This window comes from Cellulomonas hominis (assembly GCF_014201095.1).
Classification (GTDB): Bacteria; Actinomycetota; Actinomycetes; order Actinomycetales; family Cellulomonadaceae; genus Cellulomonas; species Cellulomonas hominis.
This window is the reverse complement of the sequence record NZ_JACHDN010000001.1, coordinates 1,929,270-2,159,955: the sequence shown is the minus strand read 5'-3', so window position 1 is coordinate 2,159,955 and position 230,686 is coordinate 1,929,270. Positions and strand designations below refer to the sequence as shown.

199 protein-coding genes, 4 tRNA genes, 3 pseudogenes and 2 riboswitches (2 of these 208 only partly in view) are annotated in these 230,686 nt (G+C 74.5%); of the genes and pseudogenes, 84 read left to right on the top strand and 122 right to left on the bottom strand.

Going from position 1 to position 230,686, the window contains the following annotated elements:
- The gene (locus tag HNR08_RS10110; RefSeq protein ID WP_183834765.1) for an IS3 family transposase occupies positions 1-169 on the top strand (it extends 1,093 nt beyond the left edge of the window). Within the gene, positions 1-169 belong to an annotated coding region that runs on past the window's edge; the region does not span the whole gene.
- A 144-nt stretch (positions 170-313) separates the two neighbouring features.
- Here the strand turns inward: HNR08_RS10110 and HNR08_RS10105 are convergent.
- Positions 314-688, bottom strand: a complete 375-nt coding sequence (locus HNR08_RS10105) for a flagellar basal body-associated FliL family protein (protein ID WP_168432306.1) — start codon at positions 686-688, stop codon at positions 314-316.
- Positions 689-979: 291 nt separating this feature from the next.
- Positions 980-3,127 (bottom strand): heavy metal translocating P-type ATPase, encoded by a 2,148-nt coding sequence (locus tag HNR08_RS10100; protein ID WP_146840669.1) that lies wholly within the window; start codon positions 3,125-3,127, stop codon positions 980-982.
- A gap of 550 nt (positions 3,128-3,677) precedes the next feature.
- Between HNR08_RS10100 and HNR08_RS10095 the strand changes: the two genes are divergently transcribed.
- Both HNR08_RS10095 and HNR08_RS10090 read left to right on the top strand, forming a co-directional pair.
- On the top strand, positions 3,678-4,052 hold the full coding sequence (locus HNR08_RS10095) for an ArsR/SmtB family transcription factor (protein WP_146840670.1): 375 nt from the start codon (positions 3,678-3,680) through the stop codon (positions 4,050-4,052).
- A complete protein-coding gene (locus HNR08_RS10090) occupies positions 4,049-5,992 on the top strand; it encodes a heavy metal translocating P-type ATPase (protein ID WP_146840671.1) in 1,944 nt (647 codons plus the stop codon). Before HNR08_RS10095 ends, HNR08_RS10090 begins: the two co-directional genes overlap by 4 nt.
- A 294-nt stretch (positions 5,993-6,286) precedes the next feature.
- Here the strand turns inward: HNR08_RS10090 and HNR08_RS10085 are convergent.
- A pseudogene (locus HNR08_RS10085) lies at positions 6,287-6,832 on the bottom strand (ATP-binding protein); the annotation flags it as partial.
- Positions 6,829-7,851 (bottom strand): Mu transposase domain-containing protein, encoded by a 1,023-nt coding sequence (locus HNR08_RS10080; RefSeq protein ID WP_221286341.1) that lies wholly within the window; start codon positions 7,849-7,851, stop codon positions 6,829-6,831. The pseudogene HNR08_RS10085 and the gene HNR08_RS10080, both read right to left, overlap by 4 nt.
- A gap of 76 nt (positions 7,852-7,927) precedes the next feature.
- On the opposite strand from HNR08_RS10080, the gene HNR08_RS21285 reads away from it, so the two are divergent.
- Complete coding sequence (locus HNR08_RS21285) at positions 7,928-8,182, top strand: hypothetical protein (protein ID WP_221286340.1); 255 nt, start codon at positions 7,928-7,930, stop codon at positions 8,180-8,182.
- 197 nt (positions 8,183-8,379) lie between these two features.
- On the opposite strand, the gene HNR08_RS22680 is transcribed toward HNR08_RS21285, so the two are convergent.
- Positions 8,380-8,862 (bottom strand): DUF2752 domain-containing protein, encoded by a 483-nt coding sequence (locus HNR08_RS22680; protein WP_146840673.1) that lies wholly within the window; start codon positions 8,860-8,862, stop codon positions 8,380-8,382.
- Positions 8,859-10,202 (bottom strand): multicopper oxidase family protein, encoded by a 1,344-nt coding sequence (locus HNR08_RS10070; RefSeq protein ID WP_168431990.1) that lies wholly within the window; start codon positions 10,200-10,202, stop codon positions 8,859-8,861. The genes HNR08_RS22680 and HNR08_RS10070 overlap by 4 nt, the downstream gene beginning before the upstream one ends.
- 369 nt (positions 10,203-10,571) lie before the next feature.
- A riboswitch (cyclic di-AMP (ydaO/yuaA leader) is annotated at positions 10,572-10,751 on the top strand.
- On the opposite strand from HNR08_RS10070, the gene HNR08_RS10065 reads away from it, so the two are divergent.
- The gene (locus HNR08_RS10065; protein WP_146840675.1) at positions 10,750-11,535 is read left to right on the top strand and encodes a C40 family peptidase; all 786 of its coding nucleotides are present in this window, start codon (positions 10,750-10,752) and stop codon (positions 11,533-11,535) included. It overlaps the preceding riboswitch by 2 nt.
- A gap of 487 nt (positions 11,536-12,022) precedes the next feature.
- On the opposite strand, the gene HNR08_RS10060 is transcribed toward HNR08_RS10065, so the two are convergent.
- Positions 12,023-15,028 carry a Na+/H+ antiporter subunit A gene (locus tag HNR08_RS10060; RefSeq protein ID WP_183834986.1) on the bottom strand — a complete coding sequence of 1,002 codons (3,006 nt, stop codon included), beginning with the start codon at positions 15,026-15,028 and terminating at the stop codon, positions 12,023-12,025.
- A 639-nt stretch (positions 15,029-15,667) separates the two neighbouring features.
- Between HNR08_RS10060 and HNR08_RS10055 the strand changes: the two genes are divergently transcribed.
- From HNR08_RS10055 to HNR08_RS10030, 6 genes are all read left to right on the top strand, one after another.
- The gene (locus HNR08_RS10055) at positions 15,668-18,460 is read left to right on the top strand and encodes a heavy metal translocating P-type ATPase (protein ID WP_146840533.1); all 2,793 of its coding nucleotides are present in this window, start codon (positions 15,668-15,670) and stop codon (positions 18,458-18,460) included.
- 43 nt (positions 18,461-18,503) lie between these two features.
- Complete coding sequence (locus HNR08_RS10050; protein ID WP_246803191.1) at positions 18,504-18,785, top strand: metal-sensitive transcriptional regulator; 282 nt, start codon at positions 18,504-18,506, stop codon at positions 18,783-18,785.
- A gap of 297 nt (positions 18,786-19,082) precedes the next feature.
- Entirely contained in the window at positions 19,083-20,210 is a 1,128-nt protein-coding gene (locus HNR08_RS10045; RefSeq protein WP_168431284.1) for a prolipoprotein diacylglyceryl transferase family protein, read from the top strand.
- A gap of 437 nt (positions 20,211-20,647) precedes the next feature.
- Positions 20,648-22,363, top strand: a complete 1,716-nt coding sequence (gene lnt / locus HNR08_RS10040; RefSeq protein WP_246803190.1) for an apolipoprotein N-acyltransferase — start codon at positions 20,648-20,650, stop codon at positions 22,361-22,363.
- 614 nt (positions 22,364-22,977) lie between these two features.
- On the top strand, positions 22,978-23,391 hold the full coding sequence (locus HNR08_RS10035; protein ID WP_146840530.1) for a hypothetical protein: 414 nt from the start codon (positions 22,978-22,980) through the stop codon (positions 23,389-23,391).
- Between the two features lie 889 nt (positions 23,392-24,280).
- Positions 24,281-24,943: a M15 family metallopeptidase gene (locus tag HNR08_RS10030; RefSeq protein WP_168431286.1), complete on the top strand. Its 663-nt coding sequence runs from the start codon at positions 24,281-24,283 to the stop codon at positions 24,941-24,943.
- A 109-nt stretch (positions 24,944-25,052) separates the two neighbouring features.
- On the opposite strand, the gene HNR08_RS10025 is transcribed toward HNR08_RS10030, so the two are convergent.
- The 7 genes from HNR08_RS10025 to HNR08_RS09995 all read right to left on the bottom strand — a co-directional run bounded on the left by HNR08_RS10025 (position 25,053) and on the right by HNR08_RS09995 (position 30,195).
- Positions 25,053-25,349 carry a DUF2933 domain-containing protein gene (locus tag HNR08_RS10025; RefSeq protein ID WP_183834984.1) on the bottom strand — a complete coding sequence of 99 codons (297 nt, stop codon included), beginning with the start codon at positions 25,347-25,349 and terminating at the stop codon, positions 25,053-25,055.
- Positions 25,350-25,523: 174 nt separating this feature from the next.
- Positions 25,524-26,141, bottom strand: a complete 618-nt coding sequence (locus HNR08_RS10020) for a DUF305 domain-containing protein (RefSeq protein ID WP_146840528.1) — start codon at positions 26,139-26,141, stop codon at positions 25,524-25,526.
- Between the two features lie 208 nt (positions 26,142-26,349).
- Positions 26,350-26,976, bottom strand: coding sequence for a peroxiredoxin family protein (locus HNR08_RS10015; protein WP_146840527.1), 627 nt, complete (start codon positions 26,974-26,976; stop codon positions 26,350-26,352).
- A complete protein-coding gene (locus HNR08_RS10010) occupies positions 26,973-27,932 on the bottom strand; it encodes a cytochrome c biogenesis CcdA family protein (protein ID WP_246803302.1) in 960 nt (319 codons plus the stop codon). The genes HNR08_RS10015 and HNR08_RS10010 overlap by 4 nt, the downstream gene beginning before the upstream one ends.
- An 11-nt stretch (positions 27,933-27,943) precedes the next feature.
- On the bottom strand, positions 27,944-28,258 hold the full coding sequence (locus HNR08_RS10005; RefSeq protein ID WP_183834982.1) for a glutaredoxin: 315 nt from the start codon (positions 28,256-28,258) through the stop codon (positions 27,944-27,946).
- Positions 28,259-28,333: 75 nt separating this feature from the next.
- The gene (locus HNR08_RS10000) at positions 28,334-29,467 is read right to left on the bottom strand and encodes a sensor histidine kinase (RefSeq protein ID WP_146840525.1); all 1,134 of its coding nucleotides are present in this window, start codon (positions 29,465-29,467) and stop codon (positions 28,334-28,336) included.
- Positions 29,464-30,195, bottom strand: coding sequence for a response regulator transcription factor (locus HNR08_RS09995; RefSeq protein WP_146840534.1), 732 nt, complete (start codon positions 30,193-30,195; stop codon positions 29,464-29,466). Before HNR08_RS09995 ends, HNR08_RS10000 begins: the two co-directional genes overlap by 4 nt.
- A gap of 191 nt (positions 30,196-30,386) precedes the next feature.
- On the opposite strand from HNR08_RS09995, the gene HNR08_RS09990 reads away from it, so the two are divergent.
- Positions 30,387-31,175 carry a prolipoprotein diacylglyceryl transferase gene (locus HNR08_RS09990; RefSeq protein WP_146840524.1) on the top strand — a complete coding sequence of 263 codons (789 nt, stop codon included), beginning with the start codon at positions 30,387-30,389 and terminating at the stop codon, positions 31,173-31,175.
- A 93-nt stretch (positions 31,176-31,268) separates the two neighbouring features.
- Positions 31,269-32,240 carry an IS481 family transposase gene (locus tag HNR08_RS09985; RefSeq protein WP_183834707.1) on the top strand — a complete coding sequence of 324 codons (972 nt, stop codon included), beginning with the start codon at positions 31,269-31,271 and terminating at the stop codon, positions 32,238-32,240.
- 45 nt (positions 32,241-32,285) lie between these two features.
- Here HNR08_RS09985 and HNR08_RS09980 read toward each other — a convergent pair whose 3' ends face one another.
- Positions 32,286-33,515: a YibE/F family protein gene (locus HNR08_RS09980; protein ID WP_246803229.1), complete on the bottom strand. Its 1,230-nt coding sequence runs from the start codon at positions 33,513-33,515 to the stop codon at positions 32,286-32,288.
- Between the two features lie 249 nt (positions 33,516-33,764).
- On the opposite strand from HNR08_RS09980, the gene HNR08_RS09975 reads away from it, so the two are divergent.
- From HNR08_RS09975 to HNR08_RS09960, 4 genes are all read left to right on the top strand, one after another.
- The gene (locus tag HNR08_RS09975; RefSeq protein WP_371862421.1) at positions 33,765-33,953 is read left to right on the top strand and encodes a hypothetical protein; all 189 of its coding nucleotides are present in this window, start codon (positions 33,765-33,767) and stop codon (positions 33,951-33,953) included.
- An 89-nt stretch (positions 33,954-34,042) separates the two neighbouring features.
- The gene (locus HNR08_RS22675) at positions 34,043-35,356 is read left to right on the top strand and encodes a M23 family metallopeptidase (protein WP_146840866.1); all 1,314 of its coding nucleotides are present in this window, start codon (positions 34,043-34,045) and stop codon (positions 35,354-35,356) included.
- A gap of 43 nt (positions 35,357-35,399) precedes the next feature.
- The gene (locus HNR08_RS09965) at positions 35,400-35,687 is read left to right on the top strand and encodes a glutaredoxin family protein (RefSeq protein ID WP_146840865.1); all 288 of its coding nucleotides are present in this window, start codon (positions 35,400-35,402) and stop codon (positions 35,685-35,687) included.
- A gap of 326 nt (positions 35,688-36,013) precedes the next feature.
- Complete coding sequence (locus tag HNR08_RS09960; protein WP_221286339.1) at positions 36,014-36,211, top strand: hypothetical protein; 198 nt, start codon at positions 36,014-36,016, stop codon at positions 36,209-36,211.
- A gap of 31 nt (positions 36,212-36,242) precedes the next feature.
- Here the strand turns inward: HNR08_RS09960 and HNR08_RS09955 are convergent, their stop codons facing one another.
- Positions 36,243-37,118: an IS3 family transposase gene (locus HNR08_RS09955; protein WP_146840864.1), complete on the bottom strand. Its 876-nt coding sequence runs from the start codon at positions 37,116-37,118 to the stop codon at positions 36,243-36,245.
- Positions 37,115-37,402, bottom strand: coding sequence for an IS3 family transposase (locus HNR08_RS09950; RefSeq protein WP_013884905.1), 288 nt, complete (start codon positions 37,400-37,402; stop codon positions 37,115-37,117). The genes HNR08_RS09955 and HNR08_RS09950 overlap by 4 nt, the downstream gene beginning before the upstream one ends.
- A gap of 170 nt (positions 37,403-37,572) precedes the next feature.
- Between HNR08_RS09950 and HNR08_RS09945 the strand changes: the two genes are divergently transcribed.
- From HNR08_RS09945 to HNR08_RS09935, 3 genes are read left to right on the top strand one after another with little or no spacing between them, the layout of a single operon-like run.
- The gene (locus HNR08_RS09945) at positions 37,573-38,556 is read left to right on the top strand and encodes an IS481 family transposase (RefSeq protein ID WP_183834980.1); all 984 of its coding nucleotides are present in this window, start codon (positions 37,573-37,575) and stop codon (positions 38,554-38,556) included.
- Positions 38,557-38,585: 29 nt separating this feature from the next.
- On the top strand, positions 38,586-39,329 hold the full coding sequence (locus tag HNR08_RS09940; RefSeq protein WP_338075798.1) for an AAA family ATPase: 744 nt from the start codon (positions 38,586-38,588) through the stop codon (positions 39,327-39,329).
- Positions 39,322-40,770, top strand: coding sequence for a S8 family serine peptidase (locus HNR08_RS09935; RefSeq protein ID WP_246803168.1), 1,449 nt, complete (start codon positions 39,322-39,324; stop codon positions 40,768-40,770). Before HNR08_RS09940 ends, HNR08_RS09935 begins: the two co-directional genes overlap by 8 nt.
- Here the strand turns inward: HNR08_RS09935 and HNR08_RS22895 are convergent.
- Entirely contained in the window at positions 40,663-40,977 is a 315-nt protein-coding gene (locus HNR08_RS22895) for a helix-turn-helix domain-containing protein (protein WP_371862404.1), read from the bottom strand. The two genes, HNR08_RS09935 and HNR08_RS22895, sit on opposite strands and share 108 nt — an antisense overlap.
- 448 nt (positions 40,978-41,425) lie before the next feature.
- Positions 41,426-41,498 (bottom strand) — tRNA-Arg (locus HNR08_RS09930).
- A 268-nt stretch (positions 41,499-41,766) separates the two neighbouring features.
- Here HNR08_RS09930 and HNR08_RS09925 point away from each other — a divergent pair.
- From HNR08_RS09925 to HNR08_RS09910, 4 genes are read left to right on the top strand one after another with little or no spacing between them, the layout of a single operon-like run.
- Positions 41,767-42,840, top strand: coding sequence for a hypothetical protein (locus tag HNR08_RS09925; RefSeq protein WP_146840203.1), 1,074 nt, complete (start codon positions 41,767-41,769; stop codon positions 42,838-42,840).
- A complete protein-coding gene (locus HNR08_RS09920; protein ID WP_246803167.1) occupies positions 42,833-44,536 on the top strand; it encodes a hypothetical protein in 1,704 nt (567 codons plus the stop codon). Before HNR08_RS09925 ends, HNR08_RS09920 begins: the two co-directional genes overlap by 8 nt.
- A complete protein-coding gene (locus tag HNR08_RS09915; RefSeq protein ID WP_371862403.1) occupies positions 44,533-45,270 on the top strand; it encodes an ABC transporter ATP-binding protein in 738 nt (245 codons plus the stop codon). Before HNR08_RS09920 ends, HNR08_RS09915 begins: the two co-directional genes overlap by 4 nt.
- On the top strand, positions 45,270-46,580 hold the full coding sequence (locus tag HNR08_RS09910; RefSeq protein ID WP_146840201.1) for an ABC transporter permease: 1,311 nt from the start codon (positions 45,270-45,272) through the stop codon (positions 46,578-46,580). Before HNR08_RS09915 ends, HNR08_RS09910 begins: the two co-directional genes overlap by 1 nt.
- A 127-nt stretch (positions 46,581-46,707) precedes the next feature.
- Here the strand turns inward: HNR08_RS09910 and HNR08_RS09905 are convergent, their stop codons facing one another.
- The 5 genes from HNR08_RS09905 to HNR08_RS09885 form a co-directional block, all read right to left on the bottom strand.
- The gene (locus tag HNR08_RS09905; protein WP_146840199.1) at positions 46,708-47,514 is read right to left on the bottom strand and encodes an anti-sigma factor; all 807 of its coding nucleotides are present in this window, start codon (positions 47,512-47,514) and stop codon (positions 46,708-46,710) included.
- On the bottom strand, positions 47,501-48,145 hold the full coding sequence (locus HNR08_RS09900; RefSeq protein WP_246581614.1) for an RNA polymerase sigma factor: 645 nt from the start codon (positions 48,143-48,145) through the stop codon (positions 47,501-47,503). The genes HNR08_RS09905 and HNR08_RS09900 overlap by 14 nt, the downstream gene beginning before the upstream one ends.
- Positions 48,142-48,864: a class F sortase gene (locus HNR08_RS22670; protein WP_146840197.1), complete on the bottom strand. Its 723-nt coding sequence runs from the start codon at positions 48,862-48,864 to the stop codon at positions 48,142-48,144. Before HNR08_RS22670 ends, HNR08_RS09900 begins: the two co-directional genes overlap by 4 nt.
- Positions 48,865-48,921: 57 nt before the next feature.
- Complete coding sequence (locus HNR08_RS09890) at positions 48,922-49,755, bottom strand: DUF4397 domain-containing protein (RefSeq protein ID WP_146840195.1); 834 nt, start codon at positions 49,753-49,755, stop codon at positions 48,922-48,924.
- 100 nt (positions 49,756-49,855) lie between these two features.
- The gene (locus HNR08_RS09885) at positions 49,856-51,535 is read right to left on the bottom strand and encodes an FAD-binding dehydrogenase (RefSeq protein WP_146840193.1); all 1,680 of its coding nucleotides are present in this window, start codon (positions 51,533-51,535) and stop codon (positions 49,856-49,858) included.
- A gap of 165 nt (positions 51,536-51,700) precedes the next feature.
- On the opposite strand from HNR08_RS09885, the gene HNR08_RS09880 reads away from it, so the two are divergent.
- From HNR08_RS09880 to HNR08_RS09860, 5 genes are all read left to right on the top strand, one after another.
- A complete protein-coding gene (locus HNR08_RS09880) occupies positions 51,701-52,876 on the top strand; it encodes an ROK family transcriptional regulator (protein WP_146840191.1) in 1,176 nt (391 codons plus the stop codon).
- A gap of 27 nt (positions 52,877-52,903) precedes the next feature.
- A complete protein-coding gene (locus HNR08_RS09875) occupies positions 52,904-53,695 on the top strand; it encodes an ATP-binding cassette domain-containing protein (protein WP_146840207.1) in 792 nt (263 codons plus the stop codon).
- Positions 53,696-53,946: 251 nt separating this feature from the next.
- On the top strand, positions 53,947-55,497 hold the full coding sequence (gene mmsA, locus HNR08_RS09870; RefSeq protein ID WP_146840189.1) for a multiple monosaccharide ABC transporter ATP-binding protein: 1,551 nt from the start codon (positions 53,947-53,949) through the stop codon (positions 55,495-55,497).
- Positions 55,498-55,521: 24 nt separating this feature from the next.
- Positions 55,522-56,808, top strand: coding sequence for a multiple monosaccharide ABC transporter permease (gene mmsB, locus HNR08_RS09865; protein ID WP_146840187.1), 1,287 nt, complete (start codon positions 55,522-55,524; stop codon positions 56,806-56,808).
- Between the two features lie 97 nt (positions 56,809-56,905).
- Positions 56,906-58,018: a substrate-binding domain-containing protein gene (locus HNR08_RS09860; RefSeq protein ID WP_146840185.1), complete on the top strand. Its 1,113-nt coding sequence runs from the start codon at positions 56,906-56,908 to the stop codon at positions 58,016-58,018.
- 66 nt (positions 58,019-58,084) lie between these two features.
- Here the strand turns inward: HNR08_RS09860 and kdpC are convergent, their stop codons facing one another.
- The 5 genes from kdpC to HNR08_RS09835 are packed head-to-tail and all read right to left on the bottom strand — an operon-like array spanning position 58,085 to position 62,819.
- The gene (gene kdpC / locus HNR08_RS09855) at positions 58,085-58,690 is read right to left on the bottom strand and encodes a K(+)-transporting ATPase subunit C (RefSeq protein WP_146840183.1); all 606 of its coding nucleotides are present in this window, start codon (positions 58,688-58,690) and stop codon (positions 58,085-58,087) included.
- Between the two features lie 28 nt (positions 58,691-58,718).
- Entirely contained in the window at positions 58,719-60,869 is a 2,151-nt protein-coding gene (gene kdpB, locus HNR08_RS09850; RefSeq protein ID WP_168430340.1) for a potassium-transporting ATPase subunit KdpB, read from the bottom strand.
- Positions 60,870-60,874: 5 nt separating this feature from the next.
- Positions 60,875-62,548, bottom strand: a complete 1,674-nt coding sequence (gene kdpA / locus HNR08_RS09845) for a potassium-transporting ATPase subunit KdpA (protein WP_146840666.1) — start codon at positions 62,546-62,548, stop codon at positions 60,875-60,877.
- The gene (locus HNR08_RS09840; protein ID WP_146840665.1) at positions 62,548-62,637 is read right to left on the bottom strand and encodes a potassium-transporting ATPase subunit F; all 90 of its coding nucleotides are present in this window, start codon (positions 62,635-62,637) and stop codon (positions 62,548-62,550) included. The genes kdpA and HNR08_RS09840 overlap by 1 nt, the downstream gene beginning before the upstream one ends.
- Positions 62,634-62,819 carry a hypothetical protein gene (locus HNR08_RS09835; RefSeq protein WP_146840664.1) on the bottom strand — a complete coding sequence of 62 codons (186 nt, stop codon included), beginning with the start codon at positions 62,817-62,819 and terminating at the stop codon, positions 62,634-62,636. Before HNR08_RS09835 ends, HNR08_RS09840 begins: the two co-directional genes overlap by 4 nt.
- Positions 62,820-62,925: 106 nt before the next feature.
- On the opposite strand from HNR08_RS09835, the gene HNR08_RS09830 reads away from it, so the two are divergent.
- From HNR08_RS09830 to HNR08_RS09820, 3 genes are read left to right on the top strand one after another with little or no spacing between them, the layout of a single operon-like run.
- Complete coding sequence (locus HNR08_RS09830) at positions 62,926-63,588, top strand: TetR/AcrR family transcriptional regulator (RefSeq protein WP_146840663.1); 663 nt, start codon at positions 62,926-62,928, stop codon at positions 63,586-63,588.
- A 45-nt stretch (positions 63,589-63,633) separates the two neighbouring features.
- Positions 63,634-64,590 (top strand): ABC transporter ATP-binding protein, encoded by a 957-nt coding sequence (locus HNR08_RS09825; protein ID WP_146840662.1) that lies wholly within the window; start codon positions 63,634-63,636, stop codon positions 64,588-64,590.
- Complete coding sequence (locus HNR08_RS09820; protein ID WP_146840661.1) at positions 64,587-66,251, top strand: ABC transporter permease; 1,665 nt, start codon at positions 64,587-64,589, stop codon at positions 66,249-66,251. The genes HNR08_RS09825 and HNR08_RS09820 overlap by 4 nt, the downstream gene beginning before the upstream one ends.
- A gap of 1 nt (position 66,252) precedes the next feature.
- On the opposite strand, the gene HNR08_RS09815 is transcribed toward HNR08_RS09820, so the two are convergent.
- From HNR08_RS09815 to HNR08_RS09755, 12 genes and pseudogenes are all read right to left on the bottom strand, one after another.
- Positions 66,253-67,908, bottom strand: a complete 1,656-nt coding sequence (locus HNR08_RS09815; protein WP_146840660.1) for a SulP family inorganic anion transporter — start codon at positions 67,906-67,908, stop codon at positions 66,253-66,255.
- Positions 67,905-68,261, bottom strand: a complete 357-nt coding sequence (locus tag HNR08_RS09810; protein ID WP_146840659.1) for an ArsR/SmtB family transcription factor — start codon at positions 68,259-68,261, stop codon at positions 67,905-67,907. Before HNR08_RS09810 ends, HNR08_RS09815 begins: the two co-directional genes overlap by 4 nt.
- Before the next feature lie 57 nt (positions 68,262-68,318).
- On the bottom strand, positions 68,319-70,349 hold the full coding sequence (locus tag HNR08_RS09805; RefSeq protein ID WP_146840658.1) for a peptidase M16 family protein: 2,031 nt from the start codon (positions 70,347-70,349) through the stop codon (positions 68,319-68,321).
- The gene (locus tag HNR08_RS09800; protein WP_146840657.1) at positions 70,346-70,729 is read right to left on the bottom strand and encodes a hypothetical protein; all 384 of its coding nucleotides are present in this window, start codon (positions 70,727-70,729) and stop codon (positions 70,346-70,348) included. The genes HNR08_RS09805 and HNR08_RS09800 overlap by 4 nt, the downstream gene beginning before the upstream one ends.
- Positions 70,730-70,808: 79 nt before the next feature.
- Positions 70,809-71,968: pseudogene (locus HNR08_RS09795) on the bottom strand (IS3 family transposase).
- 491 nt (positions 71,969-72,459) lie between these two features.
- Complete coding sequence (locus HNR08_RS09785; RefSeq protein WP_146840913.1) at positions 72,460-72,891, bottom strand: hypothetical protein; 432 nt, start codon at positions 72,889-72,891, stop codon at positions 72,460-72,462.
- Entirely contained in the window at positions 72,888-74,105 is a 1,218-nt protein-coding gene (locus HNR08_RS09780; protein WP_183834978.1) for an RHS repeat-associated core domain-containing protein, read from the bottom strand. The genes HNR08_RS09785 and HNR08_RS09780 overlap by 4 nt, the downstream gene beginning before the upstream one ends.
- Positions 74,106-74,227: 122 nt before the next feature.
- A protein-coding gene (locus HNR08_RS09775) for an IS3 family transposase (protein ID WP_183834765.1) occupies positions 74,228-75,489 on the bottom strand; the annotation gives its coding sequence in 2 pieces (ribosomal slippage) (positions 74,228-75,141 and positions 75,141-75,489; 1,263 coding nt in all).
- A 60-nt stretch (positions 75,490-75,549) separates the two neighbouring features.
- The gene (locus tag HNR08_RS09770) at positions 75,550-81,024 is read right to left on the bottom strand and encodes a DUF6531 domain-containing protein (protein ID WP_183834976.1); all 5,475 of its coding nucleotides are present in this window, start codon (positions 81,022-81,024) and stop codon (positions 75,550-75,552) included.
- Positions 81,021-81,734, bottom strand: coding sequence for a hypothetical protein (locus tag HNR08_RS09765; RefSeq protein ID WP_146833030.1), 714 nt, complete (start codon positions 81,732-81,734; stop codon positions 81,021-81,023). The genes HNR08_RS09770 and HNR08_RS09765 overlap by 4 nt, the downstream gene beginning before the upstream one ends.
- A 357-nt stretch (positions 81,735-82,091) precedes the next feature.
- Positions 82,092-82,180, bottom strand: a tRNA-Ser gene (locus HNR08_RS09760).
- A 50-nt stretch (positions 82,181-82,230) separates the two neighbouring features.
- The gene (locus HNR08_RS09755) at positions 82,231-83,499 is read right to left on the bottom strand and encodes a threonine/serine exporter family protein (RefSeq protein WP_146833033.1); all 1,269 of its coding nucleotides are present in this window, start codon (positions 83,497-83,499) and stop codon (positions 82,231-82,233) included.
- 92 nt (positions 83,500-83,591) lie between these two features.
- Here HNR08_RS09755 and HNR08_RS21715 point away from each other — a divergent pair, with 92 nt between their 5' ends.
- Entirely contained in the window at positions 83,592-86,276 is a 2,685-nt protein-coding gene (locus HNR08_RS21715; RefSeq protein WP_146833036.1) for an Ig-like domain-containing protein, read from the top strand.
- 23 nt (positions 86,277-86,299) lie between these two features.
- The gene (locus HNR08_RS09745) at positions 86,300-86,683 is read left to right on the top strand and encodes a YchJ family protein (RefSeq protein WP_146833039.1); all 384 of its coding nucleotides are present in this window, start codon (positions 86,300-86,302) and stop codon (positions 86,681-86,683) included.
- A gap of 13 nt (positions 86,684-86,696) precedes the next feature.
- Here HNR08_RS09745 and HNR08_RS09740 read toward each other — a convergent pair whose 3' ends face one another.
- From HNR08_RS09740 to HNR08_RS09690, 11 genes are all read right to left on the bottom strand, one after another.
- Complete coding sequence (locus tag HNR08_RS09740) at positions 86,697-87,656, bottom strand: hypothetical protein (protein ID WP_146833042.1); 960 nt, start codon at positions 87,654-87,656, stop codon at positions 86,697-86,699.
- Complete coding sequence (locus tag HNR08_RS09735; RefSeq protein WP_146833343.1) at positions 87,653-88,279, bottom strand: RNA polymerase sigma factor; 627 nt, start codon at positions 88,277-88,279, stop codon at positions 87,653-87,655. Before HNR08_RS09735 ends, HNR08_RS09740 begins: the two co-directional genes overlap by 4 nt.
- A 90-nt stretch (positions 88,280-88,369) precedes the next feature.
- Complete coding sequence (locus tag HNR08_RS09730) at positions 88,370-89,107, bottom strand: HAAS signaling domain-containing protein (RefSeq protein ID WP_146833045.1); 738 nt, start codon at positions 89,105-89,107, stop codon at positions 88,370-88,372.
- A complete protein-coding gene (locus tag HNR08_RS09725) occupies positions 89,104-89,445 on the bottom strand; it encodes a PadR family transcriptional regulator (RefSeq protein WP_146833048.1) in 342 nt (113 codons plus the stop codon). The genes HNR08_RS09730 and HNR08_RS09725 overlap by 4 nt, the downstream gene beginning before the upstream one ends.
- 112 nt (positions 89,446-89,557) lie before the next feature.
- A tRNA-Ser gene (locus HNR08_RS09720) sits at positions 89,558-89,648 on the bottom strand.
- A 40-nt stretch (positions 89,649-89,688) separates the two neighbouring features.
- Positions 89,689-90,483 (bottom strand): SDR family NAD(P)-dependent oxidoreductase, encoded by a 795-nt coding sequence (locus tag HNR08_RS09715; RefSeq protein ID WP_146833051.1) that lies wholly within the window; start codon positions 90,481-90,483, stop codon positions 89,689-89,691.
- A gap of 20 nt (positions 90,484-90,503) precedes the next feature.
- Positions 90,504-90,920 carry a type II toxin-antitoxin system VapC family toxin gene (locus HNR08_RS09710; protein WP_246802900.1) on the bottom strand — a complete coding sequence of 139 codons (417 nt, stop codon included), beginning with the start codon at positions 90,918-90,920 and terminating at the stop codon, positions 90,504-90,506.
- Between the two features lie 45 nt (positions 90,921-90,965).
- On the bottom strand, positions 90,966-91,616 hold the full coding sequence (locus HNR08_RS09705) for a GTP-binding protein (protein ID WP_371862353.1): 651 nt from the start codon (positions 91,614-91,616) through the stop codon (positions 90,966-90,968).
- Positions 91,597-91,971, bottom strand: a complete 375-nt coding sequence (locus tag HNR08_RS09700; RefSeq protein WP_146833056.1) for a DUF742 domain-containing protein — start codon at positions 91,969-91,971, stop codon at positions 91,597-91,599. Before HNR08_RS09700 ends, HNR08_RS09705 begins: the two co-directional genes overlap by 20 nt.
- Positions 91,972-91,978: 7 nt before the next feature.
- A complete protein-coding gene (locus HNR08_RS09695; protein WP_146833059.1) occupies positions 91,979-92,428 on the bottom strand; it encodes a roadblock/LC7 domain-containing protein in 450 nt (149 codons plus the stop codon).
- Between the two features lie 49 nt (positions 92,429-92,477).
- Positions 92,478-96,644 carry a sensor histidine kinase gene (locus HNR08_RS09690; RefSeq protein ID WP_146833062.1) on the bottom strand — a complete coding sequence of 1,389 codons (4,167 nt, stop codon included), beginning with the start codon at positions 96,642-96,644 and terminating at the stop codon, positions 92,478-92,480.
- A 149-nt stretch (positions 96,645-96,793) separates the two neighbouring features.
- On the opposite strand from HNR08_RS09690, the gene HNR08_RS09685 reads away from it, so the two are divergent.
- Positions 96,794-97,777, top strand: coding sequence for an NAD(P)H-quinone oxidoreductase (locus HNR08_RS09685; RefSeq protein ID WP_146833065.1), 984 nt, complete (start codon positions 96,794-96,796; stop codon positions 97,775-97,777).
- A gap of 18 nt (positions 97,778-97,795) precedes the next feature.
- A complete protein-coding gene (locus HNR08_RS09680) occupies positions 97,796-98,347 on the top strand; it encodes a bacterial proteasome activator family protein (RefSeq protein WP_371862354.1) in 552 nt (183 codons plus the stop codon).
- Between the two features lie 18 nt (positions 98,348-98,365).
- On the opposite strand, the gene HNR08_RS09675 is transcribed toward HNR08_RS09680, so the two are convergent.
- From HNR08_RS09675 to HNR08_RS09665, 3 genes are all read right to left on the bottom strand, one after another.
- Positions 98,366-99,577 (bottom strand): Fic family protein, encoded by a 1,212-nt coding sequence (locus HNR08_RS09675; protein WP_146833068.1) that lies wholly within the window; start codon positions 99,575-99,577, stop codon positions 98,366-98,368.
- 110 nt (positions 99,578-99,687) lie between these two features.
- On the bottom strand, positions 99,688-100,572 hold the full coding sequence (locus HNR08_RS09670) for an EamA family transporter (protein ID WP_146833348.1): 885 nt from the start codon (positions 100,570-100,572) through the stop codon (positions 99,688-99,690).
- 95 nt (positions 100,573-100,667) lie between these two features.
- Positions 100,668-101,168: a MerR family transcriptional regulator gene (locus HNR08_RS09665; RefSeq protein ID WP_146833071.1), complete on the bottom strand. Its 501-nt coding sequence runs from the start codon at positions 101,166-101,168 to the stop codon at positions 100,668-100,670.
- Positions 101,169-101,222: 54 nt separating this feature from the next.
- On the opposite strand from HNR08_RS09665, the gene HNR08_RS09660 reads away from it, so the two are divergent.
- Complete coding sequence (locus HNR08_RS09660) at positions 101,223-102,509, top strand: MFS transporter (RefSeq protein WP_246802902.1); 1,287 nt, start codon at positions 101,223-101,225, stop codon at positions 102,507-102,509.
- Here the strand turns inward: HNR08_RS09660 and HNR08_RS09655 are convergent.
- From HNR08_RS09655 to serS, 6 genes are all read right to left on the bottom strand, one after another.
- The gene (locus HNR08_RS09655; protein WP_146833077.1) at positions 102,451-103,428 is read right to left on the bottom strand and encodes a carbohydrate ABC transporter permease; all 978 of its coding nucleotides are present in this window, start codon (positions 103,426-103,428) and stop codon (positions 102,451-102,453) included. The two genes, HNR08_RS09660 and HNR08_RS09655, sit on opposite strands and share 59 nt — an antisense overlap.
- Positions 103,425-104,414: a carbohydrate ABC transporter permease gene (locus HNR08_RS09650; RefSeq protein ID WP_146833080.1), complete on the bottom strand. Its 990-nt coding sequence runs from the start codon at positions 104,412-104,414 to the stop codon at positions 103,425-103,427. The genes HNR08_RS09655 and HNR08_RS09650 overlap by 4 nt, the downstream gene beginning before the upstream one ends.
- A gap of 87 nt (positions 104,415-104,501) precedes the next feature.
- Positions 104,502-105,890, bottom strand: a complete 1,389-nt coding sequence (locus tag HNR08_RS09645) for an ABC transporter substrate-binding protein (protein ID WP_146833083.1) — start codon at positions 105,888-105,890, stop codon at positions 104,502-104,504.
- Between the two features lie 112 nt (positions 105,891-106,002).
- Complete coding sequence (locus HNR08_RS09640) at positions 106,003-107,016, bottom strand: LacI family DNA-binding transcriptional regulator (protein ID WP_146833086.1); 1,014 nt, start codon at positions 107,014-107,016, stop codon at positions 106,003-106,005.
- A 114-nt stretch (positions 107,017-107,130) separates the two neighbouring features.
- The gene (locus HNR08_RS09635) at positions 107,131-107,958 is read right to left on the bottom strand and encodes an HAD family hydrolase (RefSeq protein WP_146833088.1); all 828 of its coding nucleotides are present in this window, start codon (positions 107,956-107,958) and stop codon (positions 107,131-107,133) included.
- The gene (gene serS, locus HNR08_RS09630) at positions 107,955-109,259 is read right to left on the bottom strand and encodes a serine--tRNA ligase (protein WP_146833091.1); all 1,305 of its coding nucleotides are present in this window, start codon (positions 109,257-109,259) and stop codon (positions 107,955-107,957) included. The genes HNR08_RS09635 and serS overlap by 4 nt, the downstream gene beginning before the upstream one ends.
- 123 nt (positions 109,260-109,382) lie before the next feature.
- Between serS and HNR08_RS09625 the strand changes: the two genes are divergently transcribed.
- A complete protein-coding gene (locus HNR08_RS09625) occupies positions 109,383-110,561 on the top strand; it encodes a diacylglycerol/lipid kinase family protein (RefSeq protein WP_146833094.1) in 1,179 nt (392 codons plus the stop codon).
- A gap of 14 nt (positions 110,562-110,575) precedes the next feature.
- On the opposite strand, the gene pheA is transcribed toward HNR08_RS09625, so the two are convergent.
- Positions 110,576-111,523, bottom strand: a complete 948-nt coding sequence (gene pheA / locus HNR08_RS09620; protein WP_146833097.1) for a prephenate dehydratase — start codon at positions 111,521-111,523, stop codon at positions 110,576-110,578.
- Between the two features lie 132 nt (positions 111,524-111,655).
- Here pheA and HNR08_RS09615 point away from each other — a divergent pair, with 132 nt between their 5' ends.
- Positions 111,656-114,130, top strand: coding sequence for an alkaline phosphatase family protein (locus HNR08_RS09615; RefSeq protein ID WP_183834974.1), 2,475 nt, complete (start codon positions 111,656-111,658; stop codon positions 114,128-114,130).
- Here HNR08_RS09615 and HNR08_RS09610 read toward each other — a convergent pair.
- A complete protein-coding gene (locus HNR08_RS09610; protein ID WP_146833100.1) occupies positions 114,022-116,847 on the bottom strand; it encodes a bifunctional diguanylate cyclase/phosphodiesterase in 2,826 nt (941 codons plus the stop codon). The two genes, HNR08_RS09615 and HNR08_RS09610, sit on opposite strands and share 109 nt — an antisense overlap.
- Positions 116,848-117,037: 190 nt before the next feature.
- On the opposite strand from HNR08_RS09610, the gene HNR08_RS09605 reads away from it, so the two are divergent.
- Positions 117,038-117,343: a type II toxin-antitoxin system VapB family antitoxin gene (locus HNR08_RS09605; protein WP_146833103.1), complete on the top strand. Its 306-nt coding sequence runs from the start codon at positions 117,038-117,040 to the stop codon at positions 117,341-117,343.
- Entirely contained in the window at positions 117,336-118,013 is a 678-nt protein-coding gene (locus HNR08_RS09600; RefSeq protein WP_146833106.1) for a LytR C-terminal domain-containing protein, read from the top strand. The genes HNR08_RS09605 and HNR08_RS09600 overlap by 8 nt, the downstream gene beginning before the upstream one ends.
- Positions 118,014-118,100: 87 nt before the next feature.
- On the opposite strand, the gene HNR08_RS09595 is transcribed toward HNR08_RS09600, so the two are convergent.
- Positions 118,101-119,438 carry a uracil-xanthine permease family protein gene (locus HNR08_RS09595; RefSeq protein ID WP_146833109.1) on the bottom strand — a complete coding sequence of 446 codons (1,338 nt, stop codon included), beginning with the start codon at positions 119,436-119,438 and terminating at the stop codon, positions 118,101-118,103.
- Positions 119,439-119,543: 105 nt separating this feature from the next.
- Between HNR08_RS09595 and HNR08_RS09590 the strand changes: the two genes are divergently transcribed.
- Entirely contained in the window at positions 119,544-120,884 is a 1,341-nt protein-coding gene (locus HNR08_RS09590) for a glycosyltransferase 87 family protein (protein WP_246802903.1), read from the top strand.
- Here the strand turns inward: HNR08_RS09590 and HNR08_RS09585 are convergent.
- On the bottom strand, positions 120,865-121,809 hold the full coding sequence (locus HNR08_RS09585) for an LLM class F420-dependent oxidoreductase (protein ID WP_146833112.1): 945 nt from the start codon (positions 121,807-121,809) through the stop codon (positions 120,865-120,867). The two genes, HNR08_RS09590 and HNR08_RS09585, sit on opposite strands and share 20 nt — an antisense overlap.
- Before the next feature lie 60 nt (positions 121,810-121,869).
- Between HNR08_RS09585 and HNR08_RS09580 the strand changes: the two genes are divergently transcribed.
- The 4 genes from HNR08_RS09580 (at position 121,870) to HNR08_RS09565 (ending at position 125,675) form a co-directional block, all read left to right on the top strand.
- On the top strand, positions 121,870-122,139 hold the full coding sequence (locus HNR08_RS09580; RefSeq protein WP_146833114.1) for a hypothetical protein: 270 nt from the start codon (positions 121,870-121,872) through the stop codon (positions 122,137-122,139).
- Positions 122,140-122,143: 4 nt separating this feature from the next.
- Entirely contained in the window at positions 122,144-122,827 is a 684-nt protein-coding gene (locus HNR08_RS09575) for a DUF1684 domain-containing protein (protein WP_146833117.1), read from the top strand.
- 93 nt (positions 122,828-122,920) lie between these two features.
- The gene (locus HNR08_RS09570; RefSeq protein ID WP_146833120.1) at positions 122,921-124,747 is read left to right on the top strand and encodes an HNH endonuclease signature motif containing protein; all 1,827 of its coding nucleotides are present in this window, start codon (positions 122,921-122,923) and stop codon (positions 124,745-124,747) included.
- 472 nt (positions 124,748-125,219) lie between these two features.
- Positions 125,220-125,675: a GNAT family N-acetyltransferase gene (locus tag HNR08_RS09565; RefSeq protein WP_146833127.1), complete on the top strand. Its 456-nt coding sequence runs from the start codon at positions 125,220-125,222 to the stop codon at positions 125,673-125,675.
- Between the two features lie 7 nt (positions 125,676-125,682).
- Here the strand turns inward: HNR08_RS09565 and HNR08_RS09560 are convergent, their stop codons facing one another.
- Positions 125,683-126,780, bottom strand: a complete 1,098-nt coding sequence (locus tag HNR08_RS09560) for an Fpg/Nei family DNA glycosylase (protein WP_146833129.1) — start codon at positions 126,778-126,780, stop codon at positions 125,683-125,685.
- A 65-nt stretch (positions 126,781-126,845) separates the two neighbouring features.
- Positions 126,846-127,043 (bottom strand): hypothetical protein, encoded by a 198-nt coding sequence (locus HNR08_RS09555; protein ID WP_146833132.1) that lies wholly within the window; start codon positions 127,041-127,043, stop codon positions 126,846-126,848.
- Between the two features lie 180 nt (positions 127,044-127,223).
- Here HNR08_RS09555 and HNR08_RS09550 point away from each other — a divergent pair, with 180 nt between their 5' ends.
- Positions 127,224-127,940 (top strand): hypothetical protein, encoded by a 717-nt coding sequence (locus tag HNR08_RS09550; protein WP_146833135.1) that lies wholly within the window; start codon positions 127,224-127,226, stop codon positions 127,938-127,940.
- Positions 127,941-127,944: 4 nt separating this feature from the next.
- On the opposite strand, the gene HNR08_RS09545 is transcribed toward HNR08_RS09550, so the two are convergent.
- Complete coding sequence (locus HNR08_RS09545) at positions 127,945-128,565, bottom strand: dihydrofolate reductase family protein (RefSeq protein ID WP_146833138.1); 621 nt, start codon at positions 128,563-128,565, stop codon at positions 127,945-127,947.
- Positions 128,566-128,702: 137 nt separating this feature from the next.
- Between HNR08_RS09545 and HNR08_RS22665 the strand changes: the two genes are divergently transcribed.
- Complete coding sequence (locus HNR08_RS22665; RefSeq protein ID WP_146833141.1) at positions 128,703-131,807, top strand: DEAD/DEAH box helicase; 3,105 nt, start codon at positions 128,703-128,705, stop codon at positions 131,805-131,807.
- 11 nt (positions 131,808-131,818) lie between these two features.
- Here the strand turns inward: HNR08_RS22665 and HNR08_RS09535 are convergent, their stop codons facing one another.
- From HNR08_RS09535 to HNR08_RS09525, 3 genes are all read right to left on the bottom strand, one after another.
- The gene (locus HNR08_RS09535; protein ID WP_146833144.1) at positions 131,819-132,307 is read right to left on the bottom strand and encodes a DUF1097 domain-containing protein; all 489 of its coding nucleotides are present in this window, start codon (positions 132,305-132,307) and stop codon (positions 131,819-131,821) included.
- A gap of 122 nt (positions 132,308-132,429) precedes the next feature.
- Positions 132,430-133,251, bottom strand: coding sequence for a phosphoenolpyruvate hydrolase family protein (locus HNR08_RS09530; protein WP_146833147.1), 822 nt, complete (start codon positions 133,249-133,251; stop codon positions 132,430-132,432).
- Entirely contained in the window at positions 133,251-134,510 is a 1,260-nt protein-coding gene (locus HNR08_RS09525) for a Tm-1-like ATP-binding domain-containing protein (RefSeq protein ID WP_146833149.1), read from the bottom strand. Before HNR08_RS09525 ends, HNR08_RS09530 begins: the two co-directional genes overlap by 1 nt.
- Before the next feature lie 182 nt (positions 134,511-134,692).
- On the opposite strand from HNR08_RS09525, the gene HNR08_RS09520 reads away from it, so the two are divergent.
- Both HNR08_RS09520 and HNR08_RS09515 read left to right on the top strand, forming a co-directional pair.
- Positions 134,693-136,099 (top strand): aminotransferase-like domain-containing protein, encoded by a 1,407-nt coding sequence (locus tag HNR08_RS09520; protein WP_216446585.1) that lies wholly within the window; start codon positions 134,693-134,695, stop codon positions 136,097-136,099.
- 57 nt (positions 136,100-136,156) lie between these two features.
- Positions 136,157-136,669, top strand: a complete 513-nt coding sequence (locus HNR08_RS09515; RefSeq protein WP_146833156.1) for a septum formation family protein — start codon at positions 136,157-136,159, stop codon at positions 136,667-136,669.
- Here HNR08_RS09515 and HNR08_RS09510 read toward each other — a convergent pair.
- Positions 136,638-137,495 (bottom strand): MBL fold metallo-hydrolase, encoded by an 858-nt coding sequence (locus HNR08_RS09510; RefSeq protein ID WP_146833159.1) that lies wholly within the window; start codon positions 137,493-137,495, stop codon positions 136,638-136,640. The two genes, HNR08_RS09515 and HNR08_RS09510, sit on opposite strands and share 32 nt — an antisense overlap.
- Positions 137,496-137,637: 142 nt before the next feature.
- On the opposite strand from HNR08_RS09510, the gene HNR08_RS09505 reads away from it, so the two are divergent.
- Positions 137,638-138,435 carry a DedA family protein gene (locus HNR08_RS09505; RefSeq protein WP_246802904.1) on the top strand — a complete coding sequence of 266 codons (798 nt, stop codon included), beginning with the start codon at positions 137,638-137,640 and terminating at the stop codon, positions 138,433-138,435.
- On the opposite strand, the gene HNR08_RS09500 is transcribed toward HNR08_RS09505, so the two are convergent.
- Positions 138,414-138,503 (bottom strand) — tRNA-Ser (locus HNR08_RS09500). The genes HNR08_RS09505 and HNR08_RS09500 overlap by 22 nt on opposite strands.
- Before the next feature lie 93 nt (positions 138,504-138,596).
- Here HNR08_RS09500 and HNR08_RS09495 point away from each other — a divergent pair.
- Positions 138,597-139,472 (top strand): Sir2 family NAD-dependent protein deacetylase, encoded by an 876-nt coding sequence (locus HNR08_RS09495; RefSeq protein WP_146833357.1) that lies wholly within the window; start codon positions 138,597-138,599, stop codon positions 139,470-139,472.
- Between the two features lie 6 nt (positions 139,473-139,478).
- On the opposite strand, the gene HNR08_RS09490 is transcribed toward HNR08_RS09495, so the two are convergent.
- Entirely contained in the window at positions 139,479-140,972 is a 1,494-nt protein-coding gene (locus tag HNR08_RS09490; protein ID WP_146833162.1) for an FGGY-family carbohydrate kinase, read from the bottom strand.
- 132 nt (positions 140,973-141,104) lie between these two features.
- Between HNR08_RS09490 and HNR08_RS09485 the strand changes: the two genes are divergently transcribed.
- From HNR08_RS09485 to HNR08_RS09475, 3 genes are read left to right on the top strand one after another with little or no spacing between them, the layout of a single operon-like run.
- The gene (locus tag HNR08_RS09485) at positions 141,105-142,055 is read left to right on the top strand and encodes a carbohydrate ABC transporter permease (RefSeq protein WP_146833165.1); all 951 of its coding nucleotides are present in this window, start codon (positions 141,105-141,107) and stop codon (positions 142,053-142,055) included.
- The gene (locus HNR08_RS09480; RefSeq protein ID WP_146833168.1) at positions 142,055-143,032 is read left to right on the top strand and encodes a carbohydrate ABC transporter permease; all 978 of its coding nucleotides are present in this window, start codon (positions 142,055-142,057) and stop codon (positions 143,030-143,032) included. The genes HNR08_RS09485 and HNR08_RS09480 overlap by 1 nt, the downstream gene beginning before the upstream one ends.
- Positions 143,033-143,058: 26 nt before the next feature.
- Positions 143,059-144,426, top strand: a complete 1,368-nt coding sequence (locus HNR08_RS09475; RefSeq protein WP_146833172.1) for an ABC transporter substrate-binding protein — start codon at positions 143,059-143,061, stop codon at positions 144,424-144,426.
- A gap of 19 nt (positions 144,427-144,445) precedes the next feature.
- Here the strand turns inward: HNR08_RS09475 and HNR08_RS09470 are convergent, their stop codons facing one another.
- Positions 144,446-144,913 carry a nucleoside deaminase gene (locus tag HNR08_RS09470; protein ID WP_246802905.1) on the bottom strand — a complete coding sequence of 156 codons (468 nt, stop codon included), beginning with the start codon at positions 144,911-144,913 and terminating at the stop codon, positions 144,446-144,448.
- A gap of 17 nt (positions 144,914-144,930) precedes the next feature.
- Positions 144,931-146,511 (bottom strand): methyl-accepting chemotaxis protein, encoded by a 1,581-nt coding sequence (locus tag HNR08_RS09465; RefSeq protein ID WP_146833175.1) that lies wholly within the window; start codon positions 146,509-146,511, stop codon positions 144,931-144,933.
- 322 nt (positions 146,512-146,833) lie between these two features.
- On the opposite strand from HNR08_RS09465, the gene upp reads away from it, so the two are divergent.
- The 3 genes from upp (at position 146,834) to HNR08_RS09450 (ending at position 149,150) form a co-directional block, all read left to right on the top strand.
- Complete coding sequence (gene upp, locus HNR08_RS09460; RefSeq protein ID WP_146833178.1) at positions 146,834-147,469, top strand: uracil phosphoribosyltransferase; 636 nt, start codon at positions 146,834-146,836, stop codon at positions 147,467-147,469.
- A 258-nt stretch (positions 147,470-147,727) separates the two neighbouring features.
- The gene (locus HNR08_RS09455) at positions 147,728-148,171 is read left to right on the top strand and encodes a hypothetical protein (protein ID WP_146833181.1); all 444 of its coding nucleotides are present in this window, start codon (positions 147,728-147,730) and stop codon (positions 148,169-148,171) included.
- Positions 148,172-148,484: 313 nt separating this feature from the next.
- Positions 148,485-149,150, top strand: a complete 666-nt coding sequence (locus HNR08_RS09450; RefSeq protein WP_146833184.1) for an SDR family oxidoreductase — start codon at positions 148,485-148,487, stop codon at positions 149,148-149,150.
- Between the two features lie 59 nt (positions 149,151-149,209).
- Here HNR08_RS09450 and HNR08_RS09445 read toward each other — a convergent pair whose 3' ends face one another.
- The 5 genes from HNR08_RS09445 to HNR08_RS09425 all read right to left on the bottom strand — a co-directional run bounded on the left by HNR08_RS09445 (position 149,210) and on the right by HNR08_RS09425 (position 153,451).
- Complete coding sequence (locus HNR08_RS09445) at positions 149,210-149,512, bottom strand: DUF1540 domain-containing protein (RefSeq protein WP_146833187.1); 303 nt, start codon at positions 149,510-149,512, stop codon at positions 149,210-149,212.
- An 86-nt stretch (positions 149,513-149,598) separates the two neighbouring features.
- Positions 149,599-149,952, bottom strand: coding sequence for an L-rhamnose mutarotase (locus tag HNR08_RS09440; RefSeq protein WP_146833363.1), 354 nt, complete (start codon positions 149,950-149,952; stop codon positions 149,599-149,601).
- A 107-nt stretch (positions 149,953-150,059) separates the two neighbouring features.
- Positions 150,060-152,141 (bottom strand): gluzincin family metallopeptidase, encoded by a 2,082-nt coding sequence (locus HNR08_RS09435; protein ID WP_146833190.1) that lies wholly within the window; start codon positions 152,139-152,141, stop codon positions 150,060-150,062.
- An 88-nt stretch (positions 152,142-152,229) separates the two neighbouring features.
- The gene (locus HNR08_RS09430; RefSeq protein WP_146833193.1) at positions 152,230-152,748 is read right to left on the bottom strand and encodes an NINE protein; all 519 of its coding nucleotides are present in this window, start codon (positions 152,746-152,748) and stop codon (positions 152,230-152,232) included.
- A gap of 73 nt (positions 152,749-152,821) precedes the next feature.
- Entirely contained in the window at positions 152,822-153,451 is a 630-nt protein-coding gene (locus tag HNR08_RS09425) for a Type 1 glutamine amidotransferase-like domain-containing protein (protein WP_183834972.1), read from the bottom strand.
- 214 nt (positions 153,452-153,665) lie between these two features.
- On the opposite strand from HNR08_RS09425, the gene HNR08_RS22335 reads away from it, so the two are divergent.
- Positions 153,666-153,800 carry a hypothetical protein gene (locus HNR08_RS22335; protein WP_276509337.1) on the top strand — a complete coding sequence of 45 codons (135 nt, stop codon included), beginning with the start codon at positions 153,666-153,668 and terminating at the stop codon, positions 153,798-153,800.
- 80 nt (positions 153,801-153,880) lie between these two features.
- On the opposite strand, the gene HNR08_RS09420 is transcribed toward HNR08_RS22335, so the two are convergent.
- From HNR08_RS09420 to HNR08_RS09395, 6 genes are all read right to left on the bottom strand, one after another.
- On the bottom strand, positions 153,881-155,311 hold the full coding sequence (locus tag HNR08_RS09420) for an MFS transporter (RefSeq protein ID WP_146833198.1): 1,431 nt from the start codon (positions 155,309-155,311) through the stop codon (positions 153,881-153,883).
- Between the two features lie 172 nt (positions 155,312-155,483).
- Positions 155,484-156,473: a sugar phosphate isomerase/epimerase family protein gene (locus HNR08_RS09415; RefSeq protein WP_146833201.1), complete on the bottom strand. Its 990-nt coding sequence runs from the start codon at positions 156,471-156,473 to the stop codon at positions 155,484-155,486.
- On the bottom strand, positions 156,470-156,913 hold the full coding sequence (locus tag HNR08_RS09410) for a C-glycoside deglycosidase beta subunit domain-containing protein (RefSeq protein WP_146833204.1): 444 nt from the start codon (positions 156,911-156,913) through the stop codon (positions 156,470-156,472). The genes HNR08_RS09415 and HNR08_RS09410 overlap by 4 nt, the downstream gene beginning before the upstream one ends.
- A gap of 95 nt (positions 156,914-157,008) precedes the next feature.
- Positions 157,009-158,220: an ROK family transcriptional regulator gene (locus HNR08_RS09405; RefSeq protein WP_146833207.1), complete on the bottom strand. Its 1,212-nt coding sequence runs from the start codon at positions 158,218-158,220 to the stop codon at positions 157,009-157,011.
- Between the two features lie 109 nt (positions 158,221-158,329).
- Complete coding sequence (locus HNR08_RS09400) at positions 158,330-159,748, bottom strand: MFS transporter (RefSeq protein ID WP_146833210.1); 1,419 nt, start codon at positions 159,746-159,748, stop codon at positions 158,330-158,332.
- A 184-nt stretch (positions 159,749-159,932) separates the two neighbouring features.
- Positions 159,933-161,048: a Gfo/Idh/MocA family protein gene (locus tag HNR08_RS09395; RefSeq protein WP_221286337.1), complete on the bottom strand. Its 1,116-nt coding sequence runs from the start codon at positions 161,046-161,048 to the stop codon at positions 159,933-159,935.
- Between the two features lie 156 nt (positions 161,049-161,204).
- On the opposite strand from HNR08_RS09395, the gene HNR08_RS09390 reads away from it, so the two are divergent.
- The 6 genes from HNR08_RS09390 (at position 161,205) to HNR08_RS09365 (ending at position 167,765) form a co-directional block, all read left to right on the top strand.
- Positions 161,205-162,482 carry an ROK family protein gene (locus HNR08_RS09390; protein WP_183834970.1) on the top strand — a complete coding sequence of 426 codons (1,278 nt, stop codon included), beginning with the start codon at positions 161,205-161,207 and terminating at the stop codon, positions 162,480-162,482.
- A gap of 127 nt (positions 162,483-162,609) precedes the next feature.
- Positions 162,610-163,611, top strand: a complete 1,002-nt coding sequence (locus HNR08_RS09385) for a sugar phosphate isomerase/epimerase family protein (protein WP_146833216.1) — start codon at positions 162,610-162,612, stop codon at positions 163,609-163,611.
- Positions 163,612-163,621: 10 nt separating this feature from the next.
- On the top strand, positions 163,622-164,608 hold the full coding sequence (locus HNR08_RS09380; RefSeq protein WP_146833219.1) for an ROK family glucokinase: 987 nt from the start codon (positions 163,622-163,624) through the stop codon (positions 164,606-164,608).
- A 10-nt stretch (positions 164,609-164,618) separates the two neighbouring features.
- Complete coding sequence (locus HNR08_RS09375) at positions 164,619-165,644, top strand: sugar phosphate isomerase/epimerase family protein (protein ID WP_146833222.1); 1,026 nt, start codon at positions 164,619-164,621, stop codon at positions 165,642-165,644.
- The gene (locus HNR08_RS09370) at positions 165,641-166,036 is read left to right on the top strand and encodes a C-glycoside deglycosidase beta subunit domain-containing protein (RefSeq protein ID WP_221286336.1); all 396 of its coding nucleotides are present in this window, start codon (positions 165,641-165,643) and stop codon (positions 166,034-166,036) included. The genes HNR08_RS09375 and HNR08_RS09370 overlap by 4 nt, the downstream gene beginning before the upstream one ends.
- A 19-nt stretch (positions 166,037-166,055) precedes the next feature.
- Positions 166,056-167,765, top strand: a complete 1,710-nt coding sequence (locus tag HNR08_RS09365; RefSeq protein ID WP_146833225.1) for a GMC oxidoreductase — start codon at positions 166,056-166,058, stop codon at positions 167,763-167,765.
- A gap of 66 nt (positions 167,766-167,831) precedes the next feature.
- Here HNR08_RS09365 and nrdF read toward each other — a convergent pair whose 3' ends face one another.
- The 4 genes from nrdF to nrdH form a co-directional block, all read right to left on the bottom strand.
- Positions 167,832-168,806 carry a class 1b ribonucleoside-diphosphate reductase subunit beta gene (nrdF, locus tag HNR08_RS09360; protein ID WP_146833227.1) on the bottom strand — a complete coding sequence of 325 codons (975 nt, stop codon included), beginning with the start codon at positions 168,804-168,806 and terminating at the stop codon, positions 167,832-167,834.
- 40 nt (positions 168,807-168,846) lie between these two features.
- The gene (gene nrdE, locus HNR08_RS09355) at positions 168,847-170,952 is read right to left on the bottom strand and encodes a class 1b ribonucleoside-diphosphate reductase subunit alpha (RefSeq protein WP_210737326.1); all 2,106 of its coding nucleotides are present in this window, start codon (positions 170,950-170,952) and stop codon (positions 168,847-168,849) included.
- Between the two features lie 35 nt (positions 170,953-170,987).
- A complete protein-coding gene (nrdI, locus tag HNR08_RS09350) occupies positions 170,988-171,404 on the bottom strand; it encodes a class Ib ribonucleoside-diphosphate reductase assembly flavoprotein NrdI (protein WP_146833233.1) in 417 nt (138 codons plus the stop codon).
- Between the two features lie 81 nt (positions 171,405-171,485).
- The gene (nrdH, locus tag HNR08_RS09345; RefSeq protein ID WP_146833236.1) at positions 171,486-171,731 is read right to left on the bottom strand and encodes a glutaredoxin-like protein NrdH; all 246 of its coding nucleotides are present in this window, start codon (positions 171,729-171,731) and stop codon (positions 171,486-171,488) included.
- A 479-nt stretch (positions 171,732-172,210) separates the two neighbouring features.
- On the opposite strand from nrdH, the gene HNR08_RS09340 reads away from it, so the two are divergent.
- Positions 172,211-173,467, top strand: coding sequence for an MFS transporter (locus HNR08_RS09340; RefSeq protein ID WP_146833238.1), 1,257 nt, complete (start codon positions 172,211-172,213; stop codon positions 173,465-173,467).
- Positions 173,464-173,814 carry an ArsR/SmtB family transcription factor gene (locus HNR08_RS09335; protein ID WP_146833241.1) on the top strand — a complete coding sequence of 117 codons (351 nt, stop codon included), beginning with the start codon at positions 173,464-173,466 and terminating at the stop codon, positions 173,812-173,814. Before HNR08_RS09340 ends, HNR08_RS09335 begins: the two co-directional genes overlap by 4 nt.
- A 43-nt stretch (positions 173,815-173,857) precedes the next feature.
- Here the strand turns inward: HNR08_RS09335 and HNR08_RS09330 are convergent, their stop codons facing one another.
- Positions 173,858-175,750 (bottom strand): threonine/serine exporter family protein, encoded by a 1,893-nt coding sequence (locus HNR08_RS09330; protein WP_146833244.1) that lies wholly within the window; start codon positions 175,748-175,750, stop codon positions 173,858-173,860.
- Positions 175,751-175,960: 210 nt separating this feature from the next.
- On the opposite strand from HNR08_RS09330, the gene HNR08_RS09325 reads away from it, so the two are divergent.
- From HNR08_RS09325 to HNR08_RS09305, 5 genes are read left to right on the top strand one after another with little or no spacing between them, the layout of a single operon-like run.
- The gene (locus tag HNR08_RS09325; RefSeq protein ID WP_146833248.1) at positions 175,961-176,698 is read left to right on the top strand and encodes a GntR family transcriptional regulator; all 738 of its coding nucleotides are present in this window, start codon (positions 175,961-175,963) and stop codon (positions 176,696-176,698) included.
- The gene (gene atzF, locus HNR08_RS09320) at positions 176,695-178,500 is read left to right on the top strand and encodes an allophanate hydrolase (RefSeq protein WP_146833251.1); all 1,806 of its coding nucleotides are present in this window, start codon (positions 176,695-176,697) and stop codon (positions 178,498-178,500) included. The genes HNR08_RS09325 and atzF overlap by 4 nt, the downstream gene beginning before the upstream one ends.
- Positions 178,501-178,550: 50 nt before the next feature.
- On the top strand, positions 178,551-179,522 hold the full coding sequence (locus HNR08_RS09315) for an ABC transporter substrate-binding protein (RefSeq protein ID WP_146833254.1): 972 nt from the start codon (positions 178,551-178,553) through the stop codon (positions 179,520-179,522).
- 23 nt (positions 179,523-179,545) lie between these two features.
- Complete coding sequence (locus tag HNR08_RS09310; protein WP_146833257.1) at positions 179,546-180,433, top strand: ABC transporter permease; 888 nt, start codon at positions 179,546-179,548, stop codon at positions 180,431-180,433.
- 13 nt (positions 180,434-180,446) lie between these two features.
- Complete coding sequence (locus HNR08_RS09305; RefSeq protein WP_146833261.1) at positions 180,447-181,262, top strand: ABC transporter ATP-binding protein; 816 nt, start codon at positions 180,447-180,449, stop codon at positions 181,260-181,262.
- Positions 181,263-181,287: 25 nt separating this feature from the next.
- Here HNR08_RS09305 and HNR08_RS09300 read toward each other — a convergent pair whose 3' ends face one another.
- From HNR08_RS09300 to HNR08_RS22660, 6 genes are all read right to left on the bottom strand, one after another.
- Positions 181,288-181,734 (bottom strand): heat shock protein transcriptional repressor HspR, encoded by a 447-nt coding sequence (locus HNR08_RS09300; protein WP_146833372.1) that lies wholly within the window; start codon positions 181,732-181,734, stop codon positions 181,288-181,290.
- Between the two features lie 23 nt (positions 181,735-181,757).
- Positions 181,758-182,768: a DnaJ C-terminal domain-containing protein gene (locus HNR08_RS22330; protein ID WP_146833264.1), complete on the bottom strand. Its 1,011-nt coding sequence runs from the start codon at positions 182,766-182,768 to the stop codon at positions 181,758-181,760.
- Between the two features lie 79 nt (positions 182,769-182,847).
- Positions 182,848-183,480 (bottom strand): nucleotide exchange factor GrpE, encoded by a 633-nt coding sequence (grpE, locus tag HNR08_RS09290; RefSeq protein WP_146833267.1) that lies wholly within the window; start codon positions 183,478-183,480, stop codon positions 182,848-182,850.
- Positions 183,477-185,336: a molecular chaperone DnaK gene (gene dnaK / locus HNR08_RS09285; protein WP_146833270.1), complete on the bottom strand. Its 1,860-nt coding sequence runs from the start codon at positions 185,334-185,336 to the stop codon at positions 183,477-183,479. Before dnaK ends, grpE begins: the two co-directional genes overlap by 4 nt.
- Before the next feature lie 188 nt (positions 185,337-185,524).
- Positions 185,525-186,139 carry a M15 family metallopeptidase gene (locus tag HNR08_RS09280; RefSeq protein WP_146833273.1) on the bottom strand — a complete coding sequence of 205 codons (615 nt, stop codon included), beginning with the start codon at positions 186,137-186,139 and terminating at the stop codon, positions 185,525-185,527.
- Between the two features lie 137 nt (positions 186,140-186,276).
- Positions 186,277-187,224: a cold-shock protein gene (locus HNR08_RS22660; RefSeq protein WP_146833274.1), complete on the bottom strand. Its 948-nt coding sequence runs from the start codon at positions 187,222-187,224 to the stop codon at positions 186,277-186,279.
- 99 nt (positions 187,225-187,323) lie between these two features.
- On the opposite strand from HNR08_RS22660, the gene HNR08_RS09270 reads away from it, so the two are divergent.
- Entirely contained in the window at positions 187,324-187,713 is a 390-nt protein-coding gene (locus tag HNR08_RS09270; RefSeq protein ID WP_246802906.1) for an HNH endonuclease, read from the top strand.
- 106 nt (positions 187,714-187,819) lie between these two features.
- The gene (locus HNR08_RS09265; RefSeq protein WP_246802907.1) at positions 187,820-189,355 is read left to right on the top strand and encodes an SDR family oxidoreductase; all 1,536 of its coding nucleotides are present in this window, start codon (positions 187,820-187,822) and stop codon (positions 189,353-189,355) included.
- Positions 189,356-189,365: 10 nt separating this feature from the next.
- On the opposite strand, the gene HNR08_RS09260 is transcribed toward HNR08_RS09265, so the two are convergent.
- The 3 genes from HNR08_RS09260 to HNR08_RS09250 form a co-directional block, all read right to left on the bottom strand.
- On the bottom strand, positions 189,366-190,235 hold the full coding sequence (locus HNR08_RS09260) for an AraC family transcriptional regulator (protein WP_146833279.1): 870 nt from the start codon (positions 190,233-190,235) through the stop codon (positions 189,366-189,368).
- An 84-nt stretch (positions 190,236-190,319) separates the two neighbouring features.
- On the bottom strand, positions 190,320-191,033 hold the full coding sequence (locus tag HNR08_RS09255; RefSeq protein ID WP_146833282.1) for an ABC transporter ATP-binding protein: 714 nt from the start codon (positions 191,031-191,033) through the stop codon (positions 190,320-190,322).
- Positions 191,034-191,044: 11 nt separating this feature from the next.
- On the bottom strand, positions 191,045-192,127 hold the full coding sequence (locus tag HNR08_RS09250) for an ABC transporter permease (protein WP_146833285.1): 1,083 nt from the start codon (positions 192,125-192,127) through the stop codon (positions 191,045-191,047).
- Between the two features lie 159 nt (positions 192,128-192,286).
- Here HNR08_RS09250 and HNR08_RS09245 point away from each other — a divergent pair, with 159 nt between their 5' ends.
- Together HNR08_RS09245 and HNR08_RS09240 are read left to right on the top strand one after the other, a co-directional pair.
- The gene (locus tag HNR08_RS09245) at positions 192,287-193,489 is read left to right on the top strand and encodes a sensor histidine kinase (RefSeq protein WP_246802908.1); all 1,203 of its coding nucleotides are present in this window, start codon (positions 192,287-192,289) and stop codon (positions 193,487-193,489) included.
- Positions 193,486-194,109, top strand: a complete 624-nt coding sequence (locus tag HNR08_RS09240) for a response regulator (protein ID WP_146833291.1) — start codon at positions 193,486-193,488, stop codon at positions 194,107-194,109. Before HNR08_RS09245 ends, HNR08_RS09240 begins: the two co-directional genes overlap by 4 nt.
- 6 nt (positions 194,110-194,115) lie before the next feature.
- On the opposite strand, the gene HNR08_RS09235 is transcribed toward HNR08_RS09240, so the two are convergent.
- Together HNR08_RS09235 and HNR08_RS09230 are read right to left on the bottom strand one after the other, a co-directional pair.
- A complete protein-coding gene (locus HNR08_RS09235) occupies positions 194,116-194,853 on the bottom strand; it encodes a DinB family protein (protein ID WP_146833294.1) in 738 nt (245 codons plus the stop codon).
- 43 nt (positions 194,854-194,896) lie between these two features.
- Positions 194,897-195,736, bottom strand: a complete 840-nt coding sequence (locus tag HNR08_RS09230) for a class II glutamine amidotransferase (protein ID WP_146833298.1) — start codon at positions 195,734-195,736, stop codon at positions 194,897-194,899.
- A 268-nt stretch (positions 195,737-196,004) separates the two neighbouring features.
- Between HNR08_RS09230 and HNR08_RS09225 the strand changes: the two genes are divergently transcribed.
- Together HNR08_RS09225 and HNR08_RS09220 are read left to right on the top strand one after the other, a co-directional pair.
- Complete coding sequence (locus HNR08_RS09225; RefSeq protein WP_146833301.1) at positions 196,005-196,502, top strand: DUF2975 domain-containing protein; 498 nt, start codon at positions 196,005-196,007, stop codon at positions 196,500-196,502.
- Positions 196,502-196,759 carry a helix-turn-helix domain-containing protein gene (locus HNR08_RS09220; RefSeq protein WP_146833304.1) on the top strand — a complete coding sequence of 86 codons (258 nt, stop codon included), beginning with the start codon at positions 196,502-196,504 and terminating at the stop codon, positions 196,757-196,759. The genes HNR08_RS09225 and HNR08_RS09220 overlap by 1 nt, the downstream gene beginning before the upstream one ends.
- 12 nt (positions 196,760-196,771) lie before the next feature.
- On the opposite strand, the gene HNR08_RS09215 is transcribed toward HNR08_RS09220, so the two are convergent.
- From HNR08_RS09215 to HNR08_RS09205, 3 genes are all read right to left on the bottom strand, one after another.
- The gene (locus HNR08_RS09215; protein WP_146833307.1) at positions 196,772-197,422 is read right to left on the bottom strand and encodes a TetR/AcrR family transcriptional regulator; all 651 of its coding nucleotides are present in this window, start codon (positions 197,420-197,422) and stop codon (positions 196,772-196,774) included.
- A 181-nt stretch (positions 197,423-197,603) separates the two neighbouring features.
- Complete coding sequence (locus HNR08_RS09210; RefSeq protein ID WP_146833310.1) at positions 197,604-198,842, bottom strand: Nramp family divalent metal transporter; 1,239 nt, start codon at positions 198,840-198,842, stop codon at positions 197,604-197,606.
- 161 nt (positions 198,843-199,003) lie between these two features.
- A complete protein-coding gene (locus HNR08_RS09205; RefSeq protein ID WP_146833314.1) occupies positions 199,004-199,639 on the bottom strand; it encodes a YgjV family protein in 636 nt (211 codons plus the stop codon).
- Between the two features lie 90 nt (positions 199,640-199,729).
- Between HNR08_RS09205 and HNR08_RS09200 the strand changes: the two genes are divergently transcribed.
- Positions 199,730-200,857, top strand: a complete 1,128-nt coding sequence (locus tag HNR08_RS09200; protein WP_146833316.1) for a GNAT family N-acetyltransferase — start codon at positions 199,730-199,732, stop codon at positions 200,855-200,857.
- Here the strand turns inward: HNR08_RS09200 and HNR08_RS09195 are convergent.
- From HNR08_RS09195 to HNR08_RS09185, 3 genes are read right to left on the bottom strand one after another with little or no spacing between them, the layout of a single operon-like run.
- Positions 200,844-201,887, bottom strand: a complete 1,044-nt coding sequence (locus tag HNR08_RS09195) for an ABC transporter ATP-binding protein (protein ID WP_146833319.1) — start codon at positions 201,885-201,887, stop codon at positions 200,844-200,846. The genes HNR08_RS09200 and HNR08_RS09195 overlap by 14 nt on opposite strands.
- The gene (locus HNR08_RS09190; protein ID WP_477099943.1) at positions 201,884-203,635 is read right to left on the bottom strand and encodes an ABC transporter permease; all 1,752 of its coding nucleotides are present in this window, start codon (positions 203,633-203,635) and stop codon (positions 201,884-201,886) included. The genes HNR08_RS09195 and HNR08_RS09190 overlap by 4 nt, the downstream gene beginning before the upstream one ends.
- Before the next feature lie 4 nt (positions 203,636-203,639).
- Complete coding sequence (locus tag HNR08_RS09185) at positions 203,640-204,734, bottom strand: thiamine ABC transporter substrate-binding protein (protein ID WP_146833322.1); 1,095 nt, start codon at positions 204,732-204,734, stop codon at positions 203,640-203,642.
- A 78-nt stretch (positions 204,735-204,812) separates the two neighbouring features.
- A riboswitch (TPP riboswitch) is annotated at positions 204,813-204,945 on the bottom strand.
- A 243-nt stretch (positions 204,946-205,188) separates the two neighbouring features.
- Between HNR08_RS09185 and HNR08_RS09180 the strand changes: the two genes are divergently transcribed.
- Together HNR08_RS09180 and HNR08_RS09175 are read left to right on the top strand one after the other, a co-directional pair.
- The gene (locus HNR08_RS09180; RefSeq protein ID WP_146833325.1) at positions 205,189-205,476 is read left to right on the top strand and encodes a DUF4235 domain-containing protein; all 288 of its coding nucleotides are present in this window, start codon (positions 205,189-205,191) and stop codon (positions 205,474-205,476) included.
- Between the two features lie 106 nt (positions 205,477-205,582).
- The gene (locus tag HNR08_RS09175) at positions 205,583-206,323 is read left to right on the top strand and encodes a class I SAM-dependent methyltransferase (protein ID WP_146833328.1); all 741 of its coding nucleotides are present in this window, start codon (positions 205,583-205,585) and stop codon (positions 206,321-206,323) included.
- Between the two features lie 24 nt (positions 206,324-206,347).
- On the opposite strand, the gene mnhG is transcribed toward HNR08_RS09175, so the two are convergent.
- From mnhG to HNR08_RS09145, 6 genes are read right to left on the bottom strand one after another with little or no spacing between them, the layout of a single operon-like run.
- Complete coding sequence (gene mnhG / locus HNR08_RS09170) at positions 206,348-206,737, bottom strand: monovalent cation/H(+) antiporter subunit G (RefSeq protein ID WP_146833331.1); 390 nt, start codon at positions 206,735-206,737, stop codon at positions 206,348-206,350.
- Positions 206,734-207,303 (bottom strand): MrpF/PhaF family protein, encoded by a 570-nt coding sequence (locus HNR08_RS09165; protein ID WP_168431913.1) that lies wholly within the window; start codon positions 207,301-207,303, stop codon positions 206,734-206,736. Before HNR08_RS09165 ends, mnhG begins: the two co-directional genes overlap by 4 nt.
- Complete coding sequence (locus tag HNR08_RS09160; RefSeq protein WP_146833334.1) at positions 207,300-207,881, bottom strand: Na+/H+ antiporter subunit E; 582 nt, start codon at positions 207,879-207,881, stop codon at positions 207,300-207,302. Before HNR08_RS09160 ends, HNR08_RS09165 begins: the two co-directional genes overlap by 4 nt.
- Positions 207,878-209,428, bottom strand: coding sequence for a Na+/H+ antiporter subunit D (locus tag HNR08_RS09155; protein WP_146833337.1), 1,551 nt, complete (start codon positions 209,426-209,428; stop codon positions 207,878-207,880). The genes HNR08_RS09160 and HNR08_RS09155 overlap by 4 nt, the downstream gene beginning before the upstream one ends.
- The gene (locus HNR08_RS09150) at positions 209,425-209,952 is read right to left on the bottom strand and encodes a Na(+)/H(+) antiporter subunit C (RefSeq protein ID WP_146833340.1); all 528 of its coding nucleotides are present in this window, start codon (positions 209,950-209,952) and stop codon (positions 209,425-209,427) included. Before HNR08_RS09150 ends, HNR08_RS09155 begins: the two co-directional genes overlap by 4 nt.
- Positions 209,949-213,038: a Na+/H+ antiporter subunit A gene (locus tag HNR08_RS09145; RefSeq protein ID WP_183834968.1), complete on the bottom strand. Its 3,090-nt coding sequence runs from the start codon at positions 213,036-213,038 to the stop codon at positions 209,949-209,951. The genes HNR08_RS09150 and HNR08_RS09145 overlap by 4 nt, the downstream gene beginning before the upstream one ends.
- Positions 213,039-213,379: 341 nt before the next feature.
- On the opposite strand from HNR08_RS09145, the gene HNR08_RS09140 reads away from it, so the two are divergent.
- Positions 213,380-215,617 (top strand): (Fe-S)-binding protein, encoded by a 2,238-nt coding sequence (locus HNR08_RS09140; RefSeq protein WP_146840318.1) that lies wholly within the window; start codon positions 213,380-213,382, stop codon positions 215,615-215,617.
- Positions 215,618-215,795: 178 nt separating this feature from the next.
- On the opposite strand, the gene HNR08_RS09135 is transcribed toward HNR08_RS09140, so the two are convergent.
- Complete coding sequence (locus HNR08_RS09135) at positions 215,796-217,346, bottom strand: MFS transporter (protein ID WP_146840320.1); 1,551 nt, start codon at positions 217,344-217,346, stop codon at positions 215,796-215,798.
- Positions 217,347-217,432: 86 nt separating this feature from the next.
- Here HNR08_RS09135 and HNR08_RS22315 point away from each other — a divergent pair, with 86 nt between their 5' ends.
- Complete coding sequence (locus HNR08_RS22315; protein ID WP_276509381.1) at positions 217,433-217,948, top strand: TetR family transcriptional regulator; 516 nt, start codon at positions 217,433-217,435, stop codon at positions 217,946-217,948.
- Positions 217,949-217,965: 17 nt separating this feature from the next.
- Here HNR08_RS22315 and HNR08_RS09125 read toward each other — a convergent pair whose 3' ends face one another.
- Genes HNR08_RS09125 through HNR08_RS09110 form a run of 4 tightly spaced genes read right to left on the bottom strand, consistent with a single transcriptional unit; the run spans position 217,966 to position 225,384 of the window.
- A complete protein-coding gene (locus HNR08_RS09125; RefSeq protein WP_146840322.1) occupies positions 217,966-218,640 on the bottom strand; it encodes an ABC transporter ATP-binding protein in 675 nt (224 codons plus the stop codon).
- Positions 218,637-219,587, bottom strand: a complete 951-nt coding sequence (locus HNR08_RS09120; protein WP_146840324.1) for an ABC transporter ATP-binding protein — start codon at positions 219,585-219,587, stop codon at positions 218,637-218,639. Before HNR08_RS09120 ends, HNR08_RS09125 begins: the two co-directional genes overlap by 4 nt.
- Complete coding sequence (locus HNR08_RS09115) at positions 219,584-222,310, bottom strand: FtsX-like permease family protein (protein WP_146840326.1); 2,727 nt, start codon at positions 222,308-222,310, stop codon at positions 219,584-219,586. Before HNR08_RS09115 ends, HNR08_RS09120 begins: the two co-directional genes overlap by 4 nt.
- Positions 222,307-225,384 (bottom strand): serine/threonine-protein kinase, encoded by a 3,078-nt coding sequence (locus HNR08_RS09110; protein WP_146840328.1) that lies wholly within the window; start codon positions 225,382-225,384, stop codon positions 222,307-222,309. Before HNR08_RS09110 ends, HNR08_RS09115 begins: the two co-directional genes overlap by 4 nt.
- Before the next feature lie 488 nt (positions 225,385-225,872).
- On the opposite strand from HNR08_RS09110, the pseudogene HNR08_RS09105 reads away from it, so the two are divergent.
- Positions 225,873-228,595: pseudogene (locus HNR08_RS09105) on the top strand (cation-translocating P-type ATPase); the annotation flags it as partial.
- Between the two features lie 654 nt (positions 228,596-229,249).
- On the opposite strand, the gene HNR08_RS09100 reads toward HNR08_RS09105, so the two are convergent.
- Both HNR08_RS09100 and dcd read right to left on the bottom strand, forming a co-directional pair.
- Complete coding sequence (locus HNR08_RS09100) at positions 229,250-230,356, bottom strand: hypothetical protein (protein ID WP_246803173.1); 1,107 nt, start codon at positions 230,354-230,356, stop codon at positions 229,250-229,252.
- A 1-nt stretch (position 230,357) separates the two neighbouring features.
- Positions 230,358-230,686 carry the 3' portion of a dCTP deaminase gene (dcd, locus tag HNR08_RS09095; RefSeq protein WP_146840330.1) on the bottom strand. It continues 247 nt past the right edge of the window, so only the last 329 of its 576 coding nucleotides appear in the window; the start codon falls outside the window, past its right edge; its stop codon occupies positions 230,358-230,360.

The window sequence follows — 230,686 nt, the reverse complement described above, 5'->3', positions numbered from 1 at the left end:
CGAGGTCCTGCAAGACGACGCCTGCTGGCCCGACGAGCCAACCTGCCGCCGGCAGGTCTTCCGCTGGCTGACCCGCTACAACACCCGCCGCCGCCACTCCTGGTGCGGCTACCTGTCCCCGACCGCCTACGAGGCCCGCCGGGCCGCTACGCTGCCGATCGCCGCGTAATCACACCCCGTGTCCAAGAACCGGGGGTAGGGCCCCTCTGAGCATGGTGGGCACGCTCCTCAATTGCACCATGGTCACGCGGCCCGGTGGCACCGAGAACGACCAGGAGTCCGCAGTTTCGGTGAGGAGTGCAGGACGGAGACGTCACTGGTAGACGAAGTTGCTGAAGTAGACGTCTACGACCTCTCCGTGGTAGACGTCCGCGAGCTGGGCGGCCAGCTCGTCCTTCAGCGCGTCTCGGCCGTCGCGTGTGGCGATTTCCTCGACGGGTCGTTGCGAGAACAGGGCGATGGCGAGGTCGAGTGCCTTGACGGTGTCCACGTCCTCGGCGACCTCGGCCGTGAGCTGCAGCCCGAGTCCGAGCCTGAGGTACCGGCCGTTCGCGAGGTTGATACTGATCGGCTCGATTGTCTGGACGTCCCCGAGCTTGACCTCGGAAACGTCCGTGGCGGCGCCCGGACTGGGCCGCAGCAGGAACCACGCCGCGCCGGCCCCGACGAGCGCGGCAGAGACAGCCACGAGCCGACGTGTGCGGCGCTTCTTGCGAGGGGTCGCGGGACTGGGCTCGGTGCTTGCCTGCGACGGTGCGCGCTGACCGCTGATCTTGCCGCTCGCCCCGATGATCCGTTGTTCAGGCATTCGTCGCCTCCTCACTGCTGGCACGCGCGCCTTGCCGTGCAGCCACCTGATCGTCCTCGGAGAGGACGCCGGTGAGGAGCCGGCCGATGAAGATCCGGCTAAGCCATTGAGGAGGTACACGGAGGGTGAGTTGCGACTCTCCTGCTCAGCCGTGACAGTGCCGATCCGAGATCACCGTGGCCGCAGATCCAGTCGGCGTAGCAGCTGGGCGTTCAGGGCCACGACGATCGTGGAGACGGACATGAGGATGGCTCCGACGGACATCGGCATGACGAAGCCAATGGGTGCGAGCACGCCTGCGGCGAGTGGCACGGCGATGAGGTTGTACCCGGCGGCCCACCACAGGTTCTGCTTCATCTTGCGATAGCTGGCGGCGGACAGGTCGATGACCGAGACGACCGATCGGGGGTCGTCGCTGGCGAGGATGACGCCGGCGGACGCGATCGCGACGTCCGTGCCGGCGCCGATCGCAATGCCGACGTCGGCCTGTGCGAGGGCGGGGGCGTCGTTGACGCCGTCGCCGACCATCGCCACGGTGCCTCCCTCGCGCTGGAGTTCGGCGACCCTGGCGGACTTGTCCTCGGGCCGGACACCGGCGAAGACCCGGTCGATCCCGATCTCGGCGGCGACGGTGCGGGCGACGGCCTCCGCGTCGCCGGTGATCATCACGACGTCAACACCGCGGTGGCGGAGCTGCCGGATCGCGGCGCGGGACTCCTCGCGGATCTCGTCGGCGAGCTTCAGAGCACCGGCCGGGCGGCCGTCGACGAGCACGTGCAGGATGATCGCCCCCTCGGCGCGCCACTGCTCGACCCCGTCGAGCTCGTCGACATCTCGCTCGCGGAGCAGGTTGGGGCCTCCGACCTCGACGGTCCGGCCGCCGACGCGGGCGCGGACGCCCACCGCTGGGGACGACGTGAAGTCGGCGGCCGCGGGCACGTGCAGGTCGCTCGCTGCCGCGACGATCGCCCGCGCGAGCGGGTGCTCGCTGTCGGCCTCGGCGGCAGCAGCCAGCGCCAGGATCTCGTCCCGGTCGAGACCGGAGGCGGGGCGGACCTCGGTCACCGTCGGCTGGCCCTTCGTCAGCGTGCCGGTCTTGTCGAAGACCACGGTGCTGACCGTGCGCATGCTCTCCAGCGCCAGGCGGTCCTTGACGAGGATGCCGCCGCGGGCGGCCCGCTCGGTGGCGATGGACACGACGAGCGGGATCGCCAGGCCGAGGGCGTGCGGGCAGGCGATCACCAGGACGGTGATCGTGCGGATCACCGCGTCGTCGGGCTGGCCGGCGATCGACCAGACGACGGCGGTGACGGCGGCCGCGCCGAGGGCGAACCAGAACAGCAGCGCGGCTGCCGTGTCCGCTAGGCGCTGGGCGCGCGAGGTGGAGCTCTGGGCCTCGAGCACGAGCCTGCGGATTCCGGCGAGCGCGGTGTCGTCTCCGACAGCGGTCACCCGCAGCCGCAGGGCGGAGTCGGTGGCCACGGTGCCGGCTACGACCCGGTCCCCGGCGGAGCGCCGCACGGTGCGGGACTCACCGGTGACCATCGACTCGTCCATCTCGGCGGCGCCGTCGATGATCGCGCCGTCTGCGGGGACCCGTGCCCCGGGTCGCACCAGCACCACGTCGTCGAGCGTGAGGTCGGACGGGGCGACCCGGACCACCGCGTCGCCCTCGACGCGCTCGGCCTCGTCGGGCAGCAGGGCGGCCAGCGAATCGAGGGCCGAGGACGTCTGCGCCAGCGAGCGCATCTCGATCCAGTGCCCGAGAAGCATGATCACGATGAGCAGCGCGAGCTCCCACCAGAAGTCGAGCCCGTGCGCGACGACACCGAGGGTCGCGAGCCACGACGCGACGAACGCCACGGTGATCGCCAACGCGACGAGCAGCATCATCCCGGGACGCTTGGCGCGCAGCTCCTCGGCGGCGCCCGTCAGGAACGGCGCGCCGCCCCAGATGAACATGACCGTGCCGAGCACCGGCGAGACCCACGTCGACCAGGTCGCGTCGGGGAGCTCGTAGCCCAGGAGCATGGCGAACATGGCGCTGGCGGCGACGACCGGGATCGCGAGGACGAGCATGATCCAGAACAGACGTCGGAACCGTTCGACATGACCGGTGTGACCGCCGTGACCGGAGTGGCCGTCGTGGCCACCGTGCGCGTCCTGGCGGTGCGGTGATCCGGCCTCGGTCACGGTCGCGGAGCCCCGGTGGTGCTCGTGGGCTGCCTGACCCTCGGAGATGTGCGCTCCGTGTGCGTGGTCGTGGCCCGTGCTCGGTGCGCCGACCGGGTGGTGCCCGGTGTGGTCCTCGCGGCTCATCGCGGTGGTCCTCTCTCGTGATCCGACAGCGGCGTGGCGCTTCGCAGACGGAAACCACATACCCCCCGAGGGTATTCCGCGGCACTGGCGCCACGTCGAGTTCCGAGCGCAGCGCACCTCGCCCGCACGATTCGGGGACGGACCTCGCGTGCTCGGACGTACGCGCTGGTCGAGTGATGAACCACTACCCGGTGGCTACGGGGGTGAGTCTCGGCAGCGTCGGGAGCCGAGTTCGAGCAGCGCGCGTGGGTGCGTGCCGCCGTCGATGGAGGCGAGTTCGAGAGCGGTGCACGGGTTGTTTGGACGCCGGCTGAGGCTGACCCCTGTCGGCGTGCCGCTGGACCGTTGGGTCGCGCTGCCGGCCGTCTTGCGCCAAGGCGACGACGAGGCTGCAGCGCACCTGCTCCGGCTCGTCGGCCCGCCACCCAGACCGCGGCATGGCGGCAGGGCTTGGCGGCGACGTGCCAGCAGGGTCCGTCCTCGCTCGCCGATCCGTGCCCTCACCATTGTCGCCGGGCACTGTTCGACCGTCATCGGTTATCATCGACGCATGTCGAACATGGGTGGGGTGGCGTCCGTGGAGGGCGTGGACGCGGGGGTTGCGTTGTTCCGGTCACTGGGCGACCCGGCACGGTTGGCGATCGTGCGCCGGTTGGCCTCAGGTGAGGCGCGGGTCTCCGAGCTCGCCGGAGATTTGGGGTTGGCGCAGTCGACGGTGTCCTCGCACGTGGCGTGCCTGCGCGACTGTGGGCTCGTCGAGGGCCGGATGGAGGGGCGGCGGGTGTACTACGCGCTGGCACGCCCGGAGCTGTTGGAGATGCTCGCGGCGGCCGAGGTGCTGTTGTCCGCGACGGGGAACGCGGTGGAGCTGTGCCCGAATTACGGCACGCACGCCCCGGCGAACGCGGTGGAGGCGGCGCTGTGAACGACGCGTGCGGCTGCTCGGGCGAGGTCGAGGCCAGCGCGGAGGACGAGGCCGTGGCCTGGTGGCGGGTCAGGGAGATCCAGGCCGCCGCCCTGGCCGCGGTGATCTTGGGTGCGGGCTGGTTGGTCTCGCTTACGACCGCACCGCACTGGGTGGGCCTCGTTCTGGAGGCGGGGGCGCTGGTGGTCGCAGCGACTACGTTCGTTCCGGGGACGGTCCGGCGCCTGGCCAGGGGAAAGATTGGTGTCGGGACGCTGATGACGATCGCCGCGGTGGGTGCGGTGATCCTGGGGCAGGTCGAAGAGGCGGCGATGCTCGCGATCCTCTACTCGATCTCCGAAGGGCTCGAGGAGTACTCCCTGGCCCGCACCCGCCGGGGTCTTCGCGCGCTGATGGACCTGGTCCCCACCGAGGCGACCGTGGTGCGCGGCGGCGAGCACGTCGCGCTCGACCCGGCCGACCTGGTGGTCGGTGACGTGCTGCTGGTGCGCCCCGGAGAGCGGGTCGCGACCGACGGGGTGATCCGTACGGGCACGACCGCCCTGGACGTGTCGGCGTTGACGGGCGAGTCTGTCCCGGTCGAGGCCGGCCCCGGCGCGACGGTGCTGGCCGGGTCGATCAACGGCGCCGGCGTCGTCGAGGTAGAGGTCACCACGCGGGCCGAGGACAACTCGTTGGCCCGGATCGTGCACATCGTCGAGGCCGAGCAGGCCCGCAAGGGCCCAGGACAACGCCTCGCCGATGTGATCGCGGCCAAGCTCGTGCCGGGCATCTTGATCGCCGCGACACTCATCGCTGTCATCGGGTCCCTGGCCGGCGACCCGGCGGTGTGGATCCAGCGGGCCCTGGTCGTGCTCGTGGCCGCGTCCCCCTGTGCGCTGGCGATCTCGGTGCCGGTGACCGTGGTCGCCGCGGTCGGTGCGGCATCGAAGAACGGTGTCCTGGTCAAGGGCGGTGCCGCGCTCGAGGGGCTCGGCAAGATCCGGGCTCTCGCGTTGGACAAGACCGGCACCCTGACGGCGAACAACCCGGCCGTCGTCGACGCCGTCGCGGCCCCTGGCCGTTCCCGTGACGAGCTGCTGGCTCTCGCCGCCGGGCTCGAGGCACGCTCGGAGCACCCCCTGGCCCGCGCGATCCTCGCCGCCACGGGGGCCCGTCCCGAGGTCGGCGACGTGGTCGCCCACCCGGGCGCCGGGCTCACCGGCACCCACCGCGGCCGCGAGGTCCGCCTCGGACGCCCGGGATGGATCGACCCCGGCCACATGGTCGGCGAGGTCACCGCGATCCAAGGTCGGGGGGCGACCGCTGTCATGGTGGAGGACGACGGCGCGCTGCTCGGTGTAATCGGGGTCCGTGACGAGCTACGCCCCGAAGCGGGCGCGGTCGTGCACACCCTGACCCGTGCGGGGTACACGGTCGCGATGCTCACCGGCGACAACGAGCGCACCGCCACCGCCCTGGCGGCCGAGGCCGGCATCACCGAGGTGCACGCAGACCTGCGCCCCGAGGACAAGGCGTCGATCGTCCGGCAGATCGCCGAGACCCGCCCTGTCGCGATGGTCGGTGACGGCGTCAACGACGCCCCCGCCCTGGCCACCGCGGACGTCGGGATCGCGATGGGCGCCATGGGCACCGACGTCGCGATCGAGACCGCCGACGTCGCACTCATGGGCAACGACCTGTTCCACCTGCCTCAGGTCCTGGCCCACGCCCGACGCACCCGGACCATCATGTGGCAGAACGTCGCCTTCTCCCTGGCCCTGATCGGTGTGCTGATCCCGCTGGCCCTGTTCGGGGCGCTCGGGCTGGCCGCGGTGGTCCTCGTCCACGAGGTCGCCGAGGTCTTCGTCATCGCCAATGGTGTGCGCGCCGGCCGCTACCAACCGATCTCCGCCCGCGAACACGCGCCGGCTCCGTCCCTCGCGACCGCCGCACCGTGACCGCGACCGGGTAGGTCACGCTCGCCGCCTACATCGCGTGGGCCGGCTGGGTCCTTCGGGGTCCACACGATCCGTCATTACCGTGCCGCCGGCGACCCGGGCATCCGCCGCACCACCAGCACCCTGGTGCGGCGGATCGCCCTACCCTGATGGTCGGCGAGCTCACCGGCGTGGGCGTCGGCGCGCTCCTGGCCGGGGCCGGCGCGTGGACCATCACCGCAACACCAGCAGCGGCGCGGGCCATCGCCGTGACGGTGTTCGCCGCCGCGGCGGCCGGGACCGTGGCCGCCCAGCTCGACCTGGGCCGCTGAAGGTCTTGGTCAGGACCATCTCGTCGGCGGCCTCGGCGAGCGCGTTGGCGAGTTTCGTCGCCAGGGTGTATTTGACCCGGAACCCGGCCATCGCGACCTCGGTGCCGAGCGCGATGAGCAGGTGGGACTTGCCCGTTCCGGAATCGCCGATCAGGCACAGCGGGTGGCCGCGGCGAACCCAGTCGCACTTGGCGAGCGCGTTGCTGGTCCTGGGGTCGACATTCGGGTTCGCGTCGAAGTCGAACTCGCGCAGCGTCTTGATGCGCGGGAACGCGGCGGCCTTGATGCGGCGCTCGGATCGTCGGCGGGCGCGGTCGTCGCACTCCGCCAGGAGGAGTTCGGCGAGGAACCCGCGGTAGGTCATCTGCTCGCGGGCGGCAGCATCCGCGTTCGCCTCGAACACGCCCCGGGTCGTGGGCAGGCGCATCATGCGGCAAGCCTGGTCGATGGCGGCGTCGGTGGCCTCCTCGGTCAAGCCTCGCCGTCGCGGCACCCGGTCACTGCCCGTCGCCGAGGTCTGCGTCGTCATCTCCACCTGAGCCCCTCCGGGATCCGTTCAGCCGCTCGCCGGCCGGGCGTGCCGGCGCCGGCTGGGTAGCAGGTCGTCGTACTCGCTGATGTCTGGCAGCGAGCGCGTGTCGTGGGCAGGCGGGTACGCAGCCGCCGCTCCGTCAGGAAGTGGGCGACCTGCCGGGCCAGCTCCGCCCGGTCCGGCATCGCGCTGGGCGTCGCTGCGCGGCGGCCGTCTTCCGCCTTACGCGCCCCGAGCGCGACCGCGTCCGCGTTGGTCAGCGCACCGACCTCCAGGGCGGCGGCCAGTCCGGCCACGACGTGCTGATGAGCGATGTGCCGGTGCAGGAGCAGGACGTCGATCAGGGCACGGGTGCCGTCGGCGTCTCCGTGAGCCTTGCGGGCGGCGTCCCACGAGGCGTCATGCACGGGTGTGAACCTGCCGCTGGCGCGTGTCCAACGCGGTCGCGCCGGTAGGGCGCCAGGCTTGCGGATCAGCGCTTCAAGGTCGTGGTCCAGGTCGAGTCGGGACTCCAGCTTGTCAGGGAGGCGTTCGTGCCGGGCGATCTGGGTGCGGCCGTCGTAGATCGTCAGGTCCGAGGCGCGCGGCAGGATCGAGATCTTCCGCCCGGCGAACCGCACCGGCCCCGAGTACCGGTTCGTGCGCACGTTGACCTGGGCATGCCGGTCACCGCGCTGGTGAGACCACCGGCCGGTTTCGAACTCCTGGTCCGGCAGCGGTGCCAGAAGCGGGGCCTTGATCGCGAACAGCTCACCGACGCTCCGGGCACGCCCACCGATCCTGCGGGCATCGTCGGACACGTCCCAGGCATCAACCATCGCGTTGGGCTCCGCCAGCGAGGCGACCTTCGGGACGGGGACGAAGTGGTTGCGGCGGTACCAGCCCACCTGCCCCTCGAGCCCGACCTTCTCGTGCGCGCCCTCGATCCCGGGCTGGCAGTAGAACGCGTCCAGACCATAGTGGGAGCGGACCAGCGTCCACCGCTCGGTCCCTGCCCGAACGCGAGCAAAAGCCAAGCACACGCGCGACAGCTGGCTTGAGGTTCTCGTAGCGGATCTTGCCGGTCGGTAGCCCGGCGAGCACGCTGAAGGCATGGACGTGCCCTTCCAGGAACGCCTCCTGGCCGCCGGAGGTGAAGACCTGGTGCACGGCCCTGCCGGAGAAGGACATCCGCAACGAGAACAACGAGCAGACCACCAGCTTGCCGGCCAGCTCGACCGTGACGTCACCGAAGTCGACCTCGGCCTCCGCGCCGGGCACGTGCGTCTGCGGCACCAACACGCGCGACGGACCCAGACCCTCCTCGACCGCGGATCTCCTCACGCCGCGCCGCGACGTACTTCTTGACGATGAAGTACGACACGTCCGCGTGGTGCTCCATGCGCAGCCGGTCGAAGATCCGCTTCGCCGTGTGACGCTGCTTGCGCGGAGCGCGCAGATCTGCATGCAGCCACCCATCGACGAGACTCTTGTACTCGTCCAGCCGAGAACCGCGCGCCGGCAGAGGGCGTCGCGGCTTGGGCCAGGCGGAGTCGGCGCGGAGGCTACCGCAGGAGCTCGACGTTGAGCTGCTGGCGGACCGCGAGCAGAGCGGCCAGCAGTGTCACGAGGAGCCGGGCAGCAACGCGCACGGGTCGGCGGTCGGTGAGGTCGAGCCCGAGCCATCTGCTGGTCGCGCTGCCGGCGCACCACCGCAGCACAACCAGCACAGCTCCGGTCACCAGGATCGGGCCGAGAGGGTTGTATCGCCATGCCTCTGCGAAGTCACCCATCGCGGCGAGCCGCACGGATCGCGTCCCGCCGCACAAGGGATCCATGACCGACCACCAGCGGTGCAACGGCCCGTGCAGGTCGACCGGCGGCAGACCCAGTCGGGCCATCAGTCCTGCGGCCACCAGGCCGAGCGCCGCGACGGGGGCCAGCGCCGGCCACCTGTCTCGCTCGTCGAGGCTGACAGTGATCCACGAGCGCGATGCCGGCGGGGTGTCAACGCGGCGCCACTGCGGCCGCCGGTCACTCTGTCTCACGTCGCCGTGATGCTGGTCATCATCCCGGCGTCCTCGTGATCCAGGATGTGGCAGTGGACCATCCAGGTCCCGGGCTGGTCGAAGGTCACGGCGACGTCCACGTAGCTGTCCGGTGGCACCGTCACGGTGTCCTTCCACACTTCCCGCTCGAGGGGCCGTCCATCGGTGGACAGCACCCGGAAGTGCGCACCGTGCACGTGCATCGGGTGGTCCATCCGGTGCCGCCCGGCGTTGCGGAAGCGGACGACGTAGGTGCGACCGACCTGCACGTCGAACGTCTCGGCATCGGGGAAGACGTCGCCGTTGATGGTCCAGGCCATTCCCATGCCGCCGGACATCGCCATCGCGTCGGCGAGCACCATCTCGATGTCCGGTTCGCGGCTCACCAGGTCGGGGGCGAGGGCGCTGGGTGCGGGAGGGATGAAGGGCGAGACAGCCGCGGGGGCATCCGAGGCGGTGTAGTGGACGGGGATGGTCATTCCGTTGTCGCGCTCGTTGGTGATCGACAAGCCCGAGCTCAGGTCGCCGACCGGGGCGAGCTCGACGTCGTAGCGCTCGCCCGGGGCGATGCTGAGCCGGCGGGTGCTGTAGGGCTCGACGAGGGGTGCGCCGTCGGTGTGGGTGACGCGCACGTCGAGCGGGAACGTCAGGTTCTGGGTCTTGGCGGTCGAGGCGTTCACCAGCCGGAGCTTCGCGATCTGCCCGGCGGTGATGCTGATCGGCTCGATGTCGTCGCCGGTGCGACCATTGACGGTGTCGACGTCGCCGACGACCTCCATGTGACCGGTAGTCCGATCCACGACCCAGTCGTCCAGCACGAGGACCTGGTCGAGGTCGTAGCGCGCGTCCGCGGGTTCGCGGACGATGAACGGTGCATACATGCCGCGATCGACCTGGTCGCGCACGGGGCGTTCGTGCGAGTGGTACCAGTACGTTCCTGCGCGGGCTGCGGTGAACTCGTACCGATGCTCCTGTCCAGGTTCGATGAGGATGCCTGGACCGTCCTGGTCGTTCGGCACGCTCATCCCGTGCCAGTGGATGTTGGTCGCGGTGTCGGTGGAGTTCCTGACGTCGATCTGCAGCCGCTGGCCCACGTCGACGACGATCGGCACGCCAGCGCCGTGCACGTCCTCGCTTGCGGAGTCGGCGTAGAGATACCGCTCGATGGTCCGACCGCCCACCTCCATCTCCGCTGTTGTGATGTCGAGGTCGGCGATCCCCTGCATGGTCGCCTGGGTGATGTCGTACCGGTCCACCTCGGGAAGCGTGATGCTCTTCTGGACCGCGACGTGCGCGGCGGGATCCAGCGCACGCGCGACCGCGAACGCGGCAGCACCCACGGTCAGGACGACGGCGGCCGTTGCGGCGACGGCGACGGGACGGCGGTGGATCATACTCGTGGTGACTCCTCATGCCGTCGACCCCAGGGGCGCCCTGGAACCGTGATCTGCCTCCACGTTCCCCTCGGCGGATCAAGCTGCTGCACTGGCTTCGATGAAGTTTCGCTGAAGATCGTCGCAGGTCGCGGTCGGAGCGCACGGTCGCGCCCGGTCGTCCTGAGCGCCCGTGACCAGTGCGTTTATCGGAGCGACGTGTGCCCGTGCGGGTGTCGCAAAGCGTGCCCCCTGCTTCGGCGCGAGTCGCGCGGGCGGTGACACACCCGCTGCTCGTGCCTAGCATCGTCGCCACCCAGGCGCCGACTGGGTGGGTCGAGCAGAACGCCGAGTCCTGCCGCTGCTCGACGACTCGCAGACCGCACGGGCAGGAGCGGGGGAACCAGGATGGACGGGCACGTCGTGCCCTTGGGGTGAAGCCGGTCCCGACGGACCGGCCGGGCTGCTCCGGCCCGAACCCGACAGCTCACCTCGCAGGCAGCAGGAGTCGTCGATGCCCGCACGCCCCTTCACCCGAGCGCGCCACCGCGCGGTCGGGCGCACCCGAACCCCCTGGACCGACGCACAGGCCGCGGCCGCCTCCGGTCTGTCCTCCGCTGGGCGGCGCACCGGAGTCGCCGTCGCGACGTCAGGCATGGTCGTCTCGCTGGTGGCAACCCCGGCGTCCGCGACGATGCCCTCCCACCACGAGAGCCGGATCGCGCCGCTGGACACTGCACGACTTACGTCGGCGGCCAGAGCGGCGATCGAGTCCACGCCGGTCGTCGCAACGCCGGCCGAGGCCACCTGGACGTTCGACAATCCGGTTGCCACGGCGGTGACGCCACCGCCGACCCCCGAGCCGGAGCCGGAACCTGAGCGAGCCCCGGCTGCGACGCGCAGCACGGCTCGGGACGAGGCGTCTGTCCCATCGCCCCAGATCGGGGCGCCCGCGCCGTCCAGCGCGAATGGCAGCGCGATCGTCGAGGCGGCATCGAGCCTCGTGGGCGTGCCCTACGTGTGGGGCGGAACCACACCGAGCGGCTTCGACTGCTCGGGATTCACGTCCTACGTGTACGCGCAGGTCGGGATGAAGCTGCCGCGCACGTCGGCGGCTCAGCGCTACGCAGGGGTTGAGGTGCCGCGGGACCAGGCCCAGCCAGGGGACCTCATCTGGTCGCCGGGACACATCTCGATCTTCGCCGGGGGCAACCTGCAGGTCGATGCCCCGGTGCCGGGCAAGGCGGTGCAGATCCGGGAGATCTGGCAGTCGTCTCCGGTGTTCATCCGCGTGGGGTAAGTAAGGCCCCCTGTTCGCCGCGGCTGCGGGGGCGTGCCTGATCGCGAGGCGGCGCCTGGCGATCATCACCTCGATCGAACGGAACGTGCCACCACCGCCGGCCTCAGTTCCGCCTCGGACGCCTGACCCCCGAACAAAGCACTGGACGATCATGGCCACTCAGGCGCACTCGCCGCCTGCGAGCCGTTGTCACCTATCCGTGCTGTGCAGCGGGCCCTCGGGCGCGTGTACCGACTGCGAAGGCGGAGGGCACTGCGATCAGGCCGAGCGCCCAGCACGGGAGCCGGCGGACAGCCCAGTGCCCGGAACGGATGGTCCCCCGTCGGTGTCGACGGGTGTCTCGATGCGGTTGCCGCGTACCAGGAGCCGGTGTGAGGCGACCCCGAAAGGGGTGCAGGTGAGTACACGCGCTCCGCTGGCCGCGATTCGACACACTCCTGCGCTGCTCGCGCCACCCTCACGCCGCCGGTGGAGCGGAGGCTCTGCGCTACCCGGTAGGTCCTTCCACGTGATCGCGGATACTGGACCGCTCGGCGCGTTGGTCGATCTCGGCGCCGAGGCTGCGCAGGATGTCGAGCACTAGGCCGACGACCACGAGGTATACGCCGACGTCGAAGAACAACGACGTCACGACCTTCGTCGGGCCAATGAAGGGGATCGCGATGTCGATGATCCAGGACTGCAGCACGGAGCCGCCGAAGATCAGCGCGCCGAGGCCCACGCCCGCCGACAGGAACAGGCCGCTGCCCAGCAGCAGACCGGGCTGCACGGGGGCCGCCTCGCCGAGCTCGTACCGGCCGCCGGCCAGGTACCGCACGATCAGCGCGATGCCGGTGACCAGGCCCGCCGCGAACCCACCGCCGGGGGCGTTGTGCCCGGAGAACAGCAAGAACAGCGAGTACACGATCATCGTGTGGAACAGCAGCCGGACCACGACCTCGAACACCACGGACCGGCGGCGCGGCGCCAGGGTCCGTCCGGCGCGCAGCCACTCGCGGGACCGGTAGGACGGCCGCTCGGCGACCGGCCGGCGCACCGCGGCCATCGGGTCCTCGCCGCCGCCCCACACCTGCCGGGACTCGGGGGCGTCGCCGGCGCGGAAGATCGCCCCGGACCGCCTGCGGAGGAACACGAGCGAGGCGACCCCGGTCGCGGCCACCAGCAGCACGGAGATCTCGCCCATCGTGTCCCAGGCGCGGATGTCCACCAGCGTCACGTTGACGATGTTCTTGCCGCCGCCGTAGGAGTACGCCTCCTCCGCGAAGTCCACGGAGACCGGCGCGTGCACCCGCGCGCCGGGCACCACGAGCGCCAGCCCGCCGACGGTGAGGCCGAACGCCAGGCCGATGCCGAGGCGCACCCACCGGGACCCGACCAGCGGCCGGTCGGAGAAGTACGGGGGCAGGCGCCGCATCACCAGCACGAACACCACGAGGGTGACGGTCTCGACCAGCACCTGCGTCAGCGCGAGGTCCGGGGCGCCGTGCAGCAGGAACAGGGCCGCGACGCCGTAGCCGGAGACGCCGAGCAGGATGACCGCCTTCAGCCGGCGGCGGGCGCGGGCGACCAGGACGGCGGCGACCACGACGAACGCCCCGACCACGGCCTGCGCCGGGCGGTCCCAGACGCGGGTCTCGGCCGGCATCCCGTTCCAGGCGACCAGCGGGACGCCGACGGTGACGACGAACACCACCAGGATCCCGCCGAGGTACACCGGCAGAGATCCGCGCTGGGTGAACGCGGTGACGTCGGCGGCCACGTCGTCGAGCCGGCGCATGAAGCGGCGGTACAGCCGGTCCGCCTCGGGCACGTGCGGCACCGCGGCCTGCGCGAGCTCGACGGGGCCGCGGGCGACGAACAGCAGCACGCCGGTGAGCAGCACGACGGCGGTGATCGCCAGCGTCGGGGTGAAGCCGCCCCAGAGCAGGAGGTGGCCGGGCTCGCCGGCCGGGTACGCGTCAGCCTGCGGGGCGAGCAGCTCCTCGCCGAGACCCGGCAGCAGCGCCACGGCCAGGCCGAGCACGGCGAGCAGCATCGCGGGCCAGACGAGCACGAGCGACGGGCGCCCGACCGGGGCCGGCACGGCGCGCTCGTCGTCGGGGTGCGCGGAGTGGTCGACCGGCTCCTTGACGTCCCGCGACGGGTCCTTGGCGTCGCGGGCGGCAGCGAGGGCGCGCACGGCCGCGGGCGACAGCACCGGCTTGCTGGCGAACGCGCCCCACCACAGCCGCAGGCCGTACGCCACGGTGAGCGCCGAGCCGACCGCGACCGCGACCAGGACGACGACGCCGAGCGGGTCGCCGTCGTGGCCCAGCGCCTCCAGCGCGGCCTCCTTGGCGACGTACCCGGCGAACGGCGGCGCGCCGATCATCGACAGCGTCGCGAGCCCGCCCGCGGCGGCGGTCAGGGGCAGCGCGCGGCCGACGCCGGACAGCCGGCGCAGGTCGCGGGTGCCGGTCGCGGCGTCCACCACGCCGACCACGAGGAACAGGGCGGCCTTGAACATCGCGTGCGCGCCGATCAGCGCGAGGCCCGCGAGCGCGGTCGCCTTCGTGCCGTACCCGACGAGCAGGATGATCAGCCCGAGCTGGCTCACCGTGCCGAACGCGAGGACGAGCTTGAGGTCGTGCTGCCGCAGCGCCCGGTAGCCGCCGAGCAGCAGCGTGCCGCAGCCGAGCACGACGACGATCGTCCGCCAGGCGGGGAGCTCCGAGTACGCCGGGGCGAACCGCGCGACCAGGTAGACGCCGGCCTTCACCATCGCGGCGGCGTGCAGGTACGCGCTGACCGGGGTCGGCGCGGCCATCGCCGCGGGGAGCCAGAAGTGCAGCGGGATCAGCGCGGACTTGGAGGCCGCGCCGACCAGCAGGCAGACCACGGCCGCGGTGACCATGCCGCCGTGCGGCGGGTCCGCGAGCGTCTCCGACAGCCGGTACGTGCCCGCGGCCTCGCCGAGCAGGATCACCCCGACCAGCATCGTCAGGCCGCCGGCCGTCGTGACGACGATCGCCTGCATCGCCGCCCGGCGGCTGGCCTTGCGCTCGTGGTAGTGCCCGATGAGCAGGTAGGAGAAGACCGTGGTCAGCTCCCAGAACACGAACAGCAGCAGGGTGTCGTCGGCGGTGACCAGGCCGAGCATCGCCCCGGCGAACGCGACCAGCACGCCGCTGAACCGGCCGAGCCCGCTCGCGTGCGCCTTGAAGTACGCCGAGCAGTAGACCAGCACGACCGCGCCGACGCCGCCGACGAGCAGGGTCATCAGCCAGGACAGCGTGTCGAGCCGGAAGGAGAGGTCGAGCCCGAGCCCGGGGATCCACTCGACGGTCTGCGTCGGCCCGTCGCCGTCCATCACGCGGCCGGTGAGCGAGAGGGCCCACACCGTCGCGGACGCCGGCGCCAGCGCGAGCACCCAGAACGCCTTCCGGCCGATCCACGCGACGAGCGCAGGCGCGACCAGGGCAGCCAGGAGGTGCACCGCGAGGAGCTGCAGCACGTCCGCTCCGTCCTGTCGTGGGCGGGTGGTCGGTCGGTCGGTGCGCCGGGTCCGGGCCCGCGACCGCTCGAGGCGGGACGGCGGGCGGCGGGCGGCGGTCGGGACACTGGAACAAGCGAGTCGTGGTCCGTGAACACCCGCCGGACGCTGGGCTCGTCTCAACGACTGGCCCCGTCACCGAGCAACCGGCCCGGTCAACGGTCCTGACCGTAAGGTCACCGCATCGAGTCGCTCTTCAGCTCCGATGAAGTCCATGTGAAGAGTCCTCTGGCTCCGTCGCAGGGTGCGCGGCGGCGCCGAGCGAAGCGCCGCCCTTGTAGGAAGCGCCGCCCTTGTAGGCAGTGGTGGGCTCCGAGCAGACACAGACCGATTACGGTGCGCGGCCCGGCGGCGCGGCAGTCGCATCGACCTGCCGGTGTTCCCCCGGCGGACCGTCCCCGAGTCTCATGCACGAGTAGTCGGTACCGCGGATTCATCGAATCTCCATCGCCGCGCAGCAGGACCGCAGCACGCGGCCGCCTATCGTGAAATACCCCCACGGGGTATGGCTCCGGAGGTTGCGCGCCGACGGCACGCCTCGCTCGTGGGGGGCCACTTGCCGCCGGCAGGAGGCGGAGGTCGAGAGGAGGTCGGACGGTCATGGATGTGGTCGTCATCGCGATCGCGGTTGTGCTGACCGGAGTGTTGGGCTGGTACTTCTTCGGTCCACGCTCGTCGAGCCGGGCTGTAGCCGAAGGCGGCGTGCAGGTGCTGACGGTCGCCGTGAAGGGCGGCTACAGCCCCGACGTCATCGAGGTGGAGCAAGGTGTACCCGTGCGTCTGCTGTTCGACCGACAGGAGGCCGGCGACTGCTCCTCACGGGTGGTGTTCCCGGACTTCAAGGTCAACCAGGACCTGCGCGCCTATGCCACCACGGCGGTGGAGTTCACCCCTCTCGAGCTCGGCGAGTACGGGTTTGCGTGCGGGATGAACATGCTTCGCGGCACCGTGAAGGTGGTCGCAGGCTCTCGCGGCGCTTCGCAGACCTCGGGTTCGACGACGGCGACCGCCGTCGTCGAACCCGAGGCGCAGCCGCACCACCCGACCGGAGACGTTCCGGCCGGCGAGACGGGGCCACAGGGGCGGGGCACACCCAGTGTGCCGAGCGAGGGTCAGCCGGAGGACGGCGAGGCGGCTGAGCGCGCCACCGAGATCGCCGATCTGCGACGCCGTGTGCTCTTCGGTGCGGTACTGACCTTCCCCGTTCTGGTCGCGGTCATGGCCCACGAGCTGTTCGGCGCCACGTGGGTGCCCGACCTGCTGATGCGGCCGTGGCTCCAGCTGCTCCTGATCGCCCCGGTCATGGTGTACACGGGATGGCCAATCCACAGAACGGGATGGCTGGCGCTGTCCCATCGGACCGCCGACATGAACTCCCTGATCACCCTGGGCACGATCGCGGCGTTCGGGTTCAGCCTTGTCGTCACGTTCGCCCCGAGTGTGCTGCCCGAGGACTCGCGCGAGGTCTACTACGAGGCCGTCGGCGTCATCCTCACCTTGATCCTGCTCGGCCGACTTCTGGAGACCAAGGCCAAAGCCGGCACGGGCGAGGCGATCCGGGCGCTGATCGGCCTGCAGCCACGCACCGCTCGGGTCGTGCGCGACGGGCGGGAGCTGGAGCTGCCCGTCGAGCAGGTCATGCTCGGCGACACCGTGGCGATCCGCCCCGGTGAGAAGCTGCCGGTCGACGGGGAAGTGGTCTCCGGGCGGTCCGCTGTCGACGAGTCGATGGTCACCGGCGAGCCGATCCCCGTGGTGAAGTCCACCGGTGACCCGGTCATCGGTGCGACGATCAACACCACAGGCTCGTTCCGGTACACGGCCACCAAGGTCGGCGCCGATACGATGCTCGCCCAGATCATCAAGCTCGTCCGCGAGGCGCAGGGCTCCAAGGCGCCCATCCAGCGCCTGGTCGACAAGGTGTCCGGGTATTTCGTGCCTGCGGTCATCGCGATCGCCATCTGGACGTTCGTGGTGTGGTGGCTCGTCGGGCCTGCGCCCTCGGGCGTGTTCGCTCTGGTCGCCGCGGTCGCGGTCCTGATCATCGCCTGCCCGTGCGCGCTCGGCCTCGCCACTCCGCTGTCGATCACCGTCGGCACCGGCAAGGGGGCGACGGCCGGGATCCTGATCCGTTCCGCCGAGGCGCTGGAGACCGCCCACAGGCTCGACACCGTCGTCCTGGACAAGACCGGCACCATCACCCAGGGTGCTCCTGCTCTCACCGACGTGCTACCTGCGGCGGGGTTCGAGAGAAACGCGCTGCTCGCATTGGTTGCCGCCGCCGAGCGCGACTCGGAGCACCCACTGGCCGCCGCGATCGTCGCCGACGCGCGAGACCGCGGACTGGACGTTCCGCTTGCCGCCTCATTCCAGTCGGTGACGGGCCAGGGAGTGCGGGCCCGGATCGGCGGGGTCGAGGTGCTCGTCGGCAACCGGCGGCTCCTGACCGAGGCCGGCGTCGAACCGCAGAGTCTGACTGGTGACCTGGACCGGCTGGCCGGGCAGGGCAAGACGCCGATGCTCGTGGCCGTCGACGCACGCCCCGCCGGGGTCATCGCCGTGGCCGATCCGGTCAAGGAAGGCTCGGCGCGAGCGATCACGGATCTTCGCGCGCGGGGTATCGAGGTCGTGATGATGACCGGCGACAACCGGGCAACCGCCGCGGCAATCGCGCGCGTGGTCGGCATCAGCCGCGTGGTCGCCGAGGTGATGCCCGAGCACAAGGCCCGCGAGGTCAAGCGGCTGCAGGCCGAGGGGCGAGTTGTCGGGATGGTCGGTGACGGCATCAACGACGCACCAGCACTCGCCCAGGCGGACGTCGGCTCGGCGATCGGCACCGGCACCGACGTGGCCATCGAGTCCTCCGACATCACGTTGATCTCAGGAAACCTCGGCGGTCTCGTGACGGCCATCGACCTGTCCCGCGCCACCATGCGCAACATCCGCCAGAACCTCGGCTTCGCCTTCGGGTACAACGCGATCGGCATCCCCGTGGCAGCCGGCGTGCTCTACCCCGCGTTCGGGCTGCTTCTCAGCCCTGTGATCGCCGCCTTGGCGATGGCGTTGTCGTCCCTGTCGGTCGTCACCAACGCCAACCGGCTGCGCCGGTTCACGCCCCGGTCCGTCGCAACGACGGACGACACCATCGTCTCGGCCACCGACCCGGTGGTCGAGATCGGGCGCGACCACGACGAAGAGGAGATCCCCATGGCACACCACCAGCACGACGCTACGGCCGTCGACCCGATCTGCGGCATGACCGTCGACCCGAAGAGCGCCGCCGCCAGCCGAGAGCACGACGGCATGACGTTCTACTTCTGCTCTCCGGGGTGCGCGGCGGCCTTCGATGCGGACCCGCCCCGCTATTCCCACTCGCACGCCGCGTCGCACTGACCACCTCGTCGAGACCGGCAGCTTCGGGCCAGGAGGGATGGAGATGACCGCCACACCGACGGAGCGCGACGCCCTCCTGGCCCGGTTGCGCCGAATCGAGGGACAGGTTCGCGGAGTCGCCCGGATGGTTGACTCCGACGCGTACTGCATCGACATCCTGACCCAGGTGTCCGCCACGACGCGGGCGCTGCAATCGGTAGGTCTGCTGTTGCTCGATGACCACCTGCACCACTGCCTGGCCGAGGCCGCCCAGGTCGGCGGCAACGTCCACGACGACAAGGTGCAGGAAGCTTCAGCCGCCATCGCCCGACTAGTCCGTAGCTGACCGGCCGACCCGTCACGCCACCACGGTGCACGGCGGACGCACGACCCGACCGGCCGAGGCGCGTGCTGCCGGCCCCGCCCTGGCACGGATCAACCCCTGGAGCAGGCCATGCCCAAGAAGAAGCGACCCCGCCCCGTGGCGACGGAACGCCACGCCGCGCGGTCCGCCCCTGCCACATACCCCACCCCGGAGGGACCGAGGCTGGACCTGCGTGGATCTGCGTTCCGCGTCGTCCCGGCGCCGCAGCCTGCACGACAGCGACCGGCGGTGCGTGCACCTGCCCCGACTCCAACGCCGTTGATCGACACTCCGAGGCTCGCGCGGCTGTCCGGGGTCGCGAACCCCGCGACGACGCTGCAGTTCGTCGCTTCGCCGGTCGGGGCCGTCGCGGACGTCGAACCCCAGGCTGTCGGTGTCAGCTACTGGTTCACACCGCCGGCCGGCCCGGAGCCGTACGACGTGGCCATGCGCTTCACGGGCAGCCGACTCGACGTCGTCGGTGACCGCGGCGACGCGGACGACTTCCAGGTCGTGGCGAGGCTTCGCGACATCCGGGCCGAGCACGGACCCGTCGCCGTGACCCAGCGCATATCGGGCAAGGGTGCGGGGCGCTGGAAGGTCAGGGCCGAAGCCGTCGCCGCCCCGCGAGGCGGCGACACCTCCAAGGCGGTGCGGCTCCCGACCGTCGAGAAGGTGGGCCGGTCGGCGTACGCCCCGGCGACACTCGCTCTGGCTCCCGGTGTCGTGCCCGGCTCGTGGCCCGTGATGGTGGGTCTGGGGTTCGTCCTCGGCCTGGCGGTCCTCGGCCTTCTGGCGCCGGTGCACGGGTTGGTCACCGTTCGCGTCCTGCTCCTGGCGCTCGCGGCCGGCGCTCTCGGATTGTTCGGCGCGAAGGTCTACTACGTGCTCACCCACTCCAGGGAGAGCAGGGTCGCCGGATTGACCGGCTTGAGCCTGCAGGGCTTCATCATCACCGCGGTAGCGGTGTTCGTGCTGGGAGGGTGGGCATCGGGCGTGAGTGTGGGGCACCTGCTGGACGCCTCCATCCCCGCTCTACTCCTCGGTCAAGCCGTCGGTCGTCTGGGCTGCTTGTTCGCTGGGTGCTGCGCTGGCGTGCCGACCACGTCGCGCTGGGGCCTGTGGTCCTCGGATCGTCGCATTGGCATGCGACGGGTCCCCGTCCAGCTCCTGGAGTCGTCGAGCGCGGCGCTCCTCGCCCTGGTGACCGGGCTCATCGCCGGCCTGGCCCCGCAAGCGTCGGCGGGCCTCCTGTTCCTCGGGGGTCTCGCTGCGTATGTCCTCGTGCGTCAGATCCTGTTTCCCCTGCGAGGGCTTCGCAGACTCACCAGGTACGGACGAACCGTGATGCTGATCGTCGCTCCCACAGTTCTGATCGTGTCGGCCGCTGTCCTCAGCTTGGCCTAGCCACCGCTCCATCGCAGTTGCACCACCCGCAAGGCCGGGGTCCGCGGTTTCGGCCGGCACCCGTTTCTGGCGGACGGCTCGGGCCGCCCGTGTCGACCACCAGACCTTCCGCTCGGCAGCACCCGACCGCAACGTCTCGAAACCCGCGCGCGTGCGCATCCCCGCCATCGCGTCAATCGGCAATGACCACCGTTCAGGAGGGTTCGGATGTCTCGACAGGCAGTAGCGCTCATTGGTCGCGCTACGACGCAGGGGCCGGAATCGGGGCACACCCGCCGCGAGGCCCTCACGCACGCGACCAGCCGTGCGCGGCATCGGCCATCTCCTGCGCTGCAGCGAGACGGGGTGCTCACCCCTCGGCGTCTGGCGATCAAGCGATGCCTGCGTGCGACTCTCGGTGGCGCCGTCGTCGGTCGTGGTGTCGTCAAGCAGTACTGATGACGCAAAACCTGCTTCCCGGCGAGGTCGGCGGCACTCCCTTGGCCGCCCGCCTCGTCATGGTCACGCCCGCCGACGCAGGGCGCCGGTGGCTCGGGTTGGCCCAAGCCGCAGTCGGCGGCCTGCTCACCGAGGCTGCTTTCCCCGACCGCTCGTGGTGGCCGCTCGCGACTGTCGGAGTCTCGTTGCTGGTCTTGGCACTACGTCGGGGCAGTGCGGGGTGGGCTGCGCTCGTTGGGCTGGTGTGGGGACTTGCCTTCTTCGCGCCGCACCTGTGGTGGGCGCGCACCGCGGCCGGGACCCTCCCCTGGCTGGCGCTCGCCGGGATCCAGTCGGCGATCATCAGTGTGGTGTGCGCAGTGTGGGCCATCACCCGGCGCGCATCGTGGCTGCGACGCACGCCGCCGGCAGCGCTGGCGTTCACCGTCACCTGGGTGGCCGGCGAACAGTTGCGGTCGAGTTGGCCGTTCGGCGGGTTTCCTTGGGGTCGCCTGGCGTTCTCGCAGACCGACGGACCGCTGCTAGGACTGGCGTGGCTGGGCGGGGCGCCGCTGGTGTCGGCTGGGGTCGCGCTCGCGGGCTTCCTCGTCGCAGCCGCCTGGTCGACGCTGCGCCGGGGGAATCGACGACGAGCGGCCGCGACGACGGTGCTCGTGGCTGCGCTGCCCGTGTTGGCCGCAGCTATCCCCTTCTCCACGGCGGCGCAGTCCGGGACCTTGCGCGTGGCTGCCGTTCAAGGCAACGTCCCCGAGGAAGGTGCAGCGCCCACCGATCGGCGCCGCGCGGTTCTTGACAACCATGTCGCCGGTACGGTCGCCCTGCTCGACGACGCAGACCCCGGGGAGTACGACGTCGTCCTATGGCCGGAGAACGCTACGGACATCGATCCGCGGGTAGACCTCGAAGCCTCCGCTGAGGTAGATCGGGTCGCCGCGAGGATCGACGCCCCGATCCTGCTCGGTGCCGACCACCGCCTGCCCGCGGGCCGTCACGTCCAGATGCTGCTGTGGGAACCCCGTCGCGGCCCCGTGTTCGACTACTCCAAGCAGCGCGTCGTGCCGTTCGGCGAGTACATCCCTGTCCGGGGGCTGATCAGGTTGTTCTCCCGTGAGGTCGACCGCGTCCGCACGGACGCCTTGCCGGGCGGGGAGCCGGCGGTCGTGCCGCTCACCGTGCCGCGGCTTGGTCGCACGGTTCAGTTGGCAACCCCGATCTGCTTCGAGGTCGCGTTCGACGACGTCGTTCGCACGGCCGTGCTCGAAGGCGCACAGTTGCTCGTGGTGCCGACGAACAACTCCTCGTTCGGCTGGACTGCCGAGGCCACCCAGCAGCTCGCGATGACCCGGTTGCGCGCGGTCGAGCACGGCAGGGCCGCGGTCCAGGTCTCCACCGTCGGCATCTCGGCGATCGTCGGACCCGACGGCACGGTCCAACAGCGCACGAACCTGTTCACCGGCGATGCACTGACCGCACAGCTGCCGCTACGCACCAGCCTGACACCGGCAGACCGGCTCGGTGACATCCCCGTGACGACCGCGGTCGTCTTGTCGGTCATCGCGTTCGTGGCGGGCGTCGTCGCATCTCGCACGAGCAGGCGTGACTCCTCGAGGAAGAACCGGCGACTCTGGAGACACCGCAGCAGCGCGAGTGACGGCACACCAGTCGATGCTCATGCCGGGGGTCACTCGCGAAGCCACCCGCAAGAGAGCGATTGAGGCGCCGGACCGTCTCGTGCCGGGTCTGACAGAGGCTCTCAATCCTGGGAAGGATGAGGGTCATTGCAGCACGTAGAGCTCGGGTCGCCGAGCAGCTGGGGATCAACCCCGGGACGCTGCGCAACTGGGTCACCTGGGCGAGATCGATGCCGGCGAGCGACCTGGGCCGGGCACAAGCGATGCGCAGCGGACCGCCGAACTCGAGCGGGAGAACCGCGAGCTGCGCACGTCGAACGCGATCCTGCGTAGCGCGTCCTTGGTCGGCTGGACCGGCGACCCATACGACAATGCCCTCGCCGAGGCATTCAACTCGCTGTTCAAGGCCGGCTCGTCCGCAACCGTGGCCCCTGGCGCAGCATCGACGATCTCGAGGTCGCCAACGCCGAGTACACCGACTGGTTCCACCGCCGACGCGTGCACGGCGAGATCGGCCTGGTCCTACCGACCGTGTTCGAGGACAACCACTACCGGCACAACCCGGCCCCGGCTGCCGTCGCGTCAGTTCCCAGCCTCCACTGAACCCGGCACGAGACAGACACCAGTCAACGGATCCTTAGCGGGATCTTCATCGCGGCTCGACCGGACGCCCGGCGAAGCGTACAGACGATGGACGCATGACAGAGCCAGAGCTCGAGCGCAGCGCCATCACGATCGACGAGCGCGCTGAAGCCTCACCCAAGCGTCGTCCGTTGCGCGCGGCTTGGACGGCGGTCACCGGGGTGACGGGTGTCGTCGTCGGCCTGGCTCCTCACGTTCTGCACCACATCGGCCCGCTGGTCGGGACTGCGCTCGTGGCGGGTGCGGGCGGCACCGCACTGTTCGGCGCCCTCGGGCTGATCGCCTCCATTCCCATGCTGATCAGACTTCGTCGTCGCTTCAATTCCTGGTGGGCGCCAGGGGTGGCGTTGTTGGTGTTCGCCGCTGCTTTCGTCGTTTCGACGACCGTGGTCGGGCCTCTGATCAGCGGCGATCCCGTGGAGACCCCCGACTCGCCCGTGACACCTGCCGAGCACGACGCGCATCACTAGCAGACTTCGTCCCGCCGGATCGAGCTGGCGCCCGAGCGCCCTGATCGAACCTTCATCAGGAACCAACAGAGGGTTCCCCGATGCCGTTCAGGCTGTTTCCCGTGCTTGATCTTCGTGACGTAGTCTCCGTGAGGGCCGGGCGGTGACGGGTCGTCGGGCCGCACCGGCTCGTCATCGCTCTGCCGACCCGGTGGACGCCGCGGCCGAGTCCTCCGGGTCGCACCCAAGCGGCAGAAGGGCCCTTCACCGCCAGCCGGGACTGGCCGAGGAGCCGGGTCTCGACACGCCTGACTCTGGGATGCTGTCGGCTCGAGGGCGCCACGCGCGCCTCGAACCGAACGTGCTCGATGAGTTCGCCAGGCCGGCCGGTGCCGCAACGCCACCACAGCCGATCCGACCCACCACACGCTATCTGGCCCAGTCACGCGCGGACCTGCGCAGGCAGTACCGGGCCCGACGCAGACGCGGTGCAGCGAAGGGCGCGCTGGTTGCGGCGGTCGCGTTGGGCGTTGCCGGGTTCGGCTCCGTGTCGCTTCTAGGTTCACAGCAGGGCGTCGCCAGAGACCTTCAGGGCGCGCGGCAGGTATCGCCAGCACCAGGTACCCAGTTTCCCGCCGCGGAGGTAGTCCGGGACCGTCAAGAGGCCGTAGCCACGGCCCGTCAGAGCCTCGAACAGGCCGAAGCGGCGAAGCTCGCCGCTTCCCTTGCGGCAGTTCCGGTCGCTGCGACCCAGGAGCTCGACGCCGCCATCAGTTCCCTGCGGACAGTTGTCGCTGCGACTCAGGCCGCGCAACCGGCCGTTACGTCACTGCAGCCAGCTCAACTGCCCGCCCCCGTACAACCCCTCGCTGCGGTGGTCGCCGCCCAGGGCGGCTTTCCGGAGCCGTCTGTGACCGCGACCGGCACGGCAGTCCCGGGGGTCTCGGCCGCGTCCGCACCGGCGGTGAGCCCGGTGGATCCGGACGCCGAAGAGCGGGTCCCGGCGGATCCGGCCGCCGCGATGGTGCTCACCCAGGCCAGCTTTGTAGCGGCCCTCACCACTGAGTTGCGTGCGCTCACGACCCAGGCTGAGGAGGCGGCCGCTGCAGCGATCGCCGCTCGCGCAGCAGAGGAAGAGGCGGCCGCCCGCAAGCAGGCGCAACGGACATCTCTCGACGAGTATGCGAACGGACGCATCCCGGTAAGCGCCCTGTGCGAGCTGGACTTCGCCCCTGCCCACCGGCAGCGGTGCGACGCTACCGACGCGCTCGAGGAGCTCAACCTCGCGTTCGAGGCCGCGTTCGGCGCCTCCTTGAAGGTGACCGACTCCTACCGCTCGTACGCGGCACAGGTCGCATGCAGAGAGAACAAGGGAAGCCTGTGTGCCACTCCCGGCACGTCGAACCATGGCACGGGGATCGCGGTCGACTTCGGCGGCGGAGCGTCGTCGTTCGGGACTCGCGAGCACGATTGGCTGCTCGATCACGCAGGCGAGTACGGCTGGACGCTTCCGAGCTGGGCGCGCGCCTCGGGCTCGAAGCCGGAGCCATGGCATTGGGAGTACATCGGGTGAGCCGGTTCGGTGACGCCCTCATTGGACGGCTCGCGTCGAAACGCGCAGGGAAGACGGCGTCGCACCGCTAGTGGTGCGACGCCGTCACAGGGGGATGTCTCGGGTGCGCTCAGGGAATGCGCTCGTGGTCCTCACGGGTCAGACCGCCGCCGACGGGGGGTTCCGCGTCCACAGCCCTGTCGTGGCCGTGCCCGTGCGTGTTCGGCCCGTGGTGTCCCTCGTGACCGTGTCCGTTGCCGCGACCCATGAAGAACATCATGCCGATCATTCCCAGCGGGCAGGCGAGCAGCAGCGCGTAGGGCAAAGCCCTGGACAGGTCGACACCGAACGCGAGAAGCAGCGCCAGGACGACCACTGCTCCGATTGCCATGTGCTTGAGGTGATGCCTGATCACGTCGTGCTCCATTCGCTAGTGCCGGATTCGTTGTCTTCATTGTGATCGCCCGGAATGAAGGCTGTCCGTCACTGCGGTCAAGTCTTGATCAAGGGTCCGTGTCTCGAGCGCGCACTCTCGCCGGGTGAAATGCAGCGACGCCACCGGAACGGGGGCGGTCCGGTGGCGTCGCAACTCAGGCGCGGATCACAGTTCGGAGAGCAGGCCCTTCATTTCCGCGATCTCGGTGGTCTGGTCGGCGATGATCTTGTCTGCGAGCTGAAGGGCGTCCTCGTTCTGGCCGCGGTTCCGGTAGTCCTCGGACATGGTGATGGCGCCGGTGTGGTGGTCGACCATCATCTCGAGGAACATGCGGTCGAACTCGGCGCCGGCGTCCTGAAGTTGCTGCATCTGGTCGTCATCGGCCATCCCGGTGCTCTGACCGGAGTGGTCCATGCCGCCCATGGAGTCGTCGGCCTCCGCTGGCTCCTCACCCCACGTCTGCAGCCACGACGTCATGAGATCGATCTCGGGCTGCTGGGCGAACTGGATCCGCGCGGCGAGCTCCTGCACGGGCTCGCTCTGGGCGCGGCCCTCGGCGAGCACGGCCATGTCGAGCGCGCCCTGGTGGTGCAGGATCATCATCTGCGCGAACTCGACGTCGGCGTCGTTGTGCTCGACGGACGTCGCCGCCGCGCTGGACGCTCCTGCGGGGCTCTGCTGGTCGGGCGTGGACGGCTCGCCCGTCGAGCAGGCGCTGAGCAGGACGCCGAGCGTGAGGGTCGCTGCCACGGCGGCGACGGCTCGGGTGTTCTTCGGGGACATGCGGTTGCTCCTCGGTCGGCTGAGGCTCGTCGCGTGCCGGAGGTCAGGCGACGGGCGTGGTGGTGCTGTCGGCCGCGATGTGCTCGTCGGCGGTGGCGCCACCACAGCGAGTCCCACCGCAGCACTCGTGGGTCGGGGTTGTGGTCTCTGTGGTGCTGGACTGGCAGCAGCTGTCGCTCATGGACTCTCCTCTGGTCGGTGGGTGGTGTCAGCCAGGCAGCCGGGCCTGGACTTCCTTGAGCAGGTCCTGCGGCGCGAGCCACATGGACGGGTAGTTGCCGGACCACGCACGCTCGCCGTCGGCGTCGACCAGCACGAAGCTGTGTCCGGGCAGCCCCTCGTGCATGCCGGTACCGAGGGTGCCGTACTCGTCGGAGACGGTCCCGTCGTCGAGCAGGAACGGCGTGGTGACGCCGTAGGTCTTCATGTCGGCACTGATCTGCTCGGCCGTGTTCATCACGATGGGCAGGACGGTGATGCCGGCCTCCGCGAAGGCGGGGTCCTTCTCGATCTCGCCCATCTGCTGCAGGCAGGACCCGCAGCCGGCGCCCTCGTTGAAGTACAGCACGACCGGCGAACCGCGGAAGTCTGAGAGCGTGACGCTCGAGCCGTCGCTTGCCTGCAGCGTGAAGTCCGGTGCGGGCCCGAGGTCGCTGGAGGTGGTCTCGCGTGCGCTGAGCAGGGCTGCGGTCACGACCGCCACGATCAGGCCGACGACCAGCGCCGACGCGCCGGTCATGACCAGCTTGCGGCGCCTGTCGTGCTGGCGCTGCTCCTCGCGGACCTGCGCGAGCGCGACGGCCCGCCGTTCCCGGGCGACCTTGGCGGACGTCATCGTGCGGCTCCTTCGTGGTCGCCGTGGCAGCTGTTCTCCGCCGCGGCGTGCGGGTCATGGGTGTCGTCGAGCGTGGGCCCGGCCGCGGGCGAGCTCGCGGCCCTGGAGCGTCGACGCTCGGACAGGGTGCCCCAGACGAACAATGCGGCCAGCGCCACCAGACCGAGCCCGAGGACCGGCTCGGGGACGGGCGAGCTCCAGTCCTCGAACCTGGAGAACACCGTGGTCAGGCCTCGTCCGATCGCCGCCTGCGCCTCGGTGCCCCGGGTCATGTCGGGGCTGCCGGCGAGCAGGATGACGGCGACTCCCATGACAGTGAATCCGGCTGCGACGGCGATGTTCAGCGAGTTCGTTACCAGGGTCCGTCCGGCCAGACGCACACGCACGAGCTTGGGGCTCATCCACCGCCGGTCACGCAGGCGGGCCTTGTCCCAGATCAGCGCCATGACGAACAGCGGGAACACCATCCCGAACACGTACGCCAGACCCAGGAGCAGCCCGCCGGCCGGCGACCCGGACAGGGCCGACAGCGTCATCACCCCGGCCAGGACGGGTGCGCAGCAGCTGGAGGCAATGCCGGAGAACACCCCGAGCGCGTAGAAGCTGCCGGTGTCGCCGCGGCGCGTGTCCGGGGTACGCAACGCGCTGGGCAGCGACCACATCCGGCCCGACAGGGCCAGGGCCGCCAGTGCCAGCATGAGGACCCCGCCCGCGTAGTACAGGGGTGCGTGGTACTTGGCGATCGCCCCGGCCACCATGCTGACGCCGAGCGTGATGGGTAGCAGCACCGTGGCCAGGCCGGCGGCGAATACGAAGGTCAGGGGCAGCAGACGCCAGCGGCGGTTCTTCACCGCCCCGGCGAGGTAGCTGGGCGCAAGGAAGACGATGCAGCAGGGAGCGAACAGAGCGACGCCCCCGGCGAAGAACGCAGCCAGGACGCTGCCCGTGGTCAGCAACTGGGACCCCATCAGCGCACCGCCGCGAGGTGAACGTCGCTGCCGCGCTCCCGCAGCAGATCGATCAGGTGCCCGACCCGCAATTTGCCCGAACTCACGAACGCGTCGTCGAGAAGGACGAGCGGGCTCATGGGAGGTCGGTGCTCAGCGACGAGCCGCGCGCCCTGCTCGGAGCCAATCTCGAGGACCTCGACGTCCAGAGCGACAACCTCGCGCAGCCGCCCAAGGGTCTGCAACGCGCTGTCGCACAGATGGCAAGCGGGTGAGCGGACCACTGTGACACGCGGGATGGGCGCGCCCGTAGTGGCTCCGGGGATCTCGAGCATGTGTCTACGGTGCCGCAGGCGTCTTGCGCGGCGATCAGAGTCGCATTGAGTTCTGATGAAGGCTGGGGCTGCTGCTCACCTGGGTGCAGTAGCGGGTACGGCGGGAAGCCGAACGGTGAACGTCGATCCGTGACCCGTACCGTCCGAGGCGGCGCGGATCGAACCGTGATGGGCTTTCACGAGCGCGCGGCAGATCGCCAGCCCGACTCCGGAGCCGCCGCGGTCGCGATCGCGCGCGCGGTCGATCCGGTAGAACCGGTCGAAGACGTGCTCCAGGTGCTCGGCGGGTATCCCCTCGCCGGTGTCGGCGACGGTGAACTCGACGGTGTTCGGTGCGCTCTGGGTAGCGCCGAGAGTGACCGTGCCGCCGGCTGGGGTGTGCCTCACGGCGTTGACGACAAGATTGTCGAGAACCTGCGCGAGCCTGATCCGGTCAACGCGGACCGACCCCGCGTCCGGTGCCGCCTGCATCTGCAGGGTGACGCCAGCGGCGTCGGCGCGTTCACGACCGGCCAGCAACGCAGCCTCGATGAGGTCGGCGGCGACAACGTCGGTCAGATTCAGGTCGAGCTCGCCACTTTCGGCACGGGTGACCGCAGCGAGGTCGCGGGCGAGCCGATCCAGCCGCGTCGCCTGGTCGCGCAAGACGGCGGCGGCCTCGGTGTCCAGCACGCGTACGCCGTCCTCGATCGCCTCGATGTACGCCGCGATGGTCGCCGCCGGGGTCCGCAGTTCGTGCGCGACGTCGGCGATCAGCCGCTCCCGGAGTCGGGCGTCGTCCTCCAGATGCGCAGCCATCGTATTGAACGCGCCAGCGAGCCGATCGAACTCGGTGCCGATCCCGGGCAGGGGCACCCGGGCGTCGAACCGGCCGGCACCCACCTGGGCGGCAGCGCGAGACATCTGCGCCACGGAGCTCCCGATGCGGCGGGTGAGCAGCACACTGACCGCCAGTGCGGTCGCGCCCGCGACAACGATCGCGAGAGCGAGGGCAATGGTGCTGGCCGATTGGAACGCCTCTTCGATGTGGAGGTCGGCCAGCTCGTGGTCCTCGATGCCGGCTTGCACTAGGTGTCCATGGAACAGCGCAGGCCCGGCCAGACTCGCCACGACCCAGGCGGTCACTGCGGCGGCCAGCAAGACCAGGATGATCGAGATCAGTAGCCGGCGCCCGAGGGTGCCAGGCCCGATCGTGTCGCGCGTGTTCATCCGGGGCCCATCCGGTAGCCGACACCGCGTACGGTGCGCACGAACCGCTGTTCTTGTGCGGTGTCCCCCAACTTGCGCCGCACGTGCAGGACGTGGACGTCGACCAAGTGCTCGTCCCCGACCCAGCCTTCTCCCCAGACCGCGCGAATGAGAGCGGGTCGCGAGAAGACGATGCCCGGACGGGAGGCGAGGGTGGCGAGCACGTCGAACTCCAGGCGCGTGAGCAGGGCGCGTTCGCCGTCCACGTCGACCTCGCGGGCGTCGAGGTTCAGCCGCAGTCCCCCGATCGAGACGATGCGCTCGTCCGCCTCGGGCACGGCGACCGGTGCGGACGAAGCCGCGCGCCGCGGCCGACGCAGCATCACGCGAATCCGCGCGACGAGTTCGCGCGGGCTGAACGGCTTGCTCATGTAGTCGTCGGCGCCGACCGACAGGCCGATCAGGGTGTCGACCTCGTCGCTGCGCGCGGTCAGCATGACGACGTAGCAGTCGGAGAACGTCCGCAGCTGCCGGCACACCTCGACGCCGTCGAGCCCGGGCAGCCCCAGGTCGAGGACCACCACGTCGGGGTCGACCTCGCGCAGCAGCGCCACGGCCGCGGACCCGTCGTGGCACAGCGTCACCTCGAAGCCCTCGCGCTCGAGGTAGCCGCCGATCACACCGGCAAGCGGCTTCTCGTCGTCAACGACCACGGCGCGCAGGGCGACAGGAGGGTTCATGTAGGCCATTGTGTCCCCGGCATCGAGCGCGAGCGTCGCGCCGGTCGGTGGCTTCATTGAACCTTGATCGGACGTTCGAGCCGGTCACGGCCTGCTTGATCCAACGCCAACCGTTCTCGCGGGGTGATCTCAACCTGCCGGCGAGACCGTGGCCGGGCCGACTCCCCGTGTCGGCGGTCCCGACGACAGGAAGACCCGACGTGCGCCCCGTTCTGTTCAGCATCTTCGGCCTCGACATCCAGACCTACGGGGTGAGTAAGGCCGCGGCCGCGCTAATCGCCGCGCACCTGCTGGGGCGGGAGTTCTCCCGCCTGGGGCTCAAGCGCGAGAGCGCACACTCCCTGGTGTTCTGGGCGACGATCTGGGGTTTCGTGGGCGCGAAGGTCTACTTCCTGCTCGAGAACCTCGACGACCTGAGCTGGCACCATCTCGGCGGAATGGGGTTCACCTGGTACGGGGGGCTCATCGCGGGGGTGGCGTCCGCGCTGGTCGTGATTCGCCGGCATCGCCTGCCACTCGGGAAGGTCGCGGGAGCGGCGGCGATCCCACTCACGGTCGCGTACGGCGTGGGTCGTCTGGGGTGCTTCCTCGCCGGTGACGGGACGTACGGCAGGCCGAGCGACCTGCCCTGGGCGATGGCCTTCCCGCACGGCGCGGTTCCCAGCACCGTGCCCGTCCACCCGACCCCGCTGTACGAGACGGTTGCCGCCTTCGCGATCGCCGGAGTGCTGTGGTGGGCTCGACGGTGGTTCCCCGGGGCCGGGTTGTTCGGTGGATACCTGGTGCTGAGCGGGCTGTCGCGGTTCGCCGTGGAGTACGTGCGGGTCAACACCCCTGTGGTCGCAGGGCTCACGCAGCCGCAGCTGTGGTCGGTGCTCAGCGTGGCAGGGGGTGCCGTGATCGTGCTGCTCTCGCGTCGCTCGAACCCGCAGCGGGCGAGCAAGTCGAGCGACGACAGCGACGACGCGGCGCCTGCCGTCGTGCACTAGTTGTACTGACCAAGACCGTTGTTGACGTGAAGAGAGACCTCCGGGTCGAGTTGGAGCTGTCTAGGAACCGACTCTGACCAACGGAGGTCTCTCATGGCCCACGCTAACGCCCGGCTGACGCCTGCCGGCAGGTTGACCATGGTCCAGCGGATCGGCGCGGGGCGTCCGGTCGCGCACGTCGCTGCGGAGATGGGTGTGTCCAGCACGACCGCGTGGCGGTGGTGGCGCCGGTTCCAGGCCGAGGGGCCCGCCGGGCTCGTTGACCGGTCGAGCGTGGCCCGCAGCCATCCGCGTCGGACCAGCGCCTGCGTCGAGACCCGGGTGCGGATCGCCCGGATGCTGAGCCGTCGCGGGCCGGTCGCGATCGGGCGTCTAGTGGGGTTGCCGGCCTCGACCGTCGGGCGGATCCTGCACCGCCACCGGGTCCCGCGCCTGGCTGACTGCGACCCCGTGACCGGGCAGGTCATCCGGGCGACCCGCCGGTCGGCGAACCGCTACGAGCACCCGCACCCGGGGTCGTTGGTGCACATCGACGTCAAGAAGCTCGGGCGGATCCCCGACGGCGGTGGCTGGCGCGCCCACGGCCGCTCGGAGGAGGTCCGCGGCCGCGGGATCGGCTACGACTACGTCCACACCGCGATCGACGACCACTCCCGCCTGGCCTACGCCGAGATCCACCCCGACGAGAAGGGCGCGACCGCCGCGGGGTTCCTGGCGCGCGCCGCGGGGTTCTACGCAGATCACGGCGTCCGGGTCGAGCGGGTGATCAGCGACAACGCGTTCGCCTACCGCAACTCCCGCGTCTTCCACCAGACCGCGGCCGACCTGGGCATCGTGCAGAAGTTCATCCGCCCGCACTGCCCCTGGACCAACGGCAAGGTCGAGCGGCTGAACCGGACCCTGGCCACTGAGTGGGCCTACTCCCGCATCTGGTCATCCAACGCCGACCGCGCCGCAGCCTTGCCCGCCTGGCTCCAGCACTACAACCTGGAACGACCCCACCTCGGCATCGGCGGACTCACACCCATCGACCGCGTCAACAACGCAACGGGTCAGTACAACTAGTCGCGCAGCGTCGGCCCCGGCGCGCTGAGCCGGGCCCCACCGCTTTCACGTCGCGTGGCTGTGGCCGTGGCTGTGGCTGTGGCTGTGGCGGGGAACGGTTGCGCCGGTCGCGGTCACGACCATGACGGCGATGACGGTCGTGAGTGGGATCGCCAGGACGAGCCCGATGGAGGACACCGCGGTGCGCACGATCTCGGCGGCGAACTGCCCGCTCGTCAGGGTCGAGAGCAGCGGCAGCTGATAGATGAGCAGCAGCAGCAGGACCGGCAGCGAGGCGCCGGTGTACGCGAACGCGATGGTGTAGACCGTGGAGGCGATGTGGTCGCGCCCGATCCGCATCCCGCCTCGGAACAGCTCGAGCCGCGTGGCGTGCGGGGACGCTGCGCGCAGCTCCCAGACCGCCGACGCCTGCGTGATGGTGACGTCGTTGAGCACGCCAAGGCCCGCGAGGACGAGCCCGGCGAGGAACAGGCTCCGCAGCGAGACGGCACCGACATCGCCGAGGAGCTGCGCGAGCCGGTAGTCGTCCTCGCTGGTGACGCCCGACAGATGGGCCCATCGTGCCCCGAAGGCGCCGAGCCCCGTTGTCAGGGCCAAGCCGGCCAGGGTCCCGATCAGCGCGGTGGACGTGCGCAGCGAGAGCCCGTGCGCCAGGTACAGCACGGCGGTCATGATGACGGTCGAGGCCGCCAACGCCACGACGACCGCGTTCTCGCCGGCGAGCAGCGCGGGCAGGACGTAGACGCCGATCACCGCGAACGCAGCGATCAGGCCGAGCAGCGCCCTGGCTCCTCGGTAGCCGGCGACCAGGACGATGGAGATCGCGAAGAGCGCCAGGAGCGCGCCGAGCGGCAGGCTGCGCTGGAAGTCGTGCCACGCCCAGACCTCGTCGTCGGTCTGGGTCGCGGGATACCACTCCACCACGATGCGGGTGCCGGTGCCCACGTCGGCCGGGGTCAGCGTGGCGGTGGCCCAGACCTGGATGCTCCGTCCGGCCTGCGAGCCGCTGGTCACGTCCGCAGTGACGCGCATGCAGGTCACCGTCTCGGGGATGCTGCCGTCGGGTCGCTGGTCCTCGACCGTTCCCTGGCAGCTCTCCTGGGCGGTTCCGGTGACGACGGCCGTGGGGTACTGAACTTCAACGGGCTCGATGACCCGCGCGGTCTCGCGTCGTTCACCGGGCCAGGTCGCGGCCATGGCAGCCACGGCCAGCACCAGCAGCGGGACGAGCACCGCGGTGACGACGACCGTCAGCCGGTTCCGAGGGCGACTCACAACTTGACCCCATCCAGCCCCGAGTCGGGCGCCCGGCGGCGGGGACACGGTAGGGAGTCGTACTGCCCTCCCGGCCGTGCCGTTGGTCCCGGAGCCGGACATCTTGATCAGACCTTCATGTCGCAACCGCGGAGTCTTGACCGCACGCCGAGAGCCTTAGGGCATGCGGAGCAGGCGACGACCGGTGAGGAGCGCGGGGGGATGTGGTGGTGCCAGATGAGTGCCCTCGGATGGGTTGTCATGGGCTGCGTGTGGGTCGCGGTCGTCGCGTTGGCGGTGTGGGCCGTCTCGCGGTTGTTCCCGTCCCGCGCTGCGAGCACGCCGCGTGCCGCGCTCGATGAGTGGCTGGCTTCGGGTGAGATCGACATCGACCTGTACCGGCGCCTGCGGGCGGATCTCGACGCAGCCGCCTCGAATGCCCCGGTGAACCGATGGTGATGGTCGGCCGAGCGATCACGAGGTCAGCATCTGGCGCGCGCCGTACTCGCACGCGCAGGTCCGCGCCCACCGGGTTCGCTGCGGCCGCGGTGCTCACGCTCGTCGCGGCCCTCGCGCCTGTCGGCGGCGCGGCCGCGGACCCTCTCGACGACAAGCAGCGCGCCGCTCAGCAGCGCGCCGACGCCGCGCAGCGGCAGTACGAGCTGCTGCAGGAGTCGGTCGAGGAGCTCTCGGCGGATCTGGCTCAGGCGGTGCTGACGCTCGAGGAGACGAAAGCGCGACTACCCGCCGCGCAGGCGGCACTCGACGCCGCGACCGTCCAGGCCGATGCCGCCCGACGCACCGCCGCTCTCGCCCAGAGCAGACTCGAGGACACCGAGAGCCTGCGCAAGACGCTCCAGGACGAACTGGACACCGACGCCGCGCGCCGCGAGGAGGTCCGCTCGACGATCGCGCAGCTCGCGAGGAGCGCTTACCAGGGCTCCGGATCGACAGCCACGCTCGAGGTCGCCGTCGGCGCGGCGAGCCTGGAGGACTTCGTCGACCGCGCGGAGACGGTCGCGACGGCGCAACGTCTGCAGAGCCGTGCGCTCGAGGAGCTGGTCGCCCTCGAAGCGAACGCCCGCAGTGGTCAGGCGCGGCTCGCTGCCGTCATCACCACCTTGGCCGAGATGGAGGCCGCAGCCGAGGTGGAGGCGGACGCGGCCGAGGCTGCCCGCGCCGAGCAGCAGACCCAGACCGTCGCGCTGCAACAGGCCGTCGCAGACCAGAGCGCCGCAGCGCAACGCATCGAGGGTATGCGGGGCCAGGCGCAGGCGGAGCAGGATGCGGCCGACTCGATCCGCGCGGCCGCCGAGGCAGAGATCGCGCAGATCGCCGCGCAGGAGGAAGCGGCTGCGCGGCAGCAAGCGTCGGCAGACTCCGTGCGCCCCGCTCCGAATTCCGCCCCAGGTCAGGCGGCACCGCCGGCCGCACCACCCGCATCCAGCTCCGTCCTGTTCTCCAACCCGACCTCGATCCAACCCATGTACGTCACGTCGAATTACGGCATGCGCTTGCACCCGATCCTCGGGTACTACCGGCTGCACGCCGGCATCGACCTGCGCACCTACTGCAACACCCCGCTCTACGCCCCACGCGACGGCACGGTCCAGTGGTCGGAATGGCGCAACGGCTTCGGAAACCAGGTCATGCTCAACTACGGCACCGTGAACGGGCAGTCGCTGATGAGCAGCTCGAACCACCTGACCCGATCCGTCGTGTCCTCGGGCCAGCAGGTGAGCCGAGGACAACTCATCGGCTACTCCGGGAACACCGGGCTGTCCGGGGCGTGCCACCTCCACTTCGAGGTGTACGTCGGCGGCAAGACCGTCGACCCCGCCCCGCTGCTGGGCCTGCGGTGACCACATGAACCACCCGTCGATCCGATCCCATCCGAGGAGTCCTGTGTCCACCACGCCGTCTGACCTGCCCGTCATCACCGTCGTGCAGGCCCCCGCGTGCCACTTCTGCGACGACGCGAAGCACGCTCTGGCCGCCATGTCCCAGCAGACCCCGCTCGTGATCCGCGTCGTCGACATCGACAGCGACGAGGGCCGCGCACTGATCGCAGAGCACCGACCGGCTATGAACCCCCTGGTCCTGCTCGACGGGCACTACTTCTCCTCCGGCCGCCTCCCCCGCAAGAAGCTGACGAAGACGCTCCAGGACCGGACGGGGTCACCGACCGCCTGACCTGATGAAGGGCCGCCTGACGGCCGGACCTCCCCATTGGATCAGGCCCTTCTCGGCCGTCCGGCGAGCCCATCTTGGAGCACGAGCGACGGGCAGCCGCCCATCGGTGCCTTCAGGGGCGTGACGACCCGCGTCTTCGTCGACCGACGGGCGCCTGTCTGACCACGGTGGCGCCGACGCACCTGTTTGGCCACGACCCGAGCTCCAGGGAGCGGCGACGCATCCCCGACACTCGCTCCCCCGCGCTCGGGATCACGCACCCTCGGCACGATCGCGCCCTACGATGACCGCGACACCCGTGTACGAACCAGGCAGGAAGCAGGCAGATGGCAGGCCTCGGCGAGCACATCACCGCCATGGTGCGCAGCCACGCCGCGGGCGACGACGCCGCGTTCTACTCGGTCGCTCTACAGGTCGCTGCCCGCGAGGCACGAAGCGGCCACCACGTCCTCGCAGACGACATCCGCAAGACGATCGACGCCTCGCGGAAGTCTCAACCTCGCTTGAACGTCACGGGAGCCTGACCCGGTTTCCCGGACAGTTGCGGTGTGGTGATCATGCCGCCGCGATAGCGGCGGTGTGCAGGTCCTCGAAGTCGTTCGGGGACCGGTAGCCGAGTCCGGAGTGGCGTCGGACGGGGTTGTAGAAGCCCTCGATCCACTCGAAGATCGCCGAGGCGAGCTCCTCGCGGGATGACCAGGTGCGGCGGTCGAGCAGCTCGCGCTGCATGCTCGACCAGAAGCTCTCCATCATGGTGTTGTCCACCGAGGACGCGACCCGGCCCATCGACCCGAGCAGGCCGGCCTCGCGCAGCCGATGCCCGAAGATCCACGACATGTACTGGCTGCCGCGGTCCGCATGCACGATCGCCCCTGGTGCGGGGTGGCGCCGCCAGATCGCCATCTGGAGCGCGTCCACGACCAGCTCGGAACGCATGTGGTCGGCGATCGACCAGCCCACGATCTTGCGGGTGAACACGTCCAGGACCGCAGCGCAGTAGACCTTCCCGGTGCTCGTGGGGTGCTCGGTGATGTCGGTGCACCACAACCGGTCCGGGCTGTCGGCGGTGAACCGCCGCTGGACGAGGTCCTCGTGCGGTGCCGGCAGCGGGCGTTGTCCGCGGCGTTTGCGCCGGTGACAGACTCCGACCAACCCCGCGGCACGCATCAGCCTCGCGACCCGCTTGCGGCCGCAGGCGATCTCGAGCCCGAGGCGCAGCTCGGCATGGACCCTCGGGGCGCCGTAGGTCGCGCGGGAGCCGTGGTCGATCGCCGTGATCGTCGCGGTCAGCGCCTGGTCGGCGACCGCGCGAGCGCTCGGCGGTCGATGCAAGGCGTCGTAGAGCCCGGAGCGTGAGATCCCGAGAACCCGGCAGGTCAGCGCGACGGGCACCCCGTCGGCCGCCAGTTCCTGGACCAGCCGGGCGCTCATTTTGGGAGCACGTTCTCCCGGGCGAAGTAGGCCGAGGCCCGCTTGAGGATCTCGACCTCCATCTCCAGGACTCGGTTGCGGCGCCTCAGTTCGACCAGTTCACGCCGCTCGTCGCTGCTCACGCCCTCACGGCGACCGGCGTCGACGTCGTCCTGGGCCACCCACCGGCGCAGGCACGACTCGCTGATCCCCAGATCGGAGGCGACCTTCGCGACCGACTGCTGACCCGATCGGGCCAGATCCACTGCTCGACGCCGGAACTCAGGCGGCTTGGCTGCAGGCATCCAGGACTCCTCTCCGAGACGATCATCGCCTCAGACCAGGTGTCCGGAGAAGCGGGCCAGGCTCCCACGCGGCTAGATGTACTGACCCGGACCGTTGTTGACGTGAGGAGAGACCTCCGGGTCGAGTGGGAGCTGTCTGACGGCTTCTCTCGAGCACACGGAGGTCTCTCGTGTCCCACGCTAACGCCCGGCTGACTCCTGCCGGCAGGTTGACCATGGTCCAGCGGATCGGTGCGGGTCGTCCGGTCGCGCATGTCGCCGCGGAGATGGGTGTCTCGCGCACCACGGCGTGGCGGTGGTGGCGCCGGTTCCAGGCTGAGGGCCGCGCCGGCCTGATCGACCGCCCGAGCGTGGCCCACACCCACCCGCGCCGTACGAGCCCTTGCGCCGAGACCCGGGTGCGGATCGCGCGGATGCTGACCCGTCGCGGACCTGTGACGATCGGGCGTCTGGTCGGGTTGCCGGCCTCGACCGTCGGGCGGGTCCTGGCCCGGCACCGGGTTCCGCGGCTGGCGGACTGCGACCCGGTCACCGGGCAGGTCATCCGCGCCATGCGCCGCACGGCGGTCCGCTACGAGCACCCGCACCCTGGGTCGCTGGTCCACATCGACGTCAAGAAGCTCGGGCGGATCCCTGACGGCGGCGGTTGGCGAGCACACGGCCGGGCGTCCACGGTCGATCACCGGCACAAGAAGGTCCCGACCGGATACGACTACGTCCACACCGCGATCGACGACCACTCCCGCCTCGCCTACGCCGAGATCCACACCGACGAGAAAGGCGTCACTGCCGCCGGGTTCCTGGCCCGCGCGACGGCGTTCTACGCCGATCACGGCATCCGGGTCGAGCGGGTGATCAGCGACAACGCGTTCGCCTACCGCAGCTCCGCCGTCTTCCGGCAAACCGCGGCCGACCTGGGCATCGTCCAGAAGTTCATCCGACCGCACTGCCCCTGGACCAACGGCAAGGTGGAGAGGCTGAACCGAACTCTGGCCACCGAGTGGGCCTACTCCCGCATCTGGTCATCGAACGCCGACCGCGCGGCGGCCTTGGCCGCCTGGCTCGAGCACTACAACATGGACCGACCCCACCTCGGCATCGGCGGCCTCACACCCATCGACCGCGTCAACAACGCAGCGAGTCAGTACAGCTAGACCAGCCCCGTGGCGACCTCGCCGAGCTCGTGGAAAGCTCCCACCCCGAGGTCGCGCTGCGTGACCTGGTCGCACCCAGCGACCTGACCACTCGCATCAAGCAGGTGATCGCCGAGCAGCGTCAGCGGCACACGCTGCTCGAGCACGGATTCGCGCCCGCTCACCGCCTGCTACTCGAAGGACCCCCAGGAACCGGCAAGACGATGACCGCGTCGGTCCTAGCCAGCGAACTAGGCCTGCCGATGTTCACCATCCGGCTCGACAGCTTGCTCAGCAAGTACATGGGCGAGACCGCCGGAAAACTCCGGCTCGTGTTCGACGCCGTGGCCCAGCGTCGCGGGGTCTACCTGTTCGACGAGTTCGACGCGCTCGGCGCCGACCGATCGGGCAATGACGTCGGCGAGGCCCGCCGCATCCTGAACTCGTTCCTGGTGTTCCTCGAACAGGCAAGCCCCGAATCGATCGTGGTCGCTGCGACCAACCACCGCTCCATCCTGGACCGCGCGCTGTTTCGTCGCTTCGACGCCGTGCTGACCTACGACCTCCCCGACTCCCGCCAGGCGGTCTCGGTGATCCGAGCCCGCCTGGGCTCACTCGCCACAGGCTTGAGCCTGGCAAAGTTGCACGACGTCACCCACGGTCTGAGCCACGCCGACCTAGTCAAAGCCGCCGAGGCGGCGGCCAAGAGCGGGCTCATGCGCGGCGAGTCGGCCGTCACCCGCGACGACCTCATTGACGCCCTGACCGCACGCCGGCAGGCGAGCATTGGGTGAGTCGCTGCGCCACCTCGACCATCTCTACATCGTCGAGCGGGCCGCGAGCGAGGAGTTCACGCGCGGTGGACAGGGCAACGCGAAGATCAGGCCCGTTGAACACCGGGCCCACGCACTCGCCATGCGCGCCCAACTCCACCACGTGCTCTCGGCAAGCGACGCCCAGCGCCGCGAGAACAGCGTCAGCCTCGAAGAGCTCCAAGCTCTGGGCACGATCATCGTCCTGGAGGGCGCCGGCGCCGCCTACCCCCTGAAGGTCGACTCCCTCAACCGGCTCAGCGCCCACCGCACGAGCCCCAAACGGCCCATGTGGCTGTTGCTGTCCGTCCAGCCGGCCACCGACGACGAACCCGAGCGCGCCACCGTCTGGGTCTCCGACGCCTACCGCCAGCGCTTTCTGCAGCTCTTCCAGGACTACCTCGAGCGCCTGAGCACCGCCGGGAACCCGGCCAACTGGACCACCCCCGAGGGCAACCCCGCCAACCAGGCCCTCATCGCGAACATCTCGCGGATCCGCGATGCGGTCTTGGCGGACCTGTGGACCTCCGCAGGTGAGCCTCCCTCGCACGGGATGCACTGGTGGGAGCTGTGGCTCGACACCAGCCAACCCGCGTTGGACGTGTTCGACGCGTTCGTCGCCGCCCAGCAGCTACGCACCGTGCCTAGAGCCGTGTCCTTCCGCGACCGGCACGTGGTCTGGGTCCACGCATCGTGGAGCCAGCTGCAGATCCTGCTGTTCTCCCGAGTGCCGATCGCCGAGATCCGCCGCCCGGAGTTCCTCGACACCGTCGACGACCTTCACCCCCACGAGCAGGACGAATACGTCCAGGACCTCGCCGACCGCGTGCTGGCCGCCGACACCCAGACCTCTCCAGCCGTGTGCCACCTCGACACCGGCGTCTTCCAGGGGCACGCCCTGCTGCGCGGCTCGCTGGACCCCGGTGACGTCCACTCGATCATCGGAACCTCCGGGCACGACGTACACGGCCACGGCACCGCCATGGCCGGCCTCGCCCTACTGGGCGACCTCGACCCGCTGCTGACCGGGACACAGAAGGTGCAGCTCGAGCACCGCCTGGAATCGGTCCGCATGACACCGGCACAGGGCGAAGCGCTCCTGGACCCCATCGACTACGGCACCGCCACCGCCGACGCCGTCGCGCTGCCCGAGATCACCGCAGCCCGCCGGCGCGTGTTCTGCATGCCCCTGAGCGCCAACCCGGACAAGCCCGGAGAACCCACCCTGTGGTCGGCCACCGTCGACGCCTTGGCCACCGGCACCGACATCGTCCGAGACGGCCGCCAGCTGCGCCTGCTGTCCCCGCCCGACCCCTCAGCCGCCCGACTCATCATCATCGCCGCCGGCAACGTCGACAGCTACCAGCTCGACCACCGCGCCGAGTCCGATACCTCCGCGATCCAAGACCCCAGCAACTCGTAGACCCGGTCGCATGAGCCCGTGCTCGAGGAGCAACCGGAGCTTGGTGTGCACGGTGCGGGGTGTGCAGCGCGCGTAGCTGGCGACGGTGGCGACCGAGGGCCAGGCGGCGGTGCCGTCGTCGTTGGCGTGGTCGGCGTAGGCGATGAGCACGAGGTGCGCTACCGGGTCGTTGGCGGGCACGGGTGCCTTCCTCAGCGCCCACACCATCGTGAGGATGGTCATCGCAACCGCCCCAGGGAGCACATCGCCTCGGAGGCAACCTGTGTCATGCACAGAACATTGCCAGAATGGTAGACCTGTGTCAAACACATGTTGACCCGTTGCGCATCGACAGCCCGGTCATGTGCAGTACCATGTGTGCATGACTGTTGAGGCTTCGCTCGGATGGCGACCGGATGATCAGCGTTTCGGTGCCCGCCTGGCGTTGATCCGTCAGTTCATGGGGTGGGGCAACGTGAAGGAGGCGGCACTGGCGTGCCGGCAGCCGGTCGAGTCCTGGCGGACCTGGGAGCGGGACAACGTCCACCCTCGCGACATCGTCCGCATCGCGCGGGAGATCAGCGCGGCGACGGGCTGCGACTACTACTGGCTGCTGGACGGCGCGACCGGCCCCGGAAACGGCGAACGGCACCCCGTAGGGTGCCGTTGCGCTGCGTGCGCCCGGAGGGACTCGAACCCCCAACCTTCTGATCCGTAGTCAGATGCTCTATCCATTGAGCTACGGGCGCGTGGCCCCGTGGAGGGCCGCAGACGAGAATACAGGTCCACCCGCCCGGACCCAAACCGGCCCGGCGTCGCCCGCGTCACAGGGCCGCGCGGCACCCGCCGACCGAGTGGTACTCGCAGTCCTCCGCATCTTCTCCCCAGAACCGCCTGTGCGCATCCCGTGCGTCCCCTAGGGTCGAGGTGCAGGTCGCGCGGACGAGCCCCGGCCAGCAGCACGCGCGACGGGGGCGCCGCGCGGCGCCCCACACGCGAGTCCCTGGAGGGCCACCCATGACCCGACCGACCGCCGCGCGCCTGGCGCTGGCCTCCGTCTCCTGCGTCGCACTGCTGCTCGCCGGCTGCTCCGGCGGCGGCGGCGGCGGGGGCGACGGCGACAAGAAGTCGTCCGCGTTCGAGTGGGAGCCCGGGCCGCTGGACGCGTACCAGGCGCGGATCTACGGCTACTCCCTGGACGCCGAGGAGCAGTCGCAGGAGGAGCTGCAGGCGCAGTCGGACGAGCAGAACCGCCGGGTCGAGGAGCTCGTGGCGGCCTGCATGCAGGAGCAGGGCTTCGACTACATCCCGAACGACCAGAACTCCGGCCAGGTGTTCACGGGCGACGAGCTGGACGTCGACTGGGGCACGGTCGAGTTCGCCGAGAAGTACGGCTACGGCATCAGCACGGACCCGTGGGGCAACGAGGACATCGAGCCGACGGAGTGGGTGGACCCGAACCAGGAGTACGTCGAGTCGATGTCGGAGTCCGAGCAGCTGGCGTACCAGGAGGCACTCTGGGGCCCGACGCAGGAGTACGTCGAGGGCGAGGAGCCGCAGGAGTACGACTGGACCCAGTCCGGCTGCTACGGCGCGGCGCAGCACGAGGTGTACGAGGGCGGGCTCGAGGCGGACGACTTCGGGTCGCTGCAGGACGAGCTGTCGACGTTCTACGAGACGGTGCAGGCCGACCCGCGGATGGCGGAGCTGAACGCGAAGTGGGCGTCGTGCATGGCGGACGCCGGGTTCGACGGGGTGACCGACATGAACGAGTCGACGCAGCCGCTGTACGACGAGTGGAGCGCGATGCAGGGCTGGGAGGACCCGGAGTACCAGGCGCTCATGGAGACCTGGGACTGGGAGGCCGAGCCCGACGGCCCGCCGCAGCCGGAGCCCGACGCCGACGAGCTCGCCGCGTTCACGAAGAAGGAGATCGCGCAGGCCGTCGCCGACTTCGGCTGCCAGGAGAAGGTCGAGTACTCGAAGACGCAGATGGAGATCGACCACGAGCTGCAGCAGGAGTTCGTGGACGCGCACCGTGACGACCTGGAGGCGTGGGCCTCGGCGGCCGAGGCGAAGCGGGATGCCTGAGGCGCCGGTCGCGGAGGACGCCGAGCCGGCGCCCGAGGTCGCGGAGGACGCCGAGGAGCGGCGCGGGTGGTGGCGGTCCGGGAACCGGACCCTGCCGCTGCTCGGCGCGGTCGCGGTCGTCAGCCTCGTGGCGGGGCTGGGGCTCAGCCGGCTGGTCGTGAATCCCGCGGACGCGGCCGCGCGGACGGCCCCGCCCGAGGCCGGGCCGATCACGGTGCCGGTGGAGAGCCGCGAGCTCAGCAACGACGTGACGATCCGCGGCGACGTGGTGTTCGACGACGCCGCCGAGGTGCGCGTCGAGACGGCCGACCTCGGCGAGCGCGCCGTGGTGACCGGGCAGGTGCCGGAGGTCGGCGCGCAGTTCGACGCGGCGTCGGTGGCGCTGGAGATCGCCGGGCGGCCGGTGATCGTGCTGCCCGGCGGGCTGCCGACGTACCGGACGCTGCGGGTCGGCGTCTCCGGGCCCGACGTGGTGCAGCTCAAGCAGGCGCTCGGCGCGCTCGGCATCGCGGCCGGGGACCCGGCGTCGGACGCCTACGACGCGGCGACGGCCGCGGGGGTCGCGGCGCTGTACCAGCGCGTGGGGTACTCGGCGCCGGCGGCGTCCGACGAGGCCGCCGAGACGCTCAAGATGGCCGAGCGGGGCGTCCGGGAGGCGCAGGCCGAGGTGACGCGCAGCCAGGGCGCGCTGAGCTCGAACGCTGGCGCTCCGGGAGCCGGCAGCATCGCGGAGGCGGACGCCACGATCCGCTCCAGGGAGCGGGCGCGGGACGCAGCTGCGCTCGCCGTCGCGCGCCTCGCTGACACCTGCGCCGCGGATCAGAGTGCATCGGAGTGCGTGGCGGCGCGGAACGACCTCGCCGACGCGGAGGACCAGGTCGCAGTCGCCCGCGCCATGCGCGCCGACCTCGACAAGGCACCTGACACGTCCGATGCCCGCGCCGGCGTGACCGCCGCGCAGCAGGCCCTCGCCGACGCGCGGGAGGCCCTGACCCAGGCGCAGCAGGACGTCCTGACGATCCTCCCCGCGAGCGAGGTCGTGTTCCTCGAGACGCTCCCCCGCCGGGTGGACGCCGTCTCGGTGAAGCGCGGCGGCACGGTCGACGGCGCGGTCATGAGCGTCTCCGGCGCGGCCCTCGAGGTCGTGGCGAGCGCGGCCCGCGCGGACGCGGCGCTGCTCGAGGTCGGCGCGACCGGCACGGTGACGGCCGGCGACCTGGAGGTGCCGGTCACCGTCACGGAGATCAAGGCCGCGGACTCCTCCGACGGCGGCTCGGGCGGCGACGGCGGGAGCGGCGGCAACGGCGGCGGCGACGGCGGCACCAGCAGCGGCGCCGGCCGGTCGACCGTCGTGCTCGTCCCGGGCGACCTGACCCCGGAGCAGGTCGCGGCCCTGCAGGGCAGCAATGTCCGGGTGACCATCCCGGTGTCGTCCACGGGCGGCGCGGTGCTCGCGGTGCCGCTGGCGGCGCTGACCGCCGGCCCGGGCGGCGAGTCCCGCCTCGAGGTGGCGGGCGACGACGGCACGACGACGCTGGTCGAGGTCGAGACGGGCCTCGCCGCCGGCGGGTACGTCGAGGTCCGGGGCGTCGACCGGGAGCTCGCGGAGGGCGAGCTGGTGGTCATCGGGAAGTCCGGCGGCACGGCGGCCGGCGACGACGCGACCGCGGAGCCGACCAGCGGGTCGGACGGGTGACGGAGCTCGACGCCCTGCTGTCGGGGCCGGATGCGGCGGACGGGCCGGCGAGCGGCCCCGTCCCGCCCGTCGTCGAGCTGCGGCGGGTCGCCCGGGTGTTCGACGGCGACCCGCCGGTGCACGCCCTGCACCCCAGCGACCTGCGGGTGGACGCCGGCGACTACGTCTCCGTGGTCGGCCCGTCGGGGTCGGGCAAGTCGACGCTGCTGCACCTGCTCGGCCTCCTGGACCGCCCGACGTCGGGCGAGTACCTGCTGGACGGCGTCCCGACGGGCACGGCGTCGGAGGCGCAGCGCTCGGCCCTGCGCGGCGGCCGGATCGGGTTCGTGTTCCAGCAGTTCCACCTGCTGCCGCACCGCACGGTGCTGGACAACGTGCTGCTCGCGACCCTGTACAGCGGGGTGCCGCGGGCGGAGCGCCGCCGGCGCGCGCTGGCGGCGCTGGAGCGGGTGCACCTGAGCCACCGGCTCGGCTTCCGGCCGACGCTGCTGTCCGGCGGCGAGAGGCAGCGGGTCGCGGTCGCGCGGGCCGTCGTCACGTCGCCGCAGGTGCTGCTGGCGGACGAGCCGACCGGCAACCTGGACACGCAGAACTCCGCGGGGGTGCTGGACCTGTTCGACGAGCTGCACGCCGACGGCCTGACGCTCATCGTCATCACGCACGACGCGGCGGTGTCCGCCCGGGCGCAGCGCCGGGTCCGGATCGCCGACGGCCGGCTGAGCGAGATCGCCTGATGGCCCGCCTGACGACGCTGGTCCGCCCCCGCCGTGCGGCGGACGACACCGCCGCGCCCCGGGCGCACCCCGCCCCGACGCGCCCGCCCCGCGGCGACCGGTTCGGGATCCGCGACCTCGTGCGCGAGTCCGCCGCGGGCATCGACGCCCGCCCCGGCCGCCTGTTCCTCACGATCCTCGGCACGGTGCTCGGCATCGCGTCGGTGGTGGTGACGATCGGCCTGGCGCAGACCGCTGCCGGCCAGATCGCCCGCCGGTTCGACGCCGTCGGCGCGACGCAGGCGATGGCCTCGCCCAGCACCACCCGCACGATGGACGGCAGCCAGCGGGCGACCGCGGCGCTGCCGTGGGACTCCGACGAGCGGGCGTCCCGGCTGGCGGGCGTGGAGGCGACCGGTCTGGTGGCGACCGTGGACACCGGCGGCGTGACCGTCACCGCGGTGCCCGTGAACGACCCGTCCCAGCCCGAGCCGACCTCCCCCGCGGTGCTCGCGGCGACCGGCGGCCTGCTGGACGCCGTGCGCGGCGAGGTGGTGACCGGCCGGTTCTTCGACGCCGGGCACGACGCGCGGGCCGACCGCGTGGTGGTGCTCGGGGCTCGGGCGGCCGACCGGCTGGGCGTCTCCCGGGTGGACCGGCAGCCGTCGATCTTCATCGGCGACCGCTCCTACACGGTGCTGGGCATCGTCGACGGGGTGAAGCGGCGGACCGACCTGCTGGACGCCGTCGTGCTGCCGATGGGCACCGCGCGGGCCGACTTCGGCCTGGCCGCGCCGGAGGAGCTGCACCTGCGGATCGCCGTGGGCGCGGGACCGGTGGTCGCCGACCAGGTGCCCGTCGCGCTCAGCCCGAACTCCCCCGAGACCGTGACCATGCAGGTGCCGGCGAGCGGGTCCGCGGTGCGCGACTCGGTGCAGGCCGACATCAACACGATCTTCCTGGCGCTCGGCGGGGTCGCCCTGCTGATCGGCGGGCTCGGCATCGCGAACGTCACGCTGCTGTCCGTCATGGAGCGTGTCGGGGAGATCGGCCTGCGGCGCGCGCTCGGTGCCCGGCGGCGGGACATCGCGGCGCAGTTCATGCTCGAGTCGGTGGCGGTCGGCCTGCTGGGCGGGTTGATCGGCGCGGCCCTCGGCGTGGCGGTCGTGGTCGTCGTGTCGGCGGCGCAGCAGTGGACGCCGATCCTGGACACCACGGTCGTGCTCGCCTCGGCGGCCGGCGGCGGCGTCATCGGCCTGGTCGCCGGCATCTACCCCGCGCTGAAGGCGGCGTCGGTGGAGCCGATCACCGCCCTGCGCGGCGGCGTCTGACCGGCTCGGCTCGGCGCGACCCGGATCCCGAGGCGGCACCTTCCGAGCAGATCGGCACCTCGCGGCGTGCCCCGCGTGATCGTGCGGTGCCGCCTCGGCGGATCCGGCCCGGGCCGGGACCGGGCGGTCACGCCGGGGTGGTCAGCTCGCCCCGCAAGATGCTGTCCCCGGAGTGCGCCGGGTCGCCGTCGAACGGCTCCGCCGACACGTCCACCACCGGGAAGTCCGCGAGGTCCAGGCCCGGCGGGATCGCGAAGCGGCCCTCGTCGCCGTCGAGCACGCCGAGGCTGACCAGCCCGGTGACGTCGCGGTCGAGCAGCCACACCTCGCGGAACCCGTCGGCCTCGTCGCCCTCGAGGCGCAGCACCAGGGTCCGGCGGCCGTCCGCCGCCTCCTCGACGGTGGCCTCCCCCGCGGCGGTCCACCCGGGGAGCGCCTCGAGGCTCGCCTCGGCGACGACGGTCTCGCCGTCGGACCGCACGGCACCGGCGACGACGAGCGCGCCGACCGTCCCGCCGACCACCAGGCCCGCGGCCGCGGCGACCAGCAGGCCGGTGCGCCGGCGGCGGTCGGGACGCGCGGCGACCGGCCTGCCGTCCGCCCTCACACCCGCCTCCGGCCCCTGGCCCGGCACCGGCCCGGCGCCGCCGTCCGGCACCGCCGCCGGCCCGCCCCGCGGGTCCGCCAGCGGCTCCGCCTCGCCCGGCACCAGCCCCGCGTCCAGCCCCAGCGCGTCCCGCACCCGCTCCCACACGGCGTCGGGCGCGGCCACGCCCCGGGTCCCCGCGGCGGACCGGCCGACCGCCGCGGCCGTCGCCAGCGCGGCGAGCTCCCGCGCGCAGTCCGGGCAGGCCGCGAGGTGCGCGCGGTCGTCGGCGGGCACCGGCTCGCCGAGCGCGGCGAGCGCGAGCACGTCCGGGTCAGTGTGCGGCACCGTCCACCTCCAGCCGGTCGCGCAGACGCAGCAGGCTGCGCCTGATGTGGCTCTTCACCGTGCCGAGCGGCAGGTCCAGGCGGCGCGCGATCTGGTCGTGCGTGAGGTCCTGGTAGAAGGCCAGGGCCACGATCGTGCGCTGCGGCTCACCGAGCCGGCCGATCTCGTCGGCGACGACGATACGGTCCGCGACCGCGGCGACGTCGGGTTCCGGCGCCGGGTCGGCGGTGACCGCCGCGGCGCGCACATCCCGGGCGTCGCGGGCCCGCCGGCGCAGCGCGTCCGTCACGGCGTTCCGGGTGATGCCGGTCAGCCACGCCCGCAGGGGCCCGCGCTCCGGGCGGAAACCCTCCCGGCCGCGCCAGGCGGAGACGAACACCTGCTGGGTGACGTCCTCCGCGTCGGCGGCCGACCCCAACGCGCGGAGCGCGAGCGTGTGCACCAGCGTCGAGCACCGGCGGTACGCCTCGGCGAGCGCCCGCTGGTCGCCCGCCGCGAACGCCCGGGCGAGCGCGTCGTCGTCCCACTCCGACGGCGGGTGCGGGAGGACCAGCGGATCCGGCAGGGCGGGCCTCCTGGCGTCTGCGCCGGGCGGCGTCGGCCGGCGCGGGGTGGTCGTCCCGGACATCATGCGCCCGCGGGTGTCGCGAGGACCAGCACGTTGTCGGAGTAGGACCGCGCGTCGCGGTCGAACGACCCGCCGCAGGTGACCAGGGCGAGCCGCGCGGGACCGTCGCGGGTGAACACGTCGGGCCAGCGGGCCTCGGACTTCGGGACGCGGGTGACCTCCTGGACGGTGTACCCGCGCACGGTGCCGTCGGCCAGGGTCACGTCGACGCGGTCCCCCGCGCGGACCTCCACCAGCCGCGCGAACGGGCCGGCGCCGCCGGAGGCGACGGAGTCGACGTGCGCGGCGACCACGGTCGTCCCGGCGGCGTCGCCGGGGTCCGCGCCGAACCGGTACCAGCCGCCGCGCTCGGCCAGCGGGGGGACCTCCATCCGGCCCGTTCCGTCGACACCGACCGGGTCGACGGGGACCTCGATCCCCCGGGCGGGCAACGCGACCCGGACGGGGGCCGTGGCGGTGGCGGCCGCGACGGGCGGGGGCGTGGCCGCGACCACGGGCACGTCGGGCACCGGCACGTCCGGAACCGGGGAGGCGGACGGCGACGGCGCGCCGACCGACGCCACCGCCCCCGACGGCGTCCCGGTGACCTCGGTCCCCGGCCGCACCCCGCCGAGCGCACCCGCCACCGCCAGCCCCGCCGCGGTCAGCGCGACGACCGCGGCGACGAACCCGGCCGCGCCGCGGGGGCTGCGGCGCGGCCGGGGGACCTCGGGTCCGGTCACGGTCGGACTCCTGTCCGGGCAGGGGCGCGGCCGGCGGGACAGCCGCGCCCCGCCCCCTCAGCGGCGCTGCTCGGCCGGTCGCCGCGTGGCCGGCAGCACGGCGCCGAGTGCGGCCACCAGCGCCACGCCGCCGAGCCACAGGACGGCCGGGGACGGGCCGTCGGCTACCAGGCCGAGCTCGCCGGACGGCACGCCACCGGGAGCGGAGTGCATGCCGTCGATGGTCTGCACGGCGAGCTGCAGGGTGCCGCCCTCGAGCGAGCCCCAGGCGTAGACGATCGTGGACACCCCCTCGGCCACGTCGAGGTCGGTGGGCCCGAGCACGGGCTCGGTGGTGCCCGTGGCGGCGACCGCCACGGGGACGGTGCCGGCGGGGACCGTGAGCGTCTGCTCGTCCGGGTTCGCCAGGTTCGTGATGACGGGGCTGCCGGCGGCGAGGACGTCGACGGCCGGGGCGGCGGCGACGTGCCGGACGGTCAGCCGGCCCTGGCCAGCGGGGACGGCGGAGGTGTCGTTCGGGAACAGCGTGGCGGTCGGGGACCCGGCCGCGTCGAGGTGGGCCACGGCGGTGTAGCTGGCGCCCGCGTCGAGCGCGAGGTCCACCGGGCCGATGGCGGGCGAGCTCGCGTCGGCGGCGTCGGCGGCGGTGATCGCGACCGTGTGGGTGCCGGCGGGCAGGTCGAGCGGGCCGGCCAGCGACCCCGGGGTGAAGTCGTCGAGCGTGCGGGTGCCGTCCTCCCGGACGTCGACGGTGAGGTCGGGGACGCCGTGCAGGACGGACAGCGACGCGGTGCCGGTGGCCGCCGCGGCGGGCAGCGCGGCCGCGGCGACGAGCGCGGCGGAGGCGAGGCCGACGGCGAGCGGAGCGGCGGCGGACGGACGATGACGCATGGCGGTGCTCCTCGGTCCGTGCCCCCGTCGTCGGGGGCGGGTGTGCTGACACCCCCTCTACGACGGCGGCCCGGCGCGCGGATGCACCCGCGGGCGATCCTCAGAGCGCGTCCGCGAGCGCCCGCCCCACCGTGCGCCCGGTGAACAGGCACCCGCCCAGGAACGTCCCCTCGAGCGCGTGGTACCCGTGCGCCCCGCCGCCGCCGAACCCGGCCGCCTCCCCCGCGGCGTACAGCCCGGGCACCGGCCGGCCGTCCGCGCCGAGCGCCCGCCCGTCGAGGTCGGTCTGGATGCCGCCGAGCGTCTTGCGGGTGATGACGCGCAGCCGGACGGCGATCAGCGGGCCGGCGGCGGGGTCGAGGATCCGGTGCGGGGCGGCGACGCGCAGCAGCCGGTCGCCGCGGTAGCGCCGGGCGTTGCGGATGCTCAGCACCTGGGCGTCCTTGGCGAACGGGTTGGCGACCTGGGCGTCCCGCTCCCGCACCTGCCGCTCGATGTCCGCGGGGTCCAGCGGGGGCGCGTCGGGGGCGAGCGCGTTCATGCCCGCGACCAGGTCGGGCAGGGTGTCCGCGACGACGAAGTCCTCCCCGTTCCGCTTGAACGCCTCGACCGGCCCGGGCGCCCCGCGGCCCAGCCGGGTGCGGAGCAGCAGGCGGTAGTCGCGGCCGGTGATGTCGGGGTTCTGCTCGGACCCGGACAGCGCGAACTCCTTCTCGATGACCCGCTGCGTGAGGACGAACCAGGAGTGGTCGTACGGCGCGAGGTCCGGGTCGGTGCGCAGCAGCCGCAGGGTGCCGATCGTGTCGTGCCCGGGAAGCCCCGGCGCGGGAAGCCGCCGGCCGAGCGCGTCGAACCACAGCGAGGACGGGCCGGGCAGGATGCGGATGCCGTGGCCGGGCCAGACGGGGTCCCAGTTCGCGATGCCCTCGGTGTAGTGCCACATGCGGTCGCGGTTCACCAGGCGCGCGCCGGCCGCGCCGGCGATGTCGAGCATCCGGCCGTCGACGTGCGCGGGGACGCCGGTGAGCATCGTGGCCGGCGGGGTGCCGAGCCGGTCGGGCCACCAGCGGCGCACGAGGTCGTGGTTGCCGCCGATGCCGCCGCTCGCGACGACGACGGCCTGCGCGGACAGCGCGAACTCCCCGGCCGGCTCCCGGTTCGAGGCGACGCCGCGCGGGGCGTCGTCGGGCGCGAGCACGGTGCCGTGCACGCCGGTGACCGCGCCGCCGGTCACGTCCAGGGCGTCCACGCGGTGCCGGAACAGCAGGGTGAGCCGGCCGTCGGCCGCGGCGGCGCGCACCCGGTCGGCGAACGGCTCGCTGATCCCGGTCCCGGTGCCCCACGGCACGTGGAACCGCGGGACCGAGTTGCCGTGCCCGCCGGGCCGCCCGTCGCCGCGCTCCGCCCAGCCGACCACGGGGGTGAACCGTACCCCGCGGTCCCGCAGCCACGGCAGCGCGTCGCCCGCGGCGAACTCCACGAACGCCCGGCCCCAGCGCCGCGCCCACGCGTCCTCGGCCAGGTCGCCGTCCAGCCGGTCCCACCCGGCGCTGCCCTGCCAGTCCTGCCACGCCAGCTCGAGCGAGTCGCGGACGCCGAACCGCCGCTGCATCGGGCTGTCCACCAGGAAGATGCCGCCGAAGGACCAGTAGGCCTGACCGCCGAGGTTCGCGGCGGGCTCCTGCTCGACGACGGTCACCCGCCGCCCGGCCCGCACCAGCTCGTCGGCGGCCACCAGCCCGGCCAGCCCCCCGCCGACCACCACGACGTCCGCGTCCACGGCGCCCTCCCCCGGAGTGCGGGCCGGCCCCGTCGCCGCCCGCGTCCGGCCGACTGTAGCCGGGTGCCGGCGGGAGGTGCCCGGACCCGGCCTCGTCGCCGCCGCCCCGTTGTAGCCTTCGTGCGGCAGGGGTGCGACGACGACCGAGACGGGAGGCCGCCCGCGATGGCTGGGTCGCAGACCGCGCTCCGCGAGGCGAACCGCGCGACCGTCGTCGAGACGATCCGCCGGTACGGCGGGCTGACGCAGGTCGAGCTCGCCGCGGCCACGGGCCTGTCCCCCGCGACGGTCTCCAACATCGTGCGCGAGCTCCAGGGCGCCGGCGCGGTCGACGTCCGGGCCACGGTGCACAACGGCCGGCGCGCGATGCTCGTGACGATGGTGCACCGCACCGGGGTGGCCGCGGGCGTGCACATCGGCACCCGGCACATGGCGATCACGCTGGCGGACTCGGCGCACGAGGTGCTGGTCGAGCAGTCGCTCCCGCTCCCCCACGAGCACCGCGCCGACACCAGCCTGGACCGCGCGGCGCTGCTCGTCGTCGAGCTGCTGGAGCGGGTCGGCTCGTCGCTGCAGGAGCTGCTCGGCATCGGCATCGGGCTGCCGGCACCGGTGGACGCGGCGACGGGGACCATCACCGTGCCGGGGATCCTGCGCGGCTGGGACGACGCCCCGGTGGCGCAGGTGATGTCGAAGCGGCTGGGCGTCCCGGTGTTCGTGGACAACGACGCGAACCTCGGCGCGCTGGCGGAGAGCCGGCTCGGGGCGTCGCGGCACTACCAGGACTCGGTCTACGTGCGGGTGTCGCACGGCACCGGCGCGGGCGTGACGCTCGCCGGCCGGCTGCACCGGGGGTTCGCGGGGACCGCGGGCGAGATCGGGCACGTGCAGGTGGACGCGGGCGGGGTGGTCTGCCTGTGCGGCAGCCGCGGCTGCCTGAACACCGTGGTGGGCGCCCCGGCGCTGATCGAGGTGCTGCGCGCCAGCCGCGGGGCGCTGACCCTGCGGGACATCACGACGCTCGCGGTCGACGGCGACCCGGGCTGCCGGCAGGTGGTCGCCGACGCCGGGGCCACGATCGGCGCGGTGGTCGCGGGCCTGGCGATCGCGGTGAACCCGCAGTGCGTGGTGGTCGGCGGCGAGCTCGCGGAGACCGGCGAGATCCTGCTCGGGCCGATGCGCGAGGCGATCCGCCGCCGGGTCCCGCTGAACCACCTGGCCCCGCTGGAGGTGCTGCCGGCGGAGCTCGGCGGCCGCGCCGAGGTGATGGGTGCGGTGCTGACGGTCCTGGAGAGCACCCACGCGGTGACGCACTGGTTCGAGACCCCGGACGGAGACTGAGTCGTGGCACTCGACGTGGAGGCAACGATGGCGGGCACCGGCACCGGCGCGGGGGAACGCACCCCCGTGCTGTCGGTACGGCGGGTCACCAAGCGATTCGGCGCGGTGGAGGCCCTGGTCGACGTCGACCTGGAGCTGCGCCCGCACGAGGTGGTGGCCCTGGTCGGCGACAACGGCGCGGGCAAGTCCACGCTGGCGAAGGTCGTGTCCGGGGTGGTCCAGCCGGACTCCGGGCTCGTGGAGATCGACGGCGAGCCGGTGTCGATCCCGAACCCGGCCGCCGCCCACGCGCTGGGCATCTCGACGGTGTTCCAGGACCTCGCGCTGTGCGAGAACCTCAGCGTCGCGGCGAACATCTTCCTGGGCCGGGAGCTGCGCGCGTCGCGGCACAGCCCGATGGACATCGACGGCATGGAGCTGATGGCCGCGCAGATCCTGCGGGACCTCACCGTGCCCGTGCCCTCGGTCCGGATGCCGGTCCGCGAGCTGTCGGGCGGGCAGCGGCAGGCGGTCGCGATCGCCCGGACGCTGACCACGCAGCCGCGCATCCTCGTGCTCGACGAGCCGACCGCCGCCCTGTCGGTCATCCAGACCGCCGAGGTGCTGACCCTGGTGGAGCGGCTGCGGGCGATGGGGCTCGGCGTGCTCATCATCAGCCACAACCTCGCCGACCTGCGCGCCGTCTCGGACCGGATCGAGGTGCTGCGGCACGGGCGGAACAACGGCTCGTTCGACGCCGGGACGTCCGCACCGGAGGAGATCATCGGCGCGATCGCCGGGGCGACCCGGCCCGTCCGGCCGGCGTGGGCGGACCGGTAGCGGAACTCGTCTCTTGCCTTCAGAGGTTGGGGGCAATCTCGCGAAGCGTCCGGAGGGGCGCCCGTGCAGTGCCCGTCAGGGCGTCGATCACCCGGTCGCGGGACCGCTTGCATTGCGATTCAGTAACGACGGCCCCACGTTGCGTTCAGAGGTTGACGCGTGGGTCGGCGCGTCCCTAGTGTCCGTCTCGGGTTGAACCCCGACCGGCAGCGACGCCGGCCGTGCGACGAGGCACACAAGGAAGCAGGCACATGGCCCACACCCCCGTCGTCCTCGAGATGAGGGCGATCACCAAGGTCTTCCCCGGGGTCCGGGCGCTGGACCGCGTCACCATGACGGTGCGCGCGGGCGAGATCCACGCGATCTGCGGCGAGAACGGCGCCGGCAAGTCGACCCTGATGAAGGTCCTGTCGGGCGTGTACCCGCACGGCAGCTACGAGGGCGAGATCGTCTACCAGGGCGAGGAGGTCCGGTTCAAGGACATCAAGTCCAGCGAGCGGGCCGGGATCGTCATCATCCACCAGGAGCTCGCGCTCATCCCCGAGCTGTCGATCGCGGAGAACATCTTCCTCGGCAACGAGACCACCGGCACGTTCGGCATCGACTGGGACACCGCCCGCGAGCGCGCGGCCGAGCTCATGGCCCGCGTCGGCCTGACCGCCTCGCCCGACGAGCAGATCAAGAACATCGGCGTGGGCCAGCAGCAGCTCGTCGAGATCGCCCGAGCCCTGTCCAAGGACGTGCGGCTGCTCATCCTCGACGAGCCGACGTCGGCCCTGAACGAGGAGGACTCGGCGCACCTGCTGGACCTGCTGCGCGGTCTGCGCGCCAAGGGCATGACCAGCATCATGATCAGCCACAAGCTCAACGAGATCGCCGCCATCGCCGACTCGATCACCATCATCCGGGACGGCCGCACGGTCGAGACCCTGGACGCCGCCGCCGGCGAGGTCGACGAGGACCGGATCATCCGCGGCATGGTCGGCCGGTCGCTCGACCACCGGTTCCCCGACCACACCCCGAGCATCGGCGAGACGTTCTTCGAGGTCAGCGACTGGACGGTCGAGCACCCGCAGGTCGCCGGCCGGATGGTGTGCAAGGGGTCGTCCTTCCACGTGCGGCACGGCGAGATCGTCGGGTTCGCGGGCATCATGGGCGCCGGCCGCACGGAGCTCGCGCGCTCGATCTTCGGCCGCTCGTACGGGCGGTTCCACGGCGGGCAGATCACCATCGACGGCCGGCCGGTCGAGCTCACGACCGTGCAGCAGGCCATCGACCACGGCATCGCCTACGTGCCGGAGGACCGCAAGGTCCAGGGTCTCAACCTGCTGGACTCGATCACGGACACGATCGTCGCCGCCGACCTGCGCAAGGTCACCCGCGGCCGCGTCCTCGACCCCGACGCCGCGCACCTGGCCGCCGAGGAGTACCGGACGTCCCTCAACATCAAGACGCCGTCGGTGCGCGAGGGCGTCGTGAAGCTGTCCGGCGGGAACCAGCAGAAGGTCCTGCTCGGCAAGTGGATGTTCCCCGACCCGGACCTGCTGATCCTCGACGAGCCGACCCGCGGCGTCGACGTCGGCGCGAAGTACGAGATCTACGGCCTGGTCCAGCGCCTGGCCGACGCCGGCAAGGGCGTGGTCGTCATCTCCTCCGAGCTGCCCGAGCTGCTCGGCCTGTGCGACCGCATCTACACGATCTTCGAGGGGCGGATCACCGGCGTGCTGGGCCGGGACGAGGCCACGCAGGAGAACCTCATGCGCCTGATGACGGGCGCCGCCACCACCCTCACCACCCCCTGAGACGACGAAGGACGACCGGAGACGATGACGTCACTCAAGCAGCTGTTCGGCGGCGGAGCCCGTCAGTTCGGCATGGTGTTCGCGCTGATCGCGCTGGTCGCGATCTTCCAGTTCGCGACCGGCGGCAAGGTGCTGACGCCGACGAACGCGCAGAACATCATCAACGGCAACTCGTACGTCCTGATCCTCGCGATCGGCATGGTCCTGGTGATCATCGCGGGCCACATCGACCTGTCGGTCGGGTCGGTCGCGGCCGTGGTCGGCATCATCGTGGCGCTGGCGATCCGCGACTGGGGCATCCCGTGGTGGCTGGGCATCCTGCTCGGCCTCGCGGTGGGCGCGCTGATCGGCGCCTGGCAGGGGTTCTGGGTGGCGTACGTCGGCATCCCCGGGTTCATCACCACGCTCGCGGGCATGATGTTCTTCCGCGGCGCGAACCAGTACATCGGCAAGTCGAACACCGTGCCGGTGCCCGAGGAGATCCAGTACCTCGGCGCGGGCTACCTGCCGGAGTGGGGGCCGGACACGGGCCTGAACAACTGGACGCTGCTCCTCGGGATCGCCGCGATCGCGGGCGTCGTGTACGCCGAGGTCCGCCGGCGCCGGTCCGCCCGCCGCCTGGGCGGGGCGCCGGTCGAGATGTGGGTGTCGGTCGTCCGGGTCGGCGCGCTCGCCGTCGTCATCGGCGGCGCCACGTACCTGTTCGGGTCCGGCCGGGTCGGCACCTCGTTCCCGGTGTCCGGCGTCATCCTCGGCGTGCTCGTGCTGATCTACGGCTTCGTGTCCAGCCGCACCATCACCGGCCGGCACGTGTACGCGGTCGGCGGCAACAAGGTCGCGGCGTCGCTGTCCGGCGTCAACATCCGGCGGACCAACTTCTTCGTGATGATGAACATGTCCGTGCTGGCCGCGCTGGCCGGGATCGTGTTCATCGGGCGCTCGACGGCCTCGGGCCCGTTCGACGGCACCAACTGGGAGCTCGACGCGATCGCCGCGGTGTTCATCGGCGGCGCGGCGGTGTCCGGCGGCGTCGGCACGGTCGTCGGGTCGCTCATCGGCGGCCTGGTGATGGCCGTGCTGAACAACGGCCTGCAGCTCATGGGCGTCGGGTCGGACAGCACCCAGATGATCAAGGGCCTGGTGCTGCTCGCGGCGGTCGCGTTCGACGTCTACAACAAGATCCAGGGCCGCCCGTCGATCATCGGGCTGCTGACCCGCTCCCGCCGGAGGACCGAGATCCCCGGCGGGCCCGAGGGACCCGGCGGCGGCCCGGTCACCGCGTCGAAGGCCGACAGCCTGGCCCAGAGCTAGGCCCTCCCCCACCCCCACCATCCGTCCCGGGAACCCGGTACGGCACTCGAAACGCACCCAAAGGCGGGTGCCCGACTGAGGAAGAGTGACATCACCCATGAAGAAGCTGACTGCGGCGCTGGTCGCCGCCGGGGCCGCCGGAGCGCTGCTGCTCTCGGGCTGCTCCTCCGAGCGCGGCGGGTCCTCCACGGAGGAGACCACGGGCACCTCGTCCGAGGGCGCCGGGGGCTTCGCCGCCGACGCCACCATCGGCGTGGCCCTGCCGCAGAAGACGTCCGAGAACTGGGTCCTCGCCGAGAAGCTGTTCAACGACGGCCTGACCGAGGCGGGCTTCAAGCCCATCGTGCAGTTCGCGAACAGCGGCGTCACCGAGCAGCAGAACCAGATCCAGGCGATGACCGAGCAGGGCGCGAGCGTGATCGTGGTCGGCGCCATCGACGGGTCGCAGCTCGGCAGCCAGCTCGAGGCCGCCGTGGACTCCGGCGCGCACGTCATCGCCTACGACCGCCTGGTGAAGAACACCGACGCCGTCGACATGTACGTGGCGTTCGACAACTACGAGGTCGGCGTCCTGCAGGGCACCGCGCTGCTGCAGGGCCTCGCGGAGCGCAAGGGCGACGGCCCGTACAACATCGAGCTCATCGCCGGCTCGCCGGACGACGCGAACTCGACGCCGTTCTTCGAGGGCGCGATGAGCGTCCTGCAGCCGAAGATCGACGACGGCACCCTCGTGGTCGTCTCGGGCCAGACCTCGTTCGAGCAGGTCGCCACGCAGGGCTGGAAGGCGGAGAACGCGCAGAAGCGCATGGACACGATCCTCGCCGGCTCCTACGCGGACACCGAGCTGGACGGCGTCCTGTCCCCGAACGACACCCTGGGCCGCGCGGCGCTGACGTCCGTCGCCCAGGCCGGCAAGGAGACCCCGGTCGTCACCGGCCAGGACTCCGAGGTCGAGTCGGTCAAGTCGATCGTCGCGGGCGAGCAGTACTCGACGATCTACAAGGACACCCGCGAGCTGGTCGCCCAGACCATCAAGGAGATCCAGCTCCTGCAGAAGGGTGAGGACGCGGAGATCAACGACACCGAGTCCTACGACAACGGCGTGAAGGTCGTGCCGTCCTACCTGCTCAAGCCGGTGATCGTCACCCAGGAGAACGCGGCCGAGGTCTACGCGAACGACGAGACCCTGTTCCCGCTGACCCAGGGCTGACGCCCGGCGGTACCCCGGAGGGGCGGACCCAGGCGGGGCCGCCCCTCCGGCGCGTGCCGGACGCGCTCAGCCCAGGCGGTCCAGGGCGAGGTTGAGCTCGAGGACGTCGACCGCCGGGTCGCCCAGGTAGCCCAGGGCGCGGGGGGTCGTCGCCGCGGCGACCGCGGCGCGGACCTGCGCCTCCGTCAGGCCCCGGGCGGCCGCGACGCGCGGGACCTGCAGGTCCGCGTACGCCGGGCTGATGTGCGGGTCCAGCCCCGAGCCGGAGGCGGTGACCGCGTCGGCGGGGACGTCGGCCGGGTCCACGCCCTCGAGCGCGGCGACCGCGGCTCGCCGCTCGGCGATCGCGGCGACCAGGTCCGGGTTCGCCGGGCCGAGGTTGGACCCCGAGGACGCGGCGCCGTCGTACCCGTCGCCCGCGGCGGACGGCCGGGACTGGACGTACTCCGGGATCGGTGCCCCGGAGGCGTCGGTGAAGGCCTGCCCGATCAGCGCGGACCCGACGACGGTGCCGTCCGGCCCGGTGACGAGGGACCCGTCGGCGCGGGCGGGCATCAGGCGCCCGAGGCCCGTGACGAGCAGCGGGTAGCCGACGCCCAGGACGAGGGTGAGGACGAGCATCGCGCGCAGGGCGACGCGCAGGTGCGACCAGGTGGTGCGGGGGGAGCTCACGGGTGTCTCTCTTCCGGGAGGCCGAGGGTCAGAAGCCGGGCAGCAGGCTGACGACCAGGTCGATCAGCTTGATGCCGACGAAGGGGGCGAGCACGCCGCCGAGGCCGTAGACCAGCAGGTTCCGGCCGAGGACCGCGGAGGCCGCCGCCGCGCGGTACCGCACGCCCCGCAGGGACAGCGGGATGAGCGCGACGATGACGAGCGCGTTGAACACGATCGCCGAGAGGATCGCGGACGCGGGCGACGACAGGTGCATGACGTTGAGCGCCGCGAGCCCCGGGAACGCCCCGGCGAACAGCGCCGGGATGATCGCGAAGTACTTGGCCACGTCGTTCGCCAGGGAGAACGTGGTCAGGGCGCCGCGGGTGATGAGCAGCTGCTTGCCGATCCGGACGATGTCGATGAGCTTCGTCGGGTCGGAGTCGAGGTCGACCATGTTGCCGGCCTCCTTCGCGGCGGAGGTGCCGGTGTTCATCGCGACGCCGACGTCGGCCTGCGCGAGGGCGGGGGCGTCGTTGGTGCCGTCGCCCGTCATCGCGACCAGGTGCCCGCCGGCCTGCTCGCGCCGGATGAGCGCGAGCTTGTCCTCCGGCGTGGCCTCGGCGAGGTAGTCGTCGACGCCGGCCTCGGCCGCGATGGCCTTGGCGGTCAGCGGGTTGTCGCCGGTGATCATCACGGTGCGGATGCCCATGGCGCGCAGCTCGGCGAACCGCTCGGTCAGGCCCTCCTTGACGACGTCCTTGAGGTGGACGACGCCGAGCACCCGGCCGGCGCCGGCGGCGTCCCGGACCGCGACGACCAGCGGGGTGCCGCCGCCCGACGAGATCCGCTCGACGTGCGCGTCCAGGTCCGCCCGGGCCGCGGCGGGCAGCGGGCCGTCCTCCTCGAGCCAGGCGACCACCGCCGACCCGGCGCCCTTGCGGACCCGGGTGCCGTCGGGCAGGTCGATGCCGCTCATCCGGGTCTGCGCGGTGAAGGGCACGGTCTCGGCACCGGGGCCCGCGGGCGCCGCCGCGTCACCGGCCAGGTCCACGATCGACCGCCCCTCCGGCGTCGGGTCCGCGGCCGACGCCAGCGCGGCGGCCCGCACCAGGTCGGCCACGTCCACCCCGGCCAGCGGCAGGAACGCCACCGCCCGCCGGTTCCCGTGCGTGATCGTCCCGGTCTTGTCCAGCAGCAGCGTGGTGACGTCCCCGGCGGCCTCGACGGCGCGGCCGGACATCGCCAGGACGTTGCGCTGCACCAGCCGGTCCATGCCGGCGATGCCGATCGCGGACAGCAGCGCGCCGATCGTCGTCGGGATCAGGCAGACGAGCAGGGCCACGAGGACCGGCACGCTCACCGGCGCGCCCGCGAACCCCGCGATCGGCGCCAGCGTCAGGGCCACGACGACGAACACGATCGACAGCGAGGCCAGCAGGATGTTCAGCGCGATCTCGTTCGGGGTGCGCTGCCGGGCGGCGCCCTCGACCAGGGCGATCATGCGGTCCACGAACGTCTCGCCCGGCTTCGACGTGATCCGCACGACGATCCGGTCGGACAGCACCCGGGTCCCGCCGGTCACCGCGCTGCGGTCGCCGCCGGACTCCCGGACCACCGGCGCCGACTCGCCGGTGATGGCCGACTCGTCCACCGAGGCGATGCCGTGCACGACGTCGCCGTCCCCGGGCACGAGCTCCCCGGCGGTCACGACGACGACGTCCCCGAGCGCGAGCTCCGGCGACGCCACCTCGCGGGTCCGGGCGCGCTCGGCGCCGGGGTCGCCGGCGGCGTCGTACCCGACGACGACGAGCGCCCGGGTCGTGGACCGGGTCCGGCGCAGGCTGTCGGCCTGGGCCTTCCCGCGCCCCTCGGCCACGGCCTCCGCGAGGTTCGCGAACACGACCGTGAGCCACAGCCACGCGGCGATCGCCGCGGTGAACGCGACCGGGGTGGGCGTGCCGCCGGACGGCTCCGGCCCGCCGAGGAAGGGCTCCGCGACCGCCAGCACCGTGGTCAGCGCGGCGCCGACCTCGACCACGAACATCACCGGGTTGTGCCACATCACCCGCGGGTCGAGCTTGCGGAGCGCCTCCGGCAGGGCCGCCCGGAGCTGCGCGGCGCCCAGGCCGCGGGGGCGCCGGGGGGCGGGCGCGTCGTCGAGGCCCGGGACTGCCGGGTCCTGCGTCATGGTGGTCATCGGGTTCACAGACCTTCCGCCAGGGGACCCAGCGCGAGTACGGGGAAGTAGGTCAGGGCGGTCACGACGATCGCGACGCCCGTGAGCAGGCCGACGAACTGCGGCCGGTGGGTGGGCAGCGTCCCGGCGGTGGCGGGGACGGCGTCCTGCGCGGCGAGCGAGCCCGCGAGCGCCAGGACCAGCACGATCGGGACGAGCCGGCCGAGCAGGATCGCGACGCCGAGCGCCGTGTTGAACCACGGGGTGTTCGCGGTGAGCCCGGCGAACGCGGAGCCGTTGTTGTTGGCCGCCGACGTGAACGCGTACAGCACCTCGGAGAACCCGTGCACGCCGGGGTTCCAGATGGAGGTGGCCTCGACGTCGGCGCGGACCGCCGGGATCGCGAACGACAGCGCGGTCCCGGCCAGCACGAGCGTGGGCGTCACGAGGATGTACAGCGAGGCGAGCTTGATCTCGCGCGGACCGATCGTCTTGCCGAGGTACTCCGGCGTCCGCCCGACGAGCAGCCCGCCGACGAACACCGCGATGACGGCGAGCACCAGCATCCCGTACAGCCCGGAGCCGACGCCGCCCGGGGCGATCTCCCCCAGCATCATGTTGAGCATCGGGAACAGGCCGCCGAGCGCGGTGAACGAGTCGTGCATGCCGTTGACGGCGCCGGTCGACGTCAGGGTGCTGACGCTCCCGAACAGCGCGGTCCCCGCGACGCCGAACCGCTGCTCCTTGCCCTCCAGGGCGCCGCCGGCGAGCTGCGGCGCGGTGCCCCAGCCGTGGCCCTCGACCACCGTGAGCAGGATCGTGCTCGCGAGGAAGATCGCGCCCATCGCCGCGAGGATCGCGTACCCCTGCTTGTGCGAGCCGACCATCCGGCCGAACGTGCGCGGCAGGCTGAACGGGATCGCGAGCATGAGCACGACCTCGAGCAGGTTGGTCCAGCCTGTCGGGTTCTCGAACGGGTGCGCGGAGTTCGCGTTGAAGAACCCGCCGCCGTTCGTGCCGAGCAGCTTGATCGCCTCCTGCGAGGCCACCGGCCCGCCGGGGACCGCCTGCGTCCCGCCCGCGAGCGTCGTGACGTCGGTGAAGCCGGCCCAGTTGTGCACGACGCCCCCGGCGATGAGCGCCACGGCGGCGAGCACCGAGATCGGCAGCAGGACCCGCAGCGTGCCGCGGGTGAGGTCGACCCAGAAGTTGCCGATCGTCCCGGTCCGCCGGCGCGCGAACCCGCGGACCAGTGCGACGGCGACGGCCATCCCGACGGCGGCGGAGACGAAGTTCTGCACCGCGAGCCCGGCCGCCTGCACCGCGTAGCCGACGGTCGCCTCCGGGGAGTACGACTGCCAGTTCGTGTTCCCGACGAAGGAGATCGCCGTGTTGAACGCGAGGTGCTGCCCGACGCCCGGGAGGCCGAGGTCGAACGGCAGCCAGGACTGCGCCCGCTGCAGCAGGTAGACGAGCAGCACGCCGACGAGCGAGAACGCCAGCACGCTGCGCACGTAGGAGCGCCACGACTGCTCGGCGCGGGCGTCGACGCCGAGGAAACGGTAGAGCCCGCGCTCGACCCGCAGGTCCCGCGGGGAGCCGTACACGTGGGCCATCCAGTCCCCGAGCGGCCGGTACAGCGCCGCGAGGACGAGGACGACCGTCAGCAGCTGGAGCGCCGCCGCCCAGCCGGCGGACATCAGAACCGCTCCGGGCGCACGAGCGCGCGCACCAGGTACACGACCGCCGCGACCCCGAGGGCCGCCGCGACCAGGTCGAGGACGATCACAGCGTCTCGACCCCCGCGGCGACGGCGCCTACGAGCGCGAACAGGGCGAGCACGCCCACGACGAACACCAGGTCCAGCACGGCAGGACTCCCGACTTGCGGCGGTCCGCGGCGGCCGGGCGGCCGGCGCGGGGCCCGGGCGTGACCGGGCTCCCGCTCATCACACGCCCGCCGGGAGGGCACCGGCGGCGATCCTGACGGATCCCATACGGCCCCGCGGGGGTTCGCTCACGGATCGCGTGCGGAGGGGCCTTCCGCCCGGGCTGTACACGCGTATAGCATCCGAGTCATGCGTACAGCGGAGCTCAGCCGGGACGCCGCCGACCTCACCGGCCGGGCGCGGATCCGGGACGCGGCCATCGGGTGCTTCGCGACCGAGGGGTTCGGGGCGTCCGTCCGCACCATCGCCGACCGGGCCGGGGTGTCCCCCGGGCTCATCACGCACCACTTCGGGTCGAAGGACGCGCTGCGCGCCGCGTGCGACGCCGAGGTGCTCGACCGGTACCACCAGCTCAAGTCCGAGGCGATCGCCGACCCGACCGGCTACCTGCTGTCCCACCTCGCCGTCCCCGGCCCCGCCGCGACCGTGCTGGTCTACATGCTCCGGGCGGTCCACGCCGGCGGCGCCCCTGCCCGGGCGTTCCTGGACCGGCTCGTCGAGCACGCGCGGGCCGTCATGGCCGAGGGCGTCGCGTCCGGCCTCGTGCGCCCCTCCCGCGACGAGGAGGCCCGGGTCCAGTACCTCACGGAGCAGACGATGGGCGGGCTGCTCGTGCACTTCCTGCTCGCGCCCGACCAGTCGCCGGACGCCTTCGTGGCCTCCCTGCACGAGCAGCAGCGGGACACGATCCTGCCGACGCTCGAGCTGTTCACGGAGGGACTGCTCGCCGACCGCACGATGCTCGACGACTACGTCCGGCACCTCCGAACCCCACCCGCACCGCACGCCTGACGGCACGTGCCGCCGACGTCACCATCCACCGACGAAGGATGCGACATGCCCACCACCGACACGGCCGTCGAGGTCACCGGCCTCACCAAGCGGTTCGGCCCCGTCCGCGCGCTCGACGGCCTCGACCTGGCCGTACCCGCCGGGGAGGTCACCGGGTTCCTCGGCCCGAACGGCGCGGGGAAGTCCACGACGATCCGCGTGCTGCTCGGCCTGCTGCGCGCGGACGGCGGCGCCGCGACCGTGCTGGGCGGCGACCCGTGGTCCGACGCCGTCGCGCTGCACCGGCGCATCGCCTACGTGCCCGGCGACGTCACCCTGTGGCCGAACCTCACCGGCGGCGAGGCGATCGACATCCTCTGCCGGCTGTCCGGCCCCCTGGACGCGAGGCGCAAGGCGCGGATGCTCGACCGGTTCGAGCTCGACCCCACCAAGAAGGCTCGCACCTACTCCAAGGGCAACCGGCAGAAGGTCGCCCTGGTCGCGGCGCTCGCCTCCGACGCCGAGCTGCTGCTGCTCGACGAGCCGACCAGCGGCCTGGACCCGCTGATGGAGGCGGCGTTCACCGAGTCGATCCGCGAGGTCAAGGCCGCCGGCCGGTCCGTGCTGCTGTCGAGCCACATCTTCGCCGAGGTCGAGAAGCTCGCCGACCGGGTGACGATCATCCGCGACGGCAGGACCGTCGAGTCCGGGACGCTGGCCGAGCTGCGGCATCTCACCCGGTCGCAGGTCACCGTCGGCCTCGACCCGGGGGCGGACGCCACCGCCGGCGCCGCCGCGCTCGCCGCCCTGCCCGGGGTGCACGACCTGCGGGCCGACGGCGGCCACGTGGCCTTCGCCGTCGACGACGCGGCCCTCGCGCCGGTGCTCGCCGCGGTCGCCCGGCTGCACCCGCTGTCCCTCGCCGCGAACCCGCCGTCGCTGGAGGAGCTGTTCCTCTCGCACTACGGCGACGAGCTGGCCGCGCTCAACGGGTCGGCCCGCGCACCGGAGGCTGCGCGATGACCGCCACCACGCACCGCGCCGCGCCCGCGGCCGGCGTCCGCACCCCCGGCGCCCGGCCGGCCACCGGCACGCTCACCGGGCTCGGCACGATGGTCCGGCTCGTGCTGCGCCGCAACCGGGTGCGGCTCGCCGTCTGGTGGGTGGTGCTCGTCGGGCTGCTCGCCTACGTCGCCACCTACTACCGGGACCTCTTCGACACCCAGCAGGCGCTCGACGACTTCGCCGCCGTCAGCGACACCCCCGGCATCAAGGCGCTCACCGGCCTCGCGGCCGCGCCGGACACCCTCGGCGGCGCCGTGTGGACCAAGATCTGGATGACGCTCGCGATGTCCCTGGCGTTCGGCGTCGTCTTCCTCGTCACCCGGAACGGCCGCGCGGACGAGGAGGTGGGGCGCACGGAGCTGCTGCGCTCCCGGGTGCTCGGGCTGCACGCCGGCGCGGTCGCCACCTGGCTGGTCACCGGCGCGCTGAGCGTGGCCGTCGGGGCCGGTGTCGCCGCCGTGTCGATCGCGTCGGGCCTCGACCCGTCGGGCGCCGGGGTCACGGGCTCGCTGGTGCTCGGCGCCTCGGTCGCGGGCGTCGGCCTCGTGGCGGTCGGCATCGGGGCGCTGGCGGGGCAGGTCGCGTCGACGTCGCGCAGCGCCAACGCCCTGGCGTCCGCGGTGCTGGGTGCGGCCTACGTGCTGCGCATGGTCGGCGACCTCGGGGACGGCCGGCTCACCTGGGCCTCCCCGATCGGCTGGGCGCAGGAGATGCAGCCCTGGGGCGCGGACCGCTGGTGGCCGTTCGCCCTGCTGCTCGCGCTCACCGCAGCACTGCTCGGCGTCGCGGCGCGGCTCGAGTCCCGCCGCGACCACGGCGCCGGCCTGCTCGCGGAGCGCCGCGGCCCCGCCGGCGCGCCCGCCCGGTACGCGTCCCCGCTCGGCCTGGCGCTGCGGCTCCAGCGCGGCCCGGTGATCGGGTGGACGATCACGGTCGTGCTCGCCGCGCTGCTGTTCGGCTCCGTCGTCGAGTCCATGACCGACCTGCTGGACGACGCGGGCGGCGCCACCGCCGATCTGGTCCGCGGCACCGGCGTCGACGCGCTGCTATCGCTGCTCGTCACGATGATCGCCCTGGTCACCACGGTGTTCGCCCTGCAGTCCGCGGTGTCCCTGCGCGCCGACGAGGCGAGCGGGCTGATCGAGCCGCAGCTCGCCGGGGCGCTGTCCCGCACCCGGTGGGCCGTTCAGCGGCTGGTGCTTCCCGCCGCCGGGTCGGCCGTGCTGCTGCTGCTCGGCGGCGGGCTGATGGGTGCCGGGTACGGGTCGCTCGTGGACGACACCGCGGGGCAGGCCGGCCGGCTGGCGCTCGCCGCGCTCGGGTACTGGCCGGCGGTGCTCGTGTTCGTCGGCGTGGCCGTCGCGCTGTTCGGCTGGCTGCCGCGACTCGCCGTCGCCCTCACCTGGGGGGTGCTGGCCGCGACGTACTTCGCCGTGCTGCTCGGGGACGCGCTGCGGCTGCCGCGGTGGCTGCTCGACGTGCTGCCGTTCTCCGCGACGCCGTACCTGCCGCTCGAGCCGGTGCGGTGGACCCCGCTGGTGGTGCTGACCCTGGTCGCCGGGGCGCTGGCGGCGGCGGGCCTGGCCCGCTTCGCCCGCCGCGACGTCCAGCCGGCCTGACCTACGCCGGCGTCCGCGCCCCGGCCGTCGCCTCGGCCTCGCGCACGATCGCGCGGGCCCGGGCCACCGCCGCGGCCAGGTCGTCGACCAGGTGGGCCTCGTCGCGGAGGGCGGCGACCACGCCGACGCGGCGGGCCACCGCCAGGTGCTCCTGGCGGATGCCCTTGACCAGGACCGTGACGCCGCGGCGCTCCAGGCCGGTGACGAGCTCCTGCAGCACCTGCGCGCCCGACGCGTCGAGCACCTGCACCTGGGACAGCCGCAGGATCACCACGTCGACGTCCTGGATCGCCGCGACGCGCTCGAGCACCCGCTCCGCGGCCGCGAAGAAGAGCGACCCCTCGATGCGGAACAGCGCGATGTGCTCGTCGCCGGGCGCCGCCGGGCCGGGGAGCTCCTCGCGGTGCACCCCGGCGGCCCGGGCGAGGCTGCGCAGGCTGATGACGGCCGCCGCCGCGATGCCGATGCCGACCGCGTAGATCAGGTCGACGCTGACGGTGATGACGGCCGTCAGCGCGAACAGCACCGCCGCCGCGCGGGTCGCGGTGACGACCGACCGCACCACCGCCGGCGAGACCATCCGCACCGCCGTCACCATGAGCACCCCCGCGAGCGCGGCCAGCGGGATCCGGCCGACCACCCCGCCGGCGGCGACCACCACGAGCAGCAGCACCAGCGCGTGCACGACGGCCGCCACCCGCGTGCGGGCGCCCGACCGGACGTTGACGGCCGTCCGCGCGATGGCCCCGGTGGCGGGCATGCCGCCGAACACCCCCGCCGCGATGGTCGCGAGCCCCTGCCCGACGAGCTCGCGGTCCCCGTCGTACGGCCCGGTGTCCGAGTGCGCGGCCGCCACCCGCGCCGACAGCAGCGACTCGATCGCGGCCAGCGCGGCCACCGTGACCGCGGGCGCCGCGAGCTCCCGCACCGCCCCGAGGTCGAGCCCCGGGAGCGACGGCGCCGGCAGCCCCGCGGGGAGCGCCCCGATGGTGGCCAGCGGCAGGTCGGCGACCACCGCGACCACCGTCACCAGCACGATGGCGACGATCGACCCCGGCAGCCCCCGGTGCACCCGCGGCGCGAGGACCATGACGGCGGCCACCGCGGCGACGGTCGCGACGGACCACGCCGCCTCCGGCCAGCGGACCTCCCCCAGCACCTGCCACGCCGCCACCGCCGCGTTGGCGTCGTGGCCCGCGGCGGGCACCCCCAGGGCGGCGGGGACCTGCTGCAGGAAGATGATGACGGCGATGCCGACCGTGAACCCCTCGATCACCGGCCACGGGATCAGCCCGACGGTGCGGCCCAGCCGCAGCACCCCCGCCAGCACGACGAGGACCCCGGCGAGCAGGCACACCACCCCGAGCGCCCCCGCCCCGCGCGTCGCGACGATCGGGCCCAGGACCACGACCATCGCCCCGGTCGGCCCGGACACCTGCACGTTCGACCCGCCGAACACCGCCGCGACCAACCCCGCGACCACGGCGGTGACGAGCCCCGCCTCGGCGCCCGCCCCGGAGCTCACGCCGAACGCGAGCGCCAGCGGCAGGGCCACCACCCCGACCGTCAGCCCCGCGACCAGGTCGGCGCGCCAGGACGTGCGCAGGCCCGCGTAGTCCCGGGGCGACGGCAGCAGGGCGCGCAGGTGGCCGCTCACCGGGCGACCGGGCCCGCGGCGTCGGCCGCCTCGTGCTCCGCGAGCTGCTCCTGCGTGGTCCGCAGGATCTCGGTCAGCAGCGCGCGGGCGACCCGCAGCAGGTCCGCGACGTGGGGCGACGCCAGGCTGTAGACGACGGTGCTGGCCCGGCGCTCCGACCGCACGAGCTGGTAGCGCCGCAGGACGCCGAGGTGCTGGGAGAGGTGGGATGCCTCCAGCCCGGTCTCGGCGAGCAGCGTGGCGACGGGGACCTCGGCGTCGGCGGCGAGCAGCTCGAGGATGCGGATCCGCACCGGGTGCGCGAGGCCCTTGAAGAGGTTCGCCTTGATCTCGTACAGCGGGCGGGAGTCCATGGCGACCTCCGTTGATGACGGATTGATGGATCCATCATATCGCTCGGTTGGCGTCCTTCACTCCATCCCTCGCCACTCTCGCAGCCCATCCCCGGCGATCCACAGATCGCCGGCGGCCGGCCACGTCGCGGGCGGATCGTCCGTGTACCAGATCAGTTCGATCTCGGCGACATCTCCGCTGATGTTGACCCAGAACAGAAGCTCACCCTCCGGGGGACCACCGTGGTCGCGCCCGAAGCACAGGTGTCGGTGGCCTGGCACCGGACCCTGGGGCGAGTCGTCGGGATGCAGCCGCGCGAACGTCGCGACGCTGTCGTGCACCACCTCGGGAACGCCGAGATACGCGGTCATCGACGCCGGGCCGAGCAGCTCGCGCGCCCGTGCGACCAAAGCGACGGCGTCGCCGGTCCCCAGCGGTCGAGGAGTCGTCGGGTCTGCGACATCTCCGCGCCCGGAGCTCGTGGAGCTGGCCGTCGGTGATGACGGGTTGATGGATGCACATGTCGTCTCGGTTGCGTCCGCCGGCGGGACCTCCTGCTCACCGCTGGCGGGGTCGGGCAGGTCCAGGACGTGCGGGTCGAGGTGGTCCCAGAAGTGCTTCCACCAGCGGGCCGCACCCCGGAAGTGGCGGGGGTTCACCGCGATCCGGCCGCCGCGCCTGGTCAGCAGCGCGACGGTGCCGTCCGGGTCGGTCTCGGCGAGCACGACCTCGGCAGCGGTCACCTGCACGGCCGGCCCGTCTTGCGGGATCAATGTGAACTGGCCCGGTCCGATCCACAGCTGCTCACCGCGGACGGGCCCGAAGACGCGCGGGTAGTACCCGCGCACCGGCCGCCTCGGCGTCGGTCGCAGACCGCTGCTGCGGGGTGCGTCGGCCAGGAGATCCTGGCGGATCTCGGAGGCGGGGCGCCGGAGGGTGGTGACCACGTCACGGCGACGCAGCCCTGCAGCGGCGAGCCTGTGCATCGTGCCTTCCTCGAGCTCGACGCCCTCGGGCACGGTCAGCACGAGGGAGTCGAGGAGCTCGCGCAGCCGGTCTCGGACCGTGTCGGGTGTCATCTGCTCTACGGCGGCGCGGGTGTGCTCGACGCCGATCCTGTCCTCGCCACGCAACGCGTCGCCGACCTCGCCCAGGAACCGGTCGAACAGGTCAGCGGGGTCGCGCAGCCGGGCGAGCACCAGCGTCCGGGCGTCTGCCAGGGCACGCTCGGCGGGTCCGGTCGTGGCCAGCTCGTCGAGCACGGCCAGGGCACGGTCCACGGCCGGATCGGTGTACTCCCACAGCGGGTCCAGGGTGGCGAGCAGCACGCGGCGCCCGCGGCCGGTCGCGCACATCGTGGCCTCGACGGAGTAGATCAGCGCGTTCTCGTGACGCAGGTCGCGCATCAACGCCCCGGTCAGGACCTGGAACACCAGTGCGTCGCCGGGCGCCTGTTCGACCTCGAACGAGAGCGTCAGCGCAGGTGTCTCGGTCTGGCAGAACGCCGACCGCCTCGCCCGGGCACCCGCTCGCCAGGCCGGCCGCGAGAAGGAGGGGTCGTCAGGGAGCTCGACGCCCAGCTCGTCGCCGTCGGGGTCAAAGCTGAGCACGACCCGCGAGTTCTGGGCCACGAACCACCGCGAGGTGAACGCGCGGACGTCCCCGACGGTCGCCCGGCTGGCGCCGATTTCGGGAAGCTCGCTCAACCCGGGCCCCGAACACCCGAACCGGGCGGTCCACGGGCCCACTATCCCGACCGGACGGCGGGCCTGCTCGGCCAGGAGCACCCACTGCTCGCGGGCGAGCGCCCCCTGGGAGGGACCGCGATGCACCGACCGGATCGCCGCCGCGACGGCTCGCAGGAACCCCAGCACCTGCGAACGGGTGCCGGTGGCGTGGAACACGATGCACTCGGTGCCGGACGTGGCGTTGGCCTCGAACGGCAGGTCACCGAGGCGGCGCATCACCAGGTGCTCGACCAGATGGTGCATCCCGGCAGAGCGCACGTCGAGCTGCGAGGTACCGACACCGACGACCAACGCCCCGACCTCCCGGTCGAGGCCCGGCGGCCGCCACCACCGCACGGGCACCTCACTGGTCACCGTCACGACACGACCTCCTCTCGCCGGCGGGAACTGCCGCTCTTGCGAGCCGTGAACACGCCGACGCTCAGGCCCCCGACCACGGCCGGCAGCCACAGGAGATCCACCGCGACCGCGAGGACCGACACCCCGAGCACCAGCCCGAGAAGACCCACCACACCGAGCACCCACCGCCACCACCGCGCACCCGGACGCCCGGCACGCAGGTTCGGATCGGCGCCCCACGCGGCGACATTGGCCGGGAACTCGACCGGCGAACGCAGCCACTCGCCCGCCGCGCACCGACACGGCGAGAACGACTCCAACGGCACCGGATCGCCGGCGACGCGGGCCGTGCACACCTCACGGATGTGGTCGAAGGTATGTCGCACCGCCGTGGCGTCCACCCCGCACAGGACCCCATCGACACCGGCCCGACCGGCACAGGAGCCTGACCCGGTTTCCCGGACAGTTGCGGTGTGGTGATCATGCCGCCGCGGTGGCGGCGGTGTGTAGGTCCTCGAAGTCGTTCGGGGACCGGTAGCCGAGGCCGGAGTGGCGTCGGACGGGGTTGTAGAAGCCCTCGATCCACTCGAAGATCGCCGAGGCGAGCTCCTCGCGGGAGGACCAGGCGTGGCGGTCGAGCAGCTCGCGCTGCATGCTCGACCAGAAGCTCTCCATCATGGTGTTGTCGACCGAGGACGCGACTCGGCCCATCGAGCCGAGCAGGCCGGCCTCGCGCAGCCGGTGCCCGAAGATCCACGACGTGTACTGGCTTCCGCGGTCCGCGTGCACGATCGCACCTGGTGCGGGGTGGCGCCGCCAGATCGCCATCTGCAGGGCGTCGACGACCAGCTCCGAGCGCATGTGGTCCGCGATGGACCACCCGACGATCTTGCGGGTGAACACGTCCAGGACCGCGGCGCAGTAGACCTTCCCGGTGCCCGTGGGGTGCTCGGTGATGTCGGTGCACCACAATCGGTCCGGGCCGTTGGCGGTGAACCGCCGCTGGACGAGGTCGTCGTGCGGTGCTGGCAGCGGTCGTTGCCCGCAGCGTTTGCGCCGGTGGCAGACCCCTATCAACCCGGCCGCGCGCATCAGCCTCGCGACGCGTTTGCGTCCGCAGGCGACCCCGAGCCCGAGACGCAGCTCGGCATGGACTCGCGGGGCGCCGTAGGTCGCCCGCGAGCCGTGATGGATCGCCGTGATCGTCGCGGTCAGCGCCTGGTCGGCGATCGCGCGGGTGCTCGGCGGTCGGTTCATGGCGTCGTAGAGCCCGGAGCGGGAGATCCCGAGGACCCGGCAGGTCGCCGCGACGGGCACCCCGTCAGCGGCCAGCTCTTGGACCAGCCGGGCGCTCATTTTGGGAGGACGTTCTCCCGGGCGAAGTACGCCGAGGCCCGCTTGAGGATCTCGACCTCCATCTCCAGCACCCGGTTGCGGCGCCGCAGCTCGACCAGCTCGCGGCGCTCGTCGGAGCTCACGCCCTCACGGCGACCGGCATCGACGTCGTCCTGGGCCATCCACCGGCGCAGACACGACTCGCTGATCCCGAGATCGGACGCGACCTTCGCGACCGGCTGCCGACCCGAGCGGGCCAGATCCACTGCTCGACGCCGGAACTCCGGCGGCTTGGCTGCAGGCATCCAGGACTCCTCTCCGAGACGATCATCGCCTCAGACCAGGTGTCCGGAGAAGCGGGCCAGGCTCCACACCCGGCCACATGCACCTGCACGTCGCACCACAGCTCATCCAGCACGTCCCGCCACGCCGCGTCCACCTCGGGCAGACCCCGGATGCAGCGACGCAGCTCAGAAGAGACGCCGACCAGCTCGGAGACATCAGCAGGGACCGACTCCGTCAACGCAAGCATCCCATCAACCACGAATCACACCGTCCTTTGTGCCGAATACACGCTCTGCAACGACAGGTCCGACACTCGGTCGCGGGCCAGCCCCCGGTCCCCGCTCAGGGCGCGCGGGAAAGAGCCGAAGGGAGCTCGGTCATGCGCGTTCTGCCAAGCCTGGGCTATTCCGGTCAGCATTCAACTGCTCGCGCGGGTCAGTGTGCACCGAAATTGACTGCGGCCAAGAGCCCAAGGTCTACCGAAGATGTGATGGATCTTCTCCAGGATCCACTACTCATCGAGCCCAAGCCCGTCCAGGAGTTCGACAACTTGCCGAACCTCGGACACTTCCGCCCCGGTGAGCGTAAAAAACTCCGGTTCGTCTATGTGCTCCAAGGCTCCGATGCAAGAGCGGAGCAGCAGGCGCGCGGCAGAGATCGTCAGGCCGACCTGGATCGATTCGCCCCACCCGGACTGCGAAATAGCAAATACAGCAATGTGGGGGAGCCCGGGCCCATGCTCAACTCTCGAGGGAGTGCCGCCCGACAGCACACTGTTGGCCGCATAGAGCAGTTGCACACCCTCGTCCCACCGGAACCCGGTCTCGGCTTCGAATCGATCACCGACTTCCTGATGCAGCGCCCCGATCGTCTGAAACGCACCGCTCAGTTCGACTCTGGCCCCCTCGAGGATCGCGATCTCGTCTCGCTCGGCGATAATCACTCCAACTCCCTCAGGAAGTAGTTGATCCCATCTCTGGGCACGAAGACGGTGCCGCCATCAGGGTGCTTGGGGTCAATGATAGCAACCGCGCCGCGGTACCAGAAAGCGGAGCGGCCGTTCGATAGCTGCCGGAAGGTTCCGTACTTGATGATTCGAGCGGTGATGGCCGCGAGCTGGGTCCGCGTGAGCGCGCCCGAAAAGTCACGGACGTGTTTTGCGAACGCGTGCCCGAACCCGATCCTCCTGCCCAGCTGCGCAGCTTGACTGCGCAGGGCGTATGCAGGGCTCACTAATGTCGGTGCGGCGGGGCGATTCGCGCTTTGCCGCGCACCCGGCGACAAGGGAACTGAGTCCGGACGCCCCGCCTCATGCCTCACGTTCTGATTGCGCTTCGCGGTGGCCAGGGCTGCTCGCTGGGCTTGTGCTGCCCGATGTGCTGTGGTGACGCGGCTGGCCAAAGCCCGCAGCCCAGACGTCACCCCGTACCCGACGCCACCGGTCGCCGCACCGGCGACAGTCCCGATGCCGACCTGGGTGCCGAAGCCGCCCCAGGAGTACTGCCCGTTGTCGCCGGTGACGGCGTAGCTCGCTGCGGCGCTGGCGGCTCCGGCTGCGGCCCCGCCTGCGATCGCGACCGCCACACCGGCGACGACGCCGCCGCAGAGCCCGACGGTTGCTGCGATGCACGCGCCGACGGCGACGCCGACCGCGATCCCCGCAGCGATGCCGGCGACGGCTCCGCCGACTTCGCGCCAGTTGACGTCGTCCAGCCACCCGGGCCAGTACCCGAGCACGTCGATGGTGGTCAGCGGGTCGGCCAGGACGTACGCGTAGGCGTTCAGCGTCCCCGGCCGGGTCAGCAGACCCTCCCAGGCGTCCTGGGTGGTGAAGGTCCCGGTGCCCGGGTCGTAGGTGCGGGCGTAGAACATCACCTCGCCCAGGCCGAGGTCGGTGATCTGGGAGGTGTACCCGTGCGCGGCGTCCCACCCCGCGGTGGCGGTGGTGGCGTCGCCCCAGGGGTCGTACGAGGCGACCTGGGTGATCGTGTCCCCGGCGGCCTGGGCGATCACCGACCCCAGGGCGTCGGTCAGCTCCCACACCGCCCCCGCGACCACCCCGCCGGGCAGGACGGTCGGGTCGTTGTTCCCGACCCCACCGGTGCCGGCGGTCGTCGCGGTCCGGGCCGAGGACTGGGCCGCGACGTTCCCGGTCACGTCCCGGGCGTACGTGCTCGTCCCGAACTGCTCGTCCGACGTGGCGACCTGGGTCAGCCCGTCCCACGTCGCGGTGGCGGTGTGTGAGGGCCCTACCCCCGGTTCTTGGACACGGGGTGTGATTACGCGGCGATCGGCAGCGTAGCGGCCCGGCGGGCCTCGTAGGCGGTCGGGGACAGGTAGCCGCACCAGGAGTGGCGGCGGCGGGTGTTGTAGCGGGTCAGCCAGCGGAAGACCTGCCGGCGGCAGGTTGGCTCGTCGGGCCAGCAGGCGTCGTCTTGCAGGACCTCGCGCTTGAGGGTGGCGTTGAACGACTCGGCCATCGCGTTGTCGGCCGAGGACCCGACGGCGCCCATCGACTGGGTCACGCCGAGCCTCGCGCAGACCCTGGCGTAGTCCTTCGAGCAGTAGACCGACCCGTGGTCGGAGTGGAACAGCGCCCCGGCCAGGGTGCCGCGGGTCGCGGCGGCGGCCTTGAGCGCGTCTTCGACGAGCTCGGTGCGCATGTGGTCGGCGACTGCCCACCCGACGAGCCGGCGGGAGTGGCAGTCGATGACCGTGGCGAGGTAGAGGTTCGTGCCGTCGGCGATCGGCAGGTAGGTGATGTCGCCGACGTAGCGCCGGTTCGGTGCCGGCGCGGTGAAGTCCCGCTTGAGCAGGTCGGGGTGCTTGCGGCCCGACGGCTCGGGGATCGTGGTCCGCACTCGACGCTTCTTGACGTAGCCCGCGATACCCGCCGCGCGCATCACCCGGGCGACGCGCTTGTGGTTGACCTGCTCACCGGCGGGCGCGTCGTCGTTGAGCTCGGCCGTGACCCGCGGCGCGCCGAGCGTGCTGTCCGCGGCGTGGACCTTGCGGATCCGTGCCTCGAGCCGAGCGTCCGCCGCGGCGCGCTCGGCCCGCGCCGGCGCGCCAGCCTTCCACGCGTAGTAGGACGAGCGCTCGACCTGCACGAGCTCGCACAGTCGCTTCACCGGGTAGGTGGCGGAGTTGTCGGCGACGAACTGGAAGCGACTCACCAGCGCGTCTCCCCGGCGAAATACTTCGCCGCCTGCTGCAAGATCGCCCGCTCGGTGGACAGCTTGGTCGTCTCGACCTCGAGCTCGCGGACCCGGGCCTCGAGCCGGGCGATCCGCTCCTGCGGCGACTCGCCGACAGGCGCCGTCGAGCTCGCCGCAGCGCTCTTGGACCGCAACGGGCTGGGCGTCGCCGACCCGTCGACGGCCGTCTTGGCGCCCGTGCCGTAGACCTCGAGCCAGTGGCGCAGCGTGCCGCGCACGATGCCCAGGTCCGCGGCGATCCCGCGCACCGTGGCGCCCGGAGTGGACTCGTACAAGTCGACGGCCTGACGACGGAACTCCTCGGAGTAGCTCTTCCTGGCCATGAACTGGATCATCTCGCTTCCCCAGCGCGTTGCTGGATTCAGCGTGTCCAAGAACCGGGGTCAGGCCCCCGACACGAACTGCGTCGACGTGGTCGTGGTCGCGGTCCGCCCGAGACCGTCACGGGTGAACGCGACGGTCCGGTCCGGGTCCGTGACCCGCGCCAGGCGCCCGTCGGGGCCGTAGGCGTACTCACGCGTCCGCGCACCGGCCGACAGCACACCACCACCGATCGGGGTGCTGGTCTCCTGGGTGCGGTTCCCCGCGTCGTCGTACCGGTACTCGGTCACCGACCCGGACCCCGCGTCCGCCACCAACCCGGACGCCGCCCGCTCGGCGCCGCCGTCCTGCCGCGCGGTGTCGGTGGTGCGGGTCAGGCGGTTCGCTGCGTCGAACACCGCGGCCTGGGTGCGGGTGGTCCCGTCCGGGGCGGTGACCGTCGCGGTGGTGCGGTTGCCGGCCGCGTCGTAGGCGTACGCGAGCTGCGTGACCGGCGGCCCGGCCACCGGCTCGTCCGGGCCCTCGGTCTCGGGCAGCGGAACCGGGCCGGCTCCGAGCTCGTCGGTGTCGTCCGGGCCGGGTCCCGGTTCGGGCAGCTGGTCGGCTTCGGTGCCGCCGGTCAACCGCCCGAGCGGGTCGTAGGTGTACGCCCCGTCCAGGACCCGCCCGCCGGTGTCGACGCGGGTGCGCGTCGCGACGTGTCCGGTCGCGGTGTAGGTCTGGTCGATCTGGATGTCCCACACCCCCGATCCGGTGGTGCCGGCCCCGGGCAGGGTGCGCCCGGCCAGGTAGTCGGCGCCCGGCAGGCACGTGTCGCACGTCAGCGCCACGTCGCCGGGCTCGGGTGCGACCACCGGGTCGAGCTCGGTGACCTGGTGGCGGACTCCGGTGGTGCGTCCGGCCGGGTCGTAGGCGAACAGGCTCAGCGGTCCGGTCGTGCCGTCGGCGTTGGTGCGGGCGACGGCCGTGATCTGGTCGGCGCCGTCGTAGGTGTAGGCCATGACGCCGGCGGGGGTGCCCTGCGCCACCACACGCCCGGCGCTGTCGTACGCCCAGCGCTGCGTGACCCCGTCCGGGGTGGTCTGGCCGATCTGCCGGCCGGCGGGGCTGTAGGTGGTGGTCAGGGTGCCGGCGGTGGTGCGCTGGGCGGTCCGGCGGCCCTCGGAGTCGTAGGTCCACCCGGTCACGCCGGTGGGGTCGGTCATCGCGATGGCGTTGCCGGTCGCGTCGTACTCCAGCTCGACCCGCACCACCTCTCCGTCGGCCGCGCGGGCCCGAGCGGTGGGCCGGCTCTGGGTGTACTCCACGGACCGGACCCGGCCCGCGTCGTCGTAGGCGTACGCGACCGCCCGGGAGTCGGGGTCGACCTCTCCTGCCAGCCGGCCCGCGTCGTCGTAGGTGTACGCCCAGGTGTTGCCCAGCGGGTCGGTCTCGGCCAGGACCCGCCCGCCCGGGGTGTACTCGTAGACGGTGACAGCGCCGGTCGGGCCGGTGACCCGCTCGAGGTCCCCGACGGCGGTGTAGGCGTAGGTCGTGGTGACGTTCTCGGACTCGGTCTGCTCGCCCGAGTCGGTGGCGTTCTGCACGACCTTGGTCAGCTGACCGGCGAGGTCGTACCGGTAAGCGGTGACCACGCCTCCGGGGTCCGTGGTCGCGGTCTGCCGGCCGGCCGGGTCGTAGGCGAACCTGGTGGTCGCGCCCGTCGGGTCGGTGACCTGCAGCAGCTGCCCGGCGGGGTCGTAGGAGTAGGCCGTGGCAGCACCGAGCGCGTTGCTCTTGGCGGTCACCCGCCCGGCGGCGTCGTAGGTGTACTCCCAGGCCGCGCCGCCGTCGATGCCCGCGGCCAGGACCTGCCCCGCCGGGTCGAGCGTCCAGGTCTCGCGCACGCCGTCGGCGTCCACGCTCGCGACCTGGTTGCCGTCGACGTCGTACTCGAAGCTCGTGGTCGACCCGGTGCGGTCGGTCCACGAGGTCAGCTGCCCGGCGGGGTCGTACACCGTCTGCGTCGCGTTCCCCGCCGGATCCGTGGTCGCCACGAGCTGACCGACCGGGTTGTAGGCGTAGGTGGTCGTCCCGTCCGGCCCGGTCTCGGCGATCACGCGCCCGCCGGCGTCGTAGGTGAACGCCGTCGTGGCCCCGGCCGAGTCGCGGGTCTCGAGGAGCTGTCCGTTCGCCGCGTAGGCGTAGGCGGTGACGACCCCGTCACGGTCGGTCTGGGCGATCGGCCGCCCGGCCTCGTCGTACTCCCAGGTGCTCACCCCGCCGGCGGGGTCGGTCTGCGCGACCACGTTCCCCGACTCGTCCAGGGTCCGCTCCCACACCCCACCCGTCGGGTCCGTGACCGCGACCACGCGGTGCGCGGCATCCAAGGTGTACGCGGTGACCGCACCGTTCGGGTCGGACTCGGAGACCAGGACGTCCTCGGCGTTGTACGTGTACCGGGTCACCGAGCCGTTCGGGTCGGTGACCTGGGTCAGGCGCCGCCCGGTGTCCCACACCTGCCGGGTCACCCCGCCGGTCGGGTCGGTGATGGACGTGAGGTTGTCGTTGCCGTCGTACCCGTACGCGGTGACCGCCCCGTTCGGATCGGTCTCGGTGATCAGCCGCCCCGCGGTGTCGTAGGCGTAGGCCCAGGTCGCGCCGGACGGCAGGGTGCGGGAGGTCAGGCGGTTCCCGGCGTCGTAGGCGGACGTCGTGGTCCGCCCCAACGGGTCGGTCGCGCCGGTCTGGTTGCCGCGCGCATCGAACGTCGCCGTCCAGCGCTCCCCGCCAGCGTCGACGAACGCGACCGGGTTGCCCGCGGCGTCGTACCGCGTGACCTCGACCGACCCGTCCGGGCGCTCCACCTCGGTGGGGCGACCGGCACCGTCACGGCGGATGCTGGTGGTCAGCGTGCTGCCGTCCTCGGCACCGGGTCCGGTGACCTGGGTGACGCGCCCGAGCGGGTCGAGCACCAGGTCGGTCCGGCCTGCGCCGGGTGCGTCCACGGCCGTGGGGCGGCCTTGGGCGTCCAGGTCGTAGCTGGTGCGCCGCCCGTCCGGCCCGACCAGGGCGGTCGGTGCGTCCAGCGCCCCGTACTCGACCGTGGTGTTCTGCCCCAGCGGGTCGGTGAACGCGGTCACCCGCGACCGGGCATCCACCTCGTAGGACCACACCGACCCCGCGGCGTCGGTGTAGTCCACTCCGCCGGCCCGGTAGGCGAACGTACGCGTGCCGCCGACACCATCGCCCTGGGAGACGACCCTCCCCGCGGCGTCGTAGGTGTTCGTCAGGTACACCGCCCCGGCACCGTCGCGCGCGACGGTCAACCGGTGGGCGGCGTCGTAGTCGAAGCCGCGCACCCGCCCGTCCGGCAGGGTGATCGTGCGCAGGTCCAGGGCGGCGTCGTACCCCAGCTGCCAGGTCCGCCCGTCGGGCGCGGTCAACGCGGTGACGATCCCGCGCGCGTCGGAGGTCACGGTGACGCGCTGCTCGCCGGGCAGCACCACGGCGGTCAGCGGGCGGAACATCGGGTCGCCGTCGATCGGCGCGTACTCGAACCGGGTCACCGCACCGGTCGGGTCGCGGCGCTCGACGACGTCGCCCACGCCCTCGGGGTGGGAGGCGTCGAACCGCCACGTCGTGCCGTCGTCCACGGTCAGGAGCAGGTGCCCGCCCCCGGCCTCGGCCAAGGTGGCGCCGGTGTTGGCGTCGGCCGTGTACCCGCCGGCGCCGTTCGCGGCGAACGTGAACGACGCGCCGTCGCCGCGCACGACCATGACCGACCCGTCGGTGAACCGCTGCGCCCGGGCGGTCAGGTCCGAGGTCCATCCGGCGCCGAACCGGGAGAGGCGTCCGTCCTGGGAGTTGTAGACCAGCGCGACCTGGGCGTCCGACCCGCCAGGCCCGGTGACGTGGAACAGGCCCTCGAGCTCGACCAGGTTGCCCGTGGCGAAGTTCACCGGGTCTCCGCCGTAGGCGGCGTAGTTCTTGAACCCCAGCTGCATCCACGCCGCGATCTGCGCCGCGGACGGCGGGGACGGCCACCCACCGCCCCGGTTCGGGTCGGAGCAGTCGAACCCCTGGTTCTCCAGCTGCAACCCCAGCGAGGTGAACACCCCGTCGACGATGAACGAGAAGCCGTTGTCGATGACCGGCCGGTCGAAGTTGTGGTCCAGGAACAGGGTCTCGAGGTGGATCAGCGCGCCGGGCAGGCCCGCGTACTCCGGGTAGGTCAGGTTCGCCCGCGACTTCGGGTTCGCCGGGCGGCCGGTGTACGCCGGCAGGACGTTCAGGACGGTGGCGCGGGCCTGCTCGTCCAGGCCCCCACCGCGGGAGTACACCTCGGAGCCGCCGTTGCCGATGTTCCCCCAGGCGGTGCCGTCGTTGCCGTTGAACCCGAACGTCACGGTGAGGTCCGGCTGGTGGGCGTACGCCATGCCCGCCCGGACGTCGCGGCCGAGCTCGGGGATCGGCGTGGTGCGGGTGACGACGACGTCGGCGTTGCACGTCTGCCTCAGGCGCGCGGCGACCTGGTTCGCGAGCTCGACGTTGTAGCCGACCTCCGTGACCCGGGGCCCCGGACTGTTCGCGAACGCCCGGTCGTTGTCCGGGTCCAGCACCACCCGCGGCCGCGGGTCCCCGACGTCCTTGCCGCCGATCACGACGAACTGCGACAGGTGGTCCAGCTCCCCGACGACCACCGACCGGTCGGTGTCCAGGAACGAGGGGACGACCGACCAGGGGTCGGCGTCGGTCTCCCGGGTCATCAGCCGCACCGACCCGGGCCGGATGCCGTCCAGCGCGTCCGGGTCGACCTGCACCTCGACCCGGACGCCGGGGACGGAGTCGCCGTCGTCGCCGGCCATGGACTCGCCGAGCTCGGCATCGAGGTTCGCCGCCTGCGGGTGCGGTGCCCGGCCCACGGGGAGCCCCCCGATGAGCGCCGACCCGTCCTCGGCCTCGGTGACCGGCAACGACCCGCCCGACCGGCGGGCGGCAGCGCTCGGGGCGGGTCCGGGTGCGTCGGGAGCGTCGTTCGGGAACGCGGTGACCTGCTCGCCGGCCGGGTCGAGCGCCGTCACGTCGAACCCGGGCGCCAGGACGACGACGGACTCCCCGTCACCGGCGGTCGCGGCGGTCGCCTCGTCCAGGGCGGTGAGCGTCACGTCGACCGGGTCTGCCAGGTCGTGGCCGGAGAACTCGACCGACACCTGCCCGCCGGCGATCTGTCCGCCCGCGCCCGGGGTCACCGTGCCCGTGCCCCACACGTGCGGGCCGGAGCCGCCGGTCGGCTCGGGGGCGACCTGCGCGTGCGGCGCGGGTGCGGGCGCCGGTCCGGAGGGGTCGGCGGCGGTCGCGGCGTTCGACCGCGCCCACGCGAGCACCTCCTGAGCAGCCTGGGCCCGCTCGTGCGCGGCCGACGGCTCGGCGGGCACCAGCATCACCGCGACCAGCGCGCCCGAGGCGGTCGCGGCGACCAGGCCGCGCCCTGCCCACCGGGCGAGTGCCGCTTCGACGCCGCGGCCGGATCCTGTGCTCGTGCGGGTGGTGTTCACGCCGCCACCCCCTTCGACGTCGTGTCCCGTCCTGCACGCAGGTCACGCCACCCGCGCAGCACCAGCCCCGTCCCACCCGCGGCGCACGCGGCGGCCAGCAGCCACCACGCCTCCGCGCCGGTCGTGGCGAGACGACCGTCCACCTTCAGGCACTCCATGAGCGCGGCGGCGTCCGCGATGCCGTCCCCGTCGAGGTCCTCGAAGCCGGTCGCTCCCGTCGCGTTCCCGGCGATCAGGGCCTCGACCCAGTTCTCCACCCCGTCACCGTCGACGTCGCCGCGCAGGGTCCCGGGCGGGCAGCCACCGTCCCCGCACAGCAGCACCCCGACGAAGTCCGGGATCCGGTCGGCGTCCGCGTCGACCCGGGGGTCCACGCAACCCGCGGTCCCGCAGACGAGGACGTCGACCGCATCGGCGACGCCGTCGCCGTCCACGTCCGCCCACGGCACCGCACAGGTCGCGGACCCGCACAGCGCCTCCTCGACCCGGTCGGCGACGCCGTCACCGTCGGTGTCCGCCCACGCGGTGCGGTCGACCAGGCCCGTGCCGGCCAGCGACACCACGGGTTCCCGCACCGGCGCCCGTCCGACGTGGTCCAGCCCGGCGATCACCTGCTCGGCGGAGCGCGCGCTCGTCGACGCCCCAGCGGATGCGGCGGCGAACGCGGCACCCAGCCCCATGGCGAGGATCAGCAGACCAGCGGCGACCATCGCCCTCGCGCGGGAGACGGCGCGTGCGCCTCCCGTCGCGGGAGGGAGACCCGTCCCTGCGTGCGCGTCCTGCGGAACCCGTTGCCGACGTCGGATCGTGCGCACGCGGAGCATGCCTTCCCCTGGGAACAAGCAGCGGGCCAGGCGTGGACCGCCAGATCAGAGGATGGGGGCGGACCCACCACTCAACGCCGCCGCGCGCGGCACTGTGCGCACCAGTGAGGGGCCGAAGCAGGGCAAACCGCGCGTCCGCGAGCTCTCCTCGACGGGAACTGAGTGCCGGGGGTTCGACGATGCGTGCGCGCCGTGCGCCCGGGACGACGAAGGCCCGGTCGCCATGACCGGGCCTTCGTGGAGCGGAGACGGTGGGATTTGAACCCACGGAAGGGTTGCCCCTTCACGACCTTAGCAGGGTCGCGCACTAGACCTGGCTATGCGACGTCTCCAGATGCGCCCCCAGGGTACCGGGCCGCGGCGGCAGGCGCCAAAGCGCTGGTCAGCGCTCGAACGCCCACTCCCTGTCGGACAGCATCCGCGCCACCGCGAGGCCCACCGAGAGGGCCACGACGACCAGCCCCGCCTGCACCCCGTACGCCAGCGCCTGCGTGGTGTCCCCGTTCGAGATGTAGAACACCGCCCGGTACGCGGAGACCCCGGGCACCATGATGACGACGGCCGGGACGGACACCGTGATCCGCGGGACGCCGAGCCGCGGCGCGATGACGGCGGCCAGCAGCCCGACGAGCAGCGCGGCCCCCGCCGCTGCGGCCTGCGGGGCGAGGTCGGTGTCGGTCAGGTACAGCCGGCCGGTGTTCGCGACCATGCCGACGAGGGCTGCGCCCAGGGCCATCCGCCACGGGCTGTTGAACATCAGCGCGAACCCGAGCACGCCGACGAACGACGCGAGCATCCGCAGCGCGATGAGCAGGCCGGGGTCGATCGGCGGGCCGGCCTCGGGGTCCGGCGACAGGCCGACCGCGATGGACACGCCCCACACCGCGAGCGCCGCGGACGTGAGGATCATCAGCGCGTACGTGAGCCGGGCGACCCCGGCGGAGAAGTCGAGCTTCGCCAGGTCGAGGCCGCCGGTGACCAGCGGGAACCCGGGCACGAGGAACAGCACCGCGGACACGTACCCGGCGGCGTGCCGGACCTCCGTGGCGCCGAGGCCGTGCAGCACGGAGACCAGCCCGAGGTAGGCGAGGCACGCGACGGCGGCCGCGATCATCGTCACGCCGAACTGGTTGAACCCGCGGTGCAGCAGCAGCCGGCGGCCGAGCTGGCCGAGCCACGCCGCGACGAACGCGCCGGCCATCTCGACGGGCCCGCCGTGGTTGAGGAACGCGAACGCGGCGCAGGCCACGGCCGCCCACAGCGCGTTGACGACGTCCGGGTACAGCGGGGGCTTGCGCTCGATGCGGTCGAGCTCGGCGGAGACCTCCTCGACCGACGCCCGCCGCGGGGAGGTCGCGAGCCGGCCCGCGAGACGCTCGAGCTCCGAGAGCCGGTCGGCGTTGATGCCGACGGACCGCACCTCGGCGACCTCCGTGCGGAAGGACGCGCCGCGGTGCGAGGTCGTGGTGATCTCGGTGAGCGTCACGTGCGCCTCGTGCCGGTCGATGCCGATCGCGTGCGCGACCCGCGCCATCGAGGACTTCACGCGGTAGGAGCCGGTGCCGGCGGACAGGCTCAGCCGCCCGACGCGCAGGGCGACGCCGGACTGGCGGATGAGCTCGAGCTCGTCGTCGGTGGGCTGGGTCGGCACCGGACCATCATGGCGAACGCGCCGACGGGGCGCCGGGACGTCCGTCCGGACCCGGCGGGTCCACCCCTGGCCGGACGGCGGCCGCGGCCCTGGTGCCCGCGGGACCGGCCGTCGCCGCGCCCGCCGACGACTGCGCGGCGCCCACCCGGACGGTCACCGGCTCGACCTCCGGCGCGCCGCTGGACGTCGCGGCGGGCGAGGTCGTGCTGATCGCGGGCGGCACCCAGTCCGGCGGCGTGAACTCCCTGCCCGCCGGCGCGACGCTGTGCGTGGCCGCGGGTGCGACGCTCGCCCCGGCGTACGTGAACAACGCCGCGGGCACCGTCTACGTCGCCCCCGGCGGCACCGCCTCGCTGCCGTCGATCGCGACGAACGCCGGCTTCGTGCTGGACAACGCGGGCACCACCACGGTCGCCGGGCTCAACGTGAACGGCCCCGGGACGGTCCGGAACGCCGCGGGCGCCACCCTGGCGGTCACCGGGCAGCTCGCCCCCGCCGCCGGGACGGTCGTCAACGACGGGACGCTGGCGCTGCCCGGCGGCGCGACCGTCAACGGCAACGTCTCCCTGGTCAACAACGGGACGCTGACCGCCGGCGGCACCACGACGATCAGCGGGGCGTTCCGGAACGCCGGCACGGCGACCCTCGGCGGCGACGTGATCGTCAACGGCGGCGGCTCGCTGCACAACCTCTGCATCATCGACGCGGCCGGCGGCCTCACCACCAACGCTCCCGGCTCGACCAACACCGGCCTGGTCGCGCTCGGCGGCGGCCTTCAGGTCTCCGGCTCCGGCTCGTGGTCGCAGACGCCGACCGGGGCCACGACCGCGACGACGCTCACCGACGACGGCGCGGTCACGGGGTACGGCCGGTACGCGTTCACCGGGACCACGAGCGTGCAGGGCACGTTCGCCGGCGACCTCGCGCTGGTGCCGATCTTCCTCGACGTGCCGGGCACGACGTTCCCGTACTTCGACGTCGTGAACGGGACCGTCGCCAACGTCGACCGGCGCGACCTGACGATCCCGGGCCCCGCCGACTACCCGGCTCCCGACTGCGCCGACCCGGCCGCGCCGCCGTCGGCGGACGTCCAGGTGGCCAAGACCGGCCCGGCCTCGGTCCTCCCCGACGGGACGCTGACCTACACGGTCACGGTCACCAACGCCGGCCCCGACGCCGCCGAGGACGTGACGGTCACCGACACGCTGCCGCCGACGCTCCTCGACCCCGCCGCGGACGCGGGCGGGGTGGTCGCCGGGGGCACCGTCACCTGGTCGCTCGGGACGCTCGCCGCCGGGCAGACCGTGACCCTCACCGCGTCCGGGAGGGCCCCGGCCGACGGGACCCTGGTCAACGTCGTGAGCGCCACCTCGACCACCCCCGACCCGGACGCGTCGAACAACGACGGCTCCGCGGACTCCGAGACCGTCACGACCGACGTCGAGCCCTCGCCCCCCGACACCGGGCCGCCGACCGCGGCGCCGCTGACCCGGGACGGTCCGCCCGGGCTGCCGATCGTCGGCGTGCTGGACGGCAGCAGCCCCGACCCCGACCTCCAGCTCCGGTACTCCGTGGTCGACGGGCCCACGTCGGGGCGCGTCATCGCGCTGCCCAACGGCCTGTTCGGCTACCTGCCGGACGACGGCTTCGTCGGCACCGACACCTTCACGTACCGGGTCTGCGACAACCAGACGCCCGCGGAGTGCAGCGCCCCCGCCACGGTGACGCTGATCATCCACCCGCGCGCCGTGAACGACGAGACCACGACGCTGATGGACCAGCCCGTGACGATCGACGTGCTCGCGAACGACCCGGGCGGCGCGGTCCTCTCCTCGAACCTCGACGCGTCCGCGTCCCACGGCCTGACGCAGATCGACCCCGCGACCGGCACCGTGACGTACACACCGGGCCCCGGGTACCTCGGTGACGACACGTTCGTCTACCGGGCCTGCGCGCCCGCGGACCCGGGGGACTGCGCGCTCGCCGTCGTGGTCGTGCACGTGGTTCCCGACAACCTGCCGCCGCTCGCGCCGCCGCTGGCGATGGAGACCACGGTCGGCGCCCCGGTGACCGGGGCGCCCGCCGTCTCCGACCCGGACGGCGACGCGGTCGCGCTGGCCTCGGTCTTCCCGCCCACGACCGGTGACGCCACCGCCACGACGACGACCACCACGTACACGCCCCCGCCCGGGTTCGCGGGGCGGGCGGTGTACCAGTACACGGTCTGCGACGACGGCGTCCCGGTCCTGTGCGCCACCGGCCTGGTCACCGTGCTGGTGGACCCGGTCGCCGGCGACGACTCCGCCACGACGCCCGCGGGCACGCCCGTGACCGTCGACGTCGCCGCGAACGACCTCGGTACGGTGCTCCCGCCCGACGTCGCGACGCCGCCCGCGAACGGCACGGTGGCCCTCGCCGGCGGCGCGCTGGTCTACACGCCGGCGCCCGGGTTCGTCGGGACGGACACGTTCACGTACCGGATCTGCGCCGACGACGTGTCCCCCGCGTGCGACACCGCGACGGTGACGGTCGTGGTGACCGGCGACGGGCCGCCGGTGGACCCGGGCGACCCGGGCGACGGAGGCGCCGGCGGCACGGGCGGCGGCTCCGGCACGGGCGCGGCCCCCGGCGGGGGCGGCCTCCCGGTGACCGGCGCGGACGCCGCACCCCTCGCGGCCCTGGCCGCCGCGCTCCTCGCCGCGGGCGCCGCCGCGCTGACGGCCCGCCGCCGCGCGACCGCCCCGGCCCGCGCCCGCCGCCCCGGCCCCCGGCGCTGACCCCCGCCGCGGATACTGGGGACGTGACCGAGACGCGCTGCCCCTGCCTCAGCGGCGAGACCTACGACGCGTGCTGCGGCCCCCTGCACCGCGGCGAGGCGTCGGCGGCGACCGCCGAGCAGCTCATGCGCTCCCGGTACAGCGCGTTCGCCGTCGGCGACGCCGCGTACCTCCGCGCGACCTGGCACCCGTCGACCCGCCCGCACCGGCTCGACCTGGACGACGACCTGCGCTGGACGCGCCTCGACGTCCTGGCCACCGACCGCGGCGGCCCGTTCGACACCGAGGGCACCGTGGCGTTCGCGGCGCACCACCGGGGCCCCGACGGCCGCGGCGTCCTGCGGGAGGTCAGCCGGTTCGTCCGCGAGCACGGCGCGTGGCTGTACGTCGACGGCGTCACCGGCTGACCTCCGGATCGCGTCACCCCGCGGCGACCCGCGTCGGCCCGTAGACGGTCACCTGGATGCTGCCGCCGATGGCGAGGTCCACCCGCGCGCAGTCGGCGGACTCGTCGACGACGCTGCTCGTGGGCCAGTGGTGCTCCTCGCCGGCCAGCATCTCGTCGGCCACCGCCCGGGCCTCGTCCACGGTCACGCACGCGTCGGTGATCCGCTCCCGCAGCAGGTCGGCGCGCCAGTTCCCGTCCGGGAACATGTCGACGGCCGGGTCCGCGCCGGGGAAGACGGCCACGCGGCCGTGCTGCTGCACGTCGACCACGCTGCACGGCCGGTCGATGCCGTCCTCGGACCAGTGCGGGTCCGCCGGATCGCCGGTGACCTCGACGGTCCAGGTGCCCGCGAGGCCGAGCCGGTCCAGCTCCTGCTGCGCCCAGGCCGCCGCCTCGGGGACGCTGCGGCAGACCACGCCGCCGTCGACGGAGTCGGCCGCGCTCTGCTGCAGCTCCATCTCCGCGGGCGTGTACACCGGCTGCCCGTCGAGGGACACCGCGCCCTGCGGCACCTCGCCGGCGGGCGCGGCGTAGGTGAGGCCCTGCACCGTGAACGCCACCAGGTCCTCCGGCGGCTCCATGCCCTCCTGCTCCCAGTAGAGGACGCAGTCGCCGACCGGGTCGCCGGAGACCCACGGCCCCGTGACCTCGGCGGGCTCGCCCCAGGTCCGCAGGCAGTTCGGCCCGCCCACCGTCCCCCCGAGGAACCCCGGGATCGTGGCCAACCCGCCCGCCGTGAGCACCACGCCGAGCCCGAGGGCGATCGTCGCGTTCCGGCCGAGCCGCCACCGGCGGCGCCGTGCGGGCACCGTCCCCGAGGGGGTGCGCAGCACGCCGTCGTGCAGCACGGCCCACGCCGCCGGGTCCAGGTCGTCCAGGCCGCGCCCGCGGGCGGGGTCGGCGGCGCGCAGCCGCTCCAGGGGGTCGCTCATCGCGGGTCCTCGCTCTCGGTGGTCGGGGTGGCGGCCGTCGCGGCGGCCGGGTGCGGCGCGGGCTCCCTCGGCGGCGACGCGGGTGGCGACGCGGCGGGCCCGTACTCCGCCAGCACGGCCGCCAGCCGCCGCCGGGCCCGGTGCAGCCGCATCCGCACCGCGCCGCGCGAGACCCCGAGCACCAGCGCGATCTCGTCCCGCGCGAGCTGCTCCCACGCGGTGAGGCGCAGCACCTCCCGGTCGTCCTCGTCGAGCCGGCGCATCGCCCGCTCCACGTCCGTCGCCACGGCCACGTCCGGGGACGGGACCGCCTCCGCGATCTCCAGCCGCAACCGGTCCGCGAGCGCGTGCCGCCGCCGCTCGCCGCGCTGGGCGTTCGCGAGCACCCGGCGCGCGACGCCGAACATCCAGGGCCGCGCGTCGGGCCCGTCGGGCGCCTCGTCGATCCGGCGCCAGGCGACGAGGAACGCCTCGGCCACCACGTCGGCGGCCTCGGAGGGGTCGGCGACCCGGCGCACCGCGTACGCGAGCAGCGCGGCGTGGGTCTGCTGGAACAGCACGGTGAAGCGCTGCTCCCGGTCGGGCGGGGCGGCCTGCGCGGGCGGGCGCTGCCGGACGGGCATGGGCGGGGCCTCTCTGGTCACGGACACACCCAGCACATGTCCGGCAGCCCACCGGGCGTCACGGGGGCGTGCTCGCCGGCCCCGGGCGGGTCAGCGCGCCGCGAACCAGGACGCGGCAGCGAGCACGACGGTCGCCGCCGGGACGAGGAACGCCGCAGCGCCCACCGCCGCCCGACCGGCCGGGCGGGCGTCCGTCCCCCCGGCCGCCTCCGGCACGACGACCGGGTCCGGCGCCCCGAGCGCGCGCCGCTCCACGACGACGCCGGCCACCAGCGCCACGAGCCCCGCCCCCGCCACGACGCCCGCCGGCAGCTCGAGCAGCGTCGACCGCCACAGCACGGCGGGCAGCGCCACCGCGACGCACGCGGCCATGAGGCACGCCCACGCGACGACCGGCCGGTCCAGCACGAGCCGGAGCACGCGGTCGGTGCCGATCGCGAGCCCGGCGGCCGCCGCGAGCCCGAGCAGCACGGCCACGAGCACGCCGGCGGTGACGCCGACCCGGTCCCCGCGGGCGAGCGCGGCCACCGCCGTCGGCACCAGCACCATGCCGACGAGCTGGGCAGCCACGCCGGCGACGACCCGCCGCACCTCGCCGTCCGCGCCGGGAAGCGGCGCCAGGCCGAGCGACCGCGCGTAGGCCACCGGGTCGCCGAAGGCCTCGACGGCCTCCTCGCCCGACTCGGCGCAGTGGGAGTCCACCTCGGCGAGCGCGTCGCCGATCCGGTCGCCGGGGACGTCCCGGAGGCGCAGCTCGACGACGAACGCGTCGAGCCAGGCGCGCTCGACGTGCGGCGCGAGGGGGTCGGGCGCGGTGCGCGGGGTCATCGGTCCTCCCGGGGGGTCAGGATCGCGCGGGTCGTGGTGGTGAAGCCGGCCCAGCGGGCGGTGGTCTCGGCGAGCGCGGCCCGGCCGGCGTCCGTCAGGTCGTAGTACTTGCGCCCGGGACCGCTCTCGCCCGCGCGCCACTCGACGGTCACCAGGCCGGCGGCCTCCATGCGCCCGAGCAGCGGGTAGAGCGTGCCGCCCTTCAGACGCCCGAGGCCGAGCTCGTCGAGCCGCTCGGCGAGGGCGTAGCCGTAGGTCGCGCCGTCGTCGAGGACCCGCAGCACGCAGACCTCGAGGACGCCGCGCAGCCACTCGCTGGGCCAGGCCGACTCGGACACGGGTAGATCGTATGGCTACCTAGTAAGGCTGTCTACCTACTAGGGGGCGATGGAGAGGCGGGTAGGCGACGCGACGGCGCCCGGGGCCACGCGGACCGGCGGGATGCGGGGGCGGAGGGCGTGGGATTCGAACCCACGAGGACGCCTTTCGACGCCCCAACGGTTTTCAAGACCGTCGCTTTCGGCCGCTCAGCCAGCCCTCCCGTCCAGCGTCGTGACCCTACCAGCGGCCGCGGGCCTCCCTCAGGGCAGGATCGCGTCCACGTACCCGCCGTCCACGCGCACCGCCCCGCCGGTCGTCGCGGAGGCCAGCGGCGAGGCCAGGTACACCACGAGGTTCGCGATCTCCTCCGGCTCGATCAGCCGCTGCAGCAGCGACTGCGGCCGGTGCCGGATCATGAACTCCCGCTGCGCCTCGTCCCACGGCAGCTCGTCGCCGACGAGCGACCGGACGAAGTCCTCGACTCCCCCGGTGTGCGTCGGGCCGGCGATCACGGAGTTCACGGTGACGCCCGTGCCCGCGGCCTCCTTGGCGAAGCCGCGGGTGACGGCGAGCAGCGCGGTCTTGGACGTGCCGTAGTGGATCATCTCGGCGGGGATGACGACGGCGGAGTCGCTGGCGATCGTGAGGACCCGCCCCCAGCCGCGGGCCGTCATGCCGGGCAGGTACGCGCGGGTGAGCCGCACGGCGCTCAGCACGTTGACCTCGAAGTACCGGCGCCACTCGTCGTCGGTGATCTCGAGAGCGGGGCGGGCCTCGAAGATGCCGAGGTTGTTGACCAGCACGTCGACGTCGGGCACCGCCGCGCGGACCGCCTCGGCTCCCGCCTCGGTGCTGACGTCGCCCGGCGCCGGGACGAACGCGCCCGGCCCCTCCCCGGACAACCGCTCGACCGCGGCGTCGACGGAGTCGGGCGTGCGGCCGTTGACCGCGACCCGCGCTCCCGCCCGCGCGAGACCGGCGGCGATCGCCGCGCCGATGCCCTGGGTCGAGCCGGTGACGAGGGCGGTGCGCCCGGACAGGTCGAGGGAGGTCATGCCTCCCGACCGTAGCCCCGTCAGGCCGCGGCGTCCCACCACGGGCCGGCCCGCCCCGGCGAGACGACCGTCAGCCCGTGGATCGCCGCGACCGCCGCCAGCCGGCGGTCGTAGGTCGCGAACGCCGTGACGTCCGGCTGGGCGACGGCGACGCCGAGGTGCAGGGCCGCGAACGGCGCGAGCACGCCGGTGCTCATCGCGGCGGACTTCAGCGACTGGTCCGAGTAGCGGATGACCTCGAGCCGCTCGGCGACGTCGTGCACGCGCGCACGGACGTCCGCCGGGGCCCCCGCGGCGGCGCGGCGCAGCTCGCCCAGGGACAGCGACGTGACGAGGAGTTCCGGCCCGTGCTGCTCCGCCCACCCCAGCCAGTCCACGTGGTGGTCGGTCCCGGGGAGGTAGCGGACGAGCGCCGAGCCGTCGGCGTAGACCCGCACGCCCCGCACCCTATCGGGGCGCGCGGGGACGTGCGGGCACGGCCGTCATCCCTGGCGCAGACGCTCCATGGCGAGCTGCACCAGGGCGATCAGCGTCTGCTTGGTCGCCGTGCGGGACCGGGCGTCGGTGTAGAGGACCGGCACGTGCGCCGGGATGGCCAGCGCCTCGCGGACGTCCTCGAGCCGGTGCTTCGCGATGCCGTCGAAGCAGTTGACCCCGACGACGAACGGGATGCCGCGCGACTCGAAGTAGTCGACGGCCGGGAAGCACTGGTCCAGGCGGTCGGTGTCGACGAGCACGACGGCGCCGATCGCCCCGCGCACGAGGTCGTCCCACATGAACAGGAACCGGTCCTGGCCGGGCGTGCCGAACAGGTACAGCCACAGCGAGCCGGGCAGGGCGATGCGGCCGAAGTCCATCGCCACGGTCGTCGAGGTCTTGCGGTCGGACACGCCGCCAGCGTCGTCCACGCCGACCGAGTGCTCCGTCATCGCGGCCTCGGTGTTGAGGGGCTCGATGTCGGAGATCGAGCCGATGAACGTGGTCTTGCCGACGGCGAACCCCCCCGCGACGACGATCTTCACGACCGTCGGGGCCGCGCCCATGCCGCCGGCGTCGGAGGCGGTGCGGGCGGTGGGGACGGCGGACTGGCCGAGCGCCGGGCCGACCACGGCGTCAGAGGGCGGAAATGCCATTGAGAACACTCTCCAGGACGCTGAGGGACAGGGCGGGCGACTGACCGGTGCTGACCTCGACCGGGTCGGAGGCGTGGACCCGGACGTAGCCGGCGTCCACGAGGTCGGACACGACGACGCGGACGACGCCGATCGGCAGGTGGAGCAGCGCCGAGAGCTCGGCGACGGAGATGTAGCCGTGCGAGGCGTGCTGCAGGATCGCGCGCTTCTCCGGCGTCAGACCCTGGCCGGAGACGCCGCCGGGCAGCAGCTCGACCAGCGCCTCCAGGGGGTAGTCGGACCGCTCGGAGCGCACCCGGCCGCCGGTGAGGGCGTACGGGCGGACGGTCCTCGTCTCGAACTCGCTCTCGCTCATCGGGTCCTCACATGGTGGGAGCGCGCGTCGCGCCGTCGACGGGCAGGCTGCCGCGCATCTCGGTGATGAGCTGCGGGGTGAGCGTGGCCTCGGTGCGCGACACGAGCATCGCCATCTCGTAGCCGATCAGGCCGACGTCGCAGGTCGCGTCCGCCACGACGGCGAGCACGGAGCCGTTCGACACGCTCATGAGGAACAGGAACAGGTTGTCCATCTCGACGATGGCCTGCCGCACGTCCCCGGCCCGGAGCTGGCGCGCGGCGCCGCGGGTCAGGCTGGACATGCCGGCGACGATCGCCGCGAGCTGGTCGCCGCTGGTCCGGTCGAGCTGCTCGGACATCGCCATCAGCAGACCGTCCGCGGACACGACGAGCGTGTGCCGGGTGCCGGGCACGGTCCGGACGAAGTTGTCCAGCAGCCAGCCGAAGTTGGCGGCCTCGGTGCTGAGGGTGGTCACACATCCTCCTGACGTGGTGCAGGCGCGGTGGGCGGCTGCGGAACTCGGATCACCATGACGGCGACGTCTGCTGCTGATCGTGCTCGACGGGCTGCTCCGGCACGGTGCCGGAGGGATCGGCGTCCGCCAGGGCGCGACGGCCCCGGCGGCTGCCGGACTGGAAGCTGGCCAGGCGGTCGCGGAGACCGTCGGCGTCCCGCTCCGGGGCCCGGCCGGGCTCGGGGGCGGAGATCTCCGGCGCCGCGGGGATCGCCGTGGGCACGCGGCGCGTGAGCGAGCCGCCGGCCGGCCGGGTGTCGATCTTCGGCCGGTACGCGGACAGCTGGCTCAGCTCGCTCAACGCCTGCTCCTGGATGTCGGCTCGCAGGGCGAGCATCGCGGCGGCCTCGGCGTCCAGGCCGCCCGCGTGGCCGGCGGCGGGGGCCGGCTCGGAGGACGCGGCGTCCTGCTCGCCCCCGGCGGACCACCCCGGCGCCCCCGGGTGCGGGACGGCGGGCTGGCCCTGCGGGGACCAGGCGGACGCCCAGGTGCTGATGTCGCGCGGCGGGCGGCGCTCGGCCGCCGGGGCGGACTCGGGCTCCGGGGCGGGCGGGGGGACCTCGCCGCGGGTGCGGGTGGGCAGCGGCGCGGCGGCGTCGGCGGGCGGCTGGGCGACCGCCCACGGGCCCGCCTCGGTCCCCGCCTCCGGGGCCCAGGCGCCGAGCGCCGGAGGCTCCGGGAGGACCACGGCGGGCGCGTCCGCCGGGGCGTCCGGGACGGGCGCGGACCACGCGGAGGGCGCGGACCACGCCGGCTGGGCGGGGCCGGGAGCCGGCGCGGGCACGGCGTCCTCGGTCGGGGCCCAGCCCGTCGACGGGAGCCAGCCCGCGGGCGCGGCGGCCTGCTCGGGCTGCTCGGGCTGCTCGGGCTGCTGGGCCAGGCCGGTCCCGAGGGGCTCGACGGGCTCGACCGGCGCGCCGAGCGCGGCGACGTGGATGCCGCGCGGTGCGGTCGGCGGGCGCGACCCCGGGGCGTCGGGCTCGGACGGCCCGGCGTGGGCGCCGCGGGCCGAGCGCGGCGGCAGGACGGACGCCCGCGCGGGGTCGGGCGCGGCGACCGGCGCGGCCGCGGGGGTCTCCGGGCGCTCGGCGGCCTTGCGGCGGAAGGAGAAGAACGAGCGGCGCGCCCGGCCGCGACGGGCCGGCTCCGGCGCGTCGGCCGGGTCGTCGCCGCGGACCAGCGTGGCGAAGTCCGGCAGGGGCGCGGGCGCCTCGGACGCCGCGGCGCCGAGCACGGGCGGGAGCGCGGGGCCGGAGGCGGCGACGGGGGCCGGGGCGGGCAGGGCCGGGGCGGGCAGGGCCGGCTCCGGCAGGGCCGGCGCGGGCGGAGCCGGCTCGAGCGGCAGCGCGTCGGCCGCCGGTGCGTCGGGCAGCCAGCCGGCCGCGGGCAGCCCGCCGAACGGCACCGGCGTCGGCTCCGGCTCCGGCTCCGGCGACGCGAGCACGGGCGACGCGACCGGGAGGCCACCGAGGCCGTCGGAGGCCGGGGGCTCCGCCGCCTCGTCGGCGACCGGCCGCAGCACCTGCGTCTCGTCGGCGCGCCCCGGGGCGTCGGCGTCCCACGCGGCGAGCCCGGGCACGACCGGGACGACCGGCTCGGCGGGCTCGTGCGCGGCCTGCCCCCAGTCGCCCCACGCGCGGGACTCGTCCAGCGGCTCGTCCGGCACCAGGCCGGGCACGACCAGCGGCTGCGGCTCGACGGGCGCCACGGCCTCCGCGGCGGGCTCGTCGGCGTCGTCCGGCGCCCACGCGAGCGCGGGCACCGCGGGGACCTCGGGGACCTCCGGCGCGTCCCCGGCGACGTCCTCCCCGGGGGCCGCGGCGGGCAGCGCGTCGCGTCCGCGGAAGCCCGCGAACAGCCCCGCGCGGGGGCCGGCGACCGGCTGCCCGGCCTCGCCGGCGTCCGCGACCGGGCCGGCCGGGGCAGCGGCTGCGCCGCGCGCGGGCAGCCCGCGGCTCGGCAGCCCGCCGGGGGCGCTCGGGGCCGGCGCGACGAGCGGGCTCCACCCGCCGGCCTCGGCCGCGATCTCGGGCGCCAGCGTGGCCTCGGCGGGCGCGGGCAGCACCACGTCCTGCTCCGCGGGCAGCCCGGCGGACCGGGCGGACGCGGCAGAGGCGGCGGGCGCCGCGGGGTCGGCGGCGTCGCCCGAGGTGCGGCGGCGCGGCAGGCCGGTCGTCGTGGCGCCGTCGGTCAGCGCGGCCAGGTCGACGGGCACCGCGACCGGCGCCTCGACCGCGGGCAGCGACCCCGTCGCGGGGGCGCCGGAGCGCCGGGCGCCGGGAAGGCCGCCGGCGAGCGCCGGGTCGTGCGACGTGAACAGGGCGACCGGGAACTCGACGACCGCGACCGTGCCGGACACGCCGGAACCCTGCGCGCGCTCCAGCCGCACGCGTGCGCCGAGGCGCTGCCCGAGCCGGGCCACCACGAACAGGCCGAGGCGCTGGGCGCCGAGCGCCTCGGTCGGCGACGTCGAGGAGATGGTGGTGTTCGCGGCGGAGAGCTCGTCCGGCGACATGCCGAGGCCCTGGTCGGTGATCCGCACGAGGACATGCTCGTCGTCGACGGAGGTGGCGACCACGACGGGCGTGCCCGGCTCCGAGAACAGCGTCGCGTTCTCGAGCAGCTCGGCGAGCAGGTGCGCCGCGGCGAGGGCGTTGAAGCCGTGCATCAGCGGGTCGGCGCCGAGGTCGAGCTGCACGCGGTCGTACTGCTCGATCTCGGACGACGCGGTGCGGACCACGTCCGACAGCGGCATGGCCTCGCGCAGGCGGCGGCCGGAGTCGATGCCGGCGAGCACGAGCAGCGACTCCGCGTTGCGGCGCATGCGGGTGGCGAGGTGGTCGAGGCGGAACAGGTTGGCCAGGGTGGCCGGGTCCTCCTCCGACCGCTCGAGGGAGTCGATGAACGCGAGCTGGCGGCCGAGCAGCACCTGGTCGCGGCGGGCGACGTTGACGAACATCTCGGCGATCGAGCCGCGCAGGGCGGCCTGCTCGCGGGCGACCTGGATGGTCGTGGCGTTCACGTCGTTGAACGCCTGGGCCAGCCGGCCGACCTCGTCCTGCGACTCGACGGGGATGTTCGCGAGCGTGAGGTCGGGGGTCTCGCCCGGGACGGCCACCTGCTCGACGAGCTTCGGCAGCTCGACGCGGACCGTGCCGGCCGCGGCGGTCAGGCGCCGCATCGGGATGACGATCCCGCGGGAGACGACGAGCGCGATGAGGATGGACAGGGCGGCCGCGGCCGCCGCGATGCCGCCGGTGATGAGGGCCCTGTCGCGGGCCTGGTCGGCGATCGTGCCGGCGCGGTCGTCCGCGGAGGTGAGCACCTCGGAACCGACGGGGCGCAGGGACGCGAGCTCGGCGTTGACCAGGCTGTTCCACCGGGTCGGGTCGAGGGCGCGGACGGTGAGCTCGTTGCCCGAGGCGAGCTGCAGCTGCATGGCGGTGAGGTCGGCGTCGCGGGACGCGAGCTGGATGCCGGGCAGCCGCAGGCCGTTGGTGAGCGCCCGGGCGTCGTCGCGCGCCTCGTCCTGGACGGCGAACAGCGACGCGAGCTCCCGCACCTGCGCGGGGTCCGCGCCGTTGGACGCGAGCACCTCGCCGGCGACGGGCTGCGCGCGGAGCACCTGCTCGACGGTGTCGGCGATCGCGCCGTACGCGGACATGCGGCTGGCGAGGGACCGCTCGGACAGCGTCTCGGCCACGACCACGGGCACGTCGTTGTCGGCGGACAGGATGTCCGTGTAGTTGCTCGACACCAGCGAGGCCGGGAGCGACCCGGCGTCGACCCGGTCGCGGATCTCCACCAGGCGGATGTGCTGGTTGCTCGCGTCCTGGATCGCCTCGGACACGCGGGTGTCGAGGGTGGACAGGTCGAGGCCGCGCAGCGCGACGCCGAGGGCGCCGATGGCGTCGTCCGTCGCGGACCGGGAGATCGTCAGGTTGCCGCCGAGGGCGGAGTCGCTCGCCTCCTGCACGGACAGCGTGCGCTCCTGCTGGAGCGCCTCGGCCGCGCGGGAGTACAGCGGCATGACCGACACGACGTCGCGGACGGCCGCCGCGGTGCGCGCCTCCTGGACCGACTGGAGGGCGATGTAGCCGGCGGCGACCAGCAGCACGAGCACGGGCACCGCGAGGACCGCGAGCACCTTGGCGCGGATGCCGAGCCTGCGCAGCATGTCGACCTGCCTCCCGATCCTGGACACCCCTGCGGCAGCCGCGCGAGGGCTCCCGTCCGAGTTCCATCGGCGCGACCTCCGCCCGACATGAGGGCAACCGGCGGATTCATCCCGTCGCACCGCCCCGGGACCGTGCGTAGGCTCGCCGGGTGCGCGTGATCGAGGTCCCGGAGCCGGGCGGTCCCGAGCGGCTGCGGACCGGCGAGCGGCCGGACCCGGAGCCCGGGCCCGGCGAGGTGCTGGTCCGGGTCGCCGCGGCCGGTGTCAACCGGGCCGACCTCCTCCAGCGCGAGGGCCGCTACCCGCCGCCGCCCGGCGCGCCGGGCTGGCCCGGGCTGGAGGTCTCCGGTGTCGTCGCGGGCCACGGCCCCGGCGCGGACGCCGCCGCGTGGCCGCTCGGCGCGCGCGTCGCGGCCCTGCTGCCCGGCGGCGGTTACGCGACGCTCGCGGTGGTGCCGGCCGCCCTCCTGCTGCCGGTGCCGGACGGCGTGGACCTGGTGGACGCGGCCGGGCTGCCGGAGGCCGTGTGCACCGCCTGGTCGAACCTCGTGGACGCCGGACGGCTGCGCGCCGGGGAGACGGTGCTGGTCCAGGGCGGTTCCGGCGGCGTCGGCTCGGTCGCGGTGCAGCTCGCCGCGGCGCTCGGTGCGGACGTCGTCGCCACGGCGGGCGGCCCGGAGCGGGCGGCGCGGTGCCGGGAGCTCGGCGCGCGGGTCGTCGTCGACCACCGGTCCGAGGACGTCGCCGCCGCGGTGCGGGCCGCCACCGGCGGGCGCGGCGCGGACGTGGTGCTGGACGTGCTGGGCGCCGGCGGGCTGGCCACCAACCTCGCGGCCCTCGCGACCGGCGGGCGGCTGGTCGTCATCGGCACCCAGCGCGGCAGCCGCGGCGAGCTCGACCTCGGCCTGCTGATGGCCCGCCGCGCGAGCGTCATCGGCACCACCCTGCGGGCCCGGCCGCTGGACGAGAAGGCCCGGATCGTCGCGGACGTGCGGGCCGGCGCCTGGCCGATGCTCGCGGACGGCCGGCTCCGCCCGGTCGTGCACGCCCGGCTCCCCCTGGACCGGGCCGGTGACGCGCACCGGCTGCTCGACTCCGGCGACGTGTTCGGCAAGCTGCTGCTGGTGCCCTGACCGGGCCGACGCGAGAGGATGGCGCGCATGAGCGAGTCCAGCACCGGGGACCGGGTCCCGCGCATCGTGGTGGTCGGCGACGAGACCGCGCCCGAGGGGGCCGAGGGGGCCGACGCCGCCGACCCGTCGTCCGCGGTCGGCCAGCCCGCGAAGGTGATGCGGATCGGCACGATGATCAAGCAGCTCCTCGAGGAGGTGCGCAGCGCCCCGCTCGACGAGGCCGCCCGCGCCCGCCTCGCCGAGGTGCACGAGCGCTCCCTGCACGAGCTCGAGGACGGCCTGTCCCCCGAGCTCATCGAGGAGCTGCACCGGATCACGCTGCCGTTCGCGGACGAGCAGACCCCCAGCGACGCGGAGCTGCGGATCGCGCAGGCGCAGCTCGTGGGGTGGCTCGAGGGACTGTTCCACGGCATCCAGACGGCCCTGGTCGCGCAGCAGATGGCGGCCCAGGCGCAGCTCACGCAGATGCGCCGCGCCCTGCCGGGCGGCCACGCGATGCCCCCGGGCGCCCCGGGAGCGCCCGGCGCGGCCCACCCGCACCCGGAGCAGGGGCCGGGCCAGTACCTCTAGATCCGGCTCCCGTGGCAGTCATCCGGTGCTGCGGCGGCCGGCCCGATCCGCGAAGGCGTCCATCGCCGCGAGCACGTCCTTGGCCTGCCACACGCGGTTGCGCCTGGCCGCGCTGAACTCGGCGAGCACGCCCGCGCTGACCAGCGTGTCGATCGCGTTGCGTGCGGTGCGGTCGGACAGCCCGACGGCGTCACGCGCCCAGTCGGCGTTGACCACCGGCTGAGTGAACAGCCGGTCGGCGAGGAGCCACGCCGCCGCTCCCTGGCGCGCGCGGATCCTGCTCGTCCAGTCCTCGCGAACCGCGGAGATCTCGCCGGCGAGGATGCGTCCGTTGACGGTCGCGGACATCGCCGCCCGTGCGACCTGCTCGACGATCGGCGCCACGTCGCCCTCGCGGTAGGCCGTGAGCGCGCGGAAGTACCCGTCCGTGTCGGTCAGCAGCCCCGCCGACACCGGAACGGTGGTGTGCTGGGTCAGCCCCCGCTCGCGCAGGACCGACTGGAGCAGCACCCGGCCGGTGCGTCCGTTGCCGTCCTCGAACGGGTGGATCGTCTCGAACTGGGCATGGAAGATCGCGGCGTGTGCCAGGGCCGGGAGGTCGCCGCGCCGGGAGAAGGCGACCAGGTCGGCCATCGCCGCGGGGACACGGTCGTGGTGCGGAGCGACGAACGCCGCACCGTGGGGTGAGAAGCTGCCGCCACCGATCCAGACCTGCTGGTCGCGGAACCGGCCGACCATGTCCGGCTCGGAGTCCACCAGCAGTGCCTCGTGCACGGCGAGCACCAGGTGCTCGTCGATCGGGCCGTCGATGTCCAGCGCTGCTTGCATGGCGCGCACGTTGGCGGCGACCAGCACCGCGTTCCTCTTGTCGGAGACCCCGATCGAGGCCAGCGCGAGGTTGCGTGCGCTCGCCGTCAGGTGCTCGATCTGCGACGAGGTCGCCGACTCGGTGCGCAGCAGGACCGCCGGCATCGGCACGGGCAGGTGCGCCATGTGCTCGTCGAACCGCACGATCGCGTGCGTGCCCTCCTCCATCAGCGCGAGCGTCTGCCGGGGCAGGGACACCGTCGCGTCGGCGACGGGCTCCAGGGTCGCCGCCGCGTAGGGGCGCTGGATCCGGTGCCGGTCGAAGACGCTGAGATGCGCCAGCACGCGCTCGCCCGGGTTCCAGTCGCGCTCCTCGGAGCCGGTCGGCGGCCAGGGTCGGTCGTGAGGCCCATCGGCGGCCATCTGTCGCCTTCCTTCACCATCGGGTCCGCTTGCTGAAGGATATCAGCGTTTCCTTCACCATGGATCTCTGGCGGTGCAGGATCCGGGGGCCGCGGGTCGTCCGCGGGAGGCTAGGCGGCTCGCTCCCGACCCGCGGGCGCGCGCCGCGTGGCCGTGAGCACGATCGCGACCGACACGCATGCCAGCCCCGCGACCTCCCACCCGTGCGGCCACTGCCGCAGCGCGACCGCGCCGACGACCGCCGCCGTGGCGGGCAGCATCGCCAGCAGCACCGCGAACGTCGCCGCCGTGACCCGCCGCAGCACCACCTGCTCGATCGCGTAGGGCACGACGGACGACAGCACCGCGATCCCGAGCACCGCGGCCGCCAGCCCGGCGTCGTGCAGCACGGGACCGGCGGACCCGGCGAGGAACGGCGCGAACACCAGCCCGCCCGCCGCCATGCCGACCGCGAGCGAGGTGATCCCGTCCGGCCGGGGCGCCCCGGCGTCCCCTCGCCGCGACCCCTGCGCCACCCGCCGCCCCAGCAGGATGTACCCCGCCCAGCACGCCGCGGCGATCCCGATCGCCACCAGCCCGCGCACGCTGTCCTCGCCCCCGGTGCTCAGCTCGACCCCGGCCAGCAGCACGACCCCCACGGCGGCCACGACGATGCCGAGCCGCTCGCGCCAGGTGCGCCCGGTGACCGCGGCGACCGCGACCGGCCCGAGGAACTCGATCGCGACGGCGGTGCCCAGGGGCAGCACGTCGATCGCCACGTAGAAGGACACGTTCATCGCGGCGAGCACCACGCCGAACAAGGCGGCCGCGAGCAGGTCCGCGCGGGTCCACCGCGCCCGCCACGGGCGCCGCCAGGCCAGCAGCACGAGCGCGGCGACCGCGATCCGCAGCCACGCGACGGTCGGCGACGGCACCACCGCGAACAGCGCGACCGCGAGCGCCGCGCCGCCGTACTGCGCGAGCCCGGAGACGAGGAACAGCGCGGGCGCGGGCACCCGCCCGAGCACGCCGCCCCCGGCCGGCACGGGCGGCACGGGCGGCACGGCGGGCGGGGCCCCGGCGGCGGACGACGCGGACGTGGTCGACCCGCTCACCGCGCCCCGACCCGCCCGGCGACGGCGATCTGCCCGCCCACCCCGAGGTCGGGCACCCCGCCGTCGGCGGCGCCCGCACCAGCCCGCGCGGCGGGCCCGGCCCCCGCACCCCCCTCGTGCACCAGCGCCGCGTGCTCGGTCAGCGCGAGGAAGTCCCGGATCGTGTCCCGGCTCCGCGTCAGGCAGGCGATCCGCGCCTCGAGGTCGTGCAGCTCCGCGGCGAACAGCTCGGCCACACCGCGCGGGCACGCCTCCGCGACCGCGGCCGCGGACCGGGTCGCCTGCGCGCGCTCGAGGTCCAGCAGCGCCCGGATCAGCCGGGTGGGCACGCCGGACCGGATGAGCAGCGCGATCCGCCGCACCACCGGCACGTCGGCCTCGGCGTAGGAGCGGTAGGAGTTGCCGGACCGCTCCGGCGCGATCAGCCCCTGCTCCTCGTAGTACCGCAGCAGCCGGGTGGACACCCCGGTGCGCTCGGCGAGCTCCCCGATCCGCACGTCCGTGCTCCCCTCTTGACCTTCACACTGATGTCAAACTCTACGGTCCGGGACATGGACCCGACGACCCACCGACTCCCCTGGCCGAGCCTGCTGACCCTCGGCGCGGTCACCTTCACGGTGGTCGCCGCCGAGATGCTGCCCACGGCGGTCCTGCCGGCGATGAGCGCGGACCTCGGCGTGCCGCAGGACCGGACCGGCCTGCTGGTGTCCGCGTGGGCGCTCACCCTGGTGCTCGCCACGTTCCCGCTGGTCCGCCTGACCCGGCGGTTCGACTCGCGCCGCGTGATCGCCGCCGCCGTGCTGGTGCTCGGCGCGGCGAGCGCGGTCACGGCCGTGGCGGGGACGTTCGGCGTCGCGCTCGGCTCCCGGCTGGTGGGCGCGGCGGCGTGCGGCCTGCTGTGGGCGACGGTCAACGCGCACAGCGCCGCGCTGGTGCCGGCGGAGCGGCTGGCCCCGGCCGTGGCGGTGGTGCTGGGCGGCGCGACCCTCGGCACCGTGCTGGGCGTGCCGGCGGCGGCCGCGGCGGCGGAGGCCTGGGGCTGGCGCGCCGGCGTCGCGGGCGTGGCGGCGGCATCGGTGCTCGCGGCGGCGGCCGTGCTCGTCGTGGTCCGCCCGGCGCCCCCGGCCGCCGAAGCCCCCGGTGACCCCGTCCCGGCCGGCGCCCTGCGCCCGGTCGTCGTGACCGCCGCGCTCGGCGGCCTGCTGCTGGTCGGCCACTACGCGGTCTACACGTTCGTCGCCCCGCTCCTGGCCGGCACCGCGGCGCGCACGCCGGGCGGCCTGAGCGGCCTGCTGCTCGCGTTCGGCGTGCTCTCGGCGGTCGGCACGGCGCTGGTCGGCCGGCTCCCCGACGCCCGGACGGTCCCGGCCCTGGTCGTCACCGCGGGCGTGGTCACGGTCGTGCTGGCGGTGCTCGGCACGGCCCGCGGGGCGCTCGCCGCGGACCTGGCGGTCGTCGCCGTCTGGGGCCTGGCGACGGGCGCGTTCCCGCCGCTGGCGCAGACCGCGATCCTGCGCGCCGCGGGCCCGCGGCTCCGCTCGACGGCCGGGACGCTGATCCCTGTGACGTTCAACCTCGGCATCGCGGTCGGGGCGGCGGCGGGCAGCGCGGTCGTGGGCGCGCGCGGCCTCGACGCGCTCCCCCTGCCGGCGGCGGCCGTGGCGGCCCTGGCCACGGTCCTGCTGGCCGCGCAGGCCCGGGCCCGGTCCCGGACGCGACGGCGCCCCGGCGCGGACCTGCCGCACCGGGGCGCCGGACGCGCCGAGGGCGCCGCGACGCTCAGCCCTTCACGGACCCCGCGAGGAGACCGCGCACGAAGTACCGCTGCAGGGAGATGAACACGATCAGCGGCACGACCATCGAGATGAACGCGCCGGCGGTCAGCACGTGCCAGTCGCCGCCGCGGGTGCCCGCCATCTCCGCGACCGCGACCGTCAGGGGCCGGGACTGCGGGGACGCGAACGTCAGGCCGACGAGCAGGTCGTTCCAGACCCAGAGGAACTGGAAGATGCCGAACGCCGCGATCGCCGGGACCAGGAGCGGCAGGAGCACCCGGAAGAAGATCTTCACGTGCCCCGCGCCGTCGACGCGGGCCGCCTCCACCAGGGAGGCCGGGATGTCCTTCATGAAGTTGTGCAGCAGGAAGATCGCCAGCGGCAGGCCGAAGATCGCGTGCGACAACCACACGGTCCAGAACGACCCGTTGACCCCGAGCTGCACGTAGTCCGTCAGCAGCGGCACGAGCGCCACCTGCAGCGGGACGATCTGCAGCGCGAAGACGGCGACGAACAGGATCTCGCGACCCTTGAAGTCGATCCACGCGAACGCGTACGCCGCCAGCAGCGCGAGGGTGATCGGGATGACCACCGCCGGGATCGCGATGACGAACGAGTTGACGAAGTACGTCGACAGGTTCGCGCCGGACCCGAACAGCGCCTGCTGGTAGTTGTCGAGCGTGAACTCCGCGTCGCCGCTGAACAGGTCGCCGAAGACGGTCCACCAGCCGGAGCGGCGGATGTCGAGCTCGGGCCGGAACGAGGTGACGAGCAGGCCGATCGACGGGATCGTCCACAGGACCGCGATGAGGATCGCCAGGAACGACGCCCACGGGGACGACAGCTTGCCCTTGGTGGCGATCGCCCGGCGCTCGAGGCGCGTGAGCCGGCGCTCGCCGACCGAGGTGGAGCCGGTGCCCGACGCGGCCTCGTCGATCGCCTGGCCGACGGGCACCACGGGAGGCGGGGGTGTCGAGGTCATCGGATCTCCTCCGACCTGCGCAGCTGGCGCACGTTGTAGATGACGATCGGGATCACGAGGATGAACAGGATCACGGCGAGTGCTGCGGCGAGCCCCTTGTTGTTCTGCCGGAACGCCTGCGTGTAGAACTCGTTCGCGATCACCTGGGTGCCGAACTGCCCGCCGGTCATGGTGCGGACGATGTCGAACACCTTCAGGGTGCCGATCGCGATGGTCGTCAGGACCACGACGAGCGCGGGCCGGATCGACGGCACGGTGATGAAGCGGAACATCTTCAGCCCGTGCAGGCCGTCGAGGCGCGCGGCCTCGACGATGTCGTCCGGGATCGCCTTGATCGCCGCGGACAGCACCGTCATCGCGAAGCCGGTCTGGATCCAGACCATGACGACGATGAGGAACATGGTGTTCCAGGGCGAGTTGATGAGGAACTGCTGCGGTTCCAGCCCGATCCAGACCAGCACCTGGTTGAGCAGGCCGGTCTGCTTCACGCCCGGCTGGTTCGGCTTGAACTCGTAGACGAACTTCCAGATGATCGAGGCGCCGACCATCGAGATCGCCATCGGGATGAAGACCAGCGCCTTCGCCAGCTTCTCGTACCGCGTGCGGTCCACGAGCACCGCGTACACGAGCCCGATGAGCGTCGAGCCGAGCGGGACGAGGATCACCCAGATCGCCGTGTTCGCCAGGACGCCCTGGAACTGCCCCTCGGTCAGCGCGCGGGAGTAGTTGTCCACGCCGACGAAGTCGTCGCCCTGCTTGTCGTAGAACGAGTCGCGGATCGTGATCAGCGCCGGCCGCACCAACCCGTAGGCGAGCAGCAGCAGCGCGGGACCGGCGAACGCCGCGGCCACCACCCAGCGGGGGATCCGCTTCGGTCGGTCGACCAGGAAGAGGATCGCCCCCATCACGACCACGAACAGCGCGATCGCGATGAACATCAGGGCGAACTTCTCGCCCGGTGTCGTTGCTTGCGTCAGCCAGTCCATGTGCCCCTCCGAGCCACGGCGGCCTGCCCGGCCGGCGGGGGCTCACCCCCACCGGCCGAGCAGGCCGTCAGCCAGTCGTTCTCGTGGTCAGGACGAGGCGGGCCAGGAGGCCTCGATGGCGTCCGTGACCTCCTCGGTGGAGGCTCCCGTGAGCCAGTTGACGATGCCCGTCCAGAAGGTGCCGGCACCGACCTCGCCCGGCATCAGGTCGGACGCGTCGAACCGGATGACGGCGTTCGGGTCCGCGAGGATCTCGGCCGACAGCTTGTCGAAGTCGGTGGAGAGGTTCTCCGGGTCGAGGCCGTTGTTGGCGCTCACCCAGCCGCCGGCCGGGGTGGCGAGGGCCTTGGCGTTCGCCCAGTCCGCGGAGGACAGGTACGTCTGGAACGCCTGGACCTCGGGACGGTCGTTGAACGCCGCGACGAACTCGCCGCCGCCGAGGACCGGCTTGATGTCGGTCTGGTTGGTCGGCAGGTAGAACGCGTACACGTCGCCGTCCTCGGCGACCGTGGTGCCCTCCGGCCACTGCGTGGCGTAGAAGTTGGCCGCGCGGTGCAGCCAGCAGGTGCCGTCGAGGATCGGGAAGCCCGCGTCCGTCCACGGGGTGGTGGCGATGGAGTCCACGCCGCCGAGGCCCGCGTTCACGTAGTCGGGGTTCTTGAGGATCTCCCCGGCGGTGTCGAACGCCTCGTTGATCTGCGGGTCGTTGAACGGGATCTCGTGCGTGTACCACTGGTCGTACACGTCGGGCCCGGCGGTGCGCAGGACGACGTCCTCCACGAAGTCGGTGCCGGCCCAGCCGGTGGCGTCACCGGACTCGACGCCCGCGCACCACGGCATGGCGCCGTCGTCCACGATCTGCTGCGACAGGTCCATCATGTCGTCCCAGGTCTCCGGGATCTCGTACCCGGCGTCCTCGAACATGGCCGGCGAGTACCAGACGAAGGACTTGACGTTCGCGCCGAGCGGAGCCGCGTAGAACGTCCCGTCGACCGAGCCGTAGTCCTTCCACGACTCCGAGAAGAACTCGTCCACGTTGGCCGCGGTGGCGTCCGGCGCGGGGACGATCGCCTCGGGGTAGTCCCCGACGATCGTCTTCAGCAGGCCGGGCTGCGGCAGGTACGCGATGTCGGGGGCGTTGCCCGCCTGGATGCGGACGAGCAGCTGCGCCTCGAACTCGCGCGAGCCCTCGTACTCGACGGTGACGCCGGTGCACTCCTCGAACGGGTCGTAGGAGGCCTCCTGCGTGGCCTGCTCGGGCTCGACGATCGACGTGTACACGGACACCGTGGTGCCGCTCAGGTCGCCGAACTCCTCGTACGGAGCGCAGTCGATGCTGCTCGCGGCGGTCTCGCCGCCGCCGCCCTCCGTGCTGTCGTCGCCGGAGTCGCTCCCGCCACACGCGGTCAGCGCGAGCGCGAACCCGATCCCGCCGGCCACGACGGCGCCTGCACGGCGCCGACGAATCCTGGTCATGCGTTGCCTCCACCTCGTCGTGGTGCCTGCCGAGACGGGACCGCCCCGGCGCGTGGGACCTATGCAAGCGTTTACATGCCGGACGCACAACCGGTTTGGCATATCGGACTTGTCACGATTTGGTCACATGCGGCCGCGCGGTGGACCCGCGCTCCACCAGGACGGTCGGGAAGACGACCTCCGGGGGCACCGGCGCGCCCGTGATCATCTCCAGGAGCATGGAGGCCGCGGTCACCCCCTGGTCGTGCGCGTTCTGCACCATCGTCGTCAGCCCGAGGTGCTCGCCCATCTCGTGCCCGTCGACGCCCACGACCGAGACGTCGTGCGGCACGCGCAGCCCGCGGTCGCGCAGCGCGAGGATCGCGCCCATCGCCATCTCGTCCGAGGCGGCGAACACGGCCGTCACGTCGGGGCGGCGGTCGAGCAGCGCGTGCATCGAGGCGCGCCCGCCCGCGACGTCGAAGTGCCCGTGGATCTCGAGGCCGTCGACCGCGAGCCCGCGCGCGGTCATCTCCGCCCGCCAGCCCTGCGCGCGCCGGACCGCCGGCGACCAGGGCAGGCAGTCGTCCGGCTCCCCGGACAGGTGCGCGATCGCGCGGTGCCCGAGGTCGGCCAGGTGCGCCACGGCGGTCCGGGCGGTCGCGACGTCGTCCAGGCCGACGGTGACCCGGCCGGGGGCCCCGGCGCCCACGAAGACCAGCGGGTACTCCAGGGCCTCCAGCGCCTCGACCTCCTCGGACTCCAGGGGCAGCCCGACCACGAGCACGCCGTCCACCCGCCGGCGCAGCACGTCGGGGTCCACGCGCATCCGGCGGACCTCCCGGTTCACCTCGAACGTGTAGAGCAGGGCGTCGAAGTCCTCGACCCGCAGCGCCCGCTCCGCGCCCTCGATGACGTTCGCGAAGAACCAGTGCGCGACCCACGGGGTGATCAGCCCGATCGTCCGGGTGCGGCCCGAGGCCAGCGAGGCCGCGGACGGCGAGGGGACGTACCCGAGCTCGTCGGCCGCCCGGCGCACCCGCTCGCGCGTCGCCGCCGTGACGTTCGGCAGGCCGCGCAGCGCGCGCGACACCGTCGCGGTGGACACCCCGGCCGCCCGGGCCACGTCGACGATGCCGTGCGCCATGGCGGGGATTGTGCTCCGCGCGCGGGCCCCGGGTCCACCCTTCCGGGCGACCGCCGACCGTGGGAGCGCTTCCGCAGGTCAGCGCGCGGAGAGCGCCCTCCCGTCGTGGGAGCGCTACCGCGGATCCGTGTCCCGGCCGATGCTGCGGAGCACGTCCACGACGCCGTCGTCCGCGATGGTGCCGGTGACCTCGTCGGCCGCCTCCCGGACGTGCTCCGGCGCGTGCCCCATCGCCACGCCGCGGGCCGCCCAGCGCAGCATCTCGACGTCGTTGCCGCCGTCGCCGACCGCCACCGTCGCGAACGGCTCCACGCCGAGCCGCCGCCGCAGGTCCTCGAGCGCGCTGCCCTTGGAGACCCCGCCGGGGGTCAGGTCGAGCCACGCGCTCCAGCCCACCGCGTACGACACCTGGTGCAGGCCGACCCGCTCCACCAGCGCGTGGAACTCCTCCGGCGTGCTGCCCGGGTCGCGGATGACGACGCGGGTCGCCGGGCTCGCGCACAGCTCCGCGAACGTCGACACCCGCTGCTCCCCGCCGAGCTCGCCGTCCGGGAACGGGCGGCTCACCCGGAAGCCGCGGCCGAGGTCCTCGACCGCGAAGTACGCGTCGGGCAGCTCCAGCTGCAGCACCCGCAGCACCGGCTCCGGGTCGAACGTCGTCATCTCCTCGACGGCGTAGCCCTCGGCCTGCTCCGGGTCGAGGCGCACGAGCACGGCCCCGTTCGAGCACACCGCCCAGCCCTCCTCGATGCCGAGGTCCCGGGCGACGGGCACGGTCGCGACCACGGAGCGCCCCGTGGCCAGGACGACGTGGGCGCCGGCCTCGCGCAGGGACGCGACGCACGCGCGCACCTCGGGCGAGACGACCCCGTCGTAGGTCATCAGCGTGCCGTCGACGTCGAGCGCGACGAGCGTGCCCGCCACGGTGCGCGGGTGGGTCATCGCGATCCGCCTCCCGAGGGCGTCGTGGGCTCGAGCACCTCCAGGCCGCCCAGGTACGGGCGCAGCCCCTCCGGCACCCGCACCGAGCCGTCCGCCTGCTGGTGGTTCTCCAGGATCGCCACGATCCAGCGGGTCGTCGCGAGCGTGCCGTTCAGGGTCGCGACCGGCCGGACCTCGCCGTCGGCGGTGCGCTCCCGCACGCCGAGGCGGCGGGCCTGGAACGTCGTGCAGTTCGACGTCGAGGTGAGCTCCAGGTAGCGCTGCTGGCTCGGCAGCCACGCCTCGCAGTCGAACTTCCGCGCCGCGCTGGACCCGAGGTCGCCGGCCGCGGTGTCGATCACCCGGTACGGCAGCCCCGCCAGCGCGAGCATCTCCTCCTCCCAGCCGAGGATGCGGCGGTGCTCGTCCGCGGCGTCCTCGACGGTCGTGTAGGAGAAGGCCTCGACCTTGTGGAACTGGTGCACCCGGATGATGCCGCGGGTGTCCTTGCCGTACGACCCGGCCTCGCGCCGGTAGCAGGCCGACCAGCCGGCGTACCGCAGCGGGCCGCCCGACAGGTCGAGGATCTCGCCCGAGTGGTAGCCCGCGAGCGCGACCTCGCTGGTGCCGACCAGGTACAGGTCGTCGGCCTCCAGCCGGTAGATCTCGTCGGCGTGCGCGCCGAGGAACCCGGTGCCCGCCATGATCTCCGGCTTGACCAGCGTCGGCGTGATGACGGGGGTGAACCCGGCCGCCAGCGCGCGGTCGACCGCGGCGTTGAGCAGGGCGAGCTCCAGGCGGGCGCCGATGCCGGTGAGGTAGTAGAACCGCGCGCCGGAGACCTTCGCGCCGCGCTCGGTGTCGATGGCCGCGAGGCCCTCGCCGAGCTCCAGGTGGTCCCGGACCGCGAAGTCCGCGCCGTACTCGGCGGCGAAGTCGCGCGGGGTGCCCTCGTGCCGGAGCACGACGTAGTCGTCCTCGCCGCCCGCGGGGACGCCGTCCTCGACGACGTTGCCGATCCGGCGGGCGAGCTCGGCGGCCAGCGCGTCGGCGGCGTCGGCGTCGGCCTGCAGCGCCTTGACCTGCTCCGCGAGGGTCTTCGCCTTCGCGAGCAGGGCCTGCTTCTCCTCGCCCTGCGCGGAGGCGACCTGCTTGCCGAGGGACTTCTGCTCCGCGCGGAGCGTCTCGAAGTCGGTCAGCGCGGCGCGGCGCCGGGCGTCCGCGTCGAGCACCTGGTCCACCAGCCCCGGGTCGTCCCCGCGCGCCACCTGGCTCGCGCGCACGACGTCCGGGTCCTGCCGCAGCAGCTTGAGATCGATCACGTCGCCGAGCCTACCGACCCCGCCCCCGGGTCTCCCCCGCGCCCGCTCGCCGCGGCGCGCCCACCGGCCCGCCGCGGGTGACCGGGCGCGCGCGGGTGCCGGGTCCCTGCGTAGATTCGTCGCATGACCTGGGAGGGGTGGCTGGCCGTCGCCGCCGTCGTGCTGTCCGTCGTCGCGCTGGTGGTCGCCGTGGGGGCCCGGCGGGTGACCGCCGGCGACCGCCGGGCGGGCCGGCTCGGCCGCGCCCTCGGGACGGTGCCGGCGCCCGCCGTCGGGGCGTCCGGCGCCTCCGAGGCGGACCCGGAGCCGCGCCGGCCGCTGGTCGCCTTCGTCGCGAACCCGTCCAAGCCCGACGTCCCGGACCTGCGCGCGACCGTCCGGCGGGCGTGCGCCGAGCAGTACCTCCCCGAGCCGCTCTGGCTGGAGACGACCCCCGAGGACCCCGGCATCGGGCAGACCAAGGACGCGGTCGCCCGGGGCGCGGACGTCGTGGTGGCCCTCGGCGGCGACGGCACCGTGCGCGCGGTCGCCGAGGCGCTGGTCGGCACCGGCGTCCCGATGGGCCTCATCCCGGTCGGCACCGGGAACCTGCTGGCCCGCAACCTCGACATCCCGATCGGCGACCCGCTGGCGGCGCTGCAGGTCGCGCTGGACGGCACCGACCGCACGATCGACGTCGGCTGGCTGCGCGTCCTGCGCTTCGAGTCCGACGTGGACGACGACATCGCCGAGGCGGCCGACGACCTGCCCGCCGACACCGACCAGCCGCGCGACCACATCTTCCTGGTCATCGCGGGCATCGGGTTCGACGCGGCGATGGTCGCGGACGCCGACGACCAGCTCAAGGCCAAGGTCGGCTGGGTCGCCTACTTCGTCGCCGGCATCAAGCACCTGCACGGCCGGCGGCTGCGCACCGTGGTCCGCCTGGACGACGAGCCGGCGACCCCCGCGCGGGTCCGCAGCCTGCTCATCGGGAACTGCGGGCGCCTGCCGGGCGGGATCACCCTGCTGCCCGACGCGGTGCTGGACGACGGCTGGCTCGACGTCGCGGCGATCGACACCCGCGGCGGCGTGGCCGGCTGGGCCCAGCTGCTCGGCGAGGTCGTGCTGCAGGGCGTGGGCGTGCGCAACCAGCTGCCCGCGAAGATCGGCCGGATCGACCACGCCCGGGCCCGCGAGGTGCACCTGTCGGTGGCCGGCGGCGAGTACGTCCAGGTCGACGGCGACGTCCTCGGCCAGGTGACCGAGCTGTCCGCCCGGGTCGAGCCCGCTGCGCTCGTGGTCCGGGTCGCGCAGGCCTGAGGCCGGACAGCGAGCTAGACGCTCTCGCCGCCGCGGACCGAGCGCAGCCACTCGCGCGCGGTCCGGAAGTCCGGGTCCGCCGTGCCGATGTGCACGTCCGCCGCGACCCCGTCCGCCCGCGGGTACGAGCCGAGGTACCGCACGTGCGGGCAGACCCGGTGCAGGCCCATGAACGCCTCGCCCATCCGCTCCTCGGTGATGTGCCCCTCGGCGTCGATCGAGAACGAGTACCGCCCGAGGGAGTCGCCGATCGGCCGCGACTCGATCCGGGACAGGTTCACGCCGCGGGCGGCGAACTGCTCGAGCATGGTGAGCAGGGCGCCGGCCTCGTTCGACGGCAGGTGCACGACGAGCGTGGTCTTGTCGGCGCCGGTGCGCGGCGGGACGTCCCCGGGGTGGCCGACGACGACGAACCGGGTGACCAGGTGCGGGTTGTCCGCGACGCCCTCGGCGAGCACGTCGAGCCCGTAGTGCGCGGGGGCCGCCGGCGGCACGAGCGCGGCGTCGAAGTCGAGCGCGTCACCCGGGGCCTCCGCGAGCCGCGCGGCGGGGGCGGTGTTCGACGACGCGGGCACGTGCACGGCCTCGGGCAGGTGCGCGGCCAGCCAGCGGCGGCACTGCACCCACGCGTGCGGGTGCGCGGCGACCCGGCGCACGCCCGCCAGCCCGACGCCGGGGCGGCCCACCAGGGTGAACCCCACGGGCACCAGCACCTCGCGCTGGAGCACGAGGGGCGTGCCGACCGCGAGCGCGTCCAGGGTCGCGGTGACGCCGCCCTCCATCGTGCTCTCGATCGCGACGACCGCGTGGTCGGCCTCCCCGTTGCGCACCGCCTCGATCGCGCTGACGACGTCGGCCTGCGGCAGGTACTCCGCCTCGTCCGGGCTCGCGACCTGCCGCAGCGCCACCTCGGTGAACGTGCCCGCGGGGCCCAGGTAGGCGTAGCGGGGGCGGCCGGTCATGGGGGACCTCCTGGGACGAGGGCGGGGCGGACGTGACGACGGCGTGAGCGCCCTGTGCGGCGCGCGTGCACGTGCCGGTCGGGACGCCGGGCCACGACGCGTCCGAGAGTAGTGCGCCCGTACGCTGGGCCGGTGCCCCTGTCCACGCCCGTCGCCGCCGCGCCCGCCCTCCGCCGACCCGCGGGGGCCCTGGTCGCGCTGCTGGTGGCCGCGCTGGGCTGGATCGCCGCCGCGGCGCCGGCGGGCGCGGCGACCCCCGCCGAGGACGCCGCCGCCGAGCAGCACCCCGTCGTGCTCGTCGGCGCGACCGGCCTGCGCTGGGACGACCTGGGCTCCCTGACGACGCCCGCGCTGTGGGAGCTGTCCCGGTCGGCGTCGCTCGCGTCCACCGTGGTGCGCAGCAAGTGGTCGTACACCTGCCCGAGCGCCGGGTGGCTCGCGGTGTCCGCGGGCGGCCGCGCGGACGACGTGCGCGTGCCGGACGGCACCTGCCGCACCCTGCGCGACCCGCTGGCGAACGGCTCCGTGCCCGGCTGGGCGGACTACGAGTCGGCGACCGCCGCGTCGGGCTACGACTCCCGGCTCGGGCTGCTCGGCGACACGCTCGCCGGCGCCGGCGTCGCGGTCACCGGCATCGGCCCGGGCGCGGCGATCGCGCTGGCCGACTCGGCCGGCGTCCCCGTCGGGGAGCACGTGCGCCAGCCCGCGGGAGCCGGCGCCCTGGAGGACGCGGTCGCGGAGGCCCTGGCGGGTTCCGGGCTCGTCGTCGTCGACGCCGGCACCGTGCGGGACCCCGGCTACCAGACCCGCGGGCGCCCCGAGACGGACGGCACGGCCGCCGAGGAGGAGGACCCGGCCGCCGGCGAGCCCGACGCGCCCGACCTGTCCGGCACCGACGTCGTCATCGAGCCGACCCGCGCCGAGCAGGTCCAGGTCATCGACGCCCGCGTCGGCGCGGTCCTCGACGCCGTCCGGTCCACGGACCGGGACGCCACCGTCCTGCTGTTCTCCCTCGCCGACTCCAGCCGCCGGGCGCACCTGCAGCTCGCGGCCGCCACCGGCCCCGGCTACGACGGCGGCACGATCGGGTCGCCGTCCACCCGCCAGCCCGGGTACCTGCAGGCCACCGACGTCACGCCGACGCTGCTGGACGCCCTCGGGATCCGGGACCAGGCCCCGTCGGGCGCGCTCGTGGGGTCCGCGATCCGCCCGGCGCCCGACGACGCCACCGCCGGCCAGCGCGTCGCCGCGCTCATCGACGACAACCGGCAGGCCCAGGCCGCCAAGCCGCGGGTGGGCGGGTTCTACGTGCTCTGGGTCGGGATGAACCTGGCCCTGTACCTGCTCGTCATGGTCGGGCTGAACCACCGGGTGCGGGCCTGGTGGTCCACCGCGCTCGCCCGGTTCCGGCCGCGCCGGGTCCAGGGGGTCGCCCACCCGCGCCGGGTGCTGCACGGCCTGCGGATCGCGGCCGTCGCGGTGGCCGCCGTGCCGGTGTCGACGTTCCTCGCGAACCTGCTGCCGTGGTGGCGGTCCGGGTCGCCGGGCTGGGCGCTCGCGGGCGCCGTGACGCTGTTCACCGGGCTGATCGTCGCGGTCACCCTGCTGACGCCGTGGTGGCGCGGGCGGCTGCTCGGGCCGCTCGGCGTGGTCGGCGGGATCACGGCGCTGGTGCTCGCGGTGGACGTCGCGACCGGCGCCCGGCTCGCGCTCGACTCGATGATGGGCCCGGGCGCTCTGGTCGCCGGCCGGTTCTACGGCTTCGGGAACCCGGCGTTCGCGCTGTTCGCCACGGCGATGGTCCTCACGACCGTCGCGCTCGCCGACCCGCTGCTGCGCCGGGGCGGGCGCTGGGCCGCGGTCGCGGTCGTCGCGGTCATGGGCCTCCTCGCGACGGCGATCGACGGGCTGCCGTCGGTGGGCGCCGACTTCGGCGGCCCGCCCGCGCTGGTGCCCGGGTTCGCGATCCTCGCCCTGCTGACCGCCGGCGTCCGGCTCACGTGGCGCCGGGTGCTCGCGGTGCTGGCCGCCGGGGCCGTCACCGTCGTGGGGATCGCGCTGGTCGACTGGCTGCGGCCCGCGGACGAGCGCACCCACCTGGGCCGGTTCATCGAGACCGTGCTCGACGGCGGGCTGTGGACCGTGCTGGTGCGCAAGGCGGAGACCAACCTGCGGATCCTGCTCGGCAGCGAGCAGACGCTGCTGGCCATCGGCGGCCTGCTGCTCGTCGTGCTGCTGGTCGGCCGCCCCGCGCGGTCCGCCGTGCGCGCGGCCGACGGCGGCCCCTACGCGTGGCTGTCCGCCGGCGCCCCGCTGCGGCGGCTGGCGACGGACGCGCCGATGCTGATGAAGGGCCTCATCGGGCTCGCCGTCACCCTGGGGATCGGGTTCGCGCTCAACGACTCCGGGATCGTCGTGCCCGCCACGGGCATCGGGCTCGCGGTGCCGCTGCTGGCGGCGGCGTGCGCGACCTGGATGCTGCTGCTGCAGCCGGCGGCTCAGCGCCCGGCGGACGCGCTGGCGGGGGCGGGCGCCGGCGCGGGCGCCGCTCCCGGCGCGGCCACCGCCACCGCCTCCGCGAACGCGGACGGCCGCCCGAACAGGTAGCCCTGCGCGAGGTCGCAGCCCAGCCCGCGCAGCGCCGCGTACCGCTCGGCGTCCTCCACGCCCTCCGCGATCACGTCGGCGCCCAGCGACCGGCCGAGCGCCACCACCGCCTCGACGACGCCCGCCGCCCGCGGCCCGACCGGACCGGAGCCGCCGAGCCCCTGCACGAAGGACTGGTCGATCTTCAGCAGCGTCACCGGGTAGTCGTGCAGCCGGGACAGCGACGAGTAGCCGGTGCCGAAGTCGTCGATCGCGACGCCGACGCCGAGCTCCCGCAGCGCCCGGAGCATCGGCACGACCCGGGTGTCGTCCGCGAGGGCGCCCTCCGTGACCTCGATGCCGAGCCAGGAGGCGGGGGCGTCGTGCCGGGCCAGCGTGTCGACGACGAGCGTCACCAGGTCGGCGCGGTCCTGCTGCGGCGCGAACTGGCGCGGGGAGACGTTCACCCAGACCCGCAGGCCCGTGCCGGTGCTGCGGTTGTGCGCGACGACCTCGCCGAGCGCCCGGTCCAGCGCCCACGCGCCGAGGCCGGAGATCAGGCCGGTCTCCTCCGCCACGGGGATGAACTCCGCCGGCGACACCGGCCCCCGCGAGCGGCTGGTCCAGCGCATCAGCGCCTCGACGCCCTCGACGCGGCCGCTCACCACGTCGACCTCCGCCTGGTAGGCGAGGTCCAGCTCGCCCTCCTCGACGGCCCGGCGCAGGTCGGCCGCCATGGTGAGGCGCTGCCGGGCGCGGTCCGCGGCGTGGTCCTCGTACCACTGGTGGCAGCCGCCGCCGAGCGCCTTCGCCCGGTACATCGCGACGTCGGCGCACCGGAGCAGCTCGTCCCACGGCATCGCCCCGGGCGCGGCGTGCACGACGCCGACGCTGCACCCGACGGCGAACTCCTCGTGGTGCAGGGCGAAGGGCTCGTCGAAGGCGGCGACCAGCCGCGACGCGACCGCGTCGGCCGTGCCCGGGTCCGCGTCGGGCAGCAGCACGACGAACTCGTCCCCGCCGAGCCGGGCCGCCGTGGCGCGGTCCGGCAGCCCGTCGGCGACCCGCAGCGCCGCGCGCTGGAGCAGCTGGTCGCCGACGACGTGCCCGTACGAGTCGTTGACGAGCTTGAACCGGTCGAGGTCGAGCAGCAGCAGCGCGGTGCCCTCCCGGGAGGTCGCGAGGGCGGCGACGGCGCGCTCGCGGGCGACGTCCCGGTTCGCCAGGCCGGTGAGCGGGTCGTGCGTGGCGGCGTGCGTGAGGCGGTCCTGCGCCTCGCGGAACCGCGTGGTGTCCCGGGCGACGACCAGCACGGAGTCCACGGTCCCGGCGGGGCCGCGCTCGGGGACCGCCCGCACCTCGTACCAGTGGCCGTCGGTCTGCGCGGACATGCTGATGAGCCGGCGCGGGTCGCGCTCGGGCTCGACCCCCGGGTCGGACGCGAGCGCGAGCATGTGGTGCGCGAGGGCGCGCACGGCGTCGATGACCGGGGAGCGGCCCGTGAGCTCGCGGACCTGGCGGCCGAGGTCGTCCTCGGTCAGGCGGGCGGCGCGGCGCATCGCCTCGTTCGCGAACCGCAGCCGCGCGTCGGAGTCGACCCGGGCGATGGCGTCGGGGGTGTTCCGGGTGATCGACTCCAGGTCCCGGGTGCGGTCGGCGAGCGCCCGGGTGCGCTCCGCGGCCAGCACGACCGCGCGGTTCTCCGCCGCCGCCCGCGACGTGAGCAGCCCGACCACCAGCGCGGTGAGCACCGCCCCGGCCGCCAGCGGGAACCAGGTGAGCGGGCCCGGCACGTCGTGCTGGGCGGCGACGAGCGTCCACGTCCGCCCGGCGACCGGGAGGTCGAGCGAGCGGGTGTCCTCGGCGAGCGCGATCGAGGCAGCGGTCACCGGCTTCCGGGCGAGCACCCCGAGGGACGTCCCGCCGTCCAGCACCAGCGTCGGCTCCGGCGGCCGGGTCGCCACGAGGTCGAGCAGCGGCGCCACCTGGAACGTCGTCACCGTCCAGCCGAGCAGCCGCCGCTGCCGCTCGCGGCGGTCGTCGGGCGCCGTCGGCCCGTCGTACACCGGCGCGACCAGCGCGGCCTCCTGCCCGGCCGCCCCCGCGCCGGCCCGGGCGATCCGCCCGACGTCCGCGGGGTCGGCCCGCGCGGCGTGGTCCACCGGGTACGGCGCGGACAGCACGACCTCGCCGGTGTCCCGGGCCGTCGTCAGCGCGGCGGACACGGCCGCGACCGCGTCGGCGTCGACCGGGTCGCCGTCGTGGAGCGCGTCGACCAGCGACGGCGGGCCGAACCGGACCACCTGGCCGACGGTGACGGCCCCGGCGGGCCGCACGGCGCGCGACCCCACCAGCGCGACGGTGCCCCCGGGGTCGGCCGGCCCGTTCAGCGCGGCGACCCAGGCGACGGCGCCCGTCGCGTGGGCGCCGCCCTCCCAGCCGCCGAACGCCCGCAGGTGCGACTCCCAGGCCTGCGCCCCGTCCGCCCAGGTGGTCGTGGTGGTCGGGGTGAGCATCGACGCGGCGGTGCTGGTCAGGCGCGTCTGCGTGTCGATCCGCGCCGCCAGCGCCTCGGCGGTGACCGCGAGCCGGCCCTGCGCGGCGGACGCGGCGCGCTCCCGGTGCTGGTGCGCGTCGAACGCCGACACTGCGAGGGACAGCACCAGCCCGACGGGCACCGCGACCGCGACGATCAACCGGATCCGGGCACGCGCGCGCCGGCGGGCCTCGAGCGGCATGCGCACCCCCTCCCGGTGTCCGGTGCTCCCCTCCCATCGGACGCGCGGGGGCCCGCCGCCACCGCGCGCGCCGAGATTCACCCGGTGCGCCCACCCGGTGCGCACCCGGTACCCACCCGGGCGGACCAGTCCGTCCCGCCCCGCGAGCCGGTGCACGGCTCCCGGGTCGCTCTCACCTACACTCGCGTCCGTGATCTTCAAGTCGGTGGGCGAGGGCAGGCCCTATCCCGACCACGGCCTCGTCACGCCCAAGCAGTGGGCGGACGTGCCGCCCCGCCAGGTGCGCCTCGACGAGCTGGTCACCACCAAGCGGACCCTGAACCTGGACAACCTGCTGTCCGAGGACTCCACGTTCTACGGCGACCTGTTCGCCCACGTCGTGCAGTGGCGCGGCGTGCTGTACCTCGAGGACGGGCTGCACCGCGCCGTGCGCGCCGCCCTCCAGCAGCGCCCGGTCCTGCACGCGCGCGTCCTCGTGATCGAGAACGATGGCTGACCGGGGCGCCGCCGACGCCGCCCGTGCGCGCCGTCGCCGCCACACCCGCGAGCGCCAGGCCGTCGTCTTCGGCGTGCTGCTCGGCGGCCTCGGGGTCGCCGCGTTCGGCGCCGCCGCGGTCTACACCGGCAGCTGGTCGCCGCCCTTCCTCAACCGGCCGTTCTCCTCGCCCGAGCCCACCGGGCTCGCCGTCGCCGACTCCCCGTGCCCGCCCGAGGGCGCGACGCCGGTGCCCTACGGCGAGGTGTCGCTGACCGTGTACAACAGCACGAACCGGGTGGGCCTCGCGGGCGACACCGCGGACGCGCTGGCCACCCGCGGGTTCACCGTCGCCGGCGAGGCCAACGCCAAGGACGGCGGGTACCAGGCGTACACCGGCACCGCCCTGATCCAGTTCGGCACGTCCGGCGTCGCCGCGGCGTACACGGTGGCCGCGCAGTTCGACTCGCCGCAGCTCGTGCTCGACGACCGGCAGGACGCGACCGTCGACGTCGTCGTCGGGTCCACCTACAACTCGCTGGTCGCCGCCTCCGACGTGGTGCTGGTCGCGGACCAGCCGTTCGCCGTGCCGGAGGGCTGCATCGCCCTGGACCAGGTCACGCCGATCACCCGGCCGACGCCGCCGCCCCCGACGGACGCCGCCACGGAGGCCCCGGCCGCCGAGGGCTGACGGCCGGCGCGGCTCGCGCCGGCGCACGCCCCGCACCGACACACCCGGCGCTGGTGCGCCGGTGCGCCGCGGCGTGCGGGCGGCCGGTCAGCGCTCCAGCTCGACCCCGCCCGGGACCGAGGCCGGCGACGCGGGCTCCTGGCTGGTGCCGCGCCACCGGGCCACGCCGCGCATGACGTGGTAGACGCCGATCGCGGCGGCCGTCCCGAGCGCGATGCCCGCGAACTCGAGGTCGCCGGCCGTCCACGTGAAGTTCGCGATGCCGATCACCAGGGCGACGGCCGCGGTCGTGAGGTTCACCGGGTCGGAGAAGTCGACCTTGTTCTGCACCCAGATCCGGGCGCCGAGCACGCCGATCATGCCGTAGAGCACCGTCGTCGCCCCGCCGAGCACGCCCGCCGGGATGGTGTTGATCAGCTCGCCGAACTTCGGGGACAGGCTGAGCACCAGCGCGGTGGCCGCGGCGACCCAGTAGGCCGCCGTCGAGTACACCTTGGTCGCCGCCATGACGCCGATGTTCTCGGCGTACGTCGTGGTGCCGGACCCGCCGCCGAGGCCGGCGAAGGTCGTCGCCAGGCCGTCGGCCAGCAGCGCGCGCCCGGTGAGCGGGTCGAGGTCCTTGCCGGTCATCGCCGCGACGGACTTCACGTGCCCGACGTTCTCGGCGATCAGCACGAACACGACCGGCAGGAACAGGCCGAGCAGCCGCGGCTCGAACGTCGGGGCGACGAAGTGCGGCAGGCCGAACCAGGCGGCGTCTCCGACGGCGGTGAAGTCGACCTCGCCGCGGACCCAGGCCACCGCGTAGCCGATGAGCACGCCGACCAGGATCGACAGCCGGCCGAGGATGCCCCGGAACAGCACGGCGGACAGCACGATGGCGGCGAGCGTCGCGAGGGCGGTCACCGGGGCGGCGCGGAAGCCGCTGCACGCGCCGGTGTCGTCGCACGTGCCCCAGGCGGTCGGGGCGAGGTTGAAGCCGATGAGCGCGACCACGGTGCCGGTGACGACCGGCGGCATGACGAGGTCGATCCAGCGCGAGCCGGCCAGGTGCACCACGAGGCCGATCGCCGCGAGCAGCAGGCCGGTCACGAGGATGCCGCCGACCGCCGCGGACTGCCCGCCCGACGCCGTCGCGGCGACGATCGGGCCGATGAACGCGAAGCTCGAGCCCAGGTAGGACGGCAGCTTGTTGCCCGTCACCAGCAGGAACGTCACGGTGCCGATCGCGGAGAACAGCAGCGTCGTCGCCGGCGAGAACCCGGTGAGCAGCGGGACCAGGAACGTCGCGCCGAACATGGCGACGACGTGCTGCATGCCGATCCCGATGGTCCGGGGCCACGACAGCCGCTCGTCCGGGGCGACGACCGCCCCCGGGGCGACGGTCCTGCCGTCGCCGTGCACCCGCCACCCGATCGCGCTCACGCGGTACCGCCTCCTCGTGCCCGGCCCGCCCGGCCGGTCCGGGCGCGCCGCAGGGCAGGCTAGCGGCTCGGCGGTCCCGGCCGGGTCGGGGGTCCGCCGCGTAGGGTGTGGGCCGCCCGGTCCCGTCGCCGTCGGAGGTGCCCCATCGCCCGCCTGCTGCGCTCGCGCGCCGCGCTGTGGACCGCGTTCCTGCTGGTGCACGGCTGGATCGGGTACGTCGGGACGGTGCTGATCCCGAACCGCGCGTTCTGGGACCTCGACCTGTACCGCTGGTGGATGTGGCAGGGGCTGCACCAGGGCGTGTGGCCGGTGCTGGACGGCGACTGGGTGTACCCCGCGGGTGCGGTGCTGCCGATGGTCGTGCCCGCGCTGGTCGACGCCGTGGACACCTTCACCTACGCCGCCGGGTGGACGGTGCTCGTCACCGCGCTCGACGCGGTGGCCGTGGGGGTGCTGCTGCGCGGGGCGCGCCGGGGCGGGGGTGCGCACGTCCGGGGGGTCGTCGCGGTCGATCCCCGGCACGACCCGGCCCTCGGGGCCTGGTGGTGGCTCGCGTTCGTGCTGCTGCTCGGGCCGGTGGCGATCGGGCGGCTGGACGCCGTGGTCGCGCCGGTGGTCGTGGTCGCCCTCACGCTCGCGCTCCGGCGACCGGCGGTCGCGTCCGCGCTGCTGACGCTCGGCGCCTGGATCAAGGTCGCGCCGGGCGCGCTGCTGCTGCCGCTCGTCCTGGTGCTGCGGCGCCCCTGGCGGGACCTCGTGCTGCCCGCGGCGGCCGTGTGCGTCGCCGTGGCGGCGGCCGTCGCGGCCGGGGGCGGCCTCGGGCACCTCACGTCGTTCCTCACCGAGCAGGGCGAGCGCGGGCTGCAGGTCGAGTCGGTCGCGGCGACGCCGTGGGTGCTCGCGGGGCTCGCCTCGTCGTCGGTGCGTGTCGTGCTCAACGACGCGATCACCACCTGGGAGATCGCCGGGCCGGGGACCGCCGGCGTCGCCGCCGCCCTCGGCCTGGTGCTGCCGCTGGCGGTCGCCGCCGTGACGACCCTGCTGGCGTGGGTGCGGCTGCGGGCCGGGGACGGCCTGGACACCGCCGGCTTCCTCGCCCGGGGCGCGCTGCTCGTCGCGGTGACGCTGATCCTGGCGAACAAGGTCGGCTCGCCGCAGTTCGTCGGGTGGCTGGCCGGACCGGTCGTCGTCGGGCTCGCCCGGCCCGGCGCCGCCGGCGTGCGCTCCTGGCGGACCCCGGCGCTGCTCGTGCTGGTCGTCGCGGGGTTGACCCAGTGGGTGTTCCCCGTCGCCTACGACGGCATCACCACCCAGCAGGCGGTGCCGTCGCTCGTCCTGGTGCTGCGGAACGTCCTGCTCGTGGTGCTCGCCGTGGTGGCGGCCCGGGACCTCGTCCGGACGGGACGGACCCGGGCCGCCGCGGCGGTCAGCGCACCTGCGGCATGACCTCCGAGGCCACCAGCTCCAGGTGGTCCAGGTCGTGCAGGTCGAGCACCTGCAGGTAGACCCGGCTCAGCCCCAGCTCGGCGAGCGAGCCCAGCCGGTCCACGATCGCGGTCGGCGTCCCGGCGATCCCGACCTCGCGGAGCTCCTTCGGGTCGCGCCCGATCGCGGCGGCGCGGCGATCCACCTCGGCGTCGTCCCTGCCGGCGGCCAGCACCAGCGCGGCCGACATCGTGATCGACCGCGGGTCGCGCCCGATGGCCCGGCAGGCCTCGCGCACCGTCTCCAGCTTCTCGCCGACCTGGTCCAGCGGCGGGAAGGACAGGTTGAACTCCGACGCGAACCGGGCGGCCAGCGCCGGGGTCCGCTTCGGGCCGAGGCCGCCGACGATCACCGGGACGCCCGCGCGCGACGGGTCCAGCGGGGACTGCTGCACGGGCTTGGGCAGCGCCGGGCTGTCGGTCAGGGTGTAGTGCTCGCCGGCGTAGGAGAACCGCTCGCCGACCGGAGTGCCCCACAGGCCGGTGACGACCTCGAGCTGCTCGGTCAGCGGCCCGAACCGCTTGTCGGGGAACGGGATGCCGTAGGCGGCGTGCTCCTGGGCGAACCAACCGGCGCCCAGGCCGAGCTCGACGCGCCCGCCGGACATCTGGTCGACCTGCGCGACCTGGATCGCCAGCACGCCGGGGTGCCGGAACGTCGCCGAGGTGACGAGGGTGCCGAGGCGGATGCGGCTGGTCTCGCGGGCCAGGCCCGCCAGGGTCGTCCAGGCGTCGGTCGGGCCGGGCAGGCCGTCCCCGCCCATCGACAGGTAGTGGTCCGAGCGGAAGAAGGCGTCGAAGCCCAGGTCCTCCGTGGCGCGCGCGACGGCGAGGAGGTCGTCGTAGGAGGCGCCCTGCTGCGGTTCGGTGAAGATCCTCAGGTCCATGCCGCCGAGCCTTTCACGTCGCCGGACGTGCCGCCGCGCGCCCGGCGGTACCGTCGAGGTGTGCTGCGCAACATCCGGTGGTCCAGCCTCGGCGTCGTCCTCGGCGGGGCCGTGCTCGCGCTGGTCTGCCTCGGCGCCGCGCTGCGCGGGCACCCCTGGGCCTGGCTGGTGGGCGTCGTCTGCGCCGCGACGGCCGTCCGCGAGGTGCGGGCCCTGCGGCGGCTGGACGCGCGGGGGCGAGGCGCTGGGCGAGGCGCTGGGCGGGGTGCTCGCCCAGGCGCGCAGCGGGACCTCCGGACCCGCGGGGACGAGCCCGTCGTGAGACGGTGATCGCATGGTGACGCAGCTCGGCCTGGCCCTCGACGCCCTCGCGGTCGCGGACTGGCGGCGGCGCACCGCCCAGACCTACGCCGACGTCCGCCGGATCGCCGCCGACGACCCCGCCGCCGCGCACGCCGAGTGGGTCGCCCGGCGCGACGAGCTGTTCGCCGCGCACGCCGCCTCGCCCCTGCGGCCCGCCGCGAAAGCCGTGTTCACCGGCCTCGACGTCGCCCCCTACGACCCCGCCTACCGGTTCGAGGTCCGGGTGCGGGCCACGTCCGCGCAGCGCCTCGAGGTCGCGACCGGCACCGACGGCGTCGTCCCGTTCGACCGCGTGGGCCGGGTCGAGCTCGACGACCTCGGGTCGCTGTCCGTGTGGGCGCTGCGCACCTACGGCGGCGGGATCTTCGTACCGGTCAAGGACCGCACCGCCGGGAAGGGCACCTACGGCGGTGGGCGGTACCTGCTCGACACCGTCAAGGGCGCCGACCTGGGGCGGGCGACGGACGGCGGCCTCGTGCTCGACCTCAACTTCGCGTACAACCCGTCGTGCGCGTACGACCCCGCGTGGGCGTGCCCGCTCGCGACGCGCGGGAACGTGCTCGACGCCGAGGTCCCCGTCGGCGAGCGGCAACCCGACCCGATGCTCGTCATCGACGGCGTGGACGAGGAGCCGGAGGGCGCCGGACCCGCGTGATCCGGGGGCGCCGAGTCCTCCACAGGGGGCGTTCGGCAAGCGGGTTGTGGATGACCCGGCTGCGGTGTGGGTGGGGGTGGGTAGTGTCGGTTCATGGCATCTGACCTGCACGAACACCCCGACGGCGGTCCCGCCGCGGGTGTGGTGCTGCCCCGGTACGGGGACGACGGTCGGTGTCTGACCGAGTACGGGCCGGACCCGGGTGCCGGGGCCGCGCGCACGGCGCAGCAGCGGCAGATCGAGGCGATCGCGGCGTGCCCGCCGGGGCCCGAGCTGGATGCGTGGTTGCGGGGTCTGGACCTGTCGGTGCTGCCCGCCGGGGTCGTGCTCGAGGTCGTGGCCGCGTGGGACCGGATGGAGTCGTCCGCCCACGCCGGCAAGCTCGCCGCGGTGGCCGAGCTGGTGGTGCGCCCCACGATGGACCCGGACCGCACCCCGGGGCGCGGGGCCGCGCCGGTGGGGCGGGAGCGGGTGGTCGCGGGTGAGGTGGGGATGCGGTTGCGGTTGCCGGTGCTGACCGCCAGCCGGGTGGTGCGCGATGCGGTGCTGCTGGACGGGTTGCTGCAGGCGACCGGTGCGGCGTTGGCGACCGGGCATGTGGATGCCCGTAAGGCGGACACTCTGGTGCGTCGGGCGCGGGACCTGCCCTATGAGGCCACGTTGGCGGTGGAGGATGCGGTGCTGCCGGACGCGGACCAGTGCTCGCACGCGCAGTTCGAGCAGCGGGTGGAGCACGCGATCGCCCTGGTGGACGCCGAGGGTGCCGCGCTGCGGCACGCCACGGCCCGCCAGGGTCGGCGGGTGACGCACCCGCGGCGGCGTCCGGACGGGATGGCGGCGATGTGGTGCGTCCTGAGCGCGCCGGACGCGGCCCGGTTGGACGGGGTGTTGGACCACGCCGCCCGCGCCGCCCGCGCCCTCGGTGACCCCCGCACCTTGGACCAGCTACGCGCCGACGGGCTACGCGACCTGATCGTGGGGGACGTCCCGGCGGTGGAGGGGCCGGCGTTCGAGGTCCGCCTCCACCCACCCGCCCCGAAGCCGGTGCCGGTCGACCGGGCGTGGACCACCCCGGGTGGACCATCGCGCTCGCGCCCGATGGCCCCCGAGCCGACCGCCACCGTCACCCCCATCCCCGCCCCGATGCCCGTCTCGCTCCGCACGGCCACGCCTGCGACCGCCGCGACCGCTGCGCCTGCCGCGGCCACCGCTCGTGCGGCTGACGACGCGACTGCCGATCCCGGCGCCGGCGGCACACCGCCAGCGGACACCGCGGGCACCCGAGTGCCCGCCGCCCCCGCCTCGGACGCTGGCGGCCTCGCCACCCGGGCCCACCGCAACCGCGCCGCCACCGGCTGCGGCACCTGCGGCGGCCGCCCCGGAGCGCAGGTGCGGGTCACGATCGCCGCCTCCACCCTGCTCGGCCTGGACGACCAGCCCGGGGACCTCGAGGGGTACGGGGCCATCGACGCGGTCACCGCCCGGGCCCTGACCGCCGGAGGCGACTGGCAACGCATCGTCACCGACCCCCTCACCGAGCAGACCCTCGACGTCGGACGACGCCGATACCGACCACCGGCAGCACTCGACGAGCACGTGCGCGTCCGGGACAAGACCTGCGCGGCACCGGGCTGCACCGTGCCCGCGGCGCGCGCGGACCTGGACCACACCATCGCCTACCACCCGCAACCCGGCGCCCCACCGGACACACCCCTGGGTGGCACCGACGCGGGCAACCTCGGGCCGCTGTGCCGCGCCCACCACCGGCTCAAGACCGTCGGCGGGTTCCGGCTCCGGCAGATCGAACCCGGCCTGTTCGAGTGGATCACCCCCACCGGCCACCGCTACCTCGTACGCCCCGGCACCGGACGCTCCCTCGACACGACCACCGTCCCCCACGACGCCGAACCACCGTTCTGACACCACCACGCCCGCGCGCCGCGACGATCGAGCCCGGCTCACCCGGGCGAGAGCAGGCAGGCGCCATGCGGGGCGTCGGACCGGGGGCGAGGGCCAGCGCCCACACCGCGCGCCGGCCCGCCGCTCCATCCGCCGACCGCGATCGCCCTGCCCACCGCCCCATATGCCCACGGCTCCATCTACCCACCGCTCCGTCGGCCCACCGCTCCGTCGGCCCACCGCGACCGTCGGCCCACCGCTCCATCTGCCCGCCGACGCACCGCCCCGTCGCCCCACCTGCCTGTCAGCCCACCGCTCCATCTGCCCGACCCACCGCCCGTCGCCCCACCTGCCTGTCAGCCCACCGCTCCATCTGCGCGACTCACCGCCCGTCGCGCCACCTGCCTGTCAGACCACCGCCCCGCGCCACACCCCCCGGCCGCGCACCGGCCCGCGCGGCAGCCAACCCGGGTGCGCCACCTACGCTGTCCCGGTGCCGTTGACCATCGAGACCCGCACCGCCGACACGATCACCGCCGCCGAGCTCTACCCGCTGCTGCGCCTGCGGGTCGACGTGTTCGTCGTGGAGCAGACGTGCCCCTACCCGGACCTCGACGGCCGCGACCTGCTCCCGGACACGCTGCAGGTGTGGGCGCACGAGGACGGCGAGGTCCTCGGATGCATCCGGGTGCTGGGCGCGGGGACACCGGAGCCGGCGATCGGCCGGGTGGCGACCGCCGGGCCCGCGCGCGGGCGCGGGGTGGCGGCCGCGCTGATCGAGCGCGGCATCGAGCTGTGCGGTCCGGACGCCACGATCCACCTGCATGCCCAGGCGCACCTCGAGGGCTGGTACGGCCGGTTCGGCTTCGAGCGGGCGGGCGCCGACTACGACGAGGACGGCATCCCGCACGTCCCGATGACCCGCGTGCCGCGCACGGCCCGCGGCTGAGCCGCGCTCAGCGCTGGCAGGTCGGGCACCAGTAGAGCTTCCTGCCGGCCATCTCCTCGACGACGACCGGGGTGCCGCAGGTCCGGCACGGCTCGCCGGCGCGGCCGTACACCCAGTGCCTCTCGTCGGGGTCGGCGAGCGCGGCGGCCCGCCCGGACTCGTCCAGGTCCTCCCGGGTGATCATCACGCCGGTCCGGATGCCGTCCGCGAGCAGGACGGACCAGTCGTCCCACAGCGCCCGGGCGGTCTCGCGCGGCACCCGCTTGCCGGGGACGTGCGGGTCGAGCCGCGCGCGGTAGAGCAGCTCCGCCCGGTAGATGTTCCCGATGCCGGCGACGACGGCCTGGTCCATGAGCAGCTGCCCGACCGGCGTGCCGCGGGAGGTGAGGCGCTGGACCATGACGTCCGCGGCGGACCCCGGCCCGGGCGCGACGGCGTCGGCGACGGCGCCGTCGGCCGCGACCGGACCGGCGGCGGCGGTCGCTGCGGCAGCGGCGGCAGCGCCCGCGCCCGCGTCCGCTCCGGCGCCCGGGCCCGGCCCCGCACCCGTGGCCATCGCGACCGCCCGGGGGTCGGCCATCCGGGCCCGCACGTCGTCCTCGACCGCCGGGTCCGGCCCGAGCTTCGCGAGCGCGACCGCGGTCGCCGCCGGGTCGAGGACCTCGCACGCGGTGGGACCGCGCAGGTCGGCGACGGTGGACCCGGTGGCGAGCCGCACCCGGACCTGGCCGACCGGGGCGGGCGGGAAGTCCTCGACCTCGGCACCCACGTCGCCCTCGCGCTCCCCCTCGCCCATGCGGACGGCCCGCCGGACCCGGGGAGCGCCGAGGCTCGCGACGGCGCCGCCGCCCTCGACCAGGGGCGAGACCACGCCGGAGAAGTCCCACGCGCCGTAGAGGCCGAGGTGCACCCGCAGCACGTGCCCGCCGGCGAACCCGAGGAACAGCTGCTTGCCGACCGCGGCGGACGTCAGGAGCTCCCGGCCGTCGAGCAGGGCGGCGCCGGCGGCGAACCGCCCCTGCGGCGAGGAGACGGCCAGGCGGTGCCCGACGAAGTCGCGGGCGAACTGGCGGGCGATGCGGTGGACGGTGTGACCCTCGGGCATGCGCCCAGGCTAGGGGCGGGGTCGGACACCCGCCCCGCGGGCCGGCCGTGCGCGGCGGGCGGGGCTCAGTCGTCCCAGAAGGCGGTCCACGCGCCGACCGCGAGCGCGGCGGCGACGACCGCGACGACCGGCCACAGGGCGGACCAGGACCACTGGTGCACGAGGCCGGACACGAGGTCGCGCCCGAGGACGACCCGGTCGATGACACCGGCGACCGCCCGGAGCAGGAGCTCGAGGATCGCGTCCGCGGTCCCGGTCAGCACGCGGACCGCCGCTCGCGTGCATCCGGGCAGGTCATGGGCTCATCCTGCCAGGCACAGGGGCTGCTCAGGCAACCATCAGGTGACGTGTCGGTGGCCGGTCGGGCCGGTCGTCCCGCACGACCCGCGACCGGCCGGGAGAGGATGGGGTGGTCGTCCCGCCCCCGAAGCCCCCCAGGACCCATGTCGGCACCGCACACGCCCGCGCCCACCGCCCCCGCGCCCACCGCTCCCACGCACCGGGGCCGCCGCAGCACCGCGGCCGTCACGGTGCTGCTCCTCGTGCTCGCCGTCGCGGCGACCGCGGGCTTCCTGCAGCACCGGCGCGTCGCCGCCCAGGACCAGCGCGCGCTCGCGGCGGCCGAGGACGGGCTGGAGCAGGCCGCGACGGACCTGGAGGCGGTGGTGGTCGCGGGCGAGCAGGTGCTGCTGGGCTCGGAGGGGCAGGTCGCGGACGAGGGGCTCCGCACGACGCTCGCCGACGTGCTCGCGGAGGCGTCTGCGCTGGACACCGACCCGGAGGGCACCGGCAGCCGCGCGGAGCGCACGCGGTCCGCCGAGACCCGGGCGTCCGACGCCGTCGGGCTGACGGCGACCGTGCAGGCGGCGACGGCAGCGGTCGCGGAGGCCTACGCGAGCTGGACGCTCGCCGCGGTCGCCGACGGCTGGGCCGCGGCGCGGGACGCGCTGGCGTCCTCGGTGGCGGCGGCGGAGCTGGACCGGGACGCCCGCGCGCCGGGGACGCCGGGCCGGGCCGCCGTGGAGGCGGCCATCGTCCCGGCCGTCGCCGCGCGGGACGCCGTGGTGGACCCCGCGGACGTGGACGTGCTGTCGGCGGCGACGGCGGAGGCCGACGCGGCCCGCGAGGCGCTGGACGCCGCCGTCCGCGACGCCGGCTGAGGGCTCAGCCCTCGCCGGCGCCCGGCACCTTGTCGGTCACGTCCGCGTAGTCGCGCGCCGCCGGCAGCTCGCCGGGCGCGTAGACCAGGCGGACGACGCCCGTCGGGTAGACCTCGGAGCGCAGCAGGCGCAACGGGTACACCGGCTCGCCCTCGTCGAACAGCCGCTCGCCCCGCCGCGCGGCCACGGGGTGCACCAGCAGGCGGAGCTCGTCGAGCAGCCCCGCGGCGAGCAGCTGCCGGACGACGGACACCGAACCGGGGACCACCACCTTGCCGACGCCCGGCTGCTCCTTGAGCGCCGCGACCGACGCGACGAGGTCGCCCTCGACGCGCTCGGCGTTCCGCCAGCCGAGGTCCTGGGTGCCGCGGGTGGCGACGACCTTGCGGGTGTCGCCGAGCCGGCGCGCGAACTCCGCGTCCTCGCCGCCGGCGGCCTCGCGGTCCGGCCAGGCGCCGGCGAACGAGTCGTACGTGACCCGGCCCAGCAGGAGGACGTCGGCGCCCTCGTAGTCCTCCCCGACCGCGGCGCCCATGTGGTCGTCGAAGTACGGGAAGTGCCAGGCGGGGTCGATCTCGACGACGCCGTCGAGCGAGATGAACAGGGTCGAGACGATCGTGCCCATGGCGGTCCTCCGGGTCGACGGCGGCGGCTGCGGCGGCGACGGCGTCGGCGACGGCACCGCGGGACACCAGGAGACCCCGGGAGAGGGCCCCGGCGCCAGACCCGGGTGGTGTCGGCGGCCTGTGGCACCATCGCCGGGTGCCCGCCGACCCCGCCACCCCGGCCGCCCCGGCCGCCCCGGCCAGTCCGACGGGCCCGGCCGCCCCGGCACCGTGGCGCGAGGTCGTCGACGGCCTGCTCGCCTGGGGCGGGGCGGGAGAGGCACGCGGCGTCGAGCGCGCCGGCCGCGCGGCGCTGCAGCTCGAGGTCCGTGAGCTCACGCCCCGCACGCGTGACCGGTGGAACGGCCCGACCTCCCGCACGGCCGGGGCGCGGCGCGCGGCCGACGACCTGGTCCGCGGCAGCGGCGAGCACCGCCTCGCCGCGCGGCCCGTCCTCCGCACCGGTCGCGGGTGGGCGCGCGGCGGCGCGACGTGGTCGAACCTGCCGCACCTGCAGTCCCGGCTCGACCTGGACGACGACCAGCACCGCTGGTTCTGCCAGCTCGGCGCGCTGCACCGCGCGGCCCGGCCCGCGCAGCCCGGCGACGACCCGGGCTGGCTGTTCCTCGACGACTTCGCCAACCCCGTGCTCTGGGAGCTCCTGGACCAGGCGCGCGGGCTCGGCGTCCCGCTGGTCGGCTCGGGCGCGGGGGCCCGGGTGCGCCTCGCCGGGCGCGCGGTCCTCGGGCTCGACGCCGCCGGGACGGACGACGGTGGCATCCGGCTGGCCGCCCGGCTCACGGTGGACGACGAGCCGGTCCCGGTGGGCGACGCGCACCCGATCGGGACGCACGGCCTGTGGGTGGCCGACCTGGCCCGGCCGCGGGACGTGCTGCTCGCCCCGACCGCCGCGCCGCTGACCCCGCACCACCTCGCGCTGCTCGGCGCCCCCGGCGGCCGGACGGTCGCGGACGCGCTGGGCGCGGGCGTCGTCGTGCCCGCGGAGGGCGCCGGCGAGTTCCTGCGGGAGCACCTGCCGGCCCTGCGCGCGGGGCTGGACGTCGGGAGCGCGGACGGCAGCGTCGACCTGCCGCCGCCCGCGCCGCCGACGCTGGTGCTCACCGTCACCCACGCCCCGGGTCACGTCCTCGACCTGGCGTGGCGGTGGGACGGTCACCGCGGCTCGGCCCCCGCGCCGGACCCGCGGACGCTGCTGCCGCGCGGCCTGCTCCCCGCGACCTGGTGGCCGGAGGACGCCGCCCCGGGAGACGCCGCGCTCCCCCGCCCCGTGACCCTCCGGGACGTCGAGGCGGCCGAGTTCGCCACCACCGCGCTCCCCCGGCTCGCCGGGCGCCGCGGGGTCCGCGTGGACACCGTCGGCACCCCGCCTGCCTACCGGGAGCTGCAGGGCACCCCGGTGCTCGCCGTGACGGCCCAGCCGAGCGAGCAGCACGACTGGTTCGACCTGGGCGTGACCGTCACGGTCGACGGCCGGACCGTGCCGTTCGTGCCGCTGTTCAGCGCCCTGGCGAAGGGCCGGCGCCGGCTGCTGCTGGTCGACGGCTCGTACCTGTCGCTGGACCACCCGGCGCTGGAGCCGCTCGCCGACCTGATCGCGGAGGCGCGCGACCTCGCCGAGTGGGAGACGGGCCTGCGGATCAGCCGGCACCAGACCAGCCTGTGGTCGGACCTCGCCGACCTCGCGGACGAGGCCGAGACCCCCGAGCCGTGGCGCGCGCTGCTCGCCGACGCCGCGGCGCCCGCCCCCGTGCCGGTCCCCCGCGGGCTGCGCGCCGACCTGCGTCCGTACCAGGTCGAGGGCTTCCGGTGGCTCGCCGCCCTCTGGCGGCACGGGCTCGGCGGGGTGCTCGCGGACGACATGGGCCTCGGCAAGACGGTGCAGACCCTGGCGCTCGTGCAGCACGCCGCCGAGCAGCGCGCCGACGGGAGCCCGCGGCGGCCGTTCCTCGTCGTCGCCCCCACGTCGGTCGTGCCGAACTGGGTCGCCGAGGCGGCGCGGTTCACGCCGGGCCTGGTCGTGCGCCGGGTCGAGCAGACCGACGCCGCCGGCCCCACGCCGCTCGCGGACCTCGCGGCAGGCGCGGACGTGGTCGTCACGAGCTACGCCCTGCTCCGGCTGGACGCCGCGGCGTACCGGGCGGTCGGTGACGACGTCGGCTGGGCCGGCCTCGTGCTCGACGAGGCGCAGCAGGTGAAGAACGCGGCGTCCCGCGGGCACGAGGCGGCGCGCGACCTCGCGGTGCCGTTCACGCTCGCGGTGACGGGGACGCCGGTGGAGAACTCGCTCACCGAGCTGCACGCCCTGCTCGCCCTGACCACCCCGGGCCTGCTGCCGTCCGCGCGCCGGTTCGGCGACCGGTACGTCCGGCCGATCGAGGGCGCCGCGACGGGCATCTCCAGCGGCCCGGGCGCCGGTGAGGTCCCCGCCGACCGCGAGCGTGTCCGCGCCGAGCGGCTGGCCACGCTGCGCCGCCGGATCCGGCCGTTCCTGCTCCGGCGCACCAAGGACCTGGTCGCGGCCGACCTGCCCGCCAAGCAGGAGCAGACCCTGGCGGTCGAGCTGGCCCCGGAGCACCGCGCCGTCTACGACCGGTACCTCCAGCTCGAGCGGCAGAAGGTGCTCGGCCTGGTCGACGACCTGGACCGGCAGCGGTTCATCGTCTACCGCTCGCTCACGCTGCTCCGGATGCTCGCCCTCGACCCCCGGCTGATCGACCCCGGGCTCGCCGGGATCCCCGCCGCGAAGGCCGACGCGCTGCTGGAGCAGATCGCCGACGTCGTCGCGGAGGGGCACCGGGCGCTGGTGTTCAGCCAGTTCACGTCGTACCTCGCGCTGGTCGCCGAGCGCCTGACCGCCGCCGGGGTCGAGTTCGCCTACCTGGACGGCTCGACCACCCGGCGGGCGGACGTGATCGACGGCTTCCGCGAGGGCGACGCCCCCGTGTTCCTGCTGAGCCTCAAAGCCGGCGGTACCGGACTCAACCTCACCGAGGCCGACTACGTGTTCCTGCTGGACCCCTGGTGGAACCCCGCCGCGGAGCAGCAGGCCGTGGACCGGGCGCACCGGATCGGCCAGCACCGGCACGTCATGGTGTACCGGCTGATCGCGGCGGGGACCATCGAGGAGAAGGTCGTCGCCCTCCAGGCGCGCAAGGCGGCCCTGGTGGACGCCGTCATCGACGACGGGGACCTGTTCGGGTCGGCGCTGACAGCCGACGAGGTGCGTGACCTCCTGGCCTGAGGGACGGCGCCTCAGCCCGCGACGGGCTCCGCCACCGGCGCGGGCGCCCGGCGCAGCCGCGCCAGCCCCTCCCCGCCCCAGAACGACGCCCAGCCCAGCACGGCCCCGGCGACCAGCGCGAGCACCGTCGGCCAGAAGTCGAAGCCGGTCCCGAAGAACGCCGAGCACCCGATGAACGCGCCCGGGACGAACCCGAGGACGGACCAGCCGGCCTGCACGCACATGACGAACGCGCCGGCGGCGACCGCGACGGCCAGGCCGCCGGGGAACGACAGCGCCCCCGACAGCTGCACGATCAGCCAGCCCACGACGGCGCCGGCGAGGTTCGCGGGCACGGTCTTCTTCAGCCCCTCGTGCCCGGCGCCGGCGGCGAAGTAGGCGGCCCAGGACAGGAACCCGACCCAGGTCACCCAGCCGACGGCGGAGCTCACCTGCGTCCATGCTCCGGCCAGCACGGCCACGGACAGGGCGAGCGGGACCAGCCCGCGGAACTTGCTCATGATGTCGTCCTCCTTGACGGCGGGTTCGGGCGCGACGGGTCGCCGGGCGGCGCCGCGCCGGTGCGGGACGCCGCCCGGTCCTCCGTGCGGTGGGGGTGGTGCTGTGGTGCTGTGGTGCGGGACTAGAACGTGACGGCCTTGAACTTCTCCGTCTGCTCGCGGATCGCCACCTCGGTGGGGAGCCGCTCGATGGACGAGGCGCCGAAGAACCCGACGACCCCCTCGGTGCGCTCGAGCACGTACTGCGCGTCGGCGGGCTCGGCGATCGGGCCGCCGTGGCAGAGCACCAGCACGTCCGGGTTCACGCGGTGGGCGGCGTCGGCCATGGCCTGCACCCGCTCGACGGACTCGTCCAGGGTCAGCGCGGTCTGCGCGCCGATCGTCCCGGACGTGGTCAGGCCCATGTGCGGGACCAGCACGTCGGCACCGGCCTCGGTCATCGCGACGGCCTGCTCCGGGTCGAACACGTACGGGGTGGTGAGCAGGTCGCGCTCGTGCGCGGCCCGGATCATGTCGACCTCGAGCCCGAAGCCCATGCCGGTCTCCTCGAGGTTGGCGCGGAACACGCCGTCGATGAGGCCGACCGTCGGGAAGTTCTGCACGCCCGCGAACCCGAGCCGCTTGAGCTCGTCGAGGAACGGGCCCATCAGCCGGAACGGGTCGGTGCCGTTGACCCCGGCGAGCACGGGCGTGTCCCGCACGACGGGCAGCACCTCGGCGGCCATGTCGAGCACGATCTGGTTCGCGTCGCCGTAGGACAGCAGCCCGGCGAGCGAGCCGCGGCCGGCCATCCGGTACCGGCCCGAGTTGTAGATGATGAGCAGGTCGATCCCGCCGGCCTCCGCCGACTTCGCGGACAGGCCGGTGCCGGCGCCGCCGCCGATGATCGGGCGCCCCGCGGCGACGGTGGCCCGGAGGCGGGCGAGGGCGGTCGAGCGGTCCATCAGTGCGTCCCTTCGTCGGGTGCCGCCGCGGTGGCGGCCGTGGTGATGAGGCGGTGCAGCGCGTCGGCGGCGGCCGCGCCGAAGCCGGGGTCGTTGATCGCGAGGTCGAGCCGCTCGACGGGCACGCGCGAGCCGGCGAGACCGTCCTCGAGGGCGGTGACCACCGCCGCGTCGGCGTCCGGGTCGAAGAACGGCCCGCCCGCGACGTCGATCCCCGAGAACCCGCGCTCCGGCACGAGGACGTGCGCGGGGCCGGTGGCGGCCCGGAGCTTGCCGGCGATCAGCGCGCCGAGGTCGGCGGACTCCGCCGCGGTGGTCCGCATGAGCGTGACCGTCGGGTTGTGGACGAGGAACGTCCGGTCGGCGAACCGCTCCGGCACGGTCTCCCGCCCGCCGAAGTTCACCATGTCGAGCGCGCCCGTCGACACGACCTGCGGCACCCCGTGGCGCCCGGCGGCCTCCAGCCGGCGCGGGCCGGCGGTCAGCACGCCCCCGACCAGCTCGTCCGCGAGCTCGGTGGTGGTGAGGTCGAGGACTCCCGCGAGGAAGCCGCCCTCGACGAGGGTCTCCATCGCGCGACCGCCGGAGCCGGTGGCGTGGAACACCACGACCTCGTAGCCGAGCTCCTCCAGCCGGGCCTTGGCCTCCTCGACGGCGGGCGTCGTCAGGCCGAACATGCTCGCCCCGACCAGCGGCCGGTCCTCCGCGGGCGCGGGCCGCGACGCGCGGGCACGGTGCTCCTCGGCCATCGACCAGGCCGCGGCGACGGCGTTGCCCAGCACGACGCGGGACACCGAGTTGATCCCGGCGACGTCCGCGACGGAGTACATCAGCGTGACGTCGGTGGCCCCCACGTACGGGGACACGTCGCCGGACGCCATCGTGGAGACGAGCAGCTTCGGCACGCCCACCGGCAGGGCCTGCATGGCGTGCGCGGCGACCGACGAGCCGCCCGACCCCGCCGCGGCCAGCACCGCGTCGAGCCGGCCCTCGTCGTAGAGCCGCCGCACGAGGACGGCCGCGCCGTCGGCCATCGCGGCCATCGCCGCGCCGCGGTCGCCGGCCGCCCGCAGCTCCGCGAGGTCCCGGCCCGCGGCGCGCGCCACGTCCTCGGGCGTCGCGTCCGCGCCGGCACCGTCCGAGAACGTGCCGACGTCGATCAGGACCGTGTCCGCGCCCCGGGCGCGCAGCTCCTCGCGGAGCCACCGGTAGTCGTCGCGCTTCGTGTCGAGCGCGCCGACCAGGACCACCGTCGTCATCGTGAACCACCTTCCGTGCATCGCCGTCGATGTCCCGCCCAGCGTCGCCGGTGCGCCGGGAGGGTGCCCAGGCCAATCCGCGCGCAGTGGCCTGGGGGCGCCGCGGGCGCGTTCCTAGACTGCCGGGGACGGGTCCGCGCGCCGGCGCGCGGCCCGGGGACCGCGAGGGAGGACGGCCGACGGTGGTGACGCGCGGGGTCGGTGCCGCACAGCTGGCGCGGCTGGTCGGCGGCTGGGCCGACGAGGACGGCGGCGGCTCGCTGCCCGCCCTGCTCGGCGGCGCGATCGAGGACCTGGTCGTGGCGAACGCGCTGCCGGACGGCGTGCTGCTGCCGCCGCAGCGGGCGCTCGCCACCGCGCTCGGCGTCTCCCGGTCGACCGTGACGGAGGCGTACGAGCGGCTCGAGTCCGCCGGCGTCGTGGAGACCCGGCACGGCTCCGGCTCCCGCGTCCGCCGGGCCGGGGCCGCCGGGGCGTCCGCCGCGGACGACGGGCGCATGACGACGTTCGCCCAGCGCGGCGACTCGGTCGTGGACCTGTCCAGCGGCGCGCTGCCCGGCCTGCCCGCGGTGGCCCGCGAGTACGCGCGGCTCCCCGCCGCCGACCTGGACCGCCTCGTCGCCACGGACGGCTACCTGCCCGGTGGGCTGCCGGCGCTGCGCGAGGTGGTCGCCGCCCGGAGCACCGCCGCGGGCCTGCCCACCTCGGCGGCCCAGGTGCTCGTGACGTCCGGCGCGCAGCAGGCGGTCTGGCTGCTCGCCCGCACGCTGCTCAGTCCCGGCGACGAGGTGCTGGTCGAGGACCCGTCCTACCGTGGCGCGCTCGAGGCGTTCCAGGCGTGCGGCGCCCGCCTCACCACCGTGCCCGTGCGGGCCGACGGGATCGACGTCGACCTCCTCGAGCGCCTGGTCACGCGCACCCGGTACCGCGCGCTGTACGTCCAGCCCCTCGCGCACAACCCGACAGGGACGTCGATGCCGCTCGACCGGCGCCGGCGGCTCGCGGAGATCGCCGCCCGGCACGGCATCACGGTGATCGAGGACCGCTGCTCGGAGGACCTGCTGCTCGACGGGCGCGTGCCGCCCCGCCCGCTGGTGGCGGACCTGCCGGAGGACCTCGGCGTCGTCGTCGGGACCGCGTCGAAGCTCCTGTGGGGCGGGCTGCGCGTCGGCTGGGTCCGCGCCGCCGAGCCCGTCGTGCGCCGCCTGACCCGGATCCGGCAGGGCGTCGACCTCGCGGGCGCCCCGGTCGACCAGCTGGTGGCGACCCGGCTGCTCGCGGACGCCGACCGCTGGGTCGCCGAGCGGCGGGCCACGCTGACCCGCTCGCTCCGCGAGGTCGAGGACCTGCTGCGGGAGGTCCGGCCCGGCTGGCGCTGGACCACGCCGACCGGCGGCGTCGGGCTGTGGGTCGACGTGGGCACCGACGCGGCCGCGCTGTGCGCCCGCTACCGGCAGCGGGACGTGCTGCTCGTGCCCGGGCCGTCGTTCTCCGCGACCGACGGGTGCGCCCGGCACGTCCGGCTGCCGCTCGGGCACCCGGTGGCGGTCGTCGCGGAAGCCCTGGCCCGCGTGCCGGCGCTCTCGTGACGGACGCCACGGCCTTTTGACCTGCGCGGACGCGCTCGGAGCGGTTCAATCAGCACCATGACGTCTCCTGTGAGAAACCTGAACCCCCGCCGTGCGGCCCTCCTGCCGGCCGGCGCGGTCCTCGCCCTCGTCGTGTCCGGCTGCGGCGTGCTCGGCGGCGGCGCCGACGACGCGAAGCGCGACGCGTCCTCCGGCGAGGTCACCGAGTCCGCCGCCGCGAGCGTGTTCTCGCTCGAGGTCGGCGACTGCATCGCCATCCCCGACGCCGACCAGATGCTCGTCGAGCAGCTCGACGCGATGCCCTGCGACCAGCCGCACGACGCCGAGATCTACGCCGAGCAGACCCTCGCGAAGCTGCCCGAGCAGGCCGACCTCGAGACGCTCGCCGGGACGTTCTGCCTCGCCGAGTTCGAGCCCTTCGTCGGGCTGGCGTATGAGGAGTCGGTCCTCGAGGTCACCTACCTGTACCCGACCGAGGACAGCTGGGCGCAGGGCGACGACGTGCTGCAGTGCGTGGTCGTGCACCCGACCGAGGACGTCACGGCGACGCTGCGGGGCTCGGCGGTCTGAGCGCCGCCCGCTGCTCGCGGTCCGCGTCGAGCAGCCACGGCGGGGCCCCGGGTCCGAGGCGCGCATCGCCGACCGGGCCCGGGAGCCTCGCCAGGTAGCGCCGGTCCGCCGCGAGCCGGTCGGCCACGGCGCCGGCCGTGCCGTGCCCCGGCACGACCAGGTCCGCGCCGTACCGCCGCGCGCCGGCCTGGATCCGGTCCAGCGCCGCCGCGTGCCGCGCGACCGGGTCCGGCCCGTCGGTGTCGAGCAGCGGGACCTCGACGTCGGACAGCAGGTCCCCCGCGACCAGGACACCGGCGTCGACCGCGATCAGGGCCGTGTGGCCCGGGCAGTGCGCGTCGTGCCGGAGCACCCGGACCGCCGGGCCGTCCCAGTCCAGGGCCGACCAGCCGTCCGCGTCCCCGCCCGCACCCGCGCCCGGGAAGCCGCGCGGCGCGTCGGCGCACACGGCCGCCGGGGCGTCCGCCGGGTCCGCCCGCAGCCGCGCCGCGAGCTCCGGGTCGGCGTCCCGCTGCCGCTCCGCGCGCTCCCGCCAGCCCGGGCCGAGCGCGTCCGCGCCGCCCCACCGGGGAACGCCGCGCAGCCCGGGCCCGTCGAGCAGGTGGTCCCAGTGCGGGTGCGTCGACCACACCGCGACCGGGCGCCAGCGCCGGCGCTCCAGGGCCTCGGTCAGGCGCGCCACCTCCCGCCCGGTCACCGCGGGGTCCACGACGAGGCACCGGTCGCCCGCCACGAGCACCGTGGTCGTGGTCGCGTAGACCGCGGAGGTCGCGACGTGCACGCCGTCCGCCACCTCGACCAGGGCCCGCGCCGCGCCGTCGTCCATCCCGCACCTCCGCGGCCACCCTAGGGGCCGGCACGCGGCCGGCTCCGGAACTCCCCGCCGGACCCGCTCGTTCGGACGGGCGACACGTCGAGGCGGATGCCTCGTGGTCCCCCTCCGACGATGCGATCAGGAGTCCACCGCCGTGAGCACCACCCTGCGTGCCGCCCTCGCCGCTGCCGGCCCCGCCCCCGACCACGAGTACGCCGGGTTCATCGGCGCCGTCCTCGACCTCATGGACACGCTCGGGGAGGTGGGCGTCGGCGTGGCCGTGTTCGTCGAGACGTTCGTGCCCCCGATCCCCTCCGAGGCGGTGCTCCCCGGCGCGGGGTTCCTCGCCTACGACGGGCGCATGAGCCTGCTGTGGGCGATCGTGGCCGCGACCGCGGGCGCCGTGCTCGGGGCGTGGATCTGGTGGGCCCTCGGCGCGCTGCTCGGCCGGGACCGCACCCGCGCGCTGGTCGCGCGCATCCCCCTGCTCGACGCGACCGACTTCGACCGCGCCGAGCGGTTCTTCGCCCGCTGGGGTCCGGTCGCGGTGCTGCTCGGCCGGTGCGTGCCGCTGGTGCGGAGCTTCGTGTCGATCCCCGCGGGCATCCAGCGCATGCCGTTCTGGGCGTTCACCGCGTACACGACGATCGGGTCGGCGGTCTGGAACGCGATCTGGATCGGGCTGGGGTTCGCGTTCGGGCCGGCGATCCGGCCGGTGCTGGCGCAGTGGAGCGGGGTGCTGTCGGACGTCGTGCTGGGCGTGATCGCGGTGGCGTGCGCGTGGTTCGTCGTCGTGCGGGTCCGGCGGCTACGGGCGGTGCGGCGGGCGGAGGCGGGGGCTCGCGACCAGGTGGACGGGGGCGCGCGGCTGACGGACGACAGACGCCCCCGACCGGCGTCTCCGCGGGTCAGGGGCGTCTCTCGTCGAGCTGGCGGTAGCGGTGGGATTTGAACCCACGGTGGACTTTCACCCACACACGCTTTCGAGGCGTGCTCCTTAGGCCGCTCGGACACGCTACCTCGGCAGTGGAGCCTACCGGATGCCGAGACGAACTCCCGCATCGGCCGACGTACCGTGGGTCCGTGACGTCCCCCACCCCGCCGCGCCTGCCGATCCCCGCCCACGACGACGTCCGGCCGCGGCCCGGCACGGTGGCGGACGCGGTGGCGCTCCTGCGCGGCAGCCGGGTGGCGGTGCTGACGGGCGCGGGCCTGTCGACGGACTCCGGCATCCCCGACTACCGCGGCCCGGACTCGCCGCCGCGGAACCCGATGACGTACCAGCAGTTCGTGGGCGACCCGGCGTTCCGGCGGCACTACTGGGCCCGGAACCACGTGGGCTGGCGGTTCGTGCACCGGACGCACCCGAACGCGGGGCACCGGGCGCTGGCGTCGATGGAGGCGCACGGCGTGGTGGTCGGGGTGATCACGCAGAACGTGGACCTGCTGCACGAGCAGGCGGGGTCGCGGCGGGTCATCGACCTGCACGGGCGGTACGACCGGGTGGTGTGCCTGCGGTGCGGGCGCGCCGTCACCCGGCAGGAGCTCGCCGAGCGGCTGGACGCGCTGAACCCGGGCTTCGCGGAGTCGGTCGGTGCCGTGGACGACGTCGAGATCGCGCCGGACGCGGACGCCGTGATCGAGCGCACCGCCGATTTCGTCGTGGCGGACTGCTGGCAGCCGGACCCGGACGGCGGCGACGGGCCGTGCGGCGGGATGCTCAAGCCGGACATCGTGTACTTCGGGGAGACGGTGCCGGCCGAGCGCGTGGCCGCGGCGTACGCGCTGGTGGACGACGGGGACGCGCTGCTGGTCGCCGGGTCGTCGCTGACCGTGCAGTCGGGGCTGCGGTTCGTGCGGCACGCGGCGGCGGCGGGCAAGCCGGTGGTGATCCTCAACCGCGGGGCGACGCGCGGGGACCCGCTGGCGACGCTGACGCTCGACGCGGGGACGACCGAGACGCTGGTGGAGCTGGCCGAGCGGCTCTGAGCGCGGTCAGCCCCGCGCGGCGCGGACGAACCGCGCGAGCGCCTGCTCGGGGTCGGGCCACCCGGCGCCCGCGGCGGCGCCCGCGACGGGCACCCCGGGCAGCACCGGCGCCGACGCCGGCTCCCCCGACCCGGACCCCGACCCCGCCCGCGCCAGCGCGAGCAGCGCCGCCCCGGCGGCCACCGGCTCTGCGGCGTCGACCAGGCGCACCGGCACCGGCGTGACCCGCGCCTTGCTCGCCATCCACGCCGCGTTGCCGGCCGCCGGGCCGCCGAGCACGACGACCCGCCGCGCCCGCACGGCGCCGCCGACGCCGCCGCCGACCCCGCCCGCGAGCGCCTGCTGCACGTCGAGCATCCACCGCGCCTGCAGCGCCAGCCCCTCGAGCAGCGCGGCGGTCAGGACCACCACGTCGTGCGCGCCCCGGCCCACGACCCGCGCCCGGGCGGCGGGGTCCGGCTCCGGCGTCTGGCGCCCCTGCACGTAGGGCAGCACCACGACGTCCCGCGGCCACGCGGCCGGCGGCAGGGCGGCGACCGCGGCGAACAGCTCCGCGGGGTCCAGGCCCGGCGCCTCTTCCTCGAGCCACCACCGCACGGCCGCACCGGCCCCGGAGGACCCCGCGAGCAGCGCCGGCAGACCCTCGACGGTGCGGACCAGGCTCATCCCGGCCGCGGCGACGGGCGCCCGGACCGGCTCGGCGCCGAGGACCGTGCACAGCGCCTCCGCGGTGCCGATCGAGTCGGCCACGTCCCCGGGCGCCCGCACGCCCGCGGCCCAGGCGCCGACGGCGTGGTCGTGCCCGGCCACCGCGACCGGCGTGCCCACGGGGACGCCCGCCGCGGCCCAGGCCCCCGACCGCACGACCCCCGCGAGCGCCCCGGGACCCGCGACGCGGGGCAGCCGGTCCGGCGTGCTGCCGACCTCCGCCAGCAGGTCCGCGTCGAACGCCTCCGGCAGCGGCTCCCCGGCGGGCGGCAGCCGGTACGCCATCGTGCGGCCGGCGAGCGTGTGGTCGGTGACGAGCTCGCCGGTCAGGCCGAGGCAGGCCAGGTCGGCGGCACCGGCCCAGCGCCCGGCCGCGGCGGCGGGGTCGTGGCGGCGCAGCCACGCGAGCGTCGCGAGCGGGACCTTGGCGCTCGGCCGCACGCCGGTCGCCTCGAACAGGGCCGTCCGCCCGAGCCGGTCCGCGAGCGCCGCCGCCTCCTCCCCCGCGCGGTGCCCGTCCCAGCGCAGCCAGTCGCGCAGCGGCGCCCCGGCGCCGTCCAGGGGCACGCCGGTCTCGGCCATCGACGCCAGGCCCACCGCCTCGACGGTCTCGCCCGCGGGTGCGGCGCCGAGCGCCCGCCCGGTCAGGTCCCGCAGGCACGCGTCGAGGTCCGCGGGGGCGGGCGTCGGCGCGGACGCGACGGCCTCGACCACGGGACCCCGCCCGTCCGCCCGCACGACGGCGACCTTCGTGTTGGTGGTCCCGATGTCGACACCCAGCGCGCGGCTCACCGGCCCAGTCTGGCGCGCGGGCGCGGTCCCGCGGACCGCTCCGGTCGTGGACCGGACCACTTCGTGCGACGCTGCGCTTCTCAGCGCCGTGCGGCCACCCGCGGCCCCTCCCGGGATGCCGGAGGTGCCGCCGTGGTCGAGCCCCGCACCGTCGTGCCGCCGGCCCCGGCCCGCACGCGCACCTCCCGCCGGGGGCGCCGGGAGGCCCTGACCGGCTACCTGTTCATCTCCCCGTGGATCGTCGGGTTCCTCGTCTTCACGGCGGGCGCGATGATCTACAGCCTCGTCATCTCGTTCAGCCGCTACAACCTCGCGACCAACACCGCGCGGCCCGCCGGCCTGGACAACTACGCGCAGCTCTTCACCGACCCGCGGGTCGCCACGTCGCTGGGGAACACGCTGTTCTACGCGGTGCTCGCCGTGCCGCTGGAGATCCTGGTCGCGCTCGGCCTGGCCGCGCTGCTGAACCAGGCGGGCCGCGGCGCGGGCTTCTTCCGGACGATCTACTACCTGCCGAAGATGACGCCCGCGGTGGCCACCGCCGCGGTGTTCTTCTTGCTGCTGAACGGCAACACCGGCGCGGTCAACCAGTTCCTCGGCATCTTCGGCATCGAGGGCCCGCAGTGGCTGGTCGACCCGACGTGGATCAAGCCGTCGATCGTCCTCATGACGCTGTGGGGCGTGTCCGGGACGATGGTGATCTTCCTGGCCGCGCTGAAGAACGTCCCCCGCGAGCTGTACGAGGTCGCCGAGCTGGACGGCGCGGGCCCGTGGCGCCGGTTCCGGAACATCACGCTGCCGATGATCTCCAGCGCCGTCTTCTTCAACGTGATCGTGCTGTCGATCGCCGCGTTCCAGGTGTTCGACCAGGCCTACCTGCTGTTCTGGCGCGACCAGTCGAACGCGTCCCCCGAGGCGTCGCTGTTCTACGCGATCTACCTGTTCCAGCAGGCGTTCCGGCAGTTCGACTTCGGGTTCGCCGCCGCGATGGCGTGGCTGCTGTTCGTGATCATCCTGCTCATCACGGCCGTGCAGATGCGGTTCGGCTCCCGGTTCGTCTACTACGAGGGGGGCCGGGACTGATGTCCACCACGGCAGGGACGACCGGCACGCCGCTGCGGCAGGTGCCGGGGGCGCCGGAGGCCGCGACCGGCCGGCGCGGCACCGGCCGCGGCACCGACGGCGGCGCCGGCTCCCCCGCGCCCGGTGGCGGGCGCACCGGCCGGCGCGTGCGGCGCGGCCTCGTCGTCGCCCTGCTGGTCGCGATGTGCGTCGTCTTCCTCTACCCGTTCGCCTGGCTGCTGGCCGCGAGCCTCAAGGGCCGGGGCCAGGTCTTCGACAACTCCCTGTGGCCGGCCGAGTTCCACTGGGACAACTACGCCCGGGTCTGGGCGGAGCTCCCGCTCGGCAGCTGGATGGTCAACTCGATCGGGATCGCCGTGCTCGCCGCGGTGACCGTCGCGGTGTCGTCGTCGCTCGTCGCGTGGGGGTTCGCGCACTTCCGCTTCCCCGGCCGCGGGTTCCTGTTCGGCCTGGTGCTCGCCACGATGATGCTGCCCGGCGCCGTCACGATGATCCCGGTCTACCTGATCTGGAAGGAGCTCGGGTTCCTCGGCACCTGGGTGCCCCTGTTCGGGGCGAACCTGTTCGGGTCGGCGTTCTACATCTTCCTGCAGCGGCAGTTCTACCTCGGCCTGCCGCGTGAGCTGTTCGAGGCCGCCCGCATCGACGGCGCGAGCGAGTGGCGCGCGTACTGGAAGGTCGCGTTCCCGCTGTCGGTGCCGTCGTTCGTCATCGTGCTGCTGTTCGAGTTCCAGGCGTCCTGGAACAACCTGCAGGCCGCGCTGATCTACCTCAACGCCGGCAGCCCCGAGGACTTCACCGCGCCGCTCGGCATCGCGTACGCCATGACGCGCTACAGCCCGACCGCCGGCGGCCACGGCGACTACCAGTACGTGATGGTCGCCTCCCTGCTCGTCACCCTCCCGATGCTCGCGCTGTTCGCCGCCGGCCAGCGCTCGTTCGTCGAGGGCATCGCCACCCAGGGCCGCAAGGGCTGAGGGTTCCACCCACCGGAGGACCGCACATGAGGACGACCCGCCGCACCGCGACCGCCCTGCTGCCGATCACCGCGCTCGCCCTGGCCGCCTGCAGCTCGGGCGGGGGCGGCGGGGGCACCGGGGAGCCGACCGACTTCGGCACCGAGGCGTCCGGCACGCTGAACGCCTGGGGCTTCGAGAACGCCGACGACGTGGGCCAGTCCCGCCTGGACTTCGCCGCCGCGCAGCTCGCCGACGTCGACGTCGAGCTCGACGCCACCGCGTTCGACGCCCAGAAGTTCACCACCCGGATCGCGGGCGGCGACGTCCCGGACGTGGTGCAGATGGACCGCCGGTACGTCACCACGTACGCCGCGCAGGACCTGATCCTGCCGCTGGACTCCTGCTACGCCGCGCACGACGTCGACCCGGACGAGCGGTTCTACCCGTCGGTCGTGGACGACGTCCGGTACGAGGACCAGGTCTGGGCGGTGCCGCAGTTCTTCCAGCCGCCGGCGATCCTCCTGAACAAGCGGGTCATGGACGCGGCCGGGGTCACCGAGGAGCAGATCGACACCTCGCAGCCCGACGTGCTCCTCGACGCCGTCGCCGCGATGTACGCCGAGAGCGGGGGCGTGCCGACGACGCTGGGCTTCGACCCCGTCGCCACCGGCCAGGCCGGCCTGTGGGTCCTCGGGCAGGGCGGGCGGCTCACCGACGACGACGGCGCCCCGACGCTCGACGACCCGGCCAACGTCGCCGGGATCGAGCTGCTCCAGCGGATCACCGACGCGCAGGGCGGGTTCGCGAAGGTGAAGTCGTTCACCGACGCGTTCGACACGTTCGGCGACGCGAACCAGTACGTCACCGACCAGGTCGGCGCGCAGGTGAACGCCCAGTGGTACCCGAACGTGCTGAGCCCGTACGTCGGCCAGGTCGACGTCGCCGCGGTGCCGTTCCGCGACCAGGACGGCAACCCGTTCTCCGTCGCGTCGGGCACCGCGTTCGTCATCCCGGCGGGCGCCGAGAACCCCGACGCGGCGTGCGCGTGGATGCTCGAGCTCACCTCGATGGACGCCTGGACGGCGGCCGGCGAGGCGCGCGCGGCCACCGTCGCCGAGGAGGGCGGCCTCAACACGGGCCTGTTCACCGGCTCGCCCGAGGCGGACCAGGCGATCCGCGACCAGTACGTCACCGAGACCGGCGACGCCGGCTTCGACCAGGTCATCGCGACCTACTACGACGTCGTCGGCTACGGGCAGACCTTCGGGTCCTCGCCCGCCGGCCAGGACATCCAGAACGAGCTGAACAACGCCGTCACCGCTGCCCTGCTCGGCGACAAGACGCCGGAGGAGGCGCTCGCGGACGCGCAGACCGCGGCGATGCGGGCCTACGACACGATCACGGGCGGCTGACCGGGCCGGGGCCGGCCGGTCACGGGCGGCGGTGCGGGACGAAGAAGTCGCGCAGCAGGTGTGCGCACTCCTCCTCCCGCACCCCGCCGACCACCTCGACCCGGTGGTTCAGCCGCGAGTCGCGCACGACGTCCCACTGCGACCCGCACGCCCCCGCCTTCGGGTCCCAGGCGCCGAGCACCAGGCGGGGCACCCGGGCCAGCACGGTGGCGCCCGCGCACATGAGGCAGGGCTCCAGCGTGACGACCAGGGTGCAGTCGTCCAGCCGCCACCGGCCCAGGGCCACCGAGGCCGCCCGCAGCGCGAGCACCTCGGCGTGCGCGGTCGGGTCGGCGTCCGCCTCGCGGCGGTTCCGCCCGGCCCCGACCACGGCGCCGTCCGGCCCGAGCACGACCGCGCCCACCGGGACGTCGCCGGTCGCGGCGCAGCCGGCCGCCTCGGTCAGGGCCAGGCCCATCGCGGTGAGGTCGTCGGGGCGCGCGAACATGCGCCCCATCCTCGCGCTCAGAACCGGAACGAGGCCACCCGCGAGCCCAGGTCGCCCGACGTGCCCTCGAGCCCGCGGACCTGCGCGTCGACCTGCCCGACCACCGCGGCGACGTCCGCCGTCGCGGACGACAGCCCCGTGAGGTTGGTGGCGATCTCCCCGGACCCGGCGGCGGCCTCCGCGACGCCGCGGCTCATCTCCGCGGTCGTGGCGGTCTGCTCCTCGACGGCCGAGGCGATGGCGCCCTGGTAGTCGTTGATCGTCGCGATGATCTCGGAGATCTCGCCGATCGAGCTGACGGCCTGCTCGCTGTCCGCCTGGATCGCCTCGACGCGCCGGGCGATGTCCTCGGTCGCCCGCGCCGTCTCCTGCGCGAGCTCCTTGACCTCGCCCGCGACCACGGCGAAGCCCTTGCCCGCGTCGCCGGCACGGGCCGCCTCGATCGTGGCGTTCAGCGCCAGCAGGTTCGTCTGCTCGGCGATGCTCGTGATGACCTTGACGACGTTCCCGATCTCCGTGGAGCTCGTCCCGAGCTGCGCGACCGTGCGGTTCGCGCTCTGCGCCGCGTCGGTGGCCTGCGCGGCGACCTTGGCGGCCTCGTTCGCGTTCTGCGCGATCTCCCGGATGCTCGCGCCCATCTGCTCCGCGCCGGCGGCGACGGCCTGCACGTTCCGCGTCACCTGCTCGGCGGCGGCCGCGGTCGCGCCGACCTGCGCGCTCGTCTCCTCCGACCCGGCGCCGACCTGCGCGCTCGCGGCCGCCAGCACGCCGACGGCCGTCGACACCTGCTCGGTCGTGCCCGCCACGCCCGCCAGGGTCTCCCGGACCGCCTCCTGCGCCGCGTCCAGGGACTCCCCGAGCCGCGCGAGCTCGTCCCGGCCGGTCAGGCCGCACGACTGCGTGAGGTCCCGGTCCGCGATCGCCTCGACCACGTCGTCGACCCGCGCCAGCCGGCGCCGCACCCGGCGACCGAGCCCCAGCCCGAGCCCGAGGGCGAGCACCGCGCCCGCCCCGAGCAGCGCGGCCACCTCGACGGTGGTCCGCGTGGTGGTGCTCGAGGCCTGCGCGATCGCGTCGTCGATCTTCCCGTAGGCGTCGTCGATCAGCCCGCCCAGCGCCTCGGACAGCGCCGCGTTCGCCTCCTGGTACCGCGCGGTCACCGGGGCGATCTCCGCCGGCGGCAGCGTCGACAGGTCGTCCAGCACGATGTCCCGCACCGTCTGCCACTGCGTCGCGACCTCGTCGAGCGCCGGCTGCTGCGCCGCGGGCACCTCCAGCCCGAGCAGCGTGTCCAGCGCCTCGTCGGCCGCCGCGACCTCCGCGTCCCGGTCCTGCTCCGCCGTCGGGTTGACCTCGGGCGCCAGCGTCAGCGCCGTGTTGTAGGCGACGGCGCCCTTGATGCCGGACTGCAGCTGGCCGGCCGCCTGCACCAGCACGACCTGGGTCTCGCGCAGCTCCGTGAGCGCGGTGCGGGAGCCGGACAGCGCCTGCAGGCCGAGGACGCCGGCGGCTCCGCCCGCGACGACGGCGACGGCGACCGCCCCGACCATCTTGGTCGCGAGCGAGTGCCGGAGGGGGGTGGCGGCGTGACGATCCATGTCGGGCCTTCCTCAGGAGGGGGTACATCAGGAAGGTTCGACCGGCCGCGGCGCGTCCTGAGGAGTTGCTCGGGATGAACTCGCAGGTCAGAGGCCGTTTTCATCCGCGCGGGCACGCCTCGCCGTCCCGCGTCGTCGCGGGGTGGGGTGCGGGGGTTGGGTGCGCGGCGGCGACGACACAGGCAGGGGGTCCTCGTCGTCGCCGCGCGCTCCGGCAAGCGTGTCGTGCATCGCGCCCGGACGACCGGGACGTAGGGCCCAGCCCGCACGACGACGGCCCGGACCGGACGGCAGGACCCCGCGCGCACGGTAGGTTGGGCCCATGCGCCTGCACGTCGCCGACCACCCGCTCGTCGCCCACAAGCTGTCGGTGCTCCGCAACAAGGACACGTCCTCGCCGACGTTCCGCAAGCTCGTCGACGAGCTCGTGACCCTGCTCGCCTACGAGGCCACCCGCGACGTGCGCACCGAGCCGGTCGAGATCGAGACCCCGGTCACCCGGACCACCGGCGTGAAGATCGCCGAGCCGCTGCCGCTCGTCGTCCCGATCCTGCGCGCCGGCCTCGGCATGCTCGACGGCATGACCCGGCTGATGCCGACCGCCGAGGTCGGGTTCCTCGGCATGCAGCGCGACGAGACGACCCTCGAGGCCGTCACCTACGCCAACCGCCTGCCGGAGGACCTCACCGGCCGGCAGTGCTTCCTGGTCGACCCGATGCTCGCCACGGGCGGCACGCTGGTCGCGGCCATCGACTACCTGTTCGCCCGCGGTGCCCGCGACGTCACGGCCGTGTGCCTGCTGGCCGCGCCCGAGGGCCTCAAGGTCGTCGAGGAGGCCGTCGGCGACCGCGGCGACGTCACCGTCGTCGTCGCCGCCGTGGACGAGCGCCTCAACGAGAAGGCGTACATCGTCCCCGGCCTCGGCGACGCCGGCGACCGCCTCTACGGCGTCGTCTGACCCTCCCCCGGGCGCAGCGCCCGGGACGACATCCGGTCTCGTCCGCTGAGACCGCGGGCGCAAAGCCCTTGGACACCGCCGCGGCGCCTGCCACGATCGACGCGTGATGCCCCGCCGACGCCCGACCCACGCCGCCACGGCGTCCGTCGGCGTACCCGGGACGTCTCGCACGCGCTGTCGGTCCTGACGCCCTGCCGTCCCCCGCGACCACACCCCGACCGCCCTCGCCGCGGTCCCCGCGCACCCCCGGAGCACGCCGTGGCACGAGCCCGCACCCCCGCACCCGCCCTCCCGCCGACCCGGCGGACCCCGGCCCCGCGCCCCGCGCGCCCGCACGACGCCGGCCCCCAGCCGGCCCGCGCGGGGTTCGTCCTGTACGTCGGCCTGCAGGGCGATGGTGGCGGGGGTGACCCGGCCGGCCTGGACGCCCGGCACGCCGCCGACCTGGCCGAGGTCGCGGAGGCCCTGCGCGACCTCGCGCGGGACCTGCTGCCCACCGCGGAGACGTTCACCGCCCTGTCGCTGGTCCCCGGGACCGCCGGGCCGGACGACGTGCAGGACCTCCGTGCGCGGCTGTCCGCGCTCCGGCCGCTGCCCGAACCGCCGGGCGACGACGCGGGCGCGGACCCGCACGCGGGCGCCGGCGGCGGTGCGTCCGCGGCCGGCCCCGGTGAGCCGCCTGCCATCGCCGCGAGCGCCTGACCCCTCAGACGTCGCCTGAGTGCCCACCGAGCCGACCCCTCACGGCACTCAACTCCGGGCCGTACCGCTCAGGGGGAACCGCTTCCGCTACTTCTGAGTAGTGATGAGGGGTACCCGACCGGCATAGCGTGGGTCCTGCACGATGGCACCGGGAGGCATCCCCCCTGGCCGGTCTGGTGGCGCCGTGCAGGCCGACCGCCGTCACCACCCCTTCGATGACGGGTGGCCACGCTTCCCCGGGCCGCCGCGCCCCCTGCAGCGGCCCGGGGAGGCACCCCGTGCGATCCGTGCCCCGCGCTCCTACGGTGGGGGCATGCGCATCGCCATCGCCGGGGGCCACGGGCAGATCGCCCGACGCCTGAGCCGGCTGCTCGCGGGGCGCGGCGACACCCCCGTCGCGATCGTGCGCAACGCCGCGCACGTCGCGGACGTCGAGGCCGACGGCGCCACCGCCGTGCTGCTCGACCTCGAGGACACCGACGCCGCCGCGCTCGCCACCCACCTGGCCGGCGCGGACGCCGTCGTGTTCGCCGCGGGCGCCGGACCCGGCAGCGGGGCCGGCCGCAAGGACACCGTGGACCGCGCGGCCGCCGCCCTGCTCGCCGACGCCGCCGCCACCGCCGGGGTCCGCCGGTACCTGCTCGTGTCGTCCGTGGGCGCGGGTGCGGAGCCGCCGCCCGGCACCGACGAGGTGTTCGCCGCCTACCTGCGCGCGAAGACCGCGGCCGAGGAGGACCTCCGGGGCCGCGACCTCGACTGGACGATCCTGCGCCCCGGCGCCCTGACCGACGACCCGGGCACCGGGCACGTGCGGCTCGGGCCGGAGATCCCGCGCGGGAAGGTCCCGCGGGACGACGTGGCGGCCGTCCTCGTGGGGCTGCTCGACGAGCCCCGCACCGCCGGGCTCACGCTGGAGCTGTCGGAGGGCGCGGTGCCCGTGGCGGCGGCGGTCGTGGCGGCGACGGAGCGCGAGGACTGACCCCGGGCAGGCCGCGGCCCCCGGGTCCGGCGAGGGACGCGGGGGCCGGTGTGCCGGCGTCAGGCCGGGACGGGCTGGAACGTCAGGCAGTCGGCCAGGTCGTGGCCGGCGCCGATGCGGACCGAGTCCGCCGCGCACTCGAGGTGCTCGTTGTGCGTGCAGTCGACCCGCTGGCACGCGCCCACGTGGGACACGACGCGGTCGAGCCCGCCCTTGACGCTGAGCGGGATGAACGTGAAGCACTGGGCGTCACCGGTGCCGCCGACCGTGATCGCGGCGGCGTTGCAGGCGTGGTCGTGGTTGTACGAGCAGCCGTCGACCGAGCACTCGGAGACGGGCGGCTGGTCCATGAGGGTGCTCATCGAAGACCTCCGGGGTGGGGGCGGCTGTGCCTACCCGGTCGACGGTAGGCCCGCCCCCGCAACCCGTCTAGAAAGGAAGGCCTGGCTCACTCGCCGCTCGCGGAGGCCCCGCCGGCCGCACGGAGCTGGTCCTCCAGGTGGAACACCTCCGGCAGGTACCGGAACCCCTCGTCCGGCGGGCCGTCCGCCTCGAACAGCGCGGCCATCTCGGCCTGCCACCGGGCGTTCACCTCGGTCGCCGCCATCCGCGCCTGGGCCAGGTCGTTGTCGTCGGCCTCGAAGTACCCGACCAGCAGGCCGTCGTCGCCGAGGAACAGCGAGTAGTCCCGCCAGCCGGCGTCCCGCAGGGCCTCGAGCATCTCCGGCCAGACGGCGGCGTGCCGCGCGCGGTAGGCGTCCAGGTGACGGGGGTCGACGCGGGAGGTGAAGCAGTAGCGCATGACGGGGCCTCCGGGCACGTCGTCGTGGGGGTGGGCGGCGCCGTCGAGGCTAGCCGGGGTGCCGCGCGCAGGGGAAGGTCCGACTCGGCGGGCGCTGCGGGATCGGGTCAGGCGACCGGGTGGGACGGGTCGGCCGGGGCCCGGGGTCCGGCCGGGGCCGGGGTGGGGTCGGACCGCCGGCGGCGGACCAGGACCACGCCGCCGGCCGCCAGCACCAGCAGGCCCGCCAGCACCGCCGCCGCGCGCGCCGGGGCCGAACCCAGCGTCGCCGACGCCCGCTCCGCGGCGGCCGCCGCGTCGTCGTACCGGCCCTCGTCCAGCGCGGCGGCCCCCGCGGCGAGGTCGCCGTCCACCCCGCCGACCAGCAGGCCGAGCCGGGTGAACGGGTCCGCGTCGTCCCGGCCGGCGTCGGCGGCCACCAGCGCGCTGGCCGCCCGGGCCGCGTCGTCGACCTGCTCGGCGGCCTCGGCGACCGAGCCCGCGTTCTCGACCTGGCCCTGCAGGGCCCCGGGGGCGTCCAGGCCCGCGCCGTCGAGCTCCGCGGTCAGGGCGTCCCGCTCCTCGAGCAGCGCGAGCACCGCCGGCACCGCGGCCGTCGCGGCGGCGAAGTCCCAGTCCGCCATGGCGTCGCGCACCGCAGCGGGCGGCGCCCAGCCGGCACCGGCGTCGAGCAGGCGCCGGTACTCGGCCCGGGCGGCGGCGCGCGCGTCGAGCAGCGGCAGGTCGCCCTGCGCGACGACGACGTCCCGGAACACCTGCTCCGCCCGCTGGGAGCCGCCGACCTGCTCGAGCAGGTCCAGCAGCCGCTGCCAGCCGGTCGGGCCGGACGGACCCGCGTCGTCGGTCGCGGCGGGGTACGCGTCCACGCCGTCCACCGCGGCGGCGACGACGGCGGACAGGCTCTCCGCGCCGATCTCCGCGGCCACCTCGTGCGCCACCCACCAGGACGCGGCGTACCCGTACTCGTCGTGCGTCCCCGCCTCGGGCCCGTCCGCGCGGGCGTCCTCCCAGTCGACCAGCCGCACGGCGTCCGGACGTGACGGGTCCAGCGGCGCGGGCACGGGCCGCTCCTGCCCGAGGCGCTCCATCGCCAGCGCGGCGTACTCGTCGGCGAGCGCCTCGCCGATCCACCGGCCCTCGAACGTCGTCCCGTTGAACCAGGCGTGCGCGAGCTCGTGCAGGGTGACGCGCGCGTCGAGGGTGTCGCCGATCTCGATGGTCCCGCTGGCGTGGTCGTACCAGCCGGCGTACCCGTAGGCGCTCGGGGTGGCCGCCTCGAGGATGCGCAGCTCGCCCGTCACCGTCCACGAGCGGCCGATCGCCTCCTCCAGGACCGGCAGCCCGCGCCTCGCCAGGTCGGTGGTGAACGCCAGCCACTCCGCGTCGTCCGGCCAGCCGAGCACCCGCACCCCGTCGCCGTACGCGACGTCGGCCGGCACGAGCGCGTCGTCGTCCCGGACGACCACCTGCGCCTGCCACGCGACGGGGTCGGCGACGGCGTCCGCGCTCCACGTGGTGCTGCCGCCGGCGGACGTCGGGGCCATCGCGTCACCGACCACCTCGACCTCGGGGCCGTCCGGCACGACGACGCGCGCGGACGCGAGCCCCGGGTCGCCGTCGAGGATCACCGGGAACGTCGCGAACGCCGGGTTCACCTGCGCGTACGTCGCGACGCGCGGCGGCTGCGCCGGCAGGTCGTACGTCACCCGCAGCGTCCGGGTGTCGCCGTACGTGAGCACCGGGCGCAGCGACACCACGACCGCGGGGACGTACTCGTCGGTGCCGGGCTGGAGCCGGAACCGCAGCGCCGTGCCGTCGTCCCACGTCGCGGCCACGCCCGTCGCTCCCGGCAGCGTGGGCACCGCGAACTCCTCGAACGTGTAGTACCAGGCGCCCGACGACGGGGTCTGGTGGGTCAGCGTCGCGAGGTGCTCGACGTGCACGACGCTCGCCGCCAGGTCCACCGTGTAGGTGGCCGACGTCTCGACGCGCAGGCCCTCGGTGCGGTCCTCGGCCGCCCGGAGCGGGCCGGCGGCCTGCAGGACGGCGGGCGCGGCGGGGACGGCGGGAACGGCGGCGACCACCGCTGCGGGCGGCGCCGGCTCCGCGCCCGCGGGTCCGGACGGCGCGGCCAGGAGCAGCAGCCCCGCGAAGGCGGCGCTCGCGAGCAGGCGGCGGGACGAGGGCATGCGCGCATCCTGACAGGGCCGCGCGCACTCAGGGTGCGGTTCGGCGCGACCCGCGGAGGGGCCGGACCGGGCGGACCGTCGCCGGGCGTCAGCGCAGGGGGCGCCCGTGGCCGTCGCGACCGCCGTTGGCGAGCAGCACGATCCCGTCGACGACCGACCAGATCCACACCGCCGGGACGATGACGAACCCGATCAGCACGAACATGAGCAGCCCGCCCAGGAAGAACCCGAGGAGCTGCGCCAGTCCGATGCCGGTCTGCCCGGCGTACAGCCGACCCACGCCGCACACGCCGACGAACGGGAGCAGCAGCGACAGCAGGCCGGCGGTGGCGCGGGTCTTCTCGGACCACGGCTGGCCGGAGACCGGGTCGTAGCCGTAGGGCGCGCCGGCGGCCGGGCCGCCGTAGGCGGGCGCCCCGTAGGCCGGCGCGGCGTACGCGGGGGCGCCGTAGGCGGGCGCACCGTAGCCCGCGCCGTACGCGCCCGGGTCGCCGTACGCGGCCGGGTCGGCGTACGGGTCCGCACCCGGGTACGGCTGCGGGGCGTAGGGCTGCACGCCGTACGGCTGCGGGTCTCCGGGCGCGGCAGGGGGCTGCTGGTCGGTCATGGTGCGGACAGTAGCGGTCCCGATCCGCCCGGTGCGCGGGTCCTCCGGCCCGGGTGGCCTGTTGGGACGGCCGTCAGGCGGACGCCACGACCGTCCATCCCGGCCCGGTGACGAGCAGCGCCTCGTCGTCGCACAGCGGCACCAGCTCGTGGTCCGACCCGTACCGGTCGAGGGTCCGCCCGATGAGCTCCAACGGGTACGGCGGCAGCTTGCCGTCGGCGTGCGGCACGACGACCGCGTCCGTCAGCCCGAGCCCGCGCCGGTCGGTGAGCCCGGGCGCCTCCGCGGGGTCGTCCATGAGCGTGGCGGGCTCGGCGCTCGGCCCGGCGACGATGGACCCCGCGCTGGAGCCGATGTAGGGCAGCCCGGCCCGGACCCTGTCGGCGACCAGGGCGTCCGCGCCGGACGACCGCAGGGCGTCCAGCAGGGCGAACGTGTTCCCGCCGGCGACGTACAGGGCGTCCACGCCGCCGAGCGCCGCGGCCACGTCCGCCGGGGTCGCGCCGGTGAGGCGGACGTCGACGACCGCGTGCCCGAGGGCGGCGACGCGGTCCCGCTCGGCGACGGCCCACGGGGCGGCGGGGTCCGCGCGGGCGGCGTCCGGGACGTAGCCGATCGTCAGCGGGCGGTCCGCGGGGGCGTGGGCGGCGAGGAACGCGGGCACGGCGCCGTGGCCGAGCGAGAGCAGGAGGAGGGCGGTCACCGACGTGACGGTACGCGTGAGCGTCGGGCGGCCATCGCCACCGTGGTGGAGATCACCCCGCCGCACAGCGCCACCGCGCGGCGGGCGATCGGTATCATGGACCTGTCTGCAGCGCGTAGAGGCGTCCACCCCACCGGGGACCGGGCGCCTTTGTCATGTCAGCCTCCGCTGGCCTGGCTCGGTCGTCGCACGCCGCGCGGACGAGGAGACCACGATGCACAACGAGCCCGTCGACTTCGACCCCGCCGTCAAGGAGATCGCGCACGAGCTCCGCCGGCTGTTCCGCCGGTACCGCGCCGCCCTGCGCCCCGGCAACGCCCCCTGGCCGGAGCCCGACTCCGCCCGCTGAGCAGGCACCCCCCGCGCACCACCTCGACGCTGTGCGGGGGACGACCTGTCGTCCCCCGCACGGCGTCGTGCATCACCGGGTCAGGAGCCGACCGCGGCCGCCGGCTCCGGGACCCGATCGTCTCCCGTGGGACCCGCTCCCCGCTCGGGGCGGACGAGCCACCACGCGACCGCCGCGGCGGTGAGGTAGATCCCCGCACCCACCGCGAACACCGTCGCGTTCCCGGTCACCATCGACCCCGTCCCCACCACCGCGGTGTAGACCGCGGTCAGCACCGCGAGCCCGATCGAGCCGCCGAGCTGGTTGGTCGCGGTGATCGTGGCCGACGCGACGCCCGCGTCGTGCGGGGCCACCCGGTGCAGTGCGAGGTTGTTGAGCGGCACGACCGTGAAGCCCATGCCCAGCCCCATGAGCACCACGCCCGGGAGCACCTCGGTCCAGTACGAGCCGCCGTCCGAGACCTGGGTCAAGAGGACCAGGCCGAGTGCGCTGATCAGAGGGCCGACGATCATCTGCCGCCGCGGGCCGACCCGGTCGATCATCCGGATCGCGGCCGGCACCGCGCCCATCAGGGCCGCGGTGAAGGGCAGCGTGCCGAGACCCGCCTGCAGGGGCGGCAGATGCAGCACGAGCTGGAGGTGCAGGGCCAGGTAGACCATCGCGCCGACGCCGACCATGCCGATCAGGCCCTGGATCGCGAACGCCGCGGCGCGGGTCCGGTCGGCGAGCACCCGCAGCGGCAGCAGCGGCCGCGAGGACCGGTGCTCCACCAGGACGAACAGACCGACCAGCAGCAGACCGCTGGTCACCGTGCCGAGGGTCGCGGCCGAGGTCCAGGAGTGCTCCGCGAGCGTGAGCCCGTAGACCAGCAGCCCGAAGCCGAGGGTCGCGGTGACCGCACCTGCCACGTCGTAGCGCCGGTCGCCGGCCGCGCGGTTCTCCTGCAGCAGCACCGCTCCCGCGACGACGCCGACGACGACCAGGGGCACGTTGATGAGCAGGCACCACCGCCAGGAGAGGAACTCGGTGAGCACGCCGCCGAGCAGCATGCCGATGGCGGAGCCCGCCCCGCCGAGGGAACCGAAGATCGCGAAGGCGCGGTTGCGTTCGGCGCCGTCCGGGAAGCTGAGCGTGACGAAGGCCAGCGCCGCAGGCGCCATCAGCGCGGCCGCGACGCCCTGCACGCCACGGGCGACGAGGAGCTCGCCACCGCTGTGCGTGAGACCGCCCCATGCCGAGCCCGCGCCGAACAGGGCCAGCCCGAGCAGGTAGGCCCGCTTGCGACCCCAGTAGTCGGCGACGCGTCCGCCGAGCAGCAGGAACGCGCCGAAGGTGAGCGCGTAGGCGGTCACCACCCACTGGCGGCTCCCGTCGCTCAGGCCGAGCTCGGTCTGGGCGCTGGGCAGGGCGATGTTGACGATGGTCCCGTCGAGGATGATGAGCAGCTGCGTCAGCGAGACGGCTGCGAGGGTCCACCACCGGTGGGTGGTGGGGTCGGTCGGGCGTGCCACGGGGGCCCTCCGTTCGGTTCGGTGTCACGGGGGTTTCCAGCCCTCGATCGGCCCGGGGGCAGACCAGCGCCGGCGCGTCCGGCCACGACGTGGGGTGAGACAGGGGTCGCCCCCGGACGCCGCCGCGACGGTCGTCGCGGCAGCACCCGGGGGGACGGGGGCGGGGCGGGCGTCAGCCCTGGAGCCCCGTGAGGATCTTCTGCTCGAGCCGCAGGTGCCGCTCGAGCTGCTCGTGGGCGTCGTCGAGGTGGAACGCGTGGCCCTCGTACTCGGACAGGAGGATGCCCTCGAAGCCGGACTTCACGATCGCCTCGAGCAGCCGCTCGACGGGGATCTGCGGGTCCTGCAGGTCCTCGGTCACGTGGTAGAACTTCGAGTGGAAGTACTGCGTGCGGTGCAGCAGCGTCGTGAACCCCTCGACGTCGGCGGGCCCGAACGAGAGGAACCCGAAGAACTCGCTCACCGCCGCCTTCTCGGCCACGCCGCCGCCCATCGAGGCGATCTGCGCCTGCATGCCCGGCTCGTCCAGGCCGTCGTGCCGGTGCTCGATGACGTAGTCGATGAGCTCCTGCCGGGCGCCGTTCGCCAGGTGCCGGTCGATCGCCGGCTGGGCGGGGCGCTCGATGAAGCACCCGAAGTCCGGCACCAGGCCGAGGTAGGGGCTGTCGATCTCGTCCATCCTCGCCAGCAGCGCCTGGATGTTCGCGTCGCTCGGCCGCGACGGCGCGTGCACCTCGATGCCGATGCGGACGCGGTGCCGCTCGGCCATCGCCGCCGACTGCTCGAGCAGCCGCACCGGGATGGCGCCGGCCCGCAGGAACGTCGCGCCGAGGTCGCGGGCGGTCAGCAGGTCCGAGGTGACGTCGAGCATGATCTCGTCGTCGGTCGCGTCGTGGCCGGTGATCCGGCCCACGTCGGTGTACCCGCCATAGCTGAAGGGGGTCACGCCGTGCCGCGCGGCGGAGTCGAGGACGGCGGAGATCTCGGCCGCCTTCGGGCGCGGGTACTGGTCGAAGACCTGGGACCCGATCAGCTCGAACTTCTGGATGCCCAGGGAGGCCAGCTCGGCGAACATGTCGTCGACGCCGTAGTCGCGCCGGTCGACCAGCCGCTCGGAGAACCCGTAGAGCGAGATGGCCTGCTCGATGGTCCCGATCTTCACTTGGACTCCTCCTTCTGCAGCACCAGCGTGCGGACGGCGGAGCCGTCGATCATCCCGTAGGTGCCCGGGCCGAACTGCATGGACACGTTGCGCAGCTCCAGGTGCAGCGCGACCTCGTGCGCCCCCTCCGCGAGGCCGCCGTTGAACACCCGGACCCGCAGGTCGCGCTTGATCCCCCAGAACTCGGTCCAGGCCAGCGCGAGGTGCTCGGGCTGGAACAGCTTCTCGTTGAACTCGAACAGCATCAGGTGCGCCGGGACGGCCTCGCCGTCGACGGTGAGCTCCAGCCGCTCGACGGCCGACAGCGGCAGTCCGCGGTAGTAGTTGAGACCGATGTCGAGCGTGAAGCCGACGGTCTCGCCGGCCAGCGTCAGCTCCCGGAGGGCGTCGGGCCGCAGCACCTTGTCCTCGTGCGGGAGCTTCATGAACAGCGTGGGCACTGTCATCTCCTTCTTGTGGTGGTGCGTGCGCCGCCCGGGAGGGCGCCGCGGTCGTGACCGGCCCGCGGGGCGGACCACGCGTCTGTGGGGTGGTGTCAGCCGGCGGCGCGGCCCTCGTCGCCGGCCGGGATCTCGAGAGCCGCCAGCGCGGCCGGCGCCAGGGCGCCCTCGATGGCCAGGTGCGCGGCGCCGCGCACGCCGCCGAGCGCGCCCGAGCGGGCGACGGCGACCCGCAGGTCTCGTCCCGCCAGCGGCAGCGCACGGGAGAACACCGACTCGCGGACGCCGGCGAGCAGCGGTTCGCCGATCGCCACCATCTCGCCGCCGAGCACGAGCACCCGGGGGTTGAGCAGGGCGATGCAGGTGCTGAGGACGTCGCCCAGGGCGCGGCCGGCCGCACGCAACGCCTGGATCGTCGGGAGGCTGCCCTCCTGGACGAGGCGCGTGAGGTCCGCGGACGACCGGGCGGGGACGCCCTGGGCCGTGAGGGCCGCGGCGACGGCCTGCCCGCCCGCGAGCGCCTCGAGGCACCCGCGGTTCCCGCAGCGGCACATCCTGTCGCCGGCGGCGGGGCTGTGCACGTGGCCGAGGTCGCCTGCCGCGCCGGCCGCGCCGTGCAGCAGCCGGCCGCCGCTGATGATGCCCGCGCCGATGCCGGTCGCCACCTTCACGTAGACCAGGTCGTCGACGTCCGGGTACGCGAGCGCCCGTTCGCCGAGGGCGAGCAGGTTCGCGTCGTTGTCGGCGAAGACCGGGCAGCCGAACCGTTCGCCCAGCACCCGGCGCACGTCGCAGCCGTCCCAGCCCGGCATGATCGGCGGGCTGGTCGGCCGGCCGCTCGTGTGGTCGACCGGTCCGGGCAGCCCGATGCCGAGCGCCCGCGGCGCGCGGCCGCTCAGACCGAGTCCCGCGCGCAGCTCCTCGAGGCGCCGACCCACCAGCTCGATGACGACCTGGGGCCCGTCCGCCACGCGGACCGGGTCGGTGGTGGTGGCGAGGACGGTCCCGTCGAGGTCGGCGACGGCGTAGGTGGCGTGCCGGGCACCGAGGTCGACCGCGAGCACGTGGTGCGCGGCGCCGTCGAACGCGAACGCTGCCGACGGCCGGCCGCCCGTCGACGCCGCCCTGTCGGCCTCGCGCACGAGGCCGGCGCCCACCAGCACAGCGAGGCGCTGCGAGATCGTCGTGCGCGACTGCTTGGTGAGCTCCGCGAGCTCGGTGCGGGTGCGCACCCGCCCGTGCCGGAGGAGGCCGAGCACCTCCCCCGCGCTGCCCGGCTGGTGCGCCGGACCGCCCTCGTCATGCATCAGGATCCCTGCTTCCTCGTCGTGGCGTGCGCGCGCGGGCCTGTGCGGCCGGCGCGCGTCGGGTCGGCACCGGGGGGCGCCGTGCGACGGCGCTCCCCGGTCCGCCCGGTCAGGCCGCGCTCTCGCGCGCCTCCTCCTTCGCCCGGAGGCTGGCCCGGATCTCCTCGTACTTCGTCTCGGTGATCGGGTAGAGCAGCACCGGGATGATCGCGAGCAGCGACACGAGGCCGGGCACGACGTTCACCGTGAAGTTGATGCCCATGGCGGCGGTGTCGGTCTGCGGCTGGTTGGCGATGTAGCCGAACACGCCCAGCAGTCCGGCCCCGAGGGCGGCGCCGACGGCGGACGCGATCTTGGTGGCCATGCTGACCGCGGCGTAGGCGGTGCCGTCGGAGCGGACGCCGGTCCTGTCCTCGGCGTAGTCGATGGCGTCGGGCACCATCGACATGATCACCGGGGTGGCGAAGTTGCCCAGGCCGTACAGGCCGGTGAGGACGAAGACCAGCGGCACGTTGGTCGGGTCGGTGAAGTACAGCGCGAACAGCGGCAGCGCGGTGATGACCAGCGACGCGATGACCGTCCGGCGCTTGCCGAACCGCTTGGCGAGCCGGGCGAACAGCGCGATCCCGATGGCGCCGGTCAGGGAGGGCAGCATCATCAGCCAGGCGATGAGGTCGAACCGCTCCATGATGTAGATGTAGTAGTAGATCGCCACGGCGAGCCGGCCGAACAGGTTCGTCAGGCTGAGGAACAGCGAGGCGGCCACCAGCATCAGCGGCTTGTTGCCCAGCACGACCTTGAGCGTGGTGCTCAGCGGCACCCGCGTCGCCACGACGTCCGGGCGGATGACCTCCTTGCACTTCGCGTAGACCAGCCAGAACATCGGCATCGCGATGAGCGCCATGATCGTCGCGGTGATCGTGTAGCCGCGGACCGTGGTGGTCTGGCCGTCGCCCACGCCGCTGAACCGGAGCACCAGGGGCATCGTGATCGCGCTGAGCAGCACGGAGCCGAGGTTGGTGCCGATCATCCGGAACGAGTTGAGCGCGACGCGCTCGCCGGGGTCGCGGGTCATGACGGTGCCGAGGGCGCCGTAGGGCAGGTTGACCGCCGAGTACATGAAGCCCATCACCAGGTAGGTCACGCCGGCCCAGACCATCTTGGCGGTGTTGCCGCCGGGCACCGTGAGGAACGTCAGCACGACGCTCACGGCGAGGATCGGGGACCCGTACAGCAGCCAGGGGCGGAACCGCCCGTGCCGGGTCGGGTGCCGCTCGGCGAACGCGCCGAGCATGGGGTCGAACAGCGCGTCGGCGACGCGCGCGACGAGCATGAGCACGCCGACCCCGCCGACAGCGAGGCCGACGTTGTCGGTGTAGAACACCACGAGGTAGCTGGACGCGAGCGACCACATGAGCTGGCTCGCGAAGTCGCCCATGCCGTAGGCGAGCTTGGTGCCGAAGGAGAGCTTGCCCTCGGCCCGGGTACTGCGGGCAGGCGGGGGTGCCTGCACGGTCTGTTCGGCCATGTCGAGTTTTCCCTGATCTGTGCACACGACGTTGTGTTGCCGGCCGGTGCCGGCGCGGACCCGGGCGGGTACCCGGGCCCGAGAAGGGCACCGGCGGGACACCGTAGCGGTGCCCGCCGGGCCCCCCGCACGGGCGGTCCGACCGGGGCCGGACCGCCCGTCAGGGCCTGCGCCAGGCCGACCGCTACGCGGCGGGCCGGTTGAAGTAGACGGGCTCGCCCGTCTTCGCCGACGTGTAGATCGCGTCGAGGATCTCGGACACGACGCACGCCTGCTCCGCGGTCACCAGCGGCTCGGTGCCGTGGGTCAGCGCGTCGAGCCACTGGCCGGCCTCGAGGCCGCCCATGTACGAGAAGCCCGACTGGGCCTCTCCGCCGAGGCCGAAGTACGCGGCCCCCTGCTCGGGCTGGGTGTTGACGAGCATGCCGCCCTGCACCGAGTTCAGCGTCACGAGCTGGTCGGAGCCGCGCTGCACCACGTCGATGCCGCCCTCGGTGCCGAACAGCTCGACGCAGGACTCGCGCGACTCCGGGACGTTGAGCGCCCACGAGGCGCGCACCTGCAGCGAGGCGCCGTTGGTGAACCGGACGAAGCCGAACGCGGAGTCCTCGACGGTGAACGTCTCGGGGTCCCACGGCCCGGCCGCGTTGCCCTCGGGCTTGTCGCCGAGCTTGTAGTTGACGACGCCGGTGACCGACTCGAGCTCGTAGTTGCCCATGTACCAGAGCGCGAGGTCGATCGCGTGGCCGCCGAGGTCGATCAGCGGGCCGCCGCCCTGCTTCTCGACGTCGGTGAACACGCCCCAGATCGGGACGCCGCGCCGGCGGACGGCGTGCGCCGCGCCCGCGTAGACCTCGCCGAGCCGGCCCTCGTCGACCAGCTTGCGGATGTACTGCGACTCCGTGCGGAACCGGTACTGGTAGCCGACCGACAGGGTCTTGCCGGACTTCTTCGCGGCCTCGACCATCTGGCGGGCCTCGGCGCCGGTCACGGCCATCGGCTTCTCGACCAGCACGTGCTTGCCGGCCTCGAGGGCGGCCACGGTGATCTCGCAGTGGCTGGTGTTCCAGGTGCAGACGTGCACGACGTCGATGGACTCGTCGGCCAGCAGCTCGCGGTAGTCCGTCGTCACGTACGAGTCGGGCGACCCGTACTGCGTCTGCGCGGACTTGGCGCGCTCGGCGTCGATGTCGCAGAAGCCCACGACCTCGGCCTTGTCCGGGTGCTGGGCGAGGCCGACCAGGTGCTTCTGCGTACCGATGAAGCCCAACCCGACGATGCCGATCCGATGTTTCGTCATTGAAATCCCTTCAGAGCCCATGGTTATGAACCTCCCGGTCACAACACGGGAACCATAAGCACGGTTCGTGCGTAAGTCAACATCCGACCCCATGGCCTGCGCCCGCGACCTACGATGTGTGCAGGTCAGGACCCGATCAGCAGGAGGCAGTCGCCGGTGTCACCCGTCTCCCCGCAGGACCCGTGGGTGCAGGTCGCCGAGGTGGTGCGGCTGATCCGCAGGGGCGAGGCCCAGACCCGGCCCGAGCTCGCCGATGCCACGCGCCTGGGTCGCAACGTCATCACCCAGCGCATCCAGGCCGCCCAGGACCTCGGCCTCGTGCAGCCGTCCGGCGAGCAGCGCTCGCGCGGCGGCCGCGCCGCGGAGGTGTGGGAGTTCGTCGGCGACAAGGGCAGGATCCTCACCGCCATGGTCGGCACCGCCGGGTTCCGGGTCGCCCTGACCGACCTCGACCACCGGGTGCTCGAGGACCGGCACGTCGCCTGGGAGCTCACCGGCGACCCGCTGGAGACCTGCGAGCGGATCGCGGCCGAGATGGACGCGGTGCTGGCGCTGCACCACCTGGGCTCGCCGGCCTGGGGCATCGGGATCGGCCTGTCCACGCCGGTGAACTACGTGACCGGCCGCTCCGTGCGCCCGGTCACCGCCGGACCCCCGGGACTGGACTGGTCGGCGGGCATGGACGTGCGCGGCTGGTTCACCCGGCGCATGCAGGCGCCGGTCTGGGTCGAGGCGCTGCCCAACATCGCCGCCCTGGGGGCCGCCGCGGCGCCTGACGCGCCCGCCGACCTGGTGTTCGTCCGGATGGACCGGGGCGTCGGCAGCGGGATCGTCTCCGACGGACGGCTGCACCGCGGGGCGGACTGGATCGCCGGCGAGATCACGCACATCCTCGTGCACCCCGACTCCGACCGGATCTGCCTGTGCGGGCGGGTCGGCTGCCTGGACGCGTTCGCGTCCCGCTGGGCGCTGGAGGCGGAGGCGCACCGCGCGCTCGACCAGGGCCGCAGCCCGTTCCTGGCCCGCCGCCCGGCGCCGGTCGCGCTCGAGGACGTCGTCGCCGGCGCGGAGGCCGGGGACCCGACCTGCGCCGAGCTCGTGCTCCGGGCCGCGGAGGCGATGGGGCGGGCCCTCGCCGGGATCGTCACGTGGTTCAACCCGCGCCGCGTGGTGATCGGCGGCAACACCCTCGCTGACAGCGCGCTCTTCCAGGGCACGGTGAGCCGCACGCTGAACGCCCAGACCCTCGCCGCGTCGGTCGACCGCCTGCAGCTGGAGCACGGCACGCCGGACCGCGCGGAGGACGTGATCGGCGCCTCGGCGATGGTGACGGAGATGCTGCTCTCCCCCGAGTACCTGGCGGAGTGGGCCCCGGGCGGCTTCCCGATCGACGTCGAGGTCCTGATGGCGCAGAAGCACGACTTCCTTGCCTGACTCGCGCCCTTAGGCATATCGTGTGCCTAAGTGCGCAGGGGTTGGACCCTCTTGCGCGCGCAGCGCAGCCAACACGTCGCCGTGTCACAGGCTGTTGCTTGCTCAGCGACGAGTCTGGAGTCCCCGCATGTCCCGTCCGGTCACCCTGTTCACCGGCCAGTGGGCCGACCTGCCGTTCGAGGAGGTCTGCCGCCTCGCGTTCGGGTGGGGCTTCGACGGCCTCGAGATCGCCTGCTCGGGCGACCACCTCGACGTGGTGGCCGCCGCCGAGGACGACGCCTACCTCGCGGCCAAGCAGGCGACGCTCGAGAAGTACGGCCTGTCCGTCTACGCGATCAGCAACCACCTCACCGGCCAGGCCGTGTGCGACGACCCGATCGACGAGCGGCACCGCGGCATCCTCTCGGCGCGGACCTGGGGCGACGGTGACCCCGAGGGCGTGCGGCAGCGCGCCGCCGAGGAGCTGAAGGTCACCGCCGTCGCCGCCCGCCGGCTCGGCGCGAAGGTGGTCACCGGGTTCACCGGGTCCAAGATCTGGAAGTACGTGGCGATGTTCCCGCCGGCCACCGAGGCGATGGTCGCGGACGGCTACCGCGACTTCGTCGAGCGGTTCACCCCGGTCCTGGACGCCTTCGAGGAGAACGGCGTGAAGTTCGCCCTCGAGGTCCACCCCTCCGAGATCGCCTACGACTACTGGACCACCCGGCTCACTCTCGACGCGATCGGACGGCCCGAGGTGTTCGGGATCAACTTCGACCCCAGCCACATGAACTGGCAGCAGATCGACGCGGCGGGGTTCCTGGTCGACTTCGCGCCGCACATCCTCCACGTGCACTGCAAGGACTCCAAGCGCCGGTTCGACGGCCGCAACGCCCCGCTCGGCTCGCACCTGCCCTGGGGCGACCCCCGTCGCGGCTGGGACTTCGTGTCCGCCGGCCGCGGGGACGTGGACTGGGAGGCGATCTTCCGCACCATCAACGCCATCGGCTACGACGGCCCGATCTCGGTGGAGTGGGAGGACGCCGGGATGGACCGCCTGGTCGGCGCCCCACAGGCGCTCGCCTTCGTCCGCGACAACCTGTTCACCCCGCCGGCGGCCGCGTTCGACGCCGCCTTCTCGAACCGCTGAGGGGGCGACGATGAGCGAGCACGCCCTGACCGTCGGCGTCGACATCGGCGGCACCAAGATCGCCGCCGGGGTCGTCGACGCCTCGGGCCAGATCCTGGTGCGCGCCTTCCGCAGCACCGACCCCCGCGACCCGGAGCAGATCGAGGCCGCCGTGGCCGACGCCGTCGCCGAGCTGCGGGCGCAGTACCCGCAGGTCGACGCCGTCGGCGCTGCCGCCGCCGGGTTCGTCGGGCCCGATCGCACCACGATGCTGTTCGCCCCGAACATCGCGTGGCGCCACCACCCGCTCGGCACCCGGCTCGCCGACCGGATCGGCCTGCCCGTCGTGATCGAGAACGACGCCAACGCCGCTGCCTGGGCCGAGTACCGGTTCGGCAACGGCCGGGGCACCCGCGACATGGTGATGCTGACCCTCGGCACCGGCCTCGGCGGCGCTGTCGTCGCCGACGGCCGGCTGCTGCGCGGGGCGTTCGGCGCCGCGGCCGAGCTCGGCCACGTCACGGTCGTGCCCGACGGGCACTTCTGCGGCTGCGGCCAGGAGGGCTGCTGGGAGGCCTACGCCTCGGGCACCGCCCTCGCCCGCCTGGCCCGGAACGTCGCGACCAGCGACCCCGAGGGCGCGCGCGCCATGCTCGCGGTCGCTGACGGCGAGCCGCTGTCCGGCGCGCACGTCACGGCCGCCGCCCGCCAGGGAGACCCGGTAGCGACGGGCCTGATGCACCGGTTCGGCCGCTACCTCGGCCTCGGCATCGCGACGCTCACCGCGGTCGTGGATCCCGAGGTCGTCGTGGTCGGAGGCGGCATCGCCGGCGCCGCGGGCGACCTGATCCTGCCTGCCGCGCGGGAGGGCTTCCTGGCGAAGCTGTCCGGCCGCGGGTTCCGCGGCGAGCCGCGGATCGTGACCGCCGCGCTGGCGAACGACGCGGGGATCATCGGCGCCGCCGACTCCGCCCGCACGCCCTCCTCCGCCCCGGCCGCCGCCGCGGTCCCGGCCTGAGGGGGCGGCCATGAGCAGGATCAGGACTGCTGTCAGCATGTACAGCCTGCAGGACTCCTACGCCCGCGGGCGGCTCGACCTCGCCGGGGCGCTGCGGTTCGTGGCGGACGCCGGCGCCGAGGGCGTCGAGCTGATCAGCGACCAGATGATCACCGCGACCCCGCACCCGACCGACGAGACCGTGGCCGCCTGGCGGTCGGCGCTCGACGCGTCCGGACTGGTTCCGGTGTGCAACGACGTGTTCGTCAACTCCACCCTGTACGCGAACCGCACGCTGCGGGTGCGGGAGCAGGCCGAGCTGCTGCGCCACGAGCTCGACGTCAGCAAGCGGCTCGGCTTCGACCTGGTGCGCCTGGTGTCCGACACCTCCGCCGAGGTCACCGAGGCCGTGCTGCCGCACGCGGAGCGGATCGGCGTCACGATGGCGCTCGAGATCCACGCGGGCATGAGCTTCCAGGGCACGCTGACCCGGCAGTGGGTCGACATGATGCGGCGCGCCCAGTCGGAGCGGCTCGGTCTCGTGATCGATCTCGGGATCTTCTGCGACCGGCACCCGCGCGTGTCCACGGCATACTTCACCGGGCTCGGGCTCACCCCGGCCGTCGCCGACAAGATCGACGAGCTGTACGACCGGCACGGCGACACGCTGCGGGTGTTCAGCGACGGCTCGGACCACGGCATGGCCTTCCCCGAGGAGCTCACCGCGCTGTTCCGGGGTCCGGTGGATGCCGAGTACGCGTTCTTCTCCACCGGGTACGAGCGCACGCCGCTCGACGTGCTGGACGAGCACGCACCCTACCTACGGCACGTGCACGGCAAGTTCTTCGAGATGCTGCCCGACGGCACCGAGTACTCGATCGACTACCCGGCCGTGCTCGACCGGCTGCACCGGATCGGCTACGACGGCTACGTCGCCAGCGAGTACGAGGGCAACCGGTTCGCGCCGGTCGACGCCCCCGTGGACGACCAGGGGCAGGTGCGCGCGCACCAGCGGATGCTGACCGCGCACCCCGCCACGCACGCGGACGGGGAGTGACCGAGGTGTTCGACAGCTACGTGTTCACCGAGGGCTCGGCCCGCAACGTCGTCACCGCCTCCGGCGCCGGCGCCTTCCAGGTCGAGACGCTCATCACCTACTACCGCGGCATCCCGCTGTCGATGGTGCACGCCGTCGAGCTGGTCGTGGACGGCGCCGAGGTGCCGCGCGACGAGCTCGTCGTGTCTCCCGACGGGGCGGACTGGTTCACGCTCGACGAGGCCGCCACCGTCACGACGTACCGCTGGGAGTACGGCACCCCGCTGCGCGTGCGGTGGCTGAACGGCGGCCTGCCCGCCGGCGACCACGAGGTGACGCTGCGGCTGAAGATCCGCGTGGCGTACATCCCGATCCCCTTCGGGGGCGAACGGACCCGCACCATCACCCTCTGAGTCGACGGAGATCAGACGCATGGCCCACACCGACCGCACCTTCGACGCCCTCGTCATCGGCTCCGGCCCCGCCGGCAGCACCGCCGCCGCCGAGCTCACCGAGCGCGGCCTCGACGTCCTGCTCCTGGAGGCGGGCCGGGAGCTGCGCGAGGAGGACTTCGTCCCGCCCGCCCGCAAGAAGCCGGCCGCCATGGGCATGGACCTCGTGGCGCGCGCCCGCGCGATGGCTTCCGGCCAGTTCACCCAGGCGCGCCGTCCCTACTTCAGCGAGTCGTCCAACCGTTTCCTGGTGAACGACTGGGAGGACCCGTACTCGACCCCGCTCACGCACCCCTACCTGTGGGTGCGCAGCAAGCTGCTCGGCGGCCGGATGAACAGCTACGGCCGCGTGCTGCAGCGCATGTCCGACGTCGACTTCCGGGCCGCGTCGCGGGACGGGTACGGCACCGACTGGCCGCTCGGCTACGCCGACCTCGAGCCTTGGTACGACCGGGTCGAGGAGGCCGTCGGGGTCTACGGCGACGCGGACGGCCTGGTGCACCCGCCGGACGGTCGCTACGCCGGACCCGGCTTCCTCACCCGCGTCGAGCGCGACTTCAAGGAGAAGGTCGAGGCGCGCTGGCCCGAGCGGAAGGTCATCTCCTGGCGGGTGCAGGCGCCGTTCCCGGACCGGGTGCCCCCCGGCATCGCGGCCGCGCGGCGCACCGGTCGGCTGACGGTGCGCACCGAGGCGGTGGTCAGCCGGATCACCACCGACGACCGCACGGGCCTGGCCACGGGTGCGGTGTTCGTCGACCGGACCACGCGGCGGGAGCACCGGGTGTTCGCCGACGCCGTGCTGGTCTGCGGGTCCACCATCGAGTCGATCCGGCTGCTGCTGAACTCCGGGTCGGCGCGGCACCCCGAGGGCCTCGGGAACTCGTCGGGCCTGCTCGGGCGGTACTTCATGGACCAGACCATGAGCATCGGGTTCTTCGACTCGCCGAGGCACGCCGGGCAGTGGGACCCCGCCGACAACCTGCCGGCCGACCCGTTCTACGGCACCCCGGGCGGCATCCTCATCCCCCGTTACGAGAACCTGGGCGCCGAGCCGGAGGACGGGTTCCTGCGCGGCATCTCGTTCCAGGGCCTCGGCGGCCGGTTCCCCGTCCCCGACGGGCACCCCGCGGCGTTCGGGCTGGGCGGCGCCGGCGAGATGCTCGCCCGGTACGACAACTCCGTGCGGCTCAACCGCCACCGCAGGGACCGCTGGGGCGTGCCGATCCCGCACATCGACCTCAGCATGGGCGAGAACGACCGGGTGCTGCTGAAGCGCACGATGACCGCGCTGAAGCAGATGGCCGACGAGGCCGGCTACCGGGTCAACTTCATCGGGTCGGCCGCGGGCCTGGAGTCCGACAAGGTGTGGCCGGACTTCACCCCGCTGCAGCGGCTCATCTTCAAGCAGGGCATCAAGATGTCGATCGTGCTCGGCGCGGCGATCCACGAGTGCGGCGGCGCGCGGATGGGCACCGACCCGGCCACCTCCGTGATGAACGGCGTCAACCAGCTGTGGGACGCGCCGAACGTGTTCGTGCCGGACGCGTCGTCGTTCGTCAGCAGCAGCACCGTCGGTCCCGCGCTCACGATCATGGCGCTCGCGGCGCGGGCGAGCGCCTTCGTCGCCGAGCAGCACCCCGACGGCGGGCTGACGCGGGCGACCGAGGTGGCGGAGACGGTCGCGGCCTGAGCTGACGGACACCCCGCCGAGCGGCTGCTCGGCGGGGCGTCGTCGTCGGTGCGCGTCAGGCGGGGATCAGAAGTCCCAGTCCTCGTCCTCGGTGTTCACGGCCTTGCCGATGACGTACGACGAGCCCGACCCGGAGAAGAAGTCGTGGTTCTCGTCGGCGTTCGGGGACAGCGCGGACAGGATCGCCGGGTTGACGTCGGTCTCGTCGCGCGGGAACAGCGCCTCGTAGCCCAGGTTCATCAGGGCCTTGTTGGCGTTGTACCGGAGGAACTTCTTGACGTCCTCGGTGAGGCCCAGGGGGTCGTACAGGTCCTGGGTGTACTCCACCTCGTTGTCGTAGAGCTCGAAGAGCAGCTCGAAGGTGTAGTCCTTGAGGTCCTGGCGCTCCGCCTCGGTGAGCCTCTCCAGCCCCTTCTGGAACTTGTAGCCGATGTAGTACCCGTGCACGGCCTCGTCCCGGATGATCAGGCGGATGAGGTCGGCCGTGTTGGTGAGCTTGGCCCGCGAGGACCAGTACATCGGCGCGTAGAAGCCGGAGTAGAACAGGAAGGACTCGAGCATGGTCGAGGCGACCTTGCGCTTCAGCGGCTCGTCGCCCCGGTAGTAGTTCAGGACGATCTCGGCCTTGCGCTGCAGGTTCGGGTTCTCCTCCGACCAGCGGAACGCCTCGTCGATCTCGGGCGTCGAGATCAGCGTCGAGAAGATCGACGAGTAGCTCTTCGCGTGCACCGACTCCATGAACGCGATGTTGGTGTACACCGCCTCCTCGTGCGGGGTCAGCGCGTCGGGGATGAGGCTGACGGCGCCGACGGTGCCCTGGATGGTGTCGAGCAGCGTGAGGCCCGTGAAGACGCGGGTGGTCATCGTCTTCTCGGTCTCGGTGAGCGTCGCCCAGGACTGGATGTCGTTGGACACCGGGACCTTCTCGGGCAGCCAGAAGTTGCCCGTCAGCCGGTCCCAGACCTCGACGTCCTTCTCGTCCTCGACCCGGTTCCAGTTGATCGCCTGCACGCGGTCGACCAGCTTGAGCTTCTCCGCCATCACTGCTTCCTCATCGTCTCGAACTGCCCACGTCCCACTGTCACAGCATGCAGGAGACGCACCCCTCGACCTCCGTGCCCTCGAGGGCCATCTGGCGCAGGCGGATGTAGTAGATCGTCTTGATCCCCTTGCGCCAGGCGTAGATCTGCGCCTTGTTGATGTCGCGGGTGGTGGCGGTGTCCTTGAAGAACAGCGTCAGCGACAGGCCCTGGTCCACGTGCTGCGTGGCCTCGGCGTACGTGTCGATGATCTTCTCGTAGCCGATCTCGTACGCGTCCTGGTAGTACTCCAGGTTCTCGTTGGTCATGAACGGCGCGGGGTAGTAGACCCGGCCGATCTTGCCCTCCTTGCGGATCTCGATCTTCGACGCGATCGGGTGGATCGAGGAGGTCGAGTTGTTGATGTACGAGATGGACCCGGTGGGCGGCACGGCCTGGAGGTTCTGGTTGTAGAGGCCGTGCTCGCGCACGGACTCGGCCAGCGCCCGCCAGTCGTCCTGGGTGGGGATGTGCACGCCGGCGGTCGCGAACAGCTCGCGGACGCGGGCGGTCCGCGGCTCCCAGGTGCGCTCGATGTACTTCTCGAAGTACTCCCCGGTCGCGTACTTCGAGTCCTCGAAGCCGGCGAAGGCCTGGCCCCGCTCCTGCGCGAGCAGGTTCGACGCGCGGATCGCGTGGTACGCCACCGTGTAGAAGTAGATGTTCGTGAAGTCCAGGCCCTCCTCGGACCCGTAGAAGATCCGCTCGCGCGCCAGGTACCCGTGCAGGTTCATCTGCCCGAGGCCGATGGCGTGGCCGCCGCGGTTCGCCCGCTTCACGGACGGCACGGACTCGATGTCGGTCTGGTCGGACACGGCGGTGAGCGCGCGGATCGCGGTCTCGACCGAGCGGCCGAAGTCCGGCGAGTCCATCGCGAGGGCGATGTTCATCGAGCCGAGGTTGCAGGAGATGTCGCGGCCGACGTGGTCGTACGACAGGTCCTCGTTGAAGGTCGAGGGCGTCGAGACCTGCAGGATCTCCGAGCACAGGTTCGAGTGGGTGATCTTGCCCTTGATCGGGTTGGCCTTGTTGGCCGTGTCCTCGAACAGGATGTACGGGTAGCCGGACTCGAACTGCAGCTCGGCGAGCGTCTGGAAGAAGTCGCGGGCCTTGATCTTCTGCTTGCGGATCCGGCCGTCGTCGACCATCTCGCGGTACTTCTCGGTCACGTTGACGTCCGCGAACGGCACGCCGTAGACGCGCTCGACGTCGTACGGGGAGAAGAGGTACATCTCCTCGTTGTTCTTCGCGAGCTCGAACGTGATGTCGGGGATGACGACGCCCAGCGACAGGGTCTTGATGCGGATCTTCTCGTCCGCGTTCTCCCGCTTGGTGTCGAGGAACCGCATGATGTCCGGGTGGTGCGCGTGCAGGTACACCGCACCGGCGCCCTGGCGGGCACCCAGCTGGTTCGCGTACGAGAAGGAGTCCTCGAGCAGCTTCATCACGGGGATGACGCCGGACGACTGGTTCTCGATGTGCTTGATCGGGGCGCCGTGCTCGCGGATGTTCGACAGGAGCAGGGCCACGCCGCCCCCGCGCTTGGACAGCTGCAGGGCGGAGTTGATGCCGCGCGCGATGGACTCCATGTTGTCCTCGATGCGCAGCAGGAAGCAGGACACGGGCTCGCCGCGCTGCGCCTTGCCGAGGTTGAGGAACGTCGGGGTCGCCGGCTGGAACCGGCCGGACACGATCTCGTCGACGAGCTGCAGCGCGAAGGTCTCGTCGCCCTCGGCCAGCGCGAGCGACACCATCGCCACGCGGTCCTCGAAACGCTCCAGGTACCGCTTCCCGTCGAACGTCTTCAGCGTGTACGAGGTGTAGTACTTGAAGGCGCCGAGGAAGGTCTGGAACCGGAACTTCTTCGAGTAGGCGTGCTTGAACAGCCGCTTGATGAACTCGCGGTCGTACTTCGCGAGGACCTCGGGCTCGTAGTACTTCTTCTCGACCAGGTAGTCGAGCTTCTCCTCGAGGTCGTGGAAGAAGACGGTGTTCTGGTTGACGTGCTGCAGGAAGTACTGCCGCGCCGCCTCCCGGTCCTTGTCGAACTGGATCTCACCGTCGCGCCCGTACAGGTTCAGCATCGCGTTCAGCGAGTGGTAGTCCATCTCGGGCGTGATGGTGACGACCTGCGTGCCGTCCGTCAGGCCGGCATCCGTGACTGTCGCTGCCAAAATCGTCCCCATCCCTCTCGGACGCGAGTGACGTCCTCGGTCGTTCCCATGAGCTCGAAGGCGTACAGGTACGGGACCTGGCACTTCGCGGCGATGATGTCTCCGGCCATGCAGTAGTGCGCGCCGAAGTTGGTGTTCCCCGCCGCGATGACGCCGCGGATCAGGGAGCGGTTGGCCTGGTCGTTGAGGAACTTCACGACCTGACGCGGCACCGCGCCGCCCTCGTTGCCGCCGCCGTACGTGGGGACCACCAGCACGTAGGGGTCCTGCACGTGCAGGAACGGCTCCGTCGGGCGGAGCGGGATGCGCGTCGCGTCGATGTCGAGCTTCTCGACGAACCGGCGGGTGTTCTCCGAGACGCTGGAGAAGTAGACCAGTGAGCTCATCGCTCGATCCCCCCTCGCCCCGGTCGGATCGTGGTGCCGTGCGGCCGGGCCGCCCGGGTCAGCGGGCGGCCGTCGGCCGGGTCAGGCGACGGAGACCGCGGCGCGGTCGGCGATCGCCTTGATCTGGTCGGGGCGGTAGCCGGACCAGTGGTGGCCGTCCGCCACGACGACCGGGGCCTGCAGGTGGCCGAGCGACATGACGTAGTCGCGCGCGTCGGCGTCCTCGGTGATGTCGACGACCTCGTACTGCAGGCCGGCCTTGTCCAGGGCGCGGTAGGTCGCGTTGCACTGGACGCACGACGGCTTGCTGTAGACGGTGATGGTCATCGTGTCTCCCCGGTGTGAAGGCCAAGCTGGTACGTGCGCCCCCGCGCCCGCCCCGCACTGCTGGTGCTGCTGCTCTGCGGCCGTCCCGGGCTGGTCGCCCGGCGTCCGGGCCCCGCTCCGAGCGGCGAGTCAGAACACTACACCTAGTGGTGCGTCCGGCAAGGGACCACAAGGGCTGGTGTTACACGTGTGTCGTTCTCCACAGGCTGTGCATGACGCCCCGCTGTCCGACTTCATCCACAGGCTACGACCGACCACTGACACGCGACCCGCGTGCGGGCGCACCTGCGCGGCCTGCGGCGTCGTCCACAGCCGTCCACAGGCGTCCCCAGATCCACCCACATGCGGACGCACATGTGGACGGACGTTTCACCCGCCCCGGCGGCGGGGTGATGCACGTCCGGCGTGTCGCGCGGGCCCGGCGTGTCGAGCCGCGGTGCATACTTGCGTAGTCGCGCAGATACGCACACACTGAGGCCGTGCTCCGCGCCCTCGCCCACCCCGTGTACCGCCGGCTGTTCGTCGCGCAGGTCGTCGCCCTCGCCGGGACCGGCCTCGCCACCGTCGCGCTCGGCCTGCTCGCCTACGACCTCGCGGGCGCCGACGCCGGGGCGGTCCTCGGCACGGCGCTGGCGGTCAAGATGGTCGCCTACGTGCTCGTCGCACCCCTCGCCGCCGCCGCGGTGGCCCGGCTCCCCCGGCGGCACGTGCTGGTCGGCGCGGACCTGCTGCGGCTGGTGGTGGCGCTCGGCCTGCCGTTCGTCGGCGAGGTGTGGCAGGTGTACGTGCTGGTGTTCGTGCTGCAGGCCGCCTCGGCCACGTTCACGCCGACGTTCCAGTCCGTGGTGCCCGACGTCCTGCCCGACGAGGACGACTACACCGCCGCCCTGTCGCTGTCCCGGCTCGCCTACGACCTGGAGGCGGTGCTGTCCCCCGTGCTCGCGGCCGCGCTGCTGCTCGTCGTGCCCTCGGCCGCGCTGTTCGGCGGGACGGCCGCCGGGTTCGCGGCGTCGGCCGCGCTGGTGCTGACCACCGTCCTGCCGCCGCGGGGCGGGTCCGGCCCCGGCGACGACGACGCGCCGGAGCAGCCGTTCGGCGCGCGCGCCCGGCGGGGGGCGGCGCTGCTGGTCCGCACCCCGGCGCTGCGCCCGGTGCTCGCGCTCAACCTCGCGGTGGCCGCCGCCGGCGCGTACGTGCTGGTGCAGACGGTCGTGGTCGTCCGCGGCACGTTCGGCGGCGGGGAGGGGACCGTCGCGGTGCTGCTCGCGGCGAACGGCGCCGGCTCGATGACCGCGGCGTTCCTGCTGCCGCGGGTGCTGCGCCGCGTCCCGGAGCGCCGGGTCATGCTGGGCGGCGCGGCGCTGCTCGCCGGCGCGACCGCGCTCGTGCCGCTCGCGCTGCGCGGGCCGGGCACCGCCGGGCTGGTCGCGGTCGGGACGCTCTGGGTGCTCGTCGGCGTGGGCTGGTCCGCGGTGGAGACGCCCGTGGGGCGGATCGTGCGGCGCAGCGTGCCGGGTCCCGACCTGGCCGCCGCGTTCGCGGGGCAGTTCTCCCTGTCGCACGCGTGCTGGCTGGTCACGTACCCGCTGGCCGGGTGGCTGGGCGGCGCGGGCGCCGTCGGCCTCGGCGGCACCGCGGTGCTGCTCGCGGCCGTCGCCGGGGGCGCCACGGTCGCCGCGGCGGCGCTGTGGCCCCGGCCGGCGCCGGTGCCCGCGGCGGAGCGGGTGCGATCATGACCCTCGTGGCCACCCCGCAGCAGCAGCGCACCGCTCCGCCGGACGCCGACCTCGACCACGCCGTCGAGGTGCTGCGGCTGCTCGCCGACCGGACCCGGCTCGCGATCCTCGCGATGCTCGACGGCACCGAGATGTCGGTGACCGCGATCGCGGCCGCGCTCGACCGTCCCGGGCCGGCGGTGTCCCAGCACCTGGCGAAGCTCCGGGCCGGACGCCTGGTCACGGCCCGCCGGGACGGCACGACGATGTACTACGGCCAGCCGGACGAGCACGTCGCGGCCCTCGTGACCAACGTGCTGCACCACACGGAGCACGTCCTGTACGCGACCCCGCCGCACCATCGCTGACCGCGCGCGCAGCCGGACGCGGCGCGGACGGAGGGGCGCGCCGTCAGATCCGGGGGGTGTCCGCGGGCGGGTCCGGGCGCGGGTCCGCGGACACGTCCGCGCTCGCCACCGCCGGCTCCGACACCCGGGCCCGCCAGCCCACGACCGCCGTCCCCGGCAGCCCGTCCGCGCCGCGGCGGTGCGGCAGGCCCGGCAGCGCCCGGCTGGCGGCGAGCCCGAGCAGCACCCCCAGGGCGATCCCGAGCATGGTCGACGCGGTGGACACGAGCGTGGAGATGCCGCCCGCGCCGCCGTCCAGCAGGGTCGCCACCCCGACGAGGCCGAGCGCCCCGGGGACCAGCATCCAGAACGCCGGCAGGAACGACACCAGCGGCGACGGCCCGGACGGGAACCGGGCCACGACCAGGGCCACGGGCGTCATCGCGAGGGCACCCACGAACGCCGAGAGCTCGCCGCCGAAGAACGCCCCGCCGACCACCTGCGCCCCGTAGGCGACCAGCAGCACGAGCACGACCCAGCCGGTGGTCCGCGGCCGGCCGCACCGGAACGCCATGGTGCCGACGCCGAACAGGACGACGCCCACCCAGGGCGCCACCGGGCCGAGCGGCTGGTCGGAGGCGGACAGGTCCAGCTCGGGCACGCCGACCAGCACGGCCGCGCCGACGATGCCGCCGGCCAGCAGGGCGAGCTGCATGGTCCCGGCGGCGAGCCGGCCGGCGCCGGAGAGCATCTGGCCCGCGGCGAGCTCGAGCACGCCCGTGGTCAGCAGACCGCCCGGCAGGAACAGCGCGAGCGGGGCGATCACCGACGGCAGCACGCCGAGGTGCGGCACGCCGCGCGCGAGCAGCAGCACCGCGAGCGCCACGCCGAACGCCACCGCGACGGTCAACGCCACCTGGACGCCGCTGGACAGCGGGGGCACGGCGATCTGCACGGCGCCGACGGCGACCCCGAGCGCCCCGGCGACCAGCAGGTCCACCCAGGACCCGCCGAGCAGCGCCGCGAGCCCGACCGACAGCAGCAGGTACCCGGCGAGCCGGGCGAGCGGACCGAACGGGCGGGGCTCGTCGCGCACGGCCGCGACCCGCTCCGCGAGCGCCGCGGGGGCGACCCCGGAGCCGGGGACGGTGGCGTCGCGGAGCACGTCGGCGAGGTCGTCCACCTGGTACAGGTCCAGGGGCCGGCGGCCGGTCGTGACGGCGGCGGTCGCGACCGCCTGGCCCTGCGGGACGGACACCAGCAGCGCGGTCGGCAGCACGACGGTCTCGGCGCCGGGGATGCCGTGCGCCGCGGCGATGTCGTCCAGGGTCTCCGCGACGGAGGACACGGTGTGCCCGGCGTCGATCATCGCCTCGCCGGAGGTGACCATGAGCCGCAGCACCTCCTCCGGCGGCGCGGGCGGCGCGGGGGGTCCGGCCGGTCCGTCGGCGGCCACGGGCCCGGGGTCCGCGGCCGCGACCGCCCGGGCCCGGCGTGCGGCGAGCACGACGACGGCGACGGCCCCGGCCACGACGACCGCGAGCGCCGCGATCAGCTGCCCCCAGGGCACCGGGCTGGACGTCACGGCGGGCGGCGACGCGGGGCGACGGGTCGCGCCGGCGTCGTCGTCCGGCTCGTCCGCGCCGGCGCCCCCGGTGGTCGGCGTGGGCGTCGGCGCGGGAGCGGTCGACGTGGGGCCGGGCGCGGGCGCCGGTTCGTCCGTGGGCCCCGTGGTGGGGCCGGGCGGCGCCGGCGAGACGCTCGGGGTCGGCGTCGGTGCGGGCGGCACCGCGGTCGCGGACGACGTGACCGCCGGTGCGGGCGACTCGACGGCCGCGGCTGCGCCGGCCCCGGCACCCGGGTCGCCGGCCGCCGCGACGGCCGGTCCCGCGAGCAGCCAGCCCAGCCCGACGGCGACGAGCAGCGCGAGCGCGCCCGCCGTGCCGGTCCGTCGCATGGGGCCCCGTCCCTCGTCCGGTGCGCGACCGGCGCGGCCGCACGGACGCCACGGTAGCCCGCCCCGGGTCGCCCGCGCCGGGCCTCCGGACGACCCGCGGCCTCGCGCGCGCGGGCGCGGAGAGCAGCTGTCGAGGCCCCGCCGGATCGTCACGCCCCCGCAACATGCGGCGTCACCCGGAGAAACATGGATCCGGTTCTGTATACAGACATGAGCACAGACGTCGTCCCGGGGTCGCCGGCACCGGCCGCGCCGGACGGACCCGGCCCCTCCCGCCGCGAGCGCGTCTACCTGACGATCCGCGACGAGCTGATGAGCGGGCGGGTCTCGCCGTTCGAGCGGCTGACCGAGGAGCGCCTGGCCGAGCGGCACGGCGTCTCCCGCACCCCGGTCCGCGAGGCGCTGGCCCGGCTGCAGGCCGACGGCATCGTCGTGAAGCGCGCGGGCGGCCTGCACCTGTACGTGCCGAGCTTCGCCGAGCTCACCGACCTGTACGAGCTGCGGATCACCCTGGAGCTGCGCGGCCTGACCCGCGCGCTCGAGGACCCGACGGTGCACCACGACCGCGCGCGGCTCGAGGCGGAGCTCGACCGCTGGTACGGGTTCCGGGACGACACCCCCGCGCCGGACGCGGGGTTCGTCAGCCAGGACGAGCGGTTCCACGCCACGCTGCTGGACGCCTCCGGGAACCCCGCGCTCACCCAGGCGCTGGCGCAGGCGAACCGCCGGATCCGCTCGGTGCGCATGTACGACTACCTGACCGAGGACCGCATGGCGGCCACGATCGACGAGCACATCGGCATCGCGGAGCTCGTCGTCCGCGACCGGCTCCCGCAGGCGCTGGAGGCGCTGCGCGCCCACGTCGGCGCGTCCCGGGAGGTCGTGATGGAGCGCGCCGCGGCGGCCCTGGAGATGACCCTGATGATGAGCCGCGAGGAGCAGCGATGACCGCCACGACCACCGCCCGGAGCGGCACCGCCCTCGACCGGGTCGGCCGCGCGTTCGACCGGCTGGCCGCCGCCGCCCGCCCCGACGTCTGGACGCTGGTCCGCCCCCGCGCCGACGTCGAGGCCGAGGCCCGCGCGGTCGACGCCCGGGTCGCGGCCGGCGCTGACCTCCCGCTGGCGGGCCTCGTGCTCGCGGTGAAGGACAACATCGACGTCGCCGGGCTGCCGACCACCGCCGCCCACCCGGCGCGGCAGGCCGTGGCCGAGCGGTCCGCGACGGTCGTCGACCTGCTGCGCGCCGCGGGCGCCGTGGTGCTCGGCAAGACGAACCTCGACCAGCTCGCCACCGGGCTGACCGGCAGCCGCAGCCCCTACGGCGCCGTGGCCAGCGCGGTCGCCCGCGACCGGGTGTCCGGCGGCTCGTCCTCCGGGTCGGCCGTCGCCGTGGCGCTGGGGATCGCCGACCTCGCGCTCGGCACCGACACGGCCGGCTCGGGCCGGGTGCCCGCGGCGTTCAACCGGGTCGTGGGGATCAAGCCGACCCTGGGCCTGGTCCCGAAGGACGGCGTCGTGCCGGCGTGCGCGTCCTACGACTGCGTGACCGTCCTCGCGCGTGACCTGGACCTCGCTCGCCGCGCGCTCGGCGTGATGACCGCGCCGAGCGCGCTGGACCCCGCGTCGCGGACCTGGCCCGCCGGCGTCCGGCTGGCCGCCCCGCCCGCGCCGGTCGTGGCCGTGCCGCGTGATGCCGACCTCGACGTCGTCGACCCCGGGACCCGCGCCCGGTTCGCCGCCGCGGTGGCCCGGCTGGTGCAGGCCGGCGCCACCACGCGGGTCGTCGACCTCACGCCGTTCCTCGCGGCGGCGCGGCTGCTCTACGACGGCGGCCTGGTCGCCGAGCGGTACGCCGCGTACGGGCCGTTCCTCGCGGCGCACCCCGAGGGCGCCGACCCGTCGGTGGCCCGGATCGCGGCGGACGCCGGGCGGGTCACCGCCGCCGAGTACCTGCACGCCCGCGACGAGGTCGCCCGGCTCCGCGCCGTCGCGCTCGCCGCGATCGAGGGCTGCGACGCCCTGCTGGTCCCCACCGCACCCGGGCACCCGACGCTGACGGAGGTCGCGGCCGACCCCCTGGGCACGACCGCCCGGCTCGGGGTGTTCACGAACTTCGTCAACCTGTTCGACCTCGCCGGGGTCGCCATGCCGCTCGGGCCGACCGGCGCCGGCGAGGCCGGGGTCACCGTGCTGACCCGGGCGTTCGACGACCAGGTGGCGCTCGACCTCGCGGCCCTGCTCGAGCTCGACGGCCGCGGCGACGACGCGACCTGGCGCCCGCTGCCCGCCGCGGACGCCCCGCCGGCCGCGCCGTACGCCCCCGGCGGCGTCCCGGTCGTCGTGCTCGGCGCCCACCTGCGCGGCCAGCCGCTGCACCCCGACCTCCTGGCCCTCGGCGCCCGCTGGGTCGGCCCGGTCCGCACCGCGCCGGACTACCGGATGCTCGCGCTGCCCGGCGCCGCCGGCGCGCCCGGGACCCCCGGCGCCCCCGCCCGGCCCCTCGTCCACGCCGTGCCGCCCGGCACCGGCGGCGCCCTGGACGGCGAGGAGTGGCTGCTCACGCCCGACGCCCTCGGCCGGCTGCTCCTGACCGTCGGCGCGCCGCTCGGCCTGGGCCGGCTGCGGCTCGACGACGGCCGGGAGGTCGTCGGCTTCCTCGGCCAGCCCGGCGCGGCCGCCGCCGGCGCCGCCCCCGACGTGACCGCCCTCGGCGGGTGGCGGGCCGCGCTCGCCGCCGGCCTCGCCTGATCCCGCTCCTCCTGTCGTCCCACCCCCTCCGCCACAGAGAAGAGACCCCCGTGCGCCTCAGCCGCCCCCTCGTCACCGCGTCCGCCGTCCTGCTCGTCGCCGGCCTGGCCGCCTGCAGCCCCGACTCCGCGGGCGCCGCGGCCTCCGACGGCGACGGCCCCACCGTCGTGACGGTCGGCACCCTCAAGGGCCAGCCGCACCTGTACGCCCCGTTCCTCTACGAGGGCCTCGCGCCGGAGGGCGTCGAGTTCGAGGTCGTGCAGTTCGACACCTCCCCCGACATCAAGAACGCCGTCGTCAGCGGCAACATCGACTTCGGCGTCGCCGGCGTGCCGTCCGCGGTCTCGGGCGCCGCGGCGGGTCAGGACGTCGTGGTGGTCGCCGCGGCGGCCGACGGCGGCTCCGGCATCATCGGCCGCGAGGGCCTGGACGGCGTGGAGTCGCTGGCGGGCCTCACGGTCGGCTACCCGCAGGGGTCGTCCCAGGAGATCCTGCTGCGCCTCACGCTCGAGGCCGCGGGCATGGACGCGGACGCCGACCTGGAGCTGGTGAACCTGCCGTTCTCCGACATGGCCGGTGCCCTGGCGGCCGGGCGGATCGACGCGTTCGCCAGCGCCGAGCTCGGCCCGTCGACCGCCCTGCAGGCCGGCGCCGTCGAGGTCGCGTCCCCGTACGAGACCCCGGTCGGGCGCGTGAACATCGGCCTCTACACGACCGGCGCCCTGATCGAGGAGGACCCGGAGCTCGTGCAGCAGGTCGTGGACACGCACGTCCGGGCGACCGAGCAGATGGCCGCCGACCCGCAGGCGTGGGCGGACGGCGTGGTCGCGGAGTTCGGCATCGACCAGGCCGTCGTCGACACCGCGGTGCAGAACATCTGGCCGCGCTGGGAGATCGACGACGAGTACGCCGCCCAGGTGGCCGCGCTGGTCGAGCAGATGGCCGCCCTGAAGCAGATCGACGGCGAGGTGGACGTCGAGACGCTGCTCGACACGACGTTCGTCGACGTCACCGACGCCTGATCCCCACCCGCGAGGGAGACGACATGACCAGCACGCAGGCCGCCCCCGCGGCGGCCACCGCCCGGGTCGCGGCACCCGCGACCCCCGTCGCCGCCCGCCCCGCCCGGCGGCGGCCCCGCCCCGGACCGCTCCTGCTCGCCCTGCCCGTGCCGGCCCTCGTCCTCGTCCTGTGGACGCTCGGCGTGCAGCAGGCGTGGGAGCTGCCGTTCGGTATCCAGATGGGCTTCCTGCCCACGCCGCTGGAGGTCGGGCGCCGGCTGGTGGACCTGGCCGCCGGCGGCATCGTGGACGACGCGTTCAGCGGCACCCTGCTCGCCCACCTGTGGGCGTCGACGCAGCGTGTGCTCGCCGGGTTCGCCCTCGCGGTGGCCCTGGCCGTCCCGCTCGGCGTGGTGATGGGCCGGTTCGACCCGGTGTTCCGGATGCTCGAGCCGACCGTGAACCTCGCCCGGCCGATCCCCGTCACCGCGTGGGCCCCGCTGACCCTGCTGATCATCGGCTACGGGGACGCGTCGGCGATCTTCCTGGTGTTCCTCGCCGCGTTCTTCCCGGTGCTGCTCAACACGATCTCCGGGGTCCGGCAGGTGCCCGTGCGGCTGCTGGAGGCGGCGGCGATGCTCGGCACGAGGCCGGCGCAGGTGCTCTACAAGGTCGTGCTGCCCGCCTCGATGCGGTCCATCGCGAGCGGCCTGCGCGTCGCGCTCGGCCTGTCCTGGGTGATCCTCGTGGTGGGCGAGACCGTCGGGATCAACACCGGCCTCGGCGCCATGATCACCCAGGCCCGGGACCAGTCGAAGACCGACCTCATCGTCGCCGGCATGGTCGTCATCGGCCTGTGCGGCTTCGTCGCCGACCGCCTGCTCACCGGCCTCCTCACGCTCGCGACCCGCGGGCGCCCGACCCTGACCTGAGAGGGGGAGCACCATGCCCCGCATCGGCTCCGTCCGCCCCCGCCAGCCCGCCGACGTGCGCGTCGCCGGCCTCGGCAAGCAGTACCCGACCCGCTCCGGCGGCAGCGTCGTGGCGATGGCCGACGTCGACCTCGACGTCCCCGCCGGGGAGTTCGTCTGCGTCGTGGGCGCCTCCGGCTGCGGCAAGAGCACCCTGCTGCGGATCCTCGCCGGCTTCGAGGGCGCGACCTCCGGCACGGTCACCGTCGCGGGGTCCCCGGTCACCGGGCCCGACCCCGAGCGCGGCGTCGTGTTCCAGGACTACGGGCTGTTCCCGTGGCTGTCCGTCCGGGAGAACATCGCGTACGGCCCGCGGCAGGCGCGGCTCCAGGGCCCGCTGGTCGCCGAGCGCACCGACCGGTTCCTCGAGGCGGTCGGCCTGACCCGGTTCGCGGACAAGTACCCGCAGGAGCTCTCCGGCGGCATGCAGCAGCGCGTCGCCATCGCCCGGGTGCTGGCCAACGACCCGTCGCTGCTGCTGATGGACGAGCCGTTCGGGGCGCTCGACGCCCTCACCCGGTCGTCCCTGCAGGCGGAGCTGTCCCGGATCCACCGCGACACCGGCACGACCGTGCTGTTCGTGACGCACTCGATCGAGGAGGCGGTCTTCCTCGCGGACCGGGTGGTCGTGATGGCCGGGGGCGCGTCGCACGGCGTGCCCGGGCACGTGAAGGAGATCGTCCCGATCGGCCTGACCGGCGAGCGCGACGTGACCTCCGCGGAGTTCAACGCGCTCAAGCGGCGGATCGCGGCGCTCGTGCACGAGGAGGTGGCGGCTCCGGCGGCGTGACGCCGGCGGCGGCCGCGGCGCGGGGTCAGCGCGCGCCCGGCCGCCACAGCACGATCGCGCCGGGAGCGCCGGCGGTCGTCCCGGCCTGGTAGGTGGCGTCCGCCGGCGTCCGGCGGCGCCGCTGGCCCAGGCCCATCGCGACCACGTCGCCGGAGGGGTGCGCCGTGAACACGCGGCGCCCGGGCTCGGTGTACGCCCGCAGGTGCTCGACCTGCCGGCGCAGCCGCTCCACCTCGGACTCCAGCTCCAGGATCCGCTTGATGCCGGCGAGGTTGACGCCCTCCTCCTGGGAGAGCCGCTGCACCTCGCGCAGCGTGGCGATGTCCCGCAGCGAGTACCGCCGCCCGCGGCCGCGGGTCCGCCCCGGCTGCACCAGCCCGAGGCGGTCGTACTGCCGCAGCGTCTGCGGGTGCATCCCCGCGAGCTCGGCGGCGACCGAGATCACGTAGATCTGCGCGTCCGGGGACGCCATCACCACCACCTCCTCCTGGGCGGTCACTCCTTGGCGCGTGCGAGCAGGTCGGCCCGCGGGTCCTCGCCGGACGTCGCGATGCCGAACGCCTGCACGGCCTCCTTCGCCGCGCCGCTGAGCCGCTGCGGCACGACCACCTGGACGGTCACCAGCAGGTCGCCGGTGCCGGCGGACGTCGTGACGCCCCGGCCCTTGACCCGCAGCGTGCGGCCCGACGGGGTGCCGGCCGGGATCTTCAGCCGGACCTGACCGCCGTCGAGCGTCGGCACCGGCACCTCCGCGCCGAGCGCCGCCTCGTCGAACGCGACCGGCAGCGTCACCCGCAGGTTGGTGCCGTCGAGGGTGAACACCGGGTGCGGCGTGACCCGGACGGTGACCTCGAGGTCGCCCGCCGGCGCGCCGTTCTCCCCGGGGCGGCCCTTGCCGCGCAGCCGGATCTTCTGCCCGTCCTTCACGCCGGCCGGGATGCGGGCCTTGACGGTCCGCCCCTCCACGCCGAGCGCCACGGTCGAGCCCTCGACGGCCTGCCGGAACGGCAGCGTCGTGACCGCGGCGAGGTCCGCGCCACGCCGGCCGCCGCGGGGCTGGCCGAAGCCGCCGCCACCGCCGAACAGCCCGCCCAGCAGGTCCTCGAACCCGCCGCCCGCGCCGCCGCCCGGGGCACCGGCGCCCTGCGGGAACCGCACCCGCGTGCCACCCGCGCCGCCGCCGAACACGCCGCCGAACAGGTCCTCGAACCCGCCGTTCGCGCCGCCCGCGCCCCCGGCGCCGCCCGCGCCCGCGCGGAACCGCGCGCCGCCGGCCATCGCCCGGAGCTGGTCGTACTGCTGGCGCTGCTCGGGGTCGGACAGCACGGCGTACGCCTCGCCGACCTCCTTGAACTTCGCCTCGGCGACCGCGTCCCCCGGGTTGTGGTCGGGGTGCATCGTCCGGGCGAGCTTGCGGTACGCCTTCTTGATCGCCGCCGCGTCCGCGTCCTTGGGGACGCCGAGCACGGCGTAGAAGTCCTTCTCGAGCCAGTCCTGACCGCTCACGACGCCTCCTCTCGTTCACTCGTCCCACGGGCGGGACCCGGCCGCGCGGTGCCGCGCGGCCGGGTCCTCATCGTGCCCGTCACGCCTCCGGGTCGACGACCGCCACCCGGGCGGCGCGGATGATCCGCTCGCCCATCCGGTAGCCGGGCTGCAGCACCTGCTGCACCGTCGGCTCCGTCACGTCGGCCGCGTGGCCGTGCATGAGGGCCTCGTGCACGGTCGGGTCGAACGCCTCGCCGGCCGCGCCGTACCGCTCGATGCCGAACCGGGACAGCGTGGCCTCCAGCTTCTCGGCGATCGACGCGAACGGGCCGACCAGATCGCCGTGCTGGCGGGCCAGCTCGATGTCGTCGAGGACGCTGATCAGCGCCTCGGCGACCGACGCGACGCCCAGGTCCCGGGCCGTCAGCGCCTCGGCCTTCGACCGCTTCACGTACGCCGAGTACTGCTGCTCGAGGTTGAAGTAGTCGGCGTTGCGGCGCTGGAGCTCGTCCAGGCGCTCGGCCGCCAGCTTCTGGGCCTCGACGAGGCCCTCGAGCATCACGGTCTCCTCGGCGGCGGTCGCGGCCTGCTCGGCCTCGGCCAGCACGGCCTCCTCGGGCGTCGGCTCGCGCAGCCGGCCGGTCTCCGGGTCGATGCGGCGCTTGTCCGTCACGCGGGGCGCCTCCTCGTCCGGGTCCGGGCGGCCCTGGCGGGTCGGGTCGTCCGTCACTTCTTCTCACCCTCGTCGTCGACGATCTCGGCGTCCACCACGTCGTCGTCCGCGGCGTCGGCGGTCCCGGCGTCGGCGGCCGGCTGGTCGCCCGCGGGCGCCTGCTGGTTCGCCGAGTACAGCGCCTCGCCGATCTTCTGCGACGCGGTGACCAGGGCGGTCTGCTTCGCGGTGACCTCGGCCAGGTCGTCGCCCTCGAGGGCCTTCTTCAGGTCGTCGACGCTTCTGCGGACCTCGGTCTTGACGTCGTCGGACAGCTTGTCGTCGTTGTCGGTCAGCAGCTTCTCCGTGGAGTACACGAGCTGCTCGGCGGAGTTGCGGGTCTCCGCCTCCTCGCGACGCTTCTTGTCCTCGGCGGCGTGCGCCTCGGCCTCCTTGACCATGCGGTCGATCTCGTCCTTCGGCAGGCCGGAGCCGCCGGAGATCGTCATCGACTGCTCCTTGCCCGTGCCGCGGTCCTTGGCGGACACGTGCACGATGCCGTTCGCGTCGATGTCGAAGGTGACCTCGATCTGCGGGACGCCGCGCGGGGCCGGCGCGATGCCGGTCAGCTCGAAGGTGCCCAGCGGCTTGTTGTCCCGCGCGAACTCGCGCTCGCCCTGGAACACCTGGATCAGCACGGACGGCTGGTTGTCCTCGGCCGTCGAGAAGATCTCGCTGCGCTTGGTCGGGATGGCCGTGTTGCGCTCGATGAGCTTGGTCATCACTCCGCCCTTGGTCTCGATGCCGAGGGACAGCGGGGTCACGTCGATCAGCAGGACGTCCTTGCGGTCGCCCTTGATGACGCCGGCCTGCAGCGCGGCACCCACGGCCACGACCTCGTCCGGGTTGACGCCCTTGTTGGGCTCCTTGCCGCCGGTGAGCTCGCGCACCACGTCGGCCACCGCGGGCATGCGGGTCGAGCCGCCCACCAGCACGATGTGGTCGATGTCGGCGACCTTGATGCCGGCGTCGCGGATCACCGCGTGGAACGGCGCCTTGGTCCGCTCGAGCAGGTCGGCCGTCATCTGCTGGAACTGCGCCCGGGTGAGCTTCTCGTCCAGGTGGATCGGGCCGTTCTCGCTCATCGAGAGGTACTGCAGGCTGATGTTGGTGCTGGTCGCGGACGACAGCTCCTTCTTCGCCTGCTCGGCCGCCTCGCGGAGGCGCTGCACGGCGATCTTGTCCTTCGACAGGTCGACGCCCGTGCCGTTCTTCACCTGGCCGACCAGCCACTCGACGATCCGGTTGTCCCAGTCGTCGCCGCCGAGGCGGTTGTCGCCGGAGGTCGCGCGGACCTCGATGGTCGAGAAGTCGTCGTCCTTGCCCACCTCGAGCAGGGAGACGTCGAACGTGCCGCCGCCGAGGTCGAAGACGAGGATCAGCTCGTCCTCCTTGCCCTTCTCCAGGCCGTAGGCCAGGGCCGCCGCGGTCGGCTCGTTGACGATGCGCAGGACGTTGAGGCCGGCGATCTGGCCGGCGTCCTTGGTCGCCTGCCGCTCGGCGTCGTTGAAGTAGGCCGGGACGGTGATGACCGCGTCGGTGACGGGCTCGCCCAGGTACTCCTCGGCGTCGCGCTTGAGCTTGCCGAGCACGCGGGCGCTGATCTCCTGCGCGGTGTACTTCTTGTCGTCGATCTCCACCTCCCAGTCCGTGCCCATGTGGCGCTTGACCGAGGAGATGGTGCGGTCGACGTTGGTGACGGCCTGGCGCTTCGCCACCTCGCCGACGAGGACCTCACCCGTCTTGGAGAACGCGACGACCGAGGGGGTCGTCCGCGAGCCCTCCGCGTTGGCGATGACGGTGGGCTCCCCGCCCTCGAGGACGGCGACCACGGAGTTCGTGGTGCCCAGGTCGATGCCGACTGCTCGTGCCATGTCTGTGCTCCTTCGTCGTGCTGCGTGGTCCGGCGCGGGCCCCCGGGCGGGGGCGGTCGTCGCGCCTTGAGCCTGCTGCGCTCAAGTCTGCGACGCCGGTGCCGTGCTGGCAACTCGGGGGCGCTGAACTTGAGTCCACCAGGCTCAACCTCGGGCGCGCGCCCGGCATTCCCGGGGCCGGCGGACGCTCACCGCTCCAGGCGCGCCGCGACCCCGGCCACCGCGGCAGGACCCGCGACGATCTCGAAGTGCATCTCGTCCGGGCGGTCGGGGTAGTCCCCGCCCCAGCGCACGGCGGGCGCGACGTCCTCGAGGATCGCCCGGATCGCCGCGACCTGCTCGTCCGTGAACGTGCCGGTCGCGCCGAGCGGGTGCGCCGGGGCGTTCAGGTCGATCGCCGTGCCGGACGCGTGGTTCGAGAGGTCCGCGCCGCCCCGGACCGGCCGGCGCGCCCAGCCCCAGGAGCTCGCGACGTCCACGGGCTCGACCTCGGCGTCGAACCGCTCGGCCACGTGGGCCAGGACGACCGCGACGTCGCCGGCCAGCACCGGGCCCGTCACCCACGGGATCGCGACGAGGCGGGAGTCCCGCCCGGACGTGACCTCCGGCCAGCCGTTCTGCGAGGTGCCCCCGCCGTCACCCCGCAGATGCGCGGCCGCCAGCAGCACCGCGACGACGACGGCCGCGACCACGACCGCGAGGACGCCCGCCCGCACCGGGGCGCCGGCGAGGGGAGCCCTCCGGGCCGGCCGGGACGGTCGGGACGGTCGGGACGGGGCGCTGGTCGGGGGCGTCGAGGTCATGCCGTCGACGCTAGGAAGCGGGCCGGGAGGGCCGCGTCGGACCCCGGGCCGGTCCGGGTCGGGGGCAGGGTCCGCCGAAGGGTGGGGGCGCGCGCACCCTCAGGTGGGGCGGCAGGAGCCCTCAGCGCACGCCGGGCTCAGACCAGGTCGACCCGGTCGGCCTGCGGCCCGCGGTCGCTCTGGCGCACCTGGTACCGCACCCGGTCGCCCTCGTACAGCGCCTCGCCGTCGCGCACGACCGACACGTGCACGAACAGGTCCGGGCCGCCGTCGTCGGGGGTGATGAAGCCGAAGCCGCGGTCCGCGCCGAAGCGCGCGACCACACCCTGCCCGCCGCGCACGGGGGCGCGGGACGCCGACGCACCACCGGGGCCGCGGCGGTCCGGCCCGCCGCGCCCGCCGCGGTGCGCCGGGCCGCCGACCAGCCGCACGCCCTGGGCCTGCAGGCCCTTCTCGCCCTCGGAGAGGCGGTAGGTCACGCGGTCGCCCTCGGCCAGCTCGGTCAGGTCCCCGTGCAGGGCCCGGGCGTGCACGAAGACGTCCTGGTCCCCGGAGTCGGGGGTGACGAAGCCGAAGCCCTTGGCCGCGTCGTACCAGGTCACGGTGCCGTCGGCCCCGTCGTTCCGCGCGATCCCGCGGGGCGCGCCGGCGTCGGCTGCCAGCGGCAGGACGTGGTCGGCCTGCGGACCCTTCTCGCCCTCGACGACCAGGAACGCGACGCGCTGCCCGTCGGTCAGCACGCCGCCGCCCACGACGGCCGAGCTGTGCACGAAGATCTCGCCGTCGCCGCTGTCGGGGGTGAGGAACCCGTACCCCTTGGCCGGCTCGTACCAGTTGACGGTGCCGAGCACGCCGAGCGCGGCGTCCGCGGCGACGTCGCCCGTGACCCGGACGCGGCGGGCCTGCGGGCCGCGGTCGCCCTCGCCGACCTCGAACTCGACGGCCTGCCCCTCGCGGAGCGACCTCGTCCCGTCCTGGCCGACGATCTCGGACGCGTGGACGAACAGGTCCTCGGCGTCGTCGCCGAGGGCGAGGAAGCCGAACCCCCGCTCGGCGTCGAACCAGCGGACGGTTCCCTGGGGCACGGTGGACTCCTCGTGATGACGGCGGATGCTGCCCCCAGTGTCCCCGACGCGGTCGCGGCGCACGAACGCCGCCGGGTCACGGGGCGGTACGGTCGGCCCGTGGTCCGTCGCCGCAAGGTCTCCTCCGCCACGGCCTCGCCGGCCACCCGCGCCCGGTACGCGAAGCGCCGCGCCCGCCGGGTCGCGCTCGCGGACAACGACCTGACCCCGGCCGAGTGGGAGTCGCTCCTCACGGCCTGGGGCGGGTGCGCCTACTGCGGCGCGGAGGCCCCCGCGCTCCAGCGCGACTGCGTCCTCGCGATCTCGCGGGGCGGCCGGTACACGCTGGAGAACGTGGTGCCGGCGTGCGCCTCCTGCAACGCCAGCAAGCACAACGACGAGGTCACCGGCTGGCTCCGGCGCAAGAAGCTCGACGAGCGGGCGTTCCTGGTCCGGCACGCGACGATCCTGCGCGACCTGCGCCCGGCCGACCCGCTCGACCCGGCCTGACGCGCGTGTGACCGGGCGCACCGTGGGCCTCCCGGGCCCCGGCGCGTACGATTCTCCGGGCCCCGCGCGACCGCGGCGCCCTCTCCCCTCCCAGGACGGACGGCGCATGAGCGCGCAGACGACCACGCCCGCGCAGCACCCGGGCGAGGCCCCCGACGGCACAAACCTCGGCCCCACCGAGGTGCCCCCCGGCGTCGACCCCGCCGAGCTCGCCACGTTCCTGCGCGTCGCCGACCAGGTCGCCGCCCTCCCGCAGACGCACCCGCAGCACGCCGCCGCCCGCCGCGCCGCGTCCGCGATGTTCAAGGCCGCCAAGAAGCACCGGCGCACCGAGAAGCGCCGCGCGATCGCCGAGGCCGACGCCGCCGTGGTCGCCGCCACCGCGACGGGCAGCCCGGGCCGGATCGACGACGAGACCCGCGGCCTGGCCCTGACCTCCGCCGCGACGGGCGCGACCGCCGGCACCCTGCTCCGCCCGCGGCCGTGCTACGTCTGCAAGGAGGACTACACGGTCGTCGACGCCTTCTACCACCAGCTGTGCCCGTCCTGCGCGGCGCTGCACCACGCCAAGCGCGACGCCCGCACGGACCTGACCGGGCGGCGGGCGCTGCTGACCGGCGGGCGCGCGAAGATCGGCATGTACATCGCGCTGCGGCTGCTGCGGGACGGCGCGGACCTGACGATCACGACCCGGTTCCCCAAGGACGCCGTCCGCCGGTTCAGCGCCATGGACGACGCCGCGGACTGGCTGCACCGGCTGCACGTCGTCGGGATCGACCTGCGCGACCCGGCGCAGGTGGTGTCGCTGGCCGACCACGTCGCCGCCCAGGGACCGTTGGACATCCTCATCAACAACGCCGCGCAGACCGTCCGCCGGCAGCCGGGGGCGTACACGCGGATCGCGCAGGCCGAGGACGCCCCGCTGCCCGCCGAGGCCGCCCGCATGATCACGACGTTCGGGCACACCAGCGACGCGCACCCGCGCGCGCTCGCCGGGTCCGTGAGCGACCTGACCAGCCCCGCCCTGGCGATCGAGCGGGCCGCCCGCGCCGCCGCCGACGACCTGGTCGCGCAGTCGCTGACCGCCGAGGCCGCGAGCCTGGAGCGGCTCGTCGCCGGCACGTCGATCGACGCCGGCGGGCTGATCCCCGACACCACCACGACGAACAGCTGGGTCGCGACGGTCGACGAGGTCGACCCGATGGAGCTGCTCGAGGTGCAGCTCTGCAACCAGACGGCGCCGTTCCTCCTGATCAGCCGGCTGCGGCCCGCCCTCGCGGCGTCGCCCGCCCGGCGGACGTACATCGTCAACGTCTCCGCGATGGAGGGCGTGTTCGCGCGCGGCTACAAGGGCCCCGGCCACCCGCACACGAACATGAGCAAGGCCGCGCTCAACATGCTGACCCGCACGAGCGCCGCCGAGATGCTCACCGACGGCATCCTCATGACCGCCGTCGACACCGGCTGGATCACCGACGAACGCCCGCACACCACCAAGATCCGGCTCGCGGAGGAGGGCTTCCACGCGCCGCTCGACCTGGTCGACGGGGCCGCGCGGGTGTACGACCCCATCGTCCGGGGCGAGGCGGGCGAGGACCTGTACGGCTGCTTCCTCAAGGACTACGCGCGCTCGCAGTGGTGAGCCCGCGGGCTCAGGCGGGCTCGACCGGCAGCCAGAGCTCGACGGTGGCGGTGCTGAAGTCCTCGGCGCGCTCGAGCACGGCGACCACCTCGGGCGCCGGGCGCAGCCGCCACGGGTTCGACGGGAACCACTCCGTCGCCGTCGCGGCCCACAGCCGCTGCAGCTCCTCCGGGTAGGGCCCCGCCGCGCGGAAGACCGCCCAGGACCCCGCCGCGACGTCGATCACGTCGAGGTCGCCGGGGACCTCGACGGCCTCCGAGACGGCCACGCCGTGCAGGTAGGTGAGCTCGGAGCCCTCGCGGCGGTCGGGGTCGAGGTCGGCGCTCACGGCGAGCAGCCCGCGGGGCTCCGTGTCGCCGAGCGCCCGGAGCCGCAGGTGCTCCTGCGGCTCCAGCGCGGCGACGTGCTGCTGGATCGCGGGGTTGACCCCCTCGTGCACGAGCGGCACGCGCGCGGCGTGCCCGGCGAGGCGGAACGCGGGCCGGTCGGCGAGGCGGACGTCCATGGGGTGTGCTCCTTCGACGGTCAGGCGGAACCTGAGGGTGGGCTGGCTGCGGAAGGGGCCGCCGTCGCGCCGGGCCCGCCCCGGTCCGACGCCGTGCACCGCGCGGAACGCCCGCCCGAACGCCTCGGTCGAGCCGTACCCGTAGCGCACCGCGACGTCGAGCAGGTCCCCGGACCCCGCGACGACGTCCGCCGCGGCCACGGTCATCCGCCGGCGGCGGACGTACTCCGACAGCGGCATGCCCGCCAGCGAGGAGAACATGCGGCGCAGGTGGTACTCGGACGTCCCGAGCGAGGCGGCGAGACGGGCGACGTCGAGGTCGTCGGTGAGGCGCTCCTCCACGACGTCCACGAGCCGGTTGAGCCAGTCGATCACGGGTGCTGCTCCCTTCCGACGACCACCCTGCCGCCGGGTCGGGACGTCGCACCCGATCATCCGTGCCCGGTGCGATCGGCCGGGCTACGCGCGCCCCGCCTGGCGCGCGCCGGCCGGCACCCCGGCGCGCTCCGCCCGCCCGTCGAGCATCCGCGTCGTCGCGTCGACCGACCCCAGGGTGGACGCGTCGTGCGAGACCAGGAGCGTCGCGGCGCCGAGCTCGCGCGCGAGCCCGGTGATCAGCTCGACCACCCGGGTGCCGCGCTCGTGGTCGAGGGCCGAGGTCGGCTCGTCGACGAGCAGCACGTCGGGGCGCCCGACGAGGGCCCGGGCGATCGCGACCCGCTGCCGCTGGCCGCCGGAGAGCTGCGCGGGGCGCCGGTGCGCGACGTCGGCGAGGCCGACGGCGTCCAGCAGGGACAGGGCCGCGCCGCGCAGGCTCGACGGGCGCTCCCCGCGCAGGTGCGCGTGGAGCTCGAGCTGCTCCAGCGCCGTGAGCGACGCGATCAGCTGCGGCGACTGGAACACGATCCCGATGCGGTCCAGGCGCAGCCGGGTGGCGGCGGCCCGCGACGTCGTCGGCGTGAGGACGATCTCGTCGTCGAGCGCGACGTGGCCGGACGTGGGGCGGGTCAGCCCCGCAGCGACGGCGAGCAGGCTGGACTTCCCGGCGCCGGACGGCCCGAGCAGGGCGGTGGTGGTGCCCGCGGGCACCGTGAGGGTGACGTCGTCGACGGCGGTGAGCGTGCCGGCGCCGTCGGGGTAGACGAGGCCGACGTGGTCGAGGTGCAGGTCCACGGGTTCTCCGTTCAGCGGGCGGCCAGGGCCGCGTGCGGGTCGGTGCGGGTGATCCGGGCGACCGCGGCGGCCGCCCCGACGAGGCCGGACGCCACGAGCAGCGCGCCGGGGACGAGGGTCGTGGCGGACGACACGGCCACCGGCACGACCCCGGCGAGCGCCGTGCCGGCGACCGCGGCCAGCGCGACGCCGACCGCGACGGCGCCGGCCAGGACGATCGCGGCCTGGCCGAGCGCGTCCCGCAGCAGGAGGCCGGTCGACGCGCCGAGCGCCTTGAGCACGGCGACGTCACCCTGGCGGCTGATCGTCCAGACGGTGAAGAACGCCCCGACGACCAGCGCGGAGATCACCACGAGGAACGCCTGCATGGTGGTGAGCGACAGGTTCTCGGCGGTGAAGGAGGAGACGGCGCTGCGGGCAGCGTCCCGCGTGACGGTGGTGGTGCCGGTCGCCGCGTCGGCGGCGGCCAGGTCGGCGTGCTCGTCGGTCCGCAGGGCGACGACCGTCGCGCTCGGGCCGTCACCGGATCCGCCGCGGGCACCGATCGCCTGCCAGTCGGCCAGGGAGGCCCAGGCGACCGGCGTGTGCGCGAGCTGGGCGTCGTCGGCGACCACGCGGTCGACCGTCAGGTCGGTCCCCCCGAGGGTCAGCGCGTCGCCCGCCGCGAGGCCGAGCTCCTCGGCGCCGCGCTCGGTGAGCACGACCTGTCCGTCGTCCGGCCCGCCGCCGGGCGCCAGGTCCGAGCCCGGGGGCACGCCGAGCGCGGTGACGGCGACGGTGGTGGCACCGGAGGTCGCCCGCGTGGTCGCGACGCCGAGCGGCTGGGCGTCCAGCACGCCGGGCTCCGCCGCCCACGCCTCCCACTGGTCCCGGGTGACGCGCGAGGACGTGAGGTCGGGCGCGTCCCCCGGCGCCGCAGTGCCGAACGCCAGGTGGTCCGCGGGCAGGTCGGTCAGGGCGGAGACCGAGGCCCGGGCGAGGCCGGCGGTGAGCGAGGACAGGAACGTGACGAGCATGGCGACGAGGACGACGACGGTGCCGATGAGGGCGAAGCGGCCGCGGGCGTGCCGCAGGTCGCGCAGCGCGACGTACACGGGACCTCCTGGGGTTCGGGGTGGGGACGGGTTCCACGGTCCGCGGCCGCGCGGCGGCGCGGATCGGGCGGACGGTCGCGTCCCGGGCGCCGGAGGGTCGACCCGCGCCTCGTCCTTTCGGCCGATGCGCGCGGTCCCGCCCCGGCTAGCGTGACCGGGGTGGGACGACTGGTCGATGCGTCGCGTGCGCTGCTGCGGGGCCTGGACGTGCTGCTCGTCGCGCTCGTCGTCGTCGCGGTCGTGCAGGCGCCGCCGGGGTCGCGGTGGGTCGCGGGCGCCGGGGGTGCGGCGCTGGTCGGCGTGCACGTGCGGGGCCGCCGGCACGTCCGGGTGCACGAGGGGCCGGTGGACGCACCCCGCGCGCGCGGTGCCCTGTGGATGGCGGCCGACCTCGTCCTGTGGCTGGTCCTGCTCGCCGCCTCCCCGGCGGCCCTGTGGCTCGCCTTCCCCCTGGTGCTGCTGCAGATGCACGTCCTCGGCCCGCGCCGGGGCGTGCCCCTGGCCGCGCTGACCACGCTGTGCGCCGTCGCGGCGGGCCTCGCTCGACGGCCCGACGGCGACCCCGCGCTCGGGTACGTCCTCGGCCCGGTGGTCGGCGCAGCGGTCGCGGTCGGCGTCGTCCTGGGCCTGGAGGCGGTCGTCCGCGAGTCGCAGGCGCGCCAGCGCGCCCTGGAGGAGCTGGCCGCGGCGCGCGGGCTGCTGGCGTCCGCGGAACGGGAGCGCGTGGTGGCCGCCGAGCGCGAGCGGCTGGCGCGCGAGGTCCACGACACCCTGGCGCAGGGGTTCTCGGCGGTCGAGCTGCTGCTGCGCACGGCGCGGGAGGCGATCGGCTCCGACGACGCGCGCGCCGCCGGGCTCGTCGACCGTGCCCGCGACACCGCCCGGGACAACCTGGCGGAGGCCCGCCGGTTCGTGCGCGCCCTCGCCCCCGCCGACCTCGTCGCCTCGTCGCTGCCGGACGCCCTCAGCCGGGTCGCGGAGCGGACCGGCGGCGACGGCCTCCAGGTGACCACGCACGTCGAGGGCGACCCGCGGCCGCTCGCGGTGCCGGTGGAGACCACGCTGCTGCGGGTCGCGCAGTCCGCGCTCGCCAACGTGCGCCAGCACGCGCACGCCCGCCGCGCCGACGTGACGCTGACCTACGCCGGGGACCGGGTGCTGCTCGACGTCGTGGACGACGGCGCCGGCTTCGACCCCCACGCGCCCGCCGCCGGCGGGGGGTTCGGCCTGACGGCGATGCGCTCGCGGGTCCGGGACCTCGGCGGGACGCTGGCGGTGGAGACCGCGGCCGGCGAGGGGACGGCCGTCGCGGTCAGCCTGCCCGCGCTGGCGCGCGGGGCGGACGAGCAGGAGGACGCGTGATCGACGTCGTGATCGCCGACGACCACCCCGTGGTGCGCGCCGGCCTGCGTGCCGTCCTCGAGGGCCAGCCGGACATGCGCGTCGTCGCCGAGACGCCGACGGCGGAGGAGCTGCTGCGCTGGACCGCGACGCAGCACGCGGACGTCGTGCTGCTCGACCTGCGCTTCGGGCCGGGCCGGATGGGCGGGGCGGAGGCCACGCGGGTGCTCACGGAGCGCGGCGGCCCGGCCGTCCTGGTCGTCACGACCTACGGCTCGGACGCGGACATCCTCGCGGCCGTCGAGGCGGGGGCGACCGGGTACCTGCTCAAGGACGCCCCGACGGACGAGCTCACCCGCGCGGTTCGCGCGGCGGCCGCCGGGCAGGTCGCCCTCGGCCCGGCGGTGCAGGAGCGGCTGCTGGGCCGGGTCCGGGCGCCCCGGCTCGCCCTGACCTCGCGCGAGCTCGACGTGCTGCGCCTGGTGGCGGCGGGCCGCTCCAACGACGAGATCGCGCGGGAGCTGTTCGTCTCCCGGGCGACGGTCAAGACCCACCTGGCGCACCTGTACGACAAGCTCGGGGTCACCTCCCGGACGCGCGCGGTCGCGGTCGCCCGGGAGCGGGGGGTCCTGACCTCCTGAGGGACCTCACCCCGCCGCGATCGCGTCCAGGTCGCGCACCGCGAACCGGTGGTGCTCCCACTCCTCCTCGAGGATCGTGTGCAGGCAGGACAGCACCGTCTCGGGGTACTCGGGCGCCCACGGGTTCCGGCGCTCCGCCGCCAGGTCCGCCGCCGTCACGCCCGCGAGGTGCTCCCGCACCATCGCGACCCGGCCCGCCCGCACGGCGAGCACCTCGGCGTAGTCCGGCTGCTCCGCGGCGAACACCGACGGGTCGTGCCCGTCGGCGGCGTACTCGGCGTTCGGCTGCCCGATCGGGTGGTACGGCCGCTCGACGCCGAGCACCGCGCCGCGCAGCCAGGTGTCCGTCGCCATGACCAGGTGCCGGAGCGTCTGCGCGAACGACCACTCCCCCGCGACCGACACGTCGGCGGTGCCCGGCGGCATCGTGGCCACGCGGTCGAGCGTCGCCGCCCAGGTCCGCTCGACCGCCGCCCACGCGGCGCGCAGGCCGTCCGGGTCGGTCGCGCCGCGCAGCGCCCGCCCGGGGAACCGCCGGTCCAGCTCCGCCTCGACGTAGGGCACGACGTCGACGCCGTTGACCAGCAGCGCGCCGCCGGGCAGCCAGGGCGCGTCGATGTCGGCGCCCTCGACGTCGACCCCGCGCATCACCGCCCCGGCCAGGGTGCTGCGCACGAACCGCGCCCCCCGCAGGTCCGCGTCGACGAACTCCCGCCCGCCGTCTCCCCGCGCCTGTGCCGTCATGGTGCCCCCTGCGTCGTGGTCGCCGTCGCCGTGGGGCACCGTTCTACACCGCGGTGACCACCGGGCCGAAGGGCACGATCTCCTCCGCGCCGTGGTCGACGACCAGGCAGCTGCTCTCCGGCACCTCGAGCCACGCGCCCTTGAGGTCCCCGAGCGGCTCGGACACGACGATCCGGGTCTCGTCCGACAGGCCCTCGAGCATCGGGTGGTCCGGGTACTGCGCGCGCAGCACGGCGACGTCCCGGTTCCGGAACAGCGAGCGCGACCGGCCCTCCGACGAGTACCGGAACGTCCACAGCCGCTCCCCGTCGGTGGTCGCGAACGTGCCCTGCACCGGGTAGAGCACCCCGTGCTTGCGCCCGACGTCCTCGATCAGCCCGACCGTCGCCGCCATCGCGGCCCTCGGGTCGTCCATCAGCCCGAGGCTGAGCGCGACGAAGAACACCGTCTCCGAGTCGGTCGAGCCCTCGATCAGCGGGAACAGCGACGGGTCCACCGCCAGCTGCAAATCGCGCTTGAGGGTGCTGAACCCCCCGATGGACCCGTTGTGCATGAACAGCCACTGGCCGTGCCGGAACGGGTGGCAGTTGGTCTGCTGGACGGCCGTGCCGGTGGTGGCCCGGACGTGCGCGAGGACGGTGCCCGACCGGACGTGCGCGGACAGCTCGCGCAGGTTCCGGTCGGACCACGCGGGCTCGATGCTGCGGAACATGCCCGGGATCGGCGAGTGCTCGTCGTACCAGCCGACGCCGAACCCGTCGCCGTTCACGGCCTCGACGCCCAGGTGGCTGTGCCGGCTCTGCATGACGAGGGAGTTGGTGGGCTTGTAGAGCAGGTCCTCCAACGACACCGGGGAGCCGGTGTAGGCGAGCCAACGGCACATGGGGACCTCCTGGGCGGGGCGCGCCCCCGCGCCGGTGCGGGTGCGCTGGTCCGCCCGACCGTACGCCGCGCGTGCGCGCCGCTTCCTCCCCCGCGGCGGGTGGTGCCGCGCCGATCGCTCCCCCCGTCCGCGCAGTGGAAGGTCCGGACGGACACGCCGTCGGCGTGTCTGCTCGAACGTCCCACTCTGCCGGTGGCGCTTGGCAGACCGGGCGAGAGACGATAGATTGCTATCGTTCTTCGATAGGTCGAGCCCCCAGGAGACGACGATGTCCGAGCTGGCGCGGCGGGTGCTGCGGGTGGTGATCGTCCTGCTGTTCGCGGGGCTGCTGTTCTTCCAGGCCGTCCTGCTCCCGCTGCTGGGGGTCGACATCGCGGAGGGCGGCGACGACGTCGTGCACCTGCGCTGGCCGGTCGTCGTGATCGGCATCCTCGGGGTCGCGACCGTCGAGGTCGTGCTGGTCTGCATCTGGCGGCTGCTGACGATGGTCCGGGCCGACACGGTGTTCAGCCGCTCGGCCTTCCGGTACGTCGACGTCATCATCGGCGCGATCGCGGTCGCTGCGGGGCTGCTCCTGCTGCTCGGCGTCGTCCTGGCGCCCGGGGAGGCCGTGCCGCCGGGCATGGTGCTCGCGCTCGGGATCGTCGCGATGGGCGTCGGCGGCATCGCGCTGCTGGTGCTCGTGCTGCGGGCGCTGCTGGCGAAGGCCGTCGCCCTGGACAGCACGGCGACCACGCTCCGCGCCGAGCTCGACGAGGTGATCTGATGCCCATCGTCGTGGACATCGACGTCATGCTCGCCCGGCGGAAGATGTCGGTGGGCGAGCTCGCCGACCGGGTCGGGATCACCCCCGCCAACCTCGCGGTGCTGAAGAACGGCCGGGCCCGCGCGGTGCGGTTCACCACGCTCGAGGCGCTGTGCGACGTGCTCGACTGCCAGCCGGGGGACCTGCTCCGGCACGAGCCGGCGGGCGAGCCGGCGGGCGGGGCGGCGGTCGACGAGCCCGAGGAGGCCGCCGGCTGACACGCGGCCGGACTACGCGTCCGGCTCCCAGCGGGACGGCACCAGGTCGGCGAGCAGCGTGCGGTGGGCCCAGCGCACCCAGGCGAGCGCGCTCCAGCCACCCCGCCGGACCAGGGCGTTCCACGGCTCGGGCCCGAGCACGAGGGTCACGAGGTCCGTCGCCTGCTCGACGTCGAGCCCCGCGCGCAGCACCCCGTCGCGCTCGCAGGCCTCGACGAGCAGCCGGTGCACCGCCCGGCGGCGCGCCTCGTCCCGCTCCCACGCCGCGTGCAGCACCGGGTCGCCGACGGCGTGCGCCCGCACCAGGTCCTGCACCGCGGCCGCCCGGCCGAGCAGCTCCGCCGCCCCGCGCGCGTGCAGGAACACCCGGCGCGCCGGATCCGCCTCCGCGACGACGGCCCGGACCCACGGCTGCTCCGCGAGATCGGGGGCGGCGTCCCGGCGGTCGGCCCCGTCGACGGCGTGGTCGAGGCAGCCGACGAGGATGTCCGACTTCGACGGGTACGAGTAGTAGACGGTCTGCACCCCGACACCCGCGGCGCGACCGACCGCCGTGATGGTGGTGGGGCCGTACCCGTCGTCGAGGAACAGCCGGGTGGCGGCCTCGGCGATCCGTGCGCGAGTGCCCTGGGCGCGCAGGGAGCGCCCGTCGCTGCTGGTCACGCGGCAAACCGTAGCAGCACTACGGATATCTTCCTGTACCGGGGCTCCGAAAACCCGGGCACCGCGGGCGCCGAGAGTGCACCAGCTGCTGCTTCGCCGCGCCCGAGGTCGACACCTGCTGCATCCTCGGCGCGTGAGGCCGCAGGTCGGGGCTGGTTTTCGGAGTTCCGGTACAGGAAGGTCAGGCGCCCGTGGCCAGCAGCACCAGGAGGGCCAGGTTGAGCGCCACGACCAGCGCCACCACCACGACCAGCGCCGCCTGCAGCCGCGGGCCGTTCGCGTGCGCCCCCATGAGCGCCCGGTCCCGGTTCAGCCGCACCAGCGGGATCGCCGCGAACGGGATCCCGAACGACAGCACCACCTGGCTGACCACGAGCGTCCACGTCGGGTCCGCCCCCACGCCCAGCAGCACCAGCGCCGGCACCAGCGTGATCGCCCGCCGGACCAGCAGCGGGATCCGCCGGTGGATGAGCCCCTCCATCACCGCGGCCCCCGCGTAGCAGCCGACCGACGTCGACGCGAGGCCCGACGCCAGCAGCCCGATCGCGAACACCACGCCGATGCCGCCGCCCAGGGCCCCGCTGATCGCCGCGTGCGCGCCCTCGATCGTGTCCGTGCCCTCGACGCCCCGCAGGTTCGCCGCGGCGAGCAGCAGCAGGCCGATGTTCACCGAGCCGGCGAGGGTCAGCGCGGCGCCGACGTCCCAGCGGGTGGCCCGCAGCAGGCCGACGCGCTCCGCCGGCGCGTGCACCCGCCCGAACCGGTCGCGGCTCAGCGCGGAGTGCACGTAGATCGCGTGCGGCATGACGGTCGCGCCGAGCATCGACGCGGCCAGCAGCACCGAGTCCGTCCCGGCGAACCGCGGGACCAGGCCGCCGAGCATCGCCGCGGGGTCGGGCGGGCCCACGACCAGGCCGCAGAGGAAGCCGACGACGATGACGAGCAGGAGCGCCACGACCAGCGACTCGAACCGCCGCTGGCCGTACCGGTTCTGCGTGGCGAGCAGCAGCATCGACACCGCGCCGACGATCAGCCCGCCGAGCACGAGCGGCAGCCCGAACAGGAGGTTCAGCGCGATGGCCCCGCCCACGACCTCGGCGATGTCGGTGGCCGCCGCGACCACCTCGGCCTGCGCCCAGAACGCCAGCCGCGGACCGCGCCGCAGCCGCTTGCCCAGCACGCCGGGCAGGGAGTCGCCGGTGACGATGCCGAGCTTCGCGGACTGGTACTGCACCAGCACGGCCATCGCGTTCGCCGCGACCAGGACCCACAGCAGCAGGTAGCCGTACCGGGCGCCGGCCGTGAGGTTCGCGGCGACGTTCCCGGGGTCCACGTAGGCGATCGCCGCGACGAACGCGGGCCCGAGCAGGGGCAGCACCCGGCCCTTCGCCGCCGCCTGCCGCTGTGTTGTGCTGGTCACCGCACCTCCAAGTTCGGATGTCCGAACTCAGTGTAGGCACACGTCGGCGCACGGGCGGGGCGCGGGCGCCGGAACCGCCGAGTGGAGCGTTTCGCCGGGACACGCCGGGCGTGTCGGGCAGAACCCTCCACCCGGTGCGGCGGGGCGCTCCCGGGACCGGCTCAGGCCGCGGCGGGCTCCACGTCCCGGCGCCACCGCCCGTCCTCGCGCCGGAACCCGACGCGCTCGAGGTAGTCCCCGGTGTCCCGGGCGTCGTCGGCCACCACCAGCGAGCGCAGCCCCGTGCCCGCGAACGCCCCGCTCCGCCGGTACACGAACTCGCCGGGCGCGAAGTCCCGGAACCGCGGCGTCACCCAGTCGAGCTGCACCTCGCCGACGCCCTCCCCGGCGTCCCGCACGACCACCACGCCGACGGTCTCGTCGCCGCGCAGCACGAGGTACGCCCAGCGCTCCCCGGCTCCCCCGGCCCCGCCGAACGACGGGTAGTAGCGCGCGATGTCGTCCGCGTGCACCCCGAGCACGTGCCGCAGGTACGCGTCCTCCGCCCCGACCGGCACGACCTGGAACACGTCCGCGTCGTGCCGCTCGCGGGTCAGCCGCCACAGCCAGTACGCGTCGATGACCGCGATCACCCCGTTCATCACGGCGAACGGCCAGATCCCGACGACCGCGTTGTACGCGGCGGCGATCACCGAGCCGGCGAAGTTCATCCACCGGAACCGCAGGACGCGCGCCTGCATGAGGGACACGACGACGAGGACCGAGCCGGTCCACCCGATGATCTCCAGCCATGGCATGGCGGCGAGGCTACCGCCCGGTAGCGTCGCGGCGGTCCGGCACGGCCGAAAGTCCTCGACGCGGCGCGGGCGGTGCCCCAGCATGGCGGGATGGCCCCCGCCCCCGTCGCCGACCTCCACGTCGTGCCCCTGCCCGTCCCGGCCGACCTCGACGCCCCGGACGCGTGGCTGCTGCGCGGGCTCGTCGACGCCGCGAACGCGACGCTGCTCGACATCTGGGGCGTGCTGGACGAGGCCCGCCGGCCCGAGGAGACCCTCGGCGGCCTGCGGCACCAGGAGTACGAGACCAAGCTCCGGTTCGTGGCGCTCGACGCCGCGCCCGGCGACGGCCCGCCGGACCCCGACCGGGTGCTCGGCTACGGCCTGCTCGACCTCCCGACGCAGGACAACACCCACCTGGCGTGGATCGTCGTGCTGGTCCGCCCGGAGCACCGGGGGCGCGGCGTCGGCTCCGCGCTCTACGAGCGGGTCGTGGCGACCGCCCGCGAGCACGGCCGCACGGTGCTCATGACGTCGATCGACCAGGGCTCCGAGCCGGATCCCGGTCCGGGGACGCTCGTGCCGTCGACCGGGACCGGCCGGGTGCGCGCGGACGACCCGTCGGTGGCGTTCGCCGTGCACCGCGGCTGGGCGCTCGAGCAGGTGGCCCGGCGGTCGGTGCTCGACGTGCCGCTCGACCCGGCGGTCCTCGCGGCGCACGCCGCCGAGGCGGCGCGGGTGGCCGGGCCGGACTACCGCGTCGTGCAGTGGGACGGCCGGTGCCCGGACGCGTGGGTCGACCAGTTCGCCCACCTGGCGACGCGGATGAGCACCGACGCCCCGATGGGCGGGCTCGACCTGCGGGAGGACGTCTGGGACGCCGCGCGGGTCCGCGCCGCCGAGCAGGAGCACCGCGAGCGCGGCATGACGTACCGGTGCACGGCGGCCGAGCACGTGCCGACCGGCACGCTCGTGGCCTACTCCGCGCTCGTCAGCCGCCCGGACACCGACGAGTTCGTGCACCAGGACGACACGCTCGTGCTGACGGAGCACCGCGGCCGGCGGCTGGGGATGCTGGTGAAGACCGCGAACCTCGCCCGGCTGGCCGAGGTGCAGCCCGGCGCGCGGCGGATCGGCACCTGGAACGCCGAGGAGAACGCGCACATGCTCGCGATCAACGTGGCGCTCGGGTTCCGCCCCGCCGGCGGCTCCGGCGAGTGGCAGATCACGCTGGGCTGAGGCCGACCACCGCCACGGCCCCCTCGTCGGCGACCACCCGCACGCGCGCGCCGTCGTCCGGCACGGCGCCGCCGGCGGGCAGCCCGGCGGTGACCCGGACGTCCTCGGGGTCGAGCACCGCGACCAGCTCGACGCGCCCGCGCCGGGTCCGCCGGCCCGCGACCCGCGCCGACCGCACGGGCGCCCCGGCTGCGGGCTCCTCGCCCGGCGCGAGCACGCGCCAGCCGCCCGGGGCGACGGCCAGCGTGCCGGGCACGAGGTCGCCCTCGACGGCCGAGGCCGCCGAGCCCCAGCCGGCCGCGGCGAGGAACGTCCGGTAGCCGAGGAACTCCGCGACCTCCCGGTCCGCCGGGCGCCGCCACAGGTCCTCGGGCGTGGCCACCTGGCGCAGCCGCCCGGCCGACATGACGGCGACGCGGTCGGCCACCGTGAACGCCTCGTCCTGGTCGTGCGTGACGAACAGCGCCGTCGTCCCGGTGGCGGTCAGCACCCGGCGCAGGTCCTCCGCCAGTCGCTCGCGCAGCGACCGGTCGAGGGCGGACAGCGGCTCGTCGAGCAGCAGCAGGCGGGGCCGGGGCGCGAGCGACCGGGCGAGAGCGACGCGCTGCCGCTCGCCGCCGGACAGCGTGGCGACGGGCCGCGTGCCGTACCCGGGCAGGCCCACGAGGTCGAGCAGCTCGGCGACGCGGGCCGCGCGGGCCGCCCGGTCGAGGTCGCGCAGGCCGTACGCGACGTTCCCGGCGACGTCCCGGTGCGGGAACAGCTGGCCGTCCTGGAACACCAGCCCGAACCCGCGGCGGTGCACCGGGACGGGCGCGAGGTCCAGCCCGTCCCAGGCCAGCCGGCCCGCCGTCGGCGGCTCCAGCCCGGCGACCGCGCGCAGCAGCGAGGACTTCCCGCAGCCCGACGGCCCGAGCAGCGCGAGCACCTCGCCGCGCGCGACGTCCAGGTCCACCCCCGCCACGGCCGTCACCCCACCGGGGTACCGCACGACCAGGCCGCGCACCTCGAGCCCCTGACCCTCGCTCACAGCTCGCCTCCCACCGGCCCGCGCAGCCGCTCCGCGAGCGCCATCACGCCCGCGGTCAGCAGCGCCAGCACGACGCTCGCCGCGAGGGCCATCCCGTAGTTGTCCGGACCCGGCTGCCCGATCAGCCGGAAGATCACGACCGGCAGCGTCGGCCGGTCCGGGCGGGCCAGGAACGCCGTCGCCCCGAACTCGCCGAGCGACACCGCGAACGCGAACCCGATCGCGAGCCCGACCGACCGCGCCGCGAGCGCCCCGTCCACGCTGGCCAGCACCCGGCCCGGGCCGGCGCCGAGCGTGCCGGCGGCCTCGCGCAGCCGGGGGTCGACCGCCCGCAGCACGGGCAGCACGGTCCGCACGACCAGCGGCACGGCCACGACGGCCTGCGCGATCGGGACCAGGGCGCCGGTGGTCCGCAGGTCGGTGGCGATCCCGAACGGGTGCCCGAGGGTGAGCAGCGCGCCGAACCCGACCGTCACCGCCGACACCCCGAGCGGCAGCATGAACACCCCGTCGAGCACCCCGACCGCCCGCCGCGCGGCGGCCCGTCTGGGGCGCCGGGACACCAGCAGCGCGACGAGGCAGCCGACGACGAGCGCGAGCACGGTCGCGTCGACGGCGACGCGCAGCGAGTTGGCGAGCGCCTCCCACACGGTGACGGTCAGCGCGTTGCGGCCGCCCGTGGTGCCGAGCGCCCGGTAGTGGTCCAGCCCCCAGCCGTCGCCGGTGCGCAGCGAGCCGAGCACCAGCGTCGCGAGCGGCAGCGCGAGCAGCAGCAGGACGACCGCGGTGAGGACCGCGGGCACCGGGTGGGGCCGGCGCGCGGGGCCGCCGGCCTCGGTCACCAGCGACAGCGCACGCTCCCGCCGGGCCCGGGCCCGCGCGGCGACCGCGAGCGCCGCGACGACCACGACGACCTGCACCACCGACAGCACCGCGGCGGCCCGCAGGTCGAGGAACTGCGTCGTCTGGATCCAGATCTCCGTCTCGACCGTGCCGAACTGCATCCCGCCGAGGACGAGCACCGTGCCGAACGCCGTCGCGCAGAACAGGAACACCAGCGACGCCGCCGACGTGATGGCCGGCGTCAGCGCGGGCAGGGTCACCGTGAGGAACGCCCGGGCGGGCGAGGCGCCCAGCGACCGGGCGGCCTGCTCCGGACGCGGGTCCAGCCGCTCCCACAGCCCGCCGACCGTCCGGACGACGACGGCGTAGTTGAAGAACGCCAGCGCGGCGATGATCGCGGCGAAGGAGCCGTCCAGGTGCAGGAACCCGAGCGGCCCGTTCTCCCGGAGCAGCGCCCGGAACGCCACGCCGACCACCACGGTCGGCAGCACGAACGGCACGGTGACGAACGCGCGCAGCGCCCCGCGCCCGGGGAACCGGCACCGGTACAGCACGTACGCGCCGGGGACCCCGAGCAGCACGGACAGCACCGTGCCGATCGCCCCCTGCGCGAGCGTCAGCCCGACGATCCGCCAGGTGCGCGGGCGGGCGAACACCTCGGCGAACCCGGACAGGTCCAGCGCCCCGTCCGCGACGAACCCGCGGCCCACCAGCGTCAGCACGGGCCAGGCGAAGAACACCCCGAGGAACACCAGCGGCACCGCCGCCGCGAGCGTCCACGCGGCCCACCGCACGACGGCCCAGCCGGGCGCGGGGGCCGTGAGCGGTGCCGGTCCGGTGCCCGGGCGCGCCGACGTCCCCGGCCGGCCGGAGCCGGTCGGGGACGTCCGCGTCGTCGTGCTCACCGCGTCAGCCGGTCACCAGGTCGGTCCACTCGCGGACCCAGGTGTCCCGGTTCGCGGCGATGTCGTCCAGCGGCACCTCGTACGGCTGGTCCGACAGCGGGGCCCACTGCGCCCACTCCGCCGGCAGGTCGACCGCGCTGCTCACCGGGTACATGTACATCGAGCCCGGGATGTCGGCCTGGACCGCGTCGGACAGCAGGAAGTCCACCAGCTGACGCGCGCCCTCGGGGTTCTGCGCCCCCGCCAGCACGCCCGCGTACTCGACCTGCCGGAAGCAGGTGTCGAGCAGCGCGCCGGTGGTCGGCGCGTCGCCGCCCTCCGGGACCGTCTCCGGCGGGGAGGACGCGTAGGACAGCGCGATCGGCCGCGGACCGCCGGCGCCGCCGCCGGAGAAGTCCGTGTAGTACGCGTCCGACCAGCCCTCGGCGACCTTGAGGCCGTTCGCCTGCAGGTCGGTCCAGTACTGCTGCCAGCCGTCCTCGCCGAACGCCCCGATCGTCGCCAGCAGGAACGCCAGGCCCGGGCTCGACGTCGCCGCGTTGGTGACCACGGTGAGGTCCCGGTACTCGGGCTTCGTCAGGTCCTCGAGCGTGGCCGGCTCCGGCACGCCCTGCTCCGCGAACCACGCGTGGTCCACGTTGAGGCAGACGTCGCCCAGGTCGACCGCGGTGAGCGAGTCCGAGGCGTCCGGCGCGTACTGCGCCGCGTCCTGCGCCGCCGGCGCCTGCGAGGTGTACGGCTCCAGCACGCCCTCGTCGATCGCGCGGGACGCGAACGTGTTGTCGATGCCGTAGACGACGTCGCCGAGCGGGGCGTCCTTGGTGAGGATCAGCTGGTTGACCAGCGCCCCGCCGTCACCGGGCGCGACCTGCGTGACCGTGAGGCCCGTGTCGGCCTCGAACTGCTCGATCAGCCCGTCGCTCAGGTGGAACGAGTCGTGCGTGACCAGCGTGACCGTGCCCCCGCCGGAGGCGTCCGCCGAGGGAGACCCCGACGGTCCCCCCGTCGCGGAGCAGGCGGTCAGGGCCAGTGCCGCCGCGGCCGCGAGGGCCGCGGGGGCGAGGTGCCGGGTGCTCCGGCGTGCGCGCGTGCGCGCCATGGTGGTTCCTCCTCGATGTGCAACCGAGGGGGTCGCCGCGCGCCGCCGGACGCCCGCACAGGGTGCCGACGACACGAGGCGACTGAGATCCCGACTCCCTACGCCGGTGCTAACCGGATCAGGTGCGAGGGTCTGCGGTCCGTCCGCACTCTCAGCGTCGGTCGGGCGCCGCCTCGCGGCGACGGTCCGGGACGCTCCCCTGTCGTTCGAGCCCGACCCTACACCGCGGGGGCCCGCGGGCCCGGCGGCCCGGCGACCCGGCGACCCGGCGGCCCGGCGAGGGGGCACCGCGCGAGCACCCGGGGCGGCACGGGATCTGCCCCGGGCGCACGCAGGATGCCCCGCGCCCGCGGGATGCCCCGGACGCGGTGACCTGCGGCGCGGCACCGGCGGCGCTAGCGTGGGTCGAGCACGCCGGCGCCCGCCGGGGCGCAGCGGCGAACCAGGAGGACCCGTGGCCGACGAGGAGACCCAGTCCACGCTCGCGAAGATCACCGGCCTGGTGGTCGCCGGCGCGGTCGCCTGGCTGGCCGGCAAGGCCGTGGACGCCGCGTGGAAGGCCGCCGTCGGCCACAAGCCCCCGAAGCCCGAGGACGACGCCGACGACATCCGGCTCGGCGAGGTCGTCGCGGCGTCCGCGATCACCGCCGGCGCGGTCGCGCTGGCCCGGGTGTTCGCCACCCGCGGGACCAAGAAGTTCGTGCAGCGGGTGGACAGGAACCGGCGCCTGCCGCACGCCTGACCGGGCCTGACCAGGCCTGACCAGGCCCGGAGGTCCCCCGCCGGCGACCCCCTGCGCCGCTAGGCTCGAGCGTCCCGCTCGCCGATGAATGCGCAGGTCAGCCGTCATGTCCACGCCCCGGTCCGTCCACACCGTCGACGACGTCCTCGCCCTCATGGACACCCTGTTCGCGGAGCAGGCGGACCGGTGGTCCGACCGCGGCGGAGCCGACTTCTGGGACCGGTTCTACGCCGACCGCGGCCGCGGCGTGCCGTTCTTCCGCTGGGCCCCGGACGAGAGCCTCGTGGCCTGGAACGCGGACGGCCGGCTGCCGCTCGGGCCGGGCACCCGGGTGCTCGAGCTCGGCTGCGGCCCGGGCCGCAACGCCGTCTGGCTGGCGCAGCAGGGCTGCACCGTCGACGCGCTCGACCTGTCGCAGGCGGCGCTGGACTGGGGCCGGGAGCGGGCCGACGAGGCGGGGGTCGAGGTCCGGTTCGCGCGGGCGGACATCTTCGCCTGGCAGCCGCCGGCCGAGCAGTACGACCTGGTCTACGACTCCGGCTGCTTCCACCACCTGCCGCCGCACCGCCGGCTCTCGTACCGCGCCCTGCTCGAGCGGACGGTCCGCCCCGGCGGGAGGTTCGGGCTGGCGTGCTTCGCGACGGGGCACGACGGGCGCGGCGGCAGCGAGGCGGACGACGCCGACCTCTACCGGGAGGGCAGCCTGGGCGGCGGCCTGGCCTACGGGGCGGACGACCTGCGGCGCGCCTTCGGCTGGCTGGACGAGGTGGAGCTGCGCCGGATGCGGTCCGGCGACCCGGCGACGTTCGGCGAGGACTTCCTCTGGGCGGCGCTGTTCCGGCGCTGACGCCCGGCGCGAGGCCGCCGGGCGTCAGGTCCGCCCGGCCGGCTCCTCGTCGTCGCCGTCCGCGGCCCGCGCCCGGTCCTGGGCCTCGGTGAGCTCGTCCACCACCAGCAGGTCCTGCCGGACCTTCCCGGTGCGGTAGCCGGCGCGCCCGACCAGGTGCGCGGCGACCGGCGCCGTGAGCATCTGGAACAGCGCGACCAGCACGAGCGCCCACACCGCGCCGCCGGACCGCAGGCGCAGCGACAGCCCGATCAGCACGAGGACCAGCCCGAGCACCTGGGGCTTCGTGCCCGCGTGCATCCGGGACAGCAGGTCGGGGAACCGCAGCACGCCCACGCCGGCGGCCAGGGCGAGCAGCGCCCCGCCGACGAAGCAGACCGCGGCGGCGACGTCCGCGACGGCGTCCCAGGTCATCGGGTCCCCTCCTCGTCCTCGACGTCCGAGCGCCGGGTGCCGGGCTCCGAGCCGTGGTGGCCGCGGCCGTCGGCGCCGGGATCCTCGGCGGGGCGCGCGGGCGCCGGCGCGGCCGATCCCGCGGCGCGCGCCTCGGCCTCCGCCCGGGCCTGGTGCCGGTCCTCCGCGGGCTGCGGGCCCTCGACGGCGACCGCCTCGGCCTCGCGCGCCCGGCGGGCCCGGCGCTGCGTCTCGGCCTCCTCCTCGGCCCGGATGCGCTCGGCCTCCTCCTGGGCGATCTCCTCGCGGGACCGCACACGCCCCTCGCCCGCCGGCTCGACGGAGGCGAACCGCGAGATCGTCACCGACCCCACGAAGCCGACCAGGGACAGCACCACGAGGATCGGCACGACGTCGGTGCGCCGGTCCACCGAGGCGTACAGGGCCACGGCGGCGACCAGCACGGTCACGACGATGTCCAGGGCCACGGTGCGGTCGAGCATGGACGGGCCGCGCTCGGCGCGGATCAGCGCGAGCGCGCCGCCGATCGCGAGCAGCACCCCGCACAGGAGGACGACGACGGTCATGCGGCGACCTCCCGGCGGCCGGTGCGGCGGGGGTGCGGCTCGAGCCCGGCCTCGCGGAGCTCCTCGTCGGAGGCGAACGCCCGCAGCACGCGCTCCTCCTGGTCGAGGACGGCCTGCCGCGCGGCCTCGACGCCGCCGGACTGCTCGACGTCCAGCACGTGCAGGTACAGCACGCCGGTGAGCCGGTGCGCCTCGACCACCAGCGACCCGGGGACGAGCGAGCAGAGCTCGGCGGTCATCGTGAGGTACAGGTCGGAGTGGTTCCGCAGCTGGACGCCGATCACGGCGCCGTGCGGGGTGTGCCGGGGCCGCAGGGCGACCCAGGACACCTCGATCGACGCGCGCACGAGGTCCCAGGCGAACCGGGTCACGAGCACGACCAGGCCCCAGGGGTGCACCGTGCCGTGGAAGTCGATCGGCGTCATGCGCAGCAGGCCCGTCACGGCCACCGCGACGACCGCCCCGGCCAGGATGTTGCCGGGCGACAGGTCGCCCCACAGCAGCACCCACACGACGACCAGCCAGGCCATCGTGGGCCACTGCGCGGCGAGCCGCCGCCGGCGCGGGTGCAGGCTCATCCGTCCGCCTCCGCCCGGGCGACGTCGGCGGACTCGCCCTCGCCCCGGCCGCCCTCCGGCAGCACGGCCTGGACGTACACCGACCGGTCCTGCAGCGCGGCGGCGGCGCGCTCCGCGTACCCGTACAGCGGGCCGGCGCCGACGGTCAGCGCGAGGCCGAGCACGACCAGCGCCGCGGCGGAGCCGACCATGCCGACGGGCAGCTTCGTGTCGGGCAGCGGCTCCGGCGGGGTCTGCCAGAACGCCTTGTTCCACGCCTTGATCAGCGCGTAGAGCGTGAGCAGCGACGTCAGCACGCCGCCGACCACCAGCGTCAGCGCGAGCGGCGTCCCGTCCTGCACGCCCGCCTGCATGAGGCCGACCTTGCCGAGGAACCCGGACAGCGGCGGGATGCCCGCGAGGTTCATCGCCGGGATGAAGAAGAGCACGGCCAGCAGCGGGGCGATCTTCGCCAGGCCGCCCAGGGACTCCAGCGACGTGCTGCCGCCCCGGCGTTCGATCAGCCCCGCGACCAGGAACAGGCCGGTCTGCACGGTGATGTGGTGCGCGACGTAGTAGATCGCGGCGGCCCAGCCGGTCTCCGAGGCCAGGGCGATGCCGAAGATCATGTAGCCGATGTGGCTGACCAGCGTGAACGACAGCAGACGCTTGATGTCGTCCTGCGCGACCGCGCCGAGGATGCCGACCACCATCGTCGCCAGCGCCGCCCACATGAGGACGTCGTCCATGCGCCCCTCGGGGAACAGCAGCGACTGGGTCCGGATGATCGCGTACACGCCGACCTTGGTGAGCAGGCCGGCGAACACCGCCGTCACCGGCGCGGGCGCCGTCGGGTAGGAGTCCGGCAGCCACGCGGACAGCGGGAACACCGCCGCCTTGATCGCGAACGCCAGCAGCAGCATCACCTGGAGCAGGAGCCGGACGTCGGGGTCGATCTCCGGCAGCCGCTCGGCGAGCTGGGCGAGGTTGACTGTGCCGGTCGCCGCGTAGGTCAGGGCGATCGCCACGAGGAACAGCAGCGACGACAGCAGCGCGACGACGACGTAGATGCTGCCCGCGCGGATCCGCTCGCCGGTCCCGCCCAGGGTCAGCAGCACGTACGAGGCGGCCAGCAGGATCTCGAAGCCGACGTAGATGTTGAACAGGTCCCCGGACAGGAACGCGTTCGCGACGCCGGCCGCCAGGATCAGGTAGGTCGGGTGGTAGATCGAAACGGGCGCGGCCTCGTCGCCGTCGGCCTCGCCCTGGGCCAGCGAGTACAGCTGGACGCAGAGCGTGACCGCGGCGGACACGGTGAGCATGAGCGCCGAGAGCCGGTCCGCCACGAGGTCGATGCCCACGGGCGCCGCCCAGCCGCCGACGTCGACGACGAGCGGCCCGTCGTCCGCCAGCACCAGCAGCGTGGCGGCGACGGCCAGCACGATGCTGAGCGCGACGACGCTGATGATCCGCTGCACCCGGGGGCGCCGGTACAGCGCGAGCGCGAGGCCGGCGCCGAACAGCGGGACGACGACCGGCAGCGGGACGAGCCAGGAGTACTCGGTCACCGGCCCTCCCCGTCCTCGGTCGTCGTGCCGGCTGCGGTGGTCGCGGGTTCGGGGACGGGGCCGCCCTCGTCGGTCTCGTCGCGGGTCTCCGCGGCCTCCTCGTCGAGCGAGGTCGTGGTGTCCTCGGTGTCGTCGTCCTCGAACGCGCGCTCGTCGCGGGCGGCGAGCCGGGCGATGCGGCGGTCCTCGACGTCGTCCTGCACCTCGTCGTGCCGGTGCAGCTGCCAGGACCGGTAGGCCATCGCGAGCAGGAACGCGGTCATGCCGAGGGTGATGACGATGGCGGTCAGCACCATCGCCTGCGGCAGCGGGTCGCTCATCCGGCCCTCGGGCTCCAGGCCGATGATCGGCGGACGGCCCGCGGCGCCCCCGGCGACGAGGAACAGCAGGTTCACGCCGTTGCCGATGAGGATGACGCCGATCAGCACGCGGGACAGGCTGCGCTCGAGCAGCAGGTACACCCCGGCGGTCACCAGGACGACGATCACGCCCACCAGGACGAGGTTCGGGCTCATGTCGATCATCGGGCGCCTCCCGGTCCGGGCGGGTCCGCGAGCAGGCCGACCGCGGCGGCGTCGACCGTGACCTGCTCGCCCGGCTCGGCGTCCCCGCCGACTGCGCCGTGCACGTCCTGCTCCCCGTCGGCCTCCGCCTGCCGGTCGATCTCCGCCCCGAGGCTGCGCAGGATGTCGAGCACGAGGCCGACGACCACGAGGTATACGCCGACGTCGAAGAACAACGACGTCACGACCTTCGTCGGGCCAATGAAGGGGATCGCGATGTCGATGATCCAGGACTGCAGCACGGAGCCGCCGAAGATCAGCGCGCCGAGGCCCACGCCCGCCGACAGGAACAGGCCGCTGCCCAGCAGCAGACCGGGCTGCACGGGGGCCGCCTCGCCGAGCTCGTACCGGCCGCCGGCCAGGTACCGCACGATCAGCGCGATGCCGGTGACCAGGCCCGCCGCGAACCCACCGCCGGGGGCGTTGTGCCCGGAGAACAGCAAGAACAGCGAGTACACGATCATCGTGTGGAACAGCAGCCGGACCACGACCTCGAACACCACGGACCGGCGGCGCGGCGCCAGGGTCCGTCCGGCGCGCAGCCACTCGCGGGACCGGTAGGACGGCCGCTCGGCGACCGGCCGGCGCACCGCGGCCATCGGGTCCTCGCCGCCGCCCCACACCTGCCGGGACTCGGGGGCGTCGCCGGCGCGGAAGATCGCCCCGGACCGCCTGCGGAGGAACACGAGCGAGGCGACCCCGGTCGCGGCCACCAGCAGCACGGAGATCTCGCCCATCGTGTCCCAGGCGCGGATGTCCACCAGCGTCACGTTGACGATGTTCTTGCCGCCGCCGTAGGAGTACGCCTCCTCCGCGAAGTCCACGGAGACCGGCGCGTGCACCCGCGCGCCGGGCACCACGAGCGCCAGCCCGCCGACGGTGAGGCCGAACGCCAGGCCGATGCCGAGGCGCACCCACCGGGACCCGACCAGCGGCCGGTCGGAGAAGTACGGGGGCAGGCGCCGCATCACCAGCACGAACACCACGAGGGTGACGGTCTCGACCAGCACCTGCGTCAGCGCGAGGTCCGGGGCGCCGTGCAGCAGGAACAGGGCCGCGACGCCGTAGCCGGAGACGCCGAGCAGGATGACCGCCTTCAGCCGGCGGCGGGCGCGGGCGACCAGGACGGCGGCGACCACGACGAACGCCCCGACCACGGCCTGCGCCGGGCGGTCCCAGACGCGGGTCTCGGCCGGCATCCCGTTCCAGGCGACCAGCGGGACGCCGACGGTGACGACGAACACCACCAGGATCCCGCCGAGGTACACCGGCAGAGATCCGCGCTGGGTGAACGCGGTGACGTCGGCGGCCACGTCGTCGAGCCGGCGCATGAAGCGGCGGTACAGCCGGTCCGCCTCGGGCACGTGCGGCACCGCGGCCTGCGCGAGCTCGACGGGGCCGCGGGCGACGAACAGCAGCACGCCGGTGAGCAGCACGACGGCGGTGATCGCCAGCGTCGGGGTGAAGCCGCCCCAGAGCAGCAGGTGGCCGGGCTCGCCGGCCGGGTACGCGTCAGCCTGCGGGGCGAGCAGCTCCTCGCCGAGACCCGGCAGCAGCGCCACGGCCAGGCCGAGCACGGCGAGCAGCATCGCGGGCCAGACGAGCACGAGCGACGGGCGCCCGACCGGGGCCGGCACGGCGCGCTCGTCGTCGGGGTGCGCGGAGTGGTCGACCGGCTCCTTGACGTCCCGCGACGGGTCCTTGGCGTCGCGGGCGGCAGCGAGGGCGCGCACGGCCGCGGGCGACAGCACCGGCTTGCTGGCGAACGCGCCCCACCACAGCCGCAGGCCGTACGCCACGGTGAGCGCCGAGCCGACCGCGACCGCGACCAGGACGACGACGCCGAGCGGGTCGCCGTCGTGGCCCAGCGCCTCCAGCGCGGCCTCCTTGGCGACGTACCCGGCGAACGGCGGCGCGCCGATCATCGACAGCGTCGCGAGCCCGCCCGCGGCGGCGGTCAGGGGCAGCGCGCGGCCGACGCCGGACAGCCGGCGCAGGTCGCGGGTGCCGGTCGCGGCGTCCACCACGCCGACCACGAGGAACAGGGCGGCCTTGAACATCGCGTGCGCGCCGATCAGCGCGAGGCCCGCGAGCGCGGTCGCCTTCGTGCCGTACCCGACGAGCAGGATGATCAGCCCGAGCTGGCTCACCGTGCCGAACGCGAGGACGAGCTTGAGGTCGTGCTGCCGCAGCGCCCGGTAGCCGCCGAGCAGCAGCGTGCCGCAGCCGAGCACGACGACGATCGTCCGCCAGGCGGGGAGCTCCGAGTACGCCGGGGCGAACCGCGCGACCAGGTAGACGCCGGCCTTCACCATCGCGGCGGCGTGCAGGTACGCGCTGACCGGGGTCGGCGCGGCCATCGCCGCGGGGAGCCAGAAGTGCAGCGGGATCAGCGCGGACTTGGAGGCCGCGCCGACCAGCAGGCAGACCACGGCCGCGGTGACCATGCCGCCGTGCGGCGGGTCCGCGAGCGTCTCCGACAGCCGGTACGTGCCCGCGGCCTCGCCGAGCAGGATCACCCCGACCAGCATCGTCAGGCCGCCGGCCGTCGTGACGACGATCGCCTGCATCGCCGCCCGGCGGCTGGCCTTGCGCTCGTGGTAGTGCCCGATGAGCAGGTAGGAGAAGACCGTGGTCAGCTCCCAGAACACGAACAGCAGCAGGGTGTCGTCGGCGGTGACCAGGCCGAGCATCGCCCCGGCGAACGCGACCAGCACGCCGCTGAACCGGCCGAGCCCGCTCGCGTGCGCCTTGAAGTACGCCGAGCAGTAGACCAGCACGACCGCGCCGACGCCGCCGACGAGCAGGGTCATCAGCCAGGACAGCGTGTCGAGCCGGAAGGAGAGGTCGAGCCCGAGCCCGGGGATCCACTCGACGGTCTGCGTCGGCCCGTCGCCGTCCATCACGCGGCCGGTGAGCGAGAGGGCCCACACCGTCGCGGACGCCGGCGCCAGCGCGAGCACCCAGAACGCCTTCCGGCCGATCCACGCGACGAGCGCAGGCGCGACCAGGGCAGCCAGGAGGTGCACCGCGAGGAGCTGCAGCACGTCCGCTCCGTCCTGTCGTGGGCGGGTGGTCGGTCGGTCGGTGCGCCGGGTCCGGGCCCGCGACCGCTCGAGGCGGGACGGCGGGCGGCGGGCGGCGGTCGTGTGGTGTTGTCGACGGGCAGGTACAGGGACGCACGGCGACGCCGAGCGCGCAAGGGCGCGGACGCCGACCGAGGTCGAGGGATTGCCAGCACTGTATCAAGCGCTCGCCAGGCACCACCCCGGGTGTGGACGACGCCACACTCCCGGGTCACGGACGCCGGGTGTCCGGAACCGGGGCTCTTCCGGCCGGTTCGTCCGCGAGTTCGTGGACACCCGGCACCCGCCACTAGCGTGAGCGGGTGGACGCGCTCCGGGTGACCTGCCTCGTCGTGGTGCTCGCGGCCACCGTCGTCGGGGTCGGGGTGTTCGCGCGGGGGGCGGCCCGGCTGACGCGGACCATCCGCGTCGGGCGCGCGGCGCCGGGACGGCTGCGGCCCGTCGGGCGGCGGACCTGGCTGGTGGTGCGCGAGCTGATCGGCCACGGCCGGTTCCAGCACAAGCCCGTCGTCCGGGTCGCGCACTGGACCGTGATGGTCTCGTTCCCCGTCCTGTTCTTCACCCTGGTGAGCGGGTACGCGCAGGTGGTGCGGCCGGAGTTCGCGCTGCCGCTGCTCGGGTCGTCCGCGCCGTGGGCCTGGCTGACCGAGGGCATCGCGTGGCTGTCGCTCGCGGGGATCCTCGCGCTGATCGCCGTCCGGGTGCGCACGACGCCCCGTGACGTGCCGCCGACCCCCGCGCGGGCGATCGCGGCGGCGGGCGCGGGTGCCGGCGACGGCAGCGGCCCGGCGCAGACCGAGCCCGCCCGCCGGTCGCGGTTCTTCGGCTCGCACACCGGGCAGGCCGTCGTGGTCGAGGCCACCGTGCTGCTGGTCGTGCTGGCGGTGCTGCTGCTGCGCGGGCTGGAGCACGAGCTCGCCGCGCGCGCCGGGTCCGCGTCGACCTGGCTGTTCCCGACGACGGCGTGGATCGGCGACCTGTGGTCCGGGGCGTCCACCGGGGCCGTCGAGTCCGCGGTCGTGCTGTGCGCGACCGTGAAGATCCTCGTGTCGATGGCGTGGTTCGTCGTCGTCGGGCTGCAGCCGACCATGGGCGTCGCCTGGCACCGGTTCCTCGCGGTGGTGAACGTCTACGCGCGGCGGTCGGCCGCCGGCGAGGTCGCGCTCGGCCCGCTGGAGCCGGTCCGGGTCGGCGAGCGGGAGCTCGACGTCGCCGCGCTGGAGGACCTGCCGGAGGACGCCCGGCTCGGCGTGAAGGCCGTCGAGGACCTCACCTGGAAGCAGCTGCTCGACGTCACCACCTGCACCGAGTGCGGCCGGTGCCAGGAGCAGTGCCCGGCCTGGGCGACCGGCAAGCCGCTGTCCCCCAAGCTCGTCACGCTCGCGCTGCGGGACCACGCCGCCGCGACCGCCCCGTACCTGCGGGCCGCGCGCGCCGGGTCGCCGGTCGAGGACGGGCACGTGGACGTCGACCTCGTCGCCTCCGGCGTCATCGACGCGGACGCGCTGTGGGCGTGCACCACCTGCGGGGCGTGCGTGCAGCAGTGCCCGGTCGACATCGAGCACGTCGACACGATCGTCGACATCCGGCGCTACCAGACGCTCATGGAGTCGGCGTTCCCCGCCGAGCTCGGCGGCACCTTCACCAAGCTCGAGCGCCGCGGCAACCCGTGGGGCCTGCCCGCCCGGCAGCGGCTCGACTGGGCGAAGGGGCTGCCGTTCGACGTCCCGGTGGTCGGCGCGGACGTCGCGTCCGCGGCCGAGGTCGACTACCTGTTCTGGGTCGGCTGCGCCGGTGCGTACGAGGAGAAGGCGAAGCGGACGACGCGGGCCGTGGCGGAGCTGCTGCACACCGCCGGGGTCTCGTTCGCGGTGCTCGGCGACGGCGAGGGCTGCACCGGCGACCCCGCCCGGCGCGCGGGCAACGAGGTGCTCTACCAGATGCTCGCCTCGGCGAACGTCGGGACCCTGGCCGCTGCGGAGGCCCGCGCCGTCGTCGTGACCTGCGCGCACTGCTTCAACACGCTGTCCCGCGAGTACCCGCAGCTCGGCGGCCGGTACGACGTCGTGCACCACACCGAGCTGCTCAACCGGCTGGTCGCCGAGGGGCGGCTGACCCCGGTCGCGCCGGAGGGCCCCGAGCAGCGCGTGACCTACCACGACCCCTGCTACCTCGGCCGGCACAACGAGGTCTACGAGCCCCCGCGCGAGCTCCTCGCCGCCCTGCCCGGCGTCGAGGCCGTCGAGATGCCCCGGACGCGCGAGCGGTCGTTCTGCTGCGGCGCCGGCGGGGCGCGGATGTGGCTGGAGGAGTCGATCGGCACCCGGATCGGCACGGCGCGCGCCGAGGAGGCCGTGGCCACCGGCGCGGGGGTCGTCGCGACGGCGTGCCCCTACTGCACGGTGATGCTGACGGACGGGGTGGCGGCGACGGCCGGCGCGGCGGGCCCGGACGTCGACCGCGCGGCGGTGGGCGTCCCGGAGGTCACGGACATCGCCCTGCTCCTCCTGGACCGCGTCCGCGCCTCGTCGTCGTCCTGACCCCGGCCCCCGCCCGCCCGCCCGCCCGGGCGGAGAGCCCCGTCAGGACGTGGCCACGCCGCTGAGTGGAGGTTTCCGCCACGACACGCCGGGCGTGTCCGGCAGAACTCTCCACTCGGCGCGGCGGAGCAGGCGGGCCGCGCGCGGTGCCCGTCCGGGGCGCGGGCGCCCGGGCGCGTCAGGCCGTGGCGCGGCGGAGGGTGACGAAGGAGACCGCCGCGGCGGCGACCGCGACCACCGCGCCGACCGCCGCGGCGTGCTGCGTCCCCGCGTCGAACGCCAGCCGCGCCGACTCGAGCAGCGCGTCCGCCACGTCCGCCCCGAGGCCGTCCGCGGCCTGCACCGCGCCGCCCAGGGTCTCCCCCGCGGCGTGCGCCTGGTCGGCGGTGAGGCCGTCCGGCACGACGACCCGCGCCCGGTAGGTCGCGTTCAGCACCGAGCCCAGCAGCGCGACGCCGAGCGTGGTGCCGAGCTCGTACGCGGTCTCGGAGATCGCCGACGCGGCGCCGGCCTTCTCCGGCGGGACGGCCGTGGTGATCTGGTCGTTCGTCAGCGTCTCGGCCAGCCCGACGCCGAGGCCCATGATCACGAACGTCACCGCGACCGTGACGGGCGTCGGCACGTCGCCGACCAGCGTGAGCACCCCGTACCCGACGGCGGCCAGCAGGAACGACGACCCGATCAGCACGCCCGGCCGGACGTGCCGGACCAGCCGCACGGCCAGCAGCCCCGCCAGCACGGACGCCGCGAGCCCCGGGACCAGCACCAGGCCGGCGTCCATCGGGCTCAGGCCCGCCGCGAGCTGGAGGAACTGCGACACCACGACCAGCAGCCCCGAGAACCCGAGCACCGACAGCAGGTTCGCGGACACCGCGCCGGAGAACGTCGGCCGGGCGAACAGCCGCACGTCGAGCATCGGCGAGGCCAGCCGGCGCTGCCGCCGGACGAACGCCCAGCCGGCACCGAGGCCCAGCAGCACGCCGGCAGCGGTCGCGGGCGTGACCCCGTGCTCCCCGACGGCGATGATCGCGTAGACGAGCGGCAGCATCGTGGCCAGCGACAGCACGATGCTCCACGGGTCGACCGGCCCGGGCGCGGGGTCCTTCGACTCCGGGACGAGCGCCAGCGCGAGCGGCAGCAGCACGAGCAGGACCGGCACGTTCAGCAGGAACACCGAGCCCCACCAGAAGTGCGTGAGCAGCGCCCCGCCGACGATCGGGCCGAGGGCCGCGCCGCCCGCGAACCCGGACGCCCAGATCGCGATGGCGAGCCGCCGCTGCGCGCGGTCGAGGAACACGTTCCGGATCAGCGACAGCGTGGACGGCATGAGCGTCGCCCCGAAGATGCCGAGCAGCGCGCGGGCGCCGATGAGCTGCGCCGGGCTGGTGGCCCAGGCGGCGAGCAGCGAGACGGCCGCGAACCCGGTCGCGCCGACCAGCAGCAGCCGGCGCCGGCCGACGCGGTCGCCGAGGCTGCCCATCGGGACCAGGAGGCCCGCGAGCATCAGCGGGTACGCGTCGACGATCCACAGCAGCTCCGAGCCGGACGCCCCGAGCGCGGCCGTGATCGACGGCAGCGCGAACGACAGCACCGTGTTGTCCACCGAGATCAGCAGCACGGGCAGCATCAGCACGGCGAGCACCGCCCAGGGCCGGACGGGCCGGCCGCGGTGCTGCAGCGCGAGCGTGGTGGCGGGGCGGGTGTGACCGGTGGTGACCGGGGCGGACATGACGCGGACCTCGTTCGTCGGGATGGGGATCGGTGGTGACTGTACCGTCTGGACGGTATAGCGTCGAGGCCGCTACGGTCATTCCCGTGACCGCCACCCGGGACCGGCTGCTCGACGCGTTCGAGGGCCTGCTCATCGCGCACGGGCCGCGCGCAGCGACGCTGGACGCCGTCGCCGCCGCCGCCGAGGTCTCCAAGGGCGGGCTGCTCTACCACTTCCCCAGCAAGGCGGCCCTGGCCCGGGGGCAGCGCGAGCGCCTCGCCGCGCTCGGGGCGGCCGACGTCGCCGCCATGCGCTCCGCCCCGGAGGGCGCGGCGGAGTTCTACCTGCGCGGCTCGATGTCCTCCGGCGGGCCGCTGGACCGGGCGCTCGTCGCCGCCGTCCGCCTCACCGAGGAGTCCGGCGACGACGCGACGGCCGTCCTCGACGAGCTCCGGGCCGCCTGGTACGACGCGCTGGTCGCCGAGCTCGGCGACCCGGCGCTCGCCCACGTCGTGCAGCTCGTCGGGGACGGGATGTACTACAACGCGGTCACCGGGATCCGGGACGACACCGCGCTCGACGACGCCCGGGCGGTCCTGTCCCGGCTGCGCGACCGCTGACCTCGCGACGGCGCCGCTCAGGCCACGAGCGCGCCCGACCGCAGCTCCACCACCCGGTCCGCCCGCTCCGCGATCAGGGGGTCGTGCGTGGTGACCACCGCGGCCACCCCGCTCTCGTGCACCAGACCCGACAGCAGCTCCAGCATCGCCGTGGCGTTCTCGCTGTCCAGCTGCCCGGTCGGCTCGTCGGCCAGCAGCACCGACGGCCGCGCCACCAGCGCCCGGGCGATCGCGACGCGCTGCTGCTGCCCGCCGGACAGCTCGCCCGGCCGCTGGTGGGTGTGCCGGCCGAGCCCGACGGCCGCGAGCGCCGCCGCCACCCGCTCGTCCCGCTCGACCGGGTCCGTACGCAGCAGGCGCAGCGGCACCTCGACGTTCTCCGCCGCGGACAGCACGGGGATCAGCCCGAACGACTGGAAGACGTACGCGATCCGCTCCCGGCGCAGCCGCAGCAGGGCGTCCTTCGGCAGCGCCGTGAGCTCGGCGTCGCCGAGGTGCACCTGGCCGGAGGTCGGGCGCTCCAGGCCGCCGAGCGCGTGCAGCAGGGTCGACTTCCCGGAGCCGGACCGGCCCCGGACGACCAGCAGCTCGCCGGGCTCGACCACCAGGTCCACGCCGCGCAGGGCGTGCACGGCGGTGTCGCCGGAGCCGTAGGTGCGGGTCAGGGCGGTCGCGCGCAGGGTGGCGGTCACGGGCGGTCCTCCTCGGCGGCGGCGTCCGCGGCGGGGCCGCGCGAGTCGTGCGGGGGCGAGTCGTGCGGCCCGGCGCCGTGCGGCCAGACGCGCACGTGGTCCGGCTCGAGACCCAGGCGGACGCGGTCGCGCAGGTCCAGCCGCTCGACGAACTCCCGCGGCAGCTGCAGCCGGCCGACCCGGTCGATGACGGCGAACTCCTCGGCCAGCAGCACGTCCCGGCCGTGCTCGTCGACGGCGGCGCGGCGCAGCGTCTCGGTGGCGGTGCGCCCGTCCCGGATCGCGACGGTGCGGCGCACGTGCTCGGAGACGAGCGGGTCGTGCGTGACGATCAGCGTCGTGACGCCGAGCGTCTCGTTGACGTGCCGCATCGCGTCGAGCACGTCGGCGGACGTCGCCTCGTCGAGCTCGCCGGTCGGCTCGTCGGCCAGCAGCACCCGCGGCGACGACGCGACGGCGGTGGCGATGGCGACGCGCTGCTGCTCGCCGCCGGACATCTGCGACGGCAGCCGGTCCCGGCAGTGCGCGACGCCCATGACGTCCAGGAGCTCCTCCGCCCGGGCGGTGCGCGCGGCGGGCCTCCCGGTCCGGGACACCACGAGCGGCAGCGCGACGTTCTCGGCGGCCGTGAGGTACGGCAGCAGGTTGCGCGCGGTCTGCTGCCAGACGAACCCGACGACGTCCCGGCGGTAGGCCCGTCGCGCCCGCGAGCCCATCGTCGTGAGGTCGGCGCCCGCGACGCGGGCGGTGCCGGCCGTGGGGCGGTCCAGCCCGGACAGGATGGTCAGCAGCGTCGACTTGCCCGACCCGGACGCGCCGACCAGCGCGACGAGGTCCCCGGCCGCGACGCGCAGGTTCAGCCCCTGGAGGGCCTGCACCTCCACGCCCTCCATGGTGAAGATGCGCACCACGTCCTCGCACAGGATGTCCGGCTCGGTCACCGTCATGCTCCCTCCCGCAGCACCTCGACCGCGACGACCCGGCGGGCGGCCGCGACCGCCACCGCCAGCGCCGCCGCGCACACCACCAGCCCGGCCGCGGCCACCGCCGCGACCGTCGCCGGGTCCACCACCAGGTCCGCCCGCTCGGCCGCCCCGGTGAACAGCCGCAGGTCCGCCGAGCCCAGCACCAGGCGCGGCAGAACCGCCGCGACCAGCAGCCCGCCGAGGGCGGACACCACGACCGGCCCGGCGACCTCCGCGGCGACCAGGCCCCGCCCGACCGACACGGGCGCGCCGAGCGTGCGCAGCAGCGCCGTCGTCCGGCCGCGGGCGGGCGCCCCGGTGAGCAGCAGCAGCCCCAGCACCCCCGCGCACAGCAGCGCGCTCACGCCCGTCACGACGAGGAGCGCGGTCCGCGTCCCGGTGACGAGCACCGAGCGGTCCAGCTCGGCGCGGGCGGCAGCGACTGTCCGGACGGTGAGCGGGTCGTCCAGGGCGGTGGTCAGCGCGGCGGCGACCTGCGCGGGGTCGGCGCCGCGCTCGACCCGCACCAGCAGCCGGTCCACGACGACCTCGGTCCCGGTCCGGGCGGACCACGCGGCGCTGTCGACGAGCACCCAGCTCTGCCCCGTGACGACGCCGGGCACCTCGCGCGCGGCACCGGCCGCGTCCAGGTCGACGGGCTCGGCCCGCGCGCCCACGAGCACGGTGACCGCCTCGTCCCCGCCGGCGTCGAGACCGTCCGCGACGAGCGCGGGGAGCGCGCCGCCGGCCCCGGCGCGCGCCAGGGCCTCCGGCAGCGCAGCGACCCCCGGGAGGCCGGCCTGCACCTCCGCGAGCGCGGCCGCTTCCACGACGACGACCGCCGCGGTGCCGGACGTCCGGCCGATCTCCACCGTCCGCGGCCCGGCGTCCCCGACGGCGGCGACCGCGGCCACGCCGTCGACGTCGCCGGCCGCGGCGACCTGCTCCGGCGTCAGCCCGCCGCCGGACGCGGTCCGGGCCGTGAGGTCGAGCCGCACGTCCGCACCCGTGCTGCGGACGGCGCTGCGCTCCGACCCGGCCCCGACCGTCGACAGCGTCACCGCCGACAGGGCGACGGTGGCCACGCCGAGCACGAGCGCCACCACGGGCACCAGACCGGCCGCGGGCGACCGCGCCGCCTGCGCCGCGCCGAGGAACCCGGCCGCGCCCGGTCGCCGCCGCACCAGACCGAGCAGCCCGCGCACGGGCCACGGGTACAGGCGGAGCACCAGCACCGCGGCGGCGAGGCCCAGGACCACCGGGAGCACGGAGACGAGCGGGTCCGCCCCGCCGGTCGCCCCGGTCGCGCCGCCCAGCCCGCGCTGCCCCGTGACGACGACCGAGACGACCGCGGCGACCACGACCAGCACCTCCGCGACCCAGCGCCACCGCCAGGGCCGCGACCCGAGGTCCGCGCGTCCGGCCCGTCCGGCGACCCGCCCGGCCGCCACCGCGAGCAGGACCATCGGCGCGAGCACTGCCGCCGCGGCGGGCAGCAGGTCGGCGGGCCGCGTGGCGCCGGGCACGGCGAGCACCCCGAGCGCGATCCCGGCGGCGCCCGCGGGCAGCGACACGAGCAGCCCCTGCGCCGCGACGAGCCCCCGCACCGCGGCGCCCGACGCGCCGCGGGCGCGCAGCAGCGCGAGCGCGGACCGGCGGCGCTCGACCGCCAGCACCGCGGCCAGCCACAGCACGCCGACGGCGGCGCCGGACATCCCCACGGCCAGCACGTCGAGCAGCGACGTCACGGTGGCCTCGCGCGCCCGGCCCGCGACCAGCACGTCCGTCGTCCCGCTGCGCAGGCCCTCGTCCGCGCGGACGCGCTGCAGGTCGGCGATCAGCGCCTCCCGGTCGGCCCCCGCGACGCCGGACGCGTCCAGCGGGTGCCAGTACCGGGTGGTCGTGCCGTTCGGCACCACGAGCGCCGCGAGCGCGCCGGGGTCGGCGAAGCCCACGCCGGTGACCAGGACGCCCGCGTTCGGGTCGTCGACCACCGAGGCACCCAGCGCGGACGGCAGGTGCCGCCACGACCCGTCGTCCGGGTCGACGGCCTCGAAGGTCCCGGACAGCCGCAGGTCGACCGGGAAGCTCCGGTCGACCGAGCGCCGCGTCTCCCCGACGTCCCAGCGCAGCGCCTCTGCCGCGGCGGCGGAGAGCCCGATCTCGACGGCGGGGAGGTCGGCGGCCGCGTCGGCCAGGGGCCGGCCGGCCGCGGCACCGGCGTCGTAGGGGGCCGGGGCCGCGCCCGCCACCCACCGGACCCGGTCGGGCAGCGACGGGTCGATCAGCAGGGACAGCGACATCTGCGCGATGTCGGGCGCGCGCGCCCCGCGCTCGATCTCGACCTCGGGGCGCTCGACGGCGAACCGCGCCCCGGACAGCAGGCCGCGCAGCGCCGGGCCGGCACCGGCGGTCTGCGCGTCCGCCGTGGCCTGCAGCGCGGCCATGCCGTCGGCCACCTCGGCCGGTCCGGGCACGGTGTCGAGCAGGATCTGCGGGTGCGCCGGCAGCGTCAGGTCCCGGTCCAGCGGGGACTGCGCGGCCACCTGCTGCGCCAGGTCGTCGGCGACCATCCGGTCCACGGCGCGCGGCCAGGCGGCGAGCACGCCGGCCACCAGCAGGGTCGTCACCGCGAGCGCCACGAGCGTGGCGACCTCCGCGCGTGCCTGCCGCAGCAGCAGGCGCCCGGCCGTCGGCGCGCTCACTGCTGCGCCTCCTGCCGCACCGGCGCGGACGCCGCGCGGGCCCGGACCCGCAGCCCCGCGTCGACCGCCACCGCGGCGGTGGCCACGGCGGTGAGGGCGAGCAGCACCACGGCACCGAGGGGCTGGACGGCCAGCGGCCCGGTGACGGCCGCGCCGTCCAGCGTGCCGGTGGTCGCGCACACGAGGGTCCGCGCGCCGAGCACCGCGACCGCCGCGCCTCCCGCCAGCCCGACCAGCGCGGCGACCGCGGTGGACGCCGCGAGCTCCGCGACCCGGGCCCGGCCCTGCGCGGCGGCGCTGACGCCCAGCGCCCGGAGCACGCCGATCTCGCCGTCCCGCTCCCGGCCCAGCGCCCGCGCGGCGGCCGCCGCCCCGCCGACGGCCAGCACCAGGGCGCTGCCGGCGGCCAGCCAGAACACGACGAGCGCCGGCCGCGACAGCGGCTCGGGGACCGGGTCCGCGGCGCGCACGACGGCCGGGCGGTCCCGGTCCCCGAGCGCCGCCCGGACCGCGACCGCCGCGGCGGCACGGTCCGGCGCCGCGGCCCACACCTCGGCGACGCGCGGGACGTCCGGGCCCTGGCGCAGCAGCGCGCCGTCGAGGGCGTCGAGGTCCGCGAGGAGCGCGCGGGCCGAGCCGCCACCGGGCACTGCGGCGACCGTCCCCGCGACGACCACCGGGACGTCCCGCGCCGCGTACCGGGCGGTGGTCGCGTCCCCGGCCTCGAGGCCCAGCTCGTCCGCGAGCGCCGCCGAGAGCACGACGGGCACGCGCGCGTCCGCCTCCCCCGGGAGCAGCCGCACCGGAGCGCCGCGGCGGCCGGTGAGCGCCGCGGTGCCGACCTCCACGACCGTGCCGGCCGGGGTCAGGTCCACGGCGTCCTCGCCGAGCAGGCGGGCCGACCACGCGGCGCCGGCGAGCAGGTCGGTGCCGTCGGCGGCCAGCGTCGTGACCGTCACGCGGTAGGGGCGGGCGTCCGCCGTGCGCACGTCCAGGGCGACCAGGCGCCACGCCCCGCCCCCGGGCAGGGCCGCGGAGCCCCCGGTCAGGACCACACGGGTGAGCGTGCCGGGCCCGGCGGCGAGCCACGCAGCGACCTCCGCGTCGAGCGCTACGCCCCCGGCGGTGGTGACGTCGGCGGCGGCGGTCAGCCGGCTCGCGCCCGCGGGGAGCGGGACGCCCGGGAGCCCGTCCGCGACCGCGACGGCGTCGAGGTCGCCGGCCGCCACGCCCGCCGGCGGCAGGGCCACGGCGCCGAGCTCGGCCGCGGGCAGGGCCACCAGGTCGGCGTCCACCCCGCCGAGCGCGACCGCATCCGCCCGCGCCGGCGCCACCTTCGTGACCCCCGGTGCCGCGGCGACTGCCGCGACCCCGGCGGCGACGGCCCGGTCGGCGGGGTCGGACGCGTCCGCGACCGCGCGCCGGTCGCCGAGGTCGACGCGCAGGTCCGCCCCGGTCGACGCCACGGCGGCGGCCTCGCGCTGCGCCCGCGACGTGCCGACGTAGGCGGGCACGAACACCGAGATCGCCACGGTCAGCGCGACCAGCGCGGCGGACGCGGCGTGCGCGGTCGGGCGCCGGACCACCTGCCGCGCGGTCAGGACCGGCCCCAGGCCCGGGCGCCGGGCCGTCCACCGGGCGCCGAGCCGCGCGAGCGGGGCCAGCGCCACGGCGGCGAGGAGCGCGACCAGCACCAGGGCGAACGGCACCGCCGCCGCGGCCAGCGGGTCCACCGAGGAGCGCCCGTCCGCGCCGACCACCACCGGCGACCCCAGGTCCGCGAGCCGCCAGGCCGCCAGCGCGGTCACCGCGACCGCCACGACCACCGCGCCGCCCGCGGCCCCGGTGCGCAGCCGGCCGGCGTCCGGGCGGGCCGCCCGCAGCGCGCGCGACGACCGCGCGGCCGCGGTCCCCGTGAGCATCGCGACACCGACCGCCACCACGCCCACCGCCCCGCCGGCCACCACCGCCGGGGGGACGGCGCCCAGCGGGCGCAGCGCGAGCACCGCGCCGGCCGCGCCCGCCGCCGCGCCCGCGCCGACCACGACCGCCGACTCCGCCGCGGCCCACGCCGCCGACCGCCCCACCGTGACACCGCGCGAGCGGAGCAGCACCGTCTCCGGACCTCGCACCTCGACCAGCAGCCGCGCGAGCTGCCCCAGCACCACGAGCCCCACCAGGACGGCGAGCAGCGCCGCGGACGTCGACACGCCGCGGACCGCCGTCAGCGCCCGGTCCACGTCCGCGAGCGTCCGGTCCAGGTCGCCGGCGACCTGCACGCCCTGGCGGTTCACCGCGTCGTCCTCCTGCAGCGCGGGCCCGAGCGCCGCGAGCGCCGCGCGCAGGGCCGGCAGCTGCTCCGGCCGCAGCGCGTCCGGGTCGGGGACGAGCGTCCACCGCACGAGCGCCAGCGCCGGCACCGCGGCCAGGTCGGCCTCGCCCAGGACCAGCGGACCGGCCACGGAGCCGTCGGTGCCGTCCAGGTCGACCGCGTCCCCGAACCACGCGGGGTCCGCCGGGTCGGCCGGTCGCCACAGCGCCGCGACCCGCACGGTCAGCGGGGTCGACCGCGAGTCGCCGGTGAGCACCAGCTCGTCGCCGACGGCCACGCCCAGGGCCGAGGCGGCATCGACGTTCAGGGCCGCGGGGACGCCGCCACCGGCGCCCGGCGGCCACGCGCCGTCCACGACCTCCGCGCGGTCCGCGAGCCGCTCGTCCGCGCCGGCGACCACGGACCCGAGCGGTCGCCCGTCCGCCGCGGCGGCCTGGACCGACAGCGAGCGCGCGGTGGTGCGCACCGCGACGGGCAGGTCGCCGAGGTGGCCGGCCACGACCTCGCGGGCGGCGTCCTCCTGCGCGGCCGGGTCGTCGGACAGCCGGGTGTGCACGCGGACGGCGGCGGCGGCCGGGTCGGCGGACCGCAGGGACGCGGTCAGCCCGTCGCGCGCGGCGATGCCGACGTAGCCGGAGGTCCCGACCAGCGTCGCGGTGACCAGCCCGGCGAGGAGGCACACGAGCGCCAGCAGCCCGGCCTGGGCGCGCGCCCGGCGGCGCAGCAGGCGAGCCGGGTCCACGCGCGCGTTGCCTCTCGTCGGGCGGGCAGGGGAGGTCCGCCGGCGGGCGGGTGTGCCGCATCCTGCCACCTGACGGTTGCCGCGGGGGACGAACCGGGCGGCGGTCCACCCGGCCGGACGCGGCCGCGCGTCAGATGCGCACGCGCCGCGGGTTGCTCACCGACGTCCAGGACACCGCCTCCTGGAGGTCGCCGCCCTGCTGCTCGTCCGTGGTCGTCTCCATGTCCGCCCCCTCGTCGATGGTCCGGGCCGCCAGTCTCCGGGCCGTGCGCGGCGCCCGCACCCCGAACGGGTGAACGACAGGTCACACCTGCCCGGGCCGCCTCACCCGGTGTCCGGGTGGGACGCACGTGCCGCCCTCCGGGGGCCGACGCCGTGCGATCGGCGCGCGCGACGCGCGGGGCGTGGTCCCCAGGCAGGGGCCGGGGACTCGATCCGGCACCGGGCGCGTGCCACGATGGCTCGGACGCCGACGACCAGGTGGTGACATGACGACCTCCGCACCCGCGACGCCCTCCCCCGCCCCGGCGGGACCCGCGCCCGACGCGCCCCGTCCGTACGCCGAGCCGCCCGCGGCCGTGCTGTCCGCCCTGCGCAGCAGCGACGGCGGCCTGGGCACGTCCGAGGCCGAGCGCCGGCTCGCCGAGCACGGCCCGAACCGCCTGCCGACGCCGCCGCGCCCCAGCGCGCTGCGCCGGCTGCTGGGCCACTTCGACGACATCCTCATCTACATCCTGCTGGCGTCCGCCGTGCTCAAGGCGATCCTCGGCGACTGGATCGACTTCACCGTGATCCTGGCGGTGGCGGTCATCAACGCCGCCGTCGGCTTCCTGCAGGAGGGCCAGGCCGAGCGCGCGCTGGACGGCATCCGCACGATGCTGTCGCTCGACGCGCAGGCGCGGCGCGACGGCGAGTGGCAGGTCGTGGACGCGGAGTCCCTCGTGCCGGGCGACGTCGTGCGCGTGCGCTCCGGCGACCGGGTCCCGGCCGACCTCCGGCTGATCGACGCGACGAACCTCCAGGTGGAGGAGGCCGCCCTCACCGGCGAGTCCGTCGCCGCCTCGAAGCACGTCGACCCCGTCGGGCCCGACGCGGGCCTCGGCGACCGCACCTCGATGCTGTACTCCGGCACCATCGTCGCGGTCGGCACGGGCGTCGGCGTCGTCACCGCCACCGGCGCCGGGACCGAGATCGGCCGCATCCAGTCGATGATCGCCGAGGTCGACCACCTCGACACCCCCCTGTCCCGGCAGCTGGCGAAGTTCGGCAAGACGCTGTCGCTCGGCATCCTCGCGATGGCCGCGTTCATGCTGGTCATCGGCCGGGTCATCCACGACTTCGACCTGCCCGACCTCGTGTCCGCCGCGATCGGCTTCGCGGTCGCCGCCGTCCCGGAGGGCCTGCCCGCGCTGGTCACCGTGACGCTGGCGCTCGGCGTGCAGCAGATGGCCCGCCGCAACGCGATCACCCGCAAGCTGACGGCGGTCGAGGCGCTCGGCTCGGTGACGACGATCTGCTCCGACAAGACCGGCACGCTCACCAAGAACGAGATGACCACCCGCACGGTCGTCACCCCGGTCGCGACCTACGCCGTCGAGGGCCTGGGCTACGCGCCCGAGGGCCGCGTGACCCTGGACGGGCGTCCGGCGTCCCTCGACGCGCACCCCGACCTGCGGGCGCTCGTCACGGCCGCCGCGGCGTGCAACGACGCCCGGGTCGTGCAGGACGGCGGGCAGTGGCGAGTCGTCGGCCAGCCGACCGAGGGTGCCGTCGCGGCGCTCGCCATGAAGGCGGGCGCCGACGTCGGCGACGTGCGCCGCGTCGCGGTGCTGCCGTTCGAGTCCGCCACCAAGTACATGGCGACGCTCGACGAGGTGCCCGGCGCCGGGCGGCGCGTGCGCGTCGTCGGCGCGCCGGACCGGCTGCTGGACCGCTGCACGCACCAGCTCGGCGCCGGCGGCGCCCCGGAGCCCCTGGACCGTGCCCGCTGGGAGGCGGAGATCGACCGGATCGGCGGGCAGGGGCTGCGCACCCTGGCGGCGGCGGAGCGCCCCGCGGCAGACGACGCCGACGCCCTCGACCCGGCGGACGTCGAGGGCGGTCTCACGTTCCTGGGCGTGCTCGGCATCGTGGACCCGCCGCGGCCCGAGGCCGTGCAGGCCATCGCCGACTGCCACCGCGCGGGCATCCGGGTCAAGATGATCACCGGTGACCACGTCGGCACCGCCACGGCCATCGCCCGCGAGCTGGGCATCGTGGCCGCCGACGGCGACGTGCACGCCCTCACCGGCACCGAGCTCGAGGCCATGACCCAGGAGCAGCTCCGCACCCGGGTCCGCGAGGTCGACGTCTACGCGCGCACGAGCCCGGAGCACAAGATCCGCATCGTCCGGGCGCTGCAGTCGCACGGCGAGGTCGTGGCGATGACCGGCGACGGCGTCAACGACGCCCCGGCGCTCACCCGCGCGGACGTCGGCGTCGCGATGGGCATCAAGGGCACCGAGGCCACCAAGGAGGCCGCGGAGATCGTCCTCGCGGACGACAACTTCGCCTCCATCGAGCGGGCCGTCGAGGAGGGGCGGCGGATCTACGACAACATCCGCAAGTCCGTCGTGTTCCTGCTCCCGACCAACGGCGCGCAGTCGCTGGTCATCCTGGTCGCGGTGCTCTTCGGGCTCGCCCTGCCGCTGGCGCCGGTGCAGATCCTCTGGGTCAACCTCGTCACCGCCGTCACGCTGTCGCTCGCGCTCGCGTACGAGCCCGCCGAGCGGGCGTGATGTCCCGGCCGCCGCGGGCGCCGGGCGGGTCGGTGATCTCCCGGGAGTCCCTGCGGCACGTCGTCGTCGCGTCGCTCCTCATCGGCGGCGCCACGCTCGCGGTGTTCGCCATCGAGCGGGCCCGCGGCACCACGAACGGCGTCGCGCAGACCACGGCGGTCACGATGCTGGCTCTCGGGCAGCTCGCGTACCTGTTCAACTGCCGGTTCCTCGGCGAGTCCAGCCTGACCCTGCGGGTGCTGCGCGGGAACAGGGTCGTGTGGATCGCCACCGGCGCGCTGATCGTGCTGCAGGCGTTCTTCACGTACGTGCCGTTCATGAACTCCTGGTTCGACTCCGCGCCGATCGGTCCGCGCGAGTGGGGCCTCTGCCTCGGGTTCGCGATCCTCGTGTTCCTGCTCGTGGAGGCCATGAAGGCCGTCACCCGGGTCCGCGACCGCGCGCGGGACGCCCGCGCCGCCGCCCTCGCGCACGTCGCGCCGGGTGCCGCCGACGGCGTCGGCGTGGACGAGGCCGCCGGGCGGCTGCCCGAGCTCGTCACCGCCGCGGAGCACGGCCACGAGGTCGCGCTCACCCGCGACGGCAGGACGGTCGCGCGCATCGTGCCCGCCCGGGGGTCGGCGCGGCGCACCGCGAGCCGGCGCGGCGGGGTCACCGCGCCGAGCGCGACGACGACCGCGATCCAGCTCACGCCGCCGCCGGGGCTGGCCGCGGCGGGCACCGGGGCGGGCGCCGGGGCGGCACCGGACGCGGGTGCCGCAGGAGCCGATCGCCCGGGGGCGCCGGGAGACGACGCACCGGCCGCGGGCGCGCCGGGTCCCGCCCGGGTCTCCGGCGGCGGGGCGGGGGCGGCCGGGGCAGCCACCGACGCGACCATCGTGCTCGAGCCCGTGGACCCGGACCGCGACGGACCCGAGCCCCAGGAGCCGCCCGCTCCCAGCCGCCGCAGCCGGCGCACGGCCGCACCGACGGAGCCGGTGGACCGCCTCGACCCCGAGGACTGACGCCGGGCCCCGGGGCGCGGACGCGCCGCCGACGGCCGGCGCGTCTGCCACCCGGGCCCGACGGCGCTGCGACCGCGCCCGACCTCAGAGATCGCCCGGGTCGACCAGGAACCCCGCCATGTCCGCGATCTCCCCGCCCACCTCGGCGTGCACCTCGCGCGCCACGCCCCGGACGACGCGCGCGGCGCGACCGCGGGCGACCCGGTGCGGCAGCGACGGGCGCTCGGACTCGAGCTGCTCGACGTCCGGCGCCTCCCAGCGCACCCGGTACGCGACGACCTCGCCCTGCGCCCAGTCGAGCGCGGCGAGCACCACCGGCACGTCGAGCTCGGCGGCGACCTCGACGACCACGATGCCGTCGACGCCGAGGTCGATCTGCACCCCGAACGCCTCGGACGCCGGCGGGTGCGCGCGCATGTGCGCGTCGAAGGCGTCCGCCTCCGCGTGCAGGCGGCGGCGCTCCGCGACGTCGGCGATCCCCACGCCGGCCTCCTCGCGGGCGGCCAGCGCGGCCCCGGCCAGCGCGGGCCCGGCGGCGTCCGGGGCAGCGTCCGGGGCGCCGACCGGGTCGCCCTCCAGGCGGGCGCGCGGCTCGACGCGCCGGGCGGCCGCGAGCACGGTGCGCGGCTCCACCCACCGGTCGGTCAGCACGGTGAGGTCGAGCGCGGCGTCCATGTCGGGCTCGAGCACGATCCCGGACTCGACCCGCACCGCGCCGCCGAGGCGCCGGGCGGCGGCGACGAGCCACTGCACGACCCGGCCCTCCTCGCGCACCGGACCCGAGGTGCCGAAGGCGCGCCGCAGGCCGTCGCGGTCGCCGCCGAACGGCGGCTGCTCGGCGCGCTCGCGCGGGCAGTCCACCACCCAGGCGACCTCGCTGTCGGTGGGCAGGCCCCAGCGCGCGACCTGCTCCGGCTCGACGGCGTACGGCCCGGTCAGCGTCGAGAGCCGGCCGACCCGCAGGACGCCGGGCGTCGCCTGCGGCGCGGGGCCGCGCGCGGCGCCGCTGGCCCGGCGGCCGGACGGGATGCGCGGCGGGCGTTCCCACCGGGCGCTGGGGAACCGGCTGGCCGCCAGGACCTCGACCTCGTCCGGTGCGACGCCGTCGGGCAGCACCAGCAGGTGCCGGCCGGGCGGCGGGGTCACCCCGCCGGTGGCGGCGGGCGCGTCGGGCAGGGCGGGCAGGACCACGTCAGACCCGGGTGCGGTGGAAGTTCTGCCAGGACCGGGACGCCGTCGGGCCGCGCTGGCCCTGGTACCGGGAGCCGGTCGCCCCGGTGCCGTACGGCTTCAGCGCCGGCGACGACAGCCGGAAGAAGCACATCTGCCCGATCTTCATGCCGGGCCACAGGGTGATCGGCAGCGTCGCGACGTTGGACAGCTCGAGCGTCACGTGACCCGAGAACCCGGGGTCGATGAAGCCCGCCGTCGAGTGCGTGAGCAGGCCGAGCCGACCGAGGGACGACTTGCCCTCGAGCCGCGCGGCGATGTCGTCCGGGAGCGTGACCTGCTCGAACGTCG

Bases quoted from the DNA above. Each gene is read 5' to 3' on its own strand.
- HNR08_RS10100 (WP_146840669.1), bottom strand. From the start codon at position 3,127: ATGAGCCGCGAGGACCACACCGGGCACCACCCGGTCGGCGCACCGAGC.
- HNR08_RS10095 (WP_146840670.1), top strand. From the start codon at position 3,678: ATGTCGAACATGGGTGGGGTGGCGTCCGTGGAGGGCGTGGACGCGGGG.
- HNR08_RS21285 (WP_221286340.1), top strand. From the start codon at position 7,928: ATGGACGTGCCCTTCCAGGAACGCCTCCTGGCCGCCGGAGGTGAAGAC.
- HNR08_RS10065 (WP_146840675.1), top strand. From the start codon at position 10,750: ATGCCCGCACGCCCCTTCACCCGAGCGCGCCACCGCGCGGTCGGGCGC.
- HNR08_RS10055 (WP_146840533.1), top strand. From the start codon at position 15,668: ATGGATGTGGTCGTCATCGCGATCGCGGTTGTGCTGACCGGAGTGTTG.
- HNR08_RS10050 (WP_246803191.1), top strand. From the start codon at position 18,504: ATGACCGCCACACCGACGGAGCGCGACGCCCTCCTGGCCCGGTTGCGC.
- lnt (WP_246803190.1), top strand. From the start codon at position 20,648: ATGACGCAAAACCTGCTTCCCGGCGAGGTCGGCGGCACTCCCTTGGCC.
- HNR08_RS10035 (WP_146840530.1), top strand. From the start codon at position 22,978: ATGACAGAGCCAGAGCTCGAGCGCAGCGCCATCACGATCGACGAGCGC.
- HNR08_RS10025 (WP_183834984.1), bottom strand. From the start codon at position 25,349: ATGGAGCACGACGTGATCAGGCATCACCTCAAGCACATGGCAATCGGA.
- HNR08_RS10020 (WP_146840528.1), bottom strand. From the start codon at position 26,141: ATGTCCCCGAAGAACACCCGAGCCGTCGCCGCCGTGGCAGCGACCCTC.
- HNR08_RS10015 (WP_146840527.1), bottom strand. From the start codon at position 26,976: ATGACGTCCGCCAAGGTCGCCCGGGAACGGCGGGCCGTCGCGCTCGCG.
- HNR08_RS10005 (WP_183834982.1), bottom strand. From the start codon at position 28,258: ATGCTCGAGATCCCCGGAGCCACTACGGGCGCGCCCATCCCGCGTGTC.
- HNR08_RS10000 (WP_146840525.1), bottom strand. From the start codon at position 29,467: ATGAACACGCGCGACACGATCGGGCCTGGCACCCTCGGGCGCCGGCTA.
- HNR08_RS09995 (WP_146840534.1), bottom strand. From the start codon at position 30,195: ATGGCCTACATGAACCCTCCTGTCGCCCTGCGCGCCGTGGTCGTTGAC.
- HNR08_RS09985 (WP_183834707.1), top strand. From the start codon at position 31,269: ATGGCCCACGCTAACGCCCGGCTGACGCCTGCCGGCAGGTTGACCATG.
- HNR08_RS09960 (WP_221286339.1), top strand. From the start codon at position 36,014: ATGGCAGGCCTCGGCGAGCACATCACCGCCATGGTGCGCAGCCACGCC.
- HNR08_RS09955 (WP_146840864.1), bottom strand. From the start codon at position 37,118: ATGAGCGCCCGGCTGGTCCAGGAACTGGCGGCCGACGGGGTGCCCGTC.
- HNR08_RS09950 (WP_013884905.1), bottom strand. From the start codon at position 37,402: ATGCCTGCAGCCAAGCCGCCTGAGTTCCGGCGTCGAGCAGTGGATCTG.
- HNR08_RS22895 (WP_371862404.1), bottom strand. From the start codon at position 40,977: ATGGTGTGGGCGCTGAGGAAGGCACCCGTGCCCGCCAACGACCCGGTA.
- HNR08_RS09925 (WP_146840203.1), top strand. From the start codon at position 41,767: ATGACCCGACCGACCGCCGCGCGCCTGGCGCTGGCCTCCGTCTCCTGC.
- HNR08_RS09920 (WP_246803167.1), top strand. From the start codon at position 42,833: ATGCCTGAGGCGCCGGTCGCGGAGGACGCCGAGCCGGCGCCCGAGGTC.
- HNR08_RS09910 (WP_146840201.1), top strand. From the start codon at position 45,270: ATGGCCCGCCTGACGACGCTGGTCCGCCCCCGCCGTGCGGCGGACGAC.
- HNR08_RS09900 (WP_246581614.1), bottom strand. From the start codon at position 48,145: ATGATGTCCGGGACGACCACCCCGCGCCGGCCGACGCCGCCCGGCGCA.
- HNR08_RS09890 (WP_146840195.1), bottom strand. From the start codon at position 49,755: ATGCGTCATCGTCCGTCCGCCGCCGCTCCGCTCGCCGTCGGCCTCGCC.
- HNR08_RS09880 (WP_146840191.1), top strand. From the start codon at position 51,701: ATGGCTGGGTCGCAGACCGCGCTCCGCGAGGCGAACCGCGCGACCGTC.
- HNR08_RS09875 (WP_146840207.1), top strand. From the start codon at position 52,904: ATGGCGGGCACCGGCACCGGCGCGGGGGAACGCACCCCCGTGCTGTCG.
- mmsA (WP_146840189.1), top strand. From the start codon at position 53,947: ATGGCCCACACCCCCGTCGTCCTCGAGATGAGGGCGATCACCAAGGTC.
- mmsB (WP_146840187.1), top strand. From the start codon at position 55,522: ATGACGTCACTCAAGCAGCTGTTCGGCGGCGGAGCCCGTCAGTTCGGC.
- HNR08_RS09860 (WP_146840185.1), top strand. From the start codon at position 56,906: ATGAAGAAGCTGACTGCGGCGCTGGTCGCCGCCGGGGCCGCCGGAGCG.
- kdpB (WP_168430340.1), bottom strand. From the start codon at position 60,869: ATGACCACCATGACGCAGGACCCGGCAGTCCCGGGCCTCGACGACGCG.
- kdpA (WP_146840666.1), bottom strand. From the start codon at position 62,548: ATGTCCGCCGGCTGGGCGGCGGCGCTCCAGCTGCTGACGGTCGTCCTC.
- HNR08_RS09830 (WP_146840663.1), top strand. From the start codon at position 62,926: ATGCGTACAGCGGAGCTCAGCCGGGACGCCGCCGACCTCACCGGCCGG.
- HNR08_RS09825 (WP_146840662.1), top strand. From the start codon at position 63,634: ATGCCCACCACCGACACGGCCGTCGAGGTCACCGGCCTCACCAAGCGG.
- HNR08_RS09820 (WP_146840661.1), top strand. From the start codon at position 64,587: ATGACCGCCACCACGCACCGCGCCGCGCCCGCGGCCGGCGTCCGCACC.
- HNR08_RS09810 (WP_146840659.1), bottom strand. From the start codon at position 68,261: ATGGACTCCCGCCCGCTGTACGAGATCAAGGCGAACCTCTTCAAGGGC.
- HNR08_RS09765 (WP_146833030.1), bottom strand. From the start codon at position 81,734: ATGGTCGCCGCTGGTCTGCTGATCCTCGCCATGGGGCTGGGTGCCGCG.
- HNR08_RS09740 (WP_146833042.1), bottom strand. From the start codon at position 87,656: ATGAGCGACCCCCTGGAGCGGCTGCGCGCCGCCGACCCCGCCCGCGGG.
- HNR08_RS09735 (WP_146833343.1), bottom strand. From the start codon at position 88,279: ATGCCCGTCCGGCAGCGCCCGCCCGCGCAGGCCGCCCCGCCCGACCGG.
- HNR08_RS09730 (WP_146833045.1), bottom strand. From the start codon at position 89,107: ATGACCCCGCGCACCGCGCCCGACCCCCTCGCGCCGCACGTCGAGCGC.
- HNR08_RS09715 (WP_146833051.1), bottom strand. From the start codon at position 90,483: ATGACCTCCCTCGACCTGTCCGGGCGCACCGCCCTCGTCACCGGCTCG.
- HNR08_RS09705 (WP_371862353.1), bottom strand. From the start codon at position 91,616: ATGGCATTTCCGCCCTCTGACGCCGTGGTCGGCCCGGCGCTCGGCCAG.
- HNR08_RS09700 (WP_146833056.1), bottom strand. From the start codon at position 91,971: ATGAGCGAGAGCGAGTTCGAGACGAGGACCGTCCGCCCGTACGCCCTC.
- HNR08_RS09690 (WP_146833062.1), bottom strand. From the start codon at position 96,644: ATGCTGCGCAGGCTCGGCATCCGCGCCAAGGTGCTCGCGGTCCTCGCG.
- HNR08_RS09680 (WP_371862354.1), top strand. From the start codon at position 97,796: ATGGCGCGCATGAGCGAGTCCAGCACCGGGGACCGGGTCCCGCGCATC.
- HNR08_RS09675 (WP_146833068.1), bottom strand. From the start codon at position 99,577: ATGGCCGCCGATGGGCCTCACGACCGACCCTGGCCGCCGACCGGCTCC.
- HNR08_RS09660 (WP_246802902.1), top strand. From the start codon at position 101,223: ATGGACCCGACGACCCACCGACTCCCCTGGCCGAGCCTGCTGACCCTC.
- HNR08_RS09655 (WP_146833077.1), bottom strand. From the start codon at position 103,428: ATGACCTCGACACCCCCGCCTCCCGTGGTGCCCGTCGGCCAGGCGATC.
- HNR08_RS09650 (WP_146833080.1), bottom strand. From the start codon at position 104,414: ATGGACTGGCTGACGCAAGCAACGACACCGGGCGAGAAGTTCGCCCTG.
- HNR08_RS09645 (WP_146833083.1), bottom strand. From the start codon at position 105,890: ATGACCAGGATTCGTCGGCGCCGTGCAGGCGCCGTCGTGGCCGGCGGG.
- HNR08_RS09640 (WP_146833086.1), bottom strand. From the start codon at position 107,016: ATGGCGCACGGCATCGTCGACGTGGCCCGGGCGGCCGGGGTGTCCACC.
- HNR08_RS09635 (WP_146833088.1), bottom strand. From the start codon at position 107,958: ATGACCCACCCGCGCACCGTGGCGGGCACGCTCGTCGCGCTCGACGTC.
- HNR08_RS09625 (WP_146833094.1), top strand. From the start codon at position 109,383: ATGACCTGGGAGGGGTGGCTGGCCGTCGCCGCCGTCGTGCTGTCCGTC.
- pheA (WP_146833097.1), bottom strand. From the start codon at position 111,523: ATGACCGGCCGCCCCCGCTACGCCTACCTGGGCCCCGCGGGCACGTTC.
- HNR08_RS09610 (WP_146833100.1), bottom strand. From the start codon at position 116,847: ATGCCGCTCGAGGCCCGCCGGCGCGCGCGTGCCCGGATCCGGTTGATC.
- HNR08_RS09600 (WP_146833106.1), top strand. From the start codon at position 117,336: ATGGCTGACCGGGGCGCCGCCGACGCCGCCCGTGCGCGCCGTCGCCGC.
- HNR08_RS09585 (WP_146833112.1), bottom strand. From the start codon at position 121,809: ATGGACCTGAGGATCTTCACCGAACCGCAGCAGGGCGCCTCCTACGAC.
- HNR08_RS09575 (WP_146833117.1), top strand. From the start codon at position 122,144: ATGGTGACGCAGCTCGGCCTGGCCCTCGACGCCCTCGCGGTCGCGGAC.
- HNR08_RS09570 (WP_146833120.1), top strand. From the start codon at position 122,921: ATGGCATCTGACCTGCACGAACACCCCGACGGCGGTCCCGCCGCGGGT.
- HNR08_RS09560 (WP_146833129.1), bottom strand. From the start codon at position 126,780: ATGCCCGAGGGTCACACCGTCCACCGCATCGCCCGCCAGTTCGCCCGC.
- HNR08_RS09550 (WP_146833135.1), top strand. From the start codon at position 127,224: ATGTCGGCACCGCACACGCCCGCGCCCACCGCCCCCGCGCCCACCGCT.
- HNR08_RS09545 (WP_146833138.1), bottom strand. From the start codon at position 128,565: ATGGGCACGATCGTCTCGACCCTGTTCATCTCGCTCGACGGCGTCGTC.
- HNR08_RS09535 (WP_146833144.1), bottom strand. From the start codon at position 132,307: ATGAGCAAGTTCCGCGGGCTGGTCCCGCTCGCCCTGTCCGTGGCCGTG.
- HNR08_RS09530 (WP_146833147.1), bottom strand. From the start codon at position 133,251: ATGGACCGCTCGACCGCCCTCGCCCGCCTCCGGGCCACCGTCGCCGCG.
- HNR08_RS09525 (WP_146833149.1), bottom strand. From the start codon at position 134,510: ATGACGACGGTGGTCCTGGTCGGCGCGCTCGACACGAAGCGCGACGAC.
- HNR08_RS09515 (WP_146833156.1), top strand. From the start codon at position 136,157: ATGACGTCTCCTGTGAGAAACCTGAACCCCCGCCGTGCGGCCCTCCTG.
- HNR08_RS09510 (WP_146833159.1), bottom strand. From the start codon at position 137,495: ATGGACGACGGCGCGGCGCGGGCCCTGGTCGAGGTGGCGGACGGCGTG.
- HNR08_RS09480 (WP_146833168.1), top strand. From the start codon at position 142,055: ATGTCCACCACGGCAGGGACGACCGGCACGCCGCTGCGGCAGGTGCCG.
- HNR08_RS09475 (WP_146833172.1), top strand. From the start codon at position 143,059: ATGAGGACGACCCGCCGCACCGCGACCGCCCTGCTGCCGATCACCGCG.
- HNR08_RS09470 (WP_246802905.1), bottom strand. From the start codon at position 144,913: ATGTTCGCGCGCCCCGACGACCTCACCGCGATGGGCCTGGCCCTGACC.
- HNR08_RS09465 (WP_146833175.1), bottom strand. From the start codon at position 146,511: ATGGATCGTCACGCCGCCACCCCCCTCCGGCACTCGCTCGCGACCAAG.
- upp (WP_146833178.1), top strand. From the start codon at position 146,834: ATGCGCCTGCACGTCGCCGACCACCCGCTCGTCGCCCACAAGCTGTCG.
- HNR08_RS09450 (WP_146833184.1), top strand. From the start codon at position 148,485: ATGCGCATCGCCATCGCCGGGGGCCACGGGCAGATCGCCCGACGCCTG.
- HNR08_RS09445 (WP_146833187.1), bottom strand. From the start codon at position 149,512: ATGAGCACCCTCATGGACCAGCCGCCCGTCTCCGAGTGCTCGGTCGAC.
- HNR08_RS09440 (WP_146833363.1), bottom strand. From the start codon at position 149,952: ATGCGCTACTGCTTCACCTCCCGCGTCGACCCCCGTCACCTGGACGCC.
- HNR08_RS09435 (WP_146833190.1), bottom strand. From the start codon at position 152,141: ATGCCCTCGTCCCGCCGCCTGCTCGCGAGCGCCGCCTTCGCGGGGCTG.
- HNR08_RS09430 (WP_146833193.1), bottom strand. From the start codon at position 152,748: ATGACCGACCAGCAGCCCCCTGCCGCGCCCGGAGACCCGCAGCCGTAC.
- HNR08_RS22335 (WP_276509337.1), top strand. From the start codon at position 153,666: ATGCACAACGAGCCCGTCGACTTCGACCCCGCCGTCAAGGAGATCGCG.
- HNR08_RS09405 (WP_146833207.1), bottom strand. From the start codon at position 158,220: ATGCATGACGAGGGCGGTCCGGCGCACCAGCCGGGCAGCGCGGGGGAG.
- HNR08_RS09400 (WP_146833210.1), bottom strand. From the start codon at position 159,748: ATGGCCGAACAGACCGTGCAGGCACCCCCGCCTGCCCGCAGTACCCGG.
- HNR08_RS09395 (WP_221286337.1), bottom strand. From the start codon at position 161,048: ATGACGAAACATCGGATCGGCATCGTCGGGTTGGGCTTCATCGGTACG.
- HNR08_RS09385 (WP_146833216.1), top strand. From the start codon at position 162,610: ATGTCCCGTCCGGTCACCCTGTTCACCGGCCAGTGGGCCGACCTGCCG.
- HNR08_RS09380 (WP_146833219.1), top strand. From the start codon at position 163,622: ATGAGCGAGCACGCCCTGACCGTCGGCGTCGACATCGGCGGCACCAAG.
- HNR08_RS09375 (WP_146833222.1), top strand. From the start codon at position 164,619: ATGAGCAGGATCAGGACTGCTGTCAGCATGTACAGCCTGCAGGACTCC.
- HNR08_RS09365 (WP_146833225.1), top strand. From the start codon at position 166,056: ATGGCCCACACCGACCGCACCTTCGACGCCCTCGTCATCGGCTCCGGC.
- nrdF (WP_146833227.1), bottom strand. From the start codon at position 168,806: ATGGCGGAGAAGCTCAAGCTGGTCGACCGCGTGCAGGCGATCAACTGG.
- nrdE (WP_210737326.1), bottom strand. From the start codon at position 170,952: ATGGACTACCACTCGCTGAACGCGATGCTGAACCTGTACGGGCGCGAC.
- nrdI (WP_146833233.1), bottom strand. From the start codon at position 171,404: ATGAGCTCACTGGTCTACTTCTCCAGCGTCTCGGAGAACACCCGCCGG.
- nrdH (WP_146833236.1), bottom strand. From the start codon at position 171,731: ATGACCATCACCGTCTACAGCAAGCCGTCGTGCGTCCAGTGCAACGCG.
- HNR08_RS09335 (WP_146833241.1), top strand. From the start codon at position 173,464: ATGACCCTCGTGGCCACCCCGCAGCAGCAGCGCACCGCTCCGCCGGAC.
- HNR08_RS09330 (WP_146833244.1), bottom strand. From the start codon at position 175,750: ATGCGACGGACCGGCACGGCGGGCGCGCTCGCGCTGCTCGTCGCCGTC.
- HNR08_RS09325 (WP_146833248.1), top strand. From the start codon at position 175,961: ATGAGCACAGACGTCGTCCCGGGGTCGCCGGCACCGGCCGCGCCGGAC.
- atzF (WP_146833251.1), top strand. From the start codon at position 176,695: ATGACCGCCACGACCACCGCCCGGAGCGGCACCGCCCTCGACCGGGTC.
- HNR08_RS09310 (WP_146833257.1), top strand. From the start codon at position 179,546: ATGACCAGCACGCAGGCCGCCCCCGCGGCGGCCACCGCCCGGGTCGCG.
- HNR08_RS09305 (WP_146833261.1), top strand. From the start codon at position 180,447: ATGCCCCGCATCGGCTCCGTCCGCCCCCGCCAGCCCGCCGACGTGCGC.
- HNR08_RS09300 (WP_146833372.1), bottom strand. From the start codon at position 181,734: ATGGCGTCCCCGGACGCGCAGATCTACGTGATCTCGGTCGCCGCCGAG.
- dnaK (WP_146833270.1), bottom strand. From the start codon at position 185,336: ATGGCACGAGCAGTCGGCATCGACCTGGGCACCACGAACTCCGTGGTC.
- HNR08_RS09280 (WP_146833273.1), bottom strand. From the start codon at position 186,139: ATGACCTCGACGCCCCCGACCAGCGCCCCGTCCCGACCGTCCCGACCG.
- HNR08_RS09265 (WP_246802907.1), top strand. From the start codon at position 187,820: ATGAGCGCGCAGACGACCACGCCCGCGCAGCACCCGGGCGAGGCCCCC.
- HNR08_RS09235 (WP_146833294.1), bottom strand. From the start codon at position 194,853: ATGACGGCACAGGCGCGGGGAGACGGCGGGCGGGAGTTCGTCGACGCG.
- HNR08_RS09230 (WP_146833298.1), bottom strand. From the start codon at position 195,736: ATGTGCCGTTGGCTCGCCTACACCGGCTCCCCGGTGTCGTTGGAGGAC.
- HNR08_RS09225 (WP_146833301.1), top strand. From the start codon at position 196,005: ATGTCCGAGCTGGCGCGGCGGGTGCTGCGGGTGGTGATCGTCCTGCTG.
- HNR08_RS09220 (WP_146833304.1), top strand. From the start codon at position 196,502: ATGCCCATCGTCGTGGACATCGACGTCATGCTCGCCCGGCGGAAGATG.
- HNR08_RS09205 (WP_146833314.1), bottom strand. From the start codon at position 199,639: ATGCCATGGCTGGAGATCATCGGGTGGACCGGCTCGGTCCTCGTCGTC.
- HNR08_RS09200 (WP_146833316.1), top strand. From the start codon at position 199,730: ATGGCCCCCGCCCCCGTCGCCGACCTCCACGTCGTGCCCCTGCCCGTC.
- HNR08_RS09185 (WP_146833322.1), bottom strand. From the start codon at position 204,734: ATGGCGCGCACGCGCGCACGCCGGAGCACCCGGCACCTCGCCCCCGCG.
- HNR08_RS09175 (WP_146833328.1), top strand. From the start codon at position 205,583: ATGTCCACGCCCCGGTCCGTCCACACCGTCGACGACGTCCTCGCCCTC.
- mnhG (WP_146833331.1), bottom strand. From the start codon at position 206,737: ATGACCTGGGACGCCGTCGCGGACGTCGCCGCCGCGGTCTGCTTCGTC.
- HNR08_RS09165 (WP_168431913.1), bottom strand. From the start codon at position 207,303: ATGACCGTCGTCGTCCTCCTGTGCGGGGTGCTGCTCGCGATCGGCGGC.
- HNR08_RS09160 (WP_146833334.1), bottom strand. From the start codon at position 207,881: ATGAGCCTGCACCCGCGCCGGCGGCGGCTCGCCGCGCAGTGGCCCACG.
- HNR08_RS09150 (WP_146833340.1), bottom strand. From the start codon at position 209,952: ATGATCGACATGAGCCCGAACCTCGTCCTGGTGGGCGTGATCGTCGTC.
- HNR08_RS09135 (WP_146840320.1), bottom strand. From the start codon at position 217,346: ATGTCCGCCCCGGTCACCACCGGTCACACCCGCCCCGCCACCACGCTC.
- HNR08_RS09120 (WP_146840324.1), bottom strand. From the start codon at position 219,587: ATGACGGTGACCGAGCCGGACATCCTGTGCGAGGACGTGGTGCGCATC.